This is a genomic window from Leifsonia sp. NPDC077715, from assembly GCF_040686855.1.
Lineage (GTDB): Bacteria > Actinomycetota > Actinomycetes > Actinomycetales > Microbacteriaceae > Leifsonia.
Map to the genome: position 1 here is coordinate 222,025 of NZ_JBFBOG010000003.1, position 226,920 is coordinate 448,944.

At 70.8% G+C, this 226,920-nt stretch carries 218 protein-coding genes, 4 tRNA genes and 1 riboswitch (1 of these 223 only partly in view); of the genes, 141 read left to right on the forward strand and 81 right to left on the reverse strand.

Annotation, left to right across the window (positions count from 1 at the left end; translation table 11 throughout):
* Positions 1–6 precede the first annotated feature (6 nt).
* On the reverse strand, positions 7–1,830 hold the full coding sequence (locus tag AB0P25_RS14865; protein WP_363808332.1) for a cell wall-binding repeat-containing protein: 1,824 nt from the start codon (positions 1,828–1,830) through the stop codon (positions 7–9).
* Positions 1,831–2,251: 421 nt separating this feature from the next.
* Here AB0P25_RS14865 and AB0P25_RS14870 point away from each other — a divergent pair, with 421 nt between their 5' ends.
* From AB0P25_RS14870 to AB0P25_RS14880, 3 genes are all read left to right on the forward strand, one after another.
* Entirely contained in the window at positions 2,252–2,506 is a 255-nt protein-coding gene (locus AB0P25_RS14870; RefSeq protein WP_363808333.1) for a hypothetical protein, read from the forward strand.
* 218 nt (positions 2,507–2,724) lie between these two features.
* Positions 2,725–3,030 carry a nucleotidyltransferase domain-containing protein gene (locus AB0P25_RS14875; RefSeq protein ID WP_363808334.1) on the forward strand — a complete coding sequence of 102 codons (306 nt, stop codon included), beginning with the start codon at positions 2,725–2,727 and terminating at the stop codon, positions 3,028–3,030.
* A complete protein-coding gene (locus AB0P25_RS14880) occupies positions 3,020–3,370 on the forward strand; it encodes a HepT-like ribonuclease domain-containing protein (RefSeq protein ID WP_363808337.1) in 351 nt (116 codons plus the stop codon). Before AB0P25_RS14875 ends, AB0P25_RS14880 begins: the two co-directional genes overlap by 11 nt.
* A gap of 4 nt (positions 3,371–3,374) precedes the next feature.
* Here the strand turns inward: AB0P25_RS14880 and AB0P25_RS14885 are convergent, their stop codons facing one another.
* The 12 genes from AB0P25_RS14885 to AB0P25_RS14940 form a co-directional block, all read right to left on the reverse strand.
* Complete coding sequence (locus AB0P25_RS14885) at positions 3,375–3,971, reverse strand: TetR/AcrR family transcriptional regulator (RefSeq protein WP_363808339.1); 597 nt, start codon at positions 3,969–3,971, stop codon at positions 3,375–3,377.
* Between the two features lie 281 nt (positions 3,972–4,252).
* Positions 4,253–5,491 carry an amino acid permease gene (locus tag AB0P25_RS14890; RefSeq protein ID WP_363808340.1) on the reverse strand — a complete coding sequence of 413 codons (1,239 nt, stop codon included), beginning with the start codon at positions 5,489–5,491 and terminating at the stop codon, positions 4,253–4,255.
* Positions 5,492–5,508: 17 nt separating this feature from the next.
* The gene (locus AB0P25_RS14895; protein WP_363808342.1) at positions 5,509–6,351 is read right to left on the reverse strand and encodes an NAD(P)-dependent oxidoreductase; all 843 of its coding nucleotides are present in this window, start codon (positions 6,349–6,351) and stop codon (positions 5,509–5,511) included.
* Positions 6,352–6,396: 45 nt separating this feature from the next.
* Entirely contained in the window at positions 6,397–7,620 is a 1,224-nt protein-coding gene (locus AB0P25_RS14900; protein ID WP_363808343.1) for a sigma-70 family RNA polymerase sigma factor, read from the reverse strand.
* A 6-nt stretch (positions 7,621–7,626) separates the two neighbouring features.
* Positions 7,627–7,968 (reverse strand): YciI family protein, encoded by a 342-nt coding sequence (locus AB0P25_RS14905; RefSeq protein WP_363808344.1) that lies wholly within the window; start codon positions 7,966–7,968, stop codon positions 7,627–7,629.
* Between the two features lie 71 nt (positions 7,969–8,039).
* Positions 8,040–9,098 (reverse strand): glycosidase, encoded by a 1,059-nt coding sequence (locus AB0P25_RS14910; protein WP_363808345.1) that lies wholly within the window; start codon positions 9,096–9,098, stop codon positions 8,040–8,042.
* Positions 9,095–10,117, reverse strand: a complete 1,023-nt coding sequence (locus AB0P25_RS14915; protein WP_363808346.1) for a hypothetical protein — start codon at positions 10,115–10,117, stop codon at positions 9,095–9,097. Before AB0P25_RS14915 ends, AB0P25_RS14910 begins: the two co-directional genes overlap by 4 nt.
* A complete protein-coding gene (locus AB0P25_RS14920; RefSeq protein ID WP_363808347.1) occupies positions 10,114–11,037 on the reverse strand; it encodes a carbohydrate ABC transporter permease in 924 nt (307 codons plus the stop codon). Before AB0P25_RS14920 ends, AB0P25_RS14915 begins: the two co-directional genes overlap by 4 nt.
* Positions 11,037–11,993: a sugar ABC transporter permease gene (locus tag AB0P25_RS14925; RefSeq protein ID WP_363808349.1), complete on the reverse strand. Its 957-nt coding sequence runs from the start codon at positions 11,991–11,993 to the stop codon at positions 11,037–11,039. Before AB0P25_RS14925 ends, AB0P25_RS14920 begins: the two co-directional genes overlap by 1 nt.
* Positions 11,994–11,995: 2 nt before the next feature.
* The gene (locus tag AB0P25_RS14930; RefSeq protein ID WP_363808351.1) at positions 11,996–13,291 is read right to left on the reverse strand and encodes a sugar ABC transporter substrate-binding protein; all 1,296 of its coding nucleotides are present in this window, start codon (positions 13,289–13,291) and stop codon (positions 11,996–11,998) included.
* A gap of 28 nt (positions 13,292–13,319) precedes the next feature.
* Complete coding sequence (locus AB0P25_RS14935) at positions 13,320–14,312, reverse strand: LacI family DNA-binding transcriptional regulator (RefSeq protein WP_363808352.1); 993 nt, start codon at positions 14,310–14,312, stop codon at positions 13,320–13,322.
* Positions 14,313–14,338: 26 nt separating this feature from the next.
* Entirely contained in the window at positions 14,339–16,405 is a 2,067-nt protein-coding gene (locus AB0P25_RS14940) for a hypothetical protein (protein ID WP_363808354.1), read from the reverse strand.
* Positions 16,406–16,580: 175 nt separating this feature from the next.
* On the opposite strand from AB0P25_RS14940, the gene AB0P25_RS14945 reads away from it, so the two are divergent.
* Positions 16,581–17,702 (forward strand): hypothetical protein, encoded by a 1,122-nt coding sequence (locus tag AB0P25_RS14945; RefSeq protein ID WP_363808355.1) that lies wholly within the window; start codon positions 16,581–16,583, stop codon positions 17,700–17,702.
* Positions 17,703–17,960: 258 nt separating this feature from the next.
* Here AB0P25_RS14945 and AB0P25_RS14950 read toward each other — a convergent pair whose 3' ends face one another.
* From AB0P25_RS14950 to AB0P25_RS14960, 3 genes are read right to left on the reverse strand one after another with little or no spacing between them, the layout of a single operon-like run.
* Positions 17,961–18,464 carry a DUF2017 family protein gene (locus AB0P25_RS14950; protein WP_363808356.1) on the reverse strand — a complete coding sequence of 168 codons (504 nt, stop codon included), beginning with the start codon at positions 18,462–18,464 and terminating at the stop codon, positions 17,961–17,963.
* Positions 18,461–18,709 (reverse strand): ATP-dependent Clp protease adapter ClpS, encoded by a 249-nt coding sequence (gene clpS / locus AB0P25_RS14955; protein ID WP_363809318.1) that lies wholly within the window; start codon positions 18,707–18,709, stop codon positions 18,461–18,463. Before clpS ends, AB0P25_RS14950 begins: the two co-directional genes overlap by 4 nt.
* A 53-nt stretch (positions 18,710–18,762) precedes the next feature.
* The gene (locus tag AB0P25_RS14960) at positions 18,763–20,538 is read right to left on the reverse strand and encodes a glycoside hydrolase family 15 protein (protein WP_363808358.1); all 1,776 of its coding nucleotides are present in this window, start codon (positions 20,536–20,538) and stop codon (positions 18,763–18,765) included.
* A gap of 29 nt (positions 20,539–20,567) precedes the next feature.
* On the opposite strand from AB0P25_RS14960, the gene AB0P25_RS14965 reads away from it, so the two are divergent.
* Positions 20,568–21,944: a glucose-6-phosphate dehydrogenase gene (locus tag AB0P25_RS14965; protein ID WP_363808359.1), complete on the forward strand. Its 1,377-nt coding sequence runs from the start codon at positions 20,568–20,570 to the stop codon at positions 21,942–21,944.
* Between the two features lie 48 nt (positions 21,945–21,992).
* Here AB0P25_RS14965 and AB0P25_RS14970 read toward each other — a convergent pair whose 3' ends face one another.
* Both AB0P25_RS14970 and AB0P25_RS14975 read right to left on the reverse strand, forming a co-directional pair.
* The gene (locus tag AB0P25_RS14970) at positions 21,993–22,490 is read right to left on the reverse strand and encodes a hypothetical protein (protein WP_363808361.1); all 498 of its coding nucleotides are present in this window, start codon (positions 22,488–22,490) and stop codon (positions 21,993–21,995) included.
* 99 nt (positions 22,491–22,589) lie between these two features.
* Complete coding sequence (locus AB0P25_RS14975; RefSeq protein ID WP_363808362.1) at positions 22,590–22,808, reverse strand: hypothetical protein; 219 nt, start codon at positions 22,806–22,808, stop codon at positions 22,590–22,592.
* A 38-nt stretch (positions 22,809–22,846) separates the two neighbouring features.
* On the opposite strand from AB0P25_RS14975, the gene AB0P25_RS14980 reads away from it, so the two are divergent.
* Positions 22,847–24,025, forward strand: coding sequence for an SLC13 family permease (locus AB0P25_RS14980; RefSeq protein WP_363808364.1), 1,179 nt, complete (start codon positions 22,847–22,849; stop codon positions 24,023–24,025).
* Between the two features lie 81 nt (positions 24,026–24,106).
* Here the strand turns inward: AB0P25_RS14980 and AB0P25_RS14985 are convergent, their stop codons facing one another.
* Together AB0P25_RS14985 and AB0P25_RS14990 are read right to left on the reverse strand one after the other, a co-directional pair.
* Entirely contained in the window at positions 24,107–26,086 is a 1,980-nt protein-coding gene (locus AB0P25_RS14985) for a YhgE/Pip domain-containing protein (RefSeq protein ID WP_363808365.1), read from the reverse strand.
* Positions 26,086–28,965, reverse strand: coding sequence for an MMPL family transporter (locus AB0P25_RS14990; RefSeq protein WP_363808366.1), 2,880 nt, complete (start codon positions 28,963–28,965; stop codon positions 26,086–26,088). Before AB0P25_RS14990 ends, AB0P25_RS14985 begins: the two co-directional genes overlap by 1 nt.
* A gap of 120 nt (positions 28,966–29,085) precedes the next feature.
* On the opposite strand from AB0P25_RS14990, the gene AB0P25_RS14995 reads away from it, so the two are divergent.
* From AB0P25_RS14995 to AB0P25_RS15035, 9 genes are all read left to right on the forward strand, one after another.
* The gene (locus AB0P25_RS14995) at positions 29,086–29,748 is read left to right on the forward strand and encodes a helix-turn-helix domain-containing protein (RefSeq protein WP_363808367.1); all 663 of its coding nucleotides are present in this window, start codon (positions 29,086–29,088) and stop codon (positions 29,746–29,748) included.
* A gap of 48 nt (positions 29,749–29,796) precedes the next feature.
* Positions 29,797–30,702, forward strand: a complete 906-nt coding sequence (locus tag AB0P25_RS15000; RefSeq protein ID WP_363808368.1) for an SGNH/GDSL hydrolase family protein — start codon at positions 29,797–29,799, stop codon at positions 30,700–30,702.
* A 128-nt stretch (positions 30,703–30,830) separates the two neighbouring features.
* A complete protein-coding gene (otsA, locus tag AB0P25_RS15005) occupies positions 30,831–32,276 on the forward strand; it encodes an alpha,alpha-trehalose-phosphate synthase (UDP-forming) (RefSeq protein WP_363808369.1) in 1,446 nt (481 codons plus the stop codon).
* Between the two features lie 38 nt (positions 32,277–32,314).
* The gene (gene otsB / locus AB0P25_RS15010; RefSeq protein ID WP_363808370.1) at positions 32,315–33,139 is read left to right on the forward strand and encodes a trehalose-phosphatase; all 825 of its coding nucleotides are present in this window, start codon (positions 32,315–32,317) and stop codon (positions 33,137–33,139) included.
* Between the two features lie 71 nt (positions 33,140–33,210).
* A complete protein-coding gene (gene ilvD / locus AB0P25_RS15015; RefSeq protein WP_363808372.1) occupies positions 33,211–34,905 on the forward strand; it encodes a dihydroxy-acid dehydratase in 1,695 nt (564 codons plus the stop codon).
* A 52-nt stretch (positions 34,906–34,957) separates the two neighbouring features.
* A complete protein-coding gene (locus tag AB0P25_RS15020) occupies positions 34,958–36,763 on the forward strand; it encodes an acetolactate synthase large subunit (RefSeq protein WP_363808373.1) in 1,806 nt (601 codons plus the stop codon).
* 2 nt (positions 36,764–36,765) lie between these two features.
* A complete protein-coding gene (ilvN, locus tag AB0P25_RS15025) occupies positions 36,766–37,275 on the forward strand; it encodes an acetolactate synthase small subunit (RefSeq protein ID WP_064108653.1) in 510 nt (169 codons plus the stop codon).
* 33 nt (positions 37,276–37,308) lie between these two features.
* Positions 37,309–38,337 carry a ketol-acid reductoisomerase gene (gene ilvC, locus AB0P25_RS15030; protein ID WP_121260240.1) on the forward strand — a complete coding sequence of 343 codons (1,029 nt, stop codon included), beginning with the start codon at positions 37,309–37,311 and terminating at the stop codon, positions 38,335–38,337.
* 86 nt (positions 38,338–38,423) lie between these two features.
* The gene (locus tag AB0P25_RS15035) at positions 38,424–39,164 is read left to right on the forward strand and encodes a copper homeostasis protein CutC (protein WP_363808374.1); all 741 of its coding nucleotides are present in this window, start codon (positions 38,424–38,426) and stop codon (positions 39,162–39,164) included.
* Between the two features lie 6 nt (positions 39,165–39,170).
* Here the strand turns inward: AB0P25_RS15035 and AB0P25_RS15040 are convergent, their stop codons facing one another.
* A complete protein-coding gene (locus AB0P25_RS15040; protein ID WP_363808375.1) occupies positions 39,171–39,551 on the reverse strand; it encodes a DoxX family membrane protein in 381 nt (126 codons plus the stop codon).
* A gap of 152 nt (positions 39,552–39,703) precedes the next feature.
* On the opposite strand from AB0P25_RS15040, the gene serA reads away from it, so the two are divergent.
* The 3 genes from serA to AB0P25_RS15055 all read left to right on the forward strand — a co-directional run bounded on the left by serA (position 39,704) and on the right by AB0P25_RS15055 (position 43,080).
* On the forward strand, positions 39,704–41,296 hold the full coding sequence (gene serA / locus AB0P25_RS15045; protein ID WP_363808376.1) for a phosphoglycerate dehydrogenase: 1,593 nt from the start codon (positions 39,704–39,706) through the stop codon (positions 41,294–41,296).
* Positions 41,297–41,387: 91 nt separating this feature from the next.
* Complete coding sequence (locus tag AB0P25_RS15050; protein WP_363808377.1) at positions 41,388–41,753, forward strand: YciI family protein; 366 nt, start codon at positions 41,388–41,390, stop codon at positions 41,751–41,753.
* Positions 41,754–41,808: 55 nt separating this feature from the next.
* A complete protein-coding gene (locus tag AB0P25_RS15055) occupies positions 41,809–43,080 on the forward strand; it encodes a sigma-70 family RNA polymerase sigma factor (RefSeq protein WP_363808378.1) in 1,272 nt (423 codons plus the stop codon).
* 80 nt (positions 43,081–43,160) lie between these two features.
* On the opposite strand, the gene AB0P25_RS15060 is transcribed toward AB0P25_RS15055, so the two are convergent.
* Positions 43,161–43,730, reverse strand: a complete 570-nt coding sequence (locus AB0P25_RS15060) for a TetR/AcrR family transcriptional regulator (RefSeq protein ID WP_363808379.1) — start codon at positions 43,728–43,730, stop codon at positions 43,161–43,163.
* Between the two features lie 57 nt (positions 43,731–43,787).
* Between AB0P25_RS15060 and AB0P25_RS15065 the strand changes: the two genes are divergently transcribed.
* The 9 genes from AB0P25_RS15065 (at position 43,788) to AB0P25_RS15105 (ending at position 52,705) form a co-directional block, all read left to right on the forward strand.
* On the forward strand, positions 43,788–45,317 hold the full coding sequence (locus AB0P25_RS15065; protein WP_363808380.1) for an MFS transporter: 1,530 nt from the start codon (positions 43,788–43,790) through the stop codon (positions 45,315–45,317).
* A gap of 73 nt (positions 45,318–45,390) precedes the next feature.
* The gene (locus AB0P25_RS15070) at positions 45,391–46,446 is read left to right on the forward strand and encodes a 3-isopropylmalate dehydrogenase (RefSeq protein ID WP_363808381.1); all 1,056 of its coding nucleotides are present in this window, start codon (positions 45,391–45,393) and stop codon (positions 46,444–46,446) included.
* A gap of 25 nt (positions 46,447–46,471) precedes the next feature.
* Positions 46,472–47,602, forward strand: coding sequence for a branched-chain amino acid aminotransferase (locus AB0P25_RS15075; RefSeq protein WP_363808382.1), 1,131 nt, complete (start codon positions 46,472–46,474; stop codon positions 47,600–47,602).
* Positions 47,603–47,727: 125 nt separating this feature from the next.
* On the forward strand, positions 47,728–48,600 hold the full coding sequence (locus AB0P25_RS15080) for a 2-dehydropantoate 2-reductase N-terminal domain-containing protein (RefSeq protein WP_363808384.1): 873 nt from the start codon (positions 47,728–47,730) through the stop codon (positions 48,598–48,600).
* Between the two features lie 66 nt (positions 48,601–48,666).
* Positions 48,667–49,452, forward strand: a complete 786-nt coding sequence (locus AB0P25_RS15085) for a fumarylacetoacetate hydrolase family protein (RefSeq protein WP_363808385.1) — start codon at positions 48,667–48,669, stop codon at positions 49,450–49,452.
* Between the two features lie 40 nt (positions 49,453–49,492).
* Positions 49,493–51,010 carry a glutamate--tRNA ligase gene (gltX, locus tag AB0P25_RS15090; RefSeq protein ID WP_363808386.1) on the forward strand — a complete coding sequence of 506 codons (1,518 nt, stop codon included), beginning with the start codon at positions 49,493–49,495 and terminating at the stop codon, positions 51,008–51,010.
* 4 nt (positions 51,011–51,014) lie between these two features.
* On the forward strand, positions 51,015–51,956 hold the full coding sequence (locus AB0P25_RS15095; protein ID WP_363808388.1) for an NAD(P)/FAD-dependent oxidoreductase: 942 nt from the start codon (positions 51,015–51,017) through the stop codon (positions 51,954–51,956).
* A 57-nt stretch (positions 51,957–52,013) separates the two neighbouring features.
* Positions 52,014–52,085: transfer RNA gene (locus AB0P25_RS15100), tRNA-Gln, on the forward strand.
* A 77-nt stretch (positions 52,086–52,162) separates the two neighbouring features.
* Positions 52,163–52,705, forward strand: a complete 543-nt coding sequence (locus AB0P25_RS15105; RefSeq protein WP_363808390.1) for a GNAT family protein — start codon at positions 52,163–52,165, stop codon at positions 52,703–52,705.
* 104 nt (positions 52,706–52,809) lie between these two features.
* On the opposite strand, the gene AB0P25_RS15110 is transcribed toward AB0P25_RS15105, so the two are convergent.
* Entirely contained in the window at positions 52,810–53,034 is a 225-nt protein-coding gene (locus tag AB0P25_RS15110; RefSeq protein WP_363808391.1) for a hypothetical protein, read from the reverse strand.
* 141 nt (positions 53,035–53,175) lie between these two features.
* Here AB0P25_RS15110 and AB0P25_RS15115 point away from each other — a divergent pair, with 141 nt between their 5' ends.
* Positions 53,176–55,515 (forward strand): cell wall-binding repeat-containing protein, encoded by a 2,340-nt coding sequence (locus AB0P25_RS15115; protein ID WP_363808392.1) that lies wholly within the window; start codon positions 53,176–53,178, stop codon positions 55,513–55,515.
* Between the two features lie 21 nt (positions 55,516–55,536).
* Here the strand turns inward: AB0P25_RS15115 and AB0P25_RS15120 are convergent, their stop codons facing one another.
* Entirely contained in the window at positions 55,537–55,866 is a 330-nt protein-coding gene (locus AB0P25_RS15120) for a hypothetical protein (RefSeq protein WP_363808394.1), read from the reverse strand.
* Positions 55,867–55,940: 74 nt separating this feature from the next.
* Between AB0P25_RS15120 and AB0P25_RS15125 the strand changes: the two genes are divergently transcribed.
* From AB0P25_RS15125 to AB0P25_RS15135, 3 genes are read left to right on the forward strand one after another with little or no spacing between them, the layout of a single operon-like run.
* Positions 55,941–56,336: a VOC family protein gene (locus AB0P25_RS15125; RefSeq protein ID WP_363808396.1), complete on the forward strand. Its 396-nt coding sequence runs from the start codon at positions 55,941–55,943 to the stop codon at positions 56,334–56,336.
* 49 nt (positions 56,337–56,385) lie between these two features.
* On the forward strand, positions 56,386–56,724 hold the full coding sequence (locus AB0P25_RS15130; RefSeq protein ID WP_363808397.1) for a hypothetical protein: 339 nt from the start codon (positions 56,386–56,388) through the stop codon (positions 56,722–56,724).
* A gap of 41 nt (positions 56,725–56,765) precedes the next feature.
* Positions 56,766–57,893 carry an FAD-dependent oxidoreductase gene (locus AB0P25_RS15135; RefSeq protein WP_363808399.1) on the forward strand — a complete coding sequence of 376 codons (1,128 nt, stop codon included), beginning with the start codon at positions 56,766–56,768 and terminating at the stop codon, positions 57,891–57,893.
* Positions 57,894–57,902: 9 nt separating this feature from the next.
* On the opposite strand, the gene AB0P25_RS15140 is transcribed toward AB0P25_RS15135, so the two are convergent.
* The 8 genes from AB0P25_RS15140 to hpaH form a co-directional block, all read right to left on the reverse strand.
* Positions 57,903–58,733: a hypothetical protein gene (locus tag AB0P25_RS15140; protein WP_363808400.1), complete on the reverse strand. Its 831-nt coding sequence runs from the start codon at positions 58,731–58,733 to the stop codon at positions 57,903–57,905.
* Between the two features lie 19 nt (positions 58,734–58,752).
* On the reverse strand, positions 58,753–59,196 hold the full coding sequence (locus tag AB0P25_RS15145) for a hypothetical protein (protein WP_363808401.1): 444 nt from the start codon (positions 59,194–59,196) through the stop codon (positions 58,753–58,755).
* A gap of 40 nt (positions 59,197–59,236) precedes the next feature.
* The gene (gene hpaD / locus AB0P25_RS15150; protein ID WP_363808402.1) at positions 59,237–60,370 is read right to left on the reverse strand and encodes a 3,4-dihydroxyphenylacetate 2,3-dioxygenase; all 1,134 of its coding nucleotides are present in this window, start codon (positions 60,368–60,370) and stop codon (positions 59,237–59,239) included.
* A 41-nt stretch (positions 60,371–60,411) separates the two neighbouring features.
* Positions 60,412–61,959, reverse strand: a complete 1,548-nt coding sequence (gene hpaE / locus AB0P25_RS15155) for a 5-carboxymethyl-2-hydroxymuconate semialdehyde dehydrogenase (RefSeq protein WP_363808403.1) — start codon at positions 61,957–61,959, stop codon at positions 60,412–60,414.
* 27 nt (positions 61,960–61,986) lie between these two features.
* Complete coding sequence (locus AB0P25_RS15160; protein WP_363808404.1) at positions 61,987–62,667, reverse strand: GntR family transcriptional regulator; 681 nt, start codon at positions 62,665–62,667, stop codon at positions 61,987–61,989.
* The gene (locus tag AB0P25_RS15165) at positions 62,649–64,082 is read right to left on the reverse strand and encodes a fumarylacetoacetate hydrolase family protein (RefSeq protein ID WP_363808405.1); all 1,434 of its coding nucleotides are present in this window, start codon (positions 64,080–64,082) and stop codon (positions 62,649–62,651) included. The genes AB0P25_RS15160 and AB0P25_RS15165 overlap by 19 nt, the downstream gene beginning before the upstream one ends.
* An 85-nt stretch (positions 64,083–64,167) precedes the next feature.
* A complete protein-coding gene (locus tag AB0P25_RS15170) occupies positions 64,168–64,977 on the reverse strand; it encodes an HpcH/HpaI aldolase/citrate lyase family protein (protein ID WP_363808406.1) in 810 nt (269 codons plus the stop codon).
* Positions 64,962–65,747, reverse strand: coding sequence for a 2-oxo-hept-4-ene-1,7-dioate hydratase (hpaH, locus tag AB0P25_RS15175; RefSeq protein WP_363808408.1), 786 nt, complete (start codon positions 65,745–65,747; stop codon positions 64,962–64,964). Before hpaH ends, AB0P25_RS15170 begins: the two co-directional genes overlap by 16 nt.
* Before the next feature lie 151 nt (positions 65,748–65,898).
* Here hpaH and AB0P25_RS15180 point away from each other — a divergent pair, with 151 nt between their 5' ends.
* Positions 65,899–66,147, forward strand: coding sequence for a type II toxin-antitoxin system Phd/YefM family antitoxin (locus AB0P25_RS15180; RefSeq protein WP_363808409.1), 249 nt, complete (start codon positions 65,899–65,901; stop codon positions 66,145–66,147).
* Between the two features lie 17 nt (positions 66,148–66,164).
* Positions 66,165–66,560, forward strand: coding sequence for a type II toxin-antitoxin system VapC family toxin (locus AB0P25_RS15185; RefSeq protein ID WP_363809319.1), 396 nt, complete (start codon positions 66,165–66,167; stop codon positions 66,558–66,560).
* Here the strand turns inward: AB0P25_RS15185 and AB0P25_RS15190 are convergent.
* Genes AB0P25_RS15190 through AB0P25_RS15200 form a run of 3 tightly spaced genes read right to left on the reverse strand, consistent with a single transcriptional unit; the run spans position 66,552 to position 70,859 of the window.
* Positions 66,552–67,367, reverse strand: coding sequence for a hypothetical protein (locus tag AB0P25_RS15190; RefSeq protein WP_363808410.1), 816 nt, complete (start codon positions 67,365–67,367; stop codon positions 66,552–66,554). The two genes, AB0P25_RS15185 and AB0P25_RS15190, sit on opposite strands and share 9 nt — an antisense overlap.
* Complete coding sequence (locus tag AB0P25_RS15195; RefSeq protein ID WP_363808412.1) at positions 67,364–69,943, reverse strand: DUF4062 domain-containing protein; 2,580 nt, start codon at positions 69,941–69,943, stop codon at positions 67,364–67,366. Before AB0P25_RS15195 ends, AB0P25_RS15190 begins: the two co-directional genes overlap by 4 nt.
* 49 nt (positions 69,944–69,992) lie before the next feature.
* Positions 69,993–70,859 (reverse strand): helix-turn-helix transcriptional regulator, encoded by an 867-nt coding sequence (locus AB0P25_RS15200; RefSeq protein ID WP_363808413.1) that lies wholly within the window; start codon positions 70,857–70,859, stop codon positions 69,993–69,995.
* A 101-nt stretch (positions 70,860–70,960) separates the two neighbouring features.
* Here AB0P25_RS15200 and AB0P25_RS15205 point away from each other — a divergent pair, with 101 nt between their 5' ends.
* The gene (locus tag AB0P25_RS15205) at positions 70,961–71,839 is read left to right on the forward strand and encodes an oxidoreductase (protein WP_363808415.1); all 879 of its coding nucleotides are present in this window, start codon (positions 70,961–70,963) and stop codon (positions 71,837–71,839) included.
* Between the two features lie 109 nt (positions 71,840–71,948).
* Positions 71,949–73,352 (forward strand): MFS transporter, encoded by a 1,404-nt coding sequence (locus tag AB0P25_RS15210; RefSeq protein WP_363808416.1) that lies wholly within the window; start codon positions 71,949–71,951, stop codon positions 73,350–73,352.
* Positions 73,353–73,497: 145 nt separating this feature from the next.
* On the opposite strand, the gene AB0P25_RS15215 is transcribed toward AB0P25_RS15210, so the two are convergent.
* From AB0P25_RS15215 to AB0P25_RS15230, 4 genes are all read right to left on the reverse strand, one after another.
* Complete coding sequence (locus AB0P25_RS15215) at positions 73,498–74,301, reverse strand: alpha/beta fold hydrolase (protein ID WP_363808418.1); 804 nt, start codon at positions 74,299–74,301, stop codon at positions 73,498–73,500.
* Between the two features lie 95 nt (positions 74,302–74,396).
* Entirely contained in the window at positions 74,397–76,370 is a 1,974-nt protein-coding gene (locus tag AB0P25_RS15220) for a carboxypeptidase regulatory-like domain-containing protein (protein WP_363808419.1), read from the reverse strand.
* 52 nt (positions 76,371–76,422) lie between these two features.
* Entirely contained in the window at positions 76,423–76,620 is a 198-nt protein-coding gene (locus AB0P25_RS15225) for a hypothetical protein (RefSeq protein ID WP_064108685.1), read from the reverse strand.
* A 50-nt stretch (positions 76,621–76,670) separates the two neighbouring features.
* The gene (locus tag AB0P25_RS15230) at positions 76,671–78,338 is read right to left on the reverse strand and encodes an HAD family acid phosphatase (RefSeq protein WP_363808421.1); all 1,668 of its coding nucleotides are present in this window, start codon (positions 78,336–78,338) and stop codon (positions 76,671–76,673) included.
* 158 nt (positions 78,339–78,496) lie between these two features.
* On the opposite strand from AB0P25_RS15230, the gene AB0P25_RS15235 reads away from it, so the two are divergent.
* Positions 78,497–79,783 carry a SufS family cysteine desulfurase gene (locus AB0P25_RS15235; RefSeq protein ID WP_363808422.1) on the forward strand — a complete coding sequence of 429 codons (1,287 nt, stop codon included), beginning with the start codon at positions 78,497–78,499 and terminating at the stop codon, positions 79,781–79,783.
* Complete coding sequence (sufU, locus tag AB0P25_RS15240; protein ID WP_363808423.1) at positions 79,780–80,217, forward strand: Fe-S cluster assembly sulfur transfer protein SufU; 438 nt, start codon at positions 79,780–79,782, stop codon at positions 80,215–80,217. The genes AB0P25_RS15235 and sufU overlap by 4 nt, the downstream gene beginning before the upstream one ends.
* Before the next feature lie 3 nt (positions 80,218–80,220).
* On the opposite strand, the gene AB0P25_RS15245 is transcribed toward sufU, so the two are convergent.
* The 5 genes from AB0P25_RS15245 to AB0P25_RS15265 all read right to left on the reverse strand — a co-directional run bounded on the left by AB0P25_RS15245 (position 80,221) and on the right by AB0P25_RS15265 (position 83,648).
* Positions 80,221–80,502 (reverse strand): hypothetical protein, encoded by a 282-nt coding sequence (locus AB0P25_RS15245; RefSeq protein ID WP_363808425.1) that lies wholly within the window; start codon positions 80,500–80,502, stop codon positions 80,221–80,223.
* A 75-nt stretch (positions 80,503–80,577) separates the two neighbouring features.
* Positions 80,578–81,324, reverse strand: a complete 747-nt coding sequence (locus tag AB0P25_RS15250) for an amino acid ABC transporter ATP-binding protein (protein ID WP_363808426.1) — start codon at positions 81,322–81,324, stop codon at positions 80,578–80,580.
* On the reverse strand, positions 81,321–82,202 hold the full coding sequence (locus AB0P25_RS15255; protein WP_363808428.1) for an amino acid ABC transporter permease: 882 nt from the start codon (positions 82,200–82,202) through the stop codon (positions 81,321–81,323). Before AB0P25_RS15255 ends, AB0P25_RS15250 begins: the two co-directional genes overlap by 4 nt.
* A 9-nt stretch (positions 82,203–82,211) precedes the next feature.
* Positions 82,212–83,063, reverse strand: a complete 852-nt coding sequence (locus AB0P25_RS15260) for an ABC transporter substrate-binding protein (RefSeq protein ID WP_363808429.1) — start codon at positions 83,061–83,063, stop codon at positions 82,212–82,214.
* 87 nt (positions 83,064–83,150) lie between these two features.
* Entirely contained in the window at positions 83,151–83,648 is a 498-nt protein-coding gene (locus AB0P25_RS15265; protein WP_363808431.1) for a MarR family transcriptional regulator, read from the reverse strand.
* A 39-nt stretch (positions 83,649–83,687) separates the two neighbouring features.
* Here AB0P25_RS15265 and AB0P25_RS15270 point away from each other — a divergent pair, with 39 nt between their 5' ends.
* Positions 83,688–84,635 carry a DMT family transporter gene (locus tag AB0P25_RS15270; RefSeq protein WP_363808432.1) on the forward strand — a complete coding sequence of 316 codons (948 nt, stop codon included), beginning with the start codon at positions 83,688–83,690 and terminating at the stop codon, positions 84,633–84,635.
* Here AB0P25_RS15270 and AB0P25_RS15275 read toward each other — a convergent pair.
* Positions 84,545–85,510 carry a Dyp-type peroxidase gene (locus tag AB0P25_RS15275; protein ID WP_363808434.1) on the reverse strand — a complete coding sequence of 322 codons (966 nt, stop codon included), beginning with the start codon at positions 85,508–85,510 and terminating at the stop codon, positions 84,545–84,547. The two genes, AB0P25_RS15270 and AB0P25_RS15275, sit on opposite strands and share 91 nt — an antisense overlap.
* A gap of 62 nt (positions 85,511–85,572) precedes the next feature.
* Between AB0P25_RS15275 and AB0P25_RS15280 the strand changes: the two genes are divergently transcribed.
* Positions 85,573–86,451 carry a metal-dependent hydrolase gene (locus AB0P25_RS15280; protein WP_363808435.1) on the forward strand — a complete coding sequence of 293 codons (879 nt, stop codon included), beginning with the start codon at positions 85,573–85,575 and terminating at the stop codon, positions 86,449–86,451.
* A 42-nt stretch (positions 86,452–86,493) separates the two neighbouring features.
* On the opposite strand, the gene AB0P25_RS15285 is transcribed toward AB0P25_RS15280, so the two are convergent.
* Both AB0P25_RS15285 and AB0P25_RS15290 read right to left on the reverse strand, forming a co-directional pair.
* The gene (locus AB0P25_RS15285; RefSeq protein WP_363808436.1) at positions 86,494–87,255 is read right to left on the reverse strand and encodes a nuclease-related domain-containing protein; all 762 of its coding nucleotides are present in this window, start codon (positions 87,253–87,255) and stop codon (positions 86,494–86,496) included.
* A gap of 64 nt (positions 87,256–87,319) precedes the next feature.
* Positions 87,320–87,508: a hypothetical protein gene (locus tag AB0P25_RS15290; RefSeq protein WP_363808438.1), complete on the reverse strand. Its 189-nt coding sequence runs from the start codon at positions 87,506–87,508 to the stop codon at positions 87,320–87,322.
* 42 nt (positions 87,509–87,550) lie between these two features.
* On the opposite strand from AB0P25_RS15290, the gene AB0P25_RS15295 reads away from it, so the two are divergent.
* Positions 87,551–87,814 (forward strand): hypothetical protein, encoded by a 264-nt coding sequence (locus AB0P25_RS15295; RefSeq protein ID WP_363808439.1) that lies wholly within the window; start codon positions 87,551–87,553, stop codon positions 87,812–87,814.
* Positions 87,815–87,822: 8 nt separating this feature from the next.
* Here AB0P25_RS15295 and AB0P25_RS15300 read toward each other — a convergent pair whose 3' ends face one another.
* Together AB0P25_RS15300 and AB0P25_RS15305 are read right to left on the reverse strand one after the other, a co-directional pair.
* A complete protein-coding gene (locus AB0P25_RS15300; RefSeq protein ID WP_363808440.1) occupies positions 87,823–89,214 on the reverse strand; it encodes a deoxyribodipyrimidine photo-lyase in 1,392 nt (463 codons plus the stop codon).
* A gap of 10 nt (positions 89,215–89,224) precedes the next feature.
* Entirely contained in the window at positions 89,225–89,863 is a 639-nt protein-coding gene (locus AB0P25_RS15305) for an MBL fold metallo-hydrolase (RefSeq protein ID WP_363808441.1), read from the reverse strand.
* An 86-nt stretch (positions 89,864–89,949) separates the two neighbouring features.
* Here AB0P25_RS15305 and AB0P25_RS15310 point away from each other — a divergent pair, with 86 nt between their 5' ends.
* From AB0P25_RS15310 to AB0P25_RS15320, 3 genes are all read left to right on the forward strand, one after another.
* The gene (locus AB0P25_RS15310; RefSeq protein ID WP_363808442.1) at positions 89,950–92,133 is read left to right on the forward strand and encodes a heavy metal translocating P-type ATPase; all 2,184 of its coding nucleotides are present in this window, start codon (positions 89,950–89,952) and stop codon (positions 92,131–92,133) included.
* 61 nt (positions 92,134–92,194) lie between these two features.
* Positions 92,195–93,091 carry a YegS/Rv2252/BmrU family lipid kinase gene (locus AB0P25_RS15315; protein ID WP_363808443.1) on the forward strand — a complete coding sequence of 299 codons (897 nt, stop codon included), beginning with the start codon at positions 92,195–92,197 and terminating at the stop codon, positions 93,089–93,091.
* A gap of 94 nt (positions 93,092–93,185) precedes the next feature.
* Positions 93,186–93,261: transfer RNA gene (locus AB0P25_RS15320), tRNA-Glu, on the forward strand.
* Positions 93,262–93,377: 116 nt separating this feature from the next.
* On the opposite strand, the gene AB0P25_RS15325 is transcribed toward AB0P25_RS15320, so the two are convergent.
* Positions 93,378–94,046, reverse strand: a complete 669-nt coding sequence (locus AB0P25_RS15325; RefSeq protein WP_363808444.1) for a lysophospholipid acyltransferase family protein — start codon at positions 94,044–94,046, stop codon at positions 93,378–93,380.
* A 47-nt stretch (positions 94,047–94,093) separates the two neighbouring features.
* Here AB0P25_RS15325 and AB0P25_RS15330 point away from each other — a divergent pair, with 47 nt between their 5' ends.
* Positions 94,094–94,789, forward strand: coding sequence for a hypothetical protein (locus AB0P25_RS15330; RefSeq protein ID WP_363808445.1), 696 nt, complete (start codon positions 94,094–94,096; stop codon positions 94,787–94,789).
* 22 nt (positions 94,790–94,811) lie between these two features.
* Here AB0P25_RS15330 and AB0P25_RS15335 read toward each other — a convergent pair whose 3' ends face one another.
* Entirely contained in the window at positions 94,812–95,312 is a 501-nt protein-coding gene (locus tag AB0P25_RS15335) for a hypothetical protein (protein WP_363808446.1), read from the reverse strand.
* 22 nt (positions 95,313–95,334) lie between these two features.
* Positions 95,335–96,039 carry a phosphatidate cytidylyltransferase gene (locus AB0P25_RS15340; protein WP_363808447.1) on the reverse strand — a complete coding sequence of 235 codons (705 nt, stop codon included), beginning with the start codon at positions 96,037–96,039 and terminating at the stop codon, positions 95,335–95,337.
* Between the two features lie 257 nt (positions 96,040–96,296).
* Between AB0P25_RS15340 and AB0P25_RS15345 the strand changes: the two genes are divergently transcribed.
* The 18 genes from AB0P25_RS15345 (at position 96,297) to AB0P25_RS15430 (ending at position 119,735) form a co-directional block, all read left to right on the forward strand.
* Complete coding sequence (locus AB0P25_RS15345) at positions 96,297–97,364, forward strand: TerC family protein (protein ID WP_363808448.1); 1,068 nt, start codon at positions 96,297–96,299, stop codon at positions 97,362–97,364.
* Positions 97,361–98,179, forward strand: a complete 819-nt coding sequence (locus AB0P25_RS15350) for a protein phosphatase 2C domain-containing protein (protein ID WP_363808449.1) — start codon at positions 97,361–97,363, stop codon at positions 98,177–98,179. Before AB0P25_RS15345 ends, AB0P25_RS15350 begins: the two co-directional genes overlap by 4 nt.
* Before the next feature lie 7 nt (positions 98,180–98,186).
* The gene (locus AB0P25_RS15355; RefSeq protein ID WP_363808451.1) at positions 98,187–99,449 is read left to right on the forward strand and encodes an FHA domain-containing protein; all 1,263 of its coding nucleotides are present in this window, start codon (positions 98,187–98,189) and stop codon (positions 99,447–99,449) included.
* Positions 99,450–99,454: 5 nt separating this feature from the next.
* Positions 99,455–101,077, forward strand: coding sequence for a protein kinase (locus tag AB0P25_RS15360; protein ID WP_363808452.1), 1,623 nt, complete (start codon positions 99,455–99,457; stop codon positions 101,075–101,077).
* A complete protein-coding gene (locus tag AB0P25_RS15365; protein WP_363809320.1) occupies positions 101,065–101,823 on the forward strand; it encodes a hypothetical protein in 759 nt (252 codons plus the stop codon). Before AB0P25_RS15360 ends, AB0P25_RS15365 begins: the two co-directional genes overlap by 13 nt.
* Before the next feature lie 117 nt (positions 101,824–101,940).
* Positions 101,941–107,208, forward strand: a complete 5,268-nt coding sequence (locus AB0P25_RS15370; protein WP_363808453.1) for an Ig-like domain-containing protein — start codon at positions 101,941–101,943, stop codon at positions 107,206–107,208.
* A gap of 11 nt (positions 107,209–107,219) precedes the next feature.
* The gene (locus AB0P25_RS15375; RefSeq protein ID WP_363808454.1) at positions 107,220–108,188 is read left to right on the forward strand and encodes an AAA family ATPase; all 969 of its coding nucleotides are present in this window, start codon (positions 107,220–107,222) and stop codon (positions 108,186–108,188) included.
* 45 nt (positions 108,189–108,233) lie between these two features.
* Positions 108,234–109,550: a DUF58 domain-containing protein gene (locus AB0P25_RS15380; RefSeq protein WP_363808455.1), complete on the forward strand. Its 1,317-nt coding sequence runs from the start codon at positions 108,234–108,236 to the stop codon at positions 109,548–109,550.
* Positions 109,547–111,919 (forward strand): transglutaminase-like domain-containing protein, encoded by a 2,373-nt coding sequence (locus tag AB0P25_RS15385; RefSeq protein ID WP_363808456.1) that lies wholly within the window; start codon positions 109,547–109,549, stop codon positions 111,917–111,919. Before AB0P25_RS15380 ends, AB0P25_RS15385 begins: the two co-directional genes overlap by 4 nt.
* A 22-nt stretch (positions 111,920–111,941) precedes the next feature.
* Positions 111,942–112,466, forward strand: coding sequence for an FHA domain-containing protein (locus AB0P25_RS15390; protein ID WP_363808458.1), 525 nt, complete (start codon positions 111,942–111,944; stop codon positions 112,464–112,466).
* A gap of 152 nt (positions 112,467–112,618) precedes the next feature.
* A complete protein-coding gene (gene leuC / locus AB0P25_RS15395) occupies positions 112,619–114,112 on the forward strand; it encodes a 3-isopropylmalate dehydratase large subunit (protein WP_363808459.1) in 1,494 nt (497 codons plus the stop codon).
* A complete protein-coding gene (gene leuD / locus AB0P25_RS15400; protein WP_064108718.1) occupies positions 114,112–114,711 on the forward strand; it encodes a 3-isopropylmalate dehydratase small subunit in 600 nt (199 codons plus the stop codon). The genes leuC and leuD overlap by 1 nt, the downstream gene beginning before the upstream one ends.
* Complete coding sequence (gene murA / locus AB0P25_RS15405; protein ID WP_363808460.1) at positions 114,708–116,078, forward strand: UDP-N-acetylglucosamine 1-carboxyvinyltransferase; 1,371 nt, start codon at positions 114,708–114,710, stop codon at positions 116,076–116,078. The genes leuD and murA overlap by 4 nt, the downstream gene beginning before the upstream one ends.
* Positions 116,079–116,137: 59 nt before the next feature.
* A complete protein-coding gene (locus tag AB0P25_RS15410) occupies positions 116,138–116,374 on the forward strand; it encodes a type II toxin-antitoxin system prevent-host-death family antitoxin (protein WP_363808461.1) in 237 nt (78 codons plus the stop codon).
* The gene (locus tag AB0P25_RS15415) at positions 116,368–116,775 is read left to right on the forward strand and encodes a type II toxin-antitoxin system VapC family toxin (protein ID WP_363808463.1); all 408 of its coding nucleotides are present in this window, start codon (positions 116,368–116,370) and stop codon (positions 116,773–116,775) included. The genes AB0P25_RS15410 and AB0P25_RS15415 overlap by 7 nt, the downstream gene beginning before the upstream one ends.
* Positions 116,776–116,829: 54 nt before the next feature.
* Positions 116,830–117,603, forward strand: a complete 774-nt coding sequence (locus AB0P25_RS15420) for a lysophospholipid acyltransferase family protein (RefSeq protein WP_363808465.1) — start codon at positions 116,830–116,832, stop codon at positions 117,601–117,603.
* Entirely contained in the window at positions 117,596–118,726 is a 1,131-nt protein-coding gene (locus AB0P25_RS15425; protein ID WP_363808466.1) for an NAD(P)H-dependent glycerol-3-phosphate dehydrogenase, read from the forward strand. Before AB0P25_RS15420 ends, AB0P25_RS15425 begins: the two co-directional genes overlap by 8 nt.
* Positions 118,638–119,735, forward strand: a complete 1,098-nt coding sequence (locus tag AB0P25_RS15430; protein ID WP_363808468.1) for a D-alanine--D-alanine ligase family protein — start codon at positions 118,638–118,640, stop codon at positions 119,733–119,735. The genes AB0P25_RS15425 and AB0P25_RS15430 overlap by 89 nt, the downstream gene beginning before the upstream one ends.
* Positions 119,736–120,071: 336 nt before the next feature.
* On the opposite strand, the gene AB0P25_RS15435 is transcribed toward AB0P25_RS15430, so the two are convergent.
* Positions 120,072–120,569, reverse strand: coding sequence for a DUF3515 family protein (locus tag AB0P25_RS15435; RefSeq protein WP_363808469.1), 498 nt, complete (start codon positions 120,567–120,569; stop codon positions 120,072–120,074).
* Positions 120,570–120,594: 25 nt separating this feature from the next.
* On the opposite strand from AB0P25_RS15435, the gene thiL reads away from it, so the two are divergent.
* The gene (gene thiL, locus AB0P25_RS15440) at positions 120,595–121,596 is read left to right on the forward strand and encodes a thiamine-phosphate kinase (protein WP_363808472.1); all 1,002 of its coding nucleotides are present in this window, start codon (positions 120,595–120,597) and stop codon (positions 121,594–121,596) included.
* 16 nt (positions 121,597–121,612) lie between these two features.
* On the opposite strand, the gene rsmD is transcribed toward thiL, so the two are convergent.
* On the reverse strand, positions 121,613–122,206 hold the full coding sequence (gene rsmD / locus AB0P25_RS15445; protein WP_363808473.1) for a 16S rRNA (guanine(966)-N(2))-methyltransferase RsmD: 594 nt from the start codon (positions 122,204–122,206) through the stop codon (positions 121,613–121,615).
* Positions 122,207–122,255: 49 nt separating this feature from the next.
* Between rsmD and AB0P25_RS15450 the strand changes: the two genes are divergently transcribed.
* From AB0P25_RS15450 to AB0P25_RS15505, 12 genes are all read left to right on the forward strand, one after another.
* On the forward strand, positions 122,256–123,041 hold the full coding sequence (locus tag AB0P25_RS15450; protein ID WP_363808475.1) for a hypothetical protein: 786 nt from the start codon (positions 122,256–122,258) through the stop codon (positions 123,039–123,041).
* Positions 123,038–125,269: an ATP-dependent DNA helicase RecG gene (locus AB0P25_RS15455; protein ID WP_363808476.1), complete on the forward strand. Its 2,232-nt coding sequence runs from the start codon at positions 123,038–123,040 to the stop codon at positions 125,267–125,269. Before AB0P25_RS15450 ends, AB0P25_RS15455 begins: the two co-directional genes overlap by 4 nt.
* Before the next feature lie 85 nt (positions 125,270–125,354).
* Positions 125,355–125,837: a pantetheine-phosphate adenylyltransferase gene (gene coaD / locus AB0P25_RS15460; protein WP_064108726.1), complete on the forward strand. Its 483-nt coding sequence runs from the start codon at positions 125,355–125,357 to the stop codon at positions 125,835–125,837.
* Positions 125,838–125,845: 8 nt separating this feature from the next.
* Positions 125,846–126,913, forward strand: coding sequence for a MoxR family ATPase (locus AB0P25_RS15465; RefSeq protein WP_363808477.1), 1,068 nt, complete (start codon positions 125,846–125,848; stop codon positions 126,911–126,913).
* 1 nt (position 126,914) lies between these two features.
* Positions 126,915–128,249 carry a DUF58 domain-containing protein gene (locus AB0P25_RS15470; protein WP_363808478.1) on the forward strand — a complete coding sequence of 445 codons (1,335 nt, stop codon included), beginning with the start codon at positions 126,915–126,917 and terminating at the stop codon, positions 128,247–128,249.
* A complete protein-coding gene (locus tag AB0P25_RS15475) occupies positions 128,239–130,506 on the forward strand; it encodes a DUF3488 and transglutaminase-like domain-containing protein (protein ID WP_363808480.1) in 2,268 nt (755 codons plus the stop codon). The genes AB0P25_RS15470 and AB0P25_RS15475 overlap by 11 nt, the downstream gene beginning before the upstream one ends.
* An 11-nt stretch (positions 130,507–130,517) precedes the next feature.
* Positions 130,518–131,081 (forward strand): YceD family protein, encoded by a 564-nt coding sequence (locus tag AB0P25_RS15480; protein WP_363808481.1) that lies wholly within the window; start codon positions 130,518–130,520, stop codon positions 131,079–131,081.
* A 2-nt stretch (positions 131,082–131,083) separates the two neighbouring features.
* Positions 131,084–131,287: a 50S ribosomal protein L32 gene (rpmF, locus tag AB0P25_RS15485; protein WP_064108731.1), complete on the forward strand. Its 204-nt coding sequence runs from the start codon at positions 131,084–131,086 to the stop codon at positions 131,285–131,287.
* Between the two features lie 7 nt (positions 131,288–131,294).
* On the forward strand, positions 131,295–132,008 hold the full coding sequence (gene rnc, locus AB0P25_RS15490; protein ID WP_363808482.1) for a ribonuclease III: 714 nt from the start codon (positions 131,295–131,297) through the stop codon (positions 132,006–132,008).
* Positions 131,986–132,882, forward strand: coding sequence for a bifunctional DNA-formamidopyrimidine glycosylase/DNA-(apurinic or apyrimidinic site) lyase (gene mutM, locus AB0P25_RS15495; RefSeq protein WP_363808483.1), 897 nt, complete (start codon positions 131,986–131,988; stop codon positions 132,880–132,882). The genes rnc and mutM overlap by 23 nt, the downstream gene beginning before the upstream one ends.
* 35 nt (positions 132,883–132,917) lie before the next feature.
* A complete protein-coding gene (locus AB0P25_RS15500) occupies positions 132,918–133,151 on the forward strand; it encodes a type II toxin-antitoxin system ParD family antitoxin (RefSeq protein ID WP_363808485.1) in 234 nt (77 codons plus the stop codon).
* Positions 133,148–133,435, forward strand: a complete 288-nt coding sequence (locus tag AB0P25_RS15505; RefSeq protein WP_363808487.1) for a type II toxin-antitoxin system RelE/ParE family toxin — start codon at positions 133,148–133,150, stop codon at positions 133,433–133,435. The genes AB0P25_RS15500 and AB0P25_RS15505 overlap by 4 nt, the downstream gene beginning before the upstream one ends.
* Positions 133,436–133,444: 9 nt before the next feature.
* Here the strand turns inward: AB0P25_RS15505 and AB0P25_RS15510 are convergent, their stop codons facing one another.
* Entirely contained in the window at positions 133,445–134,506 is a 1,062-nt protein-coding gene (locus AB0P25_RS15510; RefSeq protein WP_363808488.1) for a GNAT family N-acetyltransferase, read from the reverse strand.
* A gap of 219 nt (positions 134,507–134,725) precedes the next feature.
* Between AB0P25_RS15510 and AB0P25_RS15515 the strand changes: the two genes are divergently transcribed.
* The 6 genes from AB0P25_RS15515 to smc all read left to right on the forward strand — a co-directional run bounded on the left by AB0P25_RS15515 (position 134,726) and on the right by smc (position 143,606).
* Complete coding sequence (locus AB0P25_RS15515; RefSeq protein WP_363808490.1) at positions 134,726–135,952, forward strand: branched-chain amino acid ABC transporter substrate-binding protein; 1,227 nt, start codon at positions 134,726–134,728, stop codon at positions 135,950–135,952.
* A gap of 115 nt (positions 135,953–136,067) precedes the next feature.
* A complete protein-coding gene (locus AB0P25_RS15520) occupies positions 136,068–137,075 on the forward strand; it encodes a branched-chain amino acid ABC transporter permease (protein ID WP_363808491.1) in 1,008 nt (335 codons plus the stop codon).
* The gene (locus tag AB0P25_RS15525) at positions 137,072–138,319 is read left to right on the forward strand and encodes a branched-chain amino acid ABC transporter permease (RefSeq protein ID WP_363808492.1); all 1,248 of its coding nucleotides are present in this window, start codon (positions 137,072–137,074) and stop codon (positions 138,317–138,319) included. Before AB0P25_RS15520 ends, AB0P25_RS15525 begins: the two co-directional genes overlap by 4 nt.
* A complete protein-coding gene (locus tag AB0P25_RS15530; RefSeq protein ID WP_363808493.1) occupies positions 138,316–139,227 on the forward strand; it encodes an ABC transporter ATP-binding protein in 912 nt (303 codons plus the stop codon). Before AB0P25_RS15525 ends, AB0P25_RS15530 begins: the two co-directional genes overlap by 4 nt.
* Positions 139,220–139,927, forward strand: a complete 708-nt coding sequence (locus AB0P25_RS15535; protein ID WP_363809321.1) for an ABC transporter ATP-binding protein — start codon at positions 139,220–139,222, stop codon at positions 139,925–139,927. The genes AB0P25_RS15530 and AB0P25_RS15535 overlap by 8 nt, the downstream gene beginning before the upstream one ends.
* A gap of 130 nt (positions 139,928–140,057) precedes the next feature.
* Positions 140,058–143,606, forward strand: coding sequence for a chromosome segregation protein SMC (gene smc, locus AB0P25_RS15540; protein ID WP_363808494.1), 3,549 nt, complete (start codon positions 140,058–140,060; stop codon positions 143,604–143,606).
* Between the two features lie 60 nt (positions 143,607–143,666).
* On the opposite strand, the gene AB0P25_RS15545 is transcribed toward smc, so the two are convergent.
* Positions 143,667–144,449: a CHAD domain-containing protein gene (locus tag AB0P25_RS15545; RefSeq protein WP_363808495.1), complete on the reverse strand. Its 783-nt coding sequence runs from the start codon at positions 144,447–144,449 to the stop codon at positions 143,667–143,669.
* Positions 144,450–144,487: 38 nt separating this feature from the next.
* Between AB0P25_RS15545 and ftsY the strand changes: the two genes are divergently transcribed.
* From ftsY to ffh, 3 genes are read left to right on the forward strand one after another with little or no spacing between them, the layout of a single operon-like run.
* Positions 144,488–145,363 carry a signal recognition particle-docking protein FtsY gene (gene ftsY / locus AB0P25_RS15550; RefSeq protein WP_363808496.1) on the forward strand — a complete coding sequence of 292 codons (876 nt, stop codon included), beginning with the start codon at positions 144,488–144,490 and terminating at the stop codon, positions 145,361–145,363.
* Between the two features lie 9 nt (positions 145,364–145,372).
* Positions 145,373–145,876 carry a DUF2004 domain-containing protein gene (locus tag AB0P25_RS15555; protein ID WP_363808498.1) on the forward strand — a complete coding sequence of 168 codons (504 nt, stop codon included), beginning with the start codon at positions 145,373–145,375 and terminating at the stop codon, positions 145,874–145,876.
* A gap of 49 nt (positions 145,877–145,925) precedes the next feature.
* A complete protein-coding gene (gene ffh / locus AB0P25_RS15560; protein WP_363808500.1) occupies positions 145,926–147,494 on the forward strand; it encodes a signal recognition particle protein in 1,569 nt (522 codons plus the stop codon).
* 73 nt (positions 147,495–147,567) lie between these two features.
* Here the strand turns inward: ffh and AB0P25_RS15565 are convergent, their stop codons facing one another.
* The 4 genes from AB0P25_RS15565 to AB0P25_RS15580 all read right to left on the reverse strand — a co-directional run bounded on the left by AB0P25_RS15565 (position 147,568) and on the right by AB0P25_RS15580 (position 150,962).
* A complete protein-coding gene (locus tag AB0P25_RS15565) occupies positions 147,568–148,287 on the reverse strand; it encodes a GDSL-type esterase/lipase family protein (protein ID WP_363808502.1) in 720 nt (239 codons plus the stop codon).
* Between the two features lie 81 nt (positions 148,288–148,368).
* Positions 148,369–149,079 (reverse strand): GDSL-type esterase/lipase family protein, encoded by a 711-nt coding sequence (locus AB0P25_RS15570; protein ID WP_363808503.1) that lies wholly within the window; start codon positions 149,077–149,079, stop codon positions 148,369–148,371.
* Positions 149,080–149,113: 34 nt separating this feature from the next.
* Complete coding sequence (locus AB0P25_RS15575; protein WP_363808504.1) at positions 149,114–149,791, reverse strand: SGNH/GDSL hydrolase family protein; 678 nt, start codon at positions 149,789–149,791, stop codon at positions 149,114–149,116.
* 34 nt (positions 149,792–149,825) lie between these two features.
* A complete protein-coding gene (locus AB0P25_RS15580; RefSeq protein WP_363808505.1) occupies positions 149,826–150,962 on the reverse strand; it encodes a glutamate--cysteine ligase in 1,137 nt (378 codons plus the stop codon).
* A gap of 181 nt (positions 150,963–151,143) precedes the next feature.
* On the opposite strand from AB0P25_RS15580, the gene rpsP reads away from it, so the two are divergent.
* From rpsP to rimM, 3 genes are read left to right on the forward strand one after another with little or no spacing between them, the layout of a single operon-like run.
* Positions 151,144–151,620, forward strand: coding sequence for a 30S ribosomal protein S16 (rpsP, locus tag AB0P25_RS15585; RefSeq protein WP_064108751.1), 477 nt, complete (start codon positions 151,144–151,146; stop codon positions 151,618–151,620).
* 4 nt (positions 151,621–151,624) lie between these two features.
* Positions 151,625–151,855, forward strand: a complete 231-nt coding sequence (locus tag AB0P25_RS15590; protein WP_115694959.1) for an RNA-binding protein — start codon at positions 151,625–151,627, stop codon at positions 151,853–151,855.
* Position 151,856: 1 nt separating this feature from the next.
* Positions 151,857–152,507 (forward strand): ribosome maturation factor RimM, encoded by a 651-nt coding sequence (gene rimM / locus AB0P25_RS15595; RefSeq protein ID WP_363808507.1) that lies wholly within the window; start codon positions 151,857–151,859, stop codon positions 152,505–152,507.
* A 35-nt stretch (positions 152,508–152,542) separates the two neighbouring features.
* Here rimM and AB0P25_RS15600 read toward each other — a convergent pair whose 3' ends face one another.
* The gene (locus AB0P25_RS15600) at positions 152,543–153,190 is read right to left on the reverse strand and encodes a GntR family transcriptional regulator (RefSeq protein ID WP_363808509.1); all 648 of its coding nucleotides are present in this window, start codon (positions 153,188–153,190) and stop codon (positions 152,543–152,545) included.
* A gap of 46 nt (positions 153,191–153,236) precedes the next feature.
* On the opposite strand from AB0P25_RS15600, the gene AB0P25_RS15605 reads away from it, so the two are divergent.
* Entirely contained in the window at positions 153,237–154,448 is a 1,212-nt protein-coding gene (locus AB0P25_RS15605) for an MFS transporter (protein ID WP_363808512.1), read from the forward strand.
* Positions 154,449–154,459: 11 nt separating this feature from the next.
* Positions 154,460–155,143 (forward strand): tRNA (guanosine(37)-N1)-methyltransferase TrmD, encoded by a 684-nt coding sequence (gene trmD / locus AB0P25_RS15610; protein ID WP_363808513.1) that lies wholly within the window; start codon positions 154,460–154,462, stop codon positions 155,141–155,143.
* A gap of 12 nt (positions 155,144–155,155) precedes the next feature.
* On the opposite strand, the gene map is transcribed toward trmD, so the two are convergent.
* A complete protein-coding gene (gene map / locus AB0P25_RS15615; RefSeq protein ID WP_064108756.1) occupies positions 155,156–155,920 on the reverse strand; it encodes a type I methionyl aminopeptidase in 765 nt (254 codons plus the stop codon).
* Between the two features lie 91 nt (positions 155,921–156,011).
* Between map and AB0P25_RS15620 the strand changes: the two genes are divergently transcribed.
* The 4 genes from AB0P25_RS15620 to AB0P25_RS15635 all read left to right on the forward strand — a co-directional run bounded on the left by AB0P25_RS15620 (position 156,012) and on the right by AB0P25_RS15635 (position 158,170).
* Entirely contained in the window at positions 156,012–156,506 is a 495-nt protein-coding gene (locus tag AB0P25_RS15620; RefSeq protein WP_363808515.1) for a hypothetical protein, read from the forward strand.
* 182 nt (positions 156,507–156,688) lie between these two features.
* Entirely contained in the window at positions 156,689–157,036 is a 348-nt protein-coding gene (gene rplS, locus AB0P25_RS15625) for a 50S ribosomal protein L19 (RefSeq protein WP_064108758.1), read from the forward strand.
* Between the two features lie 83 nt (positions 157,037–157,119).
* The gene (locus AB0P25_RS15630) at positions 157,120–157,800 is read left to right on the forward strand and encodes a ribonuclease HII (RefSeq protein WP_363808518.1); all 681 of its coding nucleotides are present in this window, start codon (positions 157,120–157,122) and stop codon (positions 157,798–157,800) included.
* A 46-nt stretch (positions 157,801–157,846) separates the two neighbouring features.
* A complete protein-coding gene (locus AB0P25_RS15635; RefSeq protein WP_018190696.1) occupies positions 157,847–158,170 on the forward strand; it encodes a DUF2469 family protein in 324 nt (107 codons plus the stop codon).
* A 3-nt stretch (positions 158,171–158,173) separates the two neighbouring features.
* Here AB0P25_RS15635 and AB0P25_RS15640 read toward each other — a convergent pair whose 3' ends face one another.
* A complete protein-coding gene (locus tag AB0P25_RS15640) occupies positions 158,174–158,719 on the reverse strand; it encodes a YbhB/YbcL family Raf kinase inhibitor-like protein (RefSeq protein ID WP_363808521.1) in 546 nt (181 codons plus the stop codon).
* Between the two features lie 147 nt (positions 158,720–158,866).
* On the opposite strand from AB0P25_RS15640, the gene AB0P25_RS15645 reads away from it, so the two are divergent.
* The 4 genes from AB0P25_RS15645 (at position 158,867) to AB0P25_RS15660 (ending at position 163,536) form a co-directional block, all read left to right on the forward strand.
* Positions 158,867–159,223, forward strand: a complete 357-nt coding sequence (locus AB0P25_RS15645; RefSeq protein ID WP_363808522.1) for a YraN family protein — start codon at positions 158,867–158,869, stop codon at positions 159,221–159,223.
* Positions 159,223–160,761, forward strand: coding sequence for a YifB family Mg chelatase-like AAA ATPase (locus AB0P25_RS15650; protein ID WP_363808524.1), 1,539 nt, complete (start codon positions 159,223–159,225; stop codon positions 160,759–160,761). The genes AB0P25_RS15645 and AB0P25_RS15650 overlap by 1 nt, the downstream gene beginning before the upstream one ends.
* A 293-nt stretch (positions 160,762–161,054) precedes the next feature.
* Positions 161,055–162,224 (forward strand): DNA-processing protein DprA, encoded by a 1,170-nt coding sequence (gene dprA / locus AB0P25_RS15655; protein ID WP_363808526.1) that lies wholly within the window; start codon positions 161,055–161,057, stop codon positions 162,222–162,224.
* A gap of 184 nt (positions 162,225–162,408) precedes the next feature.
* Positions 162,409–163,536 (forward strand): tyrosine recombinase XerC, encoded by a 1,128-nt coding sequence (locus AB0P25_RS15660; RefSeq protein ID WP_363808529.1) that lies wholly within the window; start codon positions 162,409–162,411, stop codon positions 163,534–163,536.
* Here the strand turns inward: AB0P25_RS15660 and AB0P25_RS15665 are convergent.
* The gene (locus AB0P25_RS15665; RefSeq protein WP_363808532.1) at positions 163,509–164,099 is read right to left on the reverse strand and encodes a M23 family metallopeptidase; all 591 of its coding nucleotides are present in this window, start codon (positions 164,097–164,099) and stop codon (positions 163,509–163,511) included. The genes AB0P25_RS15660 and AB0P25_RS15665 overlap by 28 nt on opposite strands.
* Positions 164,100–164,360: 261 nt before the next feature.
* On the opposite strand from AB0P25_RS15665, the gene AB0P25_RS15670 reads away from it, so the two are divergent.
* The 10 genes from AB0P25_RS15670 to AB0P25_RS15715 all read left to right on the forward strand — a co-directional run bounded on the left by AB0P25_RS15670 (position 164,361) and on the right by AB0P25_RS15715 (position 172,714).
* Entirely contained in the window at positions 164,361–165,863 is a 1,503-nt protein-coding gene (locus tag AB0P25_RS15670; protein WP_363808534.1) for a sugar porter family MFS transporter, read from the forward strand.
* 219 nt (positions 165,864–166,082) lie between these two features.
* Positions 166,083–166,991, forward strand: coding sequence for a 30S ribosomal protein S2 (rpsB, locus tag AB0P25_RS15675; RefSeq protein ID WP_363808536.1), 909 nt, complete (start codon positions 166,083–166,085; stop codon positions 166,989–166,991).
* Between the two features lie 30 nt (positions 166,992–167,021).
* A complete protein-coding gene (gene tsf, locus AB0P25_RS15680) occupies positions 167,022–167,852 on the forward strand; it encodes a translation elongation factor Ts (RefSeq protein ID WP_064108766.1) in 831 nt (276 codons plus the stop codon).
* Positions 167,853–167,957: 105 nt separating this feature from the next.
* Positions 167,958–168,671, forward strand: coding sequence for a UMP kinase (gene pyrH / locus AB0P25_RS15685; RefSeq protein ID WP_064108767.1), 714 nt, complete (start codon positions 167,958–167,960; stop codon positions 168,669–168,671).
* A 55-nt stretch (positions 168,672–168,726) separates the two neighbouring features.
* Complete coding sequence (gene frr, locus AB0P25_RS15690) at positions 168,727–169,281, forward strand: ribosome recycling factor (RefSeq protein ID WP_064108768.1); 555 nt, start codon at positions 168,727–168,729, stop codon at positions 169,279–169,281.
* Between the two features lie 3 nt (positions 169,282–169,284).
* Positions 169,285–170,316: a phosphatidate cytidylyltransferase gene (locus AB0P25_RS15695; RefSeq protein WP_363808540.1), complete on the forward strand. Its 1,032-nt coding sequence runs from the start codon at positions 169,285–169,287 to the stop codon at positions 170,314–170,316.
* A gap of 12 nt (positions 170,317–170,328) precedes the next feature.
* A complete protein-coding gene (locus AB0P25_RS15700; protein ID WP_363808543.1) occupies positions 170,329–170,874 on the forward strand; it encodes a DivIVA domain-containing protein in 546 nt (181 codons plus the stop codon).
* 54 nt (positions 170,875–170,928) lie between these two features.
* The gene (locus AB0P25_RS15705) at positions 170,929–171,639 is read left to right on the forward strand and encodes a lytic transglycosylase domain-containing protein (protein WP_363808545.1); all 711 of its coding nucleotides are present in this window, start codon (positions 170,929–170,931) and stop codon (positions 171,637–171,639) included.
* Between the two features lie 35 nt (positions 171,640–171,674).
* Positions 171,675–171,974 (forward strand): hypothetical protein, encoded by a 300-nt coding sequence (locus tag AB0P25_RS15710; RefSeq protein ID WP_363808547.1) that lies wholly within the window; start codon positions 171,675–171,677, stop codon positions 171,972–171,974.
* On the forward strand, positions 171,971–172,714 hold the full coding sequence (locus AB0P25_RS15715; protein WP_363808548.1) for an alpha/beta hydrolase: 744 nt from the start codon (positions 171,971–171,973) through the stop codon (positions 172,712–172,714). The genes AB0P25_RS15710 and AB0P25_RS15715 overlap by 4 nt, the downstream gene beginning before the upstream one ends.
* Before the next feature lies 1 nt (position 172,715).
* Here AB0P25_RS15715 and AB0P25_RS15720 read toward each other — a convergent pair whose 3' ends face one another.
* Positions 172,716–173,753: an AI-2E family transporter gene (locus AB0P25_RS15720; protein ID WP_363808549.1), complete on the reverse strand. Its 1,038-nt coding sequence runs from the start codon at positions 173,751–173,753 to the stop codon at positions 172,716–172,718.
* Between the two features lie 15 nt (positions 173,754–173,768).
* Positions 173,769–176,603, reverse strand: a complete 2,835-nt coding sequence (locus tag AB0P25_RS15725; RefSeq protein WP_363808551.1) for a DivIVA domain-containing protein — start codon at positions 176,601–176,603, stop codon at positions 173,769–173,771.
* A 192-nt stretch (positions 176,604–176,795) separates the two neighbouring features.
* Here AB0P25_RS15725 and AB0P25_RS15730 point away from each other — a divergent pair, with 192 nt between their 5' ends.
* From AB0P25_RS15730 to AB0P25_RS15740, 3 genes are all read left to right on the forward strand, one after another.
* On the forward strand, positions 176,796–178,664 hold the full coding sequence (locus AB0P25_RS15730) for a hypothetical protein (RefSeq protein ID WP_363808552.1): 1,869 nt from the start codon (positions 176,796–176,798) through the stop codon (positions 178,662–178,664).
* 71 nt (positions 178,665–178,735) lie between these two features.
* Positions 178,736–179,731 carry a tetratricopeptide repeat protein gene (locus AB0P25_RS15735; RefSeq protein ID WP_363808553.1) on the forward strand — a complete coding sequence of 332 codons (996 nt, stop codon included), beginning with the start codon at positions 178,736–178,738 and terminating at the stop codon, positions 179,729–179,731.
* A 66-nt stretch (positions 179,732–179,797) separates the two neighbouring features.
* Positions 179,798–180,583 carry an NAD(P)H-binding protein gene (locus AB0P25_RS15740; protein ID WP_363808554.1) on the forward strand — a complete coding sequence of 262 codons (786 nt, stop codon included), beginning with the start codon at positions 179,798–179,800 and terminating at the stop codon, positions 180,581–180,583.
* Between the two features lie 89 nt (positions 180,584–180,672).
* Here the strand turns inward: AB0P25_RS15740 and glgB are convergent, their stop codons facing one another.
* Positions 180,673–182,880, reverse strand: coding sequence for a 1,4-alpha-glucan branching protein GlgB (glgB, locus tag AB0P25_RS15745; RefSeq protein WP_363808555.1), 2,208 nt, complete (start codon positions 182,878–182,880; stop codon positions 180,673–180,675).
* 29 nt (positions 182,881–182,909) lie between these two features.
* On the reverse strand, positions 182,910–184,874 hold the full coding sequence (locus AB0P25_RS15750) for an alpha-1,4-glucan--maltose-1-phosphate maltosyltransferase (protein WP_363809322.1): 1,965 nt from the start codon (positions 184,872–184,874) through the stop codon (positions 182,910–182,912).
* A 288-nt stretch (positions 184,875–185,162) separates the two neighbouring features.
* On the opposite strand from AB0P25_RS15750, the gene AB0P25_RS15755 reads away from it, so the two are divergent.
* The 4 genes from AB0P25_RS15755 to glgP all read left to right on the forward strand — a co-directional run bounded on the left by AB0P25_RS15755 (position 185,163) and on the right by glgP (position 190,648).
* Positions 185,163–185,444 carry a hypothetical protein gene (locus AB0P25_RS15755; RefSeq protein WP_363808556.1) on the forward strand — a complete coding sequence of 94 codons (282 nt, stop codon included), beginning with the start codon at positions 185,163–185,165 and terminating at the stop codon, positions 185,442–185,444.
* Positions 185,434–187,356 (forward strand): alpha/beta hydrolase, encoded by a 1,923-nt coding sequence (locus tag AB0P25_RS15760; RefSeq protein WP_363808558.1) that lies wholly within the window; start codon positions 185,434–185,436, stop codon positions 187,354–187,356. The genes AB0P25_RS15755 and AB0P25_RS15760 overlap by 11 nt, the downstream gene beginning before the upstream one ends.
* A gap of 92 nt (positions 187,357–187,448) precedes the next feature.
* Positions 187,449–188,042 (forward strand): hypothetical protein, encoded by a 594-nt coding sequence (locus tag AB0P25_RS15765; RefSeq protein ID WP_363808560.1) that lies wholly within the window; start codon positions 187,449–187,451, stop codon positions 188,040–188,042.
* A 35-nt stretch (positions 188,043–188,077) separates the two neighbouring features.
* Positions 188,078–190,648, forward strand: a complete 2,571-nt coding sequence (gene glgP / locus AB0P25_RS15770) for an alpha-glucan family phosphorylase (protein WP_363808562.1) — start codon at positions 188,078–188,080, stop codon at positions 190,646–190,648.
* Between the two features lie 79 nt (positions 190,649–190,727).
* Here the strand turns inward: glgP and AB0P25_RS15775 are convergent, their stop codons facing one another.
* From AB0P25_RS15775 to glgX, 3 genes are read right to left on the reverse strand one after another with little or no spacing between them, the layout of a single operon-like run.
* Positions 190,728–191,216, reverse strand: a complete 489-nt coding sequence (locus tag AB0P25_RS15775) for a GNAT family N-acetyltransferase (protein ID WP_363808563.1) — start codon at positions 191,214–191,216, stop codon at positions 190,728–190,730.
* A complete protein-coding gene (gene ybaK / locus AB0P25_RS15780) occupies positions 191,213–191,701 on the reverse strand; it encodes a Cys-tRNA(Pro) deacylase (protein WP_363808564.1) in 489 nt (162 codons plus the stop codon). The genes AB0P25_RS15775 and ybaK overlap by 4 nt, the downstream gene beginning before the upstream one ends.
* Positions 191,701–193,791 (reverse strand): glycogen debranching protein GlgX, encoded by a 2,091-nt coding sequence (glgX, locus tag AB0P25_RS15785; protein WP_363808565.1) that lies wholly within the window; start codon positions 193,789–193,791, stop codon positions 191,701–191,703. The genes ybaK and glgX overlap by 1 nt, the downstream gene beginning before the upstream one ends.
* Before the next feature lie 46 nt (positions 193,792–193,837).
* On the opposite strand from glgX, the gene AB0P25_RS15790 reads away from it, so the two are divergent.
* The 12 genes from AB0P25_RS15790 (at position 193,838) to AB0P25_RS15845 (ending at position 208,079) form a co-directional block, all read left to right on the forward strand.
* Entirely contained in the window at positions 193,838–195,016 is a 1,179-nt protein-coding gene (locus tag AB0P25_RS15790) for a cysteine desulfurase family protein (protein WP_363808567.1), read from the forward strand.
* Between the two features lie 122 nt (positions 195,017–195,138).
* Entirely contained in the window at positions 195,139–196,239 is a 1,101-nt protein-coding gene (gene mnmA / locus AB0P25_RS15795; protein ID WP_363808568.1) for a tRNA 2-thiouridine(34) synthase MnmA, read from the forward strand.
* 56 nt (positions 196,240–196,295) lie between these two features.
* Complete coding sequence (locus tag AB0P25_RS15800; RefSeq protein WP_363808569.1) at positions 196,296–196,976, forward strand: hypothetical protein; 681 nt, start codon at positions 196,296–196,298, stop codon at positions 196,974–196,976.
* A gap of 9 nt (positions 196,977–196,985) precedes the next feature.
* Entirely contained in the window at positions 196,986–199,244 is a 2,259-nt protein-coding gene (gene ligA / locus AB0P25_RS15805) for an NAD-dependent DNA ligase LigA (protein ID WP_363808570.1), read from the forward strand.
* A gap of 232 nt (positions 199,245–199,476) precedes the next feature.
* Positions 199,477–200,769, forward strand: a complete 1,293-nt coding sequence (locus AB0P25_RS15810) for an alpha/beta hydrolase (protein ID WP_363808571.1) — start codon at positions 199,477–199,479, stop codon at positions 200,767–200,769.
* A 49-nt stretch (positions 200,770–200,818) separates the two neighbouring features.
* Positions 200,819–202,594 (forward strand): alkaline phosphatase family protein, encoded by a 1,776-nt coding sequence (locus AB0P25_RS15815; RefSeq protein WP_363808572.1) that lies wholly within the window; start codon positions 200,819–200,821, stop codon positions 202,592–202,594.
* 44 nt (positions 202,595–202,638) lie between these two features.
* Complete coding sequence (gene gatC, locus AB0P25_RS15820; RefSeq protein WP_064111653.1) at positions 202,639–202,974, forward strand: Asp-tRNA(Asn)/Glu-tRNA(Gln) amidotransferase subunit GatC; 336 nt, start codon at positions 202,639–202,641, stop codon at positions 202,972–202,974.
* A 3-nt stretch (positions 202,975–202,977) separates the two neighbouring features.
* Entirely contained in the window at positions 202,978–204,525 is a 1,548-nt protein-coding gene (gene gatA, locus AB0P25_RS15825; protein ID WP_363808573.1) for an Asp-tRNA(Asn)/Glu-tRNA(Gln) amidotransferase subunit GatA, read from the forward strand.
* Positions 204,525–206,039, forward strand: a complete 1,515-nt coding sequence (gatB, locus tag AB0P25_RS15830) for an Asp-tRNA(Asn)/Glu-tRNA(Gln) amidotransferase subunit GatB (protein ID WP_363808575.1) — start codon at positions 204,525–204,527, stop codon at positions 206,037–206,039. Before gatA ends, gatB begins: the two co-directional genes overlap by 1 nt.
* Before the next feature lie 39 nt (positions 206,040–206,078).
* The gene (locus tag AB0P25_RS15835; RefSeq protein ID WP_363808576.1) at positions 206,079–206,633 is read left to right on the forward strand and encodes a YbaK/EbsC family protein; all 555 of its coding nucleotides are present in this window, start codon (positions 206,079–206,081) and stop codon (positions 206,631–206,633) included.
* Positions 206,630–207,553, forward strand: a complete 924-nt coding sequence (locus tag AB0P25_RS15840) for an oxygenase MpaB family protein (RefSeq protein ID WP_363808577.1) — start codon at positions 206,630–206,632, stop codon at positions 207,551–207,553. The genes AB0P25_RS15835 and AB0P25_RS15840 overlap by 4 nt, the downstream gene beginning before the upstream one ends.
* A gap of 19 nt (positions 207,554–207,572) precedes the next feature.
* Positions 207,573–208,079: a PaaI family thioesterase gene (locus AB0P25_RS15845; RefSeq protein WP_363808578.1), complete on the forward strand. Its 507-nt coding sequence runs from the start codon at positions 207,573–207,575 to the stop codon at positions 208,077–208,079.
* 1 nt (position 208,080) lies between these two features.
* Here the strand turns inward: AB0P25_RS15845 and AB0P25_RS15850 are convergent, their stop codons facing one another.
* Together AB0P25_RS15850 and AB0P25_RS15855 are read right to left on the reverse strand one after the other, a co-directional pair.
* A complete protein-coding gene (locus AB0P25_RS15850; protein ID WP_363808580.1) occupies positions 208,081–209,805 on the reverse strand; it encodes a long-chain-fatty-acid--CoA ligase in 1,725 nt (574 codons plus the stop codon).
* 3 nt (positions 209,806–209,808) lie between these two features.
* Complete coding sequence (locus AB0P25_RS15855) at positions 209,809–210,471, reverse strand: SDR family oxidoreductase (RefSeq protein WP_363808582.1); 663 nt, start codon at positions 210,469–210,471, stop codon at positions 209,809–209,811.
* Between the two features lie 120 nt (positions 210,472–210,591).
* On the opposite strand from AB0P25_RS15855, the gene AB0P25_RS15860 reads away from it, so the two are divergent.
* The 4 genes from AB0P25_RS15860 to AB0P25_RS15875 all read left to right on the forward strand — a co-directional run bounded on the left by AB0P25_RS15860 (position 210,592) and on the right by AB0P25_RS15875 (position 212,848).
* A complete protein-coding gene (locus AB0P25_RS15860) occupies positions 210,592–210,909 on the forward strand; it encodes a DUF6412 domain-containing protein (RefSeq protein WP_363808584.1) in 318 nt (105 codons plus the stop codon).
* An 81-nt stretch (positions 210,910–210,990) separates the two neighbouring features.
* Entirely contained in the window at positions 210,991–211,764 is a 774-nt protein-coding gene (locus AB0P25_RS15865) for a YidC/Oxa1 family membrane protein insertase (RefSeq protein ID WP_363808585.1), read from the forward strand.
* A gap of 57 nt (positions 211,765–211,821) precedes the next feature.
* Complete coding sequence (locus AB0P25_RS15870) at positions 211,822–212,139, forward strand: hypothetical protein (protein ID WP_363808587.1); 318 nt, start codon at positions 211,822–211,824, stop codon at positions 212,137–212,139.
* A 52-nt stretch (positions 212,140–212,191) separates the two neighbouring features.
* The gene (locus AB0P25_RS15875; protein WP_363808588.1) at positions 212,192–212,848 is read left to right on the forward strand and encodes a hypothetical protein; all 657 of its coding nucleotides are present in this window, start codon (positions 212,192–212,194) and stop codon (positions 212,846–212,848) included.
* A 73-nt stretch (positions 212,849–212,921) separates the two neighbouring features.
* On the opposite strand, the gene AB0P25_RS15880 is transcribed toward AB0P25_RS15875, so the two are convergent.
* Positions 212,922–213,926: an aldo/keto reductase family protein gene (locus AB0P25_RS15880; RefSeq protein ID WP_363808589.1), complete on the reverse strand. Its 1,005-nt coding sequence runs from the start codon at positions 213,924–213,926 to the stop codon at positions 212,922–212,924.
* A 68-nt stretch (positions 213,927–213,994) separates the two neighbouring features.
* On the opposite strand from AB0P25_RS15880, the gene AB0P25_RS15885 reads away from it, so the two are divergent.
* The 7 genes from AB0P25_RS15885 to AB0P25_RS15915 all read left to right on the forward strand — a co-directional run bounded on the left by AB0P25_RS15885 (position 213,995) and on the right by AB0P25_RS15915 (position 219,620).
* Positions 213,995–215,269: a DNA polymerase IV gene (locus AB0P25_RS15885; protein ID WP_363808591.1), complete on the forward strand. Its 1,275-nt coding sequence runs from the start codon at positions 213,995–213,997 to the stop codon at positions 215,267–215,269.
* Between the two features lie 43 nt (positions 215,270–215,312).
* A complete protein-coding gene (locus tag AB0P25_RS15890) occupies positions 215,313–215,639 on the forward strand; it encodes a spore germination protein GerW family protein (protein WP_363808592.1) in 327 nt (108 codons plus the stop codon).
* 24 nt (positions 215,640–215,663) lie between these two features.
* A riboswitch (TPP riboswitch) is annotated at positions 215,664–215,774 on the forward strand.
* Positions 215,775–215,809: 35 nt separating this feature from the next.
* Positions 215,810–216,433 carry an ECF transporter S component gene (locus AB0P25_RS15895; protein WP_363808593.1) on the forward strand — a complete coding sequence of 208 codons (624 nt, stop codon included), beginning with the start codon at positions 215,810–215,812 and terminating at the stop codon, positions 216,431–216,433.
* Positions 216,434–216,438: 5 nt separating this feature from the next.
* Entirely contained in the window at positions 216,439–217,950 is a 1,512-nt protein-coding gene (locus tag AB0P25_RS15900) for an ABC transporter ATP-binding protein (protein WP_363808594.1), read from the forward strand.
* Positions 217,947–218,726: an energy-coupling factor transporter transmembrane component T gene (locus AB0P25_RS15905; RefSeq protein ID WP_363808596.1), complete on the forward strand. Its 780-nt coding sequence runs from the start codon at positions 217,947–217,949 to the stop codon at positions 218,724–218,726. Before AB0P25_RS15900 ends, AB0P25_RS15905 begins: the two co-directional genes overlap by 4 nt.
* Positions 218,710–219,345 carry an ATP-binding protein gene (locus tag AB0P25_RS15910; RefSeq protein WP_363808597.1) on the forward strand — a complete coding sequence of 212 codons (636 nt, stop codon included), beginning with the start codon at positions 218,710–218,712 and terminating at the stop codon, positions 219,343–219,345. The genes AB0P25_RS15905 and AB0P25_RS15910 overlap by 17 nt, the downstream gene beginning before the upstream one ends.
* On the forward strand, positions 219,342–219,620 hold the full coding sequence (locus AB0P25_RS15915) for a hypothetical protein (protein WP_363808599.1): 279 nt from the start codon (positions 219,342–219,344) through the stop codon (positions 219,618–219,620). Before AB0P25_RS15910 ends, AB0P25_RS15915 begins: the two co-directional genes overlap by 4 nt.
* A gap of 28 nt (positions 219,621–219,648) precedes the next feature.
* Here the strand turns inward: AB0P25_RS15915 and AB0P25_RS15920 are convergent, their stop codons facing one another.
* From AB0P25_RS15920 to AB0P25_RS15935, 4 genes are all read right to left on the reverse strand, one after another.
* Complete coding sequence (locus tag AB0P25_RS15920) at positions 219,649–219,930, reverse strand: metallopeptidase family protein (protein ID WP_363809324.1); 282 nt, start codon at positions 219,928–219,930, stop codon at positions 219,649–219,651.
* 79 nt (positions 219,931–220,009) lie between these two features.
* Positions 220,010–221,062: a hypothetical protein gene (locus AB0P25_RS15925; RefSeq protein ID WP_363808600.1), complete on the reverse strand. Its 1,053-nt coding sequence runs from the start codon at positions 221,060–221,062 to the stop codon at positions 220,010–220,012.
* Between the two features lie 53 nt (positions 221,063–221,115).
* Entirely contained in the window at positions 221,116–221,907 is a 792-nt protein-coding gene (locus AB0P25_RS15930; protein WP_363808601.1) for a hypothetical protein, read from the reverse strand.
* Positions 221,908–222,248: 341 nt separating this feature from the next.
* The gene (locus tag AB0P25_RS15935) at positions 222,249–223,517 is read right to left on the reverse strand and encodes an MFS transporter (RefSeq protein WP_363808602.1); all 1,269 of its coding nucleotides are present in this window, start codon (positions 223,515–223,517) and stop codon (positions 222,249–222,251) included.
* Positions 223,518–223,591: 74 nt separating this feature from the next.
* Between AB0P25_RS15935 and AB0P25_RS15940 the strand changes: the two genes are divergently transcribed.
* Positions 223,592–224,146 (forward strand): winged helix-turn-helix domain-containing protein, encoded by a 555-nt coding sequence (locus AB0P25_RS15940; RefSeq protein ID WP_363808603.1) that lies wholly within the window; start codon positions 223,592–223,594, stop codon positions 224,144–224,146.
* Between the two features lies 1 nt (position 224,147).
* Here AB0P25_RS15940 and AB0P25_RS15945 read toward each other — a convergent pair whose 3' ends face one another.
* On the reverse strand, positions 224,148–224,450 hold the full coding sequence (locus AB0P25_RS15945; protein WP_363808605.1) for a thioredoxin family protein: 303 nt from the start codon (positions 224,448–224,450) through the stop codon (positions 224,148–224,150).
* A 96-nt stretch (positions 224,451–224,546) separates the two neighbouring features.
* Between AB0P25_RS15945 and AB0P25_RS15950 the strand changes: the two genes are divergently transcribed.
* The 3 genes from AB0P25_RS15950 to AB0P25_RS15960 all read left to right on the forward strand — a co-directional run bounded on the left by AB0P25_RS15950 (position 224,547) and on the right by AB0P25_RS15960 (position 226,090).
* On the forward strand, positions 224,547–225,344 hold the full coding sequence (locus AB0P25_RS15950; RefSeq protein WP_363808606.1) for an SGNH/GDSL hydrolase family protein: 798 nt from the start codon (positions 224,547–224,549) through the stop codon (positions 225,342–225,344).
* 10 nt (positions 225,345–225,354) lie between these two features.
* Positions 225,355–225,978 carry an oligoribonuclease gene (gene orn / locus AB0P25_RS15955; protein WP_363808608.1) on the forward strand — a complete coding sequence of 208 codons (624 nt, stop codon included), beginning with the start codon at positions 225,355–225,357 and terminating at the stop codon, positions 225,976–225,978.
* A gap of 36 nt (positions 225,979–226,014) precedes the next feature.
* Positions 226,015–226,090: transfer RNA gene (locus tag AB0P25_RS15960), tRNA-His, on the forward strand.
* Positions 226,091–226,213: 123 nt separating this feature from the next.
* Here AB0P25_RS15960 and AB0P25_RS15965 read toward each other — a convergent pair.
* Both AB0P25_RS15965 and AB0P25_RS15970 read right to left on the reverse strand, forming a co-directional pair.
* Positions 226,214–226,289: transfer RNA gene (locus tag AB0P25_RS15965), tRNA-Arg, on the reverse strand.
* Positions 226,290–226,307: 18 nt separating this feature from the next.
* On the reverse strand, positions 226,308–226,920 hold the end of the coding sequence (locus tag AB0P25_RS15970; RefSeq protein ID WP_363808610.1) for an MFS transporter. The gene runs 692 nt beyond the window's last position; the window shows 613 of its 1,305 coding nt (coding positions 693–1,305); its start codon lies off the right edge, out of view — the gene reads right to left on this strand; its stop codon occupies positions 226,308–226,310.

Sequence of the window (226,920 nt, forward strand, 5' to 3'; positions counted from 1 at the left end):
CGGGTATCAGCAGGTCTTGAGAGCCGCCACGTTCGCGGACAGTGCGTTCACACCACCGATCAGCGTGACCGTGCTTACCGACAGGGCCTTCATCTCCTGCTTGGCACCTGCGGGCAGACATGTCGGCATCGACGTGAACAGCGGCGCGTGCTTTGCCGCTGCGAGCGCCGAGCCGGCGAGCGCGTCCGGGAACTGCAGGCCGGTCGCCACATACGCGGCGCTGCTCGACGTGAAGGCTTCCTTGGCGACCAAGACGGATGTCGTGAACCGGTCGGAGCCTGCGAGACGAGTGACCTTCGCGGCGCCCAGCTTGCTCTTCAGGGACGCCTCGATCCCGGTGCTCACCGCATTCGTCCCTCCGACAATCGTCACGGACACGATCCCGCGCGAGCTCAGCAGAGCGCTGGTAGGCGCGTCGATCGTTGAGGTGGTTCCGTTCACCAAGACGACGGGGTCGCTCTGAGCGCCAGCGGCTGCTGCGGCCGACAGTGCGTCTGGGTAGTTCAGCGCGGTCGCGACGTAGGCCTTCTGCGCCGTGGGGAACGCGTAGGTGACGACCTTGCGAGCGGTGTCGAAGCGGTCACTGCCGGAGACGCGATCCACGGTCGGTGCGAGCTTCTTCAGCTGCTGCTCGACCGCGGATGTCACGGCGTTGAGGCCACCGACGATGACGATCTTGCCGGGCTTCAGCCGCTTGATTTCCGTCGACACCGAGGCGGGAAGGTATGTCGATGCTGTTAGCAGCAGCGGGCCGCCAAGCTTGGCTGCCGCGGGGCCGGCCGCGAGCGCATCCGGGTAGTTCATGCCGGTGGCCACAACTACGACCGGCGCGGTCGACGGGTAGCCCGCCTTGGACAGGGCGACGGAAGTGTCGAAGCGGTCGGTGCCGGCGATCCTCTTCACCGTGGGCGACCATGGCTTGATGGTCACCGGGGTTCCGATGAGGGTGCTCGTCGACACCGACGTCACCGGGTCCTTGTCGTACTGGTGGAGCAAGATGCTAGGGGTGTTTACGGGGATGGACGCGATCTCAGACAGGTCCGCCTGGGCCGGGATGGTTGCGTGCATGACGGTGGACCCGTTGGTGATCGAGTCAGTCATGTCGACTGGCCCGACGCCCTCACCGCCTGCCCCGCCGAAACCAATGCTCGCTCCCCAAGTCCCAGTGAACAGTGGTGTTGCAGCCGTGTAAGTGAACGAATCCCCTGGCGTTACCGCAAGGGGTGTGGGTGGAGTAACCCAGTAGCAAGTGGTGTTGCTGGGGAACGATCCTGGCGTCACGTTCGAGTCGCTGAAGGTCACTGTCACCGCAGAAGATCCAGGTGTGGAGCTGTACGGGACGACGGCGCCGGCGGTTAGTGAGTACGCCGTCGAGGGTTCGATGTCGCAATTCGGACGCTGTTCGCGGGTTGGGTGGGGTGTCGAAGGAGCAAGAGGCGCGTACCCGGCCAGCTGGACGCTGTACCCGTCTGGACCGGCCGGGTGTGCAGTCGCAAATCCTGCGGGGAGGGTGATCGTCACCTGCTGACTGACGATCGTCGCGGTGCCCGAGAGGACAGTGCCGATGAACGGTATGAAGATGCTGTAGTTCACCGTCCCAATGCCGTGTCCTTCCCACGCACCGTCTGGCAGGTTGATCGTGTACGAGGTCGTCGATGGCGTGATCGGGTCGGTGACCTTGTACCAGCCGCTCGTCCCCGCCTCGTAGGGGACCGTCGGAATCGCCAGGTTCGTCGTCGCGGCAGCGGCGCCTGTGGCGGGTATCGACACCGCGAACAGCGCCGCAGTTGCCAGCGCTGACGCGAGAACGGTAATCCTGCGTGGGCTCATGGTCGGGTCCTCCAGTTCGGGTGAGCTCGCTTCAGCACGCGAGCATGGCTCACTTTATTGACCGGTGGCAACGACGAACCGCCCCCATTCGAGGGGTATGCGTGAGTGTTCTCGAGGTGTTGCGGCTATCTGATGCGAGGCTCTGTGGGTATCGTCGCGGCATAAGACGACGGACTATTTGAGCGCTCCGACGCGATCTTCCGCCGCGGCGACGGTGACGATGTTATTTCGCTCTGGCTGCTCGACGGCCGACCGCCGGGCAGCGTGCGACTTCCGCTCGACGAGGAGACGTTCGAAGAGTTCCGCCTGGTCTCTCGTGACGACGTCGGCCGCCCGGTGTTCCAACTTCTCGGGACCGTGGCGCGCGACCGCCCAGAACGGGGGATGTAGGACGCTTGCCGGTCGGCCCTAGGCTCGCGTCATGGCGAAGCGGGGCGCGACCGGGGGAGACCTGGTGAAGCTGTGGCTGATCGTCGCGTTCGTAGTGGGGTGCTGCGTCTTCACACTGGCGAACTCGACGCCGAAGTGTGGTGTCACCTCTGCGGGCCTGATCGCGGCGGAGTGCGTGGGGACGTCGATGGCGCATGGCCTGGCGCCATATCTGCCGTGGCTCATTGCGGTGATGGTGGGGCTGGCCGTCTTGGCGACGCTGAGGTTCGCGCTCCGGCGCCGTTGAGCTGCGCCCGCTGCTGATATCTCCACGATTGGAACGCGCAGCAGTGGTCCCAGCCGAGCGCGGCGATCGCCACCACTTGGCACCAACAGCGCCCAACCGAACTCCCTGACAATGGGTTCAGGGTTCAAGTCCCTGGGGGCGCACCACGAAGGCCCCCGATCGCGCAAGCGGTCGGGGGCCTTTCGCGTACGGTCCATCGTCATGGGATAATTCGTGCCATGATCACCGCCGTGCCGCTCGACCTGCAGGCGATCGTGCGCGCGTGCCAGGCCTACGGAGTGGAGCGGCTGCGCATCTTCGGTTCGGTGCTCGGCGAGACGTTCGACCCGGAGACGAGCGACGTCGATTTCCTGGTCGACTTCCTTCCCGGGCGAGGCGGGCTCTTCCATGATTACTTCAACCTGAAGGAAGAGCTGGAGCACATCATGGGCCGTGAGGTCGACCTCGTGGACGCTGGGGCCGTGCGTAACCCGTACTTCGCGCGGTCTGCATTCGCCAGCGCCGAGGAACTCTATGCTGGCTGATTCGCCGGCCTTCCTCTGGGACGCTCGCGAAGCGGCGACGAGGGCCGCTTCCGTCGCGCACGGCCATGAATCGACGGAGTATCTCGGCGATTGGGTGCTCCAGGCCGCAGTCGAACGGCAGCTGGAGATCCTGGGTGAAGCTCTCAAGAACCTTCGCTCGGTCGATCCCGACACAGCAGCCCGCATCCCGGATGTCCATGCGATCATCGCGACGCGGAACATCCTCGTGCATGCCTATGCGCGAGTGGATCAGCGCCGCGTGTGGGAGATCCTGACCGACGATCTGCCGGTGCTGATCCCCGTGCTCGACGGCTTGCTTACGGAAGCCGACAAGCAGTAGCGGCTCACCCGGCCCCGCCGGTGCGCAGCCCCGGCGTGATCAGCCGCCACAGCGCCTCCAGCTCCGCGTCGACCTCGTCCTCGGTGCCGGAGTCGATCGCGACGGACAGCACGCCGAACAGGCAGTTGACGATCGTCTTCGCGGCGCGAATCCGGTCGAGGGATGCGGGGGCGTCGCCGTCCTCGATCGCCTCGTCCAGGAATGGAAGGAAGCGCTCGGCCCACGCGTCGTACGGGTTGAAGCCCTCCGGGACGAGGCGGAGCTCCTGGCTGAGGCGCATCGCCGCGCGGGTGCGGATGTTCGTCGCCATGGTGCGCGTCACCCGCCAGGCGAGCAGGCGCATGCCGGACAGACCGCGGCCGCCACGGTCGCGGACGTCCTGCACCATCGCCGGCCACGCGTCGAAGCGGCCCGAGAGCACCGCGTCCGCCATGGCCTGCTTCGACTCGAAGTGGAAGTAGACCGCGCCCTTGGTGAAGCCGGTCGAGGCGATGATCCGGTCGAGGCGGGCGCCGCTGAAGCCGTACCGGGCGAACTCGGTCGCGGCGGCGTCGAGCACCGCCTCCCGGGTCTCGACAGCCTGCCGGGAGCGTTCTGCCATGCGACGGACCTTCCTCGTGCGGATGCTGCCCCCCGTGTGAAGGATATCGTGATGACTCGACTCCCGGCCCGACGGTGGACGGTATGGGTACGATCCCAGCAGACCATATGGTCTGGCAGGCATCCCGTGTCGGCTTGAAGACGCGCTCGCGTCCAGCTAGGGTGAGAGCGCGCCGACAGGGATTTTGGTATGTCCGCGGCGCGGTCTTCGGAGCCCGGCGCTAGGGGAGCAGTTCGCAGGCGACGGAGACCCTGGGCGGGGGCGGCGTGGGGGCGCCGCCCTCACCGCACCAGCCGCAGCCTGACCCACCGGTAGGCGAGCCCGACGGCGACGACCCCGAGCCCGGCCACGATCGAACCCACGGGGAGGGCCGCCACGAGCACGACGCAGCCGACAGCGCCCGCTGCCGCCAGGAACCGCGGGTAGCGACGGTGGTCGCGGGACTGCGTCCACGCCGACGCGTTTGCGACCAAGTAATAGAGGAGCACGCCGAAGCTCGAGAACCCGATCGCACCGCGGAGGTCGGTGACCGCGACGAGGATGCACACCACGAGACCGAGCACGAGCTCAGCCCGGTACGGGACCCGGAAGCGCGGATGCACGGGCGCGAGCCACGACGGCAGGTCGCCGGTGCGCGCCATGGCCAACGCGGTGCGGCCGATCCCCGCGATCATGGCGAGCAGTGCGCCGAGCGCCGCGGCGGACGCGCCGATGGCGATCACGACTCCCGGCCACGCAGCGCCGGTCGCGTCGGCGACCGCGCCGAGGGGCGCCGTAGCGGAGGCGAGGCCGGCCGGTCCGAGCGCGTGCAGTGCGGAGACGGCGACCAGGGCGTAGACGACGAGAGTGATCGCGAGCGCCGTCGTGATCGCACGCGGGATGGTGCGGGACGGGTCCATCACCTCCTCGCCCATCGTGGCCACCCTGGCGTACCCGGCGAAGGCGAAGAACAGGAATCCGGCCGACTGCAGCACCCCGTAGAGGGTGATCGGCACCCCGGGGAGGGACGCGGAGCCGGATGTGTGCGTGAAGCCGACGATGACGGCGACCGTCAGCGCGAGCAGCGAGACGGCGACGAGGATGCGGGTGACCAGCGCCGTGCGGGTGACGCCGAGCGTGTTGACGACCGTCAGCGCGGCGACGGCGAGGATCGCGACGGGCTTCACCCAGGCGGCGGGCACGGCGTACGTGGCGAAGGTGATGGCCATCGCCGCCGAGCTGGCGGTCTTGCCGATGACGAAGGACCAGCCGGCGAGGAACCCCGGCCATTCGCCCAGCCGCTCCCGGCCGTAGACGTAGGTGCCGCCGGACGTCGGGTACTGGGCGGCGAGCTGCGCGGAGGAGGTGGCATTGCAGAAGGCGATGAAGCCCGCGATCAGCAGTCCGACCAGGAGACCCGCGCCGGCCGCCGCGGCGGCGGGGGAGAACGCCGAGAAGATGCCGGCGCCGATCATGGAGCCGAGACCGATGACGACCGCGTCTCCGAGGGTCAGGCGCCGGGCGAGCTGGCCGTTCGTCACAGGCCGAGCGTAGCGCGTCAGCGGTCGCGGGCGATCACGGAGAAGTCCTCGTCGCCGTGGCCCGCGTCCACGGCGCGCTGCAGCTCGGCGGCGACCAGGGCGGCGGCGGGGAGCGGGGTGTCGGCGGTGGAGAGCATGAGGCGGAGGTCCTTGGCGAGGAGGGCCGCGGAGAACTGCGTGTCGCCGAAGTCGCCGGACGCGACGACCGGTCCCTTCATCGCGGCGATGGGCGCGATGGTGGTGAGCGGGAGGACGGCCAGCGCCTCGTCGGTCGACAGTCCGCCGGCGTGGCCGAGGCGCAGGGTCTCGCTCAGCGCCTCCATCGAGATGGCCAGCGCGAGGTTGGCGACGAGCTTGGCCGTCGCCGCCTTCGCGGGCGCGTCGAAGGTGCGGATCTTGTCGGGGTCCGCCCAGAGGCTGACGACGCCACGGGCCTCGCGGACGTCGTCCTGCGCCCCGCCGATGAGCACCGCGAGGCTCCCGGCACGAGCCGGTGCGAGCGACCCGACGACGGGCGAGTGGACGTACCGCACGCCATGATCCGAGGCCCAGGCGGCGAAGTCGGCGGCGTCCGACGGCGCGACGGTGGTCACGTCGATCCAGAGAGCGCCGGAGGGGATGGCGAGGCCGGGGTCCACGATCGTCTCGCGTACCGCATCCGGTCCGAACAGCACGGAGACGACCACGGCTGCACCGGCGACCGCCTCCTCGGGGGAGGACGCGATGCGCGCGCCGCGGCGGCCGACGGTCTCGGTGGGGCCGGGCGAGCGGTTCCACGCTGTGACCGTGTGACCGGCGTCGATCAGGTGGGGGACGAGCTCCCGGCCCATGCGGCCGAGTCCGAGCAGCGCGATGTCCATGCCGTCCACTGTGCGCCCGCCGTCGCGTCGGGGGAAGGGGTGCGCTCAGACCGGGAGGGCGGCGCGCCGGCGGAGGAGGAAGGCGCGCTCGGCGTCGTTGGCACAGAGGGGCGCGGCGTGGTCGTACGCGGCGGCGGACTCCGCCGGGCGATCCGCCCGGGCGAGCAGGCCGGCGCGCACGCCGTGCAGCAGGTAGAACCGGGCGAGCGGTTCGCGCAGCGGCTCGACGGCCTCGAGGGCGACGGCGGGACCGTCCACCTCCGCCACGGCGACCGCCCGGTTGAGCGCCACGATCGGCGTCGGCGCGACCGTGAGCAGCTGGTCGTACAGCGCCACGATCTGCGGCCAGTCCGTCTGCTCCGCCGAGCGGGCGTCGGCGTGGACCGCCTGGATGGCCGCCTGCAGCTGGTAGGGACCGGGGCGTCCGCGCCGCTGGCAGTCGCGCACGAGCGCATGACCTTCCGCGATGAGCGCCGGGTCCCACAGGGACCGGTCCTGCTCGGGGAGCGGCACCAGCTCGCCGGAAGCGTCGACGCGTGCCGCGCGGCGCGCATCCACGAGCAGCAGCAGTGCGAGGAGACCCAGCACCTCCTCCTCGTCCGGGAGCAGCGATCGCAGCACGCGCGCGAGCCGCACCGCTTCGTCGCACAGCTCCTCGCGAACGAGTCGGTCGCCCGCCGACGCGGCGTAGCCCTCGCTGAAGACGAGGTACAGCACCGCCAGAACGGAACGCAGCCGTCCCGGCAGGTCGCCCGCCGAGGGGATGCGGTACGGGATCCGCGCGTCCCGGATCTTCGCCTTGGCGCGCGAGATGCGCTGTGCCATGGTCGGCTCGGGCACCAGGAACGCGCGTGCGATCTCCGCGGTGGAGAGCCCGCCGAGGAGCCGCAGGGTCAGCGCGACGCGCGCCTCGGGGGAGAGGGCCGGGTGGCAGCAGGTGAAGATGAGGCGCAGGCGGTCGTCCGGGATATCGTCCGGCTCGGCCGCGGGTTCCGGTGGCGGCGCGAGCTGCACGGCTTCGGCCTCCCGCGAGCGGCCCACCCCTTCACGCCGCAGCCGGTCGATCGCGCGTCGCCGGGCGGTGGTGATGATCCAGCCCGCGGGCGCGGGCGGGATGCCGTCGCGCGGCCAGCGTTCCGCGGCGACCGCGAACGCTTCCTGCACCGCGTCCTCGGCGCCGTCGAGGTCGCCGAGCACGCGGTACAGCACCGAGATGGCGCGGCCGTACTCGTCGCGGAAGATCCGCGCGATCCGGGCGTCGTCTTCCATCGGTCGTCAGCCGCGGAACGGCCGCACCTCGATCGGCAGGGTGGTCGCCAGCGCGAGCCGGCGTCCCCACTCGAGCGCCGCGTCCAGGTCCGGCACGTCGACGATCGAGAACCCGCCCAGGTGCTCCTTGCCCTCGGCGAACGGGCCGTCGGTGACGAGCACGTCGCCGTCGGCGGGCCGGAGCACGGTGGCGGATTCCGGAGGCAGCAGGCCGTTGGAGAACACCCACACCCCGGAGGTGCGCATGTCGGCATCCACAGCGGTCACGTCGCGGTCGATGCGCGCCATCACGTCGGGCTCCGGGATGGGGCCGTCGGGTTCGATGACGCTGAGCAGGTACTGGGTCATGGTGGTGATCCTTCCCGAGCGCCCGGGTCGAGGGGAAGGGCGCTCTCACCGTCTACACGAACGCGACCCCGCTAATTCGACACCTCGCGCTCCAGCAGCGCCACACCGATCTTGGAGTCGGCCATGCCGTAGAAGACCCAGTCGCGCCCGTCGACCGTCTCGATCGCCGTCGGGAACACCACGTTCGGAACGATGCCGCTGCGCTCGTCCTCGGTCTCGGCCGACAGCAGCGGCTCGGAGGTCCGCTGCAGCACGCGCCACGGCTCGGCCCCGTCGAGGATCATGGCCCCGGCCGCGTAGTTGACGTTCTTCTGCTGCGCGACGCCGGACTCCAGCCGCCCGGTGACACCGTGGTGGAGGAGCAGCCAGCCCTCCGGGACCCGGCGGGGAGCGGGTCCCGCGCCGATCTTGAGTTCTTCGAAGGGGAACTCCGGTCCCGCGAGGAACCGGTTCTGCCGCCAGCGCGCCAGCTCGCCGAGGTCGCGCTGAACGGCGTCGAGCGGGATGAAGGCGATCCAGATGCTCGGCCGCGTCTCGCCCGCGGGCGGATGCTCGCCCTCGCCCGGCCGGATCTCGCCGAGGTCCCACACCGGACGGTGGAGCACGGCGAGGCTCGGGGTGCCGTCGGGTGCGGTGACCGGCTCGGGGAAGAACACCGTGTCCTTGTTGTGGAAGAGCGACAGGTCGATCCCGAGCGCGTCGTCGTACTCGAAAGTGACGGGACCGAGGCGCCGCCAGGCACGCAGGTCGTCGGAGACCGCGACGGCCGTGTGCGGGCCGAGCGGGCCGTAGGCGACATACGTCATGACGTGCAGCCCGAGCGATGGGATGAACGTGGTGCGCGGGTCCTCGACGCCGGAGTTAGTGCGCCCACGCTCGAACGGCCGGTCGGGCTCGAGTACGACACCCTGCCGCTCGACGGCGATTGGTGTGCCGTCCTCGACGATCACCCGGGCGAGGCCGACGCGGGACACGTTGCCCTCCGCGACCAGCCGCGGCAGCAGGTAGAGCTCGCCGTCGGCACCGCGCCCGGAGGCGGGGTTGAGCACCCCCTCCGCCTCGAGCGGGTCGCCGGCGACCGGCGTCATCACGACGCCGGCGCGGGTCAGCCGATACGGAAACGGGGTCATGCGTCCACCTCCCGGTAGAAATAGAGTTCACGTTCGCCGGCGGGGGCGTCCCAGCCCTGCGCGAAGGACCAGCGGCCGCCGATCTTCTGCAGGCCGCCCCACGCGAGCGACCCGCCGCGGTTCACGGCGCGCTGCGTGAACGGGTCGTCCAGCGTGTACAGCGCCTGCGCGGCGGCGAAGTCGCCCTGCTCGTCGGCGTAGAAGAAGTCGAGGACGAGGTCGTCGCCGTCCACCACCGCGCAGGCGACCTCGAAGAGCGAACCGCCGAGGGGCGACAGATCGAGGTACGGCTGCGTCTCGAAGCGCCAGTCGAGCCCGTCCGCCGAGCGGCCGACGGTGGGCCGGCCGCCGCATCCCTCCGACAGGAACATCAGGTACTCGCCGCCGATCCGCACCGCGCGCCCGGCCGCGTCACGCGGAATGACCGCGCCCTTCGCCCAGTACTCGGAGACGTCGTACGGCACGACGAGCCCGCGCTTCTCCCACTGCTCGAGGTCGTCGGAGACGGCCGACATGATGTCCACCGCGACCGAACCGTCCTCGCGCCGCCAGATGGCGTTGTAGAAGAAGACGTAGCCGTCGTCGAGCGCGTAGATCTTCGGGTCTTCGCAGCCCAGCTCCTCGTTCGCCAGGGTCGGGTAGACGATGGGGTTGAGCGCGAAGTCGGTCCACACCCCGTCGCGGCGCACGGCGTGCCCGATCCGGCTCGCGGTCGACTCCTTCCGCGGCGAGGCCCGGTAGATCAGGTGCAGCTCGTCGCCGCGCTCGATGACGGTCGGGTTGAAGATCGAGTCGCTGGTCCATCCCACACCGGTCGGGTCGGCCCATTGGCCGTCCAGCCGGAAGGTCAGGGACGGGTCCCGTTCGAACGGCCCGATCGCCCAGGAGGGGCGCTCGGCGTAGTGCGCCGAGAACTGGTCGGTCGAGATGCGGTCGGTCAGGGCGTTGGTGTGCGCCAGCGCCTCGCGGTAGCTCGCGAGCAGGGCTGCCCGGTCGACCGCCGTGTCCACCCCGCTCACCCCTTCACCGACGAGCCGAGGTCGCTGGAGGTGAAGTACCGCTGGAAGACGATGAACAGCACGACGACGGGGGCCGCGAGCACGACCGCACCGGCCAGGATGGCGCCGTACGGGTTCGCGGTCGAGCCCGACACGTTCGAGATGTAGTTGGCGAGCGAGACGGCCAACGGCTGCAGGCTCGCGTCCTTGGTGATCAGGAACGGCCAGAGGAATTCGTTCCACGGCCCGATGAAGGTCAGCAGCAGCGCCGTGACCAGCGCCGGACGCACCAGCGGGAGCGCGATCCGCCACAACAGCCGGAACTCGCCCGCGCCGTCCACCCGGGCCGCGTCGAACAGCTCCCGGGGCAGCTGCAGGAAGTACTGACGGAAGATCAGCACGGCCGCGGAGTTGATCGCGAACGGGAGGATCATGCCGAGGTAGTTGTCCGCCAGCCCGTAACTGCGGGCGATGAGCACGTACAGGGGGATCATCAGCAGCTGGAACGGGATGGTCTGCACGAGCAGCGCCAGGCCGAAGGTCACCCCGCGGCCGCGCCACTGCAGGATCGCGAGGGCGTACCCGGCGAGCACGCCGAAGACCACCGTCCCGAGCAGCACCCCTCCGGTGAAGATGCCGGAGTTGATGAGGCCCTGCACGAGGTCGATGCGCGAGTCGATGTTCACGTAGTTGTTGAGCGTCAGGTTGGCCGGGTTGGGGAACGCACCGGCGACCGTGGTGTTCGGCGACGTCTGCAGGGACCCGACCACCATGTAGTAGAAGGGGAACAGGAACGCGATCGCGCCGATGGTCAGCACGATCCCCTGCACGATGGCCTGGCCGCGGCTGAGGCCGCGCGGGTTGGCGAGGTCGCGGCGCTTCCGCCGCGGGCTGCGCGTGGGCGGCGGCGCCGGCTCCATGCGCTGATTCGTCTGGGTCATCAGTCCCTCCCTCCGACGAAGCGGTTCTGCAGCCATCCGATGATGAGGACGCCGATCACGAGCACGATGCCGATCGCGGCGGCGTACCCGGGGTGTCCCTGCTGGATGCCCTGCTGATAGACGAGGAGCACCGGGCTGGCCGAGTGCCCGTCGGGACCGCCGCCTCCGGTGAGGAGGTACGGCTCGGTGAACAGGTTCGCTCCGGTGATCGTGGCCAGCAGCAGGACGAGCACCGTCGCCGAACGCACGCCGGGGACGGTGACCGAGAAGAACTGACGCACCTTGCCCGCGCCGTCGGTCGCCGCTGACTCGTAGAGCTCGGTCGGGACGTTCTGCAGTGCGGCGAGGTACAGCAGGATGTAGAACCCGAGCCCCTTCCACGTCACGTAGATCGCGATGGTCGGCATGGCCAGCACCGGGCTGGAGAGCCAGCTCGGGCTGGGCGCGAGCGGACCGAGGATGTTGTTGATCAGGCCGTTCTGGCCGAAGAGGAACAGCCAGACTCCGATGATCGCCACGCTCGCCGTGACGTAGGGCACGTAGTAGCTCGTCCGCAGGAACGTCCGGAAACGCGTGATGCTGTTGAGCCCGGAGGCGAGCAGCAGCGACAGCACGACGGTCAGCGGGACGTTGATGATGAGGAAGATGCCCACGTTGCCGAACGACTGCAGCACCGCCGGGTCGGTGAACACCTGGATGTAGTTGTCCAGGCCCACGAACGGCTGGGTGACGTTCGCCCCGGGCGCCGCGAAGAAATAGTCGAAGAACGACATGTACACCGCGAAGCACAGTGGGAACGCGAAGATGACCAGCACGAACACGATGTACGGCGCGCTGAACAGCCAGCCGAGCGGGTTCCTCCCGAGGACCCGCTGCACGATCGGCGCGCGACGGCGCCGGCCGGGACCGGCGGCGGGCGCGGTGCCCGCCGCCGGGGGAGCGGAAGTGGTTGTCATGGTCACTTCTGCGCCTGGAGCTTGTCGATCTTGTCGGAGGCGCTCTTGAACGCGTCCTCGACCGAGCCGCTGCCGTTCACCACGGCCTTCGTGTAGGCGTCACGCAGAGCCTGCATCTGGGCGATGGTGTTGGTGCCGGTCGGGTCGTCCGTGGTGCGGGCGCTCTGGTCGCCGAACTCCTTGTAGGCCGGGTGCGCGTCGAAGTAGCTGGAGTAGGTGCTCGCCACGTCGGTGCGGATCGGCATCTGGCCGGTCACATCCAGCAGCTTGCCGTCCTGCTCCTTGCTGGTCGCGAACTTGATGACGTCCCATGCCGTGCCCTGGTTCTTGCACGAGGTGTACATGCCGATGTTCTTCGCGTCCGGGAACGTGTAGACCTCGTTCGCCGGCTTGCCGTCCTTGGTCGGGACGGGCACGGAGCCCCACTGCACCTTGTCGCCGTAGTAGGCGATGGCCCACGGTCCGACGATCGCCATGGCGGACTTGCCGTCCGCGAACGCGTCGCCCTGGTACTGCTCCTTACCGGCGAGGCCGTCGCTGTAGATCTGCTTCCAGAAGTTCGCGACGTCGAGCGAGTCCGAGCTGGTGATGGTGGACTTGCCGTCCTCGATGAACGTCTTGCCACCGGTCTGCGCGGCGAGCAGCGGGAGGTAGTCGAAGTTGACCTGGAAGAACTCGCTGGTCGGCGCCGGGTAGATCGCGTACGGCGCGGCGCCCGACGACTTGATCTTCTGCGCGGCGGCGAGGAAGTCGTCGTAGCTGGCGAGCTTCGGGTTCTCGGGGTCGAGACCGGCCTTCTGGAAGATGGCCTTGTTGTAGAAGATCATCACCGGGTTCTGCTTCCACGGCATCTGGTAGTAGTCGCCGTCGGCGGACTTGTACTGCTTCGCCGCGTCGCCGCTGCGCGCCTCGATGTACTTCGCGCCGTCGGAGAACTTCGACAGGTCGACCAGGCCGCCCTGCTTCTGCCACTGGCCGGTGGCCGCCGGGAGGTTGTTGAACACCAGACAGGGCGTGGTGCCCGCCGTGATGGCCGCGCCGATGACCTCCTCGGTGCTCTTGCCGGCCGGGACCTCCTGGGCCTTGATCTTCTCCTTCGGGTGCGCGGAGTTCCAGGCCGAGACCATGGCCTTGCCCCACTGCACCTCCTGCTCGTTGTTCGAGTACCAGATGGTGATGGGGCCGTGCGCCTTCATGGCGTCGCCGCCACCGCCGCCGCCGCTGGAGCCGCAGGCGGCGAGGGTTCCGGCGACGATGCCGGCGGTGACGAGCGAGACGGCGATTCTGCGCATTCGCATGGTGTGCCTTTCGATGGGTTGCGGGGGTTCAGCTGCCGGCCGGCGACGCCGTGGAGGCGCGCACCACCAGCCGTGCCGGAGGGAGGGCGACATCGCCCGCTTCGCCGTCCTCCACCAGCCGCAGCAGTGCGGTGGCGGCGGCCTGTCCGAAGCCGGCGGGGTCGTTGTCGAGGGTGGTGAGGGAGGGGTAGACGTAGGACCCGATCTGGGACCCGTCCAGCCCCGTGACCGAGAGCTCGACCGGAAGGTCGAGCCCGCGTTCGTGGGCGACGCCCATCCCGGCGATCGCCATGGGGTCGTTCCCGTAGACGATGGCGGTGGGGCGGTCCTCCCCGTCGAGCAGCGCGGCGGTGGCGGCGGCGCCCTGCTCGGGGGAGAAGTCGGTGGGGACGACGAGGGGAGTGAGCCCCGCCTCGTGCATGGCGGACTCGAACCGCTCGCGGCGACGGCGCCCGTGCAGCATCCGCTCGTCGCCCGAGACGTGGGCGATGCGGCGGTGGCCGAGGCCGACGAGGTGCGCGACGAGTTCGTCGATGCCGGGGTCGTAGTCGCGGGTGACCGCGGGGAAGGGGCTGCCGCCCAGCGGCTCGCCGAGCGACACCGCGGACGAGCCGAGGCGTTCGATGAGCGGGATGCGGGCGTCCTCGGCCAGCAGGTCGGTGAGGAGGAAGCCGTCGACGCGCTTGTCCGCGGCGAGCCGTTCGTAGGCGCGCTCCTCGGCCGCAGCGTCGGCCACCATCGTCAGGACGAGGACGTTGCCGCGGTCCGAGAGGACCGCCTCGACACCGGCGATGAAGCCGGCGAAGAACGGGTCGACCTCGATGGTGCGCGGCTCGCGGCGCAGCACGAGGCCGAGCGCGTAGGCGCGGCGCGTGGTCAGCCCGCGGGCTCCGGGGTGCGGCGTCCAGCCGAGCTCCCGCGCGGTCTGCAGGATGCGCTCCCGCGTCTCGGTCTTCACGCCCGGACGGTCGTTGAGCGTGAGCGAGACCAGCGACTTGCTCACGCCGGCTGCGCGCGCCACGTCGTTGATGGTGACGTTCGCGGGACTCACTTGGGCGTCACCACCGTGAACCCGCCCGGCTGCACGAGCACGAAGCCGTGGGCGCCGACGGTCTGCGTGCGGCCGACCTGACGACCGGCGGAGTCATAGCTCGTCGCGGTGACCGGGCCGGTTGCGGAGAGCTTCTGCGGCACCGGCACGTTCGTCGCGTTGACGTACACGTCGAGGGCGCCGGAGCCGGCGAGGCCGAGGTGGGACACGACCGGCTGCACCAGGAGCGCATCCAGCCGGGCGGTGCCGGACACCCTCGCGGTGACGGTCGTCGCCTGCGCGGGGACCGGAACCGGCAGCGTCTGCGGGAGGAGGAACACCGGGCTGGGTGCGATGCCCTGCTCGCCGGCACGGACGTTGTCTGTGCGGCCGAGCGGAAGGGTGACGCGGCCGGCGGAGGCGGTCCAGGACGTGGTGCCGGAGCCGCCGGGTCCGAGGTCGGCGATCGGCAGGATGCGCGCCGCCGGATGACCCGCGGGAAGCCCGATCGTCACCGTCGAGCCCTCCCCGGCCTGCAGGTACGCGCCGCCCGACCAGTTGGCCGATCCGGTCCAGGCCGACGGCGGGGTCACCGTGGTCACCGGGCCGGTCGTCGTGCCGCTCTCGGCCTCGACGACGCTCAGGCCCTGGGTGGCGGTGGTGCGGGTCAGCGCGGTGGCGGTGCGGGCGATCGCGGGATGCGCATCCAGCGCCAGCATGCTCAGCTCGGTGTGGATGACCGACTCGGCGCCGCAGTTGCGGTTGACCGTGCCGTCGGCCGCGATGCCGTCGACGCACACGCCGGTCGCCGGGTCGTAGGCGGGCGTCCCGGCGCGGTTGGCGCCGAAGTACCAGGCGGCCTGCGCGCCCGCCAGTGCGGCGAGGCCCGAGGCGCCGGTCGCGTCGGAGGCGGCCACGAGCCCTTCGAGGCGGGAGTCGACGCCGTACGCGATCTGGGTGCGGTCGGCCGGGGTCGGGGTCCAGCCGTTGTCCGGTCCGCCGGTCGCCAGCAGCTGCGCGGTGAACTGCGCCAGGTCGGTGGTCGCCGCCTTCTGCAGCCCGCCGTCGTGGAGGACACCGGCCGCAGCGGTCAGGGCGGCGGGTTGCATGCCGGCCCAGGCGTGCCAGAACGTGGGGGAGTTCGCCTCGGGGAGCAGGGCGCCGAACGGCCACTGGCCGACGCCGCCGCTCTGCAGCTTCGCGATGCCCTCGCTGTAGTGCGCGAGGGCCGTACGCGCCGCGGTGTCTGCGGGAGCGGCCGCGGCGAACGCGCTCAGGCCGAGCACCGCCTCGGCGGTCGCGCCCGCGCTGCCGACGATGAGCCAGTCGGGCACGGTGACGCCGTTGGCGACCTCGGTCTGCGGGTACTGCGCGAGCGACTGGCGCTGGAGCGCGCCGAGCGCGAGGTGCATCCGGTCGGCGAGGAAGGCCGCGAACGCCGGGTCGGCGGCCCGGAAGCCGGCGTAGCCCTCGCCGAGCGCCCACACCGTGCGCGCCAGCCAGAACGACTCGGCGGAGTCGGACGGGTCGGGCAGCTCCTTGGGGATGGCCGACGGGTTGAGCGTGCCGTCGTGCTGCTGCCAGAGGACGACGTTGCCCGCGTTGGGACCGTCGGTGGTCTGCAGGTAGGTCAGCGAGCGGAGCAGTTCGTAGGCGGAGGTCCTGCTCGACGCGGTGCCGTTCTGCTTCCAGTCGCGGAGGTAGACGACCGCGGCCCGCGAGATGTCGTCGGCGTCGTAGGCGCCCTGGGCGTACCAGCCGCGGGCCGGGTCGGTGATCGGCCCGCCGCCGACGCGATGGAAGCTGCCGTCGGCCTGCCGATCCGCGTACACCCACGGCGCGCGAGCGGTGGGCTCGTCGGCGGCGCGGTAGGTGGTGTGCCCCGCGACGCCGGGCAGCAGCGGGACGTCGTCGAGCAGGAAGTCGAGGTGGGAGAGGTTCGTCAGCTTCGCCGGCGCGGCGACGGTCGGCGCGGTCGGCGCGGTCGTCGCCTGGGCGGGGATCCCGGCCCCGGTGATCGCTAGAGCGGCGCTTAGGGCGAGGCCGAGGACGGCCTTCGGCATCGTCAGTGTTCGGTTGCGCATCGTTGCGTCCCTTGTGGTCGTTCCCTCGAATGGGGGTCATCTAAACCGGTTTAAAGGACGGTAGACCCCGTCCGCGAGAAAGTCAACGTGGAGTCTTGTGGAGCCGCCCGCGGCACGGCCAGACTGGCCGCACCGCGACCGACCACGCCGCACCGACGGGGCAGGAGGACCACCCGTGGAGTACAAGGACATTCCCACCAAGGCCGACGTCGAGCGGATCGCCGCGATGCGTCAACCCGGCTGCGTGAGCATCTACCTGCCGACCGGGACGACCCCCGCGGAGGCCGATCGTGCGCGCATCGAGCTGAAGAACCACCTCGCCAGCGCCGTCCGGGCGCTCGAGAAGCTGGAGGTGGGGCGGGCGCGCATCCAGTCCATCCAGGCGGAGGGGCAGCGGATCCTCGACGACCGGGACTTCTGGCGCTACCAGTCGCGTTCGCTGGCGGTGTTCCTCGACGGCGAGCTGGCCGAGACGTTCCGGCTGCCGAACCGGCTGGGCACGGCCTGCGAGATCGCGGACCGGTTCTACGTCAAGCCGCTGCTCCGGGCGCTGACCTTCCCGCAGTCGGCGCTCATCCTGGCGCTCGCGGGCAACTCCGTGCGGCTGCTGCACATCACGCCCGACCGGCCGCCGGAGCGGATCGACGTGCCCGGGATGCCGCGCGACGTCGCCGCCGCCGTCGGGCTCGCCTCCGTGAGCGGCCGCTCGCCGGACGGCCGGATCCAGGGCTCGGAGGGTCAGAAGGTTCGGATGCTGGAGTACGTGCAGGCGATCGAGCGCGCGCTGCACCCGCTGCTGGCCAACTCCACCGAACCGCTCATCCTCGCCGCCGCCGAACCGCTCGCGGGCATCTTCCGCGGCGCCGGCGAGCATCCGCGGCTCGTGGCCGAGACGATCGGCGGAAACCCCGAGGACAAGACCGACGAGGAGATCGCGACGGCGGCCCGCGGCGTGCTCGACCGGTTGTACGCGAGCAAGGTCGCTGCGCTGCGCGACGCCTACGAGACCCGGATCGCGGCCGGCACCGCGCTCGTCGACCTCAGCGACATCGCCCGCGCCGCGACCTTCGGTGCCGTCGAGTCGCTGGTGATCGACATCGACCGCCGCGTGCCCGGATCGGTCGACGAGGATACCGGCGCGATCACGCTCGCACCCGAGGACGAACCGGGGGAGTACGGCGTGGTGGACGAGGTGCTGCGGCGGGCGCTGGGCTCCAAGGCGAAGGTCTACGCCCTGCGGGCGGAGGACGTCCCCGGCGGAGGCGCCGCGGCCGCCGCCGTGCGCTACCCGGTCTGACCGCCGCTTCGTCACGCTATGGCCTGTCCCTCCCGGTTCACGGCGGAGGAGTTCCCCCGCTGACCGGCCCTCCAACTCCTCCGTTTCCAGCCGACACGCCGTCCCGGGCTTCGGACCTCCTCCCTTCCGCACCCGGTTCAGAATGGAGGGGCAGAGCTGTCGACACGCCGCTATCCGTAGTCGATCGAAGGAGCGTGGCCGGTGGAACGGCCGGATCTCCTGCGTTCTGCGCCGTGCGCTACCCGGTCTGACCGCCGCTCAGCGGCGGGGCTGCACCGTCATGACCAGCAGCTCCTGCACCCCGGCGAGCCAGTCGTAGACGGCGCGCTGCAATGCCGAATCTTCGTCGTGGATGTCGCCCTCGTCGCCGTCCTCGTGGATGCCGAGCCGCGCCGCCAGTACGAGGCGGATGTCGGTGATCGTGCGCAGCCACGCGGTCACCTGCGCCGGGTCGAGCACGGCGACGGCCATCCCGTCCTCGCGCCGCGACAGGGACTCCACCATCGTGCGCGCGCTGGCCTCCTTGCGCTCGGCCAGGCCGGCGGCCGTGTAGCGGCGGAACTCGGCCGACGCTTGCGGGTCGTCCGGGTAGGCGTCGGGCAGCAGCCGGTCGAGCGCTGGGTCGAAGCCGTCGGCGTCCGGGTCGGCGGCGGCACGCGCCAGGTCGATGGACTGCTCGGCCAGCGAGGTCAGCAGCTCCGCCTCGTCTTCGGGGAACCGCGCGGACACGGTCCCGTCGCGGTGCTTGCGGAACGGGGTCATGCGTCCGCCTTCGTCAGGGTCGCCCACAGGCCGTAATCGTGCATGGCCTCCACGTGCCGCTCCATCTCCTCCCGGGTGCCGGTGGCGACGACCGCCCGGCCCTCGGTGTGCACCAGCATCATCAGCCGCTCCGCCTCGCGCAGCGGGAAGCCGAAGTAGGTCTGGAAGACGTAGGTCACGTAGCTCATCAGGTTGACCGGGTCGTTCCAGACGATGGTCACCCACGGGGAGCCGAGCTCCAGCAGCTCGTCCGTCCCGGTCTCTTCGAGGGTGTCGGCGCCGGTGGCCGGGAGGGAGCTCACAGCGGCAGGCCGCCGATCGCGTCCGCCGCGCGGACCAGCGTGAGGTGTGTCAGAGCCTGGGGGGTGTTGCCCGCGTGGGAACGGCCCTCGACGTCGTATTCCTCCGAGAGCATACCGACGTCGTTCGCCAGGCCGAGCAGCCGGTCCATCATGCGGACCGCGTCGTCCCGCCGGCCGGAGAGCGCGTACTGCTCCACCAGCCAGAACGAGCAGGCGAGGAACGGATGCTCTCCCGGCGGCAGGCCGTCGACCCCGGACTCGGTGCGGTAGCGCAGCAGCAGTCCGTCCCGCAGCAGGTCGGTCTCGAGCGCCTTGACGGTGCCGAGCATCCGCGGGTCGTCGTAGTCGATGTAACCGACCTGGGCGAGCTGGAGGAGGGACGCGTCCACCTCTGTCGTGCCGAAGTGCTGCACGTACGTGCCGCGGTGCGGGTCCCAGCCGTTCGCCTCGATGTCGGCGCGGATGGCGTCGCGCTCGCGCTTCCACCGCTCGGCCGGCCCCTCCAGGCCGTACTCCTCGACCGCGCGGACGGCGCAGTCGAACGCGGCCCAGACCAGCGCGCGGGAGTGGACGAAGTGCTGCGGCTTGTCGCGGATCTCCCAGATGCCGTGGTCGGGCTCGCGCCAGTGCTGCTCCAGATAGTTCATCAGCGCGCGCTGCAGCGCCCACGAGAACCGCGTCTCGGCGTTGCCCTCGCGGCGGCCGCGGTCGAGCGCCAGCATGACCTCGCCGATCACGTCCGCCTGGAACTGGTTGGAGGCGTCGTTGCCGATGCGCACCGGATGCGCACCCTGATAGCCGGGGAGGCTGTCGATGATGCGCTCGTCGAGGTCGCGCTCGCCCGCCAGGCCGTACATGATCTGCACGTCGCCCGGATCCCCGGCGATCGCGCGCAGCAGCCAGTCGCGCCAGTGGTCGACGTAGTCGTCGTAACCGTGGGCGAGGAGGACGGCGATGGTGAGGGAAGCATCCCGCAGCCACACGTAGCGGTAGTCCCAGTTGCGCTCGCCCCCGTAGGCCTCGGGCAGCGAGGTGGTCGCGGCAGCGACGATGCCGCCGGTCTCGAGGTGCGACAGTGCACGCAGCAGGAGCAGCGAGCGGACGACCTCGTCGCGGTACGGGCCGTCGTGCTCGCAGCCGCTGGCCCACGTGGTCCACCACTCCCTGCTGTGCTGGATGGAGTGCTCGACGTCGAGCGCCGGGGGAGCGTCGCGGTGCGAGGGGAACCAGGTCAGGGTGAGGTCGACGGTCTCCCCGGCGTGCACGGTGAACTCGCCCTCGTGCGCGTGGTTGGTCGCGTGCAGCTGGGCGCCGCGCACGACGATCGCGTCGGGTCCGGCGACCGCGATGAGCGCGTGCGGCTTCTCGGTCTTGTCCTGGCGCACCCACGGGATCGCCGTGGCATAGCCGAAGCGGATGCGAAGGTCCTGCCGCATCCGCACGGTCCCGCTCACGCCGCGGACGCGACGGATGATGTCGGCCCGGTGGTCGTCCATCGGCATCAGGTCGACGACCTCGACCTCGCCCTCGGCGGTCACCCAGCGGGTGACGAGGATCATCGTGTCCTTCTCGTAGCTGCGCGTGCTGCTCGCCTCGGCGTCGGCCGGGGCGACCAGCCAGCGTCCGTGATCCTCGGTGCCGAGCAGCGCTCCGAACATGGAGCGCGAGTCGTAGCGCGGGAGGCACACCCAGTCGATGCTCCCGTCATTTCCGACGAGGGCCCCGGTGAAGCAGTCACTGATCAGGGCGTAATCCTCGATGGGGAGCGACATATTCCCAGTATGGCCGTACTGTGATCGGCATGACGCAGGCTGTGGACACTCTTGTCATTCTCGGAGCATCCGGCGACCTCACGTCGAGGCTGCTCCTCCCCGCCATCGGCCAGCTGCTCACCGATCAGCCGCAGCGCTCCATCTCGCTGGTCGGCTCGGCCGGAGACGATCTGGATGCGGACGCCTGGCGCGCGATCATCAAGAAGTCCTTCGCGACGGTCGGGGCGAAGGGCGACGCCGTCGAGAAGCTGCTGAAGGACACCCGCTACGTGAAGGCGGACGCCACCAGCGCCGACGACCTCAAGAGCCTGCTCGGGAGCGTGAAGGGCGTGCCCGCGCTGTACTTCGCGCTGCCGCCCGCGGTCACGGCGAAGGCATGCCAGGCGCTCGGCACCTTCGACCTGCCGAAGGGCCTCACGCTCGCGCTCGAGAAGCCGTTCGGGACCGACCGGCAGAGCGCCATCGCGCTCAACGCGCAGCTGGCGACCCTCGTGCCGGAGGACCAGATCCACCGCGTCGACCACTTCCTCGGGCGGTCGAGCGTGTTCAACATCCTCGGCGTCCGGTTCGCGAACAGCATCATGGAACCGCTCTGGGACGGCCTCCACATCGACCGCGTCGACGTGATCTACGACGAAACCCTCGCCCTGGAGGGACGCGCGCGCTATTACGACGGAGCCGGCGCGCTGATGGACATGATCCAGAGCCACCTGCTGCAGGTCATGGCCGTGCTCGCCATGGAGCCCCCGTCGACGCTCGGAGCGGCCGACCTGCGCGACGCGAAGCAGCTCGTGCTGCGGGCCACGAAGGTCTGGGGAGACGATCCGGTCGCCTCCAGCCGCCGGGCGCGCTATGCGGCGGGCGAGATCGACGGCAAGAAGCTGCCCGCCTACACGGACGAGGAGGGCGTCGACCCGTCGCGCGAGACGGAGACCCTGGCCGAGGTCACGCTGCAGGTGGACACCTGGCGATGGAAGGGCGTGCCGTTCACCCTGCGCTCGGGCAAGGCCCTCGGCAGCCGCCGGCGCGAGATGGTGGTCACCTTCACACCAGCGGCGCACATCCCGACCGGGCTGAAGGGGTCGACGGAGCCCGCGAAGCTGCGCCTCCTGTTCGCGCCGGACTCGATGTCGATCGAGATCAACATCAACGGCACCGGCGATCCCTACGAGCTGGAGCGGACGACGCTCACCGCCGACTTCGGCCCAGGCGCGCTCCTGGCCTACGGCGAAGTGCTGGAGGGCATCCTCGACGGCGACCCGTCGCTGTCCGTGCGCGCCGACACGGCGGTGGAGTGCTGGCGGATCGTCGAGCCGGTGCTGGCGGCGTGGCGTGACGGGAAGGTCCCGCTCGAGGAGTACCCGGCGGGCTCGGAGGGCCCGGAGGACTGGCCCGAGCTGGGCTGAGCGCCGCACGTGCGCGGCGCGCGGCCTGCGGCGGCGCGCCGCCCGGGGTCAGGCCGCGGTGCGGTGCGAGACCAGCGGGAATTCGCCGGTCACCGGCTTGCGGAGGTCCGTCCACTGCGTGATCGGGGCGGGCTCCCAGCCGAACGCGGCGGGCTCGACCTCGGTGGCGGGCTCCTCCGCCTCGGCGGCGGAGACCTCTACGACCGGAGCGGCCTCGGCGACGTGCGCGTGCACGACGTCGGTCTCGGCGGGCGTGTCGGCGACCGACGCGGCCAGGTGCTGCGGTGCGGTCAGCGACTCGCCGGCCTCGAGGCGGCGACGTGCCTCGGCGATCGCGGCGGCGATGCCGACCGAGACCGACTGGGCGAGGATCGAGTGGAAGATGGTGTCGGTGTCGTCCTGGGCGCGGCGGACGACAGTCCACTCGCCGTCCTCTCCGATGAGCTCGGACACCTTGCCGTGCACGAGCTCGAGGATCTGGGCATCCGTCAACTGCGGAACCGGAGCCGCCGGCACCGCCGCGGCATGCCGCCTACGACCAAACATCGCGCAACCCCTTCCAGGTTCACCAAGTAATACAAGTGTCCTGGAGGAATGCCGCGGAAACCCGCGCAACACGCCGGGAGATCCGCGGAAATCGGCGGGTCAGCGGCCCTTTCGTCCACCGGCCGGGTTGGATTCGCGCTCGGAGGCCTCGCGCGTCTCCTGCAGCACGGCCCCGACGGCCAGCGCCAGCGAGATGCCGGCGTTGATCCACATCAGGGGGACGCGCCAGTCGCGAGGTCCGCTCTTGGAGGACTGGATGGTCGTCCAGAGTCCGATCGCCGCACTGATCACGGCGCCGTTGAAGAGGTACTTGCGCATCCGATTCCTTTCCGGGTCGTCCCGTAGCGTACGCTTCGATGGTCTGGGCCGGGAGGAGGAGGATGCGCACCGCGATCGTGGGCGCCGTGCTCCTCGTGCTCGGCGCGATCGCCGTGGCCACCGGTCTGCTGCCGGTGCCGGAGGCGATCGAGCTGTGGGACCGTGTCTGGCCCATCCTGCTCTTCGTCGTCGCCATCACCGTGGTGACCGAGCTCGCCGCCGAGGCGGGTGTCTTCACCGTGCTCGCACAGCAGACCGCGCGCTGGGGCCGCGGGCGCGCCTGGGTGCTGTGGCTCCTCGTCGTCGTCGTCGCGGCGCTGAGCACCGTCTTCCTGTCGCTCGACACGACCGCGGTGCTGCTCACGCCGGTCGTGATCGTGATGGCGCGGCACGCCGGGCTGAACCCGCTGCCGTTCGCGCTGACCACCGTGTGGATGGCGAACGCCGGCTCGCTGCTGCTGCCCGTGTCCAACCTGACCAACCTGCTCGCGCAGCACTCCATGGGCGACCCGTCGCCGGCGGCGTTCGCCGCGCTCATGTGGGCGCCGGCGCTGGTGGCGATGATAGTGCCGATGATCGTGGTGTTCGTCATCGCGCGGCGTTCGCTCCTCGTCCGCTACGAGACCGGGGAGGAGGACGGCATCGAGGACCGGGTGCTGTTCTGGGTCTCCGGAGCGGTCGTGGTGGCGCTGGTCCCGCTGCTGGTCTCGGGATTGCCGGTGTGGCTGCCGACGACGATCGCCGCGGTGGTGCTCGTGGTCCTGTTCCTGGTGCGCCGCCGCGGGGTCGTGCGGTTCGGGCTGCTGCCCTGGCAGCTGGTGCTGCTCGCCTCCGGACTGTTCCTGTTCATCGAGGCGCTGCACGCGGCCGGGCTCGGGACGCTGATGGCGACGGTCTCCGGCACGGGGGAGTCGCCGCTGGCCCTGCTGCGCCTGTCGCTTACCGGGCTGGTCGGGGCGAACGCGATCGACAACCTCCCGGCCTACCTCGCGCTGGAACCGGTCGCCGAGAGCCCGGCCCGGCTGGCCGCCCTGCTCATCGGCGTGAACGCCGGTCCGCTCATCACGCCGTGGGCGTCGCTCGCGACCCTGCTGTGGCACCAGCGGCTGACGTCGTTCGACGTCGAGATCCGCTGGTCCCGCTACATGCTCCTGGGCCTCATCGTCGCCCCCGTCACCGTGGTCCTCGCCACCCTGGCCCTCTCCGCCACCCTCTGACCCTCCGCCCCGTCGAGTACACGAAGAGTGCACGCTCGCACGGCGCGTCGCGTGCACTCTTCGTGTACTCGATGGAGGGGGCTATTCGGCGGGGAGGAGCTGGGCGGCGTTGATCACGCGGCGGCGGGCGACGGCGATCAGGGCGAGGGCGAAGCCGAGGGCCGCCCACAGGAGCAGGCCTCCGAGGCCGCGCCAGGCGTCCGCGGAGCCGTCGATCGCGCCCTGCATGGCGGCGATGGCGGGAGCCGTCGGCAGCCGCGGCAGCGCCGCGTCGAAGAAGTCGGGCGCGGTCGAGACGATGCCGGAGGCCAGCGTGATCACCACGACGAGCATCGACAGGAAGCGCCCGACCCCGCCGAGCAGGGCGACCAGCCCGTGGTTCACCGCAGCGAAGGCGACGCCGGTCGCGGCCGCCAGCGCGGTGAAGCCGAACCAGTGCCCGACATCGAGTCCGAGGGCGGGAGCCATCACCGCGGACACGAGGACGCCCTGCAGCACGCCGAGCACGGCGGCCGGCACGAACCCGTCGAGCGCGATCAGGCCGGCGGCCCGCGAGGTCAGCAGCGCGCGGCGGGAGAGCGCCTGCAGCACGAGGAACGTCGCCAGCGCGCCGAGCCACAGCGCGACGGAGGCGAAGAGCGGGATGCTGGAGCTGCCGAACGCGGTGGTGCCCGAGGCCTTCTGCGTGACGGGCTCGGCGGCCACCTTCGCGAGGCTGGTCCGCTCGCCGCTGTCGTACGACGGCAGCTGCTTCACCGCCGTGTGCAGGCCCGTGGCGAGGGACGACGCGCCGGAGGCGGACTGGTCGGCCCCCGAGGCGAGCGCCGGGATGCCGTCGCTCAGCTGCTGGACGCCGGTCGCGAGCTGCTGCGCGCCGTCCGCGGACTGCGAGGCTCCCGAGGCGAGCTGCTGGGCGCCGGAGGCGGACTGCGCGACGCCGCCGGAGAGCTGTGCGGCGCCCGCGGCCGACTGCCCGATGCCGCTCGAGAGCGCCGTCAGCCCGGTCGCGAGTCCCGCGTTGCCGCTCGCCACCGTGGAGGCGAGGCCGGACAGGCTCGGGCGCCCGCCCGGCCCGGGCTCCGTGATCCCGTTCTGCGTCTGCTTGATGCCCGCGCAGATGGGGTCCGCAGCAGTGTGGAGGGCGACGCAGTTGGTGTAGAGCTCGCCCAGCCCGGAGGCCGTCTGATCGACGCCCGTCGACACCCCGCCGGCCGCGGCGGCGAGCTGCTGCGCCTGCGAGGGGAGGGCAGCGGTCTTCTCGTTCAGCGTCTGCAGGCCGCCCGCGAGCGAGGTGGCGCCGCCGGAGAGCTGCTGGAGTCCGTCCGCGAGCCCGGACGTCCCGTCCGACAGCTGCGAGATGCCGCCCGCGAGGGATGATGCGCCGGTCGACAGCTGCGCGGCACCGTCCGCGAGCTGGTGCGTCCCGCTCGCGAGCTGCGTCAGTCCGCCGGCCAGCTGATCGGCGCCGGTGGCGGCCTTGCCCAGCTGCTCGCCGAGCGTGTTGAAGCCCACGTACACGTTCTCGATGTAGGTCGAGGTCAGCTGCTTGTTCAGCACCGACGTAGCGGTGGTGGTCACCGCCTGGCTGATCGCCGGGTCCACGAGCTTCGAGTCCTTGCTGGTGCGCACGTCGATGGTGGCCTGGGTCGCCTCCGACGCCTTCCCCGCGGTCGAGGTCGCCGCCTTCGAGAAGTTCTCCGGGATGGTCACGACCGAGACGTACTCGCCGCTCGCCATGCCCTTGTCGGCGTCCTTCTTATCCGTGAGCACCCAGGTGAAGTTGTCGTTCTTCGTGTCGAGCAGCCCCGCGGCCATCTGGCGCCCGAGCGGGACCGTCTGGCCGTTCAGCGTGACCGGCTGGTCGAGGTTGACCACGGCCGCCTTGACGTCGTGCAGGCGTTCGGTGGGGTTCCAGAGGGCCCAGACGAGCAGCCCGCCGATGACGAGCGGGACGAGCAGGATGCCGGCGATGGTGAGCCACGTCACTCGCTTGTCGGAGCGCATCCGCTCCAGCGAGAACAGCGACCCGGGACGGCGCAGGGGAGAGGTGGGCGTGGTCATCAGGCGTTCGTCTTCTCGAGGTGGGCGCCGTGCTCGGCGCGGTCGGTGTCGGTGAGGTCGGTGACGGGCGCCGCGGTGCGCGGCGCGCCGGAGAGGTCGACGGCGGTCGGCTCGGCCGTGTCGGGCAGCAGATCGTCGAGGCCGGACGGGTCGACGCAGCTCACGACGAGCGCGAACGGACGCTCGTCGACGCGCGCCCGGCTGAGCGCCGCGGTCAGCTCGGCGCGGAGGCGGCGGCGCTCGACCGGGTCGGTCACGGTGTCGACCCCGTCCAGGGCCAGAAGCTTCGGGCGGCTGTCGAGCGCGCGACGGACGTCCTCCACCGGGGTGTCGGAGTGATCGAGCCGCACGACCGAGGTGGCGGACCGGACTGCCGCCCCGCGCGTCGGCAGGACGAACCCGGCGACCTTCACGATGCCGCCGTCGACGTGCGTCCGTCCGGTGATCGCCATCAGCAGCGCGAGGGCCGCGGTGCGGTCGCCGCCGTGCACGACCAGCACCTCGCCGTCGCCGAGCCGGAACGACACGTCGCCGACCAGCGTGCGCGTGCGCGTCGCGACCGTCAGGCCCTCTGCGGCGGCGACATCGGTCGCGCCCGGCTCGGGCCAGTCGGCGAGCTGGAGCTCCTTCTGCAGGCCGTCGCCCTCGACGTCGAAGGACGGGAGGATGCGGTCGAGCCAGCGCGGCATCCACCAGGCCTTGTCGCCGAGCAGCTGCAGCACCGCCGGCACCAGCGTCATGCGGACGATGAACGCGTCCACGAACACGCCGACGGCGAGGCCGAGCGCGATCGGCTTGATGGACGCGTCGCCTTCCGGCACGAACGCGGCGAACACCGAGATCATGATGATCGCGGCGGCGGTCACGACCTTGGCCGAGCCGACGAAGCCGCTCTGGATGGCGCGGCGCGCGTTGCCGCCGTGCACGTAGTCCTCGCGGATGCGGCTGACCAGGAAGACCTCGTAGTCCATCGCCAGTCCGAACAGCACGCCCATCAGGATGATCGGCATGAACGAGATGATCGGCCCGGTCTTGTCGACGTGCAGCGCATCCGACAGCCAGCCCCACTCGAACACGGCCGTCACGGCGCCGAACGCCACGCCCACCGACAGCAGGTAGCCGAGTGCCGCCTTGATCGGCACCGCGATCGAGCGGAACACCATCGTGAGCAGGATGAGCGACAGCCCGACCACGAGAACGCCGAACGGCAGCAGGGCGCCGCCGAGCCGCGACGACACGTCGATCTGCGCGGCGGTGTTGCCGGTGACCTTGAGGTCGACGCCGTACTCGTCGAGGAAGTGCTGGTGCTTCGCGCGGATCTCGGCGACGAGGTCGGCGGTCTTGGGATCGTCCGGGCCGGTGGTCGGCACGACCTGCACGATCCCGGTGTCGGCGGTCGCGTTCGGGGTCGCCAGCGGCACCGAGGCGACGCCCGGCATGTCGGCGATCTCGTCGCCGATCTTCTTCATGAGACCGAGCGGGTCGGTGCTCTGGATGATGGACCCGGTCACGATCAGCGGCCCGTTGTAGCCGGGGCCGAAGTGCTCGGAGACGAGGTCGTACGCGACGCGTGCGGACGAGCTCTCGGGCTGCGAGCCGGCGTCGGGCAGAGCCAGCCGCAGCTGCAGCGCCGGGAGGGCGGCGATGCCGAGGCCGACGATGACGGCCACGACGGTGACGATCGGGAAGCGCGTGACGGCACGCACCCAGCCGCGGAAGAACCCGCGGGGGATCTCGGCGTTCGCCGCGTGCGCGAAGTCGGCGGCGGGAGCGGGCGTGGGCTCCGGAGAAGGCGTCTCCTCGCCTTCGGCCGCAGCCGCCGCGCGACGCTTCTCCTCGCGGGCCGCCTTGCGGCGACCAGGGGTGAGGCGGGCTCCGGCGAAGCCAAGCAGCGCCGGGGTGAGCGTCAGCGCGATGATGACGGCGACGGCCACAGCGGCCGACGCCGCGATGCCCATCGTGGTGAGGAAGGGGATGTTCGCGACGGCCAGACCGGCCAGCGCGATGATGACCGTGATGCCCGCGAACAGCACCGCCGACCCGGCGGTCGCGACGGCTCGCGCGGCGGACTCCTCCGGTGGTACCCCGGCCTTCAACTGCCCCTGATGTCTCGAGATGATGAACAGCGAGTAGTCGATCCCCACCGCGAGTCCGAGCATGAGCGCCAGCATCGGCGTGGTCGACGAGATCGACCCGAAGAGCGTCGCGATGAAGATCAGGCACATCGAGATGGCGACGCCGAGGATGGCCGTGAGCAGCGGCATCCCGGCAGCGAGGAACGAGCCGAACGTGACGATCAGCACGACGAGCGCGATCCCCACGCCGATCAGCTCGATCACCGACAGCGTCGGCAGGTTCTGTGAGAACAGCTGACCGCCGACGGCCGACTTCGAGCCGTCGGGGAGCTGCTTCGCGAGGTCGGCGCCGACCGCCTTGATGTCGTCCTTCGTCTCAGCCGTCACCGTGGTCATCTGACCCTTCAGCTGCACGGTGATGATCGCGGCGGAGCGGTCGTCGGACACGAGGTCCTTGACCTGGTCGGAGTACGGGGACGTGACGCCCGAGACGCCGTCGACGTCCTTCAGGTCGGTCACCGCGTCCTCGATCGGCTTCTTCACGTCGCTGTCGTCGACGGTGTGCCCGTCGGGAGCGACCACCACGATCTGCGCGGTGGTGCCGCTGACCTGCGGGAACGTGCGGCTCAGCGTGTCGAGCGCTTCTTGCGATTCGGTGCCCGGGATGCTGAAGCTGTTGTCCGTACCCTGGTTGAGGAGCAGGGCGCCGCCGCCGAGGAGGGCGAGGAGGCCGATCCAGAGGATCAGGACCAGCTTGCGGGCGCGGTAGGCCCACCGGCCGACCGAGTACAGGAGCGAGGACACGGGTTCTCCAGTGGGTGAGTACCGAAAGCGACGTAGAACAGTTCGATACACCGTTGTATCCGTACAGAACCGTATCGGATACACTGCTGTATCGAAAGTTGGATTCAGGAAGGTTTCAGCTTGAACAGCACGACTCTCACCGACGACGCCCCCGCCGAGTCCGGCCGGCGCCGGCGCACACGGGCGCGCCTGCTCGACGCGGCCTTCGAGGTCTTCGCCGACCAGGGGGTCAGCGCGGCAAGCGTCGAGACGATCGTGGAGGCGGCCGGATTCACGCGAGGCGCGTTCTACTCCAACTTCTCCACCAAGGAGGAGCTGTTCCTGGCGCTCATCGAGCGTGAGATGGGGATGCGGCTGGAGCAGCTGAACGCGGGCGTCGAGCAGTTCCTCACCCCGCTCGTCGGCGAGCAGGGTGCTGGGCTCGATGACGAGGACGTGCTGGCGACGATCACGCGCATCCTGGAGCTGCAGTCCGACGATCGCCGCTGGTGGCTCGTGCAGGCCGAGTTCCAGCTGATGGCGCTGCGCGACCACTCCATCGCGGCCGACTACCTGCGCTACTACGACGAGTTCTTCGCCGAGCTGACCCAGATCGTCGTGCAGGCGCTCGCGAGCGCCGGACGCCGGTTCACCATCGAGCCCGCGGAGGCCGTGCGGGTGATCGCCGAGCTGTGCGCCAACGGCGAGGCGCGGGCGGTGCTCGCCGACGACCAGCGCACCTTCCCCGAGCGGTTGTCGGAATCCGTGCCCGCCATCCTGCTGGCCCTCACCGAGCGCGTGTGATCCGGCGCGTTTGAGCGTTCCCCAAGCCGGGCGGTCTAGTGTCGACGGATGCGACCCGAAGCATCCCGAGACACCCGCGCGCCGCGCGCCTCCCGTGTGCTCCGCGCCGTCGCCGTGCTGGCCGCCGCGTCCGCCGCCCTCCTCCTGAGCGGCTGCTCCGGCGCGCCCTCGAGCGCGGGTGCACCGCGGCCGGCGGCCACGTCCGTCCCCGCGCCCACCCAGACGCCCGATCCTTTCCCGAAGGAACCGCTCACCGCGTCCACCCGGTACGTCGCGGTCGGCGACTCGTACGCCGCCGGCATGGGCGGGGGAGCAGAGCAGGGCAAGTGCCGGCTCAGCCCGAACGGCTACCCGTCGGCGTTCGCCCGCAAGGCGGCCGTCGACCTCGTCGTGAACGCCGCCTGCGCCGGAGCCACCACCTCCGACCTCCTCAAGCACCAGTTGATCGCCCTCGACGAGCGCACCGACCTGGTCACCGTGAGCATCGGCGGCAACGACCTCGGCGTCGCCGAGATCGCCGGGAGCTGCGCCGCAGGCAAAGCGGCCGCCTGCCGGAACCAGGTCACCGCGGCCCTCTCGCTGCTGAACGTGCTGCCCGACCGGCTGGATACGGTCTACAGCGCCATCGCTCAGGCTGCCCCGAATGCCCGCATCGTCGTGACCGGCTACACGCTGCTCTACGACGCGTCCGATCCCTCGGCCCCCGACTTCCAGACCGCCGCGGCCATCAACGCGGCGACCATCGGCCTCAACGAGGTCATCCGCCAGGCGGTCGACCAGCAGCGCGCCGACGGCAAGCCCCTGACGTACCTCCCGGTCGACTTCACCGGGCACGCCATCGGCGACAGGACGCCGTGGCTGAACACCTCGGGGGCTGACGTCTTCCATCCCACCGCCGCGGGCTACGCGGAGTACGCGAGCCGGCTCATCCAGCTGCTCGGCAAGGCGCAGTAGGGGCGCTGGTACCCTGTCTGGTGTCTCACGCCGAGAGCCATACAGGGAGTTGACCGACCATCACCGCGACGCCAGAACCGACGACCTACGACCTGATCATCGTCTCCAACCGCCTCCCGGTCGACCGGGTGGTGGACGACGACGGCAACGCGGACTGGCGGCCGTCGCCGGGCGGCCTGGTCGCGGCGTTGGAGCCGGTCATGCGGTCGCAGGACGGCGTGTGGATCGGCTGGGCCGGCGTCTCCGACGAGGAGATCGAGCCGTTCGAGGCGGGCGGGATCAACATCCTGCCGGTGCCGCTCAGCGAGCAGGAGCTGCAGGAGTACTACGAGGGCTTCTCCAACGACACGCTGTGGCCGCTCTACCATGACGTCATCGCGCAGCCGTCGTACCACCGGGAGTGGTGGGAGAGCTACGTCAAGGTGAACCGCCGCTTCGCCGAGGCCGCCGCCTCGGTCGCCGCGAAGGGCGCCGTGGTGTGGGTGCACGACTACCAGCTGCAGCTGGTCCCCGCGATGCTCCGGGAGCTGCGCCAAGATCTCGTCATCGGGTTCTTCAACCACATCCCGTTCCCGCCGTACGGCATCTACTCGCAGCTGCCCTGGCGGCGGCAGATCATCGACGGTCTGCTCGGCGCCGACGTCATCGGATTCCAGCGGGTCGCGGACGCGGGCAACTTCTCCCGCGCCGTCCGGCGGCTCAAGGGGTACGAGACGCGCGGCCCGATCATCGAGGTGCCGATCGACACGGACGACCCGGAGGCCGGGTCCCACCGCCACGTCACGACCGACCGTCGCGGCGGCCTGGTGCGCACGGTGCTCGCGCGGGCGTTCCCCATCTCGATCGACGCCGACCAGTACCAAGACCTGGCTCGTCGCCCGGAGATCCAGGCGCGCGCCCGCGAGATCCGCGAGGAGCTGGGCAATCCCGAGAAGATCATGCTCGGCGTCGACCGGCTCGACTACACGAAGGGCATCGGCCACCGGTTGAAGGCGTTCGGTGAGCTCCTGGCGGAGGGCCGGGTGAAGGCCGAGGATGTCACGCTCGTCCAGGTCGCGAGCCCGAGCCGGGAGCGCGTTGAGACCTACCGCCAGCTGCGCGACGAGATCGAGCTGACCGTCGGCCGGATCAACGGCGACTACTCCACGCTGGGCCACACGGCGGTCGCGTATCTCCACCACGGGTACCCGCGCGAGGAGATGGTGGCGCTGTATCTGGCCGCCGACGTCATGCTGGTCACGGCCCTCCGCGACGGCATGAACCTCGTCGCGAAGGAGTACGTCGCCACCCGCGTGGACGAGGACGGTGTGCTGGTCCTGAGCGAGTTCGCCGGCGCCTCCGACGAGCTGCGGCAGGCGCTGCTGATCAACCCGCACGACATCGAAGGCCTCAAGGACACCGTCATGCAGGCGCTCGCGATGCCGAAGCGCGACCGCACCCGGCGCATGCGCGCCCTGCGCAAGAAGGTGCTCACCAACGACGTCGCCCGCTGGTCCGCCTCCTTCCTCGACGCTCTCACCCGCAGCGCGCACGGCGACCACCCGCTCCAGGACCCGCCGGTCAACCGGCGCTGAGCCCATCCACTGTTCGCTCCTCCCCGTCTGAAAGCCGCATGACCGACACCGCCTCGCACCTCCCTCCCGCCTCCGCCGTCGCCCTCGCCACCGCACTGCAGAAGCTGGCGACGACCGACCGCCTGCTTCTGGCGCTCGACTTCGACGGGACGCTCGCGCCCTTCGTCGACGTCCCCCGCGGCGCCCGCGCTCTGCCCGAGTCCAAGGCCGCGCTCGACCGGCTCGAGCACCTGCCGAACACGTGGGTCGCCTACGTGTCGGGGCGTCCGCTGTCGAGCCTGGAGGTCGTGACGGAGGCCGATGCGGATGCGCTGCTCATCGGCTCGCACGGGGTCGAGATCCGCTTCGGGCGCGACGGGGTGTCGCTCGACCTCTCGCCCACCGAGCAGGAGACGCTGGAACGGCTGGGCGACGTGCTCGGCGCCCTGGTGGACGACATGCCGGGCGCGAAGCTGGAGACGAAGCCCGTCGGGTACGGCGTGCACTACCGGCTCGTCGAGGGCGACCGCGACGCCGAGGTCGTCGCCCGGGCGCGCGAGGCGGCCGCGACCGTGAGCGACGCGCTCACCATCCGCTACGGCAAGGACATCATCGAGTTCTCGATCCGCGAGGCGCACAAGGGCGACGGGGTCGAGCGGCTGCGTGAGTACACGAAGGCGACCGCCGTGCTGTTCGCGGGCGACGACGTGACCGACGAGGACGGCTTCTCGGTGCTCCGTCCCGCCGATGGCGACGTCGGCATCAAGGTCGGGAGGGGCGAGACGGCGGCGCAGTACCGGGTCGCCGACGAGCGCGCGATCGCGACGCTGCTGACCCTGCTGGCCCAGGCGCGCGAAGCCCACCTGAAGTCGTCCACAGACTGACCCGACCGCGGGTTCTCCACCGTTCTGGACACATGGTCGGAGGGGCATTCGAGACGTCCTAGAGTTGTTCCATGCCAGAAGTCGATTGGAAACCGCGTTCGCGCGTCGTCACGGACGGGATCGAAGCCACCACCAGCCGCGGGATGCTCCGCGCCGTCGGCATGGGCGATGAAGACTGGGAGAAGCCGCAGATCGGCATCGCCTCGTCCTGGAACGAGATCACGCCCTGCAACCTCTCGCTCGACCGTCTCGCGCAGGGCGCGAAAGAGGGCGTGCACGCGGGTGGCGGCTATCCGCTCCAGTTCGGCACCATCTCGGTCTCCGACGGCATCTCCATGGGCCACGAGGGCATGCACTTCTCGCTGGTGTCGCGCGAGGTCATCGCCGACTCGGTCGAGACGGTGATGATGGCCGAACGGCTCGACGGCACCGTCCTGCTCGCGGGCTGCGACAAGTCGCTCCCCGGCATGCTCATGGCGGCCGCGCGACTCGACCTCTCGGCGGTCTTCCTCTACGCCGGGTCGATCGCGCCGGGCTGGGTGAAGCTCTCCGACGGCACCGAGAAGGACGTCACGATCATCGACTCCTTCGAGGCGGTCGGCGCGTGCAAGGCCGGCAAGATGAGCGAAGAAGACCTGAAGCGCATCGAATGCGCCATCGCTCCGGGCGAGGGCGCCTGCGGCGGCATGTACACCGCCAACACCATGGCGTCCGTGGCCGAAGCGCTCGGCATGAGCCTCCCGGGCTCGGCCGCGCCGCCCTCGGCGGACCGCCGCCGCGACTACTACGCGCACCGCTCCGGCGAGGCCGTGGTCAACCTGCTCAAGAAGGGCATCACGGCCCGCGACATCATGACCAAGGAGGCGTTCGAGAACGCCATCGCCGTGGTCATGGCGTTCGGCGGCTCCACCAACGCGGTGCTGCACCTGCTCGCCATCGCGCACGAGGCCGAGGTCGACCTCACGATCGACGACTTCAACCGCATCGGCGACAAGGTGCCGCACATCGGCGACCTCAAGCCGTTCGGAAAGTACGTGATGAACGACGTCGACCGCCACGGCGGCGTGCCGGTCGTCATGAAGGCGCTGCTCGACGCGGGCCTGCTGCACGGCGACTGCCTCACCGTGACCGGCAAGACGGTCGCCGAGAACCTGGCCGAGATCAACCCGCCGGCTCCGGACGGCGAGGTCATGCGGTCGCTCGACAACCCCATCCACCCCACCGGCGGCATCACCATCCTCAAGGGTTCGATGGCCCCCGAGGGCGCCGTGGTCAAGACGGCCGGCTTCGACGCCACCGTCTTCGAGGGCCCGGCGCGGGTCTTCGAGCGCGAGCGCGCTGCGATGGACGCGCTGACCGAGGGCACCATCAAGGCCGGCGACGTGGTCGTCATCCGCTACGAGGGCCCCAAGGGCGGCCCGGGCATGCGCGAGATGCTGGCGATCACCGCCGCCATCAAGGGCGCGGGCCTCGGCAAGGATGTACTACTATTGACGGACGGACGATTCTCAGGCGGCACAACCGGCCTGTGCATCGGCCACATAGCACCCGAAGCGGTGGACGCAGGTCCCATCGCCTTCGTGCGCGATGGTGATCTGATACGGGTCGATATCGCGGCTCGCTCCCTCGACCTACTTGTCGACGAGTCCGAGCTGACCGCCCGCCGTGAAGGCTGGGCGCCTCTTCCTCCGCGCTATACCCGTGGCGTTCTCGCGAAGTTCTCCAAGCTCGTGCGCTCCGCAGCTGAAGGAGCCGTCACCGGCTGAGGCATAGCTCCGCACCGAAAACCATCTTCGTACGTAAGGGACTGATAAAGGCATGTCCACGGATGCAACCCCCAGCACTGTGTTGCCGTCCGCGGCGCCGGGCACGGCGTCGCCCGAGAATCTGACCGGCTCACAGGCGGTCGTCCGCACCCTCGAGCTCCTGGGCGTCACCGACGTCTTCGGGCTGCCGGGCGGTGCCATCCTGCCGATCTACGACGCCATCATGGACTCGACCAGGATCCGGCACATCCTGGTGCGCCACGAGCAGGGAGGCGGTCACGCGGCCGAGGGCTACGCGGTCGCCTCGAACCGGGTCGGCGTCGCCATGGCGACCTCCGGACCGGGCGCGACCAACCTCGTCACCGCCGTCATGGACGCGCACATGGACTCCGTCCCCGTCGTGTTCATCACCGGCCAGGTGTTCTCCACGCTGATGGGTACGGATGCGTTCCAGGAAGCCGACATCGTCGGCATCACGATGCCGATCACCAAGCACTCCTTCCTCGTGAAGAGCGTGGAGGAGATCCCGGCGACCATCGCGGCGGCGTACCACATCGCCGGCACCGGCCGCCCGGGTCCGGTGCTCGTCGACATCACCAAGGACGCGCAGCAGAACACCGCGCCCTTCGTCTGGCCGCCCAAGGTCGACCTGCCGGGCTACCGGCCGATCACGAAGGCGCACGGTAAGCAGGTGCTGGCAGCGGCCCAGCTGCTCGTCGAGGCCAAGAAGCCGGTGCTCTACGTCGGCGGCGGTGTCATCCGCGCCAAGGCGTCGCAGGAGCTCCTGGAGTTGGCGGAGGCCACCGGCGCGCCGGTCGTGACGACGCTCACGGCGCGCGGCGCCTTCCCCGACACGCACAAGCAGCACCTCGGCATGCCCGGCATGCACGGCACGGTGCCCGCGGTGCTGTCGCTGCAGGAGTCGGACCTCATCGTGTCGCTCGGCGCGCGGTTCGACGACCGCGTCACGGGCAACACCTCGCTGTTTGCACCCAACGCGAAGATCGTGCACGTCGACGTCGACCCGGCCGAGATCTCCAAGATCCGGATGGCCGACGTCCCCATCGTCGGCGATGCCAAGGACGTCATCGTCGATCTGACCGCGGCGTTCCAGGAGGCCTCGCGGGCCCAGAAGCCCGACATCATCGAGTGGTGGACGTACCTGAACGGGCTCCGCGAGGAGTTCCCGCTCGGCTACACGCCCACCAGCGATGGGCTGCTCGCGCCGCAGTACGTCATCCAGCGGATCGGCGAGCTGACCGGGCCGGAGGGCGTCTACACCGCCGGCGTCGGCCAGCACCAGATGTGGGCCGCGCAGTTCATCAAGTACGAGCGCCCCAACTCGTGGCTGAACTCCGGCGGCGCGGGCACCATGGGCTACTCGGTGCCGGCGGCGATGGGCGCGAAGGTCGCCCAGCCCGACCGCACGGTGTGGGCGATCGACGGCGACGGCTGCTTCCAGATGACCAATCAGGAGCTCGCCACCTGCACGATCAACGACATCCCGATCAAGGTCGCGATCATCAACAACTCGTCGCTCGGCATGGTGCGGCAGTGGCAGACCCTCTTCTACGACGGCCGCTACTCCAACACCGACCTGAACACGGGCCACGACACCGTCCGCGTCCCCGACTTCGTGAAGCTGGCCGAGGCGTACGGCGCCCTCGGCATCCGCGTCACGAAGGAAGAAGAGGTGGATGCCGCGATCAAGCTCGCGCTCGAGACCAACGACCGCCCGGTCGTCATCGACTTCGTCGTGAGCGCGGACGCCATGGTGTGGCCGATGGTGCCGCAGGGCGTCAGCAACAGCTACGTCCAGTACGCCCGCGACCACAGCCCGTCGTTCGGAGGGGAGTGACCATGAGCACGCACGTTCTGAGCCTCCTCGTCGAGGACAAGCCAGGTCTGCTGACCCGCGTCGCCGGGCTGTTCGCCCGCCGCGGCTTCAACATCCACTCGCTCGCGGTGGGCACGAGCGAGGTCGACGGCCTCTCGCGCATCACCGTGGTGGTCGACGTCGAAGACCTGCCGCTCGAGCAGGTGACGAAGCAGCTCAACAAGCTGATCAACGTCATCAAGATCGTCGAGCTCGACCCCGCGCAGTCGGTGCAGCGCGAGCACCTGCTCATCAAGGTGCGGGTGGACAACTCCACCCGCTCGCAGGTGCTCGAAGCGGTCAACCTCTTCCGCGCCCGCGTGGTCGACGTGGCCACCGACGCGCTCGTGATCGAGGTCACCGGCGACAGCGGCAAGACACAGGCGCTGCTCAAGGTGCTGGAGCCCTACGGGATCAAGGAGATGGCCCAGTCAGGCCTGCTCGCGATCGGCCGCGGCGGCAAGTCCATCACCGAGCGCGTTTTCAAGAACTAAGTTCGTCCGAACAAACCAGCAAGGAGAAGCCAAGTGGCTGAGATCTACTACGACAACGACGCGGACCTCTCGATCATCCAGGGCAAGAAGGTCGCCGTCATCGGCTACGGCTCGCAGGGCCACGCTCACGCGCAGAACCTGCGCGACTCGGGCGTCGAGGTCGTCATCGGCCTCAAGGAGGGCTCGAAGTCGAAGCCGAAGGCCGAGGAGGCGGGCTTCCGCGTCCTCAGCGCCGCCGACGCCGCCGCGTGGGCCGACGTCATCGTCATCCTCGCGCCGGACCAGGTGCAGCGCCACCTCTACGCGGAGGACATCCAGGGCAACCTGCAGGAGGGCAACGCCCTCGTCTTCGGACACGGCTTCAACATCCGCTTCGGCTACATCGAGGCGCCCGAGGGCGTCGACGTGATCATGGTCGCCCCGAAGGGCCCGGGCCACACGGTCCGCCGCGAGTACGAGGCCGGCCGTGGCGTCCCCGTCATCGTCGCCGTCGAGAAGGACGCGACCGGCAACGCCTGGCCGCTCGTCCTCTCCTACGCCAAGGGCATCGGCGGCCTCCGCGCCGGCGGCATCAAGACGACCTTCACCGAGGAGACCGAGACCGACCTGTTCGGCGAGCAGGCCGTCCTCTGCGGCGGCGTCTCGCAGCTCGTCCAGTACGGCTTCGAGACCCTGACCGAGGCCGGCTATCAGCCGCAGGTCGCCTACTTCGAGGTGCTGCACGAGCTCAAGCTCATCGTCGACCTCATGTGGGAGGGCGGCATCGCCAAGCAGCGCTGGTCGGTCTCCGACACGGCCGAGTACGGCGACTACGTCTCCGGCCCGCGCGTCATCGACCCGCACGTCAAGGAGAACATGAAGGCCGTGCTGTCCGACATCCAGGACGGCACCTTCGCCAAGCGCTTCATCGCCGACCAGGACGCGGGCGCGCCCGAGTTCCTGGCGCTCCGCGCGAAGGGCGAGCAGCACCCCATCGAGGCCACCGGCCGCGAGCTGCGCAAGCTCTTCGCCTGGAACGCCTCCAACGACGACGACTACGTCGACGGCGAGGTCGCTCGCTGAGCCTGACCCACACGGTCACCGCGCACTAGTCTCAAGGGTGCCGCACGCGATGCGTGCGGCACCCTTCCGCGTGTGAGGAGCAGGCCATGGGCGTCGCCGTCGAGATCGCGGTGCAGGATGCGACCGGCGTGCGTGTCGCCCTCGCCGAGGGCGCCGACCGCGTCGAGCTCTGCACGGCGCTGGGTCTGGGCGGCCTCACGCCATCCGCTGCACTCGTCGCGGCGGCCGTCGAGCAGGCGACACGCGACGAGCGGCCCGGCTTCGTGCACGTGCTCGTCCGTCCCCGTGGCGGCGGCTTCGTCTACGACGCCGCCGAGGTCGCGCTGACCGTCGCCGACATCCGCTTCGCCCGCGCGACGGGAGCAGCCGGCGTCGTGGTCGGTGCGCTCGACGAATCCGCCACCGTCGACGGCGAGGCGATGCGCCGGTTCGTGGACGCGGCGGAAGGACTCCCGGTGACCTTCCACCGGGCCTTCGACATCATCGGCGACCAGGCGACCGCGCTCGAGGAGCTGATCGCGCTCGGCGTCCACCGCGTGCTGACGTCAGGAGGCGCGAGCCGCACCATCGACGGCGTCGCGACGTTGAGGGCGCTGGCCCAGCGGGCCGGCGGGCGCATCCAATTGATGGCCGGCGGAGGCGTCCGCGTCGACGACATCCCGACGATCGCCTCCACCGGGGTGGATGCCGTCCACCTCTCCGCCCGCGACTCGGTGGTCGGAGGGCCCAGCGGCCCCGGCGGCGGGGAGGCGCGCTACGACATCACGGACGCGGCGACGGTCGCCGAGGCGGTCGCCGTCGCACGCCTCGCCCGTCTCGTGCGCTGACGCCCGCTACAGCGCGCACACCACGCACAGCGCGATGAGCACCACCTGCAGGATCGCGCGCGGCACCAGCGGCGTGGCGAACACCCCGAACCGCTCCGTCTTGCCCGCGGCGTAGGCGTTCGCCGGGAAGACCGCGACGAGGAACACGACCAGGCAGATCGCCGCCGCCACCCGCGTCGCCGGAATCAGCAGCCCGATGCCGCCCGCCAGCTCGCACACGCCCGTGAAGGCCACCAGAGCGCGCGGGGACACCACCCGCACAGCCGGCGGGATCATCGCGGCCATGCCGCGGGCGGGCCTCGGGACGAAGTGCAGCGTCCCCATCCCCACGAACACGAGCGCGAGCGCGATGCGCAGGACGAGTTGGACGATCTCGAACGGGGTCACCCGTCCATCCTCTCCCGGGCCGCCGCCCCTGCGCCCGTAACGCGGCGAAAAGCGCCCTTGACGCCCCGCTAGAGTTAAGCCGTTCGGCGCCCCACCGACCGTGGCGCATTTCATCCCAAGCCAGCCCTCGCACCACCGTAAGGATCTGCCACGTGACAAAGCCGGTCGTCCTGATCGCCGAAGAACTCTCGCCCGCCACCGTCGAAGCCCTGGGGCCCGACTTCGAGATCCGGAACGTGGACGGCACCGACCGCCCGGCGCTCCTGTCCGCCGTCGCCGACGCGGACGCCATCCTGGTCCGGTCCGCGACCAAGGTCGACGCCGAGGTGCTGGAGGCCGCGAAGCAGCTCAGGGTCATCGCCCGCGCCGGCGTCGGCCTCGACAACGTCGACATCAAGACCGCGACCAACGCGGGCGTCATGGTCGTCAACGCCCCTACCTCCAACATCATCTCGGCCGCCGAGCTGACCGTCGGCCACATCCTGAGCCTCGCCCGTCACATCCCGGCCGCGCACAGCGCGCTCGCGCAGGGGCAGTGGAAGCGGTCCAAGTACACCGGTGTCGAGCTGTACGAGAAGACGGTCGGCATCATCGGCCTCGGCCGCATCGGCGCCCTCATCACCGCGCGCCTGCAGGCCTTCGGCACGAACGTCATCGCCTACGACCCCTACGTCACGAGCGCCCGTGCGCAGCAGCTCGGCGTGCAGCTGGTGACCCTGGACGAGCTGCTGGCGCAGGCGGACTTCGTCACCATCCACATGCCGAAGACGCCGGAGACCACCGGCATGATCTCCGACGACCAGCTCGCGCAGATGAAGGACACCGCGTTCATCGTCAACGTCGCGCGCGGCGGTCTCATCGACGAGGACGCGCTGTACCGCGCCCTGACGACCGGCACCATCGCGGGCGCCGGCCTCGATGTGTTCGTGTCGGAGCCGCCGCAGGACTCGCCGCTCCTCGCGCTCGAGAACGTCGTCGTCACGCCCCACCTCGGTGCGTCGACCGATGAGGCGCAGGAGAAGGCGGGCGTCTCGGTCGCCCGCTCGGTGCGCCTGGCGCTCTCGGGCGAGCTGGTCCCGGACGCGGTCAACGTCGCGGGCGGCGTCATCGACCCGTACGTGCGGCCGGGTATCCCGCTGGTCGAGAAGCTGGGCCAGGTGTTCTCGGGACTCGCCGGCAGCCCGGTCACGAGCGTCGACGTGGAGGTGCGCGGCGAACTCGCCGACTTCGATGTCAGCGTGCTGAAGCTCGCGGCGCTGAAGGGCATCTTCACGAACATCGTCAGCGAGACCGTCTCCTATGTGAACGCGCCTCTGCTCGCCGAGCAGCGCGGCATCGAGGTGCGCCTCATCACGGACTCGGTCAGCGAGGAGTACCGCAACCTGATCACGCTGCGCGGCGCGCTGAGCGACGGCTCGCAGATCTCGGTCTCCGGCACGCTCACCGGTCCGAAGCAGATCGAGAAGATCGTCGGCATCAACGGCTACGACGTCGAGGTGCCGGTCGCCGAGCACCTGGTCGTCATGGTCTACGACGACCGCCCCGGCATCGTCGCGGTCTACGGCCGCGAGTTCGGCGAGGCGGCGATCAACATCGCCGGCATGCAGATCGCCCGTACCTCCGCCGGCGGCAAGGCGCTGAGCGTCCTCACCGTCGACTCGCGCGTGCCCGACGGACTGCTCGAGAAGGTGCGCCTCGCGATCGACGCCGACCTGGTGCAGGAGATCGACATCACGGAGTCCTGACCCCGGGGAAGATTTCTCTTCCGCGCTGTCGATTCGGGCGCTTGACTTGCGTCGTAGGGGTGTCGATATCCCTACGATCCGAGGAGACACCATGTCCGACGAGTACGTTCTGCTCATCCGCGAGCCGAACTGGAGCCCCGAGACGATGACGGCCGACGAGTGGCAGGCCGGCATGGCCGGTCACAAGGCGTTCCAGGACGCCGTGGCGGCCGCGGGCGAGCGCATCGTCGCCAGCAACGCGCTGCAGGAGGCCGGCCAGGCCACCCGCATCACGCCCGGCTCCGACGGAACGCCGGTCTTCACCAGCGGTCCGTTCGGCGAGACGAGCGAGGCGATCACCGGGTTCTACAGCTTCACGGCGTCCAGCCCGGAGCAGGCGCGCGAGCTCGCGTCCCTGTGCCCGACGCGCGGCTCGATCGAGCTGTACCCGGTGCTGGTGCTGGATGCGGTGCGCTGAGTGATGGCGGCCCCTGGCGGCGGCCGATGACGGCGGTTCCCGATGGCGGTTCCTCATGGCGGCCCGTGAGGGGCCCCGTGACGGCCGCCTCGTGACCACGGCCGCGGACGCCGGTCGCGCCGCGCTCGAACGGGCGTGGCGCGACGAGTCGCCGCGCATCCTGGGCGCCGTCGCACGCACCACGGGAGACCTCCTGCTCGCCGAGGACGCGGTGCAGGAGGCGTTCGCGCGCGCCGTCGCCGAGGCCGATCGCGGCCGCGTTCCCGCCAACCCCGCTGCCTGGGTGACCACGGTCGCGCGTCGCGTCGCACTGGACGCGCTGCGGCGCGAACAGACCGCGGTGCGCGCCGCCCCCGCCCTGGCGGCGGAGGCGGCGCTCGCGTCGGCCGCCGCTGCAACTATCGAGGAGGATTCCGTGTTCACCGGGGACGAGCGGCTGGAGCTCATCCTCGTCGTCGCGCATCCCGAGCTCGCACCGGAGGCGCGGGTCGAGCTGGCGCTCCGCTTCGTCTGCGGTGTGCCGACGGGCCGCATCGCCGACGTGTTCCTGGTGCCTGAGCCGACGATGGCGGCGCGGCTCACCCGGGCCAAGAAGCGCATCCACGACGCCCGGCTGCGGTTCGCGCTGGACGACCCGGCGGCGGTGGCCGCCCGGATGCCCGACGCCCTCACCACGATCTACCTGCTCTACACCGTCGGTCACCAGACGGTCGACGCGACCCTGCGCAGGGACGCGATCGAGCTCGCCCGTGACGCCCACCGCGTGTTCGCCGAGGCCGAGAGCGCCGGGCTGCTGGCGCTCCTGCTGCTGACCGAGGCGCGCCAGTCCACCCGGCTGACCGACGGGGACGAGTTCGCGACCCTCCGCGAGGCGGATCGGCGACGCTGGGATGCGGCGCTGATGGCCGAGGGCGAGGCGCTTGCGACGACGGCGCTGGCGGGAGGCGGCCGCTACGCCCTGCAGGCGGGCATCGCCGGCCTGCACGCGATCGCGCCGACGTGGGACGCGACCGACTGGCCCGCGATCGTGCGGTTGTACGACGGCCTGGTGCGACAGTGGCCGAGCCCGTCCGCCCGGCTGGGAAGGATCGTCGCGCTCGGCCACAGCCCGGATGCGGGGCCCGAGGTGGCGATGGCGGCGCTGGACGCCGATCCCGCGCTCTCGGTGGGCGTGCTGGAGACCGAGGCGCACGCCGCCCGCGCCGACCTGCTCCGGCTGGCGGGGCGCGGGACGGAGGCGGCGGAGGCCTATCGCGCGGCCATCCGGTCCGCGCGCGACGACCGCACGGCGCGATCGCTGGAGCGCCTGCTGGCCGAGGCGGGCTGAGGCGTTGCGGCATTCGTCACGAGTGGTCCCGATTCGGCACGAATGGCGCCCATTCGTGACGAATCGCGCGGTGGGAGGCGCTACCGCTCGGACGCGATGTCGCGCACGAGCGCGATCAGCTGGTCCACATCCGTCTCGTCGCGCAGCACGGTGTTCGCCGCGGGCAGCAGCGCGGCGTTGTAGTACATCCCGTCGCCGATCAGCATGACCATCCGTGCGGCCAGCGGATCGCCGACCGCCTCCTCCAGCGCGGCCAGCCAGACGCGCTGGGCGTCGGCGAGCGCGTCGCGGGCACGCGGGTCTGCGGCCTGGGCGAGCCGCGCGACCGCGACCACGGCGCGCTCGAACCGCGAGTCGGTGGGGATGGAGGTGCGCAGGAAGTAGTCGACCGGTCCCGCCTCGTCGGCGCGCATCCGCTCGACGTCGTCGGCCAACAGGCCGGCGAAGCGGTCGAGCACCCCGCCGACCAGCGCCTCCTTCGAGGCGAAGTGGTAGAGCAGGCCGCCCTTCGAGACGCCCGCGCGGGCCGCGACCGCGTCCAGGGTCGCGGCGCGCTCGCTCTGCTCCGCCAGCAGCTCCTCGAAGGCGTCGAGCACGCGATCGCGCGCGCTGCGGGAGGAGGCGGGGGAGGCGGACGGGTCGGACGGCATGACCACATGCTAGTCGGGCGGCTTGCTACTGTACCGTCCAGACGGTACAGTAGTCGCATGTCCACCACCGCCACCCGTCTGCCCGTCGCCGTCCCGCCCCGGGCCGGCGGTCGTGCGTGGGCGGCGCTCGCGGTGCTCATGCTCCCGACGCTCCTGGTCTCGGTCGACAACACCGTGCTGAGCTTCGCCCTGCCGTCCATCTCCGAGGCGCTGAAGCCGAGCGCGACCGGGATGCTGTGGATCGTCGACGTGTACCCGCTCGTCCTCGCCAGCCTGCTCGTCGCGATGGGCAGCCTCGGCGACCGGATCGGCCGCCGTCGTCTCCTGCTCATCGGCGCGACCGGCTTCGCCGCCGTGTCCGCGGTCGCCGCGTTCGCGCCGAGCGCCGAGCTGCTGATCGGCGCCCGCGCGCTGCTCGGTGTCTTCGGCGCCATGCTCATGCCGTCGACGCTGTCGCTGCTGCGCAGCGTGTTCCTCGAGCGCGAGCAGCGACGGCTCGCCATCGCCATCTGGGCCGCCGGTTTCGCGGCGGGTTCCGCTCTCGGGCCGATCGTCGGCGGCGTGCTGCTGGAGCACTTCTGGTGGGGGTCCGTCTTCCTGCTCGCGGTGCCCGTCCTCATCCCGCTGCTCGTGCTCGCGCCGCTGCTGGTGCGGGAGTCCCGCGACCCGGAGCCGGGGCCGGTGGATGCGCCGGGCATCGTGCTCTCGCTGCTCACCATGGCGCCGGTGGTCTACGGCATCAAGACGCTCGCCGTGGACGGGTTCTCGCTCGTCGCCGTGGTCGCCATCCTGGTCGGGGTCGCCTCGGGAGCCCTGTTCGTGCGCCGCCAGCTGCGGCGACCGATCCCGATGCTCGACATGCGGCTGTTCACGCGTCCCGCCTTCAGCGGCGCGGTCGTCGTCAACCTCCTGAGCGTGGTGTCGCTGGTCGGCTTCCTGTTCTTCGTCTCGCAGCACCTGCAGCTCGTGATCGGGTTGACGCCGCTGCAGTCGGGCCTCGTGCTGCTGCCGGGGCTGCTGACGATGATCGTCGCGGGTCTCGTCGTGGTGCCGATCGCGCGGCGCAACCGTCCGGGCGTGGTGATCGCGGGCGGCCTGACGCTGTCGGCGGCGGGCTACCTGCTGGTCGCGCTGACCGGCGGCGGCGCACCGTGGAGCGTGCTGCTCGCGTCCTTCGTGCTGCTCGGAGCCGGCATCGGCGCCGCCGAGACCGTGTCGAACGAGCTCGTGATCTCGACCGCGCCGGCGGCGAAGGCGGGTGCCGCGTCCGCTGTGTCGGAGACGGCGTACGAGCTGGGCGCAGTGCTCGGCACGGCGACCCTCGGGACGCTCATCACCGCGTCCTACCGCGCAGCGCTCGTCGTGCCGGCCGGCCTGACGTCCGCGCAGGCGGATGCGGCGGGGGAGACGCTGGGCGGGGCCGTGTCCGTCGCGGACGGGCTGCCCGCTCCGCTCGCCGAGCAGCTGCTCACCTCGGCGCGCGCGGCGTTCGACAGCGGTGTCGGCGTCACCGCCGTCATCGGCGTCGGACTGGTGGCGACCGCCGCAGTCGTGGCGCTGGTCACCCTGCGTCGCGTCCGCTCCTGACGGGCGGCGCGGCGGTCGTGCGGCGATAGGGTGGCTGTACCGGATCCGCCCATCGAACCAGCGCAGGAGTGCCATGTCCCGTTCCGTCAAGCTCGCCGTCATCCCGGGTGACGGGATCGGTCCGGAGGTCATCGCCGAGGCGGTGAAGGTGCTGGATGCGGTCACCGCCGGCAGCGACCTGACGTTCGAGAAGACGCGCTTCTCGCTCGGCGCCGACCGCTACCTCGCGACCGGCGACGTGCTCACGGACGACGACCTGGCGGCCATCTCCGGCCACGACGCGATCCTGCTCGGCGCGGTCGGCGGGAAGCCCGGCGACCCGCGGCTGGCGGGAGCGAACATCGAGCGCGGGCTCCTGCTGAAGCTGCGGTTCTCGCTCGACCACTACGTCAACCTGCGTCCGACCACGCTCTTCCCCGGCATCGCGAGCCCGCTCGCCGAACCGGGTGAGGTCGACTTCGTCGTGGTCCGCGAGGGCACCGAGGGCCCGTACGTCGGCAACGGGGGAGCGATCCGCCAGGGCACGCCGCACGAGATCGCCAACGAGGTCTCGGTCAACACCGCGTACGGGGTCGAGCGCGTCGTCCGCTACGCCTTCGACCAGGCCGAGCAGCGCCGCAAGAAGCTGACGCTGGTGCACAAGACGAACGTCCTGACCTTCGCGGGCTCGCTGTGGAAGCGGATCGTGGACGCGGTGGCCGCCGAGCATCCCGACGTCGCGGTCGACTACCTGCACGTGGACGCGGCGACCATCTTCCTCGTCACGGATCCTGCTAGATTCGATGTGATCGTCACGGACAACCTCTTCGGCGACATCCTCACCGACCTCGCGGCCGCGATCAGCGGCGGCATCGGGCTGGCGGCCTCGGGCAACATCAACCCGGCCGGGGCCTTCCCGAGCATGTTCGAACCGGTTCACGGATCGGCCCCCGACATCGCCGGCCAGCAGAAGGCCGACCCCACCGCCGCGATCCTCTCCACGGCGCTCCTGCTCCGCCACCTGGGCGAGCCCGAGCTCGCCGGGCGGATCGAGTCCGCGGTGACCGCCGACCTCGCCGCCCGCACGGGCGCTGTGCGAACGACCGCCGAGATCGGCGACGCGATCGCCGCCCGAGTGGCGCAGAATTGAATCACCCGTCGCATAAAGGACTGTCATGACCTCGACCAGCATCTCCCTCACCAACGGACCCACCGAGACCTCCGGCCTGCTCTGGAACGTCAGCCGCAACGAGGCCGCCCGCGAGGCGGCGGAGCGCGCCGAGATCCTCGCGAACCCGGGCTTCGGCAACTACTTCACCGACCACATGGTCGACATCTGCTGGTCGGCGAAGGGCGGCTGGCACCGCCCGCGCGTCTCGCCGTACGGCCCGATCTCCCTGGAGCCCTCGGCCGCGGTGTTCCACTACGCGCAGGAGATCTTCGAGGGCCTGAAGGCGTACCGCCATGAGGACGGCTCGATCTGGACCTTCCGTCCGGAGGCCAACGCCGCCCGCATGCAGCGCTCGGCCTACCGCCTGGCGCTGCCGGAGCTGCCGGTGGAGCACTTCCTCGACTCGCTCAAGCAGCTCGTCGCGGTCGACGGAGACTGGGTACCGGATGCGCCGGAGACGAGCCTCTACCTGCGTCCCTTCATGTTCGCCAAGGAGGCTTTCCTCGGCGTCCGCCCGGCCAACAAGGTCGCGTACTACCTGATCGCGAGCCCCGCCGGCGCGTACTTCCCGAGCGGCGTGGCCCCCGTGTCCATCTGGCTGTCGGACCGCTGGTCGCGCGCCGGCAAGGGCGGCACCGGTGCGGCGAAGACCGGCGGCAACTACGCCTCCAGCCTCCTGCCGCAGGCCGAGGCCTACGAGCACGGCTGCGCGCAGGTGCTGTTCCTCGACTCGGTCGAGGGCAAGTACCTGGAGGAGCTGGGCGGCATGAACGTGGTGCTCGTCTACAAGGACGGCACGCTCGTCACTCCGGAGTCCGACAGCATCCTCGAGGGCATCACGCTCGACTCGGTGCTGCAGCTCGCCCGCGACCGCGGCCACAAGGTGGAGCGCCGCAAGGTGACGATCGACGAGTGGCGCGACGGAGTCGAGTCTGGCGACATCGTCGAGGTGTTCGCCTGCGGCACGGCCGCGGTGATCACGCCGATCGGCGAGTTGAAGTCCGACACCTTCACCGTCGGCGACATCACCGCGCCTCCCGGCGAGCTGACCATGTCCCTGCGCCAGGAGCTGACCGACATCCAGTACGGCCGCGAGCGCGACCGCCACAACTGGATGTACCGCCTGGACGCGTAAGCGCGCGACTGCCTGAAAGGGAGGAGTTCTCGGCCACCTCGGCCGCGAACTCCTCCCTTTCCGCGCATCCAGCGGCGCGTCCTACCTGATCTCCTCCCTTTCGCACGCGCGGCTAGCATCGAGGCATGGGTGACGTGGTGTTCGCGGTCGTCGGTCCGGGGGCGGTCGGCGGGTTGTTCGCGTGGCTGCTGCAGAGGTCGGGGGAGGAGGTCGTCGCCGTCGGACGCCCGGCGACGGTAGCGGCCATCCGGCGCGACGGCATCGAGGTGCGGAGCGCGACGTTCGGCGACGGCGTCCAGCGGGTGCGCGCCGCGACGGAGGTGCCGGAGGGCGCGAGCGTCATCCTCGCCACGAAAGCGTACGGGCTGGCGGATGTGCTCCCCGGCATCGTCGCCGCGCGCCCGGCCGAGGTGATCTCGTTCCTCAACGGAGTCGAGCACATGGAGCCGCTGCGGGCCGCGCTGCCCGGCGTCCCGGTCGCGGGCGCGTCGGTCGCGGTGTCGGCACTGCGCGCCTCGCCGACGGTCATCGACCACCGCAGCCCGTTCGTCCGCATCGAGGCGCCGGAGGCCGCGGTCGGGTTCGCGTCCGTGCGGGCGCTGACGGATGCCGGGCCGAGCGTCCGGGTCGGCGGCACCGAGGCGGAGGTGCTGTGGGCGAAGTTCCGCCTGCTCGCATCCCTCGCGCTGCTCACGTCGTACTGGCGGCAGCCGGCCGGCGCGGCGCTCAGCGAGGACCCGGAGCTGACCGAGGCCGTCGTCTCCGAGGTGGTCGCCTGCTCGGCGGCGGAGGGTGTCCCGGCCTCCGAGCTGGACCTCGTACGCGCCCTGCGGAGCGTTCCGGGCGGGATGCGCACGTCCCTTCAGGAGGATCTGGCGGCCGGCGCCCCGAGCGAGCTGGACGCCCTCGGCGGCGCGCTGGTCCGGATCGGCGAGCGGCACGGGATCGCGATGCCGGCGATCGACCGCATCGTCGCGACCCTGGGTGCTCCCGACTGAGATGCGGCGTCCCGCTGCGGGATGCGCTGCGCCGGCCGTGGCGCCCACGGGGCTAGGCTCGACTCCGTGAAGATCGCACGTTTCAGCCACACCCGCGAGGGGTCGACGACCCCCGTCATCGACTACGGCATCGTCGACGAGGACGCCCTCGTCGTGCTCGCCGGCGATCCGATGTTCGTCGGGTTCGAGACCACCGGGGAGCGCGTCCCGCTCGGCAAGGTCGGCGCGCTGCTGGCGCCGGTCATCCCGCGGTCGAAGGTCGTGGCGGTCGGCAAGAACTACCGCGACCACGCCGCCGAGATGGGCGGGGAGGCGCCGGGGGAGCCGCTGCTGTTCCTCAAGCCCAACACCGCCGTCATCGGGCTGGGCGACGCCATCATCCAGCCGCCGCAGTCCGAGCGCGTCGACTACGAAGGCGAGCTCGCGGTCATCATCGGGAAGATCGCACGCAATGTGAGCGCCGAGGACGCGGCCGACCACATCTTCGGCTACACCGTCGCCAACGACGTCACCGCCCGCGACCTGCAGGAGAAGGACGGCCAGTGGACGCGCGCGAAGGGCTTCGACACCTTCTGCCCGCTCGGGCCGGTCATCGAGACCGAGCTGGCTCCGGATGCCGTGCTGCGCACCCGCCTCAATGGCGAGCTCAAGCAGGAGGCGCCGATCTCGGATATGGTCCACGACATCCCGTCGATCATCGCGTACGCGTCGAGCGTGTTCACGCTGCTGCCGGGCGACGTCATCCTCACCGGGACGCCGGCGGGGATCGGGCCGATGAAGCCCGGCGACACCGTCGAGGTCGAGGTGGACGGCGTGGGGTCGCTCGTCAACCCGGTGCGCGCCCCGAAGTAGGCGGCAGTGAACCGGGCCTCCCCGGTAGGATCGAAGACGTATGTCTGACTCCATCGCTCACCCCTTCTCCGAGGCCACCGGCGCCGATGTGCGCGTGCGCTTCTGCCCGTCGCCCACCGGGACGCCGCACGTCGGCCTCATCCGCACGGCGCTGTTCAACTGGGCGTACGCCCGGCACACCGGCGGCAAGCTGATCTTCCGCATCGAGGACACCGACGCGGCGCGCGACAGCGAGGAGAGCTACCAGCTGATCCTCGAAGCGCTCCGCTGGCTGCGGCTCGACTGGGACGAGGGGATCGACGTCGGCGGCCCCGACGGCCCCTACCGGCAGTCGCAGCGCTACGACATCTACCGCGACCTCATCGAGCGGCTGAAGGAGTCCGGCCACATCTACGAGAGCTTCGCCACGGCGGAGGAGATCGAGGCGCGCAACATCTCGCTCGGCCGCGACCCGAAGCTCGGATACGACAACTTCGAGCGCGACCTCACGGACGAGCAGAAGGCGGCGTACCGCGCCGAGGGCCGCGAGCCCGCGCTGCGCCTGCGCGTGCCGGACGACGACCTCAGCTTCGACGACCTCGTCCGCGGCGAGATCACCTTCAAGGCCGGCTCGTTCAGCGACTTCGTCGTGGTGCGCCCCAACGGCCACCCGCTCTACACCTTCGTGAACCCGGTGGACGACGCGCTCATGGGCATCACCCACGTGCTCCGCGGCGAGGACCTGCTGTCCTCCACCCCGCGCCAGATCGCGCTGTATCACGCGCTCATCGACGCCGGAGTGACCACCTTCGTCCCGCGCTTCGGGCACCTCCCGTACGTCATGGGCGAGGGCAACAAGAAGCTCTCCAAGCGCGACCCCGAGTCGAACCTCTTCCACCACCGCGACCGGGGTTTCATCCCCGAGGGCCTGGTGAACTACCTGGCGCTGCTCGGCTGGTCGCTCACCCACGACCGCGACGTGTTCTCGCTGTCCGAGATGGTCGCCGCCTTCGACGTGAAGGATGTGAACCCCAATCCGGCCCGCTTCGACCTCAAGAAGGCCGAGTCGATCAACGGCGACCACATCCGCCTGCTCGACGTGGCGGACTTCACCGAGCGCACCATCCCGTACCTGGCGGCCGCCGGCGTCGTGGAGGAGCCGCTGACGCCCGCGCAGCACGACGTGCTCGCGCAGGCCGCGCCGCTCGTGCAGGAGCGCGTGCAACTCCTCGGTGAGACGCCGGGGATGCTGGGCTTCCTTTTCACTGACGCGGCATCGCTCACGATCGAGGACGACGCACGCGCCTCGCTGCCGGACAACGCCGGCGAGGTGCTGGCCGCGTCCCTCGGCGCCCTCGAGCTGGTGCCCGAGGCGGAGTGGACGCACGACGCGATCGAGGCGGCGCTGCGCGATGCACTCGTGGAGGGCCTGGGCCTCAAGCCGCGCGTGGCCTTCGGCCCGCTCCGCGTCGCGATCTCCGGCCGCCGGGTGTCGCCGCCGTTGTTCGAGTCGATGCAGATCCTCGGCAAGGCCGAGACCATCGCCCGCCTCGACCGGCTGTCGGCGGCGCTGGGGTAGCGGCGTGAGCGGGGAGTCGTTCGAGGTCGTCGTCATCGGCGGGGGACCGGCCGGACTGTCGGCCGCCCTCAATCTCGCGCGGGCGCGGCGGCGTGTGCTCGTCGTGGACGGCAACCGTCCCCGGCACGCGGCGACCCTGCGCGCGCACGGCTTCGTCACGCGTGACGGCATCTCGCCGCTGGAGCTGCGCCGCCTCGGCCGCGAGGAGGTCGACGCGTACGAGAACGCCGCGGTGGTGTTCGCGCAGGTCGGCGCCGTGGAGCTCGAGGGCGACGGCTTCCGTGTCACCGGGCGCGGGGTGCGCGGCGGGGCGGATGTCGACGTCCGGGCCGACGCGGTGGTCATCGCGACGGGTGTCTCGGAGATGATGCCCGCCATCCCGAGCCTCCGCGCCTATTACGGCACGCAGCTGCACAGCTGCGTCGAGTGCGACGGCTACGAGACCGCGGATCAGCCGCTCGCGCTGATCGGCGAGACCTCCGACCTGGCCGAGCGCGCCCTCCTGCTCACCCAGTGGACCGACGATCTGATCGTCTTCACGAACGCGGCCGAGGTCGTCGACGCGGAGGAGGAGCGGATGCTCGCTCAGCTCGGCGTGACGGTCGAGCGCCGCCCGATCGACGATGTCGTGGGGGAGAAGGGCGTGCTGACCGGCGTGCGCCTGACGGACGGCACGGTGATCGAGCGGGCGCGCGGCTTCCTCCGACCGGTGTGGTCGCCCCAGCTCTCGTTCGCCGACGCTCTGGACCTCGACCGCGACTCCGACGGTTACCTGGTGACCGACGCACAGGGCCGCACGTCCGTCCCCGGCGTCTACGCGGCGGGCGAGACGACGGCACCCGGGCCGCAGCAGCTCATCGTCGCCGCCGGCTCGGGCGCGGTGGTCGCGGCGGCCGTCAACCGCGACCTCATCGGACTGTCGCTGGACGGGGCCGCCGTTTTGTAGTCCGGCCCGCGCGTAGGCTAGAGTTGTTTCTCGTGCCCGGGCCGCGGTTCGGAGCAGTGGGGTATGGTGTAATTGGCAACACGGCTGATTCTGGTTCAGTTGTTCTTGGTTCGAGTCCAGGTACCCCAGCAGTGAAAGGCCCCGATTTTTCGGGGCTTTTTCGCGTGTCCGCGACGTCGCGACGAGGAGCCGGGCAGACTGGCGGGATGCTTCTCGCTGACGCCTTCCCTCCTTTCGGCCTGCGCATCGAGGCGGGCCCGCTCGTGCTGCGGCCGATCACCGACGATGTGCTGCCCGACCTGATCCGCGTGGCGCTCGGCGGGGTGCATGATCCGGCTGACATGCCGTTCTACTACCCGTGGACAGACGCCCCGGCCGACCGGCTGCCTCTGGAGTTCGCGCAGTATCACTGGCGGACGCGTGCCGGCTGGTCGCGCGAGGCGTGGACACTCGAGTTCGCCGTCGAATACAACGGCGAGATCGTCGGTATTCAGGGCATCGGGACGCGCGACTACCCGATCACGCGCACCGGCGAGACCGGCTCCTGGTTGGGGCTGGCACACCATGGGCGTGGCATCGGGACGAGAATGCGGCAGGCCATCTGCGCTTTCGTCTTCGACGAATTGGGCGCGAGCAGATCACCTCCGGTGCGTTCACCGACAACCCGGCATCCCTCGCGGTCAGCAGGAAGGTCGGCTTCCAGCCCGACGGCACCGCCCGGCTCGCTCGACGCGGTGCTTCCGCCGTGAATCAGCGGTTGGTCCTCACCCGCGACGCCTTCGTGCGGGGCGAACCGATCATGGTCGCCGGAGCCGACGCGTTCCGCCGGTTCATCGGGGTCGAGCGGTAACGATCACTCCTGCGCGCTCTGCCTCCGCCAGGCGCCGCTGAACTCCTGGTCGTGCAGCTTCCGCAGCGAGTGGGCCAGGTGGTCCACCTTGTCGGCCGCCTGCTGCATCTCGTGGAAGTCGTTGCCGTGCTCGCGTGGCGTCGTCTTCTCCTCTCCGCGCTTGCGGACGATGCTGAGCTCTTCTCGCACGTACTCCGCGAGTTCGGTGAGGGTCTGCTCCAAGGTCATGTCGTCCTCCTGTTCGACGGTTCTGCGGGCAGCCTAGGGAGGTCCCCCTCATTGGGGTAGACGCAATCCGTGCGCGATGGTCTTGACTGAGCGGGATGCTCGCGCTCTCAGAAGCGAGCCCTTCCCGAAAGTGAGCCGCCGTTGCGTGATCGCGCCGCCTCCGTCCCCGTCGTCGATCGATCCGGAACGGCGCATCCCCGTCGGCGCTCCGTCGCTGCACTGACCATCGCCGCACTCGCCGCCACCGGGCTCGCCGCGCTCGGCGTGGCGCCCGCCTCGGCGAGCCCCGGCAACGGCGTCTGGTGGAATGCATTCGACAGCACGGTAGGCACCCTCACGGACGTCGCCGTCGACTCGTACACCGCTCAGGCCTTCGCCGCCGTCCCCGGTCAGGTGACGATCGTGGACGAGTTCTCGGGTGATGTGATCGGCTCGGTGCCGCTCCCCACCGCCGGCAGCCCGCTGCTGGCTGTGGATGCGAGGCGGGCGCTGGTGTGGACGCTCGACGCGGGACAGCACAAGCTCTACCGGATCGACGAGCGCACGAACACGGTCACCGGCACAGCGACAGTCGCGGGCGATGTCCGCGATCTGACCGTCGACCACAGCACCGCGACGGTGTTCGTGGCGACCGGGACCGACGGGACCATCGTGCCCGTGAACGAGGCGACGCTCGCCGTCGGCACCCCCATCACGGTCGGCGGGACGCTGACGCGCGTCGACGTCGACGCGTCGGCCGGGACTCTCTACGCGATCGACGCGGCCGGGCCGAAGGTCGCAGTCGTCGACGAGGCGTCGTCCACCGTCTCCAAGGTGTCCCTCCCGACGGCACCCCCGTCGGCGCTCACCGTCGACGCCGCCCACCACAAGGCCTACGTCGGCTTCACGTCGCTCTCCACGCTGAGCGTCATCGACGGGCCGACTCTGACGGCGGGAACCCCCGTCGTGTTGCCGACCGGCTACGGCGCCGGGGTGCAGGCCCTGGGCACCGATCCGACCACTCAGACGGTGATCGCCTTCAACAACGCGCAGATGGCCGCGGTCGACACGGTCACCGGCACCGCCGCCACCGCGAGCACCCCCGTCGCGCCGGCCACCGCGCCGCATGTCGCCATCGACGTCTTCACGAACACCGTGGCGTACGGCTCGGGCTTCAAGATCTACGGGTACTGGGAGCCGGTCTCGTTCCTGAGCAGCGTCTCCGGCGTGGTCCCAGTGGGAACGTCGTACCTGAAGCAGATCGAGGCATGGTCCTGGTCCAACGAGTCCCTGTCCTTCTCGGTCACCAAGGGGGCGCTCCCCACCGGCTTGACGATCAGCGGCGACACCATCGTCGGCACGGCCACCACGCCGGGCGACTACACGTTCGACCTGACGGCGACGGACGCGGAGAAGGACTCGGTCACGCAGACCTACACGCTCCGCGTCGTCACGGTGAACCGCACGTCGGGCAGTGACCGCTTCGCCACCTCCGTCGAGGTCTCGAAGGCGTCGTATCCCGACCCGGCCGATGCGAAGACCGTCTACGTGGCGAACGGCATCTCGTTCCCCGACGCGCTCTCGGGCGGTCCGGCCGCGGCGGAGGACTCCGGTCCGCTGCTGCTGACGGCGCCGGGGTACCTGCCGACGGTCGTGTCGAATGAGATCAAGCGCCTGAACCCGGCGCACATCGTCGTCGTGGGCGGCCCCGCGGTCGTCGGCGCCGACGTGTTCTCGGCCCTGCAGAAGCTCTCGCCGGACGTCAAGCGCGTGTACGGCAGCGACCGCTTCGGCACGTCGCAGGCCGTGATCAAGCACTCGTTCAGCACCGCCCCGACCGTCTACGTGTCGACCGGTCTCAACTTCCCGGACTCCCTGAGCGCCGGCGGGGCCGCGGGCAGCCTGCATGCTCCGCTGCTGCTGGTCAACGGGAACGCGACGTCGGTGGACGCGGCCACCGCGTCCCTGCTCCAGTCGCTCGGGACGAGCAAGATCGTCGTCATCGGAGGCTCGGCCGTGATGTCGCCGTCGCTCGTCGCCGACTTCGCCCGGTTCGGGACCGTCGTGCACCTTGCGGGCTCCGACCGGTTCGACTCCTCGCAGCAGGTCGTCGAGTCGGCGTTCAGCACGAGCAGCCGGGTCATCCTGGCGAACGGACTCAACTTCCCCGACGCGCTGGGAGCCTCCGCGTGGTCCGGCGCGTCCGGCTCGCCGCTGTTCATCACGTTGCCGAACTGCGTGCCCCAGCGCACGCTCGACGACACGTACTTCCTCGGGGCCACCAAGGTCACCCTGGTGGGCGGGACGACCGTGCTCAACGGCTCGGTCTTCGGGCTCCAGACCTGCGGCGGCTCGTCCGTCATCGCCCCGGCCTACCCGGCGTCCGCGCCGGTGACGGGCAAGAAGGTCACGGCCTTCGGCAGCGGTTCTGCAGCGTCCGGCCAGCCGGTCGCCCCGCTCCTGCGCGTGAGCCAGGGAACGGAGCGCCCGACCGGTCACTGACCCAGGACGCGCCGGCGGGGATCACCCCGCCGGCGCGTCCTCCGCGTCCTCCTCTGCCTCCTCGCCGTGCTGGACGATGTCGCCGTCCTGGAACAGGATCCCCTTCGCGGTCTCCCGCCACTGCTGCTTCGCGCGCAGCAGGAACTCCAGCTCCATGCTGAAGTGCTTGTACTCCTCGGCGAGCGAGTCGAGCATGATCGCCTTGGCGACCTCGTCCTTCTCCACGGCGATGCGCTGCTCGTACCAGCCGATCGCCTCCGCCTCCTCGGACAGGCTCGCGCACATGCGGGCGAACGTCCGCGTCTCTTCGCCGAGCTCGTTCGGCGGCTCGTGATACTGGTCGGTGGACACCGGCTCTCCCTTCGTCGGAACGGCTTCCGATATACGGTCTACCCGCATCCGGTCCGGCGCGGGAGGATACCGGCATGACGGACAGCGACGGAGCCGGCATCGTCGGCGTCAACACCATCGGCATCCCGGTCGCGGACCAGGACCGCGCACTCGCGTTCTACCGCGACGTGCTCGACTTCGGCGTGCTCGTGGATGCGCCCCTTCCGCAGCTCGGCGCGCGCTGGATCATGCTGGCACCTCCCGGTTCGGCGGTGTCGGTCTCGTTGGTCAGCGCGACCGACAGCGCTCCGGCAGGGGTCGAGACGGGCATCCGGTTCGAAACCCTCGACGCCGAGCGCACGCATGCGACGCTCAGAGAGCGGAAAGTGGATGTGGGGGAGCTGCTGCGCTGGCCCGGCGTACCCGCGATGTTCGCCGCCTCCGACCCCGACGGCAACCGCTTCGAGGTGGTCGAGCGGTCGGAACGCTGACGCAATCGGCCCCGATCCCACTAGGGTGAGCCCAAGGGGGTGGTCGCCGATGAGCGCACTGATGGAGGGATTGCAGCGGGAGGAGCGCCGACGCCGGCGCGTCGCGCTGTTCGTGGTGCTCAGCTGCGTCGCCGGTCTGGGGGTGTGGCTGACGGCTCCGTTCGGGATCGTGCTGCTCACCCGGGGCGAGGTCGCGGGGTGGCTGCTCGTGGCGGCCGGTGCCGTGCTGCTGGCGCTGACCGTCCTCGGCATCTTGGCGGCGCGACGTTCCCACCAGCCCGTGCAGAGTCTTCCGGGCAAGCCGAACCCGCGTTTCGACGAACCGGAGCCGTCGCCGGACCCGCGCGGCGGGTTCAGCATGTCGGGCTCATACCTGGGGTCGCATTAACAAACCGAAACAGCCGGGAGCCCGCTCGATAGGGTGACGGCATGGCTGCGCGTGTGATCGTCATCGGTGCGGGCGTGGTCGGCGCCGCGACCGCCTGGTCCCTGGCCCGCGAGGGCGCCTCCGTGGTGCTTCTCGAGGCGTTCGAGCGCGGGCACGACCGCGGGTCGTCGCACGGCGGATCGCGGATCTTCCGGCACGGCTACACCGAGCAGGACTACGTGGAGCTGTCCGTCCGGGCGCTTCGGGGATGGACGCACCTCGAGCAGGTCAGCGGGCGCCGCCTGCTCGACCCGACCGGCGCCCTGGACCACGGCGACCTGGCCGCGCTGACGGCGATCGCCGAAGCCCAGGATGCGGCCGAGCTGCCCTACGAGTGGTTGACCGCGGGCGAGGCGGTATCGCGCTGGCCGGGGCTGCGGTTCGAGCAGCACGTGCTGTTCAGCCCGGGCGGCGGACGCCTTCGAGCAGCGGACGCGATCGAGGCGCTGCTCGACGCCGCGGCGGCCGCCGGAGCGGACCTGCGGTTCGACACGCGCGTGACGGACATCGCCGAGACGGGCGACGGCGTGACGGTGACGGCCTCCGACGGCGTCCACAGCGCCGACGCCGTCGTCGTCGCGGCCGGATCGTGGACGCCCGAGCTGCTGCGCCCGTTCCTGAACGCGCAGGGCGTGGAACTTCCGACGGTCCGGGTCACCGAGGAGCAGCCGGCGCACTTCCCGCTGCTGCCCGGCCCCGCGGACGGCGAGGCGGCCTGGCCGAGCTTCGTTCACCATCCCACGGAGGAGGGCGTCACCGGCGCGTACGGCCTGCTGACGCCGGGGGAGGGCGTGAAGGTCGGCTTCCATGGCGTCGGCCCCCAGGTGAACCCGGACGATCGAGACCGCACCATCGACCCGGACCGCCTGGCCAGCCTGCAGCGGTACGTCGCGGACTGGGTGCCCGGCGTCGACTCCACGCGCCCGGAGGGGATCAGCTGCCTCTACGACAGCACCCCGCAGGAGGAGTTCGTGCTCGACCGCGTCGGCCCGGTCGTCATCGCAACCGGGTTCTCCGGGCACGGCTTCAAGTTCGGGCCCGCGCTCGGCGATGTGCTGGCGCGGCTGGCGTTGCACGGCGAGCCCGCGGCGGAGCGGTTCCGGCTGCCGGTCGCGTCGCCCGACGCGTGAGGGACGTCCTCAGCGACGCGCCGGATCCAGATTGACGCCGATCCCGTACTTCAGCTCCGGATCGCTGCCGGTCTGCACCATCCACGGGTTCAGCCAGAGGAACTGCGGCTGGGTGATGCCGAAGCGCTGGGTCACCGCCGTGATCGTGTCGTAGGGATTGGGCACGTAGGTGGTGAGCACGCCGTCCTCCGTCAGCACTTTGCCGCGGGCAAACGGTATGAGGCCGGAGTCCTTCACCGTAAGTCCCGGGTACGGGGAGGTCAGCGTCCACGTGAGGTTCGCGGCGGCGAAGACCCGCGCGTCACCCTGCAGGCTCTCCTCGATCGAGTGCAGCCAGCTGGGATCGCCGAGCGCGGTGAACTGCCCGTTGATGGGCATCACCAGTTCCCCGTCGGCCTCGGTTCGATCCAGCGCTGACACCAGCTCGAACTGCTGATTGGTCTGGATGCTCTCCGGCTGTCCGTCATGCCGCGTGCCCGTGATGAGGAGGCTGAGGCCCGTCAGGTCGGCGGTGGCCGGATCGTCGGGCCTGATCCGCACCTCGATCGTGCCCTCGCCGTCCACCGTCACGCGCACCGCGCCGGTCAGCGGGTGTTGCGCGCGCGGGTCGTCCACCGGGTCGTGCGCGATGGGCACGAGGCGCCCGGTGGCGATCGTCTGACCGCGCATCTTCAGCTGCGGGTACGACGCGGCGGCGGGCTGGGCATCCGGCGCGTCGACCGCCGCCGGCGTCGGCGACGGATGCGGGGGCGGCGCGAGCAGCGCGCATCCCGATGTCAGCCCCACGGCAGCGACCACGACCAGGGCCGCGGCGACGCGACCCACCCCCCAACGGATCATGGGCCGACCCTATCAGTGCTCACTCCACGACGACGGGCACCCAGTAGCCGGCGCAGGAGTGGCTTCCCGTGTCGTCGCACTCGTCGTACGGGCTGCCGGTGACGTTCAGCACCGCGTCCCCGCGGGGGAAGGTCTCGGGCACGGTCAGCTCGGTCTCGAAACGGCCGTCCCGGGCGACCGCGACGTGCAGCGGCGGCGTGGAGAGCTCGCGGTGCTGGAGGACGACGACGTATAGCCGGTCCCGCGCGTAGCCGAGATCGCAGGAGGCCGCGCCGCTCGAGAGCACGACGGTCTCACCGGGGTGCACCACGGCGGGACGCGCGTGCAGCGGTGCAGGCAGGCACATGGCCGCGGGCCGGATGATGCCGGCCGACTGAGCCGCAGCGGCGAGAGCGATGGCGCCGCCAGCGAGGACGACCGTCATCGCGGCGCCCGCCCCGATCACCCGCGCGCGTCGCCCCATGGCGACATCCTGGCCGACCGCCGGCCCTGCGCGCGACGGGTCAGACCTGCGCGCCGAGCTTGAAGCCCTGCGACTCGTCGCCCTTGCGGGTGTACGAGAAGCCGTCGGCGCCGATCGTGACCTCCATCTCGGAGTCGTCGGTGCGGCTGGTCAGGGGCTGCGGGTTGCCGTCGAGGTCGAGCACGAGCGACGCCTCGGTGTACCAGGACGGGACGACCGGGTTGCCCCACCAGTCGCGGCGCTGGTTGTCGTGCACGTCCCAGGTGACGACCGGGTTGTCCGGGTCGCCGGTGTAGTAGTCCTGCGTGTAGATCTCGACGCGGTGGCCGTCGGGGTCGCGCAGGTACAGGTAGAACGCGTTGGAGACGCCGTGGCGGCCGGGGCCGCGCTCGATGCAGTCGCTGCGGCGGAGGGCGCCGAGCTTGTCGCAGATCGCGATGATGTTGTGCTTCTCGTGCGTGGCGAACGCGACGTGGTGCATCCGCGGGCCGTCGCCTCCGGTCATCGCGGTGTCGTGCACGGTCGGCTTGCGGCGCATCCACGCGGCGTACGTGGTGCCGGCCTCGTCCTGGATGTCCTCGGTCACCCGGAACCCGAGGTCTTCCATGTAGGCGACGGCGCGGGGGACGTCGGGCGTGACCTGGTTGAAGTGGTCGATGCGCACGAGGGCGCCGGGCGTGTAGAGGTCGTAGCGCCAGGCCAGGCGCTCGACGTGCTCGACCTCGTAGAAGAACTCGTACGGGAAGCCGAGGGGGTCCTCGACGCGCACCGAGTCGCCGACGCCCTTGGTGAAGCCCGACGCACGACGCTCCACGCGGCAGCCGAGCTCGGTGTAGAACTCGACGGCGCGGTCGAGGTCTTCCGGGGTGCGGACGCGGTACGCGAACGCGGCGACGGCCGCGACCGGGCCTTTCCGCAGCACGAGGTTGTGGTGGATGAACTCCTCCATCGACCGCAGGTACACGGTGTCCTCGTCCTCCTCGGTCACGACGAGGTCGAGGACGTCGACGTAGAACTCGCGGCTCGCGGCCAGGTCGGTGACGACCAGCTCCATGTAGGCGCAGCGCACCACATCCGGCGGGGTGGCCTTCGGCGTCGGGATGCGGTCGGTCGGCGCCGGGATCGGGTCGCCGGCGGTCACGATGGGCTCGGGGGAGCCGGGGGTGATGGTCATGGTGGTGCTCTCTCTGCGCTGAGGGTGGTTCGGACTGGGGTTCAGGCGTCGCCGGCGTCCTCGGCGGCCTCGGCCGCCTCCTCCGGCTGGTGCACGGTGGCACCGAACCGGGCGGTGTGGACAGGGCCCAGCGTGATGTGGACCGCCTGCTGGTCGGTATAGAAGTCGATGGAGCGGTAGCCGCCCTCGTGGCCCAGACCGGACGCCTTCACACCGCCGAAGGGCGTGCGGAGGTCGCGGACGTTGTGGGAGTTCAGCCACACCATCCCGGCCTCCACGTTCCCGGCGAAGGTGTGCGCGCGCTCCAGGTCGCTGGTCCAGATGTAGGCGGCGAGGCCGTACTTGACGCCGTTGGCGAGCTCCAGCGCCTCCTCGTCGGTGTCGAACGGCGTGATGGCGACGACCGGGCCGAAGATCTCCTCCTGGAAGATGCGGGCGTCGGCGGGCACGTCGGCGAACACGGTCGGCGCGACGTAGTTGCCGGTCTCGAGCCCGTCGGGGCGGCCGCCGCCCGCGAGCAGGCGGCCCTCCTGCTTGCCCAGCTCGACGTACGACATGACCTTCTCGTAGTGCTCCGGGTGGACGAGAGCTCCGACCTCGGTCTTCGGGTCGTGCGGGTCGCCGACCACGATGTTCTTCGCCCGCTCGGCGTACCGCGTCAGGAACTCGTCGTAGATCGGCCGCTCGACCAGGATTCGCGACCCGGCGGTGCAGCGCTCGCCGTTCAGCGAGAACACGCCGAACAGGGTGGAGTCGATGGCCGCATCCAGGTCGGCGTCCGCGAAGACCACCGCCGGGGACTTGCCGCCCAGCTCCATCGACAGACCTTTCAGGAAGGGCGCCGCGTTGGCGAAGATGATCTGCCCGGTGCGGCTCTCGCCCGTGAACGAGATCAGCGGCACATCCGGGTGCTTGACCAGCGCGTCCCCGGCCTCCTCGCCGAGGCCGTTGACGAGGTTGAACACACCGTCCGGCACGCCCGCCTCGCGGAAGATCGTCGCCCAAAGGGATGCCGACAGCGGCGTGAATTCCGCGGGCTTCAGCACCACGGTGTTGCCGGTCGCGAGCGCGGGAGCGAGCTTCCAGCTCTCCAGCATGAACGGCGTGTTCCACGGCGTGATGAGCCCGGCGACGCCGATCGGCTTGCGGTTGACGTAGTTCAGCTGGCTGCCGGGCACCTTGTAGGCGTCGTCCGCCTGCGCGACGATCAGGTCGGCGAAGAAGCGGAAGTTCTCCGCGGCTCGCTGCGCCTGCCCGAGCGCCTGGGTGATCGGGAGGCCGGTGTCGAACGTCTCCAGCTCGGCGAGCCGCGCGTCCTGCGCCTCGACGGCGTCGGCGATACGGTTCAGGACGCGGGCGCGCTCGCGGGGCTTCATCCGCGGCCAGGGCCCGGTCTTGAACGCGCGCCTGGCGGCGGCGACGGCGAGGTCGATGTCCTCCTTCTGCCCGGCAGCAGCCTGCACGTAGGTCTCGTTCGAGACCGGGTCGAGCACGTCGAAGGTCTTCTCCGAGACGCTGTCGACGAACTCGCCGTCGATGAAGTGCTTGATCCTGTCGGGCAGGCCGGCGGGGATGTGGTGCTGCGCCATGGCGCGGCCTCCGTTCCGATCGGTGGGTCAGTGCTGCTTGTGCTCGTTCTGGTACGCCTGCAGCGAGTCCAGGGTGGCCAGGCGGTGGTTCCGCGCGGCGAGCTCGATCTCCAGCGGGGGAGCGCCGGACTCGATGAGGGTGAGGATGTGCTCGTGCTCGTCGACCGACTCGCGCGCCCGGCCGGGCACGAAGCTGAAGGTGGAGTCGCGGAGCACGGTCAGCCGGTTCCACCCGCGGTGCACCAGGTCGAGGATGTGCGGGTTGGGGCACTCCTCGAACAGCACCGCGTGGAACTCCTGGTTCAGCTGCGTGAAGCGGTGGGGGATGAAGTCGTCGAGGCACGCGATCATCTCGCGGTTGACCGCGCGCGCCCGCTCCAGGTGCTCGGGGGTGAGGAACGGGGCCGACTGCTGGGTCGCCGCGCCCTCCACGAGCGCCAGCGTCTCCATCGTCCAGGTGTACTCGGCCTCCTTCAGCAGGGCGACCTGGGCGCCGACGTTCTTCTCGAACGTCACCAGCCCTTCTGCCTCCAGCCGGCGGATGGCCTCGCGCACGGGCACGACGCTGATATCGAGCTCGCCCGCGATCTGCCCGAGCACGAGCCGGAAGCCCGACACGTAGCGCCCGTCATCGATGCGCGCCCGGATGAAGTCGTAAGCCAGCTGCGACTTGCTCGGCGCGACCGTCTTCACTGCTGGGTCCGCCATGCGCGGTACCGTTCCTTCCACTCGGCGTTCATCGGGAACAGCCCGTCGACCGCGTGGCCCGCGGCCACCTGCTCGGCGATGTACTCCTCTTCGCTCTCCTGCTCGATCGCCGCGTCCACGACCTCCTCGACCAGCGCGGGCGGGATGACGAGCAGGCCGTCCGCGTCGCCCACGATCACGTCGCCCGGTTGGACGGTCGCGCCGCCGCAGGCGATGGTGGTGTCGGTGTCCCAGGGCACGTGCTTGCGGCCGAGCACCGCCGGGTGCGGGCCGTTGTGGTACGTCGGGATGTCGAGGGCGGCCACCACGGCCAGGTCGCGGACGCCGCCATCCGTGACGATCCCGGCCGCCCCGTTGACCTGGGCGCGGAGGGCGAGCACGTCGCCGACGGTGCCGCTGCCGCGCTCGCCGCGGGCCTCGATGACGAGCACTTCGCCCGGGCCGACGGCGTCGAAGGCGCGCTTCTGGGCGTTGTAGCCGCCGCCGTGGGACTCGAAGAGGTCTTCGCGGTTCGGGACGTAGCGGAGCGTGCGCGCGGTGCCGACCACCTTCGTGTCGGGACGGGTGGAGGTGAGGCCGTCGATGCTGACGTTGTTCAGGCCGCGCTTGCGGAGCTGGGAGCTGAGGGTGGCGGTGGCGACGGATGCGAGCTTGGCGCGCAGGTCGTCGGTCAACGTCCAGGCCGGTTCTGGCTGAGTGCCCCAAGCCTCCGCGCGCTGCGTCTCGTCCACGCTGGGCCTCGTCCCGAAGTCGCCGAACGGGATGCTGCCCGCGGTGATGCGGGTGACCAGGCGGCCGGTGCTCGGCGCGCCCGGCGCGGTGGGCGCATCCACTTCGACCTCGACCGTGTCGCCGGGTTCGGTCACGGACGAGCCGGCCGGGGTTCCGGTCAGGATGACGTCGCCCGGCTCGAGCGTCATGAGCTGCGACAGGTCGGCGACGAGGCGGCCGAAGGGGAAGAGGAGGTCGACGGTCGTGCCGTCCTGGACCAGCTCGCCGTTCAGCCAGGTGCGGACGCGGAGGGCGTCGGGATCGAGGTCGGCCGCGGCGAGCACAGTCGGCCCGAGCGGGGTGAACCCGTCGCCGCCCTTGGAGCGGACGTTCGAGCCCTTGTCGGCCGCGCGCAGGTCGTAGAGCCCGAAGTCGTTGGCGGCGGTGACGCCTGAGACGGCCGCCCAGCCGTCCTCCGGAGAGACGCGGCGGGTGAGCCGGCCGATGATGAGTGCGATCTCGCCCTCGAAGGCGAGCAGTTCCGTCCCCGCGGGGCGCTCGAGCTCGCCGCCGGTGACAGCGACGGAGGAGGACGGCTTGAAGAAGTACGACGGCTGGGCCGGGGTCCGGCCCCGCTGTGCGGCTCGGGACCGGTAGTTCAGATGCACGGCGATGATCTTGCCGGGGCGGCTGATGTCGGTCACGTGCGTGGTGCTCCTCGTCGTCGGGGAAGGTCCGGGAGGACTGTATTCAGGATTGTATACGATCTGCGTCGGTGCGGCAATGCAGTCAATAGGCGGCCGGGGCGGGGCCGCCGGAGTCGCCGATGAAGCGGTCCGCCAGCGCCTCCGACGCCCGCGCCAGCAGGGTCACGTCGGAGCCCACCAGCACGTACGCGGCGCCGGCCGCGGCGTACCGGTCGGCCGTCGCCGGGTCGAACGCGTTCACGCCCACAGGCGTCCCGGCCGCGCGCCCCGCCTCGATGACGCGCTCGACGGCGGCGACGACGTCCGGATGGTTCTGCTGCCCGAGCAGGCCCATCGACGCGGCGAGGTCCGCGGGCCCGACGAGCAGCGCATCCACGCCGTCGACCGCCGCGATCCGCGCAGCCGCCTCCAGACCCTCCGCGGTCTCGATCTGCACGGTCAGCGACACCAGTTCGCTCGCGCGGGCGAGGTAGTCCGGGATGCGGCTCCAGCGCGACGAGCGCGCAAGCGCGCTGCCTACACCGCGCACGCCCTGCGGCGGGTAGCGCACGGCACGGACCATCGCCTCCGCCTGCTCCACGCTGTCGACCATCGGCACCAGGATGTTCTGCGCGCCCAGGTCGAGCAGCTGCTTGATCACGACGGTGTCGCCGTACGGCGCACGGACCACAGGGACGGCCGGGTAGGCGGCGACCGCCTGCAGCTGGGCGAGGATCGACTCCAGCCCGACGGGGGAGTGCTCGCCGTCGATGAGGACGATGTCGAGTCCGCTGCCCGCGCAGATCTCCGCAGCCAGCGCGCTCCCGCCGCACGACCACATCCCGAACAGCGTCCGATCCGCTGCGCGGAGCCGGTCGGCGAAGGTGGGCGTCGGGTCTAGACGAATCGGCATGTGACGGCTCCCAGGGTTCCGTAGTCGGCGTGGACGGTGTCGCCGCGCTCCACCCACATCGGGCGGGTGAACGACCCGGCGAGGACGATGTCGCCGGCCTCGAGGCGCGTCCCGTGCTGGGCGAGCTTGTTCGCCAGCCACGCGACGCCGGTGGCGGGGTGGTCGAGCACGGCGGCGGCGACGCCCGACTCCTCGATCGTCTCGTTGCGGTAGAGCAGGGCGCTCACCCAGCGCAGGTCGACGGCGTCCACCGCGACAGGGCGACCGCCGACGACCATGCCGCCCATCGCCGCGTTGTCCGAGATGGTGTCGACTATGGTGCGGCCCTGCAGCTCGATGCGGGACGACAGGATCTCGAGCGCGGGCACGACGTACTTCGTCGCGTCCAGGACGTCGTAGAGGGTGACGTCCGGCCCCTCCAGCGCCTCGCGCAGCACGAACGCCAACTCGACCTCGATGCGCACGTTCGAGAACTGATCGAAGGGGATGACCGAACCGGTCTCGTACACCATGTCGGCGAAGATCGCGCCGTAGTCGGGCTCGGTGATGCCGGTCGCCTGCTGCATGACCTTCGAGGTGAGCCCGATCTTGCGGCCCACCAGCCGCCGCCCGCGGGCGAGCCCGCGCTCGACCCAGACGCGCTGGACGGCGTACGAGTCCTCGACGGTCATCTCCGGGTGGCGGGCGGTCGGCAACGGAACCGTGGTCCGGTCGCGTTCCGCCGCGGCGAGCTCATCCGCGATCGCCTGGATGGTCGGGCTGTCGAGCACGCGGGCTCCCTTCGACGTCGGAGGAGGGGCGTGAGGCCCCGCGATGGATCGTATATCATCCGGGCGCGGTTGCCTATTGCGGCCATGCGGAAATGGCGGCGCGCCGGACGTGCCAGCGTTGTACCTACCTAGCACCATCAGGAGGTACGCCATGGCGATCATCACAGCGCGAGAGTTCAATCACGACGTGTCGGCGGCGAAGCGCAGCGCGACGACGGAACCGCTCATCATCACCGATCGGGGTGAGCCGGCCTATGTTCTCCTCACCTATGCCGACTTCGAGCGGATGACAGGACGGCAGAAGAACATCGTCGACATCCTGCGGCAGGACGATCCGGAGAGCGACTTCGACGTCGAATTCCCGCGAGCGGCGCTCGCGGCCAGGGACGTCGAACTGTGAAGTTCCTCCTGGACACGATGGTGTTGTCCGTGACGAGGCGACCCCAGCGGTCGGATCCACGAGTGGTGCGCTGGTTGGAGGCTCAGAACGCCTATTCGCTGTACATCTCTGCCATGACGGTATTCGAGATCGAACGTGGAGCTGCGCTCAAGGCGCGGACCGATCCCGTTCAAGGCGATCGCCTGCGTCACTGGGTGGACGAGGTGGTGGACCAGTTCGCAGACCGGATCCTCCCCGTCGACCACGAGGTGGCGACCGTGGCGGCCGGATACCACGTTCCGGACCCTTGCCCCGAGGCGGACGCGATCATCGCTGCGACCGCCGAGGTGGCAGGGCTGGCTGTGGTAACCCGAAACGCGCGGGACTTCGAGCGCTTCGATGTCCCGCTGTTCGACCCGTGGCAATCACGCTGAACGCCGCCGCCGCGCCTCCGCCCACCCGTACAGCGCCGCGTACGCCACCAGCGACACCGCCAGCCCGCCCGCGAACAGTGGCGCCGACGGCCGCGACCACAGCAGCTCGCCGCCGCGCAGCGCGAGCGCGAGCAGCATCAGCGCGAGCGCCAGCAGCTGCGCCTGGAAGATCTGCCGGAACGCGCTCCACCGGGCGTCGCCGAGCATCCAGAGGTTCACCATCCCGGGCAGCGTCAGGATGGCGCCGCACACCCGGGCCGTCAAGGGCGTCAGCGGCCACGCCCACACCGAGATGCCGACCTGCGGCGCGGCGAACAGCACCAGCCCGGTGACGAGGGACCCGATCCCGATCAACGCGAGCAGGATGCGCACCCACGCGGGCAGGACCACCTCCCGCGGCGACGGCGATCGGTCGTCCTCCCCGCGGTTGAGGATCATCGCCACGAGGATGAGGAACGGCGTCGTCACGTACAGCGTGACCCAGACGTTGAACGACAGGAAGCCGAAATGGAAGCGGTCCCAGTGCAGAAACGTCGCCACGGCGAGCAGGGTCGCGAACAGCAGCACCGCCGGAAACCCGTGGCGCACCGACCGCCAGGTGTTCGGGCGGACGACGTGCGCGAAGAACACGATCCCCCCGGCGTACGCGCTGCCGAGCAGCATCGCTGTGATCGGCGGCAGGATGGTCCAGGCGAACAGCGCGTCGGTCGTGTCGGCGAGGGGATAGAGCAGCACGAACGCCGCCACCAGGAACGGGATGATGATCGCGCCCACGACGCGCGTGTAGGGGTGGATGCGGTCGCTCACGCGTGTCCCTGCGCCTCGGCCACGGCGTCCTCGACGGCCAGGCCCCGACCCTCGGTCACCGCCGCGTCGAAGGCGTCACGGTCGGCACCGGCCGCGAGCATCTGGTCGACGAACAGCTGGTGGAACGAGAACGCCGGAGCGTTGTGCAGGCCCGTGCGCTCGCGCAGGGTGCGCACCGCGCCGAGCAGGTGGCCCGCGCGCCGCACGTCGCCCGCGAGCGCGGCGACGGCGACCATGCCCTCCAAACCGTAGGCGACGCCCTCCACGTGTCCGAGCCGGACGGACAACGCCAGGCACCCGGCGAAGTCGGAGGTCGCGCCGGCCGGGTCGCCGAGCAGCAGGCGCGCCCAGCCGCGGTGGTGCTGCGCGATCGTCACCCCGAGCTCGTCGCCGTTGTCGCGCGCCAGGGTCAGGCTCTCCTCGAACTGGGCGAGCGCCGCATCCACCTGCTGCCGGAGCAGCGCGACGCGGCCCAGCATGACGTGCGCCATCGCCTGGCCCCAGCGGTCGCCGCCGTCACGGAACAGGCCGAGGCTCGTCGCCATCGCCCCGTCGGCGGCGGTGGGGTCGGGTTCGGCCGACGCCAGCATCGCCAGCGCCACGGAGATGAGTGCGAGCGCTTCGCCGTCGGGGTCCTCGGCGCGGTGGAAGAGGTCGGCGCTCTCCGTCAGCTTCTCGACGACGGTACCGCCGTGGTCCTGCCAGAACGCGATCGCCTGCGTGAAGTAGAGGGCGATGGCGCGCGTCCGGTCGTCCAGGGGGTCCCCGCTCGCGAGCGGCCGCTCCATCCAGCCGCGCACCTCACCGAGAAGGCCGGAGACCCACCAGTAGACGTAGAGGCTCCAGGCGAGGTGGGCGGCGCGCTCCCAGTCGCGCTGGTCGAGCAGGTGCCGGACCGCGGCCCGCAGGTTGCCCGTGTCATCGGCCAGCCGCATGACCCAGGCGTGCTGCCCGGCGCCCTCCAGCTCGGGGTCGGCGCGGTCGCCGAGCGCGAGGTAGTACGCCGCGTGCGCGTCTCGGGTCCGTGCGAGCGCGCCCTCCTTCTCCAGCTGCTCGAGCGCGTACTCGCGGACCGTGGCGAGCAGCGAGAAGCGCGGCGTCTCCACGTCGTCGTGCTGGCGGACGAGGCTGTTGTCGACCAGTGCGGCCAGGCACGAGAGCGTGTCGGCGTCATCCGCTCCGGAGTCGACGGTGGCCGCGACGACGGACTCCGCCGCCTCCAGGCTGAAGCCGCCCTCGAACACGCCGAGCCGGGAGAGCGCCACCCGCTCGGATGGTTCGAGCAGCTGCACGCTCCAGTCGATGGTCGCCCGCAGCGTCCGCTGCCGCTCGGGGAGGTCGCGGGCGCCCCCGACCAGAAGGGGAAGCCGGCGGTCGAGGCGGCGCGCCAGCTCGGCGGGCGGCAGCACCCGGATGCGTGCGGCGGCGAGCTCCACGGCGAGGGGGACGCGGTCGAGCGCCGCGCAGATCCGCTCGACGTCGGCGGCGTTCGACGCGGTGACCTCGAAGTCGGGGCGCACGGCGTGCGCGCGCTCCACGAACAACGCCACCGCGTCGCCGTCGGGGAGCGGGCCGAGGTCGTAGCTGCGCTCGCCTCCCACCCGCAGGAGCGACCGGCTCGTGACCAGGGCGGCGACGCCGGGGGCGGCCGCGAGGAGGGCCGTGACGGCGGGCGCCGCGGCGAGCGCCTGCTCGAAGTTGTCCAGCACGAGCAGCAGGCGGCGGTCGCGGAGGGCGGTGGTCACCTTGTCGTCGAGGGGCGCATCGCCGGTGTCCCGGACACCGAGTGCCCGGGCGAGGGCGCGGGTGAGCCCGGCGCTGTCGTGGACGGGCGCGAGGTCGACGAACACCGACCCGTCCGGGAAGTGGGCCGCCATGTCGCCCGCCGCAGCGATCGCGAGGCGGGTCTTGCCGATCCCGCCGGGGCCGAGGACGGTGACCAGCCGCGCGCCCTCGTCGAGCATCCGGCGCACGGCGGCGATGTCGTCCTCGCGTCCCACCAGGCGGGTCAGTGGCACGGGGAGCGACGTCGCAGCTGACGGCGCGGGTGCGGGAGCGGTGCCGGCGGTCGTGGGCGACGAGGCGACCGCCCGGCTGAGCTCGAACCGCTCGGCGAGCAGCACCGCCAGGTCCGCCTCCAGCAGCACCTCCAGCTCCCCGGCGGACTCGAAGTACTTGAACGAGGCGTGGTCGTCGTTCCGGATGCGCCCCAGCAGCTCCGTCAGCCGCTCCTCCCGGGCCGGGGCCGGGTCCTTGATGTAGATGAGCCGGGGGAGGTCGGGCGGGCACAGGTTGTACTCGTCCTCCAACCCGGACACCTGTTCGTCCGGCGCGACCCAGCCGTAACGCTCCCAGTACAGACCCACGAAGACGTCGCTCTGCTCCAGGTAGGCGCGGTACAGCTCACGCGGTGGATGCGGGCGCGCGCCGAGCTCGAACATCACCGGGGCGAGGTGCAGACGCTCGATCGCGGAGCGCGCCGCGCGGCGTTCGGCGGCGAGCTCCTTGAGGGTCGAACTGACGAAGATCCGCAGCCGCTGGTCGGGTGTCCGGATCACGGGTGGCCCCGGAGTCATGCCCGCATTGTGAGGCACCCACCGGGGCGTGCAACAGGGGGCGGATACGCTACTTCGCCCGCAATCGACGGCCGTCGGCGGGCTCCGTCCGGCCGCGTTCCGACTCGTCACGCAGGGTGCGGATCGCCGCCGCGGACGCCGACCCCGGCTCGGCGTGGTAGATCACGAGCAGCTGGCCGCCCGAGTCGCCGATCGGCAGCTTCTCGCGGCTGAGCTCCAGCATCCCGAGACTCGGATGGTCGAGCCGCGCGGCGCCGCCGCCCAGCCCGCGCACATCGTGACGCGCCCACAGCCGGCGGAAGTGCTCGCTGCGCAGGGAGAGCTCGCCGACCAGCTGGGCGATCCGCGGGTCGGCGACGTCGCTGCCGATCGAGGCGCGGAACGACGCGATGAGGCCGGCGGTCGCCTGCTCCCAGTCCGGGTAGAGCGCACGCTCGGCGTCGTCGAGGAACAGCGACCGCAGGCGGTTCATCCCGGGCGCGATGGCGGGGGAGAGGGCGGTGGCGAGGGGGTTCGCGGCGAGCACGTCGAACATCCGGTCCTCGACGAAAGCGGGGAGCTCCAGCGAGTCGAGGAGCTGGAGGATCCCCTTCGGGACCGTGCGGCGGGCGGCGCGGCGGGCCGCGGGCGGTTGCGGATCGGCCAGGCTCAGCAGGTAGGCGGTCGCGTCGGGGTCGAGGTCGAAGACGCGGGCCAAGGCGGTGAGCACTTGGGTGGACGGGTGCCGGTCCCGCCCCTGCTCGAGCCGCAGGTAGTAATCGGCGCTGATCCCGGCCAGCGTCGCGACCTCCTCCCGGCGCAGACCCGGGGTGCGGCGCACACCGGTGACCCGGAGTCCGACGGCCGCCGGATCGACCAGCTCGCGGCGGGCGCGGAGGTATTCGCCGAGAGAGTTGGGATCGGAACGGGTGGGCACGGGGCGAGTCTAGAAGTGTCCACAGGTCGTAGCCAGGCCCTCTCATCCCCAGGATCGCCGCGGCACTCCCTGTGTGCTTGACCGACGCGCAGAGTGGAGGCATGACCGATTCCGAACACACCCTCTCCACCCTCCCCGGCGGCACCTACCGCGTGGGAGACCTCGACCTCACGCGCGTCGGCTACGGCGCCATGCAGCTCGCCGGCCCCGGCGTCTTCGGGCCGCCGGCCGACCGCGACGAGGCCATCGCCGTGCTGCGCGCCGTCGTGGAGGCGGGGATCACCCACATCGACACCGCCGAGTTCTACGGGCCCCACGTCACCAACGAACTGATCCGCGAGGCGTTGGCGCCCTATCCCGGGCAGCTGCACATCGTCACGAAGGTCGGCGCCGAACGCGACGCTGACGGCGGCTGGCCGCATGCGCGCTCGCCGCAGCAGCTGCGCGACCAGGTGCACCAGAACCTCCGCTCGCTCGGGCTCGACGCGCTCGACGTGGTCAACCTGCGGGTGGGCGGCTTCGACCGCCCGGAGCCAGGGTCGCTCGCCGAGCAGTTCGGCGCGCTGGCCGATCTGCAGCGCGAAGGACTCATCCGGCACCTCGGGCTGAGCACCGTGTCCGCGGACCAGCTCGCCGAGGCTCAGACGATCGCTCCGGTGGTCACCGTGCAGAACTTCTACAACATCGCCAACCGGCACGACGATGCCCTCATCGAGCAGACGGCGCGCGAGGGGATCGCGTACGTGCCGTACTTCCCCCTCGGCGGCTTCAGCCCGTTGCAGTCCGGCGAGCTGGCCGCGGTCGCCGCACGGCTCGAGACGACGCCGCTGGCCGTCGCGCTCGCCTGGCTGCTTCAGCGGTCGCCCAACCTGCTGCTGATCCCCGGCACGTCGTCGGTGGCGCATCTGCGCGACAACATCGCCGCCGCTGCGCTCGAACTGCCGGAGGATGCGGTGCGAGAACTGGACGCGATCGGCTGACGAACGGGATGTGTAAATCGGCCGTTGCGTCGGATCCGAAATCGTATATCATTGCCGCACGGAGCGCCGCTCCGGACGATGATGTCAGCAATTCCGGGAGTACACGACGATGAGCACATCCCCTTTCACGCCGACTGGTAGCTTCCGGTCGCCGACCGACCGCCGCCGCGTGGTCTTCGCCACGGTGATCGGCACCACGGTCGAGTGGTACGACTTCTTCATCTACGCGTCCGCCGCCGGACTCGTCTTCGGGCAGCTGTTCTTCGCCCCGGCGGGGCCGCAGTTCGCGACCGTGCTGTCGTTCCTCACCGTGGGCGTCAGCTTCCTGTTCCGTCCGCTGGGCGCGTTCCTGGCCGGTCACTTCGGCGACCGGTACGGCCGGCGCCGGGTGCTCGTCGCCACGCTCATCCTCATGGGTCTGGCGACGGCTCTCGTCGGCCTGCTGCCGACGTACGAGGCGATCGGGATCGCTGCGCCGATCCTGCTGGTGCTCCTCCGGGTGCTGCAGGGCATCTCGGCCGGCGGGGAGTGGGGCGGCGCGGTGCTGATGGCGGTCGAGCACGCTCCCACCGCGAAGCGTGGACTGTTCGGCGCATCCCCGCAGATCGGCGTGCCGCTCGGCCTGCTGCTCGCGTCCGGGATCATGGCGCTGATGACCGTGATCGCGCCGGGCGACGCGTTCCTGGCGTGGGGATGGCGCGTGCCGTTCCTGCTTTCGGTCGTGCTCATCCTGATCGGCTACTGGGTCCGTCGCCGCGTCGAGGAGAGCCCCGTGTTCACCGAGATCGCCGAGCGTCGTGCGCGCACCCGCATGCCGATCGTCCAGCTGTTCCGCAAGCACTGGCTCCTGGTGATCGTCGCCGCGTTCGTGTTCGCGGGCAACAACGCCGTCGGCTACATGACCACCGGCGGGTACATCCAGAACTACGCGACAAACCCGGACGGCCCGCTGAAGCTCGAGCGCGGTCCCGTGCTGTGGGCGGTGGCGGCGTCCGCCGTGACGTGGCTGCTGGCCACCTGGGTCGCGGGCTGGCTCAGTGACAGGATCGGCCGCCGCACGACCTACATCGTCGGCTGGGTCCTGCAGCTGGTCGGCGTCTTCACGCTGTTCCCTCTGGTCAACACGGGAAACATCGGGCTGCTCCTCCTCGGGCTCGCGATCCTCACCATCGGTCTCGGCTTCACCTACGGACCGCAGGCGGCGCTGTACTCGGAGCTGTTCCCGGCGTCGATCCGCTTCTCGGGGGTGTCGATCTCGTACGCGATCGGCGCGATCCTGGGCGGGGCGTTCGCGCCGACCATCGCCACGGCGCTGGTGCAGGCGACCGGCAGCACGGTGTCCGTGACCTGGTACCTCGCGGGGATGACGGTCCTCGGCCTCCTCGCGACCCTGGTCCTCCGCGACCGCACCGGTATCCCGCTCGGCCCGGACCACGAGGCCGAGCAGGAGTTCAGCCCCATCCGCGGCATCCGCACCCCCGAGCCGGCCCCGGATCGCGCCACCGCGCGCTGACCCACGACGCGCGCGCTCCATCGAGTCCGCCCTCCATCCAGTCCGCCCTCCATCGAGTCCGCCGTCCATCGAGTCCGCAGAGAGTGCCCGCGACACGCCGTCGCGACGGGCATTCTTTGCGGACTCGATGGCGTTGTGGGCTCGTTCAGGCGGTGAGGAAGCGCAGGAGGTGCGGAGCGACGGCGTCGGCGGAGACGTCGTGGGTCTGGCCCGCGACGATCTCGTAGGTGCCGTCCTGGGCGCCGGATGCGACGCCCTCGGCGCCGAGGCGCAGGAAGTCGGGCGTCTGCTCGCCGGCGAGACCGAGCACCGGGACGGGGATGGCCTGGAGCAGGTCGTCCGGCACACGGCTGTCGCCCATCGCGGCGTCGTCGTACGCGAGCGTCGGAGCGAGCGCCAGCGTGGCGTCCCAGCCGGGGGAATGGCGCATCCCCTCGATGCCCGCTTCCGGCACTCCGACGCGTCGGAGGAACAGCGCGACCGCGCCCGCACGATCGTCCGCCGCGAGGGCGGCCCGCAGCTGCTGGGTGTACGCCTGCGCGGACGGCAGCATCGGGTCGGGCAGGTACGGCGGCTCGTAGACGGCGACGCGGGGAACCCGACCCGCCCCGAGCGCGGCGGCCGCGGCGAGCGCCAGCGCGCCGCCCGACGACATCCCGAACAGCGACGCCGACCCGCCGGCCGCGTCGATCAGCGCGGCGAGGTCGTCGATCTCGCGTGCGACGGCCACCGCGCCCGCGGCGGGGTCGGCGAGCGCGTCGGTGCTCTCGCCCCGGCCGCGCCGGTCGTAGAGGACGACGGTCAGCCGGTCGCGCAGCGCGGCCGCGATCGGCCGCATGGGACCGGCATCACGGAAGCAGAGCGCGCCGTCGACGAGGATGACGGCCGGGCCGCTCCCGTCGAGCTCGTACGCGAGTGAGGTGCCGTCGGGGGAGGTGACCGTGCTCATGCGCGCCAGCGTAGTCCTCGCACCTGCCGCGGGGTCGCTCGCCGGCGCAGTCGACGCACCGCGTCGGGCACCAGGAGCCTGCAGCCCACCGAGGCTCAGCGACCCTCGGCGCGCCGGCGCCGCACCGCGGCCCCCGTGCAGGCCGCGAGTCCGGATACCAGGGCGAGCGCGGCGAGCACCGTCCACGTCGTCATCGGGCGGACGTCCGCGCCGGTGGCGGCAAGCTCCGAGGTGGATGCCGTCGTGGCCGGGTCGGTCGCACCGGTCGTCGCGTCGCCCGCGGGCGGGACGCCGCCGCTCGGTCGCGGTGTCACCACCGGCGCCGCGAGCGCGAAGTCCTGCGCGTCCACAGTCTCGCCGGCGGCGGTGATCGTGAACGCCCGGGTCGACGGCCCGGACACCGTGTACCCGTTCGGCGGTGTGACCGTCACCGTGTAGTCCCCGGCGGGGAGGCCGCCGAGCGCGTACGAGCCGTCAGCGGCGGTCGTGAGCGCCGTGGAGACCGGTCCTGTGAGCTCCACCGAAGCGTCCGCGACCGGCTGTCCGGCCGCCGTGACCGTTCCCTCGACCGCACCTGCGCGGGCGAGGGCGAAATCCACGCCCCCGACGTCCGAACCCGCGACCGGGACCGTGATCGCCGACGCGCCCACCACCGTCGACCCGGGAGGAGAGGTGACCGTGACCGTGTAGCTGCCGGCAGTGAGACGCGCGAGCGTGTACGTCCCGTCCGCTGCGGTGACAGCGGACACCGTCCCGCCTCCCGTGAGGGTCGCGGTGATGACCACCCCGGCGACGCCTCCGCCCGCGTCGGTGACGCGGCCGGTGACGTCCGGGTTCTCCCGGACCACGGCGTCCAGTCCGTCGATCGGCGTCTCGCTGCCGACGGGCACCGTGAACGGCGGCGGCGTGACGAGGGAGAAGCCGGGAGGCGGTAGGACGGCCACGGTGTGCAGCCCGGTCGGCACCTCCTCGAACCGGTAGACGCCGTCCGGCCCCGTGGTGGTGGTCGCGCCGGTGTCGAGGGTCACCGTGGCGCCGGAGACCGGGTCGCCGGCCGTGTCGCGCACGGTGCCGCTGACGCCGACCGGGACGACCACATGGATGCCGAAGTCGACCACCGCGTCCTGGGCGGAGAGATCGGCGGGCAGGGTGACCGGCCCGTCCGCGATGGAACCGCTGGGCGGCGTGATCGAGACCGTGTAGCCCGCACTGGCCTGCACGCCCGGGAAGGCATACGTGCCGTCCGCCTCCGGTGACGTGGTGGCGACGACCGCGCCGTTCGCATCACGCAGGGTCAGGACGGTTCCCGCGATGGAACCGGTGGCGGCGCTGACCGTGCCGGTGATGTCCCGGGTCAGCGCGGTGAACCAGGTCTGGTACACCGGGAATCCCGACCGCTGGGTGTAGACGAAGGTGAGCGCGACGATCGGCGCGCTCGGCTCGAACCACGCGGAGGAGCCGCTGGTGTCGGTTGCGGATGGGTTGCCGGTCAACGTCGCGGTCGCCGGGTCCCACGAGGGGACGTCGGAGGCGGCTCCGGTGCACGACGGCTTGCCGGGGAGGCCCGGCGCACAGTAGTTGAAACCGCCTCGGAAGCCGAGCTGAGCGGTCGTCAGCGCCTCGCCGTCGGGGCCGATGGCGGTGACACGCACCTTGTCGGCGTCGATGTCGCCGAGCACGAACGCCCAGCCGCTGGTCGGGGTGGGCGCGGCGAACGAGTACGTCGTGGTGGACGGCGCGGAAGGAGAGTCGGCCTTCGGCCGCAGGTTGAGGTACGGCTGGTTCCGGCTCGTCCCGTACTTCGCGCCGACGGGAGTGCCCGCCGCGAGCCATGTGCTCGTGCCGGAGATGACCCCGATCTGGCCGCTGCGGGAGTCGGTGGTCACCGTTGCGGAGAGCCGTGGGGTGTTCGCCGCTTCCATCGTGAAGGAGGTGGGCCCAGTCGTCGTCCAGGAGGCCCATTGCGCCGTCGTCACCGCGGAGGCCGATGTCGGCAGCAGAAGGGCGGCTGTCGCCGACGCCAGGGCGGCGGCGAGGGCGACGGTCGGGCGTAGGCGGCTCCGGCTCATGCGGGCAGGCTAATCGTTGACCGACGGCTACGTCTAGCCCGGCTAGGGATGCTCAGCGCCCCTGACGCCGCCGCACCCCGAAGCCGATGAGCACCGCGCCGCCGATCGCGACCAGCACGCCCGCCCCGCGGACCAGCCACTGCACGTCGCCGGTCGCCGCGTCCACCAGGAGAGGTCCTACCAGCCCGACGACGACCAGCGCCACGCCGAGGATGAAGAACCACGGCGACCCGTTCGTCCGCTCGACCATGCCCCGAGCCTACCGGCGACGGCGGCCCGGAGCACGGCCGAGCAGACCCGTCACGGGAGGTAGTACGTCGGGTTCGGCAGCTTGACGGTCCGGTCGGCAGAGCCGCCGATCAGGTCGCTGTACTGGTCGCCGAAGTTCGCCACGATGTCGAACTTCCCGCCCGCAGCCGACTCGATGTGGGCGCGCGTCTGCGACTTGTACTCGATCGTCGTGCACTTGGCGGTGGCGCAGGTGATGTAAGACGGCTGCTGGGAGGCGCCGACGCCCGTCCACTTCGTGTAGAAGTTCTGCGCCGTGAAGCCGGTGTAGCCGACCTTGGCGAGGTTGCCCAGGGTGGCCGCCTTCTGGTCGTCGTTGCGGCCGGTCAGCCCGATGAGCGTGCAGCCGGCCTTCTGCGCGACGGCGGCGAGCGTCGTCATGTGCGGCGTGGCCGGGAACCGCTGCTCCTGCACCCACACGTTCTGCTCGACCGGGTTGAAGGTGAAGTGCATGTCCGCCACCTCCATGTCGTAGGTCCACAGGGTGGTGTCGTCGGTGTCGAGCACGATCGCCGGATTGCGATGCAGCTTCTTCTCGACGAAGCACTGCGCGGCGACCACCGGCGCCTGGCGCTGGACGATGGAGCGCAGCTCGCGGATGTACGGCGAGTCCGTCTTGTCCGCGATGCCCGTGCCCGGGTCGCCGTAGTAGGTCGCGATGGTCTTCTTCACCGAGTCGATGTTCGGGATACCTTCGCCGCCCTGGGTCGCGCCGCTGGAGCCATCGGGTGCCATGGTGAAGTGCGTGCGGGGCGCGAGCTGCGGCTCGTTCACGCCGGGCAGATCCGGCGACGGGAGGTAGTACGTCGGGTTCGGCAGCTTCAGCGCCTCCTGCGCGAAACCGCCCTGCAGGTCGGACCACTGGTCGCCCACGTTGAGCGTGATGGTGTAGCCCAGGTCCTGGATGTGCTTGCGCGTCAGCGCCTTGTACTCGACCGTCGTGCACTTCGCCGTGGCGCAGGTGACGTACGACGGCTGCTGAGATGCGCCGACGCCCGTCCACTTCGTGTAGAAGCGGTCGGCGGTGAACGCGGTGTAGCCGTCCTTCGTCAGGTTGCCGAGGGTCGCGGCCTTCTGGTCGTCGTTGCGGCCGGTCAGGCCGAACACGGTGTAGCCGATCGCGGCGGCCTGGTTGACGAAGTCGACCATCCCCGGGGTGGCCGGGAAGCGCTGGTCCTGCACCCAGACGTCCTGCTCCTTCGGGTCGAAGGTGAAGTGCATGTCCGCGACTTCCATGTCGTAGGTCCACAGCGTGGTGTCGTCGGCGTCGAACACGATCGCCGGCTTCTGGCCGTGCTTCACCGCGCGGTCGTACCCCGCCTGCAGCTGCGACTTCTCGCGGGCGAGGATGCCGGCGAGCTCGCGGATGTAGGGCGAGTCGGTCTTGTTCGCGATGCCGGTGCCCGGGTCGCCGTAGTAGGTCGCGATGGTCTTCTTGCCGGAGTCGATGTTCGGGATGCCCTCGCCACCGGCCGTCGCGCCGCTGGAGCCGTCGGGCGCCATGGTGAACGACGTCCGTGGCGCGAGCGCCGTGTCGCCGTGGCCGCCGCCGTGGCCGGGATCCCAGGCCTGCGCCGCGGGCGCGTCCGCCAGCCCGACGCCGAGCGCCAGGGCGAGAGCGCCGGCGCCCGCGACGAGCGCGCGCCGGAGCCGGGAGGGAGTGGGGGGAGTATTCGCCATGACCGCACCTTCGCCATCGGGTCGTCGGATTCCACCCCTGTTCGGGGGCCGGGTGCAGCCTAGCCACCACGCGCCCGAGACTCCAAGTGCGCGGATGAGCACGGTGGCGCGGAACGCACAGCGGGATTGAAGCGGACGCCGGTAACGTTGTTGCCCGTATGCGCACCGAAACCCTCGACACGGCCGCGATCCGCGCGGACTTCCCGATCCTCTCCCGCGAGGTGAACGGGCATCCCTTCATCTACCTCGACTCCGGGGCCACGTCGCAGAAACCGCGTCAGGTCCTGGACGCGGAACGCGCCTTCGCCGAGCGCTACACCTCGGCAGTCCACCGCGGCGCGCACACCGTCGCCGGCGAGGCCACGGAGCTGTTCGAGGACGCCCGCGCGCGCGTCGCCGGCTTCGTCGGCGCACGGCCCGACGAGCTGGTGTGGACCTCGAACGCCACCGAGGGCATCAACCTGCTGGCGTACGGGATGTCGAACGCCTCCCTCGGCCGCGGCGGCGCGGCCGCCGAGCGCTTCCGCCTCGGCGCCGGCGACGAGATCGTCGTCACCGAGGCCGAGCACCACGCCAACCTCATCCCGTGGCAGGAGCTCGCCGCGCGCACCGGCGCGACCCTCCGCGTCATCGGTCTCACCGACGACGGGATGCTGCGCCTCGACCAGGCCGCTGAGCTGATCGGCCCGCGCACCAAGGTCGTCGCGTTCGCCCACGTCTCCAACGTCCTCGGCGGCATCAACCCGGTCGCCGAGCTCGTCGCGCTGGCCCACGCCCAGGGCGCGCTGGTCGTGCTCGACGCCTGCCAGTCCGTTCCGCACCTCGCCGTCGACTTCCCGGCGCTCGACGTCGACTTCGCCGTCTTCTCCGGCCACAAGATGCTGGGTCCGACCGGGGTCGGCGCGCTGTACGGCCGCAGCGAGCTGCTGAACGCCCTGCCGCCGTTCCTGGCCGGCGGCTCGATGATCACGCAGGTGACCCTGGAGGGCGCCGAATACCTGCCCGCACCGCAGCGCTTCGAGGCGGGCACGCAGCGCGTGTCGCAGGCGGTCGCGCTGGCCGCCGCCGTCGACTACCTCGAGGGCGTCGGGATGCCGGCGATCGAGGCGCACGAGGAGGCGCTGGGCGAGCGGCTGCTCGCCGGGCTCTCCGAGATCGAGGGCGTCCGCATCCTGGGCCCGGGCGCCGGCGTCCCGCGCGTCGGGCTGGCGAGCGTCGTCGTGGACGGCATCCACGCGCACGACGTCGGCCAGTTCCTGGACGACCGCGGCATCGCCGTGCGCGTCGGCCACCACTGCGCGCAGCCGGTGCACCGCCGCTTCGGCGCGACGGCGAGCACCCGCGTCAGCACCTATCTCTACAACACCGCCGACGAGGTGGATGCGGCGGTCGAGGCGATCGCCGACGCCCGCGTCTTCTTCGGCGTGGCGGGAGGCGTCCGATGAGCGACCTGCAGAACCTGTACCAGCAGGTCATCCTCGACCACGCCAAGGAGAAGCACGGCTACGGCATCGCCGGCGACGAGGCCGCGAGCTCGCACCAGTTCAACCCGACCTGCGGGGACGAGGTGACGGTCGGCGTGCGCACGGACGCCGACGGCCGCATCCGCTCGATCGGCTGGGAAGGACACGGCTGCTCCATCTCGACCGCCTCGGCGTCACTGCTGAGCGACCTGGTGCACGAGGTCGACCGGGAACAGCTGGCCGCATCTATCGCCGCGTTCCGCGAGCTGATGCACTCTAAGGGTGCACTCGAGGGCGACGAGGAGCTGCTGGGCGACGCGGTCGCTCTGGCCGGCGTCTCGAAGTATGTCACGCGCGTGAAGTGCGCGATGCTGCCCTGGGTCGCCCTCGAGGACGCGCTGCTCAAGTCCGCCTGACGGCTACGGCACCGGAGACAGGTCGACCTCGGCCGCGATGGCTTCGAGCGCCGACGGCAGCGAGGGGAACGTCGTCCCGTAGACCAGCCCCGACGGCCCCGCTGCGATCCACGTCTCCGAGCCCTTGGTCACCCGCCCGACGAGGTACCGCTTGTGGCCGCCGAGCGCCTGCCGCTGCGCGATGGTCAAGGTCAGCGGGAAGGCGTAAACGTCGCCCTGGGGGCTGACGACCAGCTCCCAGCGGGCTCGGCCGGGGTTGAACGTGCTCGTGAAGATGCGCGACATGATCGACTGTTTGTATCGCGCCGCGGCAACCCGTCGCCATGAAGATGACGACCTGTTGCGTCACCCTTCGCCGCGTTACGCGATCGGCTCTGCGAAGCGGGCGAGGAAGGCGCGCGTGCGGTCCTCGCGCGGTGCGCCGAACAGCTGCGCGGGCGGTCCCTGCTCGGCGATGACGCCCGCGTCGAGGAACACGACGCGGTCGGCGACATCGCGTGCGAACGCCATCTCGTGCGTCGCCATCACGATCGTCGTCCCGGATGCCTTGAGCGAGCGGATGAGCTCCAGCACCTCGCCGACGAGCTCCGGGTCGAGGGCGCTGGTCACCTCGTCGAGCAGCAGCAGCTCGGGGTCGGTCGCGATCGCGCGGACGATCGCCGCACGCTGCTGCTGGCCGCCGGACAGCCGGTCGGGGAACTCCTTCGCCTTGTCGCCCAGGCCGATCCCGTCGAGCAGGGCGAGCGCCTTCCGTTCGGCCTCCGCCTTCGGGAGGCGGTGCACGCGGCGGGACGCGAGCGTCACGTTGTCGAGCACCGACAGGTGGGGGAACAGGTTGTAGTGCTGGAAGACAACGCCGATCCGCCCGCGGACCGCGTCCGCGTCGACGCGCGGGTCGCTGATGTCCTGCTCGCCGAGGAAGATCTGCCCGTCGTCCAGCTGCTCCAGGAGGTTGACGGTGCGCAGAAGCGTCGACTTGCCCGACCCGCTCGACCCGATCAGCGCGACGACCTCGTGCTGGTGCACGTCGAGGTCGATACCGCGCAGCACCTCCGTGTCTCCGAACCGCTTGCGCACGCCGCGCAGGCGCAGGACCGGCTCGCTCATACGATGCTCCCCACCTGTTCGCGGCGCCGGATCCGCGCCGAGTACCAGTCGGTGAGCCGGATCATCGGCAGCGCCAGGAGGACGAACAGCAGCCCTGCGAGCACATACGGGGTGAAGTTGTACGTCGCCGCGGTCTCGATCTGGGCGGCACGGACCGCATCCACCGCTCCGAGCACCGAGATCAGGCCGACGTCCTTCTGCATCGCGACGAAGTCGTTCATCAGCGCAGGGGTCACCTTGCGGACGGCTTGCGGCAGGATGACGAGCCGCAGCGTCTGCGAGTGCGACAGCCCGAGCCCGCGGGCGGCGAGCCGCTGCGACGGGTGGACGGCCTCGATCCCCGCCCGGAACACCTCGGAGACGTACGCCGAATAGACCAGGACGAGCGCGATCGTGCCCCAGAACTCCGGTGGCATGCGCGGGAAGACGCCGAGACCAGGAAGACCGAAGCCGACCAGGTACAGCACGATGATGAGCGGCATCCCGCGGAACAGGTCCGTGTACCCGGCGGCCAGCGCCCGCAGCGGGAAGAAGATCGGACCGCGCAGCGTGCGCGCGGTGGCGAGCAGGATGCTGACGATCAGCACGCCGATCGCCGCGACGATGAGCACCCGGATGTTCAGCAGCAGTCCGTCGAAGACGCGCGGCCACGCCTCTGCGGCGACGGCGGGGTCGAAGAACGTCTGCTGCACCCGCGCCCAGCCGGGCGTGTTGATCACGAACACCCACGCCAGCACCGCGACTACGAGGGTGCTGGCCAGGCTGATCAGCACCGAGCGCGTGGTCTGGCGCTTGCGGTAGAGCCGGCGGTCGAGCTCCGCCGCGCTGGGCGGGGGAGAGCCGGTGGACGCTGGAGGGGTGGACGTGGTGGTGCTCACCGTCGAAGGCTACTTCAGCACGGGCGCGTCGCCGTCGGCGGCGAGCCACTGCGTGGCGAGCTTGTCGAGCGTGCCGTCGGTGCGGAGCGCGTCGACCGCATCGGTCACCTTCTTCGTCAGGGCGCTGTCCTTGGCGAGCACGAGGCCGAACTGGTCGCCCTGCTGGCCGTCGACCTTGGGGAGCTGGCCGACGATCTTGCCGTCCTTCAGCTCCGCGTCGCGCAGGTAGAAGGCGGTGGGGAGGTCGACGACGATGGCGTCCACCTGCTTGTTCTCGAGCGCGAGCTTGGCGTCGTCATTGGTGTTGAACGCCTGAACGCCGCCGCTCGGAGCGATCTGCTTCTCGGCCGCGTCGAAGCTGGTCGTCCCGGTCTGGGCGCCGATGGTGAGCTTCTTGAGGTCGGCGATCGAGCCGGCCTTCGCGGCGGGGGAGGCGGCCGTGGTCACGACGACCTGGCTGGTCTCGTAGTAGGGCGACGAGAAGTCGACGGCCTTCTTGCGCTCGTCGGTGATCGAGAACTGCTGCAGGTTGAAGTCGAAGGTCTTCGGTCCGGGTGCGATCGCCTGGTCGAAGGTGGTGCGCACCCAGGTCACGTCGCCCTTCTTGAAGCCGAGCTTGTCGGCGACGGCGTATGCGACGGCGGCCTCGAAGCCTTTCCCGGACTGCGGCTTGTCGTCGAGCACCCATGGCGAGTAGGCCGGCTCGGCCGTGCCGATGGTGAGCTTTCCGGGGGTGATGTAGCCGGCGTCGCCGGACGAGGAGGCGCCGCTTCCGGCGGATCCCGCGGAGCAGCCCGCGAGGGCGAGCGCGGTGGCGGTGACGGCGGCGGCGACGGCCAGGATGCGGCGCGAGCGGGACATGGATCCTCCGGGTGGATGCACGGTGCGGGGCAGGGGTGCTGCCAGGCTCTCGCACGCGCGCGCGAGCGGCAACTTCCTTGCGCTGTGTTACGCGCCCAGCCGGCCGAGCCAGAGGGTCAGGATGCGCTCCAGCTCGGCTGCATCGTGCGCGTCCAGCTCGTCCACCAGGCGGCGCTCGTTCGCCATGTGGTCGGTGAACGCGGCATCGATCGCCGCGCGGCCGCGCTCGGTCAGCGCCACGACGCGCCCGCGTCCGTCGGTCTCCGACGCGCGCCGGGTGACGAGGCCGGCGCGTTCCAGGCGGTCGATGCGTTTCGACATCCCGCCGGTCGTGATCATCGTGTGCCCGGCCAGCTCGCCGGGTGTGCGCTCGAAGGGGGCGCCAGCACGCCGCAGGGTGGCGAGGACATCGAAGTCGCCTTCGGCGAGTCCATGCCGGTCGTAGACGGTGGTGAGCTCGTCGGTCAGCCGGGCCGCGACCCGGTGGAGGCGGCCGATGACGCCCTGGGGCGAGACATCGAGCTCGGGCCGCTCGCGCCTCCACTCGGCCTGGATGGCGTCGACGGCGTCCGGTTCGTGATCCATAGCTTCACAATACCTTCCATGGAAGCTAAATTAGTTTCCATGGAAGATACATCGCTCCGCGCATCCTGGCGGTGGATGCTCCTAACCGCGATCGCACCGGTCGCCTGGGGCTCCACCTACGTCGTCACGCGCGCCGTCCTCCCGGAGGATCCGCTGTGGGGCGCCGTCATCCGCGCCCTGCCCGCGGGGCTGCTCCTGCTCCTGATCGCGCGTCGCCGTCCGCGCGGCGCGTGGTGGTGGCGCGCCGCGGTGCTCGGCATCCTCAACACCGGAGGCTTCTTCGCCCTCGTCTACGCGGTCGCGCAGCGTCTGCCGTCGGGCGTGGCCGCCACCGTGATGGCGGCGTCGCCGCTGGCGCTGATGGCAGCGGCGCGGATCGTGCTGGGCCAGCGGGCACGGGCGGTGGCGGTGGCCGGTGGCGTGGCGGGGATCGCCGGCGTCGGGCTGATGCTGTTCGGCGGTGACGGGCCGGTCGACCCGGTCGGCATCCTGCTCGCCGTCCTCGCCCTTGGCGGCTCGGCGACCGGATACGCCCTCGCGACCCGCTGGGGCGGTGTCGACCTCGTCGCCTCCACCGCCTGGCAGCTCCTCGCGGGCGGCGGCCTCGTCCTCCCGGCAGCGCTCGTCGTCGAAGGGCCGCCGCCCGCGCTCGACGGCCCGGCGCTGGCCGGATTCGCCTACGTGACCGTCGTCGCGACGGCGCTGGCGTTCGTAGCCTGGTTCGCGGGGTTGCGCCACGTCCCGGCCGGCACGGTCGGGACGATCGGGCTGCTCAATCCCGTCACAGGAGTCGTTCTGGGCGCCCTGGTGGCGGGGGAGGTGCTGAGCGGGCGGCAGCTCGCCGGGCTGGCGATCGTTCTCGCCGGCATCGCCGTCGGGCAGGTGCGGCGGCGGCCTCAGTCCCCGAGCGACTCCAGGAACGTCCTGGTCGGGGCGAAGAACGTGACTCCGGTCATCGCGGTGGAGAAGTCCAGGATGCGGTCGTAGCTGCCGACCGGGTCGCCGACGAACATCCGCTCCAGCATCCGCTCGATCACCCAGAGCGCGCGCGAGTACCCGATGAAGTAGGTCCCGAACTCGCCGTGCCCGGGGCGGCCGAACGGCATGTTGTCCCGCAGGATGTCGTGCTCCACGCCGGCCTCGTCCACGATCGTCGCGAGCGTCTTGTGCGACTTCTGGCCGTGCTCCGCATCCGGCAGCTCGATGTTCTCGACCTTGGTACGTCCGATCACGCCCTCCTGCGAGGGCACGGGGAGCGTGCCCCACTTCGACAGGTCGTGCAGGTACTTCTGGATGACGACGTAGCTGCCGCCGGCGTGCTCCGGGTCCTCGTCGCCGACCGTCGTCGCCTGCGTCATGTCGCCGCCGGCCGGGTTGGCGGTGCCGTCGACGAAGCCGAGCAGGTCGCGGGCGTCGAAGTAGCGGAACCCGGTCACCTCGTCCACGACCTCCACCGCGTCGCCGAGCGCGTCGAGCAGCTGTCGTTCCAGCTCGAAGGTGAAGTCGCCGCGCTCGGCGCGGATGTGGAACAGCAGGTCACCGGGCGTCGACACGGCGGTGTGCACCGGGCCCGCGATCTCGCGGAACGGATGCAGCTCCCGCGGCGGCGCTGTGTCCGTCAGGCGCGACCACAGGGCCGCGCCGATGCCGACGTTGCACGACAGCCGGGCGCCGAGGTCGCGGAAGCCGACCGTCTTGACCTGGTCGGTGATGCCGCTGAGCACATCCTTCACGGTGGCCAGCGCCTCGTCGGACGCGCCGACCGTGACCACGAGGAAGACCGCGGCGCGCGACAGGGGCGCGTCGACGCTCTGGGGATCGATGGGGACGCGCTGCCAGGGCTGGTCGCCGGTGTTCGCCATGCCGCCATGCTGCCGCACCGAGGCCGCGCTCCGCCACCCGCGCGCGACCGTAGGCTGGAGGGATGACGTTCCCCGCCACAGACACCGTCGTCACCTACCCCGACGGCGACCTCGCATCCACCGGCACCGTGCTCCACGTGGAGCCGCTGGAGGACGGCCGCACCGCCGTCGTGCTCGACCGGACGGCGTTCCACCCGGTCGACCCGGTCTGGCCCGACCAGCCGGCGGACGCGGGGGCGCTCACAGTCGATGGCCGCGACTACGAGATCGTGGACGCGGTGGTCGGCGCGACCGACGGCTCCGCCCTGTACGTCGGGAACGCGCCCGTGCGCACCGGCACCGAGGGTTGGGCGTTCGTCGTCTGCCACCTGGTCGAGGACGCGTCCGGCATCGAGCCGGGTGCGACGGCGACCGTGACGGTCGACGCGGAGCGACGGCGCGCGCTCTCCGCCGGTCACACCGCCTGCCACCTGGCCTCGCTCGCCCTGAACGACGCCCTCGCCCCGCTGTGGACGAAGGACGTGCCGGTCGATGGACGCGGCCGCCCGAACTTCGACCAGCTCGCCATCACGTCCTCGCGGATTCTGCCGGACGGATCGCTCGACGAGTACCGGATCGGAAAGAGCCTCCGGAAGAAGGGCTTCGCCGCCGCCGAGCTCGCCGCGCGGCTGGAGGACTCGTCCGAGACGATCGATCAGACCCTCGCGGGCTGGGTGGCGGCGGGTGCTCCGATCGCGATCGTCCGCGACGGCGACGGGCACGGGCTCGGGGAGCGGCGCCGCTGGCGCGCCGAGCTTCCGGAGGGCGTGGTCGAGATCCCGTGCGGCGGGACCCACCTGCGGTCGCTGGCCGAGCTGGAGTCCGTCACGGTCGCATTGGAGCTGTCCGAGGCGGAGGGGGCGCTGAGTCTGACCATGCGGACGACGGCGCAGCCCGTCTGACGCGCACGCTGCGCGCGGCCCCGTGTCGCGCGCGGCCCCGTGTCAGTGGGGCAGGAACGGCAGCGCCACGGCGACCGCCCCGAGCGCACCCGCGAGGATCCAGCCGAGCCGCACCCAGTGCGCGCTCCGGACCTCCCGCTCGATCGCGCCGAAGCGCTCGAGCGTGTCGTCGGTGGGGGCGACCGGACGCCAGGTGGCGGGGTCGTCGAAGAGTGCGGCGGCGCGCGCGACCGTCTCCGCATCCAGGCGACCCGGGCGTCGCGACAGCCAGCGCACCAGACCCTCGGAGCGCAGCACGGCGGCGCGCCGGGGCTTCTGCCGCATCCTGAGCTCCTTCGCGCCGACGACGACGATGACCGGCTCGACCGGGGCCTCGATTCCGGCGCGGAGCAGGAGCCCGCGGATCCGGGACGCCTCCAGGTCGGAGTTGCGGAGGTACGGCTGCTTGACGCCGTTCACGAGCACCGACCGCTCGTAGACGGTCAGCGCCGCCCCGCGATGGTGCTTCGTGTTGATCACGAAGACGCCGCCCGGGCCGACGACGAGGTGGTCGACGTCGGCGTCGCCCGAGCCGACCGGGACGGCGTGGAAGGCGCTCCAGCCCTGCGGGAGGCGTGACAGCGACGCGCCGACTTCGCGCTCGCCGAGCGCCCCGGCGAACCAGGGCTGGGCGTCGTCACTGAGCGGGTGGCGGCCCAGCGCGCGGGCGACAGTGGAGCGGGGCGGGGCCTGCGCGTGCAGCCGCACGACCTGTTCCATCACGGCCGCTCCGGGGGCCCTGTCGCGCATCCGCTGTCCACTCACCCGGCAACCATACGGAGCGTCGGGGGAGCGTCCCAGCCCCCAAGGCTGGGACGGAGCGAGGAGGCTACCCCTGTTCCGGGGACCCGTGCGTGCGCGGCAGGTCGTCGTCGCTCGGCAGGCGCTCCTCGAGGGATTCGTTGTGCTCGCGGACCGCCTCCAGACGGTCCTCGTCGGTCTGACCCAGGTCGCTGACGGCGTCGGTCAGCTCGTCGGCGTCGCGGGGGGCTGGGGTGTCGTCCGGTCGGTCGCTCATGGCCCGCACTGTACGCCGCGGGCGAGGGGATAGCATGCGAGCATGAGCCGCATCGAAACCGGGATCGTCTCCTACACCCTCTCCGGCGACTACCTCGCCCGCGTCGGCGCCGACTTCGACACCGAAGCCGTCGACGACGCCATCCTCGCCGAGCTCAACCGGATGCTGCCCGCCGGCGTCGTGGTCGAGCGCAGCGGCAAGGTGTTCGCCGAGGAGGAGGCGGCCGACGAGGCGCGGTCGCTGGACTGGGACGCCCTGCTGCAGCGCATCGACGTGGACCAGATCCTGGCCGAGCACGGGCGCTGACCCGACCGTCAGCGTGACCGCTTGACCGCGTCGTAGGCGGCGAGTGCGGCCTGCCGGGTCTCTTTGAGATCGACGATCGGCTCCGGGTAGTCGCCGGTGTCCCACTCGGGGACCCAGCGGCGCACGTAGTCGCCGTGCGTGTCGAACTTCTCGCGCTGCAGCTCGGGGTTGAAGACCCGGAAGTACGGCGCCGCGTCCGCGCCGCTGCCGGCGACCCACTGCCAGTTGAACGGGTTGTTGGCCGGATCGGCGTCCACCAGCGTGTCCCAGAACCACTGCTCCCCATGCCGCCAGTCGATCAGCAGGTTCTTGATGAGGAACGACGCGGTCACCATGCGCACACGGTTGTGCATGACTCCGGTTCTCCACAGTTCCCGCATCCCGGCGTCCACGAGCGGCATGCCGGTGCGACCCTTCTGCCAGGCCCTCAGCGCGGACGGATGCAGCCGGGGCCAGGGGAAGGAGTCGTACTCGCGATGGATGTTCACGGTCGCCATATCCGGATGCTCGAACAGCGTGTGGTAGGCGAACTCGCGCCAGCCGAGCTCGGAGGCGAAGGTGGCGGCGCCCTGCGCGGTCGCACGGTCTCGGCGCTCCTCGGTGGCGTGCCAGATCTGATGGGGGCTCAGCTCGCCCCAGCGCAGGCGCGGGGAGAGCCGCGACGTCGCGTCCACGCCGGGCACGTCGCGCTCCTCGCGATACGCGCCCAGGTCGTCGGCCAGGAACTTCTCCAGCTGGTGGTGCGCTGCCTTCTCGCCGGGTTCCCACGCCTCGCGCAGGCCCTCGGCCCAGTCGGGATGCGTCGGGAGGAGGCCGAGGTCGTCGAGCGGCGTTGTCTTCACGGTGCCGGGAAGCGCCGCGCCGCGAAGGCTCTTCGGCGCCGGGCCCGGCTTGCGTGGGGCGGGCGCGGCGAGGCACGCCCGCCAGAACGGCGTGTAGACCGAGAACGCCGTGCCCTGACCGGTGCGGATGGTCCATGGTTCGAAGAGCAGGTTCGCGCCGAAGCTGGTCGCCTCGCGGCCGTCGTCCCGGGCGGTCGACTTCACCGCCTCGTCGATGCGGCGCTCGACGCCGCCGTAGCGGCGGTTCCAGAAGACGCCGGCGGCATCCGTGTCCCGCAGCAGACGGGTGACGGTCTGCTCCGACGGCCCGCGCAGGATGGTCAGCCGCGCGCCCAGGCGCTCGAGCGCGTCCCCGAGGGACACGAGGCTGTGGTGCAGCCACCACCGGCCGGCAGCTCCCGGCGCCCGCAACTCCGGCGTCGCGTCGTCCCAGACGAATACGCACAGAACGGGCCGCCCGGACTCGGCGGCCGCGTGCAGCGCAGGGTTGTCGGCGATGCGGAGATCGTCGCGGAACCAGACGACGGCGGGGCGGTCCTGCTCGCGGGGCTCGCTCATCCGGCGGCGGTCACAGGTCGAGCGAGTCGCCGGGCTCGAGCGCGTAGAACGTGCCGCCGCCCTGCTCGGTCGCCCACTGGAGCCGCCCGTTCGCCATGTCCTTGCCCGCGCGTGCGAGCACCATCTCGTGGATGGGGAACGCCCGCTTGGGCTTCACTGCGAGCACATAGTCCATCGTCTCGGAGATCTTCATCCACGGGGCCCCCGCGGGTGCTGCGAGGACGTCGACCTCGACGCCCTCCGGAATGAAGAAGGAGTCGCCAGCGTAGTAGAGCTGATCGTTGATCAGCACGCCGAGGTTGTCGACCACCGGGATGCTCTCGTGGATGACGGCGTGACGTCCGCCGAAGAAGCGGAGGGTGAACGGTCCGGCCTCCACGGTGTCGCCCGCATGCACCACGGTGATGACGAAGTCCGCCGCTGCCTTGGCGACGCCCTCCGGCGCGAAGATCTTCACATCGGGGGAGAGGTCGAGGACACGGTTCAGCTGCTCCGGCGTCCAATGGTCGGCGTGCTCGTGGGTGATGACCACGGCCACGGCGTTCGCGGTATCGGTCAGCGGCGAGGTGAAGCCGCCCGGGTCGACGAAGAGCTTGCGTCCGTCCTCTTCGAGGAGGAGTCCCGAGTGTTCGAACTTCGTGAGTCTCATATGTCCCAGGAAATACCGGATGGGATGCGCACGCAAGCGCGGAACGGTTGAGGAATATACCCCTAGGGGGTACCGTTGGAGGCGTTATGGACGAGAGAGAACAGCACGCACCGGTCGCCGAGCACGGGCACGAGCACCACGGACACGAGCACGAGCACGACCACGGTGGGCATGACCACTCCGGTCACGCGGCGCACGACCACTCCGACCACGCGGCGCACGACCACTCCGACCACGCGGGGCACGACCACTCCGGTCACGCGGGGCACGACCACTCCGGTCACGCCGGGCACGACCACTCCGGTCACGCGGGGCACGACCCGGCCATCTTCAAGCGCAAGTTCTGGCTCACCCTCGTCCTGACCATCCCCACGCTCGTCTTCTCGCAGGGGCTGCAGGAGATCCTGGGCCTCGACGGGCCGCGCTTCCCGGGCAGCCAGTACATCCCCGCCGTCTTCGGCGTCGCCATCTTCTTCTACGGCGGCCTCGTCTTCCTCCGCGGTGCGGTCGACGAGCTGAAGGCGAAGCAGCCGGGCATGATGACCCTCATCTCGCTCGCCATCGTGGTCGCCTTCGGCTACAGCGTCGCGGTGACCCTCGGCCTCCCCGGCATGGACTTCTGGTGGGAGCTCGCGACCCTCATCCTGATCATGCTGCTCGGCCACTGGATCGAGATGTCCGCCGTCATGGGCGCCCAGGACGCCCTGGGCGAGCTCGCCAAGCTCCTCCCGGACACCGCCGAGCGCGTCGCCGATCCACACGCCGAGCCGCAGACCGTGCCGGTCTCCGAGCTCCGCGTCGGGGACCTCGTCCGCGTCCGCCCGGGCGCCGCCGTCCCCGCCGACGGCGAGATCGTCGACGGCCGCAGCGACATCGACGAGTCCCTGCTGACCGGTGAGTCCGCACCCGTGACCCGCACGGCGGGGGAGCAGGTCGTCGGCGGAAGCATCTCCGGAAGCGGGTCGCTCGTCGTCCGCGTCACCCGCACCGGCGGCGACACCGCCCTCGCCGGCATCATGAAGCTGGTCTCCGAGGCGCAGGCCAGCAAGTCGGGAGCCCAGGTGCTCGCCGACCGCGCCGCCGCCTGGCTGTTCTATGTCGCGCTCGCCGTCGCGATCGTGACCCTGATCGTGTGGACCATCCTCCGCCCGGGCGACCCCGCGTTCATCCTGGAGCGTGTCGTCACGGTGCTGATCATCGCCTGCCCCCACGCCCTCGGCCTCGCCATCCCGCTGGTCGCCCAGATCTCCACTGCCCTGGGCGCCCGCAACGGCCTCCTCATCCGCGACCGGCACGCCATGGAGGACGCCCGCCGTATCGACGTCGTCCTGTTCGACAAGACCGGCACGCTGACCGAGGGCCGTCAGGGCGTCGTCTCGGCGCTCGCGAGCGACGGCGACACGGATCGGCTGCTGGCGCTCGCCGCGGCCGTGGAGGCACCGGCCGAGCACCCGATCGGCGCGGCGATCGTCCGCGAGGCGCGCGAGCGCGGCCTGACGATCGCGCCTGTCGCGGAGTTCGAGGCGCTGGGTGGACGCGGTGCCTCCGCCCGAGTCTCGGGGGAGACGATCACCGTCGGCGCGCCGCGACTCCTGACCGAGCGAGGACTCGCGCCCGCCCCGGAGCTGAGCGCGGCCGCCGACGCCGCGGGACACGAGGGCCGCACCGTCGTCTACGTTCTCTCCGGCGACCGCGTCCTCGGACTCATCGCCCTCGCGGACGTCATCCGGCCCGAGTCGCAGGAGGCCGTGCGCTCCCTCCGCGACGCCGGCATCCGCGTCGCCATGCTGACGGGCGACTCGCGAGCCGTCGCCCAGTCCGTCGCGGCGCAGCTCGGAATCGACGAGGTCTTCGCCGAGGTGCTGCCCGGCGACAAGTCGGCGACCGTCGCCCAGCTCCAGGCCGACGGCTCCCGCGTCGCGATGGTCGGCGACGGCGTGAACGATGCCCCGGCGCTGGCGCAGGCCGACGTCGGCATCGCCATCGGCGCGGGGACGGACGTGGCCATCGAGTCCGCCGGTGTGGTGCTCGCCTCGAGCGACCCGCGGGGTGTCGCGAAGGTGATCACCCTGTCCCGGGCGACGTACCGCAAGATGCTACAGAACCTCGGCTGGGCCACCGGATACAACGTGATCGCACTGCCGCTCGCGGCGGGCGTGGCCATCGGGCTCGGCATCCTGGTGTCGCCGGCGTTCGGCGCCGTGCTCATGTCGGTCTCCACGATCGTCGTCGCGCTGAACGCCCAGCTGCTGCGCCGCCTACGCCTCTGACGGCGGGCGGTGCATTGCCCGGATATCAGCGGCGCGTGTGTCATCATCGTCCACTGTGACCGTGACTCCGCGGGCCGTGGTCGTCGCGGTCAACCCGATGGCCTCCTTCGGCCACCGTCGTGACGTCGGCCCGCGCGTGGTCGAGCGGCTGCACGCGGCCGGCCACCGCGTGGTCGCGATGGACGAGGCGAACATCGAGCTGCTGCGTCGCGAGACCGCGAAGGCGATCCAGGACGGCACCGACGCGCTGGTGGTCGTCGGCGGCGACGGGATGGCGAACCTCGGCATCGACCTCGTTGCGGAGACCGGACTGCCCCTCGGCATCGTCCCGAGCGGAACCGGCAACGACCTTGCCGACGGGCTGGGCATCCCCGTGGACGACACGGAGGCGGCGATCGACCTCCTCCTGGCCGCACTGCAACGGGAGCCCCGCCCCATCGACGCGGGCACGATCCGCCACGGCGAGCTCACCACGTGGTTCGGCTGCGTCGTCTCGGCCGGTTTCGACGCGACGGTGAACGAGCGCGCCAACCTGATGACGCGCCCGCGCGGCCGCAGCCGCTACGTCGTCGCCCTGATCCGGGAGCTCGCGACGCTGCGTGCGCGGCCGTACCGCATCCACGCCGACGGCCGCCTGATCGAGGTGGACGCCATGCTCGTCTCGGTCGCCAACAACCGCTCGCTCGGCGGCGGGATGCGCATCGCCCCGGACGCGGACCTCGCCGACGGAATGCTCGACCTCTTCATCGTCGAGCGGATGTCGCGCCTGCGGTTCCTCCGGATGTTCCCGAAGGTCTTCCGCGGCGAGCACACCGACCTCCCCGAGGTCACCCTGCTCCGCGCCGCGGCCGTCCGCATCGAAGCGGAGGGGATCGTCGCGTACGCGGACGGCGAGCGCATCGGCCCGCTGCCGATCGACGTCACGGTCGCGCCGGGCGCCCTCCGCGTCCTCGCGTGAATCATGCCGGCCACGGCCCCGCGACGCGCCCGGGACGCCGCCCTCGTTTTGGCACCCGCATCCCATCTGTGGCATGATCTTCTAGTTGCAAGACGGCCCCATCGTCTAGCGGCCTAGGACGTCGCCCTCTCACGGCGGTAACGCGGGTTCAAATCCCGCTGGGGTCACCAACGCCCGCTCCCACGGAGAAGTCCGCCGGGAGCGGGCTTTTTTCTTGCCATCCCGGGACCCCTGGGCCGGGTGGCGCAACACCGTCTGTCGGCATCGTGCGGTTGTCGCGCCGCCCCTAACGAAGCCGGAAGTCCGCCGCGTAGGCGTCGCAGTACGGCTGGCCGGTTGAATCCGCCAGGTCGTGCATTATCTCGTCGGTTATCGTCCGGAGTGTGCCCTCCTCCATGTTGCCGCCGTATTGCCTGTAGTCCCTTGGCTGGCCGAAGACCACGCCGACGCGGTGGATTCGGGGTACCTTCTTCCCGATAGGCAGGACGCGAGCCGTGCCGATCACGGCGACGGGGACGACGGTCGCGCCTGTTTCCAGGGCGAGGCGTGCTACACCGGTACGACCCCGGTACAGGCGACCATCCGGGCTACGAGTACCCTCCGGGAAGATCCCGATCGCCGAGCCGCGTCCGAGAATGTCGACTGCGCGGTCGAGGGCGCGATCCGCCTCCGGGCCGCCCGCCCTGTGAACCGGGATCTGCCCTGTCGTCCGCATCAGCCACCGGACGAATGCGCCGCCGACCCCGGGTGATTCGAAGAACTCGCTCTTGGCGAGAAAGGTCACGCGCCGCGGTGTCACCAAGGGAATCAGCAACCAGTCCACGAACGACAGGTGGTTGGCCGCGAGGATGAGGGCGCCCTGCGAGGGCACGCCGGCTCGCCCGCGCGTCCACGGTCGGAACACCATCATCGCGAGGGGCCCGAAGACGACCTTGAGGATCCAATACAGGGTCATCGACCCGCCTTCCCGCCGAGGGTGTGGGTTCACGCTATCGTGCGCCCGTGGGATGGTTCGTCGCAGAGTTCGGGTGGAACCTGCTCGTGGTAGCAGGTGGAATCGCCCTTTTCGCCCTGCCTTTCGTCGCGGTGTTCTTCTTGCGCCACCGCCGAGACATCCGTGACAAGCATCCCCACATCAATCAGTTCATGGAGTTCTTCCTCGTCAGCAGGGAGTCGAACGCCCTGGTGTTCTGCTGGGCCTTCGCCGAGGCGCTCGTGTGGTGGGTGATCCCCGAGTTCCTGCTGGCTTTGATCGTCTTCATGAAGGTGAGGCACAAGCTGAGTCTGCTCACGTACGACCTCGCCGGCACAATAGTCGGAACGGTCGTCGCGCTGACGTGGCGCCTGCCGGACGAGGTGCTACTTCGTGTCCCGTACGTCTTCCCGCGGATGCTGACACAAACGGATGAGTGGTACCGGACGATGGGAACGCTCGCTCTCGTCAACCAGCCGTTCTCCGGCGTTCCGTACAAGGTCTTTCTCGCCCACGCCCCCACGATGGGCCTCTGGAGCGCGCTCGTGTTCGTCGGATTCGCCGTCGTGGTACGCATCTCCCGCTACCTCATCGGCTACTCGGTCGCCGTCGCGCTCTTCCCGATCGTGCACCCTTTCGTGTACCGGAACTACATGCGTCTGCTCATTGCGGCGGTCGTCATCTTCACCCTGCTTCTCATGCGGGTGAGCGCCCTCTACAGCTGAGCCAAGGCCAGGCCGTCGGAGCTCAGGGGGCGTAGCAACCGCTCCAGCCGCAGAAGGCCACCCACAGCAGAATGATGGCGCTGAACGGATTCACCACGGCGATGAGGCCGAGAATGAGCATTGTGCGGCTTCGGCCCTTCCACGCCTTCACGCCCCAAATGCACACGACTACGCCGAAGTAGGTGACGATCATGCCGAACAGCGCCGCGGTAGCGATCGGCTTGCCTTGGACGAACTTCGATGCGTATTCGGGGTCGCCCTTGACCGCCGTCAGGCTTCCGAGGAGGAACATGTCGATGATCCACACGAGCAGGAAGATGGCGAACGCGATACCCCACCATCGGGTCGGGCGGGGCGCTTCCGATTGCGGACGCGTCGCGAGATATTCGCCTTTCGACTTCCAGCCGAGCGGATCGGGGTTCGCGTGAGCGGATGTGGCTGACGCCTCCGGGTCATCCGCACCGCCCCTCGCGGAGGGCGTGGGGCCCTCAGCCTGGGACTGCTCGTCTTCGGGCTCCGGCATCTGCTTTCTCCTCAATAGCGATTCATCTGGGTAACAGGACGGCTGCAGCCAGGGCGATGTTCAGGCTGCAGAATCGATCGATCACGCCGCCGTGACCCGGGATCGTGGAGCCCCAGTCGTCGATCCCCACGATGCGCTTGGCGACGCTGTTGACCAGGTCACCGATCGCACTGGCCGCGCCGATGACAAGCCCCGCGAGCATGGTCGGCGCAGTGCCGAAGATCATCCCGAGAACGAGCACGCCGAGCACCCCTCCGAGCAACTGCCCCAAGACGCCTTCCCAGGACTTGTCACGGTTGATCCAGTCCGGCAAGCGGTGACGACCGAGGTATCTCCCGAAGAAGAAGGCCGTCACATCGGAGAAGACAGAGGACAGGCAACAGGTCATCCATAGAGGCGGGGTGAGTTGAGCCGTCGAGATCGGCCAAACCGCGCACGAGGCCACGAACAGAGCAAGGTACCACCGGGTGCGACCCGCGGTGTCGCGGCGCAGCCACTCCATGGCCCCGATCGAGGCGAGCAGGACGCCCGCGACGAGCCCAGTGAGGAGACCGCCGGCAACTGTCCCGACGAACGCGACGAAGAGGGGGACCCACATCACCACCTTCACGAAGAGGCTTGAACGGAGAAACCGGCGGACGTTCCCGCCGTACAGCGGAAGACAAGCAGCGGCACCGCCCACAAGGCTCACCACGAGCCACGGTATCGCCGAAAGCACGACCGTCATCCTGAGCCTCTCCGCCGACTTCGCCACTGGTGAGTGGAGGCTATCCTGGCGCGGCGACAACTCTGAAGCTGTCCCTCGTGAGTCCCGGATCCGACTACTATGGCCGGAGCGAAGGGGAGTATCCCGGACGGGCCCGCAGGGTTCCGGCGCTGCGCACGTCATCACGGCCCCCCATGTCGGCGGACCCGGGCGCAGGGGCACCGCGAGGTGCGGGAGAGACTTTCGGCCATGCCGCACGCCCTCCGAAAGGTTCCCCCGTGGAAGTCGCTTTGCCCCTCTGGTTCGAGATCGGCTCGTTCGTCGTCCTGCTCGCCATCCTCGCGTTCGACCTTTTGATCATCTTCAAGCGGCCGCACATCCCGAGCCCGAAGGAGGCGGCCATCTGGGTCACCTTCTACGTGGCCCTCGCGCTCGTGTTCGCGCTGCTGATGCTGCTGATCGGGGACGCGGAGCATGCCGGGCAGTTCCTCGCCGGGTGGCTGACCGAGTACAGCCTGAGCATCGACAACCTGTTCGTGTTCGTCATCATCATGGCCAGGTTCCAGGTGCCCAGGAAGTACCAGCAGGAGGTGCTGATGGTGGGCATCATCCTGGCGCTGGTCTTCCGCGGCATCTTCATCCTGCTGGGCGCCGGGCTCATCGCGAGCTTCAGCGCGATCTTCTACCTGTTCGGCGCGTTCCTGCTGTGGACGGCGTTCAACCAGGCCTTCCGCAGCCACGACGACGAGGGCGAGGAGGACTCCTGGTTCATCCGGTTCGCCCGCCGTCACCTGAAGGTGTCCAACCAGTACGAGGGCAACAAGCTGCGCACCACGGTGAGCGGGCGCCGGATGTTCACGCCGCTGATCATCGTCTTCCTCGCGCTCGGCACCACCGACCTGCTGTTCGCACTCGACTCCATCCCCGCGATCTTCGGCATCACGCAGAGCCCGTTCATCGTCTTCACCGCGAACGTGTTCGCCCTGATGGGCCTCCGGCAGCTGTACTTCCTGCTGGGGCACCTGCTCGACAAGCTGGTGTACCTCAAGTACGGGATCGCGTTCATCCTCGCCTTCATCGGCGTGAAGCTGATCTTCCACGCCATGCACGAGAACGAGCTGCCGTTCATCAACGGCGGGGAGCACATCGAGTGGGCGCCCGACATCAGCACCTGGACCTCGCTCGCGGTGATCGTCGGTGCGATGCTTGTCGCTACGATTGCAAGTCTGGTGAAGCTGCGGATGAGCGGCACCACCGTCGCCGAGGCCATCCACGGCGACGACATTGAAGAGGACGAAGCCGAGAACGCGGCCGTCGACGGCATCCAGGAGGACCCCCGCACATGAGCTCTCTCGTCGGCGTGAGCGTCCGCAGCGACACGGGTGCGGTGCGGCACGTCAACGAGGACAGCGCTCTGGCGCAGGACCCGGTGTTCGTCGTCGCCGACGGCATGGGCGGGCACGCGCGCGGGGACCTGGCGAGCAGCACCGCGGTCGAGAGCCTGGCGCGCACGCTCCAGCCCGGGACGCGGCCGACGCCCGACGAGGTCATCCGCGCGATCGACGAGGCCAACGCGGCCGTCCGTGCGCTGTCGGGCGCGGACGAGTCCGGGGCCGCCGTCGCGGGGACGACGCTGACCGGCATCGTCCGGGTGCGCGTGCCCGAGCTCGCCGCCGAGCAGTGGATGGTCGTCAACGTCGGCGACTCCCGCGTCTACAGCTGGGACGGCCGGGGCCTCCGGCAGCTGACCGTCGACCACTCGGCGGTGCAGGAGCTGGTGGACGCGGGCCTCATCTCCGAGGCGCAGGCGGCCGTGCATCCCGAGCGGAACGTCATCACGCGGGCGCTGGGCGCCGAGGACTTCGTCGACACCGACAGCGCGCTCATCCCGGAGCACGGGCGGCAGATCTTCCTGATCTGCTCGGACGGCCTGACGCGGGAGCTGAGCGACGAGCAGATCGCCTCGATCCTGGCCGAGGGGCCGGAGGACCCGGCGGCGGCGCTGGTGGCGGCGGCCAACGCGGCGGGTGGCCACGACAACATCACCGTGATCGTGGTTGAATCGGTGACCGGGGAGGATGCTCCGGCTCCCGTCGACACGCGCGAACGCGTGGACGGCGCAGGCGGCCGAGAGCTCGAAGACACGCAGCCGAGGGAGTAGGTCGTCCGTGTTCGAGGTTCAGCAGACGACGGCAGGGGAGTGGGCGGTCGTCGCGGGCGGTGGACGCGCGCTGCTGGTCGCCGAGACCGACACCGGCCGGCTCCGCACGCTGCTGGACGCGGTCCGTGCGGGGTTCGCCGAGACGCTGGATGCCCTGGTCGCGCGAGGTTTGAGCCGTACGCCGTCGTTCGCCCTGCTCGACGCCTCCGCCGAGACGGTGCTTCTCGCCGTGCGCGGGGCCGCGTCGGCGACGGTGACCGAGGGCGGCCGGGAGCGGGACGTCCGGGCGAACGGGGTGTCGTCGTGGGTGGAGACGCAACTCGCACAGGCTGATGCCGCCGCGCTGGGCGAGCACGTGGACACCGGGGCCCTGCCTCTCATCGACGGGGTGGTCCGCGCCTCGGGTCTCGCGTGGTCGGCGGCCGACCGCGCGGAGGACGTTGGCGCGACGGTGGCCGCACCGCCGAAGCGCGAGCGCGACACCGGTCCGCTCGATGCGGTGGTCGTCGAGGCGGTCGTCGAGGCTCCCGTCGAGCCGGTCGTCGCAGGCCCCGCGGTCGAGCCCTTCGCCGGGGATGGGTTCCCCGCCGAGCCCGACCCGCAGACCCGTGTCCCCGAGGCGACGCTGACGGAGGTCGCTCCCGTCGCATCTCCTCCCGCGACCGCGGCGCCCGTCGCGGAGACCACCGGCTACGACCACCTGTTCGGCGCCACGATGGTGCGCAGCGTCGAGGACGCCGCCGTGCGGCCCGACGAGGAGGAGGCGGCGCCACCGCGCATCGACCTGCCCGGGTTCATCACCGACTCGTTCCCGCCCGCGGCCGGCCGAATGGAGGGCGACCACGACGGCCTCACGGTGATGAGCGGCGACCTGCCGCAGCGAAGCGGAAGCGATCGGTCCGAACCCGTACCCGCCGCTCCGGAACGCCTCGAGTACGCGCTCCTGCTCTCCGACGGCCGTCGCGAGCCGCTGTCCGTGCCGATCGTCGTCGGCCGCGCGCCCAACGTCTCTGCGGTTCCGTCGCTGCGCGACGCACGTCCCGTCACCCTGACCAGCGCGGAGGACGACATCTCGCGCTCGCACGTCGCCGTCGCCGTGGAGGGGGACAGCGTCGTGGTGACCGACCTGCACTCGCGCAACGGCACCCTGATCGTGCTCCCCGGCGCGTCCCCGCAGAAGCTCCGCAGCGGCGAGCCGACGACCGTCGTGCTCGGCACGCTGATCGACCTCGGGAGCGGCGTGACGCTGACGGTCGAGGCGGCCGGATGAGGCGTATGGCGTCGCAGCCGCCCGAGCTCGACGGCTTCCACTTCATCCGTCTGCTCGGGTCCGGCGGGTTCTCCGACGTCTTCCTCTACGAGCAGGAGCTGCCCAAGCGCAGCGTCGCCGTGAAGGTGCTGCTGACGGACGGCGTGGACGAGGCCGCCCGCGCCCGGTTCGTCGCCGAGGCGAACGTGATGGCCCGGCTCTCGGCGCATCCCTACATCGTCACGATCTTCCACGCGGGGGTCGCGGGCGACGACCGGCCCTACCTGGTGATGGAGTACTGCTCCGGACCGTCGCTGGCCGACCGGCTGAAGCGCGAACGGATCGGCGTCGAGGACGCCCTGCGCACCGGCGTCCGCCTCTCCAGCGCCGTCGCCACCGCTCACGCCGCGGGCATCCTGCACCGCGACATCAAGCCCGCGAACGTGCTCACCAACGCGCTCGGCTGGCCGGCGCTGACCGACTTCGGCATCGCGTCCGCGCTCGAGGAGCTGCCGGTGCACACGACCACGCTGTCCGAGCTCCGGCGCGAGCCGTCGGACACCGCCACCTCGGGCAGCCGCAGCGTCGGACTCAGCGTGCCGTGGTCGCCGCCGGAGATGTTCTCCGACGACCCGGACCCGGATGTGCGCAGCGACATCTTCTCGCTCGCCGCCACCGTGCACACGCTGCTCGCCGGGCGGACGCCGTTCGAGGTCCCGGGCCGGTCGAACGGCACCCTCGACCTGATGGGACGCATCGAGCGCGGGATGATCACGCCGCTGGACCGCACCGACGTGCCCGCGTCGCTCACCGCGTCCCTCCGGCGCGGCATGGCGACGCGGCGCGAGGACCGCTACCAGTCGGCCGTCGACTTCGCCCGCGCCCTGCAGCGGGTCGAACTGGAGCTGGGCCTCGCACCGACCAGCATCGACGTGCCGAACCTGACCGTCGGGGATGCGCGTCCGGCGCCCGGCGGCAGCGGCGACGAGCAGGAGACCCGGGCGCGTTCGGTGGCGACCATCCGTGCTCAGCCGGAGGAACCGCCCGCGTCCCCCGTCCAGCAGGTCGCCGAGCCGGTGGCGCCCGAACCGGCGGCGACCCGCGTGCGCGGTGTCGTCCCGGTGGCCCCGCAGCCCTTCGCGCCCACCGCGCGCGAGAGCACGGTGGCCGAGCACACGGTGCTGCGCTCGCGCCCGCCCGCCGAGGACGCGCCGGTCACCACTCCGCGCGACCCCCGCCGCCGTCTCCTCACCTGGATCGGCGTCGGTGCCGCCGCCGTCGTCCTCCTGGGCGTCGCGGCCACGATCGTGGCCAACGTCCTCGCGCCGACCGGCGCACCGCGCACCCCCGGCGCCGGCTCGACGGGCGACGACGGCAGCATCGCCGTCACCGTCGTCCCGCCGCCGGTCCTGGTGTCCGCCGTCCGCGCGCCCGACGGAACCAGCGCCGCGTTCGCATGGAAGACCGAGGCCCCCGCGAAGGGCGATCAGTACACCTGGGTGCAGGAGGGGACGACCAACGGCCCGTCCGTGACCGCCCAACCGAAGGTCACCGTCACCGGGCTCACGCCCGGCGTCCCGGTCTGCATCGACATCGCGACAGTCCGGGCCGGGCGCACCTCCGAGCAGCTGAAAGCCTGCGCCCCGTGACCGGCGCGGCGGCTTCGCTCACCGTCGAGTTCTGCGGCGAGCTGTACACGGTCGAACCGGGCACCGAGTTCGGCATCGGCCGCGAGGCCGAGCTGACCATCGACGACAACCCGTACCTCCACCGCCGCTTCCTCACGGTGGTGCACGACTTCGGGATGTGGTGGCTGAGCAACGTCGGCACCCTCCTGACCGCGACCGTCACCGATGCCACCGGCACGATGCAGGCGTGGCTCGCGCCCGGCGCCAAGCTCCCGATCGTCTTCCCGACCATGCACGTGATGTTCAGCGCCGGGGCGACGACGTACGACTTCACGATCACGAGCGACGAGGACTGGTACGCCACGGCCGTCCAGGTGGACTCCTCGCACGGCTCCACGACGGTCCTTCCGGTCACGCTCACCACGAGCCAGCGGCAGCTCATCGTCGCCCTCGCCGAGGGGGTGCTGACGCAGACCGTTCCCGGCCGCGGGACCATCCCGACCTCGGCGGAGGCGGCGGAGCGCCTGGGCTGGAGCATGACCACCTTCAACCGCAAGCTCGACAACGTCTGCGACAAGCTCGACAAGCTCGGCGTCGCGGGTCTCCGAGGCGGCCGGGGCAAGCTGGCGACGAACCGTCGCGCCCGCCTGGTCGAGTACGCGGTGACCACGCGGCTCGTCGGCGTGGAGGATCTGCCCCTCCTTGAGGGGGCGCCCGAGCGCCTTGACCCTGCCGCGACCCCGCGGGATGGTGGGGCGGACGACTGACGCGCGAGGTGCGTGGCCCGGCGGGAATGGGGAGTCCTCCCCATTCGGACGCGTCGCCGCACCGTGTTAGCGTGGACGCGTTTTTCCAGCCCGGGGGATAGCAGAGTCTTGGTTTCGTTGAGCAGGTGGATCCGTGAGCGCAAGACGCTCGCGATGATCACCGCAGTCGCCGTCGTCGCCGGCGTCCCGCTCACGATCGCCGTGCTGCACAAGGGGTTCCCGGTCAACGCCGTCGAGCTCGACACCCGCGACGTCTGGGTCACGAACGGCGAGAAGCTGCTCGGCGGTCGGCTGAACCACCAGATCGACGAGCTGGACGCGGCGGTCACCGGCGCGAGCGCCGACCTGGACGTGCTCCAGGACGGGTCGGCGTACTTCCTGACCGACCTCCCGCACGGCACGGTGGACCGCATCGACCCGGCCTTCGTGTCGCTGGGCGGCCGCATCCAGATCCCGGAGGACTCGCAGGTCGGCTACGGAGGCAACACCCTGTCGGTGCTCGCGCCGAACGGATCGCTGTGGGTGCTGGACGCGTCCGGGCGGCTCGATTTCGACAAGGCGAAGACGAAGCCGATCGCGAAGGTCGGGAGCGGCGCGAAGCTCGCCGTGGCGAAGTCCGGCAAGACCTTCGTGGTCGCGCCGAAGAGCAAGCGGCTGGTGACGGTGGACGAGCCGAATGGGAAGCCGCAGACCCGCGACTTCCCGGTGCCCGGCGCGTTCCAGGTGACGGCGGTCGGCGATCAGCCCGTCGTGCTCGACACCCAGCGCAACCGCGTGATCACCGGGTCCGGCACGACCGTCGACCTGCCGGCGAAGGGACTGAAGCTGCAGCAGCCGGGGCAGGACGACCCGTCGGCGCTGGTGGCCACTGCGAACAGCCTCCTGACCGTCCCGCTCGGCGGCGGGAAGGTCACGGCCGCCCCCGCCGGCAGTGCGTCGAAGGGCGGACCGGATGCGGTGTCCGCGCCCGTCCGGCTGGGCACCTGCTCGTACGGCGCATGGTCCGGCTCCGGCCGCTACCTCTATTCCTGCGACGGCAAGAAGCCCGTCGGACTGGACATCGACCAGCCGGTCCAGGGCGACGACCTCGAGTTCCGCGTGAACCACGGCGTGATCGCGCTCAACAACCTCCGCGACGGCAACGCGTGGGTGGTCTCCTCCAACATGCGGCTGGTGCAGAACTGGGCGCAGCTGAAGCCCAACGACACCACCGTGCAGGGCGACACCGGCGAGGAGAAGCCGGTGGTGCAGTCCTTCGCCGACACGCTGGCGCAGCGCACGGAGGTCAACCGGCCGCCGGTCGCGGTGAACGACGCGTACGGCGTCAGGCCCGGCCGCTCCACCGTGCTGCACGTGCTGGCGAACGACACCGACCCGGACGGCGACGTCCTGACCATCTCGGACGTCTCGGCCATTCCCGCCGCACAGGGGGTGCTGCAGCTGGTCGAAGGCGGGCGCGCCATCCAGTTCACGCCGAAGGAGGGTCTGAGCGGGACGATCTCGTTCCGGTACTCCGTCGACGACGGCCGCGGGGGCACCGCCGGGGCGCAGGTGGATGCGACGCTCAAGCAGCCGGCCGAGAACACGGCCCCCGCCTCCACCCGCTCGAGCACCGCCCAGACCGAGGTCGGCCAGTCGGTCGCCTACAACGTCCTGAACGACTGGCTGGACCCGGATGGGGATGACCTCAGCCTGGTGGCCGCGACGGCGACCACCGAGGACGACGTGCGCTTCAAGCCGAACGGCGACGTCACCTTCACGAGCAAGACCGGCCAGGCCGGGTCGAAGGAGGTGCGGGTCACGGTCTCGGATGGCCGCGCGTCCACGACCGGCAGCCTGATCGTCACGGTCAAGCCGGCCGGCACGCTCGACCCGGTCGCGGTCACGGACTTCGCGGACGGCTTCACCGGGCGGCCGGTCGTGCTGCATCCGCTCGACAACGACCAGTCGCCGTCGGGCGAGCCGCTGACGCTCGTCGGCGCGTCCCTGGACGGCTCCGGCGCCCAGGTGACCTCGGACGCCACCAAGGGCACCATCACGGTCAAGAGCAATGCCCCGGGGCAGTACTACGTCGACTACACGCTCGGCGCCGGCCCGAAGACGACGACCGGCCTCGCCCGCGTCGACATCGCGGCGCAGGGGGCCAGCGAGGCGCCGCCGATCGCGGTCACCGACAAAGCGTATGTGCGGCCGGGGGAGCCGACCTCGGTCGCGGTGCTCGACAACGACGTGTCGCCGTCCGGCCGCGTGTTGGCGGTGCGCTCGGTCGCGGTCGGCAAGGGCGCCCAGGACCTCAACGTCGAAGTGCTCGACAATGCGGTCGTCAAGATCACCGCTCCCACGGTGCTCACCCAGCAGGTGCAGCTGACATACGTCGTCTCCGATGGCGTGGCGCAGGCGACGGCCGGGATCACGGTCGTCCCCGTCCCGCCGCTGGTGCAGCACCAGCCCCCGGTCGCCGTCGACGACCAGGTGCCGGTCCGTGCGGGCGACGTCGCGACCGTGTCCGTCATGGACAACGACTACTCGCCCGACAACGCTCCGTTCACGCTGGATGCGCAGCTCCGGGATGCGTCCGCCGCCGGCGACGGCGCGACCGCGTTCGTCAGCGGCGAGACCGTCCGGTACCAGGCGCCCAGGACGCCCGGCCAGTACAACGTCGTCTACGGCATCACCGACAAGTACGGGCAGAAGGCGCAGGCGACGGTCACGTTCGTCGTCGAGGCGCCCGACAAGGGGTCAGACCGTGCGCCGCAGCCCACGCCGCTGACGGTGCGCGCCTTCGCCGGCTCCTCGGTTCCCGTCGACGTGCCCCTCGACGGGATCGACCCGGACGGCGACTCGGTCACCCTCTCGGGCCTCGCCACCCAGCCGACGCTGGGGCGCATCTCCGACTCGACCAGCCGGTCCTTCACCTACGAGGCCTACCCGGACTCGGCGGGTACGGACACCTTCACGTATCAGGTGAAGGACACCTACGGGAAGACGGCCACCGGCACGGTCTCAATCGCCGTCATCCCGCGCCCGGACCAGGTGCGGCCGCCGATCGCCGTCAACGACCCCGTGCAGGTCAAGCCCGGCCGGACGATCGCGGTGCCGGTGCTCGACAACGACTCGGACCCGAACGGCTACGCCATCGCCCTGCAGAAGAAGCTGCTCCAGGTGGACGAGGGCCTGAAGGCGTCCGTGCACGGCAAGATCGTCCTCGTCACCGCGCCGAAGGACGAGGGCTCGTTCGTCGTCCGCTACCAGATCACGAACGGTCAGGGTGGTGTCGCGAGCGCGTTCATCCAGGTCACGGTCACGCCGAACGCGAAGGACGTGCCGCCGACCGCGGTCGACCACGTGCTCGAGGCCGACGAGGTCGCGAACAAGTCCAGCGTGAAGGTGAACGTCCTCGACGGCGCGACGAACCCCTCCGGGCTCGTCGACGCGCTGAAGGTGGGCGTCACCGGCCCGAACGCCGGGGCGGCGACGGTGGGCGACGACGGCACCCTGACCGTGACGCCGGGGGAGCAGCGGATCGCGATCGCCTACACGCTGACCGACCCGGTGACCTCGCTGACGGGTACCGCGTTCGTCGTGGTCCCGCCGAAGGGCGACGCGACCGCGCCGCCCCGACTCCGCGACGGACTGCCGCAGCAGATCGTGCAGGCCGACGGATCCAAGAGCTGGAAGCTGTCCGACATCCTCACCGTGCCCTCCGGCCGCGGGTACAAGCTCACCGGCGCCTCGGGCGTCAGCGCGACGAACAGCGCGGGCGGGTCGTCGTACGACGACGAGCAGACGCTGAGGTTCACGGCGGCGAAGGGATACCGCGGGCCGGCCGCGATCACCTTCAAGGTGAACGACGGACGCGAGTCGGGAACGACCGCGGACCGCATCACCACGCTCGTGCTCCCGATCACCGTGGGGGAGCCCGACCAGTCCGACGTGGCGCCGACGTTCACCTCGCCCAGCGAGAAGATCGAGCCGGGGGAGGCGCCGCTCTCGGTGGACCTGCGGGCGTCGAGCTTCCACCCGAACCCCGACATCCTGAACAAGCTCACCTACTCCGGCGGAACGTCGCCCAACCCGAAGATCCAGTCCTCCCTCAGCGGGTCGACGCTGACCCTGTCGGCGCCGCTCGGCACCCAGGCGGGCGAGACCGCATCCATCCCGGTGACGATCAGCTCGGGCACCCACACCATCCAGGGCACGGTGAACGTGCAGGTCGTGAGCTCCAGCCGCCCGGTGGCGACGCAGAAGAACCCGCCGCAGACGGAGGAGGTCAAGCGCGGGCAGACCGCCACGCTCAACGGCGCGGCCGGTGACGACCAGTGGGTGAACCCGTTCCCGGGGCAGGCGCTGACGATCACGGACGCGAAGGCGCAGAGTGCGCCGTCGGGCGTCACCGTCACCCACACCGGCTCGTCGATCAGCGTCAGCGCTTCGTCGGGCGCGGCGATCGGTGCCGTGAACGTCGTGTACCACGTCGAGGACGCGACGAAGGACCCGAAGCGGACGGCATCCGCCATCGGTCAGCTGCGGGTGACGATCCACGACGTGCCCGCCAAGCCGAGCGCCCCGACGAATCCCCGGGCGAGCGATGGAAAAGTGACCGTGGCGATCAAGGCGCCCGCCGACAACGGGAAGCCGATCGCGAACTACCAGGTCACGGACGGCACGCACACCGTCACGACGCAGTCGGTCGGGGATGTCACGATAGGCGGCCTCACCAACGGCAAGTCGTACTCCTTCACGGTCCGCGCGCAGAACGCGGACGGGTGGAGCGAGCAGTCGGCGCCGAGCCCGGCGGTCACCCCGTACGGCACCCCCACGGCCGTCGGCGGCGCGAAGATCAGCAGCAGCGGGAACGCGCCGAGCGACCTGACCCTGAGCTGGAACGCGCTGTCCGATCCGAACGGCACCGGCGGCGGCCGGGCGACCTATTACTGGCGACTCAACGGCGGAAGCTGGACGAGCACCACCGCTACGTCCGCCAAGGTCAACAACAAGGGCGCCGGAAAGTACTCGTTCGACGTGTACGCGGAGAACCCGGGTGGGAAGAAGGGCCCGGCCTCCACGTCGAACACCGTCCAGGTGAACGACCCGCCTCCGCCGTCGCCCTCGGTCGACCTGGCGAAGGGCGACCTCAAGCCCGGATATGTGCACAGCTACACGTACGACGTGACTCTCCACGATTTCAAGGCGAACTCGTCGTTCAGCATGCAGGTGCACTGCAATGGGAGCACGCTGTCCACCCGGACGATCACCACCAACGGCAGCGGGTACGGGCACTATCACGGCGACCCCAACAGCAGCATCGAGCCGTGGTGCGGGTACCCCGGGGCGTACGTGGTGGTCGGCGGTGTCCAGAGCAGTGTCCAGGACTGGTCCAAGTAGGGAGATAAGCAGTGGCAGTCACACAGGAGCAGGCGGATTGGTTCGCCGGGGCGTTCGCGCAACTCGTCGGGAACGTGGATAAGGCGATCCTCGGCAAGGAGCACAGCATCCGGCTGGTGATCACGGCGATGCTCTCCGGCGGGCACGTGCTGCTGGAGGACGTGCCGGGCACCGGCAAGACGGTCCTCGCGAAGGCGCTCGCCAACACGGTCGAGGGCACGCAGTCGCGCATCCAGTTCACGCCCGACCTGCTGCCGTCCGACGTCACGGGTGTGACCATCTACGACCAGTCGACCGGTCGCTTCGAGTTCCACGCGGGGCCGATCTTCGCGACCGTCGTCCTCGCCGACGAGATCAACCGCGCCAGCCCCAAGACGCAGTCAGCGCTGCTCGAGGTGATGGAAGAGGGAGTGGTCACCGTCGACGGCGTCGGGCATCCCGTCGGCTCGCCGTTCATCGTCATCGCCACGCAGAACCCGGTGGAGCAGGCGGGCACGTACTCGCTGCCCGAGGCCCAGCTCGACCGCTTCCTCATCAAGACCTCGCTCGGGTACCCGGATCACGCGACCACCGTCGACCTGCTGCTCGACTCGTCCAACCGGGCGCGGGCGTCCGCGGTGCGGCCGATCATAGCCGCCGACTCGGTGTCGACGCTGGCGCAGCTCGCCTCCGAGGTGCACACCGACGCCAGCGTCATGGGGTACCTCAGCGAGATCGTCACCGCCACGCGCGACGACAAGGACTCGGCCCTCGGCGTGAGCATCCGCGGCGCCCTGGCGCTCGCCCGTGCCGCGAAGACCTGGGCGATCGCCGCCGGGCGCACCTACGTGACGCCCGACGACATCCGCGACCTCGCCCTGCCGGTGCTCGCGCACCGCGTGATCGTCGACCCCGAGTCGGAGTTCGCCGGAGTGACGGCGGCCGACGTGGTGGAGCGGGCCGTCGCGTCCGCCACGCCGCCGGCCTACCGGGCCGCCTGAGCCGCCTTCGCCCCCGATCCGCCCGACATTCGACAGGACGCGAACATGACCACCGACAGCCCCGCCCGCGCCCGGCGCCGCCGTGCGTCGGCGACCGATCAGGCGCGCATCGCCGCGTCCCAGGTCGGCGCGGCGGTCGGGCGCGCGGCCGGCCGCATCGGTGGCCGGGTGGCGCCACTCGGGCGGGTGATCGGCGCGCGCGTCCGCCCGGTCGTGGGCGTCGTCAGCACGCTCGGCTGGATCGTGCTGGCCTCGGCCGTCGTCTCCATCGTTCTCGCGGTGTGGCTCGGCTGGGCGGAGTTCGCGTTCATCGCGGCGACGCTCGTCGCCGCTGTCGTGATCGCGACGGCCTTCGTCTTCGGGCGGTCGACCTACCGGGTCGGCATCGAGCTCAACCCGCGACGCGTCGTGGCGGGCGACCGCGCGCTCGGCCGGCTGACCGTCGCCAACAGCGGGACGCGGCCGGTGCTGCCCACGCGGATGGAGCTTCCCGTCGGCGAAGGCCAGGCCGACTTCACCATCCCGCGACTCGCGCCGGGCGCCGAGACGGAGGAACTGTTCGCCGTCCCGACGGCGCGGCGGGCGCTCATCCTCGCCGGTCCCGCGATCTCGGTGCGCGGCGACCAGCTGGGGCTGCTGCGAAGGACGAACCAGTGGACGGACCAGATCGAGCTGTTCGTGCATCCCAAGACCGTCCGCCTCGCCGCCACCGCGCGTGGCCTGGTCCGCGACCTCGAGGGGCAGACCACCAAGGTCATCACGGACAGCGACCTCGCGTTCCACGCGCTGCGCACGTACGAGCCCGGTGACGACATCCGGAACGTGCACTGGCGGACGTCGGCGCGGACCGGGCAGCTGATGGTCCGGCAGTACCAGGAGACGCGTCGGTCGCAGCTCCTGCTGGCGTTCGACGCGGAGCGGCCGCACTTCGCCTCCGACGAGGAGTTCGAGCTCGGCGTCTCCGTGATGGCCTCCATCGGCTGCCAGGTGATCCGCGAGGAGACCGAGATCGACGCGGTGTGGCAGGGCGGCCCGATGCGGGTGGCGACGCCGACGGCGCTGCTCGACGACTCGTGCCGCATCCAGCCGGTGGAGGGGGCGCACCCGAGCATTCGCGAGTTCCTGCGCCAGGCCACGCTCCGGCTGGCCGCGCCGAGCCTCGCCGTGACCGTCGCGGGCTCGCAGGTCGACCCCGCCGAGCTGCGCGGCGCCGCAGCCCTGTGGGGTGCGGACACCGAGACGATCGTCATCCGCGTCGACGAGGCGGGGGAGCCGCGGCTCGCGCGGCTCGGCCGCTCGATGCTCATCACCGTGTCCGCGCTGCCGGAGCTGCCGGCCCTGCTGAAGCGGGCCGGCCGATGACCGCCGCGACCGGGACGGGGCGACGAGCGTCGACGGGCGGCGACTCGACGGCCCGCGCCACCGCGACGGCACCGCTGCTCGACACGCTGCCGGCGACGACCTGGGTCGACGTCGCGGTGCTCACGCTGCTGAGCCTGGTCGCCGTCGTCGGCTTCGAGCCGGCCTTCGGCCACTACGCCTTCGCGCCGGCGGCCGTCGGCGGCATCGTGGTCGGTGGGGGAGTCGCGCTGCTCGGCCGCCTGTTCCGGTTGTCGTGGCCGCTCACCGTCGTCATCGCGCTGGCCGCGTACTTCCTGCTCGGCACGCCGCTCGCTCTGCCCGGTCTTGCGATCTACGGGGTGCTCCCGTCGCTCGACAGCCTCTCCGGTCTCGTGCTGGGGGCGGTCTTCGGATGGTCGGACGCCGTCACGCTGCAGGCGCCGCTGGAGGCGCCGCCCTACGTGGCCGTCGTGCCGTACGTCGCCGGATGGCTCGTCTCCCTGGTGTCCGTGACCCTCGCCGTCCGGTGGCTGCCGCGCGTCCGCCGCCCCTCCGCCGGCCGCGCCGCTGTCCTCCTGATCGGCCCGGCGCTGCTGCTCCTCGCGGCGATCCTGCTCGGGACGCGCGACCCGTTCTTTGCCGGCCTCCGCGGCATCCTCTTCGCCGCTATCGCGCTGGTCTGGTTGTCGTGGCGCCGCGCCCGATTCGCCCGGGACCGGGTGGAGACCGACTCCGCGGTCCGCCGCAGCCGGCTGCTCGGCGGGGCGGTGGTCGTCCTCGGCGCCGTGCTGGTCGGCGCGCTGGCGGGGTCGGTCCTCGCGCCGCCCGCGGCCTCCCGGTTCGTCGTGCGGGACGAGATCACGCCGCCGTTCGACCCGCTCGACTATCCGAGCCCGCTCGCCGGCTTCCGCAAGTACACCAAGAACCTCCAGAAGACGAAGCTCTTCACCGTCACCGGCCTCAGACAGGGTCAGGTCATCCGGCTGGCGACGATGGACAGTTACGACGGCGTGGTCTGGTCGGTCGCCTCTCCGGGCAGCGACGCGGACGCGTCCGGCGCCTTCGAACTGCTGGGCAGCACCATCCCGAAGCCGCCGCTGTTCACGGCGGGGGCGTCGTCCACCGCGGCCATCGACGTGCTGGGCTACTCGGACGTCTGGCTGCCGACCCTCGGCTACACGAACCGCCTGACCTTCGACGAGCACACCGGCCAGGATCCGGCGGCCACCGTGCGCGTCAACACGGCGACCGGGACGGCGGCCGTTACGAGCGGCGTGCGCGACGGCCTCACCTACACCGTCGGCGCGACCGCGCAGAAGGTGCCGAACGACCGCGCGCTCGCCAAGGTCCCTCCGGCGAAGCTCACGCTACCTCCCGTCACGAACGTGCCCGACGTCGTCTCTGCGAAGGCCGAGGAGTACGCGGGCTCGGCCGACACGGCCATCCAGAAGCTGCGGAACATCGAGCGCTCGCTGAAATCGCTCGGCTACCTCAGCCATGGCCGGGCCTCCGACCCCGTCCCCTCCCGGGCTGGTCAGGGCGCGGACCGGATGACGGACCTGCTGTCCAAGTCGCCGATGGTCGGCGACCAGGAGCAGTACGCGAGCGCCTTCGCCCTGATGGCCCGGCGTCTCGGCTATCCGACCCGCGTTGTGATGGGGTTCGCGCCGAAAGTGACGGGCAACACCACCACGGTCACCGGCGACGATGTGACCGCCTGGGACGAGGTCGCGTTCGACGGCGTCGGCTGGGTGCCGTTCTTCCCGACGCCGACCAAGACGGACGCCCCGAAGAACCAGACCACCAAGCCGAAGCTCGAACCGCAGCCGCAGGTGCGGCAGCCTCCGCCCGCCGACCCGCGCGCGGAAGACCTGCTGACGCCGGTGAAGACCAAGGACAACGACCCCAAGGACAAGGCGAAGCCGTTCCAGATCCCCATCTGGGCCTGGGTGGTGTTCGGCGTGATCGGCATCCCGCTGCTGGCGTACTTCGTTCCGCTGCTCATCGTGGCGGCGCTCAAGCGCCGACGACGGCGCCGGCGGGAGATGACGGGTCCTCCCGACCGGCGTGCCGCCGGCGCGTGGGACGAGCTGACGGACCGCTACGCCGAACTCGGGCTGACGATTCCCGAGAGGGCGACGCGCATCCGGACGGCGGACGCGCTCGAGGAGCAGTCGCGTGCGCAGAGCCTGCCGGTTCCCGACGACGGCCTGCGCGCGCTCGCGCACCACGTCGACGCCGCCGTCTTCGACGGGTCGGTCGTCACCGAGGAGCGCGTCACCCGGGCCTGGAACACGACGGACGACACGCTGGCTCGGGCCACGAAGGCCGCCGGGCCGCTGCGCGCGCGCCTCGCCGCCTTCCGCTACCGGCGACCGCGTCGCGCCTGAGCCCCCTCGTATAGTGGGGCGCATGGACGACAGCGGGTTCATCGTGCCTCCGCCCGGTCTCATCCCGTCGCGGCCAGAGCCCACGCCGTCGCCGGACGCCCCGCGCGTCCCGGACCGGCGCCCGGGTCCGCCGGCGCCGGCCGACCGGGAGCCGGCACCCGGTCGCCCGCTGCCCGCGTTCACCCCGCCACCGGGCCCCGGCGGTCCGGTCGTGCCCGCGCGTCCGGTCTGGCGGCTGCGCCTGCCCGGTGACCGCACCCTCCCGGTGACCCGCCCGCTCCTCCTCGGCCGCAACCCGTCCACCGCCGCCGCGCCCGCCGGTGCCGCCGACGCTGAACTCATCGCCCTCGACGACCCCGCCTCCACCGTCTCGAAGACCCACGCCGCGCTGCTCCCGGACGGCGACGCCCTCACCGTGATCGACCTCCACTCGACCAACGGCGTCACCATCGCGGGTGTCCGGATCCCGGCGGGGGAGCCCGTCCCCGTCGCTCCCGGCAGCGAGCTCCTGCTCGGCGATCTCCGCGTCCGCGCCGAACGCTCCTGACCGGGACCGACGCCGCTCGGGTGATAGCCTGTCACTCGTGTACGCGGGTCTTCTCCTCCTTAGCCGCCGCGGCGAGTCCTAGACATCAGGCCACTCTCGCCGCGGAGTCCGTCGACGGCTGATCCGTTCACACGCTAAGGAGTTCGCAGAACATGAGCACCATCGAACCCACCTCCCGGCCGCTGACACTGGCCGAGAAGGTCTGGAACGACCACCTGGTCAGCAAGGGCGAGGACGGTTCGCCCGACCTCATCTACATCGACCTGCACCTCGTCCACGAGGTCACCAGCCCGCAGGCCTTCGACGGTCTGCGGATGGCCGGGCGCCCGGTCCGCCGTCCCGATCTGACGATCGCGACCGAGGACCACAACACGCCCACCATCGGTATCGACAAGCCGATCGCCGACCTGACCAGCCGCACCCAGATCGAGACGCTGCGCCGCAACGCCGAGGAGTTCGGCATCCGGCTGCACTCGCTGGGCGACGTCGAGCAGGGCATCGTCCACGTGGTCGGCCCGCAGCTCGGTCTCACCATGCCGGGCATCACAGTCGTCTGCGGCGACTCGCACACGTCCACGCACGGCGCGTTCGGCGCGATGGCGTTCGGCATCGGCACCAGCGAGGTGGAGCACGTGCTCGCCACCCAGACGCTGCCGCTGAAGCCGTTCAAGACCATGGCGATCACGGTCGAGGGCGAGCTGCGGCCCGGCGTGACCGCGAAGGACATCATTCTGGCCGTCATCGCCAAGATCGGCACCGGAGGCGGCCAGGGCTACGTGCTCGAGTACCGCGGCAGCGCGATCCGCGCGCTCTCCATGGAGGGCCGGATGACGATCTGCAACATGTCGATCGAGGCCGGCGCCCGCGCGGGCATGGTCGCGCCCGACGAGACCACGTTCGCCTATCTGAAGGGCCGCCCCCACGCTCCGGAGGGCGCCGACTGGGATGAGGCGGTCGCCTACTGGAAGACGCTGCAGACCGACGACGCTGCGGTGTTCGACGCCGAGGTCTACCTCGACGCGGACGAGATCGAGCCGTTCGTCACCTGGGGCACCAACCCCGGTCAGGGCGTCTCCCTCAGCCAGGCCGTTCCGGATCCGGCGGTCATCGCCGACCCGAACCAGCGGGCCGCTGCCGAGCGGGCGCTGGAGTACATGGACCTCGAGCCTGGAACGCCGATGAAGAGCATCCCGGTGGACGCGGTCTTCATGGGCTCGTGCACCAACAGCCGGATCGAAGACCTGCGCGCGTTCGCATCCATCATCAAGGGCCGCAAGAAGGCCGACAACGTGCGCGTGATGGTCGTCCCGGGCTCCGCCCGCGTCCGCATCGAGGCCGAGGCCGAGGGGATCGACAAGATCGTCGAGGAGTTCGGCGCGGAGTGGCGGTTCGCCGGCTGCTCCATGTGCCTGGGCATGAACCCCGACCAGCTGGCTCCGGGGGAGCGCTGCGCCTCCACCTCCAACCGCAACTTCGAGGGCCGCCAGGGCAAGGGCGGCCGCACCCACCTCGTCTCGCCCTTGGTCGCCGCGGCCACCGCGATCCGCGGCACGCTGTCCAGCCCGTGGGACCTCGAGCACGAAGGCGACGACACGCCGCAGGATGGCGGCACGGATACGCGCGTCGGAGAGAAGGTGGGCGCCTGATGGAGAAGTTCGAGACCGTCACCGGAACGGCCGTCCCGTTCCGGCGCAGCAACGTCGACACCGACCAGATCATCCCGGCGGTGTTCCTCAAGCGCGTCACCAAGACCGGCTTCGACGACGCCCTCTTCCATGCGTGGCGCCAGGACCCGGACTTCATCCTCAACCGCCCCGAGTACGCGGGCGCCACGGTGCTCGTCGCCGGCCCGGACTTCGGCACGGGTTCGTCACGCGAACATGCCGTGTGGGCGCTGCGCGACTACGGCTTCCGGGTCGTACTCAGCCCCCGGTTCGCCGACATCTTCCGCGGCAACTCGGGCAAGCAGGGCCTGCTCACCGGCGTGATCTCCGAGGAGGACGCCGAGCGGCTGTGGGAGGCCATCGAAGCGCAGCCGGGAATAGCCGCGACCGTGGATCTGGTTGCCAAGACTGCGACCGTCGGGGAAGTCCAGGTGTCTTTCGACATCGACGACTACACTCGCTGGCGTTTGCTCGAAGGGTTGGACGACATCGCCCTCACCCTGCGCGACGAAGCGCTCATCTCCGAATACGAATCGGGCCGCGCGAGCTGGCGGCCCACGACCCTCCCGGTGAAACTTTGAACTCACTTCTTCAGGACGCCCAGGCAGCTGGAGCGCGCGTCGGCCTCAAGGGCGACCGCATCACGATCAACGGCGGCATCCCCCTGCGGGGCCGCATCGAGGTCCGCGGCGCCAAGAACTTCGTCACGAAGGCGATGGTCGCCGCGATCCTCGGTGAAGGTCCGAGCGTTCTGCGGAACGTTCCCGACATCTCCGACGTCCGCGTGGTCCGCGGGCTGCTCGAGGTGCACGGCGTGAAGGTGACGGACGGCGCCGAGGAGGGCGAGCTCCTGCTCGACCCGAGCGCGGTCGAGTCGGCGCACATGGCCGACATCGACGCGCACGCCGGCTCCAGCCGCATCCCGATCCTGTTCTGCGGCCCGCTGCTGCACAAGCTGGGCGAGGCGTTCATCCCCGACCTCGGCGGCTGCCGCATCGGCGACCGTCCGATCGACTACCACCTGGAGATGCTGCGCAAGTTCGGCGCCATCGTCGACAAGCTGCCGAGCGGCATCCGGATGACGGCCCCGAACGGCCTCAAGGGCGCCAAGCTCGAGCTGCCGTACCCGAGCGTCGGCGCGACCGAGCAGGTGCTGCTCACCGCAGTCCGCGCGGAGGGCATCACCGAGCTGAAGGGCGCGGCGATCGAGCCCGAGATCATGGATCTCATCAACGTCCTGCAGAAGATGGGCGCGATCATCTCGGTCGACACCGACCGCGTGATCCGCATCGAGGGCGTCGACCGCCTCGAGGGCTACAGCCACACCGCGCTGTTCGACCGCAACGAGGCCGCCAGCTGGGCCGCCGCAGCGCTCGCGACCGGCGGCGACATCTACGTCGGCGGCGCACGCCAGCCCGAGATGCTGACCTTCCTCAACGTCTTCCGCAAGGTCGGCGGCGCGTTCGAGATCCACGACGACGGCATCCGCTTCTTCCACCCGGGTGGCCCGCTGAAGCCCGTCGTGATCGAGACCGACGTGCACCCCGGCTTCATGACCGACTGGCAGCAGCCGCTCGTCGTGGCGCTCGCCAAGGCCGAGGGCGTGTCGATCGTCCACGAGACCGTGTACGAGCAGCGCTTCGGCTTCGTGGACGCGCTCAACGACATGGGTGCCAAGATCCAGGTCCACAAGGAGTGCCTGGGCGGCCACCCGTGCCGCTTCGGCCAGCGCAACTTCAACCACTCCGCGGTCATCATGGGGCCGGTGCAGCTGACCGGCGCCGACATCGAGGTCCCCGACCTCCGCGGCGGCTTCAGCCACCTCATCGCGGCGCTGACCGCCGAAGGCCGCTCGACCGTGAGCAACGTCGGCATCATCAGCCGTGGCTACGAGAACTTCATCACCAAGCTGGAGCTCCTCGGCGCCGACTTCACGATGGAGGGTTGAGTCGGGCCGCCGGCTTATCCACAGATCCGGTGCTGTCTCACCCGTGATACAGTCTCCTCATGGAGACTGTCAGCGTGAGAGATCTACGCAACCACGGCGGCGATATCCTCGACAGGGTCGCGCGCGGAGAACACCTGACCATCACGCGTGACGGGACGGCGGTGGCCGAGCTGTCACCGCTGTCCGCGCCGGGCCGTGCCCTGTCCGTGCTGATCGCGGAACGACGGACGCTGCCGACGGTGGACCCGCTGGCGCTCCGGGCTGACATCGACGAGATCGTCGACCAGGCATGGTGATGCAGCCGGGTCTGCTCGATACGTCGACCTTGATCCTGCTCGCCCGGGTCGACCCGGGCGAGCTTCCGGACATCCCGTCGATCAGTGCCATCACGCTCGCGGAGCTCTCCGTGGGTCCTCTCGTGGCCAAGAGCGCGGACGAGCGCGCCGCCCGTCAGGCGCATCTGCAGCTCGCCGAGGCGGATTTCGATCCCATCCCCTTCGATTCGGCGGCGGCGCGGGCATTCGCGCACGTCGCCCAGTCCCTCCGCGACGCGGGTCGCAAGCCGTCAGCGCGTGCATTCGACGCGCTCATCGCGGCGACGGCGATCTCGCGCGATCTTCCGCTCCATACCTGCAATCCGGACGACTTCGAGGGCATCCCCGGACTCGACCTCCGTCCGGTCCGGGTGGCGGGATGAGCCCTCCCGCGGCCCGGCATGCGCCTCGCGCCATGCCGGGTCGCGGATAATGGGATGGTGCCTGAAACCGTGACGCCTCCGAAGAAGCAGCGCTCCGAGAAGAGCCGTCCCTCCATCTTCTGGGTCCTCGCCGGACTCATCATCCCGATCGGAAGCCTGCTCGCGCGGTTCCGGATCGTGGACGGCGACAAACTTCCGCGCACCGGCGCGTTCATCCTCACGCCGAACCACTACACCGAGATCGACCCGGTCATGATCGGCATCGTCTCGTGGAAGCTGGGGCGCCTGCCGCGCTTCCTCGCCAAGGACAGCCTGTTCAAGGTCCCCGTGCTCGGCTGGTTCCTGCGTAAGTCCGGGCAGGTGCCCGTCTCCCGCGGCGGCAGCGCCCGCGGCGCCGCGCCGCTCGAGGCCGCGCTGAAGATCGCGGAGGAGGGGCGGATCGTCATCATCTACCCCGAGGGCTCGCTCACCCGCGACCCGGACATGTGGCCGATGCGCGGCAAGAGCGGCGCGGCACGGATGGCGCTGGAGCAGGACCTCCCGGTCATCCCGATCGCGCACTGGGGCACCCAGCAGGTCATGGCGCGCTACGCCAAGAAGATCAGCTGGTTCCCGCGCAAGACGATCGACGTCAAGGTGGGCGACCCGGTCGACCTCTCGGCGTTCCGCGGCCGTCCCCTCGACAACTCCACCCTCACCGAGGCGACCGCCGTCATCATGGATGCGATCACGGCCCTGCTCGAAGACCTCCGCGGCGAGAAGGCCCCGGCCGAGCGCTGGGATCCGACCAAGCACGACCAGAAGGAGACGGGCCGCTTCGATGGCTAGAGCAGTGAAGCCCCCCGTCGCCCGTCCGCGCCGCATCGCCGTCCTCGGCGCCGGAAGCTGGGGCACCACGTTCGCGAAGATCCTCGCCGACGGCGGCTCGGACGTCGTGCTGTGGGCGCGCCGGCCGGAGATCGCCCGCGAGATCAACGAGGTCAAGCGCAACAGCGACTACCTGGAGGGCATCAACCTCCCGCGCAACCTCCGCGCCACCGCACGTCTCGGCGAGGCGATGCGGGATGCGGAGCAGGTGTTCGTCTCGATCCCCAGCCAGACCCTCCGCTCGAACCTGGAGGCGATGATCCCGTTCCTCGGGCCGGAGACGGTGGTCGTGAGCCTGATGAAGGGCGTCGAGAAGGGCACCGGCCTGCGGATGAGCGAGGTGATCGCCCAGGGTCTGCCGATCGAGCCCGAGCGGATCGCGGTCGCCTCCGGTCCCAACCTCGCGCTCGAGATCGCCCGCGAGCAGCCCACGGCGGCGGTCGTCTCGTCGGCGAGCCTCGAGACCGCCCAGGCCGTCGCGATCTCGGCGACCAACCGCTACTTCCGCAGCTTCGTCAACACCGATGTGATCGGCACCGAGTTCGGCGGCGTGCTCAAGAACCTCATCGCAGTGGCCATCGGGATCGTCGACGGCGTCGGGTACGGCGAGAACACGAAGGCCTCGATCATCACGCGCGGCCTGGTCGAGATGACCGACTTCGCGGTGGCGTACGGCGCACAGCCCGAGACGCTTTCCGGCCTCGCGGGGCTCGGCGACCTGATCGCGACCTGCGAGTCGCCGCTCAGCCGCAACAACACCGCCGGGCGCCTGCTCGGCCAGGGCTACGGCTTCCACGACGTCGTGAAGCAGATGGACCAGACCGCGGAGGGGCTGGCCTCGGTGGCGCCCATCCTGAGCCTGGCCGAAGCGCGCGGGGTGGACATGCCGATCGTCCGTCAGGTGAGCCAGGTGCTCGCCGGTACGCTCGATCCGAAGGACATCGCGCCGCATCTCACGACGGATTCGGACGAGCCGCAAGGCGAAAGGACATTGGATGACGGACAAGGTCGCGGTCGCGCTTCTCTTTGGGGGTCGCTCAAGCGAGCATTCGATCAGCTGCGCGACGGCGGCGGGCGTTCTTGAGGCGATCGACCGCGATCGGTACGACGTCATCCCGGTCGGGATCACCCACGAAGGCGCCTTCACCCTCCAGCCGGACGACGCCGGCAGCTTCGCGCTGAACGCCGAGAAGCTGCCGGAGGTCGAGGACAACGGCACGCGCATCCTGTGGCCCGACAGCGTCGCCACGAAGGAGCTCACGGTCGTGGAGGCGGACGGCTCGCGCCGCTCGCTCGGCGCCGTGGACATCGTGTTCCCGATCCTCCACGGCCCGTGGGGCGAGGACGGCACCCTCCAGGGGCTGCTCGAACTCGTCGGCCTGCCGTACGTCGGCAGCGGCGTGCTGGCGAGCGCGCTCGGGATGGACAAGCACTTCACCAAGACCGTGCTGCAGCAGGCGGGCATCCCCGTCGCGCCGTGGCGCACGGTGACCGCGTTCGAGTGGCGCTCCGACGCAGACGCGATTCGGGACGAGGTCCGGTCTCTGGGTCTGCCCGCATTCGTCAAGCCGGCGCGCGCCGGCTCCAGCGTCGGCGTCACCAAGGTGACCGACTGGTCCGGCCTGGATGAGGCCATGGCGACCGCCTTAGCCGAGGACGACCACGTGCTGATCGAGTCCATGGTCACCGGCCGCGAGGTCGAGATCGCCGTGCTCGGCGGCCGACCGGGGGAGCCGGCGCGGGCGTCGGTCGCGGGCGAGATCGTCCTGAGCGGGCGCGACTTCTACGACTTCGCGGCCAAGTACCTGGACGCGCCCGGCATCGACCTGGTCTGCCCGGCCGACCTGACGGACGCCCAGCTGGCCGAGATGCGCGACCTCGGTATCCGCGCCTTCGACGCGATCGGAGCGGAGGGTCTGTCGCGCGTGGACTTCTTCCTCACCGCCGACGGATTCGTCGTGAACGAGATCAACACGATGCCCGGGTTCACCCCGATCTCCATGTTCCCCCGCTGCTGGCAGGAGAGCGGACTCAGCTACCCGGCCCTCATCGACGAACTCATCCAGGTCGCCCTGGCCCGCGCCGCCGCCTGAGCGGCGCCCCGCCGGCCTCCGCCCGGCTGAGCGCCGCCCCACCGTCCTCCGCTGCCTCAGCGGCGCCCCGCCGCCCCCTGAGGCGCGCGGCGCCCGCCCGCACGCGCAAAACGGAGGCCGCACCGGGTCTGAGAGCGCCCGCATCCTCCGTTCCCCGCAGATCTCCGGCGCGCCGAATGCATGTTCCTCCGATTCGCCCATCCCGTAGCGCGCGGAACCTGACCGAAAGGGAGGAACTGACACGCGACACGCCGGGAACCAGCGCGAAAGGGAGGTATTCGAGGCCGCGAAGTCCGGTTCGCCCTCCGTTCTGCACGCGGGGGGACGGCAGAGCCGTTACGGCGCCGGGGTCTCCGTCGGGTCGGTGTCGAGCGTCGACAGGCATTTCTGCGTCTGCGGAACCGTCTGCACGGCGCTGGCGAACTCGGGAAGCACCGACGAGTCCGAGACGCCCGCGACGTGGTCGATGATGACCTCGGTCGCCGGCGTCCGGCCGAACGTCTGGTAGACGATCGTCTTGGCCGCCGGGTCGGTCATGAGCACCCAGTCCACGCCGTTGACGTTCACGCACGGCTTCGTCGTCGCCCCGATCGGCGGCACCCCGCAGCGCAGGATGACAGCCGCCGGGTCTCCCCAGGCGCCGGTGGCCTGCGCATCCGTCTCGCGCTTCGGCTTGTCGGCCACGGTGTCGGGCAGGCGCACGCTGATCTCGGCGCATCCGGGCGCGTTGCTGTCGGACGCGGGATCGAGCGAGACGGTGGGCGCGCATCCCGCGAGGAGCAGCGCGGCACCGGCGAGCAGGAGGGCCGGCAGGGCACGGCGACGAGAGGACATCGGTTTCAGGCTACCGTTTCAGATCATGGGAAACTCTGGGAGCGACGCGGCCGGCCTCACCCTCGGGGAGGCGTCCGAGCGGGAGGCCCTTCGGCGCATCTTCCCGCGGCTCCCGGAGTCCCGGGCGACGCTGGTCGGGCCGGGTGATGACGCCGCGGTGCTCGCCGCCCCGGACGGCCGGTTCGTCGTGACGACGGACATGATGGTGCACGGACCGGACTTCCGTCTCGCCTGGTCCGGCCCCGTCGACCTCGGCTGGAAGGCCGCCGCCACGAACCTGTCCGATGTCGCCGCGATGGGCGCCGTGCCGACCGCGCTGGTCGTGGCCATCGCCGCGCCTCCCGAGACCGAGGTCGCCTGGCTGGAGGGCGTCGCCGACGGCTTCCGGATGGCGTGCGCCGAGCTGGCGCCGGGCTGCGGTGTCGTCGGGGGCGACCTGTCGGTCTCTGCGACGCTGACCTTCGCCGTCACGGCCTTCGGCGACCTGGAGGGTCGCGCACCCGTGCTGCGGAGCGGCGCCCGTCCCGGGGATGTCGTGGCCGTGTCCGGTGCGCTGGGGGAGGCCGCCACCGGACTGCGGCTCCTGTTCGCGGAAGGGGTGGATGCGGTGGGCGAGCCGGATGCGGAGCGGTTCGCCGCCGTCGCGGCCGCACATCCCGAGGCCGTCGGCGCGCAGCTGCGGCCGCGTCCCCCGATCGCCGACGGACCGCTTGCGGCTGAGGCCGGCGCCACCGCGATGCTCGACCTGAGCGACGGCCTCGCCCTCGACGCCCGGCGGGTGGCGGAGGCGAGCGGAGTCGCCATCGACCTGGACACGTCCGCCCTCGGCCCCGACCTGGGTGCAGCGCTCACTGGCGGCGAGGACCACGGCCTGTTCGCCGCGTTCCCGCCCGAGGTCCCGCTCCCCGGCGGCTTCCGCCGCGTCGGCGTCGTGCGCGCAGGCGAGGGCCTGCTCGTCGACGGCCGCCCCTTCGCCGAGCGCGGCGGCTGGGACCCCTACCTCGAATGGGACGGCGGTCGCGGCTAGTCAGCCGCCGAACGGGCTAGGCCGCGGGAGCGGGGGAGAGCCAGAAGATCGCGGTCTCCCCGTAGTCCTTGCGGCGTTCGAGGGCGAGGCCGGCGGGGAGGGTCGGCTCGGGGCCGCGGGCGCTGCGCTCGACGCAGACGACGGCATCCTCGGCGAGCAGCGGGACGAGCACGGTCAGCACCTCGTGCAGGTCGCCGTCGCCCACGTCGTAGGGCGGGTCGATGAACACGACGTCGAACGGGCCCGAGGCGCCCGCCAGGTAGGACGTCACGGCCGCGGCCCGGACGTCGATCGCGGGCAGCGGGTGCGGCGCGTGCCGCGACGCCGCACGCGCGGATGCGGCGACGGCGGCGGCATTGCGCCGGCACACCTGTGCCGCGGCCGCGTTCTTCTCCACCAGCACCGCCGACGCGGCCCCGCGGCTCACCGCCTCCAGCGCGAGCGCCCCTGACCCGGCGTACAGATCGAGCACGCGGGCTCCGTGGACGGCATCGCGCGCGTCCAGGGCCGAGAAGATCGCCTCGCGCACCCGGTCGCTGGTGGGGCGCGTGCCGCTCTTCGGGACCTGCAGGGTGAGCGATCCGGCGAAGCCGGCGACGATTCGGGTCATAGCCCCACGAGCCTAGCGTCGGCGCGGGACGAGCGGCCAGAATGTGGAGATGGAGGAACGCCTGGAGCAGGCAGAGCTCGACGCCCTGTGGCTCCCCGGTGACCCGATCGCCTCCGCCGAACGGCTGGCCGCCGCCGCCGCCGAACCGGCACGATCGGAGGTCGTCCGGGCCGAGCTGCAGACGCAGCGCGCCCGCGCGCTCGGCCTCCAGGGGCGCATCGAAGAGGCCGAGGCCCTGCTCGACTCCTTGGAGCCCGCGTACGGCGTGCTGGAGGTGCGGGTGCTGCTCGAACGGGGTCGCGTCCGGCTCGCGGCCGATCGGCCCGACGAGGCCGTCCCGCTGCTGGAGGCGGCGCTCCGGGCTGCGCGGCGGGATGCGGACATCGCCCTCGCGGTCGAGACCGCGCTCGCGCTGGCCGAGGCCGACCGGCCGCACACGGAGCAGTGGATCGAGGAGGGCCTTGCCGACCTGGCCGCCACCGGCGACCCGCGCGTCCTGCGTTGGGGGGTCGTGCTCCACGACCTGCGCGGCTGGGCCCGCCTCGACGACGGCGACGCCGAGGCCGCTCTGGTGTCGTTCGAGGATGCGGCGGACTACGCCGACCGTTTCGGCACAGTCGACCAGCGGTTCGCCGCGCAGTGGGCGACCGGCCGGGCCCTGCGTGAGCTCGGCCGCGTCGACGAGGCCCTGGCGCTGCAGCGGCGGCTGCAGGACGAGCGCCCGGGGGAGAAGGCGGTCGAGGACGAGCTGGCCGTCCTGGGCGCGGCCGTCGAACGACGGGACGCCGAGCGTGCGGGCGAGACGTCGGACGAGGCGCATACGATCGAGTCATGACCTCCGCTTCCGCCCCGGCCGGCCCCGGGTCCGCCGACGCGGGCGCGGTCGGCCTCGATACCCGGCTGACCGGAGTGCTCGGCGGACGCACGGCGTCGGCTTTCGAGAAGGCGTTCGGGATGCGCACCGTCGCCGATCTGCTCAGCCACTATCCGCGCCGCTACGCGAAGCGCGGGGAGCTGACGGCTCTCGCCAACCTCCCGCTGGACGAGAACGTGACGATCATCGCCGAGGTGCTGCGCGTGCAGGAACGTCCGATGCGGGCGCGCCGCGGCAGCATCCTCGAGGTGAAGATCTCGGACGGCGAGGGCATCCTCACGCTGACGTTCTTCAACCAGGCGTGGCGCTCACGCGAGCTCGTTCCGGGGGTGCGCGGCATCTTCGCGGGCAAGGTCTCCGCCTACCGCGGCGCGCTGCAGCTGGCGCATCCCGACTACGAGCTGTTCGAGCCGGACGCCGAGAACGCGGTGAGCCCCGGCAGCGCCGCAGCGAAGGACTGGGCGATGACGCCCATCCCGATCTACCCGGCGACGGGGACGGTCGCGAGCTGGCAGGTGCAGAAGGCGGTCGGCCTGGCCCTCGACGCGCTCGGGTCCGTGCCCGATCCCGTCCCCGACGCCGTGGTCGTCGAGCGCGGGCTGGTGCCGTTCCGGGATGCGCTGGAGGGCATCCACCGCCCGCAGAAGGACTCCGAGTGGCAGCGGGCGCGCGATTCGCTGCGGTTCCAAGAGGCGTTCGTGCTGCAGGCGGCCCTGCTGCAGCAGCGGGCGGCGACGCGGGAGGCCGCGGCCACACCGCGCGTCGCGGTACCGGGCGGCCTGCTGGAGCGGTTTGACGCCGCGCTGCCGTTCTCGCTGACCGGGGACCAGGATGTGGTCGGCGGCGAGATCGAACGCGACCTCGCCGGCACCGCGGCCATGCACCGGCTGGTGCAGGGCGAAGTCGGCTCGGGCAAGACGCTCGTGGCTCTGCGGGCGATGCTCGCCGTCGCCGACTCCGGCGGCCAGTCCGCGCTGCTCGCCCCCACCGAGGTGCTTGCGGCGCAGCACCTGCGTTCGATCGCCGCGATGCTCGGCCCCGACCTGTCAGCGCAACTGATGCCGACCCTTCTCACGGGTCAGCTCTCCGCCGCCGAGCGCAAGCGCGCCCTGCTCCGGACGGTCTCGGGGCAGGCGCGCATCGTCGTCGGCACGCACGCCCTGCTGGGCGAGGCGGTCACGTTCTTCGACCTCGGGCTCGTCGTCGTGGACGAGCAGCACCGCTTCGGTGTCGAGCAGCGGGAGGCGCTGCGGGCGAAGGGCGGGACGCCGCCGCACGTTCTGGTGCTGACCGCCACGCCCATCCCGCGGACGGTCGCGATGACGGTGTTCGGCGACCTCGACGTGTCGACCATCGCGCAGCTGCCGGCCGGCCGGCAGGGGATCGAGAGCTTCGTGGTGCCGCTCGCCGACCGCCCTGGGTGGGAGCGGCGCATCTGGGAGCGTGCGTCGGAGGAGATCGCGAAGGGCCGCCAGGTCTTCGTCGTGTGCCCGGCCATCTCGGGCAGGGACGCCGAGGACGACGGCGAAGACCCGGAACCGCCCGAGGAGACGGCCGACGGCGCCCCGCCCCGTCCGATCGCGAACGTCGAGTCCGTCGCCGCGCAGGTGCGGGCCGACCCGCTGTTCCGCGACGCCCGCATCGGCGTCCTCCACGGGCGCCTGCCGTCCGAGGAGAAGGACGAGGTGATGCGGTCGTTCGCCGCGGGGAGCATCGACCTGCTCATCGCGACGACCGTCATCGAGGTGGGCGTCAATGTCCCGAACGCGTCGGCGATGGTGGTGCTGGATGCGGACCGCTTCGGCGTCTCGCAGCTCCACCAGCTGCGCGGCCGGGTCGGCCGGGGCGACATCCCGGGCCTGTGCCTGCTCGTCACGGCCGCCGAGCAGGGCAGCCTGGCCCGCGAACGCGTGGATGCGGTGGCCGCGACCCTGGACGGCTTCGAGCTCGCGAACGTCGACCTCGATCTGCGGCGCGAGGGCGACGTGCTCGGCAGTCGCCAGTCGGGCGGCCGGTCGTCGCTGCGGCTGCTGCGGGTGGTCTCCGACGGCGAGCTCATCGCCGAGGCCCGGGTCGCGGCGGAGGAGACGCTGGAGGGCGACCCGGCGCTCGCGCAGCATCCCGCCCTCGCCGCCGCGCTCGCCCGCCGGCTGGACGAGAGCGAGAGGGCGTTCCTGGGCAAGTCCTAGCGCCGCCGGACCGCCATCCGGGCGAAACCCGTTGGTAACGGATTCACAACGAAATGCCGGTTTCCGCGGGATAGTCTGAAGGTCTATGAACAGGATCGCCGTTGTCCCTGGATCGTTCGACCCGGTCACCCTCGGGCACCTCGACGTGATCGAGCGTGCCGCCCGGATCTGGGACGAAGTCCACGTCGTGGTGGTCCACAACCCCGACAAGACGGCTCTGCTGCCCATCGCGCAGCGGGTCGCCCTCATCGAGAAGTCGATCGAGGACGCGGGGATCGTCGGCAACATCGTCATCGCGTCCTGGTCCGTCGGGCTGCTCGTCGACTACTGCACCGACGTCGGCGCCCACGTGCTGGTGAAGGGCATCCGCTCGCAGGTGGATGTGACCTACGAGACGCCGATGGCGATCGTCAACCGCCACCTGGCCGATGTGGAGACCGTGTTCCTGCTGCCCAATCCGGCGAACGCGCACGTGTCGAGCTCGCTGGTGCGCCAGGTGTCCGCCCTCGGCGGCGACGTCAGCCCGTACGTGCCGCCGGCCGTGCACGAGTACCTCCAGGAGACGTGAGGCCAGTCATGAACAGCTACGCGACGCGCCAGCCCACCGAGTCCTCCGTCGCGCCCGAGGAGGAGACGGGCGCCGCCCCCGGCATGGGCCTGGACGAGCTGCGCCGCGCTGCCGAGCAGATCACCGCCAACGTGGAGTCGGTCATCGACGGCAAGCACGAGGCGGTGCAGACGGCGCTGGTCGTGCTGCTGGCCGAGGGGCACCTGCTGATCGAGGACGTGCCCGGTGTCGGCAAGACCATGCTCGCGAAGTCGCTGGCGAAGTCGGTGGACTGCAGCGTCAGCCGCATCCAGTTCACGCCCGATCTGCTGCCCAGCGACGTGACCGGCGTGTCGGTCTACAACCAGGCGGAGCGGCGGTTCGAGTTCAAGCCGGGCGCCATCTTCGCGAACATCGTCATCGGCGACGAGATCAACCGCGCCAGCCCCAAGACGCAGTCGGCGCTCCTGGAGTGCATGGAGGAGCGCCAGGTGACGGTCGACGGGTCGACCTATCCGCTCGCCGCGCCGTTCATCGTCGTCGCGACGCAGAACCCGGTCGAGATGGAGGGCACGTACGCCCTGCCCGAGGCCCAGAGGGATCGCTTCATGGCCCGCATCGCGATGGGGTACCCCGACGGGGACTCCGAGCTCGCCATGCTCACCACCCGCGACACGTCGAGCCCGCTCTCGCGCATCCGTCCCGTCGTGACGTCGGACGAGCTGCGGGCGATGATGGTGACCGCGCGCAGCGTGTTCGCCTCGACGCCGGTCAAGCAGTATGCGGTGGATCTCGTGCGCGCGACCCGCGAGGATCGCGACCTCCGCCTCGGCGCAAGCCCGCGGGCCACGCTGCAGCTCATCCGCGCCGCCAAGGCGATGGCCGCACTGGCGGGCCGCGACTTCGTGCTCCCGGACGACGTGGACGCGCTGGCCGTGCCGGTGCTCGGTCACCGCCTCCTGCCCACCAGCCGTGCGCTCGGTCACCACCACGAGAGCGCGCCCGTGATCGCGGACATCGTGCGCCGGATCGTCTCGTCGACGCCCGTCCCGGTCGGTTCCGGCTCGTCTGCGCCGGTGCGGGGAACCGGGCGCTAGCGTGCCGGGCCGTGGTCGCGCCTCGTCGCCGCTGAAGCGGCCGCGCCCGACTGCGCGCGGCTGGACCCTCGGCGCCGTCGGCGTCCTGGCCCTCATCGCGTCGGCGCTGTTCGGCCGCACCGACGTGCTGTTCGTCGGCGTGTTCCTCACCGTGCTGCCGCTCGCGGCCATGATCTCGGTGACCGTCGACCGGCCGCGACTGACCGTGACGCGGAGCTTCCATCCCGACGTGGTCGCCGTGGGCGAGCGGACGACCATCGTGACCGCCGCGCGCAACCAGTCACCGCGTCCCAGCCCGGCGGCGCGCTGGCGCGAGTCGGCCCCCGCCGTCGTGGGCGTGCAGCCATCGGCGCCGTTCCCGCGCCTCGGCGCGCACCAGCCCGACGCCGTCCGCGGGCGGGACACGGTCGTGCTGCGGCAGGACGTCGTTCCGGAGCGCCGCGGCGCGCACGCCGTCGGCCCGCTGATCGTCAGCCGGACCGATCCCTTCGGCGTGGCCTACGCCGAGTACGCGATCGGCCAGCCGCGCCAGCTGCTCGTCACGCCGCGCGTCGTCCCGCTGTCCCGCGGCGAGCTGGATGTGGCCCACAGCGAAGGCACGGAGCACGAGCTCCTGCGCCACAGCATCCCGAGCGCCGACGAGCTCATCGCACGCGAGTACCGGCCCGGCGACCCGCTGCGCCGCGTGCACTGGCGCGCGACCGCCCGGCACGACCAGCTGATGGTGCGGCAGGAGGAGCAGCGCAGCAACCCCGAGTCGTGGCTCTTGATGGACACGCGCGCCGTTCCCGCGGGCCCGGCCGGCACCGCGGAGGCCGCCGAGTTCGAGACGCTGGTCGACCTCGTGGCGTCGATCGGCGTCCACCTGCTCGACGAGGGCTTCGTGCTCAGCGTCGTCGAGACGGGTGAGCGACAGCTCTCCGGCCGCAGCGGCGCGGGCCGCACGGGCACGCTCGGGTCGACCACCGCCACCTACGACACCGGAAGCGCCGACCGGATGCTGCTCGCCGACCTCGCCGCCGTCGAGGCGACGCCTGTCGAGCGGGACGACGCCGTCTCCGAACTCGGTGCGGGGCTGCGCAAGGCGGGCCGTGCCGTCCCGGTCTTCGCCGTCCTCGCCGGCGCGCCGGGGGAGCTGGGCGCACTGGCGTCGCTGCGTTCGATGGGCGACCCCGCCGTCGCGTTCGTCGCGGACTCCGTCGCGCCGGACGTGATCGACGTGCTCGGCGACGCCGGGTGGTTGTGCGTGACCTTCCGCGCCGGGGACGACCCGGCGGAGTGCTGGCTGCGCGCGATGCACCGGCAACGGGCGAGGGTGGTGTCCGGTGGCGACTGAATCGCTCGCGCTCGCGGTCCCCCGGGTCGCCGCCCGCCGCCGTGTCGGCTATTGGCGCCTCACCGGCGCGATGACCCTCCAGGTGCTGGCGATCAGCTACGCGCTCGTCGGCCTCATCCAGGGCTTCGGGTGGTGGTTCGCCCTCGTCGGGACCGCCACGCTGGTGCTGGTCACCGGCGCCGGCCTCCGGAGCCTGGGCGTGCCGCGCGGCGTCGTGCCGGTGCTCCTGCTGGTCGAGTCGGCGGCGATCATGACTGCGGCGTTCGGGCGCGGGACCGGGCTGCTCGGCCTCATCCCGACGCCCGCGACCGTCGCCGGCTGGGGCCAGTACCTGCAGCAGGCGATGCTCTCCATCTACCAGCAGGGGACTCCGGCGGAAGCCTTGCCCGAGTTCCTGTTCCTGGTCGTCGGCGGCGGCTGCCTCCTCGCCCTCATGCTCGACACGCTCGCGGTCGCCATCCGGACGCCCGCCTTCACGGCGCTGGCGGTCGCCGCGGTGCTCGTGGTGCCGGGCGCGCTTCTGGGCGACGGCCTCGATCCGTTCGCCCTCGCCGCCTCCGCCGCCGCGTACCTGTGGCTGCTGCGCAGCGACGTCCGCACGAGGCGGTCCGCGACGCCGCGTCCGGGCGCAGCGCTCTCGGTCGGCGCCTCCGCCGTGGCGGTCGCCGTCATCCTCGCGGGCACGGCTCCCGGCTTCGAGCAGGGCGGGGCGACCTCGTTCACCGCCGGCGGCATCTCCATCGGCGGGACGGTGACACCGCTGGTCGACCTCGGGAAGGACCTGCGGCGCCCGGCCGCCGTGCGGGCGCTGACGTACACGACCAACGCGGCGAACGGCCAGTACCTCAAGCTCGCCTCCCTGGACCAGTTCACCGGCTCGGTGTGGAAGCACCGCGAGCGCGACACGAACCGGCTCACCGACGGTGCGACGATCGGGCCGGTCGCCGGGCTCTCGGACGCGGTCAAGACCACGAAGATCAGCACGACCATCGAGATCGATCAGATGACCAGCCGCTGGCTTCCTGCTCCCGCCCCGGTGCAGTCGGTCAAGGGGCTCAACGGCACCTGGTCGTGGGATCCGGACGACCTCACCATCGGCGGCATCAACTCCACCACGCAGGGCCAGCGGTACACCGCGACCAGCCTCGTGCTGCAGCCGACGGCCGACCAGCTCAAGGCGGCGGGCGGGATCGTCCCGCAGGACGTGCAGCGCGACCTCTTCCTGCCCCCGCGCATGCCGCAGATCATCCAGCAGACGGCTCTCGAGGCGACGAAGGACGCCCTCACCGAGTACGACAAGGCCGTCGCCCTGCAGGACTACTTCCGTGACAACGGCTTCGTGTACTCCACCCAGACCCCGCTGAAGCAGGGTTTCGACGGCGACGGCGCCCGGGTCATCGCCCGCTTCCTCGAGGTGAAGAGCGGATACTGCGTCCATTACGCCTCCGCGATGGCGCTCATGGCGCGCACGCTGGGCATCCCGTCGCGTGTCGCCGAAGGCTACCTGCCGGGCGCCACCAGCGGCGGCACCGCGTCGAACCCCGGCCAGTACACCGTCACCAGCGACGACCTGCACGCCTGGCCCGAGCTCTACTTCGCCGGCGTCGGCTGGGTGCCGTTCGAGCCCACCGTCGGTCGTGGCTCCGTCCCGGACTACACCCGTCCGCAGACGGACGCGGCCGCACCGGCGCCGACCTCGACGTCGACGTCCGGCGCGGCGCCCAAGGCGCTGGTGCCCACCGATCCGGCGAACCAGACCGGGTCCGCCACCTTCACCGCGCAGTCGACCGCGCAGCCCCTCGCGACCGGGATCGGCGTGAGCCTCCTCGTCATCGCCGCGCTGCTCGTCCCCGCGGTGTGGCGGCGCCTCCGACGCCGCAGACGCCTCCACGAGCTGAACGACGAGTGGGGCGGCGCCACCCTCGTCTGGGACGAGCTGCGCGATACCGTCCGCGACCTGGGATGGAGCGCGCCGCCGACCGAGACGCCGCGTGTCTTTGCCGGCCGGATCGCCGTCGCGGTCGCCGGCACGCCGGGGGAGGATGCCGTGAAACGTCTGCTCGCGGAGCTCGAGCGCGACGCGTACGGACCGCCGACACGCCGGTGGGCGGGAGGTCTCGCGGACGATCTCACCGCGGTCGTCGCCGCGCTGGAGGCGCAGGCGGGCGCCGCGCTCCGCATCAAGGCGCTGCTGCTTCCTGTGTCTCTGCTGCCAGCGGGCTGGCCTTCCGCCGCACGACCCCGGAGCGCCGCGTAAAATAGTTCCTCGTGACTACGAAGAACTCCCCGTACACCGTCAATGTGTACGACCTCATGCGCCATCCCGGCGCCATGCGCGAGCAGCGCATCAGCATCCCGGTCACGGAGAAGCTCGGCGAGGGCCTGATCAGCGTTCCCGAGGGCGAGACCATCGATCTCGACCTCCGGCTCGAGTCGATGCACGAGGGCATCCTCGTCACCGCGGACGCCCAGAGCACCGCCGTCGGCGTCTGCGGACGCTGCCTGATCGACATCGAGCAGCCCGTCCAAGTCGATTTCCAGGAACTTTTCGCGTATCCTTCTGACGAAGCTTTCGATTGTGAGGTTCACGACGACCACGTGGATCTTGAACCTCTGATCAGGGATGCGGTGGTGCTGTCACTGCCGTTCCAGCCGGTGTGCCGGCCGGACTGCCCGGGTCTCGACCCCGAGACCGGGGAGAGGCTGGCGGATGTACCGGACCGCGAGCCCACCCAGAACATCGATCCTCGATGGTCTGCGCTCGCAGGTTTCCAGGCTTCCGACACCGATGACCACCCGGATGTTTCCGGAACGAACACAGAGAAGAGATAGCCATGGCCGTCCCCAAGCGGAAGCAGTCGCGCGCCAACACCCACGCCCGCCGTTCGCAGTGGAAGGCCTCGGCCCCCACGCTGGTCAAGACCATCGAGAACGGCAAGGTCACCTACAGCCTCCCGCACCGCGCCAAGGTGGTCGAGGACTCGGCGGGCACCGCCCTCTTCCTCGAGTACAAGGGCCGCAAGGTCGCCGACGTCTGATCGTCGCGTGGTCTCTGAGAACACAGACCGCACTGCACTCCTCCAGAAGCTCGGGGTCGATATCGACCCCGAGCTTCTCGAGCTTGCGCTGACCCACCGCTCGTACGCCTACGAGCACGGCGGCATCCCCAACAACGAGCGCCTCGAATTCCTCGGCGACTCGATCCTGGGGCAGGCGGTCACGGTGAAGCTGTTCCGCGAGAACCCGCACCTCGACGAGGGCGAGCTCGCCAAACGGCGCGCCAGCCTCGTCAGCTCCGTCGCGCTGGCCGAGGTCGCGCGCGGCATCGGCCTGGGGGAGTACCTGAAGCTCGGCCGCGGCGAGAACCAGAGCGGCGGACGCGAGAAGGCGTCCATCCTCGCCGACACCGTGGAAGCGCTCATCGGCGCCACCTACCTGGACGCCGGCGGCGACGCCGCGACCGCGCTGGTCCTGCGTCTGATCGAGCCTCTGCTCGACGACCCGGACCGCTTCGGCGCCGCCATGGACCCCAAGACGAGCCTGCAGGAGGCGGCCGCCCACCGCGGCGCCGGTCTGCCCGTCTACACGGTCACGAACACCGGGCCGGACCACTCCAAGACCTTCCACGCCACCGTCGAGGTCGGCGAACTGGTCACGGCGACCGGCGAAGGCACCAGCAAGAAACAGGCCGAGATGGCCGCGGCGCTCAGCGCCTGGACGGAACTGACGAGACGACGTGCCAGAGCTTCCCGAGGTTGAGGTCGTCCGCGCCGGACTCGCCCCCGCGGTGACCGGCGCGACCATCCTCGGCGTGGAGGTCTTCGAGCCGCGGTCGCTGAAGCGGCATGATCCCATCGCGGGCGCCTTCGAGACGCTGCTCACCGGCCGGACCATGCAGGGACCGGTCCGACGCGGCAAGTTCTTGTGGATCCCGCTCGAGGGCACCCCGCGGCGCGCCATCGTCGCCCACCTCGGGATGAGCGGCCAGATCCTGCTGCGCGAGCCAGGCACCGCCGAGGCCGGCCTGCTCCGCATCCGCCTGCACATCGAGAGCCCGGACCACGGCGAGCTGTGGGTGCACTTCGTCGACCAGCGCATCTTCGGCTCCATGGCGGTCGACTCCCTCGTGCCGACGGACGACGGCGCGCACGGCGGTCTCGGCACCGACGAGCCGCTGATCCCGACCCAGGTCACCCACATCGCGCGCGACCCGCTGGACCCGGCGTTCGACGTCGCCCGCTTCTCCGCGGCTCTCGCCCGCAAGAACACCGGCATCAAGCGCGCCCTGCTGGATCAGACGCTCGTGAGCGGCATCGGCAACATCTACGCCGACGAGGCGCTGTGGGCCGCGCGCATCCACTACGCCCAGCCGGCGAACTCGCTGAGCCGCGCGAAGGTCCGCACCCTCCTCGCCGAGATCCGCCACGTGCTCGAGAAGGCGCTGGCCGAGGGAGGGACGAGCTTCGACGCTCAGTACGTCAACGTGAACGGCAACTCGGGCTACTTCTCCCACAGCCTCAACGCCTACGGCCGGCAGGGCGAGCCGTGCCCGCGCTGCGGCACCCCGATCGTCCGCGAGCAGTTCATGAACCGCGGCTCCCACTTCTGCCCGCGGTGTCAGCGGTTGCGGTGATTCCCGCTGGTACCAATTCTTGGTACTCTCGTCTCATGGCTCAGAACACCTCGATCAGCCTGGACCAGCACTTCTCCGACTTCCTCGCCAAGGAGGTCGACTCGGGCCGGTATCGCTCGGCGAGCGAGGTGGTCCGCGCCGGACTTCGGCTGCTCGAAGACCAGGAAACCCAACTCGCGGCATTGCGCACAGCGCTGATCGCGGGTGAAACCAGCGGCTCGCCCGAGGAGTTCGACTTCGACGCATTCATCGCGGCCAAGAAGTCGTGAGGTATCGCCTCACCCCGGCGGCGCAACGGGATCTGTCCCTGATCTGGGACTACACAGAAGACCGCTGGGACGCTCTGCAGGCAGAGACGTACATCACTGAGGTTCGGGCGGCCATCGAGCGCATCGCCGACGATCCCCGTCGTTGCCATCCGTGCGACGAGATCCGCCCGGGTTACCGCCGCTACGGCATCGGCAGCCACCTCGTCTTCTACTTCCCGCGCGAAAGCGGCGTGGACGTGATCCGCATCCTTCATCAGCGAATGGATCCAACGCGGCACTTCTGACGTCGCCGACTACCCCAGCGTCTTCTGCCAGTGCCCCGTCAGCGCGTGCGGTCGGAACCCGAACGCGCGGTTGATCGCGAGCATCGGGTCGTTCTCGTCGGCGTTCCAGGTCAGGATGCGGTGGATGTGCGGCGCCCGCCGCCCCAGCTCCTGGATGTTGCGCAGCTTCACCGCCGTGCCGAGCCGGTGGCCGCGGTGCACGCGGGCGACCAGGGTGTCGTACTGCTCCGCCTTGGTGCCGTCCGCCGGCACCGCGAGCTCCGTGTAGGCGGCGATCTCGCCCGTCGCCTCGTGCACCGCGGCGGTCACGAGCAGCGGCTCGCCGCGCGCCACCAGGGTGCGCTCCTGCGACCGGACCCGCTCGCCGTCCCAGTCCTCGGGGTCGACGGCGATGCCGGTCTGCGGGATGTCCGTCGTCATCCGCGCCTTCATCGCAGCGAAGCGCTCCAGCAGGTCGTCCGGCGCGGCGCCCCACCACGACACGAGCCGGAAGCCGTTCAGCCGCATCGTGAGACCGGCCTCCAGCGCGGGCGGCAGCGGCAGGTGCAGCTCGCTCGACCGCTCGATCTGGCCGAGCGTGTAGCCGTGTCGCAGGGCGAAGCGCACGTCCCGCGACTCGCGGGGGAGTCCGGCTGTCCCCGCCGGTGCGCGCACCAGCCGGTCCGCGCCCTCCAGCGTCCGCACGGGGTGCTCGGTGTACGTCGAGATCACGCGGCGTCCGCCGTCGGCCGCCAGCTCCTCGCCCTTCTCGAGCAGCGCCGTCCCGATGCCGCGTCCGCGCAGCGCCGGCGCCACGTCCACCAGCAGCGACACGGTCTCGGAGTCCTCGTCGAGCGGGAAGATCGCCTCCACGCGCCCGACGATCGCGCCCTCCTCGATCGCGACGAAGACGATCCGCTCGGTGTACTCCTGCTCCCGGTACGCGGCCAGCGCCTGCTCCGCCGTCTCGACGAAGTCCTCGTCGCCCCAGAGGTCGACCACGATGCCGTTCAGGACGCCGTTGAGCTCTTCGAACGCGGCCGATTCCGGTGTGCCGAGCGCATCCGGGATGGGCAGCCGCGTCACGCGCACGGTGCGACACCTCCTCGAGCCGGTCCACGAGAGGCTTCAGCCTATCCAGGCCGCTACGCGGTGTGAAGCATCCCGAACGGTTTGGTTTCGATCGTGTAAATCCCGATCCCGAATGGTGTGGCATTTCGTTGCGCGCACGGTAGTCTCAGCACACCTATTCGTGGTGCGACGAGGCAACAACGCCGCGTTCGCGACGAATTGAACGTCGAGAGGCAAGAGATGCTACGGAAGAAAGTCACCATCGGTGCGGCTGTTGCAGCGTCAGTCGCACTGCTCCTGGCTGGATGTGCGAACCAGCCGTCCACGGGAGGATCCACCAACGGGAACTCGTCCAAGGTCGACATCCCGGCGATCACGTCGGTCGATGTCCCCAAGGACGCGGTGCTCCCCGCGGGCGACGGAAAGGCCACCTGTCCTGCTGGCCTGACCATCGGCTACGTGGGCGCCGAGACCGGCCCGAACGCTCAGCTCGGTATCAACATCTACAACGGCATCCAGCTGGCGATCGACCAGCACAACGAGTCCAACAAGGGCTGCCAGGTCGCTTTCAAGAAGTTCGACACCGAGGGTGACCCGAACAAGGCGACCGGTCCGGTCACCCAGGCCGTCAACGAAGCCGACATCATCGGCGTCGTCGGCCTCCCGTTCTCGGGTGAGTCGAAGGCCACCGGCAACATCTTCGAGCAGCAGGGCCTGGTCCACATCACCCCGTCGGCCACCAACCCCGGCCTGACCCAGAACGGCTGGAAGACCTTCTTCCGCGGCCTGGGCAACGACGCGGTTCAGGGCCCGGCAGCGGCCAAGTTCCTCACCGGCAAGCTGGAGGCCAAGAAGGTCTACCTGGTCCAGGACGACTCCGACTACGGCATCGGCCTCGGCACCCAGACCTCGAAGGCGCTCGGCGACGCGCTCGTCGGCACCGACAAGGTGACCACCGGCCAGAAGGACTTCTCCGCGGTGATCTCCAAGATCATCAACGCGAAGCCGGACGCGGTCTACTACGCGGGCTACTACGCCGAGGGCGCTCCGTTCGACCAGCAGCTGGTCAACAAGGGCTACAAGGGCACCTTCGTCGGCCCGGACGGTGTGAAGGACGACCAGTTCATCAAGCTGGCCGGCGACGCGTCCAGCAACGCGTACTTCACCTGCCCCTGCATCCCGGGCGAGCTGATCACCGACTTCGAGGGCGCCTACAAGAAGCTCGCGAACGCCGAGCCGGGCACCTACTCGATCGAGGGCTACGACGCCGCGACCGTCCTCCTGTCGGGTATCGACAAGGGCAAGACGACCCGCGCCGACCTGCTCTCCTGGGTGAAGGACTACGACGCCGACGGCCTCAGCAAGCACTACAAGTGGGACGCCACCGGTGAGCTGCAGGCGCCTGCCGTCTACGGCTACAAGGTCGAGAACGGCAAGATCGTCCCGATCGGCACCATCGGAGAATAACGACACCAGGAGGGTGCCGCGGGCCCCAGCGGCCCGCGGCACCCTTCTTTTCGGACTACGCTCTTCAAATCGATCGGATCGACGGTGATCCGGCCCAGAACCCCTGGATGCTCGAATGCTCGAAACCCTCGTCCTCCATCCCGCCCTCGATAGTTCCTGGATCAACTTCGACGTCAACGCGCTCGTCCAGAACTTCTGGAGCGCCACCTTCGACGGCCTCACCTTCGGCGCGGTCTACGGCCTCATCGCCGTCGGCTACACCCTGGTGTACGGCGTCCTGAACCTCATCAACTTCGCTCACTCCGAAGTGTTCATCGTCGGCGCCTACGGCGTCGTCGTCACCCTCACCAGCCTGGGCTTCGGACCCAGCGCCCCCAACCTCAGTCCAGCGGCGATCGTCGGCGACCTCATATTGGCGCTGCTCGTCGGCATGGTCGCGGCGGGAGCGACCGCGTGGATCCTGGAGCGCGTCGCCTACCGGCCGCTGCGGAAACGCAATGCGCCCCGCCTGGTCTTCCTGATCACCGCGATCGGCGCGTCTTTCACGATCCAGTACCTGATCTTCCTGATCCGGGGCGCGAACGCGGAGCCGGCGGTGACCATGTTCATCCCGCAGCCGATCTTCGACGTCTTCGGCACGATCGTGAACAGCCAGCAGCTGATCATCGTCATCGCCTCGGTGCTGCTGATGGTGGGCACCGACTGGTTCATCCGCCGCACGCGCACCGGTCGCGGGATCCGCGCGGTCGCGCAGGACCCGGACACGGCGACGCTCATGGGCGTGAACAAGGAGCGGATCATCCAGATCACGTTCATCACCGGCGGTATCCTCGCCGGCGCCGCGGCCCTGTTCTACGTGATGCTCGTCCCCTCGGGCGTCATCTACAACGGCGGCTTCATCCTGGGCGTCAAGGCGTTCGCCGCGGCCGTCCTCGGCGGTATCGGCAACGTCCGCGGTGCACTGCTCGGCGGTCTGCTCCTGGGCGTCATCGGAAACTACGGCCAGATCCTGCTGGGCGACTCGCAGTGGACCGACGTGGTCGCGTTCGTCGTCCTGGTCCTCGTGCTGCTGGTCAAGCCCAGCGGCATCCTGGGCACCTCGCTCGGAAGGAGCCGCGCATGAGCATGACGGAAGGTCCCCGGGTCCTCCCCGACGGCCGCGAAGAGCAGGCGGTCGACGCGTTCGAGGCCGGCCGCGGAAAGCGAGCCAACGGCCCGTTCCAGCAGTTCCGCGACCGCTGGAACAACTTGCCCCGCCCCGTGCAGTGGGCGTGGCTGCTGATCGTCGTCGCGCTGGCGTACGCGCTGCCGTACCTCAACTTCTTCCCGTTGAGCACCGCGCCCGGCAACGACTGGCCGCTGGCCTGCTTCTCGATGGCCGTGTACGCGCTCATCGCGATCGGTCTGAACGTGGTGGTCGGCTACGCCGGCCTCCTCGACCTCGGCTATGTCGCGTTCTTCGCCGTCGGGTCGTACACCGCGGCGATGCTGACCAGCCCCGACTCGCCGTTCGTCAAGATCCCGTACCTGTGGACGATCCCGGTCGCCATCGCGGTGACGATGACCTTCGGCATCATCCTCGGCGTCCCGACGCTCCGCCTCCGCGGCGACTACCTGGCGATCGTGACGCTCGGCTTCGGTGAGATCGTCCGCATCCTCGCGACGATCATCCCGGCGATGAAGGGCCAGGTCGGCTTCCAGAACGTCGGTCACCCGCCGGGGACCAACGCCGACGGCGTGCCGATCTTCTCCAACTCGAACGGCGTGCCCTGGTACTGGCTGACGATCACGGTGATCATCGTGATCCTGCTGCTCGTCGGCAACCTGGAGCGCAGCCGCGTCGGCCGCGCCTGGGTCGCCATCCGCGAGGACGAGGACGCCGCCGAGATCATGGGCGTCCCCACCTTCAAGTACAAGGTGTGGGCGTTCGCGATCGGCGCCGGCGTCGGCGGCCTCTCCGGTGCCCTGTTCGCCGGTCAGGTCGGCTTCGTCAACAACCAGAAGTTCGACGTGCAGACGTCGATCCTGTTCCTCGCGGCCGTCGTCCTCGGCGGTGCGGGCAACAAGGTCGGCGCGATGCTGGGCGGCGCGATCGTGGCGTACATCCCGCTGCGGTTCACCGTCATCGCGGACTACAAGTACCTCATCTTCGGCATCGCCCTCGTGCTGATCATGATCTTCCGGTCGCAGGGCCTGTTCCCGGCGCGGCAGAAGCTGCTCGCCTACGGCAGGCACGCTTACCGGTTGATGGTGGACGCCGCGAAGCGGAGCCCGAGGCCGGTGACCGGGGCCACCCCGGCGGTCGGCACGGCGACGCTGGACGCGGGATCGCTCGATGGTGACGGCGCGAAGGGAGGCGCACGATGACGGACGCACGCAACACCGCTCCCGAGGAGGAGCCGGCGCTCGGCGCTAACGAGGACGAACTGGAGGCCGCGGGCATCGACCTGGAGGTCGCCGAGGCGGCGGCCCCGGACCGCGAGATCGCGGTCGAGGTCGGCGAGAACATCGTGGAGGTGCGCAACCTGACCGTGAAGTTCGGCGGTCTGACGGCGCTCGACGACGTGACGTTCGACATCCGCCGTGGCGAGATCCTGGGTCTGATCGGCCCGAACGGCGCGGGGAAGACGACCTGCTTCAACGCGATGACGGGCGTCTACAAGCCGACCAGCGGCGACGTGCTGCTGGAGGGCCAGACCATCAAGGGCCGCAAGCAGCACCAGATCACCCGGATGGGCCTGTCGCGCACGTTCCAGAACATCCGCCTCTTCGGCGAGATGACCGCTCTGGAGAACGTGGTCGTCGGCCTGGACGCGCGCCACCGCACCTCGGTGCCCGGCGCGCTGCTCCGCCTGCCGCGGCACCAGCGCGAGGAGAAGTCGTCGATCGACCGCGGCATGGCGCTGCTGGAGTTCGTCGGCATCGCCGACCACGCGGGTTCGCTGTCGCGGTCGCTGCCGTACGGCTACCAGCGCCGCCTGGAGATCGCGCGTGCGCTGGCGACGGACCCGAAGGTGCTCTGCCTGGACGAGCCGGCCGCCGGCTTCAACCCGGCGGAGAAGGAGGAGCTGATGGAGCTCATCCGCACCATCCGCGCCGACGGGTACACCGTGCTGCTGATCGAACACGACATGAAGCTGGTCATGGGCGTCACCGACCGGATCGTGGTGCTGGAGTTCGGGCGCAAGATCGCCGACGCCAGCCCGGAGGAGATCCGGAACGACCCGAAAGTGATCGCCGCCTACCTCGGGGAGCCCGAAGATGACGTTGCTTGAGCTGAAGAACATCAGCGTTTCCTACGGCCGGATCGAGGCCATCCACGACATGTCGTTCTCCGTGGAGGAGGGCGAGATCGTGAGCCTCATCGGGGCGAACGGCGCCGGCAAGTCGACCACCATGAAGACGATCTCGGGCATCCTCAACCCGTCGAAGGGGAGCATCCTCTTCGACGGAGAGGACATCACCAAGATGAAGGCGCACATCCGTGTGATCCGCGGGATCTCGCAGGCGCCGGAGGGCCGCGGGATCTTCCCGGGCATGACGGTGATGGAGAACCTCGACATGGGTGCCTTCGGCCGCAAGGACCGCTCGAAGATGGGCGAGGACTTCGACCGCGTGTTCGGGCTGTTCCCGCGCCTCGCGGAGCGCAAGACGCAGGTCGGCGGCACGATGTCCGGCGGCGAGCAACAGATGCTCGCCATCGGCCGCGCGCTCATGTCGAACCCGCGCCTCCTGCTCCTCGACGAGCCGTCGATGGGTCTGGCGCCGCAGTTCATCCGCCAGATCTTCTCGATCGTGACGGAGATCAACAAGCAGGGCACGACCGTCCTGTTGGTCGAGCAGAACGCCAACCAGGCGCTGGCCCGCGCACATCGCGCCTTCGTCCTCGAGACCGGCGTGATCACCCGCGCCGGCACCGGCCGCGAGCTGCTGTCCGACCCGGCGATCAAGGAGGCGTACCTGGGCGTCGCGTGACGCACCTCCATCGAGTACACGAAGAGTGCACGCTTTCCTCGCAGAGGGCGTGCACTCTTCGTGTACTCGGGGGTGGGTCGACCGGCGTTCCGGCACGGCCGCGCCGTGAACGTCCGGTAAATTCGCCTGCGTGTACTTGAAGAGTCTGACGCTCAAGGGCTTCAAGTCGTTCGCGCAGCCGACGACGTTCGCCTTCGAGCCGGGCGTCACCTGCGTCGTCGGCCCGAACGGGTCCGGCAAGTCGAACGTCGTCGACGCGCTCGCGTGGGTGATGGGGGAGCAGGGCGCCAAGACCCTTCGCGGCGGCAAGATGGAGGACGTCATCTTCGCCGGCACCGCCACCCGCGGCCCGCTCGGCCGCGCCGAGGTGCAGCTCACCATCGACAACTCCGACGGCGCTCTGCCGATCGAGTACTCCGAGGTCACCATCTCGCGCACGCTGTTCCGCAACGGCGGCAGCGAGTACGCCATCAACGGGCAGTCCTGCCGGCTCCTGGATGTGCAGGAGCTGCTCAGCGACTCCGGCCTCGGCCGCGAGATGCACGTCATCGTCGGCCAGGGTCAGCTCGACGCCGTCCTGCACGCCAGCCCCGAGGACCGCCGCGGCTTCATCGAGGAGGCCGCCGGCATCCTGAAGCACCGCCGCCGCAAGGAGAAGACACTCCGCAAGCTGGAGGCGATGCAGACCAACCTGACGCGCCTCAGCGACCTCGCGGGCGAGGTCCGCCGCCAGCTCAAGCCGCTCGGGCACCAGGCCGAGATCGCGCGCGAGGCGCAGTCCATCGCCGCAGTGGTTCGGGATGCGCGAGCGCGCCTCCTCGCGGACGAGGTCGTCACCCTCCGCCGCACCCTCGACTCCCACGGCCGCACCGAGGCGGAGCGGCACAGCGAGCAGATCGTGCTGCAGGAGCAGCTGGAGCAGAAGCAGCTCCGCCGCACCCGCCTGGAGCAGGCGCAGGTGGGGGATGCGGTCGACAAGGCCCGCAGCACCGCCTTCGCGCTGGAGTCGGTGCAGGAGCGGCTTCGCGGGCTCTTCACGCTCGCGAACCAGCGCGTCGCCCTGCTCGGCAGCCAGGCCGACTCCTCCGACGCCGCCCCGAGCGTCACTCCGCAGAACGTCCAGGACGCCCGCGACGAGGTCGAGCGACTGCGCGGCGTGGTGACCGAGGCGGAGGCGGCGTGGACCTCGGCGCAGGCCGCCACCCGCAACGCCCGCGCCCGGCTGGACGCGGTGGATGAGGAGATCGCGGCGCAGAGCGCGCTGGTCTCCCGTCACGATCTGGAGATCTCGAAGCTGAACGGTCAGGCCGAGGCGGCCGCCCAGCGGCTCGCGGCCGTCCGCGGCGAGGTGCTGCGCCAGCAGAACGCGCTGGACGCCGCCACCGAGCGACGCGAGCGCGCCCGCGCCGACTTCGCCGCTCGCGAGGCGGAGGCCGCGACCGCGGATGTCGGCGAGGGCGACCTCGACGAAGCGTACGAGCTCGCACAGGCGGCGGTCTTCGACGCGGAGGGCGAGATCGAGCGCCTGCGCGAGGAGCTGCACACGCTCGAACGCGAACGCGACGCCCTCGCCGCCCGCACCAGCGCCCTCTCGCTGGCGCTGGACCAGAAGGACGGCTCGGCCGCCCTGGTCGCCGCCCGTCTCGACGGCGTTCGCGGACTCGTGGCCGAGCACGTCCGCGTCCACCCCGGAAACGAGGCGGCCATCGCCGCCGCGCTCGGCACGCTGGCCGACGCCGTGCTCGCCGACGACCGGGAGGCCGCACGCGCCGCCGTCGCGCACGCCGCATCCGGCGACCTGGGCCGGGTGGAGGTCGTCATCGCCGACGCCCAGGCGGCCGACGTCGATCTGACCGGTGTCACCGGCGTCGTCCCGGCGACGAAGGTCGTCGAGGCTCCGCCCGGCGTCCGCGGCATCCTCGCGTTCACCGCCATCGCCGAGGACCTGGATGCGGCCCAGCGCGCGTTCGAGGCGTTCCGCGGTCGTGCGCTCGGCGGCCCGGTGACCATCATCACGACGTCCGGGGACGTGCTGACCGAGCACGTCCTCCGCGGCGGCTCCGGCGCCAAGCAGAGCCGCATCGAGCTCATCGCCGACCGGGAGGCCGCGCAGGAGCGTCTGAGCGAGGTCACCTCGCTCATCGACCGGGCGAAGTTCGCCCTCGCCGAGCAGCGCGGAGTGCTGCAGGTCGCCAAGGAGCAGTCGCAGGCCGCCCTCACGACCCTGCGCGAATTCGACGCGAAGCTCGCCGCGCGCACCGAGCAGCTGAACCGGCTGAAGGTGCAGCTGGAGGCGTCCCAGGCCGAGTTCGACCGTCTCAGCAAGGCGCTGGAGCAGGCCGCGGAGCGTGTGGCAGAAGCCGAGCAGGCGGCCGAGAAGGCGAAGTCCGAGCTGGATGCCGCCCGCTCGCGTCCCCGCCCCATCCTCGACGTCAGTGCCCGCGACGGGCTGTCTGCCGAACTGGATGCGGCCCGCGAAGCCGAGGTCGAGGCGCGCCTGGCCGTCGAGACGGCCAAGGAGCGCGTCCGCGCCGAGCAGGCCCGCGGCGAGGCCCTGGCCCGCCGGCTGGAGGCCGAGCGCGCCGCCGCCGAGGAGGCCGCGCGCCGCGCCGTCATCCGCCGCCGTCAGCTCGACGCCGCCGAGTCGGTGATCGCCGCCCTCCCGGCGGTGCTCTCGTCGGTCGACCGCAGCGTTGTGCAAGCCCGAGTGGAACTCGCGACCGCGGAGGCCGAGCGCGCCAGCCAGAACGAAGAGCTCGCCGCGCTGCGCCGCGACGAGAACGCCGTCCGGGAACGCCTGCAGGCCATCACGGAGTCGGTGCACGGCCTCGAGCTGCAGATCTACGAGAAGAAGCTGCACCTGTCCAGCCTCCTGGAGCGTGCGGGCAGCGAGCTCGGGCTGGTCGAGGACGTGCTGGTCGCCGAGTACGGACCCGACGTGCCGGTCCCGGTCGACGTGGCCCGCGGCGAGGAGCCCGACGCCGATCCGGACACTGAACCGCAGACCGTCCCCTTCGCGCGCGAGCAGCAGCAGAAGCGCCTCGCGGCGGCCGAGCGGAAGCTCGCGCAGCTCGGCCGCGTCAACCCGCTCGCCCTGGAGGAGTTCGCCGCCCTGGAGCAGCGGCACAAGTTCCTCACCGAGCAGCTGACCGACCTCACCAACACCCGCAAGGACCTGCTGACGATCATCGAGGACATCGACGAGCGGATGCAGACCATCTTCGAGTCCGCGTTCGCCGACACCGAGGCCGCGTTCACGCGCGTGTTCCCTATCCTGTTCCCCGGCGGTCAAGGCAGCATCACGCTGACCAACCCGGACGACCTGCTCACCACCGGCATCGAGGTCTCAGTGAAGCCGGCGGGGAAGAAGATCGAGCGCCTGTCGCTGCTCTCCGGCGGCGAGCGGTCGCTCGCCGCGGTCGCCCTGCTGATCGCGATCTTCAAGGCGCGGCCCAGCCCGTTCTACATCATGGACGAGGTGGAGGCGGCGCTGGACGACGCCAACCTCGGGCGTCTGCTGACGATCTTCGAAGACCTCCGCGAGAGCAGCCAGCTCATCGTGATCACTCACCAGAAGCGGACGATGGAGATCGCGGACGCGCTCTACGGCGTCTCGATGCGCCAGGACGGCGTCTCGGCGGTCGTCGGCCAGCGCGTCGCGCAGGAGCAGGCGAGCTGACGCGTCCCGCCTCCGAGTGGTGACATCATGTCGCCATCCGGGCGGGATTCGAGCATCCACTCACCACGTGATGGTGGCGAGGGCGTCGTCGAGGGGCGCCAGCGCGTCGGCAGCCCGCCGTTCGCAGTCGGCGGCGATCGCGTCCAGCCGTCCGTCGGGTGCTCCTTCGCGCAGCTGCCGTGCCAGCAGGAGGAGGTCCCGGTGGTCGCCCAGCGCATCCTGGACCGTCTCGGCCGCCGCGGCCAGGCGGACGGCGCGTTTCCTGTGCTCATCGGCCACGGCTTCTGCGGCGTAGCGCAGCCGCCGCGCCGCTTTGCGGGTCGCATGGCGCTGCTCCAGGCCGTCCCCGTTGCTCCGCCGCACACGCCGGACCGCCTTCTTGAGGCCCTTCCGTGCGACCTTTCCCGGGTCCGCCTCCCCGGCGTCGCTCAGCGGGGGAGTCGCGGCGAACTGCTGCAGGTCGGCCAGCAGCTCCCGGTGACCGCGGCTCCGCAGGAGTCGGAGCAGATCGTCCAACGCGCGCTCGTGCTGTTCGCGCGTCCTCGCCGCGAGGCTCGAGACCGCCTCGATGACGGCCGGGTCCGTCTGCTCGTCCGCGAGCCCGGCGAGGTCTCCGGCTCGTACCTCCAGGTCGCGCACATCGCCCAGCCGATGACCGAGCCCCTTCAGCCGCGCCCGCATCCGGCGCTCGGCGTCGCGATCGAACGCGCTGCGGTACACGCTCAGGATGCTGCGCACCCGCCGCACCCGCGTGCGCGCCTGATGGACCGCGTCCTCGCCGCCGGTCTCGATCGCCACCAGCTGCTCCGCCAGCTCCGCCGAGACCCCCACGAGCGCGTACATGACCACACGGTACATCCGGCCCGGCTAATCTGATCATCATGGCTGACCGCACCCCCTGGTCTCTGTCGGGCGCCCTTCGCGGGCTGTTCGCCAAGAAGACCATCGACGAAGACACCTGGGACGACCTCGAGACGGCGCTGATCACCGCCGACTTCGGCCCTGATGTCACCGAGGCGGTCGTCGACGACCTGCGCGCGAAGGTCGAGCGCTACCACACGACCGACCCGGCCGATCTGCAGCGCATGCTCCGCGAAACGCTCGAGGAGCGCCTGTCGAAGCTCGACACCACGCTCAAGCTCAGCGACCGTCCCGCGGTCGTGCTGGTCGTCGGCGTGAACGGCGTCGGCAAGACCACGACGATCGGCAAGTTCGCGAAGTTCCTGCGAACGTACGACCGCTCGGTCGTAGTCGGCGCGGCGGACACGTTCCGCGCCGCGGCCGTCGAACAGCTGGCGACCTGGGCCGAGCGCGCGGGCGCGGAGATCGTCCGCCCGCAGCAGCAGGGTCAGGACCCCGCCTCGGTCGCGTTCCAGACCGTCGAGAAGGCGAAGCACGACGGCACCGAGATCGTCATCATCGACACCGCCGGCCGGCTGCAGACCAAGGGCGGCCTGATGGACGAGCTGTCCAAGATCAAGCGCGTCGTCGAGAAGCAGTCGCCGATCGCCGAGGTGCTGCTCGTGCTCGACGCGACGACCGGCCAGAACGGCCTGGCGCAGGCCGAGGCGTTCCTCGAGCACGCCGGCGTGACCGGCCTGGTCCTCACCAAGCTCGACGGCTCGGCCAAGGGCGGATTCGTGCTCGCCGTGCAGGAGCGGACCGGCATCCCGATCAAGCTGGTCGGCCAGGGCGAGGGGATCAACGACCTGACCGGTTTCACCCCGCACGTCTTCGCCCAGCAGCTGGTGGGATAGGGTCGCGCCATGGCGATCGAGCACGACTTCTTCGGCCTCATCGACGAGACGGCGAGCGGTGGCCTCGCCTGGGACGACACGGTGGAGCTGGGCGACCAGACCGTCGAGGTCGAGCTGCTGGCCGACGACGAGAGCGGTGTGCCGGAGTTCGCACTGGATTCGGCTGCCGCGCTCATTCAGGCCCTGGAGGGCTTCGACGCCCGGGCGCGGGATGCGCTGATCGCCGAGCTCAGCTCCCGCCAGTCGGCCACGACCAGCTACATCGACGAGCACGTCGACAAGCTGGGAGACGACCTCCTCGACCTGCTGGTCTACAACTCCGGCGACATCGCCATCGACGTGCTGCGATCGCTGCAACTGCTCACCGTCGTCATCCAGGCCGACCACGCCGACGAGGACGAGGTGTTCGCCACCTTCGACTACTCCATCGCTCCGGACGAGACGGACGCGGTCCTGACGGTGTCGTTCGACGTCCGCGGCGACGTCGTCAACGTCGAGACATCGGGCCACTGATCGGCGCTCACGGCGCTTAGCCAACGTGGCCCGATAACATGGACGCATCATGGCTACTTTCGGCTCGCTGTCCGACCGTCTTGCGGACACCTTCAAGAACCTGCGCACCAAGGGCAAGCTGTCGCCGTCGGATGTCGACGGCACCGTGCGCGAGATCCGGCGCGCTCTGCTCGACGCCGACGTGGCGCTCCCGGTGGTCAAGGACTTCACCGGCAAGGTGCGCGAGCGTGCGCTCAGCGACGAGGTCAATAAGGCGCTGAACCCGGCGCAGCAGGTCGTCCAGATCGTCAACGAGGAGCTGATCGGCATCCTCGGCGGCCAGCAGCGCCGCCTGCAGTTCGCGAAGCGACCGCCGACGGTCATCATGCTCGCCGGTCTCCAGGGCGCCGGTAAGACGACCCTCGCCGGCAAGCTCGGCAAGTGGCTCGTCAAGGACGGCCACACGCCGCTGCTGGTCGCCGCCGACCTCCAGCGTCCCAACGCCGTCACCCAGCTGCAGATCGTCGGCGAGCAGGCCGGTGTCCCGGTCTTCGCGCCCGAGCCGGGCAACGGCGTCGGCAACCCCGTCAAGGTGGCCAAGGACGCGCTGAAGTTCGCCGAGACCAAGCAGTACGACACGGTCGTCATCGACACCGCCGGCCGCCTCGGCGTCGACGCCGAGCTGATGAAGCAGGCCGCCGACATCCGCAAGGCGACTGACCCGGACGAAGTCCTCTTCGTCATCGACGCGATGATCGGTCAGGATGCGGTCGCCACGGCGAAGGCGTTCCAGGACGGCGTCGACTTCACCGGCGTCGTGCTCTCCAAGCTCGACGGCGACGCGCGCGGCGGTGCGGCCCTGTCGGTGGCCTCCGTCACCGGTCGACCGATCATCTTCGCCTCGACGGGCGAGAACCTGGACGACTTCGAGCCGTTCCACCCCGACCGCATGGCGTCGCGCATCCTCGACCTCGGCGACATCCTCACCCTCATCGAGCAGGCCCAGGAGGCCTTCGACGAGGAGGAGGCGCGCAAGGTCGCCGAGAAGTTCGCGACGGACAGCTTCACGCTCGACGACTTCCTCAAGCAGATGCAGCAGCTGCGCAACATGGGCTCCATCAAGAAGATGATGGGCATGCTGCCGGGCGCCGGCCAGATGAAGCAGCAGCTGGACAACTTCGACGAGAAGGAGATCGTCCGCACGGAGGCGATCATCCAGTCCATGACGAAGGCCGAGCGCACCAACCCGAAGCTGCTCAACGGCTCCCGTCGCCTGCGCATCGCGAAGGGATCGGGCACCACGGTCACCGAGGTGAACCAGCTCGTGACCCGCTTCGAGCAGGCCGCCAAGATGATGAAGACCGTAGCCAAGGGCGGCGTGCCGAACGTCCCCGGCATGGGCCCCATCCCCGGCGCCTCCTACGCGGGCCGGAAGCAGGCCAAGAACAAGAAGAAGAGCGGTTCGCGCTCCGGAAACCCGGCGAAGCGCGCGGCGGAGAACGCCGCGCTGGCCGCCGGCGTCAAGCCGGGCGGCGCCGCCGCGGGCGGCAGCGGCTTCGGCCTCGGCAGTGCGCCGACCCCGCAGGGGGGCCCGTCCGACGACGAGATGGCCGCCCTCCAGAAGTTCCTCGGCCGCTAGCCGCGAGCCGCGAGCACAGCGAAAAAACGTCGCCGATCCACTCGATCGGCGACGTTTTTCCTGTGCTCGCGGGCTAGAGCGCGAGGTTGAGGGGGCGCAGCTTCGACTCGATGGTCTGCGCGACGACCTTCTGCCCGGCGGCGTTCGGGTGGATGCCGTCCGGCTGCAGCAGGTTCTGGTGGCCGACGAGCGGGAACCCGATGTCGAGCCAGGTGCCGTTCACATCCCGGACGGCGTCGCCGACGATCCCGTCGACCGTGGTCATCGTCGCGGGGGGCTGATCCGAGCCCCAGATGCCGGTGACGCCGATGATGGTCGCCTCGGGGAACTTCTCTCGCAGTTCGCGGAGCATCCCGTCGGCGTTGGCGGTCACCTGAGCCGGGTCCTGCTCGCGGTCGTTCCGCGTGGCGGCGAGCATGATGACCTCGGGGTGGAGGTGCAGGGCCTGGTCGACCTGCTGGCGGTACGTCGTGCCGTTCCAGCCGGCCTTCACGAAGCCCGAACCGGAGACGGCCAGGTCGGTGAGCCGCCAGCCGTGCTCGGCGGCGATGAGCGCGGGCCACGCCTGGCTCGGTGCCACACCCTTGCCGAAGGCGATGGAGTCGCCGATCGCGACGGCATCGACGGGCTCGCCGGCGCCCGCGTGACCGGTACCGGCGGCCGGGGCGGCCACGGCCGACGATCGCGGATCGGCGGCGAGCGGACGCGCGGTCGGCGCAGCGGCGCATCCCGCCAGGGCGAGGAGGGCGGCGGTCAGGGCCGCGGGTGCCAGGACGGCGATTCGGGTGCGCACGGGTGCGAGGCTAAACGCAGCAACCTGCGAAAACCCTGTGTGCGGCTCCCGGGCGTGTCAGTGCGGTGGTAATCCCTCAGGTCAACGCAGGACGAGCTGGGAGGCGATGCCGTCCGCGATGGTGTCGGCGAGCATCCTCTGGCCCTCCACGGTGGGGTGCACGTGGTCGGCGAGCACCAGCTCCGGATGCCCGGTGAACGGCTGGCCGAGCTCGACCCACGATCCGCCGACGTCCAGCACCGCCTCCTTGACCGTCTTGTCGATCACCGCGATCTGGGCGGGCGGCTGGTCGGAGCCCCACAGCGGACCGACGCCGATGATCCGGGCGTGGGGGAGTGCCGTCCGGAGACGCTGGAGCGCTGCGGTGGCCGCCGCCTTCAGCCCCTCCGTGGAGGCGAAGACGTCGTTGCGCGTCCCGCCGATCAGGACGATCTCCGGTCGCAGCCGGATGACGGCGCTGACCTGGTCGTCGAACGTGTGGGTGTTGAGCCCCTTGACCGTGAAGCCGGCAGCGCTCTCGGCGAAGTCGCTCAGCGTCCAGCCGAAGCGGTCGGCGACGAGCAGCGGCCAGGCGTCCTCGGCGGGGACGCCGTTGCCGATCGCGATCGAGTCGCCGATGGCGGCCGCTGTGACGGGCGCCGGGGTCCCCGTGCTCGTCGGGCTCGGGGAGGGGAGGAGGGTGGGAGCGGGGGCGGCCTGCCCCGCCGCGGTGCAGCCCGTGAGGGCTGTGGCGACGACGGTCGCGGCGACGAGGGTGGCGAGGCGGGCCCCGAGGGAACGTCGGTTCGTCACGCCACTACGCTACCCGAGGCCCCTGCGAGCCCACTCACACGTCGAGCTTCGACTCGACGACGGCGGCGATCGCCTGCTGGCCGGGGAGGGTGGGATGCTCGCCGTCGTCCTGCACCAGTCCGGCGACACCCCGGTACGGCTGGCCGAGGTCGAACCAGTCCCCGCCGACCTCCTCGACGGCCTGCTGCAGCGCGGAATCGACCGGCGCGAGGTCGTCGTCGGACGCTGCGCCCGAGAGGGCGTTGAAGCCGACGATGCGCGCATCCGGCAGGTCGCTGTGCAGGCGGTCGACGGCGCTCTTCATGGCGCCTGCGACCTCGGCGAGATCCTGTCCGAGATCGTTGTCCGAGGCGCCGATGAGCACCAGTTGCGCCTTGGCCGCGATGGCCGTGTCCACCTGCGCCGAGAAGTCGTGCCCGTCGGAGCCCTGAGCGACGAATCCCGCGCCCGGCACGCTGAGGTTGTCGAGCCGCCACCCGCGCGACTGCGCGACGAGAGCGGGCCACGCCTCTGACGGTTCCAGGCCCAGTCCCGACTCGATCGAGTCGCCGACGATCGCGACGCGCTCTGCCGCGGCAGTCGGCGTCGAGGCCGCTCCGACCGCGTCGGCGGCGCCCCCGTTCGTCACCGCGCACCCCGACAGCGCCGCCAGGGCCAGCAGCGCGGCGCTGATGGCCGTGGCTGCCGCGGCGAGGGGGCGTCGAGCGAGCATGCACACACCGTACGCGCGGATCCTATGGATGCGCTCAGCGCGCCAGCCCGCTGCGCAGCTCGTGCGTGAGCGAGCTCACCACGGCCTGCAGGCTGCCGCCGTTCTGCTCGGCGACCGCGAGCTGGCGCTGGTAGCTCGCGCCCGTGTCCAGGATGGTGAGCACCGTACCGAGCTCGTCCACGCAGCCCAGCCGCTCGGCCTCGGGCTGCAGGTCCTCGACCAGGTCCCGGAGCGAGTCGGAGACCAACCGCTCGCTCCCGTCCGGGGCCAGGATGATGTCCGCGTCGAGCCCGTACCGCGCGGCACGCCACTTGTTCTCGCGCACGAACCACGGCTGCAGGGTGACCGGCTCCACGCCCTCGTCCAGCTGCCCCGACATCCGGTCGGTGAGGCAGTGGATGAGCGCCGCGACGGCGCCGACCTCGTCGGGCGTCGACAGTCCGTCGCAGGCGCGCATCTCGACCGTGCCCCACTTCGGCGACGGGCGGATGTCCCAGCGCACCTCGGAGTGGTCCTCGACGACGCCGGTGGTCACCAGGTCCTGGACGTACTCCTCGTAGTTCGCCCAGGTGCCGAACTGCCAGGGCAGGCCGGCGGTCGGCAGCTGCTGGAACATCAGCGCGCGATTGGAGGCGTATCCGGTGCGTGCCCCCGCCCAGAACGGGCTGGACGCGCTGAGCGCCTGCAGGTGCGGGTAATAGGTGAGCAGCCCGTTCACGATCGGGAGCGCCTTGTCGACCGAGTCGATCCCGACATGCACGTGCACGCCCCAGATCATCATCTGCCGCCCCCACCACTGCGTCCGGTCCAGGAGGCGGTCGTAGCGCTCGTTCGGCGTCACCTTCTGGTCGAACCACTGGGCGAAGGGATGCGTCCCCGCGCACATCAGCTCCACGCCGAGCGGGTCCGTCACCTCGCGGACCAGGCCGATCAGCTCCTGCAGGTCGGTGATCGCCGCCGGGACCGTCTTGTGCACCCGGCTGACCAGCTCGACGGTGTTCAGCAGCAGCTCGTGCGTGATCTGCGGGTGCTCGCGGCCGTCCGGAGTCCCCAGCTCCCGAAGCACCTCGTCGGCGATGTGGACCAGGTCGCCCGTGGAGCCGTCCACGAGCGCCAGCTCCCACTCGATGCCCACGGTGGAGCGCTCGGACTCCGAGAATTCGATCTGCATACGGTCGTCCCGTCCATCCGATTGTTCAAAGGGGCGCAATGTCTGACAGAATAGCTAGTTGAGTTCGACGTGCCCGACCCTCTATCCGGCCCGTGGGACGAACATTAGACCTCCTGCCGCGTGTGCCCCCACGCCCACGGCAGTCAGTTCGACACAACTCATCCACTCATACAGGAGAACCGTGGCTGTCAAAATCCGTCTGAAGCGCCTGGGCAAGATCCGCGCTCCGTACTACCGCATCGTCGTCGCCGACTCGCGCACCAAGCGCGACGGTCGCGTCATCGAGGAGATCGGTCTGTACCACCCGACCGAGGAGCCCTCGCGCATCGAGGTCGACTCCGACCGCGCGCAGTACTGGCTGAGCGTCGGCGCCCAGCCGACCGAGCAGGTCACCGCGCTGCTGAAGCTCACCGGCGACTGGGGCAAGTTCAAGGGCGACAAGAACGCCGTCTCGACCGTGAAGACCGCTGACGAGAAGGTCGCGTTCGTCGCCGACGAGAAGAAGAAGCCGGTGCTGAAGCCGAAGGCCGAGAAGCCGTCCGCCGCCGAGGCCGAGGCGGTCGTCGAGGCCGAGGTCGAGCGCGAGGAGGCCGACGAGGCCAACGTCGTCGCCGAGGCCGAGGCCATTGCCGACGACGCGTCCGACGAGAAGGCCTGACGTCTTGCTCGCACCCGCGCTCACGCACCTGGTCAAGGGGATCGTCGATCACCCTGACGACGTCCACGTCGTGGCCAAGAGCTCCCCGCGTGGCGAGGTCCTCGAGATTCGTGTGAATCCCGAGGACCTCGGCCGGGTGATCGGCCGCTCCGGCCGCACGGCGAAGGCCCTCCGCACCCTCGTGACCGCGTTGGCCGACGGCCGGCGCGTCCGTGTCGACGTCGTCGACGACTGAGGTGGCGGACCACAAACTGCCTCGCAAGGAGGTCGCCCCCCGGCCCGGTCAGACCGAGCTGCGCGTGGGGCGTCTCACGAAGGCGCACGGCCTCAAAGGCGCGCTGAAACTCGAGCTCTACACGGACGAGCCCGAGAAGCGGTTCGTACCCGGCGCGGTGTTCACCCTCCAGGTGCCCACCGCGTCCAAGTGGCACGGCAAGACGCTCGAGCTGTCCGAGCTGCGCTGGTACAACGGCCACCCGGTCGGGTTCTTCGTGGGCGTCGACGACCGTACGGAGGCCGAGACGCTGGTCAAGGCCATCCTCTGGGTCAGCCAGGACGAGAAGCAGCTGCCGGACGAGGAGGACGCCTGGTACGACCATCAGCTGGTCGGACTGGACGCGCTCCGCGACGGCGTGAAGGTCGGCCGCGTGGCGCGCGTCGACCACCTCCCGGCGCAGGACCTGCTGGCCGTCGCGACCGCCGACGGCGAGGTGCTGGTGCCGTTCGTCAAGGCGATCGTGCCGGAGGTCGATCTGACGGCTGGCACCGTCACGCTGACGCCGCCGGCGGGACTCTTCGAGGACCTTCCGGACGACGAGCCGGAACCGGCGGAGGAGACCGAGCCGGAGCCGTCCCCCGACGACGCTCCGGGCGAGGACGAGGACTGAGAAGAGGGCGACCCACGGGTCGCCCTCTTCGTCGTTCAGCCGACGATCGCGAGACCGCGACCGCGGAGGGCGCGGGCGTCCGCGTCCAGCGCCGAGAGCAGCCGTTCGTGCGTGCCCACGATGTGGGCGTGGATGCGCTCGGCCGCGGCGTCCGCCTGCCGTTCTGCGATGAGCCCCACGATCTCGCGGTGCTCCTGCCACGCCTCCTCGCTGCGGGCGACGAGCCAGCGAGAGCGGGCCAGCCGCGTCATCGCCGAGTCCACGGCGTCGGCGAAGAAGTGGTTGCCCGACAGCGCGGCAAGGCGGACGTGGAAGTGCGTTCCCGCGCGAACGGCCTCGTCGGCCGGGACGCTCGTGTCGAACTCGTCGAGGTGCGCCGCCAGCACCGCGATGTCGTCGTCGGATGCGCGCGCGCAACTGAGGCGCGCGGCGGCGGTCTCCACGGCGTCGCGCAGCTCGCTGAGGCGGCCGATCTCGCCGAGGTCGATGGGGGAGACCTGCCAGGCGCGGCCGTCGCGCGCGACCAGCCCTTCGGCCTCCAGTCGCATCAGCGCAGCGCGGAGCGGGGTGCGGGACGCGCCGAGTTCTGCTTCGAGTCCGCGCTCCGTGAGCCGGGACCCGGGCACTCGGTCGAGGTCGAGGATCTGCGAGCGCAGGCGGTCGTACGCGATGGGCTCGGGCATGATCCTCCTTTGGTATACGGGCTTGGTATACCGCTATGGTATACCCATGAACCGCCGAATCGAACGCCGTCCCCGCCCGTGGCTGATGCTCGCGTTCGGCGTGCTCGCCCAGGCGAGCTCGACGGTGTTCGTCTCGACGCCGGCGTTCCTCATCCCGCTGCTTCACACCGAGCGCGGGCTGAGCCTGGCGCAGGCCGGCCTGCTGGCGTCCGCGCCGACCCTCGGACTCGTGCTGACCCTGATCGCCTGGGGCGCGCTGAGCGACCGCATCGGGGAGCGGTGGGTGATCGCGTCCGGGCTGGCGATCACCGCCCTGGCCGCCGTCGCCGCGATGTTCGTAGACTCCTACCTCGCTCTCGGCGCACTGTTCCTGGTCGGCGGGATGGCGTCCGCCAGCCCCAACGCGGCCAGCGGCCGGGTCGTGATCGGCTGGTTCCCGAAGGAGCGGCGCGGGCTGGCGATGGGCATCCGGCAGATGTGCCAGCCGCTCGGCGTCGCGATCGCTGCGGTGAGCGTGCCCCTGCTGGCGGCCTCGGGCGGCATCGCCGCCGCACTGGTGGTACCCGCGGTGCTGTGCGGGGTGTCCGCCGTCCTCTGCGCGATCGGGATCGTCGACCCGCCGCGACCGCCGCGCCGGGCCGCGGACGGCGAGGATGCGCATCCGCAGGCCGTGTGGCGGCCCTACCGCGAGACGTCGCTGCTGTGGCGCATCCACGGGGTGTCGATGCTGCTGGTCGTGCCGCAATTCACCGTGTCGACCTTCGGGCTGGTCTGGCTCGTGTCGCAGCTGCACTTCTCATCGCTCGCGGCCGGCATCGTGATCGGCGTCAGCCAGTTCGCCGGGGCGATCGGGCGTATCGGCATCGGCGTCCTCAGCGACCGCGTCGGCAGCCATCTGCGGCCGCTGCGCTGGGTGTCGCTGTGCGCCGTCGGCGTGATGCTGCTGATGGCGGCCGCGTCCGCCCTCGGCTCGGTGGCGGCGGCGGTCATCCTGATCATCGCGGCCATCGTGACCGTCGCCGACAACGGGCTGGCTTACACGTCCGTGGCCGAGATCGCCGGGCCGTTCTGGTCGGGTCGCGCGCTCGGGACCCAGAACACCGGGCAGTTCCTGGCCGCCTCGGTGGTGGGTCCCGCCGTCGGCGCGCTCATCGGCTGGGTCGGGTATCCGCTCGCCTTCGCCCTCGTCGCGGTCTGCCCGGCCGTCGCGGCCCCGCTCGTGCCCCGCGATCGGGAGCTCGCGGTCGTGCCCGCCTAGACTCTCATTCCATGCGCATCGACATCGTCACGATCTTCCCGACCTTCTTCGATGTGCTCGACATCTCCCTGCTCGGCAAGGCCCGGCAGTCCGGGCTGATCGAGCTCGGCGTGCACGACCTGCGCGATTTCACGCACGACCGGCACCGCACCGTCGACGACACGCCGTACGGCGGTGGAGCCGGGATGGTGATGAAGCCGGAGCCGTGGGGCGAGGCGCTGGACGGCATCCTGGACGGTGCCTCGGACCCGGTCGTCATCTTCCCGTCGCCGGCGGGCGAGGTGTTCACCCAGGCGACCGCGCGCGAGCTGTCGCAGGAGCAGCACCTCGTGTTCGGCTGCGGCCGCTACGAGGGGATCGACCAGCGGGTCTTCGACGAGACGGCGTCGCGGGCGCGCGTGCGGCTGATGAGCATCGGCGACTACGTCCTCAACGGGGGAGAAGTGGCCACGATGGCGATGATCGAGGCCGTCGGCCGCCTCATCCCGGGCGTCGTCGGCAACCCCGAGAGCCTGGTGCAGGAGTCGCACGAGGACGGGCTGCTCGAGTACCCGAGCTACACCAAGCCCGCCGTCTGGCGCGGCCGCGAGGTGCCACCTGTCCTGCTCTCGGGCAATCACGGCGCCGTCGACGCCTGGCGCCACGAGCAGCAACTCGCCCGCACCCGGGCGGTGCGCCCCGACCTGCTTCCCTGACCTGGTCGCTCGCTAGGGCGCGGTCAGGACGAGCGGCCCGTCGTCGGTGATCGCGACCGTGTGCTCGGAGTGGGCACCGCGCGAACCGTCCGCGCTGCGGAGGGTCCAGCCGTCGCGGTCGGTGTAGATCTCGTCGGTGGTCTCGAGGAACCACGGCTCGATCGCGATGACCAGACCCGGGCGCAGCGGATAGCCGCGGCCGGCGCGGCCGTCGTTCGAGATGTGCGGGTCGCCGTGCATCGTCCGCCCGACGCCGTGGCCGCCGAACTGCGTGTTGATCGAGTAGCCCTCCGCGTGCGCGACCGCGGCGATCGCGGCCGAGATGTCGCCGATACGTCCGCCGGGCTGTGCCGCCTGGATGCCCGCCGCCAGGGCACGCCGGGTCGTGTCAATGAGGCGAAGGTCCTCGTCGCGCGGCGTCCCGACCACGAGGCTCACAGCGGAGTCGGCGACCCAGCCGTCGACGGAGGCGGCGAAGTCGAGCGTGAGGAGGTCGCCGTCCTGCAGTCGGTAGTCGTGCGGCAACCCGTGCAGCACCGCGTCGTTGACCGACGTGCAGATCACCTTGCCGAACGGGCTCGCCCCGAACGACGGGTGATAGTCGATGTAGCAGGACTCGGCGCCGCGCCGGCGGATGAGGTCGTGCGCGAGCGCATCCAGCTCCAGCAGGTTCACGCCCACGCGGGCCGCGGCCGCGGTCTCGGCGAGCACCTCCGCCACGAACCGGCCGGCCGGGCGCATCTGCTCGATCTCGGCGGGGGTCCTCAGCTCGATCACACGGTCTCCTCTCGACGTACGGCTCCAGTCTCGCAGGTGCGCGCGGCAAACCCGCAGCCGCAGCACAGCCGCCGCTCGCTACGCTGGAGGCGTGTTCATCCGCAAGGCGTTCTACTGGTGGCTCTTCCCGTCCGCCGTGGTGCTGCCCGCGTGGCTGCTGATCGGCTGGGCGGCGTTCAGCCAGGGGAGCGGTTGGTCGTTCCTCGGGCTCCTGGTGCTGTGTCCCATCCTGTTCCTCGCCATGCTCGTGGTGGGCGGCATCGTCATGGCGCGGCGCAGCGTGCGCGAGCGGCGCGCCGTGTCGTGGTGGGATGTGCTCCTCATCGCGCTCTGGGACCTCACGATCGTCGGCTTCGGCTTCTTCATCCCCGGGGCGACCGGATGGTTCGCCGTCCTCGGGATCCTGCTGTTCATCGCCACCTTCTGGGTCGCGCTGTGGGAGCTGCTGAGAGAGACGCGCACCCGTGTGCAGGCGACATTCGCCGCCTATGAGCGGGCCGCGCGGCCGCAGGTGCCCTCCGAGCCGGCCACGCCGGTCGACCACGGCGAGTACATCGTGATCGAGGAGCGGCGCGACCGCGACTGACCGCTTTGGAGAATCGGCCCCTCGCATGGCAGAATTGATCCTTGTGCCGCGGCCAGGCTCTGCCACGGGGGAGCCAGCACTTCTCGCGGACACACCACAATCGAACCCAGACGGCCGATCCTCGCTGTGAGGCGGCCCCGAGTCCGTTCCCGACCGGTGGCGGGTACAGAGAGCGAACAGCCATGCACATCCTCGACCAGGTGGACGCCGCGTCCCTCAAGCAGGACATCCCCGCGTTCCGCGCCGGCGACACCGTCAAGGTGCACGTGAACATCATCGAGGGCAACCGCTCTCGTATCCAGGTCTTCCAGGGCGTCGTCATCGGCCGCTCCGGCGAGGGCGTCCGCGAGACCTTCACGGTCCGCAAGGTCTCCTTCCAGGTCGGCGTCGAGCGCACGTTCCCGGTCCACTCGCCGGTGATCGACCACATCGAGGTCGTCACCCGCGGTGACGTCCGCCGCGCGAAGCTGTACTACCTGCGCGAGCTCCGCGGCAAGAAGGCGAAGATCAAGGAGAAGCGCGAGAACTGATCTCGCCCGCTCCTCTTCCAGAGCATCCCGAGCCCCCGGTCCTGACATGGACCGGGGGCTCGGTCGTTTATCCTGGGGTGGTGATGACCCCGGTCTCCCCGTCGCTGCGGTTCGAGAAGTCCCTCTACCGCCAGGGAGTCACGTCGATCGTCGCCGTGGACGAGGTCGGGCGCGGTGCCCTCGCCGGACCGGTCGCGGTGGGGATGGTGGTCATCGACACGGCTGTGAAGCGCATCCCGCCGGGGCTGCGCGACTCCAAACTGCTGCCGGAGGCGGTGCGCGAGTCGCTTGACCCGCTGTGCCGCAAGTGGGCGATGCACCACGCCGTCGGGCTCGCCACAGCGGCCGAGGTGGATTCGCTGGGCATCATGCGGTGTCTCGGCCTCGCGGGTGCCCGGGCGCTCGCCCAGCTGGAGGAACAGGGCGCGCTGGTGCACGAGAGCACGCTCATCCTCGACGGGAACTACGACTACCTCAACCCCGCACTGATGCGCCCCGCGAAGGTCGTCACCCGCATCAAGGCCGACCGGGACTGCGCCTCCGTCGCCGCTGCCTCCGTGATCGCCAAGGTGCACCGGGATCGGATGATGATCGCCCACGACGCGGAGTACCCGGGCTACGGGTGGGCCAGCAACAAGGGCTACTCATCGCCGGAGCACTTCGCCGCGATCGCGGAGCTCGGACCGAGCGCACTGCACCGCCTGACCTGGCTCAAGCAGCCGACGCTGATGGACTTCGTCGAGGAACCTCTTCCACAGGTGTGACCGCTCGGACGCGCGCGCCCTCCATCCGGCATAGACTTGGCGGACGATGGATGAAGACGAGTTCGACGACTACGACCGCGAGGTCGAGTTGGCTTTGTATCGCGAGTACCGGGACGTCGTCTCGCAGTTCAAGTACGTGATCGAGACGGAGCGCCGCTTCTACCTCGCGAACGAGGTGGAGTTCGTGCGGCGCGACACCGAGCACGACTTCTACTTCGAGCTGACCATGAACGACGTCTGGGTGTGGGACGTCTACCGCGCCGACCGGTTCGTGAAGTCGGTGCGCGTCCTGACGTTCAAGGACGTCAACATCGAGGAGCTGTCCTCGAAGGAGTTCGAGCTGCCCAAGGAGCTCGCGCTCGACGAGTGACGTTCAGCGCTCGTAGGTGCCGGTGAGGCGGCCGCGGGCGAGGACGTGGCCGCGCATGGCATCCACTACCGTGGCCGGTCGGAGCGTGGCGTCCCCCGGGATCGGGCGGTCGAGGGCGTAGAGCTGGAACACGTAGTGGTGCGGGCCGTGGCCGGGGATCGGACGCGGGCCGTGGTAGCCCCGCTGGCGGAACGAGATGATGCCGTCGCCGTGAGCGGAGCCTGCGACCAGATCGCCGGGGTTCACCCCTGCTTCTTCGGCGTCGAGCCGTGCGACGGCGTGGACGATCGGGCGCGAGAAGGGCACGTCGCGGTCTTCGACGATGAGGACGAGCTGACGCGCCTCGGCCGGGACTCCTGACCAGGCCAGCGCGGGGGAGACGTTGTCGCCGACCGGGCGTCCCGCGGTGGTCTGTGGCATGGGCTCGCCGTCGGCGAAGTCCGGGCTGGTGATGGACACGGTCTCGGGCGCATCGAGGCCGTCCGCGTGCCAGGTGAGGGAGTCCTCGCCGGCGCGCCGGTTGCGGAGCAGGTGACCGAGCCGGGCCATGGGTGTCCTTTCGTCGGGGCGGGTCCACGTTAGTCGCTGGGCACGGGGTTTGCGTCCACAGGTCGTGACGTCGACGACTTCTTCACAGATCCGCGCCCTCCGGTCCGCCCACGGCCGCCGCTCGCGAGGCTGGACGCGGAGGTTCACATGGCACACAAAGACGAATTGGGACGCCGCGGCGAGCAGGTCGCGGCCGAATGGCTGCAGGAGCGCGGGTACCGGCTCCTCGACCGCAACTGGCGATGCCCGTCGGGGGAGCTCGACCTGATCCTGCGCGACGGCGCGACCCTGGTGTTCGCCGAGGTGAAGACGCGGTCATCGCTCGAGTTCGGACACCCCTTCGAGGCGATCACCTCGAAGAAGGCGGCTCGCCTGCGACGGCTGGCGGCCGCGTGGTGCCGGGAGCGCGGTCCGGGCTCGGCGGAGGTGCGCATCGACGCGGTCGCCGTGACGGATGCATGGACGGAGCGTCCGCTCGTCGAGCACCTCACCGGGATCGCCTGATGGCACTCGCACGCACCTTCGCCATCGCGCTCGACGGACTCCGCGGGCACGTCGTGGAAGTCGAGGCCGACATCTCAGCGGGCCTTCCGGCGTTCGTGCTGATCGGGCTGCCGGACACCGCCCTCGGCGAGTCGCGCAAGCGCGTCGGCGCCGCCGCGGTCAACGCCGGGTGCCCGATGACGCAGAAGAAGCTGACGGTCAACCTGTCGCCCGCGGCGCTCCCGAAGCAGGGCTCGGGTTTCGATCTGGCCATCGCCATCGCGGCGCTCTCCGCCGCAGGCACCGTTCCCGCCGACTCCGCGGCCCGCGCAGTGCACATCGGCGAGCTGGGGCTCGACGGCCGATTGCGGCCCGTGCCGGGCGTGCTGCCCGCCGTCCTCGCGGCGCGGGACGCGGGATTCTCGCGCGTCTTCGTGCCGGCGGCGTGCGCCGACGAAGCAGGCCTGGTCGAGGGGATCGAGGTCGTCGGGGTGACCGGCCTGCGGACGACGGCCATCGCGCACGGGGCCGACCTCGATCCGGTCGAGGAGGAGGCGGTGTCGTCCGTCGGTGCCGAGCAGGACGCCGTCGTCGAGCCCGACCTCGCCGACGTGGCCGGCAATGACGAGGCGGTGGAGGCGCTGGTCGCGGCGGCCGCCGGCGGTCACCACGTGTCGATGGTCGGACCACCGGGAGCGGGCAAGACCATGCTGGCCAAGCGCCTGCCGTCGCTTCTGCCCGACCTCTCCGATGCCGCGGCCCTCGAGGCCACGTGCATCCGTTCACTGACCGGCCTCCGCGTCGGCTCGGATCTCGTGCGCCGACCGCCGTTCGAGGCGCCCCACCACACCGCGTCCGCGGCGGCGCTCGTCGGGGGAGGCGGTGGGCGCATCACTCCCGGAGCGATCGTCCGCGCGACGCATGGCGTCCTGTTCCTCGACGAGGCCGCCGAGTTCCCGCCATCGGTGCTCGACTCGCTCCGGCAGCCGCTCGAGAACGGCACCATCACGATCCACCGGGCGCGTGGGGCGGCGACCTTCCCTGCACGGTTCCAGCTCGTCCTCGCGTCCAACCCCTGTCCGTGCGGCCATTGGGGCTCGCCGGACGCCGAGTGCACGTGCACCCCGATGGCACGCCGCCGTTATCAGGCCCGCATGTCCGGTCCGCTGATCGATCGCGTCGACATCCGTCTGTCCGTGCGCCGGATCGGCCTCGCCGCCGTGCGCGGCGCGCTGGCCCGGGGCGAGGGTCGTTCGAGCAGCGATCTCCGCGAGCGCGTGGCCGCTGCGCGATCGCGCGCCGCCGAACGACTGCGCGGCACCGAGTGGACGCGAAGCGCCGAGGTCGCCGGCAGCTGGCTCCGCGCCCCCGAACGCCGGCTCAGTGCGGTCGTCACCGCCCCGATCGACCGGGCTCTGGAACGCGGCATGATCACGATGCGCGGCTACGACCGCGCTCTGCGTCTGGCCTGGACCCTCGCCGACCTCGACGACGCCGCCTCGCCGGACGTCGACCACGTGGGCCGTGCGCTCTTCCTCCGCCGCGGGATGCCCGCGTGAACGCCGCATGCGGACGATGCGCCATTGCGCAGACCGTCACGGGAGGTGTCGCAACGCCCGAGCTTGAGAGATCCGGGCCCGCGGGTGCTACCGCCCCCAGGGCGCATAAGAACGCGGCGGATCGGGAGGCCGGGGTCGCTTCCGAGCCCAGAGGACCCGCCTCCTGCGACCGCACGGCCATCCCCGGGCTCGCCCGGCGGGAGCTCGAGAGGTTGCTGCTCGCCGTCCGTCCCGGCGCGGACGACGTGACCGACAGTGTGGCGGTCTCAGAGGAACGTTTCGCCCGTGCCGCGTTGAGCACTGCCATCGAGCCCGGCGACCTCGACGCCGGCTGGCTGGTCGACGAGCTCGGACCGGTCGGCCTGCTGAGGGCGATCGTCGACCGACCGGATGCTGTCCCGGCGGACGGGGACGCTCGACGTGGCGACAGATGCCTCCCGACATCCGAGCGGGCGGCCACCGCCTTGAGTGAGAGGCGGGCGGCCGACGCTCTCGCCCGCTGGCGTCCACGGCTGTCGCTCTCGGAGTCCATCAAGGCCGTGGAGCGGGCTGCCCGCATCGGCGCACAGCTCCTCACCCCCGATTGGACCTGGTGGCCGGAGGGGTTCAGATCACTCGACGAGGGTCCGCCTCTGTCGCTGTGGATCCGAGGAGACGGCTCCCGACTCCGGCACCTCGGGCGATCGGTCGCCCTCGTCGGCGCCCGTGCCTGCACCGAGTACGGCGAGCACGTCGCGATGGAGAGCGCCGCCGGCCTCACCGACCGCGGCTTCGCCATCGTGTCGGGCGGCGCCTACGGCATCGACGCGGCAGCGCACCGGGCCACGCTCGCGAGCCGCGGGCTCACCGTCGCCTTCCTCGCCGGCGGTTCCGACCGTCTGTATCCGGCGGGCAACAGCGACCTCCTCAAGCGTGTCGTCGCGGAGAGCGTGATCGCCGCCGAACTGCCCCCGGGGTCCGCCCCGACACGGTGGCGCTTCCTGATGCGCAACAGGCTCATCGCCGCTGCCGCCACGGCCACCGTGGTGATCGAAGCCGGCCACCGCTCCGGTTCCCTGAACACCGCCGGTCACGCGGCCCAGATGGGCCGTCCGCTCGGCGCCGTCCCCGGCAGCGTCCTGTCACCGGCATCGGCAGGCTGCCACCGCCTCATACGCGAGTACGCCGCCACCTGCGTGACGACGACCGACGAGATGGCCGAGCTCGCGGAACCGTTCGCCACATCACCGCCGCCCGACCCCGCACCTCCGGCAAGCGCCGGGACCGACACGACGGCGAACGGGGACGAGCGCGCCGTCCTCAGCGCCTTGGGCACCCGTCGCTCCGCCAGCGCAGACGAGATCGCCGCCCGATCCGCGCTGCCCTTCACCACCGTCGCCGCTGTCCTCGGCCGACTCGACCTTGCCGGCCGGGCACGGGAGAGCGCCGGCGGCTGGACGCTCATCGACGGGAGTCACCGCTGATGCGCAAGAGGCGACGAGCGAGGGCTCCTGCCCGAGCCACAAGCCCCGGCGCCGAGACCGGGCACCGAAGAGCGGACTCGGGATGTCGCATCCGACTTGCAGAGCTCCACCGGCTGCGCAGCGATGCTCGAAGCGTCGCGCGTCGCTGCGTCGCGGCGAGGCAGGGGGGAGCGAAGCTGGGGGAGTGAAGCTTGGTCCCGCCATCGACGACTACGAGCGCCACTTGCGGGTGGAGCGCGGGTACTCGCCGCAGACCATTCGGGCCTACCGCGCCGACCTGACGGCGCTCGCTGCCTTCGCCGCCGAGCGCGGCGTCGACTCGCCGTCGGGGCTCACCCTGGATCTCTATCGCGACTGGCTGTGGGACGGTTCCCAGCGCGGACTCGCCAAGTCGACCCTCGCTCGTCGATCCGCCTCCGCCCGCGGCTTCAGCGCGTGGCTGGCGCGCACGAGCGAGTCCTCGCCCTCGAGCCATGCGGCGGCTCCGCGCGAGGTGTCGTCCTCGGGTGAGACGTCGTCCTCGGGTGAGACGTCGTCCTCGGGTGAGACGTCGTCCTCGCGTGGAGTCTCAAGCGACCAGTCCTCCTCGAGAGACAACCCACCTTCTTGGGACCCCTCGGGCTCGAGCGACCCCTCCGCTGCGCCAAGCGGCGCACGGGGCGGAGAAGGGCAGGCTGCGGTTGTCGTGGACGCCGCCGCGCGGCTGCGGGCGCCGAAGGCGGACAAGACGCTGCCGCGGGTGATCACGCGCGACCAGATGGACGGCATCCTGGCGGGGCTCGCGGCTCGGGCGGATGAGGGCGATCCGGGCTCGGTCCGCGATCTGGCGGTCGTCGAGCTGCTGTACGCGGCGGGGATCCGCGTCTCCGAGCTGACCGGGCTGGACGTCGACGACGTCGACCTCGACCGGCTGACCGTCCGGGTGGTCGGCAAGGGGTCCAAGGAGCGCGTCGTCCCGTTCGGGGTGCCCGCGCTCCACGCGGTGCAGCGATGGCTGAGCGGAGGCCGGCCGCGATTCGCCGTGGCGGGGTCGGGGCCCGCCCTGTTCCTCGGGTCGCGGGGTCGCCGGATGGGAAGCCGCGCCGTGTACGAGCTGGTGGCGGGGCTGCTGGCGGAGGTCCCCGGCGGCGGGCCGTCGGGGCCGCACGCGCTGCGTCATACGGCGGCGACCCACCTGCTGGACGGCGGGGCGGACCTGCGCGCGGTCCAGGAGCTGCTCGGCCACGCGAGTCTCGGGACGACGCAGATCTACACGCACGTCTCCAGCGAGCGCTTGAAGGAGGCCTACCGCCTCGCCCACCCCCGCGCGTAGCCCGGCCCCAGCGGAAGCAGCACAGCGGGCGGGACGCGGTCGAAGAACAGCAGGGGCGACACGTACTGGCCATCGATACGGACGCCGACGTGAAGGCACGCGTCTCCGCAGTGCCCACCCGTCGCCGCTGTTCCCATGACTGCGCCACGCGCCACAGGTGCGCCGACCGGCACGAGCCCGACGACCGGTTCATAGCTCGAGAGGACACCGCCCCCATGGTCAAGCGTCAGCACAGAGCGGTCAACGACGACCCCGGAGAACCGCACGACCGCATCATCAGGGGCGGAAACGGTCGCACCCGTCACGACATGGAGGTCGATGCCCCGGTGGCCCGCGGAGTACGCGGAGGCCGGCGCGACATACGGCGCCACGATCTCCGGAGACGGCACCGGCCACGCCCACGAGGCCTCCGACGAAGCCGCCGCGTCGACGGCCGCGCCAGGCGGTCCTACCGCACCCACTTGCCCCACCGCACCCACCTGCCCTGCCGCCCCCGACGATCCCGCCACGAGCCACCCGGCCACGGCGATCGCCACGCCGCCAAGCACCCGCGCCCAGCGCATCCCCGCACCCAAACCGGACCACCCTCCCCACGGCACCCTGCCGACCCTGCCCCTCCAGCCTCCGGTGGCGGCCGCCCGGGCAGCCGCCGGCCCGAGAATCCGTGGACAACCCACCACTCCACACCCCTGTGACCGCACCCACCCCGTCGCCGGTTCTCCCCGGACGCTTCGCGGCGTACCGTGAGGTCTGCCCTCGTCGTGCTCCCGTTCAGCGGGCCCGACACGAAGACCGGGGGCGCGCACAACCGAAAAAGGGATGACATGTCTGAACAACGCAACGCATCGACAGCGACCACCGACGAGAACGCACCGAAGCCCACGGCGGCGATGCGGCGCAGGGTCACCGGACTGGCCATCGCCGCGGCGGTCGGCGGCTTCCTCTTCGGTTTCGACTCCTCCGTCATCAACGGGGCCGTCGACTCCATCCAGAAGCACTTCGCCCTCAACCCCTTCGTCAAGGGCTTCGTCGTCGCGATCGCGCTGCTCGGGTGTGCGCTCGGCGCCTACATCGCCGGCCGGCTCGCCGACCGGTGGGGACGCCTGCGCGTGATGCTGCTCGGCGCCATCCTCTTCCTGGTCAGCTCCATCGGGGCCGGTCTCGCGTTCTCCGTCTGGGACCTCGGCCTCTGGCGTGTCGTCGGCGGTCTCGGCATCGGCATCGCTTCGGTCGTGGCGCCCGCATACATCGCCGAGATCTCGCCACGGCAGTCGCGCGGCGGTCTGGCCTCACTCCAGCAGCTCGCGATCACCATCGGCATCTTCATCGCACTGCTCTCCGACGCGCTGCTCGCGGGTGCAGCCGGTGCGGCGTCCAACCAGCTGTGGCTGGGGCTCGAGGCGTGGCGGTGGATGTTCCTCGTCGGCGTCATCCCGTCCGTCGTCTACGGCATTCTGGCGCTGACCCTGCCCGAGTCGCCCCGCTACCTGCTCACCACCGGCAAGCGCGACGAAGCGCGCGCGATCTTCGCCACCCTCGTCCCGGAGAGCGACGTCGACCGTCAGATCCGCGACATCGAGCAGGCCATCGCCCAGGACAAGGAGGGCGCGAAGAGCACCCTGCGCGGCAACCGGGCGGGGCTCAAGCCGATCGTCTGGATCGGCATCATCCTCTCGGTCTTCCAGCAGTTCGTCGGCATCAACGTGATCTTCTACTACTCGACCTCGCTCTGGCAGGCGGTCGGCTTCACCGAGAAGAACTCGCTGCTCATCACGGTGATCACGTCGGTGACCAACGTCGTCGTCACGATCATCGCGATCGTCCTGGTGGACCGGGTGGGCCGCCGACCCATCCTCCTCACCGGCTCCATCGGCATGGCGCTCTCGCTCGGTCTGATGGCGATCGCGTTCACCTTCGCCACCAAGTCCGGGGATGCGGTGTCGCTGCCGAACCCGTGGGGTCCCGTCGCCCTCGTCGCGGCGAACGCCTTCGTCGTCTTCTTCGGCGCCTCCTGGGGCCCGCTGGTCTGGGTGCTGCTCGGGGAGATCTTCCCGTCCCGCATCCGCGGTGCGGCGCTCGGAGTGGCGGCGTCCGCGCAGTGGATCGCCAACTTCCTGATCACCGTCTCGTTCCCGCCGATGGCGGACTTCTCGCTGCCGCTCACGTACGGGATGTACGCGGTCTTCGCGGCGCTGTCGTTCTTCTTCGTCTTCTTCAAGGTTCCGGAGACGAAGGGCATGGCGCTCGAGCAGGCCGTGACCCTGTTCACCAACGCACGCGGCCGTCAGCGCGGACCGCAGGTGCGCTCCAGCGGCGACTCTGCCTGACGACCATTCCTGCTAAGATGTTCGAAGCACTCCGCTCGTCGGGGTGACTACGCGTGCCCGAACGTCCTGCGGTGTGATCCGCGGGGTCGGGACGCGCATCCACCGGTCTCCTCATCGCCCACGGTTCGCCGTGCGACGGCAGGGTGCGGATGCGCGCGGGGCACCAGGAGTGGCGGCCGCCGGCCGTCGCAGACAACCGCAACCAAAAGGAGAACGGCAATGGCCGTCGTCACCATGCGCCAGCTGCTCGACAGCGGCGTCCACTTCGGGCACCAGACCCGCCGCTGGAACCCGAAGATGAAGCGCTTCATCCTCACCGAGCGCTCCGGCAGCTACATCATCGACCTGCAGCAGTCGCTCGCGTACATCGACAAGACGTACGACTTCGTGCGCGAGACCGTCGCCCACGGCGGCACGATCCTGTTCGTCGGCACCAAGAAGCAGGCCCAGCAGGCGATCGCCGAGCAGGCGACCCGCGTCGGCCAGCCCTACGTCAACCAGCGCTGGCTGGGTGGTCTGCTGACCAACTTCCAGACCGTGTCCAAGCGCCTCGCCCGCATGAAGGAGCTCGAGGAGCTGGACTTCGAGGGCACCACCAGCGGCTTCACCAAGAAGGAGCTGCTGATCAAGAAGCGCGAGCTGGACAAGCTCCACAAGTCGCTGGGCGGCATCCGCAACCTGTCGAAGACCCCGAGCGCGCTCTGGGTCGTCGACACCAAGAAGGAGCACCTGGCGATCGACGAGGCCAAGAAGCTGGGCATCCCGGTCATCGGCATCCTCGACACGAACTGCGACCCCGACGAGGTGCAGTACCCGATCCCGGGTAACGACGACGCGATCCGCTCCGTCACGCTGCTGACCCGCATCGTGGCCGACGCCGCGGCCGAGGGCCTGATCCAGCGCCACCAGAAGCCCGAAGAGGGCGCCGAGCAGGCCGAGCCGCTCGCCGAGTGGGAGCAGGAGCTGCTCTCGCAGTCGTCCGACGAGGTCCAGTCGAGCGCCGAGACCGCCAAGGCCGCTGACGCCGACCTGGCCGAGGCCAAGGCCGACTCCGCCGACGCCATCGCCGAGGGCGAGGCCGACGCCGAGGCCGTCGAGGCCGAGGCGACCGACGCCGAGTCCAAGTAAGTCTTCGAGACAGAAGGTTCCAGTCAGAACATGGCAAACATCAGCATCGCCGACATCAAGGCTCTCCGTGAGCAGCTCGGCACCGGCATGGTCGACACCAAGAAGGCGCTCGAGGAGGCCGACGGCAACGTCGAGAAGGCCACCGAGATCCTGCGCCTGAAGGGTGCGAAGGGCAACGCGAAGCGTGCCGACCGCTCCACCAGCGAGGGCCTTGTCGCCGCCAAGGAGAACGGCAACGGCACCGCCACGATGATCGAGCTCGCCTGCGAGACCGACTTCGTCGCCAAGGGCGAGAAGTTCGTCGCGCTGGCCGACAAGGTGCTCGACGCGGCCGCGGCCGCCGGCGCCACCACCGTCGAGGAGGCCCTTGCGGCCCCCGCCGGCAGCCAGACCGTCGCCGAGCTCATCGGTGACGAGGCCGCCATCCTCGGCGAGAAGGTGGAGCTCCGCCGCATCGCCGTCGTGAACGGCGAGCACTTCGCGATCTACCTGCACAAGACCTCAAAGGACCTGCCCCCGCAGGTCGGTGTCGTGCTCGGCTACGCCGGCGACGACGCGGAGACCGCTCGCAGCATCGCGCAGCACATCTCGTTCGCGAACCCGACCTACCTCAGCCGCGAGGACGTCCCGGCCGACGAGGTCGAGAACGAGCGTCGCATCGTCGAGGAGATCTCGCGCAACGAGGGCAAGCCCGAGGCCGCGCTCCCGAAGATCATCGAGGGTCGCCTCGGCGCCTACTTCAAGCAGGTCGCCCTGCTCGAGCAGGAGTACGCCCGCGACAACAAGCTCACCATCAGCCAGGTGCTGAAGGAGTCGGGTCTCACCGTCTCCGGCTTCGCCCGGTTCAAGGTCGGCGCGTAAGCAGACGATGAAGGAGTCCGGATCGTGAAAACGGTCCGGACTCCTTTTCTGTGCGCCACCGACTAGCATCGACCAGAACCACACACGGAAGGACGCTATTCACGTATGTCGGCAGTCAACAAGAGACGCAGGGTCCTTCTGAAACTCTCCGGCGAGGCGTTCGGCGGCGGCCAGCTCGGCGTCAACCCGGACATCGTCAGCAGCATCGCTCGCGAGATCGCCCAGGCGGCCCAGGATGTCGAGATCGCGATCGTCGTCGGCGGCGGCAACTTCTTCCGCGGCGCCGAGCTGTCGCAGCGCGGCATGGACCGCGGCCGCGCCGACTACATGGGGATGCTCGGCACGGTCATGAACTCGCTCGCGCTGCAGGACTTCCTCGAGCAGGCGGGCGCCGAGACGCGCGTCCAGTCCGCGATCTCGATGACCCAGGTCGCCGAGCCCTACATCCCGCGCCGTGCGGAGCGTCACCTCGAGAAGGGCCGCGTGGTCATCTTCGGCGCCGGCGCCGGCCTGCCGTACTTCTCCACCGACACGGTCGCCGCCCAGCGCGCGCTGGAGATCAGCGCCGACGTGGTGCTCGTCGCCAAGAACGGCGTCGACGGCATGTACGACGACGACCCGCGCACCAACCCGGACGCCCGCAAGATCGACCAGATCACGCACCAGGAGGCGCTGCAGCAGAACCTGAAGGCGGTGGACTCCACCGCGCTCAGCCTCTGCATGGACAACGGCATGCCGATGCGCATCTTCGGTATCGAGCCGGCCGGCAATGTCACCGCTGCGCTGCTCGGCGCCGAGATCGGGACACTGCTCGGCTGAGCCGGGCGGCCTCGCAATAGACTAGACACCGAACCACCGATCTGAAGGAGAGACCGTGATCGCGGATGTGATTTCCGACGCACGCCAGCGCATGAGCAAGACCGTGGACGCGGCGAGGGAGGATTTCGGCACCGTGAGCGCGGGCCGCGCCAACCCGGCTCTCTTCCAGAAGGTGCTCGTGGACTACTACGGCTCGCCGACCCCGCTGGCCCAGCTGGCCGGTCTGCAGAACCCGGAGGCGCGCGTCCTTCTCGTCACGCCGTACGACAAGTCGGCCCTCAAGGAGATCGAGAAGGCGATCGTCAACATGCCGAACCTGTCGGCGAACGTCGGCAACGACGGCGAGATCGTCCGCGTGACCCTCCCGGAGCTGACGGAGGACCGCCGCAAGGAGTTCGTGAAGATCGTCCGCGGCAAGGGCGAGGACGCCAAGGTCGCTATCCGCAACATCCGCCGCAAGGCCAAGGACGACCTCGACGCCCTCAAGGGCGAGGTCGGCGACGACGAGGTGGCGCGCGGCGAGAAGGAGCTCGAGACCATCACGCGCACGCACGTCGACGCCGTCGACGAGGCGCTGAAGCGCAAGGAAGCCGAGCTGCTCGAGGTCTAGCCGATGACCGAGGACAGTTCATCCCGGCCGCCCACCCCACCGGCGGCGACGCCTCCGGTCGGGGCGCAGGCGTCGGGGGTTCCGTCCCGCCGGGCCAAGCCGCGCTCGCGTGACGAACTGCGGGCGCAGGTGCAGGCGACGCGCGCCGACTTCGAGCGCCAGGTGCAGGTGCGCAAGGCGCAGCTGGATGCGACCAACGAGCGGATCGCCGCTCGTACCGGCCGCAACCTGATCCTCGCGATCGTGATCGGCGTGGCCGTCGGCGCGGTCGTGGTCGTCAGCCTGATCTTCATCAAGCAGCTGTTCCTGGTGTTCGGGATCGCCATGATCGGCTTCGCCGCGTTCGAGCTGGCGCAGGCGTTCCGGGGTTCCGGACGCCGAGTGCCGCGCATCCCGACCGTGGCGTCCGCGATCGGGATCGTGCCGGCCGCGTTCTATCTGCACGCGGGCGGCCAGCTGGTGGCGCTGTCGGCCGGCATCGTCCTGGTGGTGCTATGGCGTCTCGTGGAGCTCGTCGTGCCCGCGGGGCGCGCAGGTCCCAAGGCGCTCGGCCTCGACCTGCTCTGGTCGGTGTTCGTGCAGCTGTACGTCACGCTGCTCGGCAGCTTCGTCATCCTGCTCCTGGCGGAGGACGGCGGCGAGTGGTGGGTGCTGGCGTTCCTCATCCTGGTCGTGTCGGTGGACACCGGCGCGTACGTGAGCGGGCTGTCGTGGGGCAAGCACCCCATGGCGCCCACGATCAGTCCCAAAAAGACGTGGGAGGGGTTCGCGGGGGCGACCGCCGCGGCGATCATCGCGGGCATCCTGCTGTCGGTGTTCATGATCGGCGAGCCGTGGTGGTTCGGGATCCTCTTCGGCGTCGTCGTGCTGCTGACGGCGACCGCGGGCGACCTGGCCGAGTCGCTGATCAAGCGCGACCTGGGCATCAAGGACATGAGCTCGTGGCTGCCCGGTCACGGCGGGTTCCTCGACCGGCTCGACTCGATCCTGCCGTCCGCAGCGGTCACCTACGTGCTGTTCCTCATCTTCCGATGACAGAATGGGGGAGTGAGCACCTTCCCCCGCAGCCCCAAGTCCCAGCTGGGCTACGACGTCGAGCAGGTGGATGAATTCCTCCTCACCGCACGCCGCGCGTACGACGGCGACGACTCGGCGCCCGACCTGACCGCGGCAGACATCCGGCACACGGCGTTCTCGATGCACAAGGGCGGCTACTCGACCTCGCACGTCGACGCGGCCCTGGAGCGGCTTGAGGACGCGTTCTCCGCCCGCGAGCGGGACGCGGCGCGGGCCGCGGCCGGAGACGCCGCGTGGTTCGAGGAGGCGCGGACGACGGCGCAGGTCGTCCTCAACCGGCTGGACCGCCCGGTGGGCAACAGGTTCGACCGCGTCAGCTTCCTCACCCTCGGCTACAACCGCAACGACGTGGACCGCTTCGCGAACCGTCTGGTGCGCTACTTCCAGGACGGCCGGCCGATGAGCGTGGAAGAGGTGCGGACGGTCACATTCCGCGAGCAGCGCGGCGGATATCGCGAGGTGCAGGTCGACCTCCTGCTCGACGCCGTCACCGACGTCATGCTGGCGGTTCGCTGAGTGCGGGGGCGGAATCTTGGGTTTTCCGGCGATCTCCGTTATCGTTCTGTGATCGTGGGTAGACGAGCAACTGAGGCGGAGATCGTACCGCTGAGTCCGGCCAACCCGGTCGGGGTCGCGTTCAAGCGGTCCAGGCATCCGCATGTCCGGTCCCGTGCAGCCATCGCGGGCTTCGCCTTCATCGCCGTGGCCGGGTTCGCCCTGGTCAACGTCATCGACCCGTTCTCGGGCACGACGACCACCCCGGCGTACGCGGAGTCGCTGCAGCAGATCCCCATGACCGAGCGCTACGAAGGCGCCCCCGCTCAGGAGCTGACGGCTCCGGATGCGCCCGCGCAGACCATCACGCGCGAACCCGTCTCGGTGAAGGCCAAGCCCACTCCGACGCCGACGCCGACGCCCACTCCGACCGCGTCGAAGAAGTCCTCGTCATCGTCCTCGCGCAGCAGCAATCCGTCCGCCCCGATCCCGACGGCCGGCACGGCCCGCGACCTGGGCTACCAGATGATGCAGGCCCGTGGCTGGGGCGACGACCAGTGGGGCTGCCTCGACTCCCTGTGGAGCCGCGAGTCCGGCTGGCGCGTGAACGCGGCGAACCCCAGCGGCGCCTACGGCATCCCGCAGGCTCTCCCCGGGAGCAAGATGGGCCCCGGCTGGGAGACCGACGCGTCGGTCCAGATCAACTGGGGTCTCGGCTACATCGCCGGCCGTTACGGCACCCCCTGCGGCGCCTGGGCGCACTCCGAGTCCTCCGGCTGGTACTGACCCGTCCGGCGCGGCCACGCGCCTAGACTGGACGCATGCCGCGCTCCAACCGTCCCCGAGGCCGCTCAGCCGGTCGCCGGGAGGAGGAGCCGGACGGTCTCGATCGCCTGCTCGCCGGCTGGCGACGCACGGAGACCCGGCGCGGCGTCGAATGGAACGTGCAGCCGGTGTCGGCCGTCCAGGCCCAGAAGACGTACGTCTGCCCGGGCTGCGGGCGCGACATCCCGCCCGGGACGGCGCACCTCGTCGCGTGGCGCGCCGACGGCGTCCTGGGCGACGCCGCCGACCTCGCCGCGCGACGGCATTGGCACGAGTCCTGCTGGAGGATCGCATGAGCACCGAAGGAACGACCACCGAGATCCGCGGCGGCGTCGAGCTGCCCGCGCGGCGCGAGGACATCGAGCTGCGGACCCGGGACGGCCTGACGCTCGTGGGTGAGCTTTCGAGCCCTCTGGACCGGGATCCCGTGGCGACCCTCGTCACGCTCCACCCGCTTCCGACGGCGGGTGGCTTCATGGACTCGCACATCCTCCGGAAGGCCGCGGCGCGGCTGCCTGCCCTCGCCGACATCGCCGTGCTGCGTTTCAACACGCGCGGCACCGCCTCACCGCGGGGTCGCAGCCAGGGCGCCTTCGATGACGGCGTGGGGGAGCGTTACGACGTGGAGGCCGCCATGGCATTCGTCGCCGAGCGGGGTCTTCCGCATCCGTGGCTGGTTGGTTGGTCGTTCGGCACCGAGCTCGCGCTGATGTACGGCCGAGAGCTCCCGGTCGACGGCGTCATCCTGCTGTCCCCGCCGCTCCACCGCGCCAAGCCGCACCACCTGGCCGCGTGGGCGGGGGAGACGCGCCCGGTCGTCGCCCTCATCCCGGAGCACGACGACTTCCTGCGGCCCGCCGAGGCCGAGCAGAAGTTCGCACCGTTCCCGCAGATCGAGCTGGTCGACGTGGAGGGCGGCAAGCACCTGTGGGTCGGCGAGAACCAGACGCGCCGGGTGCTCAGCGAGATCGTGCAGCGCGTGAACCCGTCCGCCCTGCCGCTGCCGACCGAGTGGCCCGCCGCGTCCGGAGCCTGAGCTACAGCTCGTTCTGCCGCGGGATCACGACCTGCTTCACGATGAGCAGGATGGCCGCAGCGAACGGGATGGCCACGAGCGCCCCGAGGATGCCCAGCAGCGTGCCGCCGGCGAGGGCCGCGACCACGACCAGGGCGCCCGGGACCGAGACGGCTCGGTTCATGATGCGCGGGCTCAGTACGTACGCCTCCACCTGCATGTAGATCAGGTAGTAGATGGCGGCGGCGATCGCGGTCGGCGTTCCGGAGAGGAAGCAGGCCGCAACGATGATGACCGAGCCGGTGATGGTTCCGACGAGCGGGATCAACGAGAAGAAGAACGCGATCGACGCCAGCAGGATCGGGAACTTCGCGCCGATCACCGTCAGGAAGATCGCGCTGAGGACGCCGTTGACGAGCGCGAGCGACACCTGGCCCATGACGTACTTGCCGACCGAGTCGGTGATCTGGTCGCCGATGTCGGCGAAACGCGCCCGGCGGGAGGCGGGGACGAGCTGGTACGCCGACCGCTTGATGCTCGGCAGCGACGCCGTGAAGTAGATGGTCAGGATGATGACGATGATGACGCCGAAGATGCCCTGCACGATGCCCACGCCGGTCTGCAGCACCTTGGAGGTGATGTCCGGCAGGTTCTGCTGCAGCCACTTGGTGACGGCGTCGATGTTCTGCTGATTGACGATGCCCGGGAACTGGTGGCGGAGGCTGAGGAACCAGTCCTCGGCGCCGCCGTTGTTCACCCACTCGATGGTGTTGTTGACCAGCTGGGTCGCCTGGCCGACCGCGACCGGCACGATCGCCCAGATCAGGCCGATGAACGCGCCGATGATGATGACCAGCGTGACCACGAGGGCCAGCCAGCGCGGGAAGCGGCGGCGCTCCAGGAACGAGATCAGCGGCTCGATGCCGAGCGCCAGGAACAGCGCAGCGCCGATGTAGGTGATGATCGTCGCCAGGCTGACGATGGCGCTGAGGATGAGCAGTCCCAGGCCGACGCCGAGGACACCGATGAGACCGAGGCGGAACGGGTTCTGGATCTTCACGTGTTCCCCCTGGGATCAGTCGCGGTCTGCGGTCACCTTCTCGGCCTGCTGCAGGACGCCCCGGAGGTTCTCGAAGTACCCGGCCACGGCCTCACGCTCGATCCTAATCTGGGCCAGGCGCTCCTCCGCGTCGGCGACCAGGCGTTGCGTCCGCTCTTCCGTCTCGGCGAGGAGCGCGTCGGAGCGCTCCTCGGCGTCCCGGATGATCGCGGCCGCGGTGTCCTCGGCCTTCTTGCGGGCCTCGGTGACGGTGCGCCGGGCCTCGGTCTCGAAGGCCTCCGCCTCGGAGCGGGCCTGGGCGGTCCGCTTGACCGCGTCCGCCAGCTGGACGTTCGCCTCGTCGAGGTACTTCTGCGTCTGGGCGACCGCCTCCTGGTGACGGGCGAGGTATTCCTTCTCGGCCTCGTCGCGGCGGGCGCGGAGCTCGACGTCGAGGTCGATGCGCGCCTGCTCCATCTCGCGCGTGCGCGCCTCCACCTCCTCCAGGGTGCTGGTGCGGAGGGTCGTCAGCTCGGTGTCGAGCGCGGCCCGGGCGCCGGCGGCCTCCTGCTCGAAGGCGGCCGTGCGCTCGGCGAGCTCGGCCTGGAGGGCCGTTCGCGCCTCCGCGACCTCGCGTGCCAGCTCGGCCCGGGCGTCGGCGGTCTCCTTCTCGAGCGCGACGCGCGTCTGCTGCGCCTCGTCGGCGAGGGTGACGCGGATGCGCTCGGCCTCGCGCTCCAGTTCCAGGCGCTGCTGCTCCCGCTGGTCGGCGAGCTCGTTCTCGGTCGCCTCGCGCTTGTCGGCGAGGTCGGTCGTGGTGCTCCGGATGTCTTCGGCGAGACGACTGCGCGTCTGCTCCGACTCCGCGGCGAGGGCGCTCTTGGTCTGCGCGACCTCGGCGGCGAGGGCCTTCCTGGTCTGCTCGACCTCGGCGGCCAGCGCCGACTTCGTGGTCGTCACCTCGGTCTCGAGCGCTGACGTCGTCTGCTCGACCTCGGCCGCGAGCTCCGCCTTGGTCTGCTCGACCTCGGCCGCCAGCTCGGTCTGCGTGCGCTCGACCTCGTCGGCCAGCCCTGCCTTCGTCGTCGTGACCTCGGCCTCGAGCGCCTTCTTGGTCTGCTCGACCTCCGCGGCGAGCGCGGCCTTCGTCGTCGTGACCTCGGTCTCGAGGCTGGACCGGGCCTGCTCGACCTCAGCGGCGAGGGCGGCGGTGGTGGACTCGACCTCGGCGGCGAGACGGGCGCGCTCGGCGGTCAGCTCCGCCTCCAGCGCACTGCGCTCACGGGCGATCTCGTCCGCCAGCGCGGAGCGGGCGGTGTCGACCTCGGTGGCGAGCTCCGCGCGCAGGTCGGCGGCGTCGGAGTCCAGCTCGCGGCGCTGGCGCTCGGCGTCGGCGGCGAGGCGGGCGCGGGTCTGCTCGACCTCGGCGGCCAGCTCGCTCGCGGTCTGCTCGCGGTCGGCGGCCAGCTGCGCGGCGGTGGCCGCGCGGTCCGCCTCGAGGGCGGTCCGCGTCTCCGTGGTCTCCTTCTCGAGCGTGGTGCGGGTCTGGAGCACGTCGTCGGCGAGCTGTGTGGTGGTGCGCTCGACCTCCTCGGCGAGAGCGGTCTTGGTCGTGGTCACCTCGCTCTCGAGCGCAGCGCGGGTGGAGGTGACCTCGTTCTCCAGCGCGGACCGCGTGGTGGTCGCCTCGGTCTCGAGCTCCGACTTCGTGCGCGACACCTCTTCGGCCATGGCGGAACGGGTGCGGGTGACCTCGTCGGCCAGCTCGGCCTTCATGCGCTCCACCTCATCGGCCAGCGCACTGCGGGTGGTGGTGACGTCGGCGTCGAGAGCGGACCGTGCCTGCTCCACCTCGGCGGCGAGGGCGGCCTTCGTCTGCTCGACCTCGGCTGCCAGGGACTTCGTCGTCTGCTCCACCTCGGTCGCGAGCGCGAGGCGGCGGGTCTTCTCCTCGTTCTCGAGGTCGGCGCGGGTCTGCGCGGCGGCGCCCGCCAGCTCGGAGCGCTGCTGCTCCACTTCGGCGGCGAGGTCCGCCCGGGCCTGCGCGGCCTCCGCAGCGAGGGCGTTGCGCGTCTCGGTCTCCTCGGCGGCGAGACGGTCCGCCGTCTCGGCGACGCGGCGGTCCAGCTCCAGGCGGGTCTGAGCGGCCTCACGCTCGAACGCGGCGCGGTCCTCGGCCAGCGCGTTCTCAAGCTCGGCGCGGCGGGCGGCGATCGTGCGGTCGAGCTCGGCGGCCTCGGCCCGTGCGGCCTCCGCCTCGCGGGACGCGACGGCCTTCAGCTCCGCGGCCTCCCGGTCGGCCTCCGCGCGCACGGCGGCGGCCTCGCGCTTGCTCGTGGCGCGCAGTTCCGCTGCCTCGGTGGCGACGGCGCCGCGGATGGCGGCCGCCTCGCGCATCGCGTCGTTGAGCAGGGTCTCCTTGTCGGCGCGGGTCTTGGTGAGCAGTTCGCCCGACTCGATCTGGGCGTCCTCGAGCAGCGTCGTGGCGCGGGCCTGGGCGTCGGCCAGGATGCGCTCGGCCTGCGCGGCAGCCGCCTTCTTGACCTTCTCGATCTCGGCCGCCACGCCGGCGCGCAGCTTCTCGGCGTCGATGTCGGCCTGAGCGATCAGGCGGGTGGACTGCTCCTCGGCGACCCGGAGGGTGTTCTCGAGCTTCGTGCCGAGTCCGGAGTAGGTCGGGCTGCCGACCTCCTCGATCTCGGAGTTGAGGTCGTCGATGCGCGCCTGGAGCCGCTTGATCTCCTTGGCGGAGTCGGCTGCCTTGGTGTTGGACGCGATGAGTTCGCGTCGCAGCTCCTGCAGCGCCTTGTCGACCTCGTCCTTGTCATAGCCGCGGAAGGCCTGCGTGAAGGTGGATTCGTCGGTGGCCACTGTTGTTACTCCTGGGGGATGTTCGGGTCGACCCGCCGCGCGCGCGCCAGCGACGATCCTACAATTCACGGCTGTGCGCCCGCACGGGGGGTGCCGAAAGCGTCCAGGCAAGGGTTAGCTGCCTTTCAGGCATGTCCGGTATCGTCGTGTGACTGTGCCCGCCCCCGAACTTCGGCACATGAGGAGTCCTGCTTGCGTTTCGTACTCGCCATCGTCGCGTTCGTCGTCGCCGCGGTCATGATCGTGGCCGGCATCGCGCAGCGCACCGTCTTCGCGCCGCCGACCCGTATCGAGGCCGGCGCGACCGTCTCCGGAGACCCGCGTTACCTGGTGATCGACGGCTCGGCGCTCAATGCACATCCCGGCCAGCAGACGCTGACGATCTCGGACGCCCCGGCGGGCGCCACGCCGGTCGTGGCTTACGGCCGCACAGCGGACGTGAAGGCGTGGCTCGGCGACCAGAAGTACGTCGCCGTGCGCTATCAGAAGGCCACCGGCGATCTGACGACCAAGGCCGTGACGCCGAAGCCGACCGCTGCGAGCGGCGACGAGTCCACCTCCACGGCGACGCCGACTCCCACCCCAACGCCCACCGCGGCGGCGGGCGGGACCACCGACTCCACGACCAGCGCGACCGCGGGGCCCAACCCGGCGGGCTCGGACCTGTGGCTCGAGGAGTTCGACGGCGAATCCGCCCAGGTCACGCGCATGAACATCCCCGACGACGTGAGCGTCATCGTCGCCACCGACGGCACCAAGGCCGCCCCGTCGCGGGTGACCGTGACCTGGCCGGTCGACTCCAGCACCCCGTGGGCGTTCCCGCTCATCATCGGCGGGCTCATCCTGCTCGTCATCGGCATCGCCCTGTACCTCTGGGGCCTGTACACCCACCGCCGTTCGCGCGGCCCGCGTCGCAAGAGCGGCCCGAAGATGCCGAAGCTGCCCAAGGCTCCCAAGTACAAGCCCACCGCCATGATCGAGACCACCCCGCGCGGCCGCCGTTCCAGCCGTCGCGCACGCGTCATCCTGCCCGTCGCCGTGGCCGGAGCCCTGGCGCTGACCGGCTGCACCGCCGGCACGAACGCGGCCACCACCCCGTCGAAGACCGCGACCCCGCTCGCGACCGAGGCCCCGGACGCCCAGGGGCAGCTCCCGCCCGCCGTGACGGTCCCGCAGCTCGAGCGCATCGTCAAGCGCATCTCCGACGCCGCGGGTCAGGCCGATGCCAAGGCCAGCCCCGACCTGGCCAAGGCGCGCTTCACCGGCCCGGCGCTGCAGCTGCGCACCGCGAACTACGCCATCCGCGCGAAGAAGGCGGACGAGCCGGCGCTGCCCGCCATCCCGGCCAGCCCTATCGTGCTCTCGCTGCCGCAGGCGACCGACACCTGGCCGCGAACCGTCGCCGCCGTCATCGACAGCCCGAAGGACGCCAAGGGCAACGCCCAGGCGCCGATCGCGCTGACTCTCGTGCAGGCGACGCCGCGCGACAACTACCAGGTGGAGTACGCCGTCTCGCTCGAGCCGAAGGCCAAGGTGCCCAACCTCGCCCCGGCGAGCATCGGTTCGGCGGTCGTCCCGCCCGACTCCAAGCTGCTCGCCCTGCCACCGGAGAAGGTGGCCGCCGCGTATGGCGATGTCCTGATGAACGGCGACAAGAGCCAGTACGCGAGTCTGTTCAGCGCCGAGGGCGACACCCTGCGCACGCAGGTGGGCGCCGATTGGAAGGCGAAGCAGAAGGCGGCCGTCCCGGCCACCGCGTCGCTGACGTTCACGAGCGCGCCCGGTGACGGCAAGGACGTCGCCATGGCGACCAACGACTCCGGCGCGATCGTCTGGACCGACCTCAAGGAATCGCAGGTGCTGAAGGTCGTCGAGGCCGGCGCCGAGGTGAGCGCAGGGGCGACCGCGGCCGCTCTCAGCGGGGTGGCGTCGTCGAAGACCGGCATCCAGTCCGACTTCGGCTACCAGCTCGCGTTCTACGTGCCGCCGGCGGGTTCCGACGCCAAGATCACGCTGCTCGGGTTCGCTCAGGGCATGACCTCGGCCGAGCAGATCCCGTAACGGTCGGCGGCGACGCGAGTATCCTGGACAGTCGTGCCGGACCTGTTCGAGCCCCGACACGTGGAGGATCAATGAGCAACGTCCCGCCCCCGCCCACCAACCTGCGCGGGGCCGTCGATCTCAGCTCTCTCGTCAACCGTCCGCCTGCGGGCGCTGCGGGCGCTGCCCCCGGTGCCTCCGGTGCCGCTGCCGGTCAGGCGACGGGCGACCTGACGCTGCCGAGCCTGTACTTCGAGGGCACGGACGCCAACTTCAACGACTTCATCGACCTGTCGATGCGCGTGCCGATCGTCGTCGGCCTCGGCACGGAACGATCCGAGCAGTGGCAGCAGTTCGCGCCGGTGCTGGATCGAGCCGTCGGCAGCTTCCGGGGCCGTCTCGTCGGCGTGAAGATCGATGTGGACGCGAACCCGCAGCTCACCCAGGCGTTCCAGTCCCAGGCGGTGCCCACGGTCGCGGCGCTCGTAGCGGGCCGTCCGGTCCAGCTGTTCGCCGGTGTCGTCGCCGAGGACCAGCTCCGTGACGTGTTCGAGCAGCTGCTGCAGCTGGCAGCGCAGAACGGCGTGACCGAGTCGGTGACCGTCGAGGGAGGCCCGGACGGTGCCGAAAGCGACGGCGACGCCGCCGCCCCGGAGACCGCCCCCGAGCCGCCGCTGCCCCCGCTGCACCAGGAGGCGTACGACGCGATCGACCGCGGGGACTACGAGGGCGCCATCCGCGCTTACCGCACGGCGATCGCCCAGGACCCGCGCGACACCATGGCCGCCGCGGGCCTCGCGCAGGTGAGCCTGCTCGCACGGCTCAGCGGCCACTCGGCCGACGAGCTGCGCACCGCGGCCGCCGAGAGCCCGCGCGACGCCGACGCCCAGCTCGGAGTGGCCGACCTCGACATCTCCGGCGGACACGTGGAGGACGCCTTCGACCGCCTCCTCACCCTCTTCCCGTCGCTCGACGCTGCGGGCAAGGAGCAGGTGCGCGCCCGCATCCTGGAGTATTTCGAGATCGTGGGTGTGGACGACCCGCGCGTCGGCAAGGCCCGGGCTAGGCTGGCGTCGCTGCTGTACTGAGCCCGACCCCCACGGGCCGCGGTCGGCGGCGTTCTCGTTCCGCTCACCGCTCAGGAGTGATGGCCCATGTCTCGTGTGCTCGTCGTCGGAGGCACCGGCCTGGCCGGTCGCGCCGTCACCGCCGAGGCGATCGAAAGGGGCCATGATGTGGTCGTCGCCGCCCGTCGGGTGCCGGACGACGACGCTGACGCCTACGTGAACGGCGCCGCCTACGTCACGGCCGACCTCGTCACCGGTGCTGGTCTCGAGGAGGCGGTGGACGGCGTCGACGTCATCGTCGACACCAGCAATGCGGTCGGCAAGCGGGCCGCGCACGTCTTCGCCGTCGGGGCGCAGAACCTCGTGCACACCGCTGCCCGTTTCGGCGTCCACCGAGCGGTGGTGCTCTCGATCGTGGGCGTCGAGGGGTCTTCGTACGGTTATTACCGCGCCAAGGCCGCGCAGGAGCGGGCGTACCGGGAGTCGCCGCTCGACACCCGGATCGTGCGCGCGACCCAGTTCCACGACTTCGTCACGGCCATCTTCGAGCGCGGCCGCCCGGTGGGAGCCCTCCTCGCCCCGAGCGGTACCCGGTTCCAGCCCATCGCGGTGGGGGATGTCGCTCGCGTGCTGGTCGACGTGGCCGAGGGCGCGGGGGAGCCGGATAGCGTGCTGCACATCGGCGGCCCGCGCGTGGAGTCGGCACGGTCGCTGGCGGAGCAGTGGAAGCGCGCGAGCGGCACCCGTCGATTCATCCTGCCGATCCGCCTCGGCGGGGGACTGGGCGCGACCTGGCGCGCCGGCCGCAACCTCGTCCCCGAACACGCCGTCGACGGCGTGCACTACAGCGCCTGGGTCGATTCCCGGGCCTGAGCCTCCGCACGGGCATCGAGGGGACGCAACACGCCGTTACGCCCAGGCGATAACGGCGTGTTGCGTCCCCTCGATGACGAACCGCGGTGTCAGCCGCGCGGCTTCAGGTACAACGCACCGAGCGGCGGCAGGGTGAGCACGGCCGAGGCCGGGCGTCCCATCCACGGGTCGTCGGTCGCGGTGACCGCGCCGAGGTTGCCGACGCCCGACCCGCCGAACGTCTCGGCGTCGGTGTTGAGCAGTTCCTCCCACTCGCCGGCGAACGGCAGGCCGATGCGGTAGTCGCTGTGCGGCGCCCCGGAGAAGTTGAAGACCACGGCGATCGGCGACCCGTCGCGGTCCTTGCGGAGGAACGCGATGACGTTGCCCTGGGCGTCCGAACCGTCGAGCCATTCGAAGCCCTGCGGCTCGTTGTCGGCCGCCCACAGCTGCGGGTTGTCCTTGTACACGGCGTTGAGCTGCGCCACGAGGTTCCAGAGGCCGCGATGCGCCGGCTGGTCGAGCATCCACCAGTCGAGCCCGCGCTCCTCGCTCCACTCGGACAGCTGCCCGAACTCCTGGCCCATGAACAGCAGCTGCTTGCCGGGATGCGCCCACATGAACGCGAGGAAGACCCGGGCGTTCGCCAGCTGCTGCCAGTGATCGCCGGGCATCTTGTTGAGGAGCGATCCCTTGCCGTGCACGACCTCGTCGTGGCTGATCGGCAGGAGGAAGTTCTCGCTCCACGCGTAGACGAACGAGAACGTGATCTCGCCGTGGTGGTAGCTGCGGTACATGGGGTCCTCGTGGATGTACTGGAGCGAGTCGTGCATCCAGCCCATGTTCCACTTCAGCCCGAAGCCGAGGCCGCCCGACGAGGTGGGAGCGGTGACGCCCGGGTAGCTGGTGGACTCCTCGGCGATCATCACCGTGCCCGGGTTGCGCTTGTATGCGGTGGCGGTGACCTCCTGGAGGAAGCCGATCGCCTCCAGGTTCTCGCGGCCGCCGTGGATGTTGGGCTCCCATTCGCCGTCGTTGCGGGAGTAGTCGAGGTACAGCATCGACGCGACGGCGTCGACGCGGAGACCGTCGACGTGGAACTCCTCGAGCCAGTACAGCGCGTTGGCGACCAGGAAGTTGCGCACCTGCGAGTTGCCGTAGTCGAAGATGTACGTACCCCAGTCCTTGTGCTCGCCGCGACGCGGGTCCGCGTGCTCGTACAGCGGCTGGCCGTCGAACCGGGCGAGCGCCCAGTCGTCCTTGGGGAAGTGGCCGGGGACCCAGTCGAGGATCACGCCGATGCCGGCCTGGTGCAGCCGGTCGATGAGGTACTTGAGGTCGTCGGGGTGGCCGAACCGGCTTGTCGGCGCGTAGTAGCCGGTCACCTGGTATCCCCACGACCCGCCGAAGGGATGCTCGGCGAGCGGCAGGAACTCCACGTGCGTGTAGCCGAGGGCGCCGACGTAGTCGATCAGCTCGTCCGCCGCCTCGCGGTAGCCGAGTCCGGGACGCCACGAGCCGAAGTGCAGCTCGTAGACGCTCATCGGGCCGGCGTGCGGGTCGTGTGCGGCGCGGGAGGTCATCCACTCGTCGTCCTCCCACGCGTGGCGGCTGACGGTGATCCGGGAGGCGGTCGCGGGCGGCGTCTCGGCGAGCTGGGCGAGCGGGTCGATCTTGCGCACCCAGCGCCCGTCCTGCGTGAGGATGTCGAACTTGTAGATCTCGCCCTCGCCGAGGCCGGGGACGAACAGCTCCCAGACGCCCGACGAGCCCATGTTGCGCATCGAGTACAGCGTGCCGTCCCAGCCGTTGAAGTTCCCGACCACGCGGACCGCGCGCGCGTGCGGAGCCCACACGGTGAACGAGGTGCCGACGACGCCGCCGAGGTCGCGGACGTGCGCGCCGAGCGCCGTCCACAGCGTCTCGTGGCGGCCCTCGCCGATCAGGTGCAGGTCGAGCTGCCCGATGGTCGGCTGGAAGCGGTACGGGTCGTCCGCGGTCCAGGTGCTGCCGTCGTCGTACCGCGCCTCGATCTGGTAGGCGCCGGGTCCGACGATGTCGACGCCCTGCCACACGCCGTAGCCGGCGTGCGCGAGCTCGATGTGCGCACCGGTCGAGAGGATGGCGAAGACCTCCCTGGCGAGCGGCCGGAGGGTGCGGATGACGGTGACCGGGTCGGCCACGCCGGGCGCGTTGACCTGGTGCTGCCCGAGCACCGCGTGCGGGTCGTGGTGGCTGCCGGCGGCGATCGTTGCGAGCAGGGTCTCGTCGAGGGCGGGCAGTTCGACGGCGGCGGCGCCTTCGGGGATGGGGGACATGGTGCGGCTCCTCAGCTCTCGGTCGGCGGTCACAGCGGGCGGACGGACAGGATGTGAACGGGCTCGGTGAAGGCGTCGAGGCGCACGTAGTTGTCGGTGCCCCAGGTCCAGCGCTGCCCGGTCACCCGGTCCTTCACCTCGAACTGCTGCCAGAACGGGATCCCGAACCGCGTGGGGTCGAGGTGGACTATCGTCTCGCGCACGGAGTGCGGGTCGACGTTCGCGACTACGATCACCGCGTCGGCCTTGCCGCTGCGGGTGAACCGCCCGTCGAGGTACTTGGAGTAGACGAGGACGCTGTCGTCGTCGCTCCAGTGGATCGACAGGTTGCGCAGCTGGCGCAGGGCCGGGTGCTCGCTGCGCGCCCGGTTCAGCATGGTGAGGTAGCCCGCGAGCGAGCGTCCCTCCTGCTGCGCGCGGGTGTAGTCGCGCGGACGGTACTCGTACTTCTCGTTGTCGATGTACTCCTCGGCGCCGGGCCGGGCGACGTTCTCGAACAGCTCGTAACCCGAGTAGACGCCCCAGGTCGGTGCGGCGGTCGCGGCGATCGCCGCGCGCACCTTGAACGCCGGCTGGCCGCCGAACTGCAGGTACTCGGTGAGGATGTCCGGGGTGTTCACGAACAGGTTCGGGCGGAGGTAGTCGGCCGTCTCATGCGCGATCGAGTCGAGGAACTCCTCCAGTTCCTCCTTGGTGTTGCGCCAGGTGAAGTACGAGTACGACTGCTGGAACCCGGCCTTCGCCAGGGTGCGGAGGAGCGCGGGCCGCGTGAACGCCTCCGCGAGGAACACCACGTCCGGGTCGGTCTCGTTCACCGTGTGGATGAGCCATTCCCAGAAGTGCAGCGGCTTGGTGTGCGGGTTGTCGACGCGGAAGATGCGGACGCCGAGAGCCATCCAATGCCGGACGATGCGCAGCACCTCCTGGCGAAGGCCCTCGTAGTCGTTGTCGAAGTTGATCGGGTAGATGTCCTGGTACTTCTTCGGCGGGTTCTCCGCGTAGGCGATCGTGCCGTCGGGGAGGGTGGTGAACCACTCGGGATGGGTCTTCACCCACGGGTGGTCGGGCGACGCCTGCAACGCCAGGTCGAGCGCGACCTCCAAGCCCGCCTGCTTGGCCTTGCCGAGGAAGAACGTGAAGTCCTTCTCGGTGCCCAGGTCGGGGTGGATGGCGTCGTGGCCGCCCTCGGCGCTGCCGATCGCCCACGGCGATCCGGGATCGTTGGGGCCCGCGTCGAGCGTGTTGTTCGGTCCCTTGCGGAACGTGCGGCCGATCGGGTGGATGGGCGGCAGATAGACGACGTCGAAGCCCATCGCGGCGACCTCGGGCAGGCGCTTCGCCGCCGTGCGGAAGGTGCCGGACTGCCAGGTGCCGTTGGCCCGCTTCTTCGCACCCTCGGACCGCGGGAAGAACTCGTACCAGCTGCCGACGCCGGCGCGCGTGCGCTCCACCTGGATGGCGCGCGTGGCCGAGAGGGACGGCAGGCTCACAACGGGCCGCTCGGCGAGCACCTGCTGGATGCGGTCGTCGACCGCAGCCTGGAAGCGCTCCTCGACCGGCCGCTTGGTGTCCGCGACCACCTTGGCGGCCTCGGAGAGGTGACGGCGCTCGGCGGTGCTGCGCCGCTTGTCCTTCGATGCCTGGACGAGGAGGTCGTGACCCATCGTCAGCATCAGCTCGACGTCGATCCCGGCCGGGACCTTCACCTCGGCGTTGTGGTGCCAGGTGGCGTACTCGTCGGCGTAGGCCTGCACGCGGTACCGCCAGAGGCCGGTCTGGTCGAGCTGCACCTCCACCTCCCACCGGTCGGTGCCGGGGGCGAGCGGGTGCATGTGGTGCTCGGTCTGCTGCCCGGCGGGATCGAGCAGGATGAGATCCACGCCGATCTTGTCGTGCCCCTCCCGGAACGCGGTCGCCCGGAACGGGATCACCTCGCCGCTGAACGCCGTCGCCGCCCACAGTCCCTCGTCGACCTGGGGCGAGAGCTCCAGGATCGGGATGCGGGGGAGCAGGGGCTCGTAGTGCGCCGTGGGCGCCGGTGTCGCCGGGCTCGGCGCGGGCGCCGGCTCCGCGGGGGCTTGCTTCGTGGCCGCCTCGGGCGCGGCGGCTGCTGACTTGGTCGCTGCGTTCTTCACCACGGTCCGAACGTACACTCATTCGCTCGAACGGGATGGGGCGGATCTGACCGACGCAAGCCTGCAATCAATACACGCATAAAGAGTACCGCCATAAGAGTTGCGGTACGGTATTTGAGTAGATGAGACGCGGGAGGCGGTGCCGACATGAAGGTTGCTGTGAAGCCGGCAGTGTTGCGAGAGTTGGCGGGCGAGTTGGGGGCGCTGAACGATCCGTACCATCGTCCCGAGGTCGACGTTCGTCGATTGGGTGCGCCGCCCGCGGTGTGGGCGTTCGAGGGCTTCGAGGGGCACTGGGGGCCGGGTCAGCGGGCGCTGACCGCCGCGGTGGAGGAGTTGCGCGCGATCCTGGCCGGGGCGGCTGACGGGTACGAGCTGCGGGACGCGCGGAGTGCTGCATCGTTCCGTGGAGGGCCGCGTGTCTTCTGAGGTCGATTGGTCCCCGCTGCTCTTCGAGGACGACCCGACGCCGGGCCATCCGGAGGAGGTGGACACGCTCGCGCATCAGCTGAGGTGGGCGGCGGGACATCTGGAGGCGCAGACCGTCGCGCTGGAGCGCATCCATTCGCGGGTGGGAGAGCCGGCGTGGTCCGGGATGGCCGCGCAGGTGTTCGCAGGGCGCGTTCTCACCGTGGTGGATCAGCACCGTACGGCGGCGTCGAAGCATCGTGCCGGAGCGATCGCGGCTGCGCAGTGGTCCCAGGCATTGGAGGGCGCTCACGCGCAATCCCGGGTGGCTCTGCGGGTTGCGGTTCACGCACTGAAGGAGATCGAGGAGGGCCACGAGCTGCTCGCCGAGCTGTCCGCGGCCTTCTTAGGCTCCGAGGCCGCCGCGAAGGCGTTGAAACGCACCTTCGCGATGTACCAGGGGCTGACGCCGCCGCTCGGTGTCACCGTGCCGACGGCCTCGCAACTGGCAGCCGCCGAACGCGAGGTACGGGCGGCGGAGAAGGCGCTGGACCCGGTCCGGCGGCAGATCGAGACGGCGGAGCAGCGCCTGGCGGAGGCGCGAGCTCAGGGCCGACGGGCTCAGGAGCAGCACGCCCGAGGGGAATGGGCGTTCCGGGAAGGGATGGAGGCGGCCGCGACCGGTGCACCGAGGTTCGAGCCGTCGAAGCGCGGCGAGTTCGCGACGGCGCTGAGCAAGCTGACGGCGGCCGACCTGTCCGGTGGTGCCGGAGTCCTCACCGCGCTGGAGCGGCTGACGACGGAGCAGTGGGCGGCTCTTGTCATCGAGAACCCGCAACTCGCGTGGAAGGCGCTGGACGACCCGCCGTCCCCGGACGAGGTTGCCACGTGGTGGGGACGGGTGAAGGACTCCCCGGGCCTGGCCGCGCTGCTGAAGAAGGCCCCGGAGCTTTTCGGCAACCTCGACGGGATTCCGTTCGGGGTCCGCGACGCCTGCAACCGCGCGGTGCTGAAGAAGGCGTTGAAGGACCCGGCGTCCGTGTACGAGGCGATGGACCCGCGCCATCAGCCGGGGTCGCTCGATGAGTTCATCGGGGAGGCCAAGGCGCTGGATGCGGCGCTCAAAGACGCCGACTCGTACAAACATCGCATATCGGGTGGGCGAGAGAACCAGGTTGTCCAGCTCGTGCACTTCGGGGCACGGAACGGAGCCGTGACGGCTGCCGTGTCGCTGGGAGACCTGGATAGGGCGACGAACGTCACGGTCAACGTGCCGGGGGCAGGCTCGAAGCTTGCGGGCGGATTGGCACCGCATCTTCGCGCTGGAAGAGACCTCGCCCGAGCTGCATCGAAGGAGAACTCCAACTCGACATACGCGATGGTGTCATGGTTCGGCTATCGCGCACCGGCGCCATCGGAGGTCGGGGCCCCTAACCGTGGGATGGATGGTGCCAAGCCGCTCGCAATTTACCTGGACGGTCTGCACGCGGGCCGCCCAGGGAATGAACCCGCGCGGGTGAATGTGACCGGGCATTCGTACGGTTCCACGACGGCGTCGTACGCACTCAAGCTCACGAAGTATCCAACGTCCACGTTCACCTCGCTTGGTTCGGTGGGGTTCGGGACGGGCACTTCAGTGGCCGACCTCAACGTGGGTCACGTGTTCGCCACCGAAAGCAACGACCCGATCGCCGGGTTCGGCCGCACGATAACGTTCACCTCGCGCACGGATCCGCGAGATATCGATGGAGTGACGGTGTTCCCGTCCGTCGGCGTCCCCGGGGCTCGCGACGTCACAGGGCACGACCTGCATCCGGAAGTTGGAAAGGGGAAAGACGTCAGACCAGACCCGGACAGGGTCGGCTACCTCTCGCCGAAATCTGCCGCCCAAGTCGGAACTGCCAAGATCGTCGCAAACGGGAGCACCGAATGAGGCGCGCGTGGGTGCGAGGGTTGCCCACTGTCGTATTGGCGGTGGTGGTGTTGTCGGTTACGGGGTGTGCATGGGTGAAAGGAGACCCATTGATGGGCAAGGACGATGCCGGGATGACGCGGGCTGAGGCGGAAGCCATAAGCATAGAGGAGGTCTACGCGCTATATGCGGAGCGGTACACGCGTCTGCAGGAGATGCTCCGCGATGCGCAGTTAGTGATCAGCGATGGGCCGTGGGGCTGGATCGGTGCCGGTCTCCTGCCGAATGGCGGCAACGAGACCGCCTACCGCACCCCGACCGGTATGACGGTGGAGAACAGCTACCTCCTCGACGATGCGCGCACCATTCAGCCTCCCGGGGCGAAGGGTGATGAAGCGGATCTGGAGCCGATGCGTAAGCATTTCGCAGCACAGGGATGGAGAATCCAGGTCCGAAATGACTTCGAAAGCTCGACGGATCTTCTTGGCTGGTCTGAAGACGGATTCTGCGTCGAATACACCGTTCGCACCAACGGAAACTACTCGCTCAGCGTGTACTCCGGGTCCTATTGGGGTCCGGGGAAAGAACTTCTCGTTCATCTCGCGGAGCGCCTTCGGCCGGAGCTCATCCTCCGAGAGTCCGTCCCCGGCGAGTGGATCCCGCTGCCGGCCTGGGATGCCCCGGTCGTGAATCCGGTCAGGGATTAACCCGCGCGACATGAGCCTCCCCTAAGGTGGAGCGGGTGAAGGCCATCCGTCGATTTACCGTCCGCGCCGTCCTCCCCGACAACCTCTCCGCTCTGGAGGAGATCGCAGGCAACCTCCGCTGGTCCTGGCACGAGCCCACCAAGGAGCTGTTCGCCCGCATCTCGCCCGAGCTGTGGCAGCAGGTCAGACACGATCCCATCGCCCTCCTCGGCGCGGTCGAGCCCTCGCGGCTCGCCGAGCTCGCGGGCGATCAGGGTTACGTCGACTGGGCGAACCACATCCGCGACGACCTCCGTGCGTACCTCAGCGAACCGCGCTGGTACCAGTCGCTCGGCGAGGGCGCGCCCAAGACCATCGCCTACTTCTCGCCCGAGTTCGGCATCGCGGCCACGCTGCCGCAGTACTCCGGCGGCCTCGGCATCCTCGCCGGCGACCACCTGAAAGCGGCCAGCGACCTCGGGGTGCCGATCGTCGCCGCCGGGCTCTTCTATCGGTCCGGCTATTTCTCGCAGGCGATCACGCCCGACGGCTGGCAGCTGGAGAGCTACCCGGTGCTCGACCCCGACGGCCTGCCGCTCAGCGTCCTCCGGAACCCGGACGGCACGCCGGTGCAGATCTCGCTGGCCCTGCCGGATGGCGTGCTGCACGCGCGCGTCTGGCAGGCCGCCGTCGGACGCGTGAAGCTGCTCCTGCTCGACACCGACATCCCCGACAACGAGGAGCGCCTGCGCTCGGTCACCGACCGCCTGTACGGCGGCGGGGGAGAGCACCGCCTGCTGCAGGAGCTGCTGCTCGGCATCGGCGGCGTCCGCGCCGTGAAGGCGTGGACAGAGCTGACGGGCGCTCCCGAGGCGGAGGTGTTCCACACCAACGAGGGGCACGCCGGCTTTCTCGGGCTGGAGCGCATCTCCGACCTCATCGGCGAAGGGCTCACCTTCGACCAGGCGCTGCAGGTCGTGCGCGCGGGCACCGTCTTCACGACCCACACGCCGGTGCCAGCGGGCATCGACCGGTTCGACAAGCCGCTGGTCCAGCGGTACTTCTCCACTTCACTGCTTCCGGGCGTCTCCGTGGAGCAGGTGCTCCCGCTGGGCGCGGAGGACTACCCGGGCGGCTCTCCGGACGTCTTCAACATGGCGGTCATGGGCCTGCGCCTCGGCCAGCACGCGAACGGCGTCTCGCAGCTGCACGGTGACGTGTCGCGCCACATGTTCAACGGGCTCTACCCCGGCTTCGACCCGCAGGAGGTGCCGATCGACTCGGTCACCAACGGCGTCCACGCGCCGACCTGGACCGACCCGATGCTCCGCGCCCTCGCCCTGGAGCGGCTGGGCACCGAGGACACGACCCACGCCGACTGGGCCAACAGCGGCGCGGTCAGCGACCTCGACCTGTGGGGCGTGCGCAACCGGATGCGCGAGCAGCTGGTGCAGGACGCCCGACGTCGCCTCGAGCGCGCGTGGGAGGAGCAGAACCCCGGCGGCATCGCGCCCGCGTGGATGGACGACCTGCTCGACCCGAACGTCCTCACCATCGGCTTCGCCCGCCGCGTGCCGACCTACAAGCGGCTCACGCTGATGCTGCACGACCCCGACCGGCTGCGCCGCATCCTCACCGACCCGAAGCGGCCGGTGCAGTTCGTGATCGCGGGCAAGTCGCATCCCGCCGACGACGAGGGCAAGCGCCTCATCCAGAAGCTGGTGCAGTTCGCGTCGGAGGCCGACATCCGTCAGCGGATGGTGTTCCTCCCCGACTACGACATCGGGATGGCCCAGCTGCTGTACCCGGGCACGGACGTCTGGCTGAACAACCCGCTGCGCCCGCTCGAGGCCTGCGGAACGTCCGGCATGAAGGCGGCGCTGAACGGTGCGCTGAACCTGTCGATCCTCGACGGCTGGTGGAACGAGTTCTACGACGGCGAGAACGGCTGGGCGATCCCGTCCGCGGACGCCGCCGGGGACGGCGCCGAGCGCGACGCGCTCGAGGCCGAGGCGATGTACGACCTGATCGAGCACCAGATCGCCCCGCGGTTCTACGACCGCGACGGCGACGGCGTGCCCACCGCGTGGATCGCGCGCATCCGGCACACGCTGGCCACCCTGTCCGCTCCGCTGTCGGCTGAGCGCATGGTGCGCGAGTACGTGGAGCGGCTGTACGTTCCCGCGGCCTCCTACGAGGACCGGCTGACCGAGGACGACTTCGCCGAAGCGCGCTCGCTCGCCGACTGGAAGGCGAAGGTCGAGGCGGCCTGGCCGGGCGTCAACGTCGCCCACGTCGACGCCGGAGGTGTGGATGCGGTGCCGCAGGTCGGCGACGAGCTGCACGTCCGTGCGCTGGTGCACCTGAACGGGCTCGACCCGTCGGACGTCGAGGTGCAGGTCGTCTACGGACGCAGCCACGACGACGAGCTGACCGACACCCGCCAGCAGGCGCTCACGGTCGACACCTCGGTGCCCGGGACGCACGACGCGACCGTCGCGCACGAGTTCGTCGGCACGGTCCGGCTCGCGTGGGCCGGTTCCTTCGGCTACACCGTCCGCGTCGTCCCCGTGAACGACCTGCTCCTCACCCCCGCCGAACTCGGCCTCGTCACCACCGCGTCCTGACCGGACCGCCGCCGAGTCCGCAAAGAATGCACGCGACACGCCGCAGGAGCGTGCACTCTTTGCAGACTCGGCGGCGGGGTCAGCGGGTCATGCGCACTGCGGGGACGGAGGTGGGGCCGACGGGGTGCGTGGTGGTCGCGCCGTCGCGCGCGAAGCCGTTGCGGCGGTAGAAGGCCTCGGCGCGGGCGTTGCCGTCCATGACCCACAGGTAGGCGGGGGCGTCGCCGATCGCCGCGTCGAGCAGGAGCTGACCAGCGCCCGAGCCGTGGGCCTCGGCGAGCAGGTAGATGCCCTCCAGTTCGCGCGGGCGGGGAGCGTCGTCGTCGCGGCCCGGTCCGGCGGTGGCCCAGCCGATGACCTCGCCGTCGCGGGAGGCGACGAAGGCGTCCGTCGTCTCGTCGGACAGGATGGTGACCCACCCGCGCGCTCGCCGCTCGATGTCGAGCGAGGCGAGGAAGTCCGCAGGCATCCGTCCGGCGTACGCCTCCCGCCAGGACAGCACGTGGACGCGCGCGATCGCACCCGCATCCTCCACCGTCGCGCGGCGGACCGTGATCCCGCCCGTCACTTCGCGATCCCCGCGTAGGAGCCGTCCGTCGCGGTCAGCAGGTCGCCCGGCGCCAATTCGATGTCGAAGCCGCGCTTTCCCCCGGACACGAACACAGTGTCGAACAGCTGCGCGGTCTCATCCACGACCGTCGGATGCCCGGTCTTCTGCCCGACCGGGCTGATCCCGCCGACGACGTATCCCGTGCGGCGCTCCGCGACCGCCGGGTCCGCCATCGTCGCCCGCTTCGCACCGACGGCGGCGGCGAGCGCCTTCAGGTCGAGCATCCCGGTCACCGGCACCACACCGACCACGAGCCCGAGGTCGGTGTCGGCCAGCAGCGTCTTGAACACCCGGTCGGGCTCGACGCCCAGCGCCTCCGCCGCCTCCAGCCCGAACGACGGCGCCGACGGGTCGTGGTCGTACGGGTGCGCCGCGAATGGGATGCCCGCGGCCGTCAGCGCGACCGTGGCCGGCGTCCCCGCCGCGGCCTTCGCGCGCGCCATCAGCCCTCCTCCTCGACCCGCGGACCGTTCGCCCGGTAGAGCTGCATCGAGGTTCCGCCAACGAGTCGGGTCGTCCCGGGCGGGTACTCGGTCGCGTCCTCCGGGATCGGCACCTCGGTCGAGGAGTCCCACAGCAGCTGGTACGACGTGACACCGGGGGCCGCCGGCAGCGACACCTCCACGTCGTCCTCGACGCCGTGGACAATCAACAGGATGCGGTTGAACTCCTCGGTGACCGGGGTCGACGCCGCCACGTACTGCAGCGTCCGGTTTGCGGGGGAGTTCCAGTCGTCGTCGTCCATCCGCTGCCCGGTGGCGTCGTACCAGTCCATGTGGCTGGCGTTCGGCGTCTCCTGGCCCGACACCGCGTAGCGAACGGGCCGGAGCGCGGGGTTGTCCCGTCGCAGCTGCAGCAGGCGCTTCGTGGTGTCGTACAGCTCCCGCTGCTCGCGCGTGCGCAGCCAGCTGAGCCAGGTCAGCTCGCTGTCCTGGCAGTACGCGTTGTTGTTGCCGCGCTGCGAACGCCCGTACTCGTCGCCCGCGGTGATCATCGGGACGCCCGCCGAGAGCAGCAGGGTGCCCAGGAGGTTCCGGATGGCCTTCGCGCGCACCAGGAGGACCGCCTCGTCCGTCGTCGGCCCCTCGACGCCGTGGTTGAACGAGCGGTTGTTGTCGGTACCGTCCCGGTTGTTCTCGCCATTGCCGAGGTTGTGCTTGACGTCGTACGCGGTGAGGTCGGCCATGGTGAAGCCGTCGTGCGCCGTGACGAAGTTGATGGAGGCGAGCGGGCCGCGCTCGGGGGAGAACGTGTTCGACGACCCCGCGAGCCGCGTCGCGAAGCCGCCGATGCCGACCGGCGCCTGCCCGTTCCGCCGGGCATCGGCGACGTCGGCGAGCCAGAAGTTGCGCACCCTGTCGCGGTAGCGGTCGTTCCACTCGGACCAGCCGTCGTGTCCCTCGGAGGGCCCGGGGAAGTTGCCGGTCTGCCAGCCGCCGAGCCCCACATCCCATGGCTCGGCGATCAGCTTCACGCCCGCCAGCGCCGGGTCGGACTGGGCGGCCAGCAGCAGGGGGTGGTCGCGGTGGAAGGACGCGTCGGTCCCGCGGCCGAGCGTCGCCGCCAGGTCGAAGCGGAAGCCATCGATCTGCATCTCGTTCGCCCAGTAGCGCAGCGAGTCGAGCACGAGTCGCTGGGGGACAGCGTTGCCGAAGTCGACCGTGTTGCCGCATCCCGTGACGTCGATGTACGCGCCGGTGTCGTCATGCCGGTAATAGGTGGCGTTGTCGATGCCGCGGAAACTCGTGCGCGGCCCGTCGTGACCCTCCTCGGCCGTGTGGTTGTAGACCACGTCGAGGATCACCTCGATGCCCGCCAGGTGCAGGAGCTTCACCATGCCCTTGAACTCGGCGAGCACCGCCTCCGGACCTGCCGCCTGGGCGTCACGCGAGGCGTACGGCGCGTGCGGGCTGAAGAAGTTGAGGGTGTTGTAGCCCCAGTAGTTGGTCAGGCCTTCCCGGATGAGCCGCTGCTCCGACACGAACGCGTGCACCGGAAGCAGCTCGACCGCCGTCACACCCAGATCCGTGAGGTAGCGGATGGTCGACTCGTGCGCCAGACCCGCGTAGCTGCCGCGCAGCTCCTCCGGGACCTCCGGGTTCAGCCTGCTGATCCCGCGCACGTGCGCCTCGTAGATCACCGTGTGGTCCAGGGGAGTGGCGGGCTTGCGCGCCTCCCCCCAGTCGAAGCCGTCCGAGACGACCACCGACCGCCAGCCGTCCGCAGCGACCCGCACCAGGCCGCGGGCGTACGGGTCCATGAGCAGCGCCTCCGGGTCGAAGGAGTTCGCGGGCGCCGTGGGGCCGGACACGCGGAGGGCGTAACGGGTGCCGACGGTCAGCGAACGCGAACGGCCCAGCCAGACGCCATTGGCGTCCCGGGTCATCGGCACCGCCTTGGTCATCCAGTTCGGGTCGTGCTCGTCGAAGATGCACAACTCCATCGCATCCGCCGCCGCGGAGAACACCCGCAGCTCGCCCCCGTGCGGCCCGACGCGGACTCCCAGATTGCGCAGGGGATCGGTCGAGGTCATGCGATCTAGAGTAGTGACACACGCCTGGACCGCTGGGGAGGGCACCGTGCCGGTCTATCTCGACCATGCCGCCACCACGCCGATGCGCCCGGAGGCGATCGCCGCCTACGCCGAGGCCATGGGCGTCGTCGGCAACCCCTCCAGCATCCACAGCCAGGGGCAGCAGGCCCGGCGGATGCTCGAGGAGGCGCGCGAGACGGTCGCGGCGACCCTGGGCGCGGACCCGATCGAGGTCGTCTTCACCTCCGGCGGAACGGAGGCCATCAACCTGGCCGTCAAGGGGATGTACTGGGCGCGCAACGACGGAGTGTCGCGGCCGCGCATCCTGGTGCCGGGCGGCGAGCACCACGCGACCATGGACACGGTGGAGTGGCTGGAGCGCGCCGAAGGAGCGCGGCCGGAGTGGCTGCCGCTCGACGCCTCCGGGCGCATCGCCGTGCCCTCCGCGATCGACGGCGACGATGTCGCGCTGCTCACCTTCCTCGCGGTCAACAACGAGGTCGGGACCGTTCAGCCCGTGACGGCGCTCGCCGCGGTCGCCCGCACTGCCGGGGTGCCGGTCCACGTGGACGCCGTGGCCGCATACGGGCACCTCCCGCTCGACTTCTCCATGCTCGGGGTGGACGCGCTCAGCGTCTCCGCGCACAAGATCGGCGGACCGGTGGGGATCGGCGCGCTCGTGCTGAGCCGCGCGTCCACGGTCGTGCCGCTCATCCACGGTGGCGGCCAGCAGCGGCAGGTGCGCAGCGGGACTCAGGATGTGGCGGCCGCGGTCTCGTTCGCCGTCGCGGCGCGCGCGGCGGAGGCGGAGCGGGAGGTGGAGACCGCCCGGTTTGCGGCGCTGCGCGACCGGCTGATCGCGGGCGTCCGCTCGGTGGTGCCGGATGCAGTGTTGAGCGGGCCGGAGCCGGGTCCGGAGCGCGTCGCGTCGAACGTGCACTTCACCTTCCCGGGCGCGCAGGGCGACTCGCTGCTGTTCCTTCTCGACATGGCCGGCGTGTCCGTGTCGACCGGGTCGGCGTGCACCGCCGGCATCCCCGAGCCGTCGCACGTGCTCCTGGCGATGGGCCGGACGGAGGAGGACGCGCGGAGCGCCCTGCGATTTACGCTGGGCCGCACGTCCACCGAGTCGGATGTGGATGCGCTGCTCGCCGCGCTCCCCGCCGCCTACGCGCAGGCCGCCCGCGCCGGCCTCGCCGAGCGCCCATCCCGCCTCGCGCGCTGAGAGCGCCACGCCTCCCGCCGAGTGGTGACATGATGCCGCCACACGGCGCGGATTCGAGCATCCGCTCACCACTCGTGGCGCTGACGGGAAGGGTCGGAGCGAGGCGCAGGTAGAATCGGCGGGTGAAGGTTCTGGCGGCGATGAGCGGGGGAGTGGACTCCGCGGTGGCGGCGGCGCGCGCCGTCGAGGCGGGGCACGACGTGGTCGGCGTGCACCTGGCGCTGTCCCGCATGCCCGGCACGTTGCGCACCGGCAGCCGCGGCTGCTGCACGATCGAGGACTCGATGGATGCGCAGCGCGCGGCGAACATCATCGGCATCCCGTACTACGTGTGGGACTTCTCCGAGCGCTTCAAGCTCGACGTCGTCGACGACTTCATCGCCGAGTACTCCGCCGGGCGCACGCCGAACCCGTGCATGCGCTGCAACGAGCGCATCAAGTTCGCCGCCCTGCTCGAGAAGGCCCTCGATCTCGGCTTCGACGCCGTCTGCACCGGCCACTACGCGGCCATCGTCACGGATGAGGACGGCAACCGCGAGCTGCACCGCGCGAGCGCGTGGGCCAAGGACCAGTCCTACGTGCTCGGCGTGCTGACCGCCGAGCAGCTGGCGCACGCGATGTTCCCGCTCGGCGCGACGCCCTCGAAGGCCGAGGTGCGCGCGGAGGCGGCGGCGCGCGGCCTCAGCGTCGCCAACAAGCCCGACTCGCACGACATCTGCTTCATCCCGGACGGCGACACCCGCGGCTGGCTCGCCGAGCGCGTCGGCACCGCGACCGGCGACATCGTCGACCGCGAGGGCAACCGCCTCGGCAGCCACGAGGGCGCGCATGCGTACACCGTGGGTCAGCGCAAGGGCCTCAACGTCGGCTATCCGTCCCCAGACGGCCGCCCCCGCTTCGTGCTCGAGGTGCGGCCGAAGGAGAACGAGGTCGTCGTCGGCCCGCGCGAGGCGCTGGACATCGCCGAGATCGCCGGCTCCCGCTACACCTGGGCCGGCCTGCCGCCTGAGGACCCGTCCACTCCGTTCGCCTGCGAGGTGCAGATCCGCGCCCACGCCGACCCGGTGCCCGCGGTGGCGTCGGTGGTCGGCGGCGAGCTCGTCATCCGACCGGACGTCCCGCTCAACGGCGTGGCGCCCGGGCAGACCGCGGTCGTTTACGTCGGCACCCGGGTGCTCGGCCAGACGACCATCGACCGCACGGTCTCCGCCGTCCCGGTCTGAGCGTCCGTCCGACACCGCCGGTGCCAAGCGGCGCTCTCGCGCTCTAGGCTCCGGCCATGGCGGCGGAGCGGGCGGTCCGGCTGAGGCGCGAGGCGTGGGGCTTCGCGATCGGCTCGCTGCTGTTCATGCTCGGTGCCGTCCCCTCGTATCAGCGCGCGGTCGGTGACGCGGTGGCCAATGCCACGTTCTTCGTCGGCGCGCTCTTCTTCACGGCGGCCGCGCTCATCCAACTCGCGCTGAGCGGGCGGAAGCCCCCGCGCACCGGCTCCACCCGGGCCGACTGGTTCGACTGGTGGGCGTCCGCGGTCCAGTTCGTCGGCACGCTGTTCTTCAACGTCAGCACGACGGAGGCGCTGATCGTCGCTCTGAACGCGCAGACCCGCGTCGGCGACGGCTGGCGCCCGGACGCGCTCGGATCCATCTGCTTCCTCGTCGCCAGCGCCCTCGCCGTGGTGGCGACGGTCGACCGCGACCGGCTGTGGGATCCGCAGGCCCGCACCTGGCACGGGACCTGGCTGGGTCTGTTCGGCTCCATCCTCTTCGGCCTGTCGGCGATCGGGGCATACACGATCCCGTCCACCGGAGACCCGGTGAGCCTGCTCTGGGCCAACCTCGGGACGCTGCTGGGCGCCGCGTGCTTCCTCGCCGCGGCGGTGCTCAGCCGCCGCTCCATCCCGATGCGGTCGCGGCGGCGACGGGCGCCGGCGACCCCGTCCGGCGTCGGAGGTGCCGATTAAGCTGGACCCGTGGCGATCGAGACGACGACCGACGACCAACTCGCGCAAGCGCGAGCCGAGGCGCAGCAGCTGACGACGCGCATCCTGGAGCTGCGCGACGCGTACTACGAGCGCGACACGGTGCTCGTCAGCGACGAGGAGTACGACCGCATGATGCGGCGGCTCGAAGAGCTCGAGCGGCTGTATCCCGAGCTCCAATCGCAGGACAGCCCGACGCAGACGGTCGGCGGCCGCGCCCAGACGACGCTCTTCGCCCCGGTCGAGCACGCCGAGCGCATGCTGAGCCTCGACAACGTGTTCTCCCTGGAGGAGTTCGAGGCCTGGGCCGCCAAGGTCGAGCGCGACGCCGGCCGGAAGGTCGACTACCTCTGCGAGCTGAAGATCGACGGCCTCGCGATCAACCTCCGGTATGAGCGGGGCGTGCTGGTCTCGGCCGCCACCCGCGGCGACGGGGTCGTCGGGGAGGACGTCACCGAGAACATCCGCTGGATCCCGGCCATCCCGACCCGCCTCGCCACCGACGAGCCGCCTGCGCTCGTGGAGGTGCGCGGGGAGGTCTTCTTCCCGGTGGCCGAGTTCGAGGAGCTGAACGCGCACCAGCAGGAGGCCGGCGAGCGCGTCTTCGCCAACGCCCGCAATGCGGCGAGCGGGTCGCTCCGCCAGAAGGCGGAGGGCAAGAACGCCGCCCAGCTCGAACTCATGCACAACCGGCTGCGCCGCCTCCACATGCTCGTGCACGGCATCGGCGCGTGGCAGAACCCGCCGGTCGACGCGCAGTCGAAGGTCTACCAGCTGCTGCAGGGATGGGGTCTGCCGACCTCCACGCACTACCGCGTCGTCGACAGCGTGAAGAAGGTCGACGAGTTCATCGAGTACTACGGCGCCCACCGCGGAGCGGTCGAGCACGAGATCGACGGCATCGTCATCAAGGTCGACGAGCTCGCGCTGCACGACGAGCTGGGCGCGACCAGCCGCGCCCCCCGCTGGGCCATCGCCTACAAGTACCCGCCAGAGCAGGTCAACACCAAGCTCCTCGACATCGTGGTGAGCGTCGGTCGCACCGGCCGGGCCACGCCGTTCGCGGTGATGGAGAAGGTGCGGGTCGCCGGGTCCGAGGTACGCCAGGCGACGCTGCACAACCAGGAGGTCGTCAAGGCGAAGGGCGTCCTCATCGGCGACACCGTGGTGCTGCGCAAGGCGGGAGACGTCATCCCGGAGGTGCTGGGTCCGGTGGTCGAGCTGCGTGACGGCTCCGAGCGCGAGTTCGTCATGCCCGAGTTCTGCCCGGAGTGCGGAACGCGCCTGGCGCCGGCGAAGGAGGGCGACATCGACCTCCGCTGCCCGAACGCCGAGTTCTGCCCGGCGCAGGTGCGCGGGCGGGTGGAGCACATCGGCTCCCGCGGCGCGCTCGACATCGAGGCGCTGGGCGAGGTCGCGGCCGCGGCCCTCACCCAGCCGCGGTTCCCGGAGCGCCCGCCGCTCCCGACCGAGGCCGGCCTGTTCGGGCTGACGCTCGCAGACCTCTTCCCGATCGAAGTCGTCGTGCGCGATTCCGAGACCGGACTGCCCAAGCTGACCGACGCGGGGGACGAGAAGGTAGACACCCCGTTCCGCCGCAGGCGGCAGAAGAAGGACGGCGCGTTCGACCCGGAGGCGCCGGAGTTCGGCGGCGACGAACTCCACGTCCCGTCCAAGAGCGCGGTGGAGCTGCTGAACAACCTCCAGGCCGCGCGGGAGAAGCCGTTGTGGCGCATCCTGGTCGCCCTCAACATCCGTCATGTCGGGCCGGTGGCGGCGCGCGCGCTCGCCAACCACTTCGGGTCGCTCGACGCGATCCGCACCGCGTCCCGCGACGAACTGGCGGCGGTGGACGGCGTCGGCGGCATCATCGCGGATGCGGTGCTCGCCTGGTTCGAGGTCGACTGGCACCGCGAGATCGTCGAGCGGTGGGCGGCAGACGGCGTCCAGTTCGCCACTCCCGGCCACCCGGGCCCCGGAGCCGCGGACGAGGCCGGGGGAGTGCTCGCCGGGCTGACCGTGGTGGCGACCGGTTCGCTGGAGGGCTTCACTCGCGAGGGCGCTCAGGAGGCGATCATCGCGGCCGGTGGCAAGGCCGCATCGAGCGTGTCCAAGAAGACCGACTTCGTGGCCGCCGGCCCGGGTGCTGGGTCGAAACTCGCCAAGGCGGAGGAGCTGGGCGTGCGGGTGATCGACGCGGCGCAGTTCAAGCGGCTGGTCGAGGAGGGTCCGCAGGCGCTCGAACAGTGACGAATCCGGTCCGTCATCCTGTGGACAGTATTCGAGTTCTCCCCCCGAATCGGGGGTAGAACGGCCTGCCGTCCGCCACCCATTCATGGGTAGAGTCGAGGTGTGCGCTCCCCCGCGCACTGCAAGGGCTTAGCTCGCTCGCTCTCGGAGGGACCCGGACGGAGTGCTGGTCGGCTTTGCAGCTGTCTTCACCGTGACCTCGGTCGTCTCCGGACTGACCGGGGCCTTTGTCATGCCCGCCGAGACCGCTCCGACGACCTCGATCAGCGCGTACTCTGCGGCCCCCGCGTCCATCTCCGGACCGGTCTCCGATGTCCCGTCGGCGCCGAACGGAGGAGGCGCAGCAATGTCCGTGCTCGGCGCCGTGTCGGGCATCGACGCGTCGGCCCTGCCGGGCTTCCTCGACGCCAACCGGGCCAAGTTGGAGTCGCTGCTGCGGCAGTCGCCGGCGCCCGCCGACGTCGAGCGCGTCTGGCGCCTCATCGACCCCGCGAAGCAGAAGCTGCTGGTGGAGGCCGCGCCGCACGTCGTCGGCAACCTCGAGGGCGTGCCGTACGCGGTCCGCGGCACCGCGAACGCGCTCGATCTGAAGCAGACGATCAGCAGCGTGACCCGCACGCTCAAGACCGAGCACGGCCGCACGCAGCGCGTCGCACTGCAGCGCCAGCTGGAGACCCTCGACAACGTCAAGAAGGCGCTGACCAAGAAGGACGGCGTCAAGCGCACCCTGGTCAGCCTCGACCCGTCCACCGACGCCAAGGCCTCCATCGTGGTCGGCGACCTGAGCACGGCAGCGTACGTGAGCGTCCTCGTGCCGGGCATGTACATGTCGGTCGGGGAGCAGATCGAGTCGTGGGCGCAGGTCGCGCAGGAGCAGTACGAGCTCCAGACCGGCTTCCTCCAGCGGATGCTCGGCCCGCGCGGCAAGGGCGGGGCGCCGGGGGTGGCGGTGGTCGCCTGGATCGGCTACCAGACGCCGGTCCTCACGAACATCGGCGGCACCACCCTCGCCACCCAGGGCGCCGACAGCCTGGAGCGCGCCCTCGTCGGCATCCGCGCGCTCCGCAACGGGAACCAGCCGCACCTCAGCCTGTTCGCCCACTCGTACGGGTCGACGGCGGCGCTGATGGCGCTCGAACGGCACACGGTCACCGTGGACTCCCTGGCGCTCATGGGTTCGCCCGGGAGCCCCGCGCAGTCCGTCGACGGCCTCTCCGTGACGGGCGGGAACGTCTTCGTCGGCGAGGCGCCGATGGACCCGATCGTCAACAGCGCGTTCTTCGGCAGCGACCCGGGATCTCCGGGCTACGGCGCGAAGCCGATGGGCGTGGACGGCGCGACCGATCCGCTGACGCACGCGAAGCTGGCCGGATCGTCGGGCCACAACGAGTACTTCACCGCCGGGACCGAGTGCATGCGCAACCTCGCGGTGATCGGCATCGACCGCGGCGACCTCGTCATCGCGGGCGGCAGCGGCTCGGGCAGCACCGGGTCCGACGGTACCACCCAGGCGGCCTCGCGCTGATCCGGCCCGTCCCGACACGATGTCGGCGGCGGCACCCATAATGGATGGGATGCGACCGCACCAGGACGATCCCGCCGAGCCCGACCGGGCCGAGGAGCAGCGCGGCGCGAGCCGCCGGGCGTTCCTCAAGGGCGCCGGCCTCGTGGCCGCCGGAGCGGTCGCCGGAGGCGCGGCCGGCGGAGCCGCCGGTGCGGCCATCGGCGGCGCCGCAGGGGCCACGTCGCCCACCGCCGACGAGTCCGGTGAGCAGTACCCGCCGCTCCCTCCGCGTGGCGGGGGCGCGGGATTCGACCACCTCGTCGTACTCATGTACGAGAACCGCTCGTTCGACAACCTCCTCGGGCACCTCTACGACGAGGAGACGCTGCCGAAGGGCAAGCGATTCGAGGGGCTGGCGTTCGGCGACTACAGCAACCCCGATCCCGCGGGCGGCCCGGACATCCCGGCCCACGCCTACGAGGGCACCACCGACTTCGTGATGCGCCAGCCGTCGCCCGACCCGGGAGAGGTCTACCCGCACGTCAACACGCAGTTGTACGAGGTCGTCGACCCGCCCTCGAACGCCGACGCGAGACTGCCGCAGATGCTCCCGCCGTACAACGCGCCGAAGCCGGGCGCGAAGCCCACCATGCGGGGGTTCGTCCGCGACTACATCGGCGTCCTCCGCAAGGACACCGGGCGCGAGCCGGTGGTCGACGACTACCGGCGCATCATGGGCGGCTTCACCCCGGACATGCTGCCCGTGTTCTCGACGCTCGCGCGGCAGTTCGCGGTGTACGACGACTGGCACTGCGCCGTCCCGTCGCAGACCTTCTGCAACCGCTCCTTCTTCCACGCCTCCACCTCGCACGGGTACGTCGACAACGGCGGCGCCGAGGGGCTGCGCAAGTGGTTCGACCCGAAGAACGACGCGCCCACGATCTTCAACCGGCTCGAGGAGGCGGGACGCAGCTGGCGCGTCTACTACGACGACCGGCAGCTCATCTCGCTGACCGGGTTCATCCACGCGCCCGTGCTCGAGCCGTACTGGAAGACGCACTTCCGGACCATGACGCAGTTCTACGTCGACGTGGCCGAGGGCACGTTGCCGGATTACGCGTTCGTGGAGCCGCGGCTGCTGTACGACCACAACGACATGCATCCGCCGGGCGGCCCGATGACGTCGGAGGAGGTCGCGGGCGAGGAGGTCGTCGGCGGCGCGATCTCGGACGTCCGCGCGGGGGACCTGCTGCTGCACCGCGTGTACTCGGCGATCCGCGAGTCCCGCAGCGCGAAGGGCTCGAACGCGCTCAACACGATGCTGCTGGTGACGTTCGACGAGCACGGCGGCACCTATGACCACGTCGCGCCGGGCGGGGCGACGCCGCCGGACGACAGCGGGCCGGGGGAGAACGGGTTCGGCTTCGACCGGCTCGGCGTGCGCGTCCCGGCGATCGCCATCTCGGCCTACACGGAGCGCAACACGATCATCCACGAGGAGATGCACCACTCGGCGGTCGTGGCGACGCTGGCGAAGAAGTACCGGCTCAAGCACCTCACCGAGCGCGACCGCGGCGCGCGCACGATCGATAACGCGATCAACCGGAGCACGCCGCGCCAGCCCGGGACCTGGCCGGACACCCATCCGCAGTACCTGCCCGCGAATCCCGAGTCGGACGCTCCGGCGCCGCAGGACGAGGACCGTCCGCTGAGCCCGCCCGGCGTCGGGCTGGTCGGACTGCTGATGGCGCGTTACGGCGCGCCCGGTGCGAAGGTACCCGTTACCTACAAGGAGGCGTACCAGGCGGTCAACGGACTGGGGCGCGGGCTGTTCGGCTCGTCCTAGAATCGTCAGTGGGCCTTTCGCACTCGCGACCACGCCCGTTCATCATGCCTATCCCACGGAGACGCACCTTGTCTGAAACCAGCGCAGGCGACATCACCGCCGAACAGGTCGCGCACCTGGCGAACCTCGCCCGGATCGACCTCAGCCCGGAAGAGCTCGAGAGCCTCACGAAGGAGCTCGGCCAGATCGTCGAGTCCGTCGCCAAGGTCCAGGAGGTGGCCGGTCCCGACGTGCCCGCCACCAGCCACCCGATGCCGCTCACGAACGTGTTCCGCGCCGACGAGGTGCGCCCGTCGCTGACGGTCGAGCAGGCGCTCTCCGGCGCCCCGGACCGCGAGGGCGACCGGTTCAAGGTCGCCACCATCCTGGACGAGGAGTAAGCCATGACCGACCTCACCCGGATCAGCGCCTCCGCCCTCGCCGACAAGCTCGCCACGCGCGAGGTGTCCTCCGAGGAGGCCGTGCGCGCCCACCTCGACCGCATCGAGGCGGTCGACGCCGACGTGCACGCCTTCCTCCACGTCGCCGGCGAGAAGGCGCTCCGCACCGCCGCCGAGATCGACGGCCGCCGCGCCGCGGGCGACCCGCTCGGCCCGCTCGCCGGCGTGCCGATCGCGATCAAGGACGTCCTGGCCACCGAGGACATGCCGTCCACCTCCGGATCCAAGATCCTCGAGGGGTGGCTCCCGCCCTACGACGCCACGGTCGTCCGCAAGCTGCGCGAGGCCGACCTCGTGCCGCTCGGCAAGACCAACATGGACGAGTTCGCGATGGGCTCCTCCACCGAGCACTCGGCGTACGGTCCCACCCGCAACCCGTGGGACCTGGAGCGCATCCCCGGCGGCTCGGGCGGAGGCTCGGCCGCGGCCGTGTCCGCGTTCGAGGCCCCGCTGGCGCTCGGCTCCGACACCGGCGGCTCGATCCGCCAGCCCGCCGCGGTGACCGGCTCGGTCGGCGTCAAGCCGACGTACGGCGGCGTGAGCCGGTACGGCGCCATCGCCCTCGCCAGCTCGCTCGACCAGGTCGGCCCGGTGTCCCGCAGCGTCCTCGACGCGGGCCTGCTGCACGACGTGATCGCCGGGCACGACCCGTTCGACTCGACCTCGTTGACCGACACCTGGCCGTCGATGGCGGACGCCGCACGCGCCGGCCAGCGCGACGGCGCGCTGAAGGGCGTCCGCGTCGGCGTCATCCGCGAGATCGCGGGCGACGGCTTCCAGAAGGGCGTCAAGCAGCGTTTCGACGAGTCCCTTGCGCTGCTCGAGTCCGCCGGCGCCGAGATCGTCGAGGTGAGCGCGCCGAGCTTCGAGTACGCGGTCGCCGCCTACTACCTGATCCTCCCGGCGGAGGCGTCCAGCAACCTGGCGCGCTTCGACTCCGTGCGGTTCGGCCTCCGCGTCGACCCGTCGGAGGGCCCGGTCACCGTCGAGCGCGTGATGGCCGCGACCCGCGACGCCGGTTTCGGACCCGAGGTCAAGCGCCGCATCATCCTGGGCACCTACGCGCTGAGCGCCGGCTACTACGACGCCTACTACGGCAGCGCCCAGAAGGTGCGCACGCTCATCCAGCGCGACTTCCAGGCCGCGTTCGAGAAGGTGGACGTGCTGGTCAGCCCGAGCGCGCCGACCACCGCCTTCAAGCTGGGCGAGAAGATCGACGACCCGATGGCGATGTACCTCAACGACATCACCACCATCCCGGCGAATCTCGCCGGGGTCCCCGGCATGGGGCTGCCGATCGGGCTGGCGCCCGAGGACGGCCTGCCCGTCGGCATGCAGCTGATGGCGCCCGCCCGCTCGGACGCCCGCCTCTACACCTACGGCGCGGCGCTCGAGCGCCTGCTGGAGGAGCAGTGGGGCGGACCGCTGCTGAGCCAGGCGCCGGATCTGAGCGCCACCGAGATGTTCGCGAGTGAAGAGGGAGCCGTCTGATGGCCACCGCCACCAAGGCCGAGTTGATGGATTACGACAAGGCCCTCGAACTGTTCGAGCCCGTGCTCGGCTTCGAGGTGCACGTCGAGCTGAACACCAAGACCAAGATGTTCTGCGGCTGCGCCAACGAGTTCGGCTCGGGCGCCAACACGAACACCTGCCCGACCTGCCTCGGCCTCCCGGGCGGTCTGCCGCAGGTCAACGAGAAGGCGATCGAGTCGAGCATCCGTCTCGGCCTCGCCCTCGGCTGCGACATCGCCGAGTCGAGCCGGTTCGCGCGCAAGAACTACTTCTACCCGGACCTCGCGAAGGACTTCCAGACCTCGCAGTACGACGAGCCGATCGCCCACGACGGCTCGATCACCATCGAGCTGGAGAACGGCCGCGAGCTCACCATCGAGATCGAGCGCGCGCACATGGAGGAGGACGCCGGCAAGCTCACACACGTCGGCGGCGCCACCGGCCGCATCCAGGGCGCGGACTACTCGCTGGTCGACTTCAACCGCGGCGGCGTGCCGCTGGTCGAGATCGTCACGAAGATCATCGAAGGCGCCGAGGCGGACGCGCCGGAGGTCGGCCGCACCTACGTGCGCGCCATCCGCGACATCGTGAAGGCGCTCGGCGTCTCCAACGCGCGCATGGAGGAGGGCAACGTCCGCTGCGACGCGAACGTCTCGCTCCGCCGTCGCGGCTCCTCGGAGCTCGGCACGCGCACCGAGACCAAGAACGTCAACTCGCTGCGCTCGATCGAGCGCGCCGTGCGGTACGAGATCCAGCGCCAGGCGGCCATCCTGGAGGCGGGCGGCACCATCGTTCAAGAGACCCGCCACTGGCACGAGGACACCGGCACGACGAGCGCCGGCCGCCCCAAGTCGGACGCGGACGACTACCGCTACTTCCCGGAGCCCGACCTGGTGCCGGTCGCGCCGAGTCGCGAGTGGGTGGAGGAGCTGCGCGGCACGCTGCCGGAGCAGCCGGCCGCCCGCCGCAAGCGCCTCGCCGCCGACTGGGGCTTCACCGCGCTCGAGTTCCAGGACATCGCCAACGCCGACCTGCTCGACGAGGTCGAGGCCACGGTCGCCGCCGGCGCGAGCCCTGCCGCCGCGCGCAAGTGGTGGACGGGCGAGATCGCCCGCCTCGCCAACGCGCAGAACGTGCCCGCCGGCACGCTGGTCAGCCCGCAGCACGTCGCCGAGCTCGCCGCTCTGGTCGACGCCGGCACCCTCACCGACCGCCTGGCGCGTCAGGTGCTCGAGGGCGTCATCGCCGGCGAGGGCCGCCCGCAGGAGGTCGTCGACGCCCGCGGACTCGCGGTCGTCTCCGACGACGGCGCGCTCATCGCGGCGATCGACGAGGCGCTGGCCGCCCAGCCGGACGTGCTCGCGAAGATCCGCGACGGCAAGGTGCAGGCCGCCGGTGCGGTCATCGGCGCGGTGATGAAGGCGATGCGCGGCCAGGCCGACGCGGCGCGGGTGCGCGAGCTGGTGCTGGAGCGGGCGGGCAGCGCGGAATAGCGTTTGCTCGCTCCCAGGCTCCGCGTGCAGAGTAGCGGTATGGGCGTCTTCACTCTCGGCGGTCTGACGACCGCCCCCGCATCCACCCGTACCGACCTGCTCGCGCCGTCGACCCTCCAGACGCTGGAGGCCCTGGGCTGGCTGGATGAGGTGGGCGTGGTCGAGATCGACCCCGACATCTCCGACACCGCGGCCACGCGGGACCAGTTCGGGCTCGACGCGTCGAACCTGGCCAACTGCGTCGTCGTCGGCGGCAAGCGCGAGGGGGTCGAGAGGATCGCCGCGTGCGTCGTCCTCTCGACCACCCGCGCCGACGTCAACAACACCGTCAAGCGCCTGCTGGACGTACGCAAGGCGTCCTTCCTGCCGATGGACCGCGCGGTCGAGCTGACCGGGATGGAGTACGGCGGCATCACGCCGATCGGCCTCCCCGCGGGCTGGCCGGTGCTGGTGGACGCGCGCGTCGCCGACCAGGAGGTCGTGATCATCGGCTCCGGGGTGCGCCGCTCCAAGATCCTGCTGCCCGGACGCCTCATCTCGTCACTGCCCGACGCCCAGCTGATCGAGGGGCTGGGCCTGGAAGCGGCCGGATGACCGGTCCGACCGCGGTCGATCGCGTCCTGACACCCCTCCGCACACGGCTGATCGAAACCCTCGCCGGCCGCTCCGACGAGGTGCCCGCCTGGGTGCTGCGGCTGGAGGACGGCGAGGACGCGGGCTTCTTCGCACCGTCCAGCGCCGCTTGGGCGGTGCACGGCGGGATGCCGACTCTTGTTGCCGGGGTGCGTGCCCTGCTGCTGCAGGCGCTGCATCCGGGCGCCCTGGCCGGCGTCCGCGACCACTCGCGCTTCCGGGAGGACCCGCTCGGTCGGCTCGCCGGGACCATCCAGTGGATCCACACCGTCACCTTCGGCAGCCGCGGTCAGGCGGTCGCCGGGTCGGAGATGGTCCGCTCGCTGCATCGCCGCGTCGTCGGCACGTACGTGGACGGCCACGGCGTCGAGCGCCCGTACTCGGCCAACGACCCCGACCTCGCGCGCTGGGTGCACCTCGCCTTCACCGACGCCTTCCTCACCGCGCACGAGCAGTGGGGCGATCCCATCCCGGGCGGCGCGGACGGCTACATCGGCGAGTGGGCGATCGCGGCGGAGCTGATGGGCGTCGAGAATCCGCCGCGCACAGCCGCGGAGTTGCGGTCCGAGATCGACGCGATCACCGACGCGGGCGAGCTGCGCGGCGGGCCGGAGGTGGAGGAGATCGTTCGCTTCATCCGCCGGGCCCCGCTGCGGAGGATGCTGAGGCCGTCGTACCGGATCGTGTTCCACGCCGCCGTGTCGACCCTGGAGCCGCGACACCGGGAACTGCTCGGGCTGCCGCAGACGCGTGCCGAACGCCTCCTGCCGCTCCACGCGGCGACGGGGCTCGTGCTGCGCGGTTCGCGCGTTCTGCTCGGTCCTCAGACCCAGGCGGAACTCGCCGCGCGGCGTCGGCTGGCGCGGCTCGCCGCGACCTGAGATACGGCAGGATGAGGTCATGCACGACGACGTGACCGAACGCACCCGCACCGTCACCTGGCAGGACCCGGCCCCCGGGGTGGCCGTGATGCCGACCGTCAGCGGGCTCGAGTACCTGCGCTCGATGCTCCGCGGGGAGCTGCCGCCGCCTCCCATCACCGAGCTGATGCGGATGACGCTGGTGTCGGCCGATCCCGGCACGGTCACCTTCGTCTGCGAGCCCGACGAGTCGCATTACAACCCGATCGGGACCGTGCACGGCGGGCTGGTCTGCACGCTGCTCGACTCGGCGCTCGGCTGTGCGGTTCAGACGACGCTGCCGCAGGGCCAGGGCTACACGTCCATCGAGATCAAGGTGAACTACCTGCGTCCGGTCTACGCCCACACCGGGCGGCTCACCTGCGTCGCGACCGTGACCAAGCCCGGCAATCGGGTGGCCTTCGCCGACGGCGTGGTCACCGATGCGTCCGGTAAGACCGTGGCGACCGCGACGGGCTCCCTGCTCGTCTTCCCGATCGGGGGATGAGCTACTTCGCCTGGTCGGCGAGCAGCAGGTCGCGCACCTTGCGGCGGATGACCTTGCCGACGATCGAGCGCGGCAGCTCCTCCACCTGGTAGACGTGCTTCGGCACCTTGTACGGAGTGAGGCAGTCGCGTCCGTAGGCGCGGATCGCCTCCTCGTCGAACGAGGCGCCCTTCTCCATGACGACGGCGGCGACGACGTCCTCGCCGCCGCGGCGGTGGGGGAGTCCGACCACCGCGACGTCGGCGACGCCCGGGAAGGAGCGCAGGGCGTCCTCCACCTCGGTCGGGGAGACGTTGAAGCCGCCGGTGACGATGAGCTCCTTGATCCGGTCGACGATGCGGACGAAGCCGTCCTCGTCCATCGTGACGATGTCGCCGGTGCGGAACCAGCCATCGGCGGTGAGGACCTTCGCCGTCTCGTCCGGCTTGCGCCAGTACCCCGAGAACACCTGCGGTCCGCGGGCCAGCAACTCGCCCTCCTCGCCGAACGGACGGTCGACGGTCGGGTCGTCCGGGTCGGCGACGCGCAGCTCGGTGCTCGGCAGCGGCAGGCCGACCGTGCCGGCCTTGCGGGTCGCGCCGACCGGGTTCGCCATGAGCACGGGCGAGCATTCGGAGAGGCCATAGCCCTCGACGAGGTAGCCCCCGGTCTTCTCCTCCCACAGGTCGACGATCCCCTGCGGCAGGCTCATCGCTCCCGAGATGGCGATCTCGATGCCGGAGAGAGACACCTTCCGCTTCTCCGCCGCCTGCACCAGCCGCTCGTAGATCGGCGGCACCGCGGGGAGGAAGGTCGCGGGATGCTTCTTGACCACATCCAGCACCAGGTCCGGGTCGAACTTCGGGAACAGCACCAGGCGCGCCCCCATGCTCATCGCGAAGGTGAGGCACAGGGTGAGTCCGTACGCGTGGAAGAGCGGCAGCACGGCGTAGACGACGGAGGTGCCGCGCTCGATGGTCGGCACCCAGGCGCGCGACTGCGCCGCGTTGACGTTGAGGTTCGCGTGGCTGAGCATCGCGCCCTTGGGGAGGCCGGTGGTGCCCGACGTGTACTGGATGAGCGCGAGGTCGTCGCGCTCGGGCCGCGGGTACGAGGACTTCAGCTTGCGGGAGGCGACCAGCGTGTCCCACGGGACGGTTCCGGTCACCTTCGCGGTCAGCTGCTCGCGCGCCGTGCGCGCCGCCTTCACCGGGAGGCGCAGCGCGAACCGCTTGGCGGCGGGCATCGCGCGGGTCAGGTCCACCGAGATGACGGTCTTGACGCCGAGGTCGGCCGGGAGCTCCTGGACGGTCTTCGCGACCTTGTCCCAGACGATCGCGACGGTCGCGCCATGGTCCTCGAACTGGTGCCGCAGCTCGCGCGGCGTGTAGAGCGGGTTGTGCTCGACGACGACGGCGCCGAGGCGCAGGACGGCGTAGAAGGCGGTCACGTGCTGCGGGCAGTTCGGCAGCACCAGCGCGACCCGGTCGCCCTTGGAGACGCCGAGCTTGCGGAGGCCTTCCGCCGCGCGGGCGATCTGGTCGCCCAGCTCGGCGTAGGTCGTCGTGGCGCCGAAGAACTCGAGGGCGACGTGCTTGCCGTAGGTCTTCACCGACTCGTCGATGAGGTGCGGGAGGGAGCCGTCCGGCACCTCGACCTCGGCGGGCACGCCCGGTGCGTAGCCGTGCACCCACGGCTTGGCGCTGTACGGGGACTGATCGCTCGTCACGTCGCTGGTCACGCGCAAAGCCTACGCGGAGGCGGTCGCCGCCCGCACCGCATCCTCGATGGCGGTGTCCCCGGAGACGACCTCCCACTGGTGGCCGACGGTCGCGGGCTCGTGCAGCACGAGCGCGATGAGGCGGGCGACGTCCTCGCGGGCGATGCTGCCGCGCGGGACGCTGTCGCCGAGCCGGATGCGGCCGGTGCCCTCGTCCATGGTGAGGCCGCCCGGGCGCAGGATGGTCCACTCCAGTCCGGAGTCGCGCAGCACGGCGTCGGCGTCGCGCTTCGCCTCGACGTAGGCCTTCCAGACCGGGTCTGCGTCGTCGACCGGGGCGTCGACGCCCCACGCCGAGACCTGGACGAAGCGGCGGATGCCCGCCTGCTTCGCCGCCTCCTGCGCCTTGACCGACCCGGCGTAGTCGACGGTGCGCTTGCGCTCGATGCCCGAGCCGGCGCCGGCGCCCGCGGTGAACACCACGGCGTCGCAGCCGTCGATGGCGGCGGCCAGCTCGTCCGCCTCCGCCTTCTCGATGTCGAGCAGGACGCCCTCGCCGCCGAGGCGGTAGACGTCGTCGGCGTGCTCGTCGTTCCGGACGACGCCGACGAAGTCGTCGCCGAGGTCGTAGAGCACCCGCATCAGCTGCTGGGCGACTTTTCCATGGGCACCGATGATTGCGACTCGAGTCATGCCTCCATCCTTCCACCGCTCGCATGCCGCGGGTGGTGTGCGGGACGGAGCGTGGCGACACGCGTCCGCCGCGCGCGAACGCTCTGGGCTGCGGGCGCGCGCTCTGTTAGCGTCGTCTTCATGACCGCCCTGCTCGAGCTCCTCGGACGCGCCTCTGCGTCCGTCGTCGGCTCGCTGGGCGCGGGTTCCTTCGGCGCCGGCGGCACCGCCGGGCTCGTGGCGCTGGCCGGTGTGGCCGGTGCCCTCGGTCTGGTGGCGGTCTTCGCCGCGGCGGCCGTGCGGTCGGTGGCCGCCCTGGCCGCGTCGCTGCGGCTCCGCGCGATGTGGTCGCGTCCCATCGAGCCGGTCGCGGGCTGGCTCGCCGAGGGTCAGTCCGATCCCGACGCCGACGGACGACCGCGCCCCCGAGCGCCGGGCGCACCCCTGCCGGTCGCGTAGCCGCCGTCCCTGCTTCCGGGCGGTGGTGGATGCGACCAGACGCGTCCACTCTTCCGTCGAAAACGCAGGGATCACTCACCCATGGACTTCTTCTCCTGGCCGCCGATCGCGGCCGTCCTCGATGGGGCCTACGGCCTCGTCACCGCCCTCTCCGCCACCGTCGAGCCCGTCGTCGGCACGCTCGCGGGCCTCGTCGCCGTCGCCATGCTGACGGTGCTCGTCCGCGTCCTCCTCATCCCGGTCGGCATCAGCCAGGTCCGCGCCGAGTACAGCCGCCGCCGACTCGCGCCGCACCTGGCCGAGCTGCAGCGCAAGCACAAGGATGACCGCGAGACGCTGACCCGCAAGACGATGGAGCTCTACCAGGCGGAGCAGGTGTCGCCCTTCGCCGGAATGCTGCCCCTGCTCGCGCAGATCCCGGTCATCACGCTCGTCTACGCGGTGTTCACCCACGCCACCATCGCCGGGCACGCCAACGCGCTGCTCACCGAGCACGCCTTCGGTGCGCCGCTCGGCACCAGCTTCGTCGGCCTGACCGGCGCGGGCGCGGGCGTCTGGCCGGCGATGCTCGTCTACCTCGGCGTACTGGCGCTGATCGCGATCGTGACCACGGTGTCCCGCCGTGTGCTGACGCTGCCGCAGCCGGAGGGGTCGCAGACGCCGGCGGGGATGCTGCGCGCGCTGTCGTTCCTGCCGTACGTGACCGTGGTGTTCGCGGCGTTCGTTCCGCTGGCGGCGGCGGTCTACATCCTCACCTCCACCGCGTGGACCGTCGCCGAGCGGTGGACGCTTCGCCGGCTCCTCGACCCGGCGCGTCGGGCGGGCGGGACGGCGACGCCGACCACGTCGCACTGACAGGCCGGTCCCGGTCGCATCCAGGCCCCGCAAGTGCACGGGTGGGAGCATGGACGCATGTGGAAGCGCAGCGCGAAGGACGACCGCACCCCGGCGACTCCGGCCCCGGACGCGCCCGGCCTCGGCGTCGGCGTCCAGGTCTACGTGCGCGAGCACGGCCAGCCCTCGTCCGACGACTGGGTCGGTGAGCCGACCGGCGTCATCGTGGCGCCGGGCGACCGCAGCCTGCGCAACGTCTACGGGCCGCTCGACGGACTGACCACCTGGACGGTCGCCTTCTTCGAGCCGCAGCGCCGCCGCGACGGTCGCGGTCCGTACGAGCGGGCCGTCATCCCCGCCGCGCTGCTCGTGGCCGAGGAGCCGTACCCCGGCTGAACCGGTTCGGCACCCTCTACCTCCTGTCGGACGGCGAACTTACAATGTCGGCATGTTCGTCGAGGGCACCCTTCGATGGCAGGTCACGGAGGACTGCCCGTGGGACCTGCTGATGGCCCTCGCCATCCGCGACCTCGCCGGGCTCGCCGGCCGTGCGCGTCCCGAACTGCCCGCGTTGCAGCCGGCAGTCGCCTCCGTGCTGTCGCGTCCGTCCGCGCCGGGGGACGGACGAACGCGGACCCGGCCCGTGCCTCTCGCCGGCTCCTCCGCGGCAGCCGCGGACGCGCTGGCCGAGCAGTGGCAGGCGTGGTTCGAGGTGGCCTCCGACCGCCACCGCCGTCTCGTCGGGCCGCTGCTGCATCCACCGCACTTCGAGGCGTTCGACCGCGCCATCGACCTGCAGGACGCGATCATCATGCACTACGACGCCGCGTCGCGGTGGGCGGATGCACGCCACGCCGAGTACGTCGCTGCGAGCCTCGCGCAGCACGCGCGCCGCGCGGCCGACATCGTCGAGGTGGTGCGGGAGCGCGAGCACGAGCTACGCCGGCAGGCGGGCTACTTCCGGCTGGACATCGACGTGCTGCCGCTCGCCGAGAAAGGCGCGTGGATCGTCGGACCGCACACCGTGGCGCTCAGCGCATCCCTGCGCGACGACTCCGTCGCCTTCCGCGGCTGGCTGCGACCCCTGGTCGCCGCCCTCGTCTGACCCCGCGAAGTGCAGGTCGTTGCGCAGCCGTACGGCGTGTCGCGCGCAACTACCTGCACTTCGCGGGTGGGAGTTACGCGGGGCGCTTGGCGGGGGAGACGGTGAGGGCGGGGTCCGTTTCCGCGACGTCCCCGACGGCCTCGTCGATGCGCGCGAGCACATCGCCGGAGAGGCGGATGCCCGCGGCCTCGGCGTTCGACTTCACCTGCTCGGGACGGGACGCGCCCACGATCGCGCCGGCGACGTTCGGGTTCTGCAGCACCCACGCGACGGCCAGCTGCGCCATGGTGATGCCGAGCTCGTCCGCGATCGGCTGCAGGCGCTGCACGGCGGTGAGCACGTCATCCTTCATGAAGCTCTGGATGGCGCCCGCGCCGCCCTTCTCGTCGGTGGCACGGCTGCCCTCGGGCAGCGGCGCGCCCGGCTTGTACTTGCCGGTCAGCACGCCCTGCGCCACCGGCGACCAGACGATCTGCGAGATGCCCAGCTCGGCCGACGTCGGCACGACCTTCTTCTCGATCACGCGCCACAGCATCGAGTACTGCGGCTGGTTCGAGATGAGCTGGATGCCCAGGTCCTTCGCCAGCGCGTGTCCGGCGCGCAGCTGGTCGGCCGTCCACTCGCTGACGCCGATGTACAGCGCCTTGCCCTGGCGGACCACGTCGGCGAACGCCTGCATGGTCTCCTCCAGCGGCGTCTCGGAGTCGTAGCGGTGCGCCTGGTAGAGGTCGACGTAGTCGGTGCCGAGACGCTGCAGCGAGCCGTCGATCGACTCGAGGATGTGCTTGCGCGACAGCCCGACGTCGTTGTGGCCCTTCGGCCCGGTGGGCCAGTAGACCTTGGTGAAGATCTCGAGAGACTGGCGGCGCTCGCTCGCGAGGGCGTCGCCGAGGACCTGCTCCGCGACCGTGTTCGCGTAGGCGTCCGCGGTGTCGAAGGTGGTGATGCCGGCGTCGAGCGCCGCGCGCACCGACTGGGTGGCGGTGTCGTTCTCGACCTGTGAGCCGTGGGTGAGCCAGTTGCCGTAGATGATCTCGGAGATCTTGAGTCCGCTGTTGCCGAGGTACCTGAATTCCATGGCTTCACCGTATCCCGATCCGGCGACGCGCCGGGGTCGCTGTCGGCGGCAGATGAGAAGCTGGAGGGGTGGGACGAGCGGACGGCAGTGAGCGGCAGGTGAGCGCGTCCGACGTCGACGACTCGGAGGCCGGCATCCTGCACGTCGACATGGACGCGTTCTTCGCATCCGTCGAGCTGCTGGAGCGCCCGGATGCCCGCGGCAAGCCCGCCATCGTGGGGCACGCGGGCGGCCGGGGCGTCGTCACGAGTGCGACCTACGAGGCCCGCCGCTACGGTGTGCGGAGTGCGATGCCGATGTCGCAGGCGCTGCGGTTGTGCCCGAACGCGATCATCCTGCCGCCGCACTACGACCGCTACACCGAGTACTCGCGCAAGGTGATGGACATCTTCCACGAGGTGACGCCGCTGGTGGAGCCGCTGAGCATCGACGAGGCGTTCCTCGACGTGTCGGGGAGCAGGCGGCTGCTCGGCTCTCCGCGGCGAATCGCCGAGCTCATCCGCTCCCGCGTGCTCGAAGAGACGGGCCTGACCTGCTCGGTCGGCGTCGCGGCCACGAAGTTCATGGCCAAACTGGCCTCGGGACGCGCGAAGCCGGACGGCCTGCTCGTCATCCCGAAGGCCGAGACGCTGAGCTTCCTGCGTCCGCTTCCCGTCGGAGCGCTATGGGGCGTCGGCGCCAGCACCCAGGCGTCGCTGGAGCGCATGGGGCTGCTCACCGTCGCCGACCTCGCGGACGCGCCGCTGCATGTCCTCCAGAAGGCCGTCGGCGATGCGAGCGGGCGCCGCCTGCACGACCTCGCCAACGGCCGGGACCCGCGCCGGGTGATCACGGAGTCGCGCGAGAAGAGCATCGGCCACGAGAACACCTTCGGCACCGACGTCGGCGACCTCGACACCCTGCGTCGCGAGTTCCTGCGGCTCTCCGGCCGGGTCGGGGAGCGCCTGCGCAAGCACGGGATGGTGGCCCGCACGGTCGCGATCAAGGTCCGCTTCTCCGACTTCCGCACCATCACGCGCTCCCGTACGCTCGCCGAGCCCACGAACGTCGGCCGCCGGCTGTTCGAGGAGGCGTGGGATGTGTTCGACGCCCTCGGCCTCGACGTCCGGCAGACGCCGCTGCGCCTGATCGGGGTGCGCGCGGAGCAGCTGCTCGACGCGGGCGGCGACGCCCTCGCGCTGTGGGACCCGGACGAGGAGTGGCGCGAGACCGAGCGCACGCTGGACGCGGTGAGCGCCCGTTTCGGCCGCGGCATGATCGGCCCGGCGTCGCTCGTGCGCCGCTCCAAGGACGCCGACGACGAGGAGCGCGACGGACGCAACCCGAAGTACGTCAGCGACTGATCCGAGCCTGTTGCCGCCGCGCCGCGAGCGCTAGCGTGGCCGCATGACGAACTTCTCGCTGAAACTCGCCGAGACCGTGACCGGTTCCGGCATCAAGTCGGTCTACGGCGAGCCCGTCGTCGTCGACGGGACGACCCTCGTGCCGGTCGCGGCCGTGCAGTTCGGCTTCGGCGCCGGCGGTGCGGGCGACGAGAACGCGCCGGGCGGTGCGGGAGGCGGCGGCATCGCCATCCCCTTCGGCGCCTACGTCTCGGATGAGCTGGGGCTGCGCTTCCGCCCGAACCTGATCACGCTGGTGGTCGTCGCGATCCCGTTCGTGTTCGTGACCGGCTTCGCCTGGTCGCGCGTCATCCGCGCACTGAAGAAGTAGAACCGGCTCGACCGGGCTACACTGGGTCCCGAACACGGGAGTCCGGTGAGCCGGGCTGAGAGGAGACTTCTCCAAGTCTCGACCGTCGAACCTGATCTGGGTCATGCCAGCGCAGGGAGGCCATCTCAACATCCCGTGCCCTGTTCCATTCGACTGAAAGGGCACGAACAGTGCACGCAACTCTTCTCTCCACGGGCGCACGCCCGCGTACCTTCCGCTGGCGGGTCGTCGACATCGTCGTCGCCAGCGTCGTGGCCGTCGCCTCCGGCGTCGTCTTCTGGGTCTGGGGCATCGTCCAGAACCCGATCTCGGGCCCGGTCGGCGCCGTCCTTCCCGGCTTCCAGGGCATCCTGAACGGGCCGTGGCTCTTCGCCGGCGTGCTGGTCGCCCTCATCGTGCGCAAGCCCGGCGCCGCGCTCTACGGCGAGCTGGTCGCGGCGGTCGTCTCGGCGCTTATCGGGACGCAGTGGGGCTTCGCCACCCTGCTCTCCGGTGTCGTGCAGGGGCTGGGCGCCGAGATCGTCTTCGCCCTGTTCCTCTACGCGAACTGGCGTCTGGTGCCTGCGGTGCTCGCCGGTGCGGGCGCGGGGCTCGCCGAGTCGATCCTCGACCTCCTCTACTGGTACCCGGGCTCGAAGGCCGGGTTCGCCATCACGTACACCATCACGACGACGATCTCCGGTGCCGTCATCGCCGGTCTGGGCTCGTGGCTGCTGGTCCGAGCGCTCGCCAAGACGGGAGCGCTGAGCCGCTTCGCCGCGGGCCGCGAGGCACGGAAGGCCGTCCGAGTCTGACGAACGTGATCACGGGACAGCCGGCCCCGGTCGCCGTTCGGGTCGACGGCTGGGGCTGGCGCTACTCCGGGCGCAACGCCTGGGCGGCGCGCGGGATCGACCTGTCCATCGAGCCGGGCGAGCGCGTGCTGCTGCTCGGCGCGTCCGGCGCGGGCAAGAGCACGCTGCTGGCCGGGCTGGCCGGGGTGCTCGGCGGCGACGACGACGGGGAGTCGGAGGGCGCCCTCGCGGTCGGCGGCCGGTCTCCGGCCGAGGCGCGCGGGACGGCCGGGCTGCTGCTGCAGGACCCGGACGCGCAGGTCATCCTCGCCCGGGTCGGCGACGACGTCGCCTTCGCGGGCGAGAACCTGGGCGTGCCCCGGGAGGAGCTGTGGGGGCGCGTGCGTCATGCTCTCGACGCTGTCGGTCTCGACATGCCACTCGACCGGCCGACGGCGCAGCTCTCGGGCGGGCAGAAGCAGCGGCTGGCGTTGGCCGGCCTGCTCGCGATGCGCCCCGGCCTGCTGCTGCTGGACGAACCGACCGCGAACCTCGACCCCGACGGGGTGCTGGAGGTGCGGGATGCGGTGCGCGCCGCCCTGGACGTCACCGGCGCAACGCTCGTGGTCGTGGAGCACCGCGTGGCGGTCTGGCGCGACCTGGTGACGCGGGTCGTGGTGCTCGGCGCAGACGGTGGAGTGCTGGCCGACGGCGACCCGGACGCCGTGCTGAGGGACGCCGCGGGGGAGCTGCGTCGGGCCGGCGTCTGGCTGCCCGGCGCCCCCGTCCCGGACGCGCCGGTCGTGGCGGAGAGCGCCCCCCTGCTGAGCGCGCGCTCGCTGACGTTCGGCCGCGGACCCGCGGTGACACGGGGGAGCCGCCGAGGTCGTGCGCGCGCGAGTGCGTCGGCGGTCGCCGTCGGCCATCCCGTCGATGTGGACCTGCGCGAAGGGTCGGCGCTCGCCCTCACCGGGCGCAACGGCGCGGGCAAGTCGACGCTCGCGCTGACGCTCGGGGGGCTGCTGCCGCCCGTCGCCGGCTCATTGACCGCAGAGCCCGCCCTCGCCGCCGGCGCCGCTCCCGACCCGTCCGCCTGGCGGTCGCGCGAGCTGCTGACCCGGATCGGGAGCGTCTTCCAGAATCCGGAGCACCAGTTCATCGCGTCGACGGTCCGCGAGGAGCTGGCCGCCGGCCCGCGCGCCCTTCGGCTGCCGGAGTCCGACGTGGCGTCGCGCGTGGACGAACTGCTCGCCCGCCTCGCGCTCGACGCGGTCGCCGAGGCGAACCCGTTCACCCTGTCCGGCGGGCAGAAGCGCAGGCTCTCGGTCGGGACCGCTCTCGCCACGCGCCCGCGCCTGCTGGTGCTCGACGAGCCGACGTTCGGGCAGGATGCGCGCACCTGGGAGGGACTGGTCGCGCTGCTGGCGGAGCTCCGCGCCGACGGCCACGCCGTGGTCGCCGCGACGCACGACGCGGAGTTCGTGGCCGCGGTGGGTGCGTCGTCCCTCCGGCTGGATGCGGCGGAGGTCGTCGCATGACGCTCGTCCAGCCGGTGCGGACCGGTCCGCTCGCCACGCTGAACCCGGTGGCGAAGCTGGGCGCCGCCCTCATCGTGACGCTCGCGCTGCTGCTCTCCATCGACCCCGTCTCGGCGGGGGTGGCGCTCGGGCTGGAGTTGGTGCTCCTGCTGTTCTCGGGGCTGTCGCTGCGCACGATCGTCACGCGCACGGCCCCGGTCTGGGTCGCAGCGCCGCTCGCCGGGCTCACCACCCTGCTCTACGGTCAGACCTCCGGCACGGTCTACGTGCAGTGGTGGGCGGTCGAGATCAGCGAGGGGTCGATCGGGCTGGCCTGGGCGACCGCCCTGCGGGTGCTGGCGATCGGCATCCCGGCCGTGCTGCTGTTCGTCACCATCGACCCGACCGACCTCGCCGACGGGCTCGGTCAGCTGCTGCGGCTTCCTGCCCGATTCGTGATCGGCGCCCTGGCCGGGCTGCGGCTGATCGGGCTGTTCGCGGAGGACTGGCGCGCGCTGACCCTCGCGCGCCGCGCCCGCGGGGTGGCCGAGTCGGGTGCGCTCCGCCGCTTCGCCGGTCAGGCCTTCGCGCTCTTCGTGCTGTCGCTCCGGCGCGGGACGAAGCTGGCCACGGCGATGGAGGCGCGCGGCTTCGGCGCGCCCACGCGGCGGACCTGGGCACGCCCCTCCGTCTTCCGCGCCCGTGACTGGGCGACCCTCGCCGTCGCCCTCCTCGTGGCCGTCCTCGCCATCGTCGCCGCCCTCCTCCTCGGAACGTGGAATGCCCCCTTCAGCTGAATTCCTCGAGGGCGGGGCGGCCCTGGACGCGCTCGAGGCAGCGGTGGTCGTCGCGGTCGCAGCCGCCGAAGACGCTGGACGCATCCCGGTCATCCTGATCGACGGGCCCAGCGGGGCAGGTAAGAGCTCGCTCGCCGACCGGCTGCTCGCGCGGTGGCCCGCGGACGGCGTCCCGCGACTGGTGCGGATGGACGACCTCTATCCCGGATGGGACGGCCTCGACCACGGCAGCGTCGCGCTGGGCCGGGACCTCCTCGAACCGCTGCGCACCACCGGCCGCGGCACCTGGCAGCGCTGGGACTGGGAGCACCACCGGCCCGCCGAACTGCACGCGGTCACCGGACGCGACCCGCTGGTGGTCGAGGGATGCGGAACCCTCTCCCGGGAGAACGCCTCCTTCGCCGACCTCGCCGTCTGGCTGCACGCCGACGACGCGTTGCGGAAGCGACGCGCGCTGGCCCGGGACGGCGAGACCTTCGCCGTGGAGTGGGACCGCTGGCAGGCGCAGTTCGATCGCTTCGTGGAGCGCGAGCATCCGCTCCACCAGGCCGCCCTGGTCCTCGACGTGACGGGTGCGGGCCTCGCGGAACCCCGCCCAGGGACTACGGTGGAGGCATGACCGACGCACGACAGGACCCCGAATACATCGTCGAGTACACCGACGGCCCGCTCGTAGGGCAGACCGACCGCCGCTTCCTGGTGGACGGCAAGGTGGACGAGCGCATCGGCGTGATCGCCGCCGTCGAGGGCCTCGAGTCCACGTTCTGGTACGTGGCCGGCGAGCAGCGCCACTCGGGCGACGAGCTTCTGGTGGAGTATCACTTCGACCAGCCCGACTCCGACCCGGTGGAGGCCGACAAGGAGGACGAGTCGATCTTCGGCTTCGGCGCCTGAAGCTGGTCGCCCCTCACCGCCCGACGGCTCACGCCCAGCCGAGCTCGTGGAGCCGGTCGTCGTCGATGCCGTAGTAGTGCGCGATCTCGTGCACGAGCGTGATGTGGATCTCGTCGCGCAGCTCGTCCTCGTCCGCGCTGATCGCCAGCAGCGGCTCCCGGTACAGGATGATGCGGTCCGGCATCTCGCCGAATCCGTACGTGTCGCGTTCCGTGAGGGCGACGCCGTCGTAGAGGCCGAGGAGGTCGAGCGATCCGTCCTCCGGGCGGTCCTCGACGACGAACACGACGTTGTCGAGCCCGTCGACCATCTCGTCCGGCAGCTGGTCGAGCTCATCGGTGACCAGCGCCTCGAATGCCTCCGGGCCGAGGGACAGGCTCACCGCCGGCTCACCAGGCCTCGGCGACGGCCGCGTGCAGGTCGAGCAGGGGAGCGGTCCGCTCGCTCGGTCCGCGACCGAAGCCGCACTCCGTTCCCACGCCGAACGCCGTGACCGCGGTCGCGGCGGCCGCCGCTCGGCGCTGCGCCCCCTCCACGCCGTCCTCATGGTGGATGAGCCCGAGATACAGCTCCGTGCCCTCCGGCACCGCGACCGACGCGAGCGGCGCGAAGTACGCGGCGTCGTCGCGCTCGATCGGCACCGGCAGATGGACCCAGGTCACCGGGCGCGGAGCCTGCGACAGGATGCCGCCGAGCACGTTCGCGAGGTGGCCGGCGTCCGTCGGCTGCACGAAGTGCTGCTCCTCGACGTCGCCGTAGCAGAGGTGGTACCCGACCTGCACGTCGGCGGGGACGGCCGCGGCCTGCCGGGACGCGCGCTCGAGCACGCCGGCGAGAACGTCGTCGCCGAACCAGGACGGCATCCGGCCTTCGAGCAGGGCGAATTCGACGGCGGTGTCCCACTGGATCGCGAGGTCGTCGTGCGGGATGCCGTCCAGGATGCGCTGCAGCTCTCCGAACAGCGCCCGCTCGTAGGCGGACTCGAGGGCCGCGCGGTCCTCCGGGACGACGAACGGGCCGATGACGCCGGCGGGCGTCGGCAGCAAGACCTGCAAGCGCGTGCCCGGGGCGATGGCACCCTCGTCGCGCAGCCGCCGGAACGTCTCGTAGGAGGCGAGGGCCGCGTCGGCGTAGCCGAGGTCGGGGAAGACCAGCTCGTCGGCGGAGACGCCGTCGTCGAGCCGGAACGGCCGCCCGTCGAACACTCCGCGCAGGAGGTGCGGCTCGCCGGGGATGCGCGAGAGACCGCGCACCTCATCCAGCCGCTTGGTCTGGAACTGCACCCAGTAGAAGCGCTCACCGACCTCGCCATCAGGGATTCGGCGCAGCTGCGGCCCGAGGTGGGAGCTGACGGTGCGGAGCACGGCCTCGGCGTCCGGCAGGTTGACGCTGCCGACGAGGTGCGCGCCGCGGATGGCGGGGGAGGCGGTGGGATCGGTCACCCGCGCGAGTCTACCGGCGGGGCGGGGTGGCCCCGCCGGTAGACGTCAGCGGATCAATACCAGTTGAAGGACTCCGAGTGGCCCCAGGCGCCGCACGGCGTGCCGTACCCGCGGGAGATGTAGTCGAGGCCCCACTTGATCTGCGTGGTGGCGTTGCTCGCCCAGTCGCTGCCGAACGAGGCCATCTTGCTGCCAGGCAGCGCCTGCGGGATGCCCGTGGCACCGCTGCCGGAGTTGGAGGCCTGATAGTTCCAGCCGGACTCGCGCTGCCAGAGCTTGTCGAGGCAGCTGAACTGGTCGGCACCCCAGCCGTACTGGCTGGCGGCGAGACTCGCGGCGGTCGCCTTGGCGCCGTCCACGGTGTTGGCGTTGGCCTGAGCGGCGGCTGCGGCGGCAGCGGCAGCGGCGGCCGCGGCGGCGACCTGGCGGTCGTGCTCGGCGCCGGCTACGGCCAGCGCGTTGGACGCGATCTGCGTCTTGCCGATCGAGTCGATGAGCTTGTCATCGTTCAGCTTCGTGAAGTTGCTGAGACCGGCGATCGCGGCCTTGGCGGCGGACGCATCCACCTTCGTCTCGTTGGCGGCGACGGTGCTCTGGGCGCCGTCGAGTGTGGTGTTGGCCTCGCGCTCGAGGCGGTCGCGGACGATGGAGCCGTACACGCCGAGCTGCTCGTGACGCATCCCGGTGGATGCGCTGAGCTCGCGGGTCTCGCGCTCGCTGGCCTGCTGCTGGGCGACCGCGGGCGCGATCAGGCTGGCGCTCATGATCAGGGCGGCTGCGCCGGTGACGATGCGCGTGAAGGGGACGGGGCTGTTCTTGACGGTCTTGCGAAGAGTGCTGAGCATTGTGTTCCTGGATCGGGCTTCCCCGTCTGCGCACGAACGCCGTCACGGCGCGTGCGGGACCGCCGTTCGTTTCGGGGGCGGTCCAGCGGGCTGGCTGCCGCGCACATGCGCAGAAGCGCCTCGTGGACCCGTGGTCCGGAAGGCGCGGCATGCGGCGCGGGTGTGCCGGGCGTGGGAAGACCGGAGCATCCAGGAGCGGGCGCGGGGGCGCCTCAGGGTTGGGGGTGGGGGCTGGATGCCGTCAGCGCGGCACGGACGGCATATCCGTTGCCGTCATGAGAAGACCCTAGGCGCCGTTTCTGGACGGATGGGGCATGGATCCTGGCAAAGTCGTGTACGCGTCACCGATCTGCGGCGCTCTCGGCGGCCGTCTCCGCCGCCTCCTGCGTCTCGATCTCGGTCTCCGCCGCGTCCATCCGCCGATCCGTGATCCAGAACATCGGGATGAGCTGCAGGAGCACGAGCGCGCCCATGATGAGGAACACCCATTGCACGCCGAACAGCTGCCCGAGGAGGCCGCCGACCGCGGCGCCCAGCGGCATCGTCCCCCAGGCGAGGAGGCGGTAGGCGCTGTTCAACCGGCCCAGCAGCCGGGTGGGGGTGATCCGCTGACGCAGGGACACGGTGATGACGTTCCAGATGGACACGGTGATGCCGCCCAGCAGCATCCCGGCGCCGATGATGAACGGGTTCGCAGTGAATCCCGGCGTCGCGACGGTCAGGAGGGACCCGACGATCGTCAGAGCCAGCGCGCGCGAGCGCCCGAGCAGGCGTTCGGCGGGCTCGGCGAGGAAGGTGCCGAGGACGCTGCCGATCGCGGAGAAGGTGAGCAGGAGCCCGTACGCGGGGTCCGAGAGCTTCATGACGGAGTTGGGGCCCGCGGCGTAGAGCACGAACACCGTGAACACGGCCGAGCTCGCGAAGTTGAAGACGCCCACCATGATCGCGAGCGTGCGCAGCAGCGTGCTGCGGCCCAGGAAGCGCAGCCCTTCCGCGATGTCCGCGCGGATGGTCGTCGACCCCGTCCGCTCGGCCGTGAAGCGGCCCCGGACGAGCAGCAGCACGCCGATCGCGGCCACCCAGAGCAGGGCCGGCGTGCCGAAGGCGAAGCCCACGCCGATCGCCACCAGGAAGCCGCCGAGCGGCGGCCCGACGAACTCGTTCGCGGTGATCTCCGCGGCGTAGAGCCGGCCGTTCGCCCGCGACAGGCGGTCGCGCGGCACGAGCTGGGGGAGGATCGACTGCGATGACGTGTCGTAGATCGTCTCGGCGATCCCGATGCAGAGCGCGGCGACGTACAGCAGCCAGATCGACCCGCCGCCGAGAACCGTCACGACCGTGAGGCAGGCGAGGAACAGTGCCCGCGCACTGTTCGCGACGAGCATGAGCCGGCGGCGGTCGATCCGGTCCGCGAGGGCGCCGGCGGTGAGGGCGAACAGCAGCCAGGGGAGGGTGAACGCGAAGCCGAGCCCGGCGATCACGGCGGGGGAGTCGGTGTAGCGGATGGCGACGAGGGGCAAGGCGACCTTCATCGCGCCGTCGGCCAGGTTCGAGAGGCCGGCCGAGGTCCACAGCTTCCAGTAGCGCGCTCCGAGGCCGTTGGTGCTCATGGACCCAGCCTGGCACGTCGATTGGGAAAACTCAATCGCATGGAAGAATCCCAATCAGCAGGTACGATGAGGCCATGAGCGAGGAGAGCCGGCCGGATCCGGACGCCAAGCGCCGGCCCGCGACGCCACAGGAGCTGAAGGCGATGTCCCACCCGTTGCGGGTGCGCATCCTGCGCCTGTGCGGCGACGGAGAACTGACGAACAAGCAGCTCGCCGACCGGCTGGAAGTGGACGCGGGCACCGTGTACTACCACGTGCGCCAGCTCGTCGACGCGGGCTTCCTGGAGCCGGCCGCGGTGCGGACGGGGGAGTCCGGAGCTCTGGAGAAGCCGTACCGCTCGACCGGCAAGAGCTGGTGGCTGTCCGCGCCGCTGGAAGACCTCGACCTCGCGCACGGCCTCGCCCCCGTCGAGGCGTTCCAGCAGGAGCTCGCCGAGGCCGGGCCTGCGTCCATCGCGACCTACGCGCGGTTCTCCCTGCATCTGTCCCCGGAGGACCTGGCGGAGCTCGACCGGCGGATCGTCGCGGTGCTCGACGAGTACGTCGAGACCGACGCGGAACGGTCGCACCTGCCAGCGCACGGCGGGATCTTCCTGCTGCACCGCGCGGCGGGGGCGGTAGACCAATAACTCAGAGCGCCTTCGCCGCCGCCGCCAGCACCTGCGCGAGCGTCGGCACACCCTCCGCGCGGAACACCTCGGACCCGTCGGCGCCCATGACGATCACCGTCGGCGTCGAGCGGATGCCGTCGCGCTCCGCCTCCTGGAGGTTGCGCGCCACATCCCGCTCGGTCACCCGGATGCGTGGCGTGAGTCGCGAGGCCTCCGCGAGCACCGCGCGCGTCTGCATGCACGGCTCGCAGAAGGCCGAGGTGTAGAGCGTGAGCTGCGCGTCCCGGGTGTCCGCCGGGTCAACGGCCGGTGTCGTATCCACCCCGTCAGTGTACGTCCGGCGAAATCGCGGCGACGATCGCGCGGAACCTGCCGTCGGCGCACCCGTCGCGCACCCCGGCCGGTCGATGATCGGACCGTGAGCCGAACGACCTTCACGCGCTACGTCGCCCTCGGAGACTCGCTCACCGAGGGCCTGTGCGACAGCGCGCCCGGGCAGCCGGACGCGTTCCTCGGCTGGGCGGACCGCTTGGCCGGCATCCTGGACGGCGACGCTCGGCTCTCCGGCGCCACCGTGGAGTTCGCCAACCTCGCCGTCCGCGGCCGCCGCATCGCGGACGTGGTGGATGCGCAGATCCCGCACGCGCTCGAGCTCGGACCCGACCTCGTCTCGGTCATGGTCGGCGGGAGCGACCTGATGAGCCCCGCCGCCGACCCGGACGCGCTGGCCGTCAGACTGGAGTCCGGCATCCGGTCGCTGCGCGCGTCCGGGGCGACCGTGCTGCTGGCGAACATCTTCGACCCGCAGTTCGCGTTCTTCCTCAAGCCGTTCCGGGGGCGTGCGGCCGTGTTCAACGCCAACATCTGGAGCATCGCCCGCGACCAGCGCGCGATCGTGCTGGACGTGTGGGGCGTGCGGGAGTTCCGCGACCCGGCGATGTGGGCGTCCGACCGCGTCCACCTCAGCACCCGGGGCCACCGGCTGCTCGCCGCCCAGGCCGCTCATGCTCTCGGCGTGCCGTTCGCGCAGATCGGCGGCCCGGAGGCGTCCGCGCCGCCGGACGACCCGCCTGCGCCACCCGACGCGGTGCCGCTCCGCACCTGGTTGCGGGTGTACGCGATCCCGTGGGTCGCCCGCCGCCTGCGGCACGTGTCGACGGGCGATGGACGCGGGCCGAAGCTCCCCGTGCCGAGGACCGTCGGAGGCCCGCACTAGACTCGCTGGTATGGCTACCTCCTCGGATCGACTGGTCTGGATCGACTGCGAGATGACCGGCCTCGACCTCGAGGTCGACGAGCTCGTCGAGATCGCGGTGGTGATCACCGACTTCGAGCTGAACGTGCTCGACCCAGGTCTCAGCATCGTCATCAAGCCCGACGACTCGGCGCTCGAGCACATGGGCGACTTCGTGCGGCAGATGCACACCACCTCCGGGCTGATCGAAGAGATCCCCGACGGCAAGAGCCTCGCCGAGGCCGAGTACGAGGTGCTGGAGTACGTCCTGAAGTTCGCGCCGACCGCGCGCACCGCTCCGCTCGCCGGCAACACGATCGGCACCGACCGCATGTTCCTCGCGAAGTACATGCCGCGGCTCGACAACCACCTGCACTACCGGAACGTCGACGTGTCCTCGATCAAGGAGCTGGCCCGCCGCTGGTTCCCCCGCATCTACTTCAACGCCCCCGAGAAGAACGGCGGCCACCGCGCCCTCGCCGACATCCTCGAGTCGATCCGCGAGCTCGACTACTACCGCTCCGCCGCGTTCGTCGCGCCCCCCGGCCCGACGACCGAGGACGTGCAGGCGGTGGCGACCGGCGTCGTGGAAAAATGGGCTCCCCGGATGTACTAGAATCGACGAGTTGCCTCGCCCGCCGCGGGGCACATGGTGGGTATAGCTCAGTTGGTAGAGCGCCTGGTTGTGGTCCAGGAGGTCGCGGGTTCAAGCCCCGTTACTCACCCCAGACGAAAGGCCCGGCTCCTGATGGAGTCGGGCCTTTCTCGTCGCTCCACCGCGGTCATTCGTGCCGAATGTGCGTCATCGCGGCGCCATAACGTACATTCGGCACGAATCTGCGGGGTGGGATTGGTGCCCCCGGCAGGAATCGAACCTGCGACCAAGAGATTAGAAGGCTCCTGCTCTATCCGCTGAGCTACGGGGGCGTCGCCTCCACGATACCGTCAGAGCGTCGCGCCGCTCTTCCCCGCGCGGTTGACGATCGCGATCACCGGCCGCCGGCCGCGCAGGCCGAACCGCAGCCGCAGGCTCGCCTGCCGCGCGATCAGCACCGCGATGACGGCCGCGGCCGCCGCCGGCACGAGCCCCGAGACTGCCATCGCGATGTGCGGGCCGACCTGCTCCACGATCCACCCCATCAGCGGTCCGCCGAGGGCCTGGCCACCGAGGAGCACCAGGATGTACAGCGAGATCACACGCCCGCGGATCTGCACGTTCGACGACATCTGGACGAGCGAGTTCGCGGCGGTGATGAACAGCAGGTTCCCCACGCCCACGCCGATCAGCAGCATCCCGAACGCCACCTCGCCGGGCGCGAAGCCGGCCAGCGCCTGCACGATCCCGAGCGCGGCGGCGGTGCCCACGACCATCGACAGGCGCACGCTGGTCCGGCGGGTGGAGGCGAGAGCGCCGGTCAGCGCGCCCGCCGCGACGAGCGCGTTGAACAGCCCGTAACCCTGCGCGCCGACGTGGAAGATGTCGTTGGCGTACGCGGCGAGGAACACCGGCATGTTGAACGCGAACACCGCGATCACCGCGACCATGACGACCGTCCAG

Coding starts and splice junctions, on each gene's coding strand:
- AB0P25_RS15220 (WP_363808419.1), bottom strand. CDS start 76,370: ATGAGCCGGAGCCGCCTACGCCCGACCGTCGCCCTCGCCGCCGCCCTG.
- AB0P25_RS15230 (WP_363808421.1), bottom strand. CDS start 78,338: ATGGCGAATACTCCCCCCACTCCCTCCCGGCTCCGGCGCGCGCTCGTC.
- AB0P25_RS15905 (WP_363808596.1), top strand. CDS start 217,947: ATGACGCTCGTCCAGCCGGTGCGGACCGGTCCGCTCGCCACGCTGAAC.
- AB0P25_RS15205 (WP_363808415.1), top strand. CDS start 70,961: ATGACCGATTCCGAACACACCCTCTCCACCCTCCCCGGCGGCACCTAC.
- thiL (WP_363808472.1), top strand. CDS start 120,595: ATGGGAAACTCTGGGAGCGACGCGGCCGGCCTCACCCTCGGGGAGGCG.
- orn (WP_363808608.1), top strand. CDS start 225,355: ATGGCTACCTCCTCGGATCGACTGGTCTGGATCGACTGCGAGATGACC.
- AB0P25_RS14880 (WP_363808337.1), top strand. CDS start 3,020: ATGCTGGCTGATTCGCCGGCCTTCCTCTGGGACGCTCGCGAAGCGGCG.
- AB0P25_RS14980 (WP_363808364.1), top strand. CDS start 22,847: ATGGTCTGGGCCGGGAGGAGGAGGATGCGCACCGCGATCGTGGGCGCC.
- AB0P25_RS15125 (WP_363808396.1), top strand. CDS start 55,941: ATGACGGACAGCGACGGAGCCGGCATCGTCGGCGTCAACACCATCGGC.
- AB0P25_RS15080 (WP_363808384.1), top strand. CDS start 47,728: ATGGGTGACGTGGTGTTCGCGGTCGTCGGTCCGGGGGCGGTCGGCGGG.
- AB0P25_RS15435 (WP_363808469.1), bottom strand. CDS start 120,569: ATGTCCTCTCGTCGCCGTGCCCTGCCGGCCCTCCTGCTCGCCGGTGCC.
- AB0P25_RS15075 (WP_363808382.1), top strand. CDS start 46,472: ATGACCTCGACCAGCATCTCCCTCACCAACGGACCCACCGAGACCTCC.
- hpaE (WP_363808403.1), bottom strand. CDS start 61,959: ATGGCGCAGCACCACATCCCCGCCGGCCTGCCCGACAGGATCAAGCAC.
- AB0P25_RS15180 (WP_363808409.1), top strand. CDS start 65,899: ATGGCGATCATCACAGCGCGAGAGTTCAATCACGACGTGTCGGCGGCG.
- AB0P25_RS15835 (WP_363808576.1), top strand. CDS start 206,079: ATGGGCGTCTTCACTCTCGGCGGTCTGACGACCGCCCCCGCATCCACC.
- AB0P25_RS15065 (WP_363808380.1), top strand. CDS start 43,788: ATGTCCACCACCGCCACCCGTCTGCCCGTCGCCGTCCCGCCCCGGGCC.
- AB0P25_RS15225 (WP_064108685.1), bottom strand. CDS start 76,620: ATGGTCGAGCGGACGAACGGGTCGCCGTGGTTCTTCATCCTCGGCGTG.
- AB0P25_RS15455 (WP_363808476.1), top strand. CDS start 123,038: ATGACCTCCGCTTCCGCCCCGGCCGGCCCCGGGTCCGCCGACGCGGGC.
- AB0P25_RS15500 (WP_363808485.1), top strand. CDS start 132,918: ATGGCTCAGAACACCTCGATCAGCCTGGACCAGCACTTCTCCGACTTC.
- AB0P25_RS15880 (WP_363808589.1), bottom strand. CDS start 213,926: ATGGAATTCAGGTACCTCGGCAACAGCGGACTCAAGATCTCCGAGATC.
- AB0P25_RS15215 (WP_363808418.1), bottom strand. CDS start 74,301: ATGAGCACGGTCACCTCCCCCGACGGCACCTCACTCGCGTACGAGCTC.
- AB0P25_RS14865 (WP_363808332.1), bottom strand. CDS start 1,830: ATGAGCCCACGCAGGATTACCGTTCTCGCGTCAGCGCTGGCAACTGCG.
- AB0P25_RS15865 (WP_363808585.1), top strand. CDS start 210,991: ATGGACTTCTTCTCCTGGCCGCCGATCGCGGCCGTCCTCGATGGGGCC.
- AB0P25_RS15855 (WP_363808582.1), bottom strand. CDS start 210,471: ATGACTCGAGTCGCAATCATCGGTGCCCATGGAAAAGTCGCCCAGCAG.
- AB0P25_RS15380 (WP_363808455.1), top strand. CDS start 108,234: ATGACCACCGACAGCCCCGCCCGCGCCCGGCGCCGCCGTGCGTCGGCG.
- AB0P25_RS14970 (WP_363808361.1), bottom strand. CDS start 22,490: ATGTTTGGTCGTAGGCGGCATGCCGCGGCGGTGCCGGCGGCTCCGGTT.
- AB0P25_RS15135 (WP_363808399.1), top strand. CDS start 56,766: ATGGCTGCGCGTGTGATCGTCATCGGTGCGGGCGTGGTCGGCGCCGCG.
- gatB (WP_363808575.1), top strand. CDS start 204,525: ATGGCCACCGCCACCAAGGCCGAGTTGATGGATTACGACAAGGCCCTC.
- AB0P25_RS15295 (WP_363808439.1), top strand. CDS start 87,551: ATGAGCCGCATCGAAACCGGGATCGTCTCCTACACCCTCTCCGGCGAC.
- ybaK (WP_363808564.1), bottom strand. CDS start 191,701: ATGGCGCGCGCGAAGGCCGCGGCGGGGACGCCGGCCACGGTCGCGCTG.
- AB0P25_RS14870 (WP_363808333.1), top strand. CDS start 2,252: ATGGCGAAGCGGGGCGCGACCGGGGGAGACCTGGTGAAGCTGTGGCTG.
- AB0P25_RS14925 (WP_363808349.1), bottom strand. CDS start 11,993: ATGACAACCACTTCCGCTCCCCCGGCGGCGGGCACCGCGCCCGCCGCC.
- AB0P25_RS15340 (WP_363808447.1), bottom strand. CDS start 96,039: ATGACGGTCGTGCTTTCGGCGATACCGTGGCTCGTGGTGAGCCTTGTG.
- AB0P25_RS15195 (WP_363808412.1), bottom strand. CDS start 69,943: ATGACTCCGGGGCCACCCGTGATCCGGACACCCGACCAGCGGCTGCGG.
- AB0P25_RS15300 (WP_363808440.1), bottom strand. CDS start 89,214: ATGAGCGAGCCCCGCGAGCAGGACCGCCCCGCCGTCGTCTGGTTCCGC.
- trmD (WP_363808513.1), top strand. CDS start 154,460: ATGCGCATCGACATCGTCACGATCTTCCCGACCTTCTTCGATGTGCTC.
- AB0P25_RS15815 (WP_363808572.1), top strand. CDS start 200,819: ATGCGACCGCACCAGGACGATCCCGCCGAGCCCGACCGGGCCGAGGAG.
- AB0P25_RS15755 (WP_363808556.1), top strand. CDS start 185,163: ATGAAGGTTGCTGTGAAGCCGGCAGTGTTGCGAGAGTTGGCGGGCGAG.
- hpaD (WP_363808402.1), bottom strand. CDS start 60,370: ATGACCATCACCCCCGGCTCCCCCGAGCCCATCGTGACCGCCGGCGAC.
- AB0P25_RS15875 (WP_363808588.1), top strand. CDS start 212,192: ATGTTCGTCGAGGGCACCCTTCGATGGCAGGTCACGGAGGACTGCCCG.
- AB0P25_RS15635 (WP_018190696.1), top strand. CDS start 157,847: ATGGATGAAGACGAGTTCGACGACTACGACCGCGAGGTCGAGTTGGCT.
- AB0P25_RS14920 (WP_363808347.1), bottom strand. CDS start 11,037: ATGACCCAGACGAATCAGCGCATGGAGCCGGCGCCGCCGCCCACGCGC.
- AB0P25_RS15430 (WP_363808468.1), top strand. CDS start 118,638: ATGACGGACAAGGTCGCGGTCGCGCTTCTCTTTGGGGGTCGCTCAAGC.
- AB0P25_RS15185 (WP_363809319.1), top strand. CDS start 66,165: ATGGTGTTGTCCGTGACGAGGCGACCCCAGCGGTCGGATCCACGAGTG.
- AB0P25_RS15170 (WP_363808406.1), bottom strand. CDS start 64,977: ATGCCGATTCGTCTAGACCCGACGCCCACCTTCGCCGACCGGCTCCGC.
- AB0P25_RS14930 (WP_363808351.1), bottom strand. CDS start 13,291: ATGCGAATGCGCAGAATCGCCGTCTCGCTCGTCACCGCCGGCATCGTC.
- AB0P25_RS15210 (WP_363808416.1), top strand. CDS start 71,949: ATGAGCACATCCCCTTTCACGCCGACTGGTAGCTTCCGGTCGCCGACC.
- AB0P25_RS15605 (WP_363808512.1), top strand. CDS start 153,237: ATGAACCGCCGAATCGAACGCCGTCCCCGCCCGTGGCTGATGCTCGCG.
- AB0P25_RS15020 (WP_363808373.1), top strand. CDS start 34,958: ATGTCCACGGATGCAACCCCCAGCACTGTGTTGCCGTCCGCGGCGCCG.
- AB0P25_RS15245 (WP_363808425.1), bottom strand. CDS start 80,502: ATGTCGCGCATCTTCACGAGCACGTTCAACCCCGGCCGAGCCCGCTGG.
- AB0P25_RS15840 (WP_363808577.1), top strand. CDS start 206,630: ATGACCGGTCCGACCGCGGTCGATCGCGTCCTGACACCCCTCCGCACA.
- AB0P25_RS15280 (WP_363808435.1), top strand. CDS start 85,573: ATGACGTTCCCCGCCACAGACACCGTCGTCACCTACCCCGACGGCGAC.
- AB0P25_RS15275 (WP_363808434.1), bottom strand. CDS start 85,510: ATGGCGAACACCGGCGACCAGCCCTGGCAGCGCGTCCCCATCGATCCC.
- AB0P25_RS14885 (WP_363808339.1), bottom strand. CDS start 3,971: ATGGCAGAACGCTCCCGGCAGGCTGTCGAGACCCGGGAGGCGGTGCTC.
- AB0P25_RS15325 (WP_363808444.1), bottom strand. CDS start 94,046: ATGACCCTGTATTGGATCCTCAAGGTCGTCTTCGGGCCCCTCGCGATG.
- ilvN (WP_064108653.1), top strand. CDS start 36,766: ATGAGCACGCACGTTCTGAGCCTCCTCGTCGAGGACAAGCCAGGTCTG.
- AB0P25_RS15360 (WP_363808452.1), top strand. CDS start 99,455: ATGGCGTCGCAGCCGCCCGAGCTCGACGGCTTCCACTTCATCCGTCTG.
- AB0P25_RS14950 (WP_363808356.1), bottom strand. CDS start 18,464: ATGACCCCGTTCCGCAAGCACCGCGACGGGACCGTGTCCGCGCGGTTC.
- AB0P25_RS15845 (WP_363808578.1), top strand. CDS start 207,573: ATGCACGACGACGTGACCGAACGCACCCGCACCGTCACCTGGCAGGAC.
- AB0P25_RS15555 (WP_363808498.1), top strand. CDS start 145,373: ATGGCGATCGAGCACGACTTCTTCGGCCTCATCGACGAGACGGCGAGC.
- coaD (WP_064108726.1), top strand. CDS start 125,355: ATGAACAGGATCGCCGTTGTCCCTGGATCGTTCGACCCGGTCACCCTC.
- AB0P25_RS15290 (WP_363808438.1), bottom strand. CDS start 87,508: ATGAGCGACCGACCGGACGACACCCCAGCCCCCCGCGACGCCGACGAG.
- glgB (WP_363808555.1), bottom strand. CDS start 182,880: ATGTCCCCCATCCCCGAAGGCGCCGCCGCCGTCGAACTGCCCGCCCTC.
- AB0P25_RS15035 (WP_363808374.1), top strand. CDS start 38,424: ATGGGCGTCGCCGTCGAGATCGCGGTGCAGGATGCGACCGGCGTGCGT.
- AB0P25_RS15575 (WP_363808504.1), bottom strand. CDS start 149,791: ATGCTCGCTCGACGCCCCCTCGCCGCGGCAGCCACGGCCATCAGCGCC.
- AB0P25_RS15930 (WP_363808601.1), bottom strand. CDS start 221,907: ATGCTCAGCACTCTTCGCAAGACCGTCAAGAACAGCCCCGTCCCCTTC.
- leuD (WP_064108718.1), top strand. CDS start 114,112: ATGGAGAAGTTCGAGACCGTCACCGGAACGGCCGTCCCGTTCCGGCGC.
- AB0P25_RS15310 (WP_363808442.1), top strand. CDS start 89,950: ATGGACGAGAGAGAACAGCACGCACCGGTCGCCGAGCACGGGCACGAG.
- AB0P25_RS15335 (WP_363808446.1), bottom strand. CDS start 95,312: ATGCCGGAGCCCGAAGACGAGCAGTCCCAGGCTGAGGGCCCCACGCCC.
- AB0P25_RS15915 (WP_363808599.1), top strand. CDS start 219,342: ATGACCGACGCACGACAGGACCCCGAATACATCGTCGAGTACACCGAC.
- AB0P25_RS15140 (WP_363808400.1), bottom strand. CDS start 58,733: ATGATCCGTTGGGGGGTGGGTCGCGTCGCCGCGGCCCTGGTCGTGGTC.
- AB0P25_RS15890 (WP_363808592.1), top strand. CDS start 215,313: ATGACGAACTTCTCGCTGAAACTCGCCGAGACCGTGACCGGTTCCGGC.
- AB0P25_RS15650 (WP_363808524.1), top strand. CDS start 159,223: ATGGCACTCGCACGCACCTTCGCCATCGCGCTCGACGGACTCCGCGGG.
- AB0P25_RS14900 (WP_363808343.1), bottom strand. CDS start 7,620: ATGGAAGACGACGCCCGGATCGCGCGGATCTTCCGCGACGAGTACGGC.
- AB0P25_RS15810 (WP_363808571.1), top strand. CDS start 199,477: ATGCCCGCCGAGACCGCTCCGACGACCTCGATCAGCGCGTACTCTGCG.
- AB0P25_RS15740 (WP_363808554.1), top strand. CDS start 179,798: ATGTCTCGTGTGCTCGTCGTCGGAGGCACCGGCCTGGCCGGTCGCGCC.
- AB0P25_RS15235 (WP_363808422.1), top strand. CDS start 78,497: ATGCGCACCGAAACCCTCGACACGGCCGCGATCCGCGCGGACTTCCCG.
- AB0P25_RS15055 (WP_363808378.1), top strand. CDS start 41,809: ATGGCGGCCCGTGAGGGGCCCCGTGACGGCCGCCTCGTGACCACGGCC.
- AB0P25_RS15515 (WP_363808490.1), top strand. CDS start 134,726: ATGCTACGGAAGAAAGTCACCATCGGTGCGGCTGTTGCAGCGTCAGTC.
- rpmF (WP_064108731.1), top strand. CDS start 131,084: ATGGCCGTCCCCAAGCGGAAGCAGTCGCGCGCCAACACCCACGCCCGC.
- AB0P25_RS15545 (WP_363808495.1), bottom strand. CDS start 144,449: ATGTACGCGCTCGTGGGGGTCTCGGCGGAGCTGGCGGAGCAGCTGGTG.
- AB0P25_RS15935 (WP_363808602.1), bottom strand. CDS start 223,517: ATGAGCACCAACGGCCTCGGAGCGCGCTACTGGAAGCTGTGGACCTCG.
- gltX (WP_363808386.1), top strand. CDS start 49,493: ATGTCTGACTCCATCGCTCACCCCTTCTCCGAGGCCACCGGCGCCGAT.
- AB0P25_RS14940 (WP_363808354.1), bottom strand. CDS start 16,405: ATGCGCAACCGAACACTGACGATGCCGAAGGCCGTCCTCGGCCTCGCC.
- AB0P25_RS15350 (WP_363808449.1), top strand. CDS start 97,361: ATGAGCTCTCTCGTCGGCGTGAGCGTCCGCAGCGACACGGGTGCGGTG.
- AB0P25_RS14965 (WP_363808359.1), top strand. CDS start 20,568: ATGACGCAGGCTGTGGACACTCTTGTCATTCTCGGAGCATCCGGCGAC.
- AB0P25_RS15870 (WP_363808587.1), top strand. CDS start 211,822: ATGTGGAAGCGCAGCGCGAAGGACGACCGCACCCCGGCGACTCCGGCC.
- AB0P25_RS15145 (WP_363808401.1), bottom strand. CDS start 59,196: ATGGGGCGACGCGCGCGGGTGATCGGGGCGGGCGCCGCGATGACGGTC.
- AB0P25_RS15735 (WP_363808553.1), top strand. CDS start 178,736: ATGAGCAACGTCCCGCCCCCGCCCACCAACCTGCGCGGGGCCGTCGAT.
- AB0P25_RS15105 (WP_363808390.1), top strand. CDS start 52,163: ATGCTTCTCGCTGACGCCTTCCCTCCTTTCGGCCTGCGCATCGAGGCG.
- ffh (WP_363808500.1), top strand. CDS start 145,926: ATGGCTACTTTCGGCTCGCTGTCCGACCGTCTTGCGGACACCTTCAAG.
- AB0P25_RS15000 (WP_363808368.1), top strand. CDS start 29,797: ATGCGACCCGAAGCATCCCGAGACACCCGCGCGCCGCGCGCCTCCCGT.
- AB0P25_RS15130 (WP_363808397.1), top strand. CDS start 56,386: ATGAGCGCACTGATGGAGGGATTGCAGCGGGAGGAGCGCCGACGCCGG.
- AB0P25_RS15695 (WP_363808540.1), top strand. CDS start 169,285: ATGACCGAGGACAGTTCATCCCGGCCGCCCACCCCACCGGCGGCGACG.
- leuC (WP_363808459.1), top strand. CDS start 112,619: ATGAGCACCATCGAACCCACCTCCCGGCCGCTGACACTGGCCGAGAAG.
- AB0P25_RS15450 (WP_363808475.1), top strand. CDS start 122,256: ATGGAGGAACGCCTGGAGCAGGCAGAGCTCGACGCCCTGTGGCTCCCC.
- AB0P25_RS15160 (WP_363808404.1), bottom strand. CDS start 62,667: ATGGCGGACCCAGCAGTGAAGACGGTCGCGCCGAGCAAGTCGCAGCTG.
- AB0P25_RS14975 (WP_363808362.1), bottom strand. CDS start 22,808: ATGCGCAAGTACCTCTTCAACGGCGCCGTGATCAGTGCGGCGATCGGA.
- AB0P25_RS15070 (WP_363808381.1), top strand. CDS start 45,391: ATGTCCCGTTCCGTCAAGCTCGCCGTCATCCCGGGTGACGGGATCGGT.
- tsf (WP_064108766.1), top strand. CDS start 167,022: ATGGCAAACATCAGCATCGCCGACATCAAGGCTCTCCGTGAGCAGCTC.
- AB0P25_RS15640 (WP_363808521.1), bottom strand. CDS start 158,719: ATGGCCCGGCTCGGTCACCTGCTCCGCAACCGGCGCGCCGGCGAGGAC.
- AB0P25_RS15525 (WP_363808492.1), top strand. CDS start 137,072: ATGAGCATGACGGAAGGTCCCCGGGTCCTCCCCGACGGCCGCGAAGAG.
- AB0P25_RS14960 (WP_363808358.1), bottom strand. CDS start 20,538: ATGTCGCTCCCCATCGAGGATTACGCCCTGATCAGTGACTGCTTCACC.
- AB0P25_RS14905 (WP_363808344.1), bottom strand. CDS start 7,968: ATGACCCAGTACCTGCTCAGCGTCATCGAACCCGACGGCCCCATCCCG.
- AB0P25_RS15415 (WP_363808463.1), top strand. CDS start 116,368: ATGGTGATGCAGCCGGGTCTGCTCGATACGTCGACCTTGATCCTGCTC.
- AB0P25_RS15250 (WP_363808426.1), bottom strand. CDS start 81,324: ATGAGCGAGCCGGTCCTGCGCCTGCGCGGCGTGCGCAAGCGGTTCGGA.
- AB0P25_RS15465 (WP_363808477.1), top strand. CDS start 125,846: ATGAACAGCTACGCGACGCGCCAGCCCACCGAGTCCTCCGTCGCGCCC.
- AB0P25_RS14895 (WP_363808342.1), bottom strand. CDS start 6,351: ATGGACATCGCGCTGCTCGGACTCGGCCGCATGGGCCGGGAGCTCGTC.
- AB0P25_RS15390 (WP_363808458.1), top strand. CDS start 111,942: ATGGACGACAGCGGGTTCATCGTGCCTCCGCCCGGTCTCATCCCGTCG.
- AB0P25_RS15600 (WP_363808509.1), bottom strand. CDS start 153,190: ATGCCCGAGCCCATCGCGTACGACCGCCTGCGCTCGCAGATCCTCGAC.
- AB0P25_RS15765 (WP_363808560.1), top strand. CDS start 187,449: ATGGGCAAGGACGATGCCGGGATGACGCGGGCTGAGGCGGAAGCCATA.
- AB0P25_RS15520 (WP_363808491.1), top strand. CDS start 136,068: ATGCTCGAAACCCTCGTCCTCCATCCCGCCCTCGATAGTTCCTGGATC.
- AB0P25_RS15920 (WP_363809324.1), bottom strand. CDS start 219,930: ATGGTCGACGGGCTCGACAACGTCGTGTTCGTCGTCGAGGACCGCCCG.
- gatC (WP_064111653.1), top strand. CDS start 202,639: ATGCCTATCCCACGGAGACGCACCTTGTCTGAAACCAGCGCAGGCGAC.
- AB0P25_RS15860 (WP_363808584.1), top strand. CDS start 210,592: ATGACCGCCCTGCTCGAGCTCCTCGGACGCGCCTCTGCGTCCGTCGTC.
- AB0P25_RS15645 (WP_363808522.1), top strand. CDS start 158,867: ATGGCACACAAAGACGAATTGGGACGCCGCGGCGAGCAGGTCGCGGCC.
- pyrH (WP_064108767.1), top strand. CDS start 167,958: ATGTCGGCAGTCAACAAGAGACGCAGGGTCCTTCTGAAACTCTCCGGC.
- AB0P25_RS15110 (WP_363808391.1), bottom strand. CDS start 53,034: ATGACCTTGGAGCAGACCCTCACCGAACTCGCGGAGTACGTGCGAGAA.
- AB0P25_RS14875 (WP_363808334.1), top strand. CDS start 2,725: ATGATCACCGCCGTGCCGCTCGACCTGCAGGCGATCGTGCGCGCGTGC.
- AB0P25_RS14910 (WP_363808345.1), bottom strand. CDS start 9,098: ATGACCCCGTTTCCGTATCGGCTGACCCGCGCCGGCGTCGTGATGACG.
- AB0P25_RS15425 (WP_363808466.1), top strand. CDS start 117,596: ATGGCTAGAGCAGTGAAGCCCCCCGTCGCCCGTCCGCGCCGCATCGCC.
- AB0P25_RS15265 (WP_363808431.1), bottom strand. CDS start 83,648: ATGGATCACGAACCGGACGCCGTCGACGCCATCCAGGCCGAGTGGAGG.
- AB0P25_RS15910 (WP_363808597.1), top strand. CDS start 218,710: ATGCCCCCTTCAGCTGAATTCCTCGAGGGCGGGGCGGCCCTGGACGCG.
- AB0P25_RS15530 (WP_363808493.1), top strand. CDS start 138,316: ATGACGGACGCACGCAACACCGCTCCCGAGGAGGAGCCGGCGCTCGGC.
- otsB (WP_363808370.1), top strand. CDS start 32,315: ATGACCGACACCGCCTCGCACCTCCCTCCCGCCTCCGCCGTCGCCCTC.
- AB0P25_RS14985 (WP_363808365.1), bottom strand. CDS start 26,086: ATGACCACGCCCACCTCTCCCCTGCGCCGTCCCGGGTCGCTGTTCTCG.
- AB0P25_RS15260 (WP_363808429.1), bottom strand. CDS start 83,063: ATGTCCCGCTCGCGCCGCATCCTGGCCGTCGCCGCCGCCGTCACCGCC.
- sufU (WP_363808423.1), top strand. CDS start 79,780: ATGAGCGACCTGCAGAACCTGTACCAGCAGGTCATCCTCGACCACGCC.
- AB0P25_RS15630 (WP_363808518.1), top strand. CDS start 157,120: ATGACCCCGGTCTCCCCGTCGCTGCGGTTCGAGAAGTCCCTCTACCGC.
- AB0P25_RS15060 (WP_363808379.1), bottom strand. CDS start 43,730: ATGCCGTCCGACCCGTCCGCCTCCCCCGCCTCCTCCCGCAGCGCGCGC.
- AB0P25_RS15715 (WP_363808548.1), top strand. CDS start 171,971: ATGAGCACCGAAGGAACGACCACCGAGATCCGCGGCGGCGTCGAGCTG.
- AB0P25_RS15940 (WP_363808603.1), top strand. CDS start 223,592: ATGAGCGAGGAGAGCCGGCCGGATCCGGACGCCAAGCGCCGGCCCGCG.
- AB0P25_RS15410 (WP_363808461.1), top strand. CDS start 116,138: ATGGAGACTGTCAGCGTGAGAGATCTACGCAACCACGGCGGCGATATC.
- AB0P25_RS15385 (WP_363808456.1), top strand. CDS start 109,547: ATGACCGCCGCGACCGGGACGGGGCGACGAGCGTCGACGGGCGGCGAC.
- AB0P25_RS15665 (WP_363808532.1), bottom strand. CDS start 164,099: ATGCGCTGGGCGCGGGTGCTTGGCGGCGTGGCGATCGCCGTGGCCGGG.
- rpsB (WP_363808536.1), top strand. CDS start 166,083: ATGGCCGTCGTCACCATGCGCCAGCTGCTCGACAGCGGCGTCCACTTC.
- AB0P25_RS15270 (WP_363808432.1), top strand. CDS start 83,688: ATGGAAGATACATCGCTCCGCGCATCCTGGCGGTGGATGCTCCTAACC.
- AB0P25_RS15580 (WP_363808505.1), bottom strand. CDS start 150,962: ATGCAGATCGAATTCTCGGAGTCCGAGCGCTCCACCGTGGGCATCGAG.
- AB0P25_RS15800 (WP_363808569.1), top strand. CDS start 196,296: ATGGCGGCGGAGCGGGCGGTCCGGCTGAGGCGCGAGGCGTGGGGCTTC.
- gatA (WP_363808573.1), top strand. CDS start 202,978: ATGACCGACCTCACCCGGATCAGCGCCTCCGCCCTCGCCGACAAGCTC.
- AB0P25_RS15305 (WP_363808441.1), bottom strand. CDS start 89,863: ATGAGACTCACGAAGTTCGAACACTCGGGACTCCTCCTCGAAGAGGAC.
- AB0P25_RS15050 (WP_363808377.1), top strand. CDS start 41,388: ATGTCCGACGAGTACGTTCTGCTCATCCGCGAGCCGAACTGGAGCCCC.
- AB0P25_RS15670 (WP_363808534.1), top strand. CDS start 164,361: ATGTCTGAACAACGCAACGCATCGACAGCGACCACCGACGAGAACGCA.
- ftsY (WP_363808496.1), top strand. CDS start 144,488: ATGGCTGACCGCACCCCCTGGTCTCTGTCGGGCGCCCTTCGCGGGCTG.
- rsmD (WP_363808473.1), bottom strand. CDS start 122,206: ATGACCCGAATCGTCGCCGGCTTCGCCGGATCGCTCACCCTGCAGGTC.
- glgX (WP_363808565.1), bottom strand. CDS start 193,791: ATGACCTCGACCGATCCCCTGCGCAATCTGGGAGTCCGCGTCGGGCCG.
- ilvD (WP_363808372.1), top strand. CDS start 33,211: ATGCCAGAAGTCGATTGGAAACCGCGTTCGCGCGTCGTCACGGACGGG.
- rplS (WP_064108758.1), top strand. CDS start 156,689: ATGCACATCCTCGACCAGGTGGACGCCGCGTCCCTCAAGCAGGACATC.
- AB0P25_RS15710 (WP_363808547.1), top strand. CDS start 171,675: ATGCCGCGCTCCAACCGTCCCCGAGGCCGCTCAGCCGGTCGCCGGGAG.
- AB0P25_RS15420 (WP_363808465.1), top strand. CDS start 116,830: ATGGTGCCTGAAACCGTGACGCCTCCGAAGAAGCAGCGCTCCGAGAAG.